The sequence below is a fragment of the Streptomyces sp. NBC_00316 genome (assembly GCF_036158715.1).
Classification (GTDB): Bacteria; Actinomycetota; Actinomycetes; order Streptomycetales; family Streptomycetaceae; genus Streptomyces.
The window spans coordinates 401,277-631,962 of the sequence record NZ_CP108023.1; the positions used below are offsets into that span (position 1 = coordinate 401,277).

The window sequence follows — 230,686 nt, forward strand, 5'->3', positions numbered from 1 at the left end:
TTCACCGAAGGGATCCGGCCGAAGCCGGAGACGACGTTCGGCAATGTGAAGGCCGATGTGCTGGAGCATTACGTGCCGGGATTCGAGCGCGGGGACTTCGTCCGTACGATCCTCGACTCGCCCTGGCCGGAGTGAGCCGCAGCATCCGGTGAGCTCCGGATGGCGCCGTGGCGGCGCTTCAGCCGGCCTGGCCGATCGCGCCGCGGAGCATGGCCACGGTCGTGGCCGCGGCTCTGCGCTCCGTGTCGTCCTCCGTCGCGCGCACCCGCTCCTCCAGGAGTACTACGGCGGCCTGAAGGACGCCGACACGTACCGGAACGGTCTGCATCCCTGCCAGCACGGCTGCCGCCTGTTCGGCCGGAGTGGCAGTCGCGGCCTGCGGGATGAGGGTGGTGATGCCGCGCCCGAGCGCGCGGTCACGAGGTGATTGAGCCGCTGGTGTGGTCACCGCAGAATTCTGCCGCACCGGGTCGGCCGATCGGGTCAGCGACGTGCCTGCCGCCCGCCGGTGTCGTCGTGGAGGCACGGTGGATCCCGCGCCTCAACAGGTGTTCCGGTGACGCGTGTTCGATGCCGTCGAGCGGCTGCCGCCCGCCGAGCGCCGGTCATGGCTCGGCAGCATGGCCTACGGCCGGGCCCAGGTGCGCATCGCCGCACGCGAGGCGAAGGCGGCGACGTCCTTGTCGAGTGGGTGGTCCATGTACTGGTGGATGCGCCAGGCCGCCTTGATACGGGGCTTGCCAGCGGTCACATAGTCGGCGATCCACAGACCGTCGCCGGCGTACGACGTGGTGTCGTAGTTCAGCCAGAAGTGCCGGTTGCAGTACAGCAGGACCCGGTGATGCGGTCGCAGGCGCTTGACCTCACGGATGAATCGGTCCTTCTCGGCGTTGCTCGCGTGTGTCCCGTCGCCGGTCACCTCCCAGTCGACGGCGAGCAGATCGCCCGCCTTCTCCGGGGCCTTGCTCACGAAGTACTCCGCCTGCGCCGTGAGGTCGCCCGGCCACAGGAAGTGGTAGAAGCCGACCACGCATTCGGCGTCCCGCGCCCGCTTGACCTGCGCGGCCAGACGCGGATTGACGTACGAACGGCCCTCGGTGGCCTTGATGAAAACGAAGTCCAGTCCGTCCGTGTCGAAGGACGGCTGATACGAGCTGACATCGACGCCATGCAGCATGGGCACCGCCTTCAAGTGGGCTCTTTGGTTCCGTTTCTCGTCCTGTACGTGCCCGCAGCCGCCGGTTCCCACCCTTGAGGCCACACGGGGAACTCACTTCCGGCCACCCCGGACAGCTGGTTGCGCCGGAACCGGCACGTGGTGACGTCACGGCGCTCACTGCATGCGTATCGGCCCCTGGAAAGCGCGTCCCCGGGCTGGCACGATGAGCGTCCATGAATGATCCAGAACTTCCGGCCGCTCAGGCGCTTCGGCTGGTGGCAACCCGCTTCCCGCACGCCCTGGGTGCGGTGCTCGGGGGCTCGGCCGCCCAGGGCCGCGTCACTCCGACCAGCGACCTGGACGTGGCCGTCCTTCTGCCGGACTCGGACACCAGCCGCCGTGAGGTGATACGCCATGAGGGCCGCCCGGCCGAGCTGTTCCTGCACACCCTTGCCGACGTGCCGGAATTCTTCGCGTGGGACAGAGCCCGCCGCCGGGGCACGCTCCTGTTCATCTATGACCAGGGGCTGCCCCTGATGGACCCCGACGGGCATGTGTCCCGCACGTGCGAACAGGCCCGAGCGGTGATCGCGGCCGGCCCTCCTCCTCTCACCCCGGCGGAGTGGGAACAAAGCCGCTACAGCCTCACCTGTTACATGGACGACCTGGTAGACACCTCGCCGGCCCATCGGTATGAACAGCTCTCCCTCGCCGATTTCACCCTGCGCGAGGCGGCGCATCTGCTCACTGCCCACCACAACACCTGGACGGGCATCGGCAAGTGGCTCCCCCGCAGACTCCTCAGCGCGGACCCCGCCCGAGGCAAGGCCCTGCTGGACGGCCATCAGGCCGTGGCCGAACGTGCCGACCCCGCACCGTTGGCGGCTGCGGCCGAGCAGGTGCTCGACCTGCTCGGCGGACCGCTGCGGGACGGGTACACACTCCGCTGGCGCACCTGATCAGCCTGGAGCTCACCCTTGTGGAAGTCCCGGACCACCCACGGCGTGTGCCGGGGCGCCCTCCTGCCGCGCCGGCACAGCCCCGTCCTTGATCACCGGCCGTCGTCCGGGGCGGCCGGCAGGCTGTCCATGAAGGAGCTGACGGAGAACACGGCGCGCCCCGGCCCGGGCGGACCGTAGCCGGGCGGCGAGCTGAGCCCGTACTCCTCCATCGTCGCGCGGTAGGCCTCCAGCAGCCGGATGTGGTACTCCAGCGGCGCCCCGTCGGGGTTGGTCTTCCCGAGCGGTGTGGTGGGCTCCGGGCACCAGGTGGTGAACCGCGGGGTGATGCCGTGCGACATGAAGAACCGCAGCCCCTCCGTGGTCGAGCCGATCGCCTCGTCGACCGTCGTGAAACCGAAGGGCTCGGCCATCTCCACACCCGCCACGAAGTTGGGGATGACGTTCCGGGCTCCGAAGACCTCGGCGGAGTCCAGGATGCGGCGGTGCCATTCGTCGCGGCCGACGTACCGCTCCTTGCCGGGGCAGTACAGCTCGAACAGCCGGGGGTCCCACACCTCGTAGTTGGGGTGGTAGATCTGGACACCGTAGTCGTGGAAGCGCTGGACGTCGTCCTTCGGCAGGGCCTGCGCAACGACCTTGCCGATCCAGCGGCCGGGGAAGGTGTCCTCGATGGCCTTGGCGTACTGCCCGTAGAAGTCGGCTTCGTCGCGCCCACCGATGTGGGAGGTGATGGCTCCACCGGTGAGGGTGTAGGCGGTGGAGGTCTTCGCGGTGTCGTACCGGTCGATGATGGCGAGTGCTTCCAGCACCTCCTCGACGGGCTTCACACCGGTGTACGGGCGTCCTGCCGCCTTGTGCTGGCGCCAGTTGTGGTTGATGTCGCAGTACTGGCACTCCTCCTTGGCGCCGAAGTACTGGCAGACGCGGAAGACCGTCAGATAGACGAGGTAGCCCCACTGGATGGTGGGCGCGACCTCCATCACCGACTTGCCGTTGGCAAGCGTGTGCCGGTAGTAGTCCGGCATCGGGGGCAGGCCCACGTCCGAGATCCGTCTGCCGTCGAGGTAGAGCCCCAGGACGCCTTCCCGGTCCGCGGCGACGCGGTACGGCGACCCCGGGTTCACCCGTACCGACACGACCGTGCGGCGCAGCTCGTACGGACCGCCGGTGAGCACGATCTCCTCCGGCGGCCGTCGCAGCGCGGCCGCGCCGAGCTCGGGCAGGGTGCCGTGGTCGAAGGAGAAGATGAAGTACGACTTCGGCTTGACGTCGCCGTCCTCGTTGTCGCTGAGCGCGGACTCGTCGAACGCCACGCCGCCGCGCAGCAGGTCCTCCTTGATGACAGCTTCGCGCGGCACGTGCGGGAACCGTTCCATCAGCTGCTCGATGAGGCGGGTCCGGCTCGCGTCGGTGCGTCCGGGGGCGCCTGAACGGCTGGGGTCGCTGGGGTCCGTGCGACCGTTGTCGGTGCGGCTGGGCATGTACGGGGCTCCTCGGTCCGGGTGGTCGAAGGGTTCTTCCTGGTACGCCACACTGTGCAACGAACCACGTCCGTCAAGCGTTCGCGGCGCCGTGCACGGACCGGTCCGCCCGTCGGTCAGCTGCCCCAGTGTGTGGGACGGCTGAGTGACGGCGGGAGTTTCGTCGCGCCGTTGCCGCGGGCGGCGTTGAGCTGCGCCTGGGTGAGGAAGAGGCTTCCGGTGAGGTCGGCGCCGGACAGTTCCGCGTCCCGGAGGTCCGCGCCGATGACGTCGGCGTGGCGCAGGTCGGCGCCGGTGAGGTCGGCGGCGATGAGGTACGCGCCGCGCAGGTCGGCTCCTTGCAGGTCGGCGTCCTTCAGCCGGGCACCGATGAGATCGGCGCCGCGGAGGTTGCGCTTCTTCTTGCGGGGAACCGTCCCTCGTACGAGTTCGCTGGTACGCAGCAGCAGTGCGGCGACGTCGTCCCGGTGTCCGTCCACATCGAGGGCGGTGAACGCGTCGGGGGCGACGTGCGTGAGTCGTTCCGTCCTGTCGAGCGTGCGTCGTATCTCGCCGTGGAGGGGGCGGGCCGCCTGCAGAGTCAGCGCTTCGGTGAGGTACCAGAGCAGTTCGTGGAGTTGCCGCATGACCGGGAACACCTGGAACATCTGCTGGGCGGTCTGCGGGGCCCGCCGCCAGTCCTGTCCGTCGAAGGTCTCCTGGGAGACCTTCTGGCCGGCGCCGAAGCAGTCGTAGACCGTGCAGCCGGGGAAGCCCTCGGTACGCAATGCGGTGTGGATGCCGCAGCGGAAGTCGTCCTGGAGATTGTGACAGGGCTGCCCGGCGTCCTTGTTCACCGCGAAGTCCGCAGACCGGGTCAGGGTCAGCGCGACGCAGCACAGTCCGAAGCAGTTGGCGCAGTCGGCGCGCAGCACGGCGGCACGGTCCACGCCACCGCTGTCGCCGTCACGCTGCGTGGTGCGGTCGGTGACGTCGTGGCGGCCGTCTGTACGGGCCGTGCGGCGGGCGCGGTACACGGCGCGATCGGTGCTGTTCCTACCGGGGCCTCGGGCGTTGTCGGACACAGTGCGTGGGATCCTCAGAGCTGCGGAGTGCGTGAAGGGTCGAGCCTACCGAGGTACCGCCGGCCGATGAGCACGCGGGCCGACAGCCTCGATCCCGGATGCCGGACGGAACCGGTCCGGAACCACGACGAGCGGACGGTTCCCCCTGGGCCGTGGTCTCCACCGCGCGGTCTTCGGGCGGGCCGGTGTCAGTGGCGCGCCGCACACTGGCAGAGGCGCGCAGACGGCGAAGGGGACGTGGATGAGCAGTGCGGACGATCACGACGCGGGGTTCGAACCGGCCACCGGGGACGGTCCGTTGTCACCGGGGCCGGCGGGGAAGCGTGCGGCGTCGGTGCGGACGGCGTTCGAGGGGCTGCTGCAGATCCGACGGCTGACCAACTCGGGCCGACCGCATCCGGAGGGCGTACCTGCCCCGTGGGAGCGCCATCGGACGGTACGGGCGGTCGCCCTGGCACTGGAGGCGGACGGTCTGCCCCCGTCCGCCGTCGATGCGTCCGGGCAGCGGGTCGCGACCGGGTACCGCGTGCGGGAGGGCGAGCAGCCTGGCACCGTACGGGTGGAGTGGCTCGGTCCGCCCGGCAGCGGGGCTGCGCACGAGGAGGAGGCCGAGCTGGCCCGGTGCGCGGCCGCGCTGGGACGGCTGGGGTGGACGGCGCTGCTCTACCGCGGGCCTCGGCGTCGCAGGTTCCTGGAGGTCGAGCCCTGAGCGGCAGTGTTCAAGACCTGAACGCTCAGTGGCCAAGCATTACCAACAGAAGGTCCGTACCAACTCCTTGACGCCCTTCCGCGCCAACACTTAAATCAAGAATTGAATTAAGCGCCGGGCCGCTCCTCTCCCGGGCGCCGATTCGCCGTGCAATCTGTCATGCCCATGCCCCCACCATGAAGTGATGTGATGACTGTGCGAACCCCCAGACGGCGCCGGATGGCGCTGTACCTCGTGGCCCTGCTGTGCTGTTCCGGTGCGATGACCGCCGCCCCCGCAGGCGCGGCACCGGCGCCCGAGCCGCTCGCCGCCGCCGCGACGACGTTCTCCGACGACTTCGACGGTCCGGCCGGATCGGCGGCCGACGGCGGCAAGTGGCAGATCGAGACCGGCGACAACGTCAACAACCACGAGCGGCAGTACTACACGGCGGGCAACAGCAACGCCGCCCTGGACGGCCAGGGCCACCTCGTCATCACCGCCCGCCGCGACAACCCCGGCAACTACCAGTGCTGGTACGGCCGGTGCGAGTACACCTCCGCCCGGCTGAACACGTCGGGCAAGTTCAGCTCGACGTACGGGCACGTCGAGACCAGGATGAAGATCCCGCGCGGTCAGGGCATGTGGCCCGCGTTCTGGATGCTCGGCAACGACATCGGCAACGTCGGCTGGCCCAACAGCGGCGAGATCGACATCATGGAGAACGTCGGCTTCGAACCCGGCACGGTCCACGGCACCATCCACGGCCCCGGGTACTCCGGCTCAGGCGGCATCGGGGCCGGCTACGCCCTCCCCGGCGGCCAGGCGTTCGCCGATGCCTTCCACACCTTCGCGGTGGACTGGGCCCCCGACTCCATCACCTGGTCCGTGGACGGCAATGTCTACCAGCGCCGCACACCGGCCGACCTCGGTGGCAAGAGCTGGGTGTTCAACAAGCCGTTCTTCATCATCATGAACCTCGCGGTCGGCGGCTACTGGCCCGGCGACCCCGACGGCAGCACCGCCTTCCCGCAGCAGCTCGTCGTCGACTATGTGCATGTGACCACCAGCGACAGCGGATCCGGTGGGACGGGCGGCTCGATCACGGGGCTGGGCGGCAAGTGCGTGGACGTGGCGGGCGCCTCGGCCGCCAACGGAACAGCCGTCCAGCTCTACGACTGCAACGGAACCGCCGCACAGAAGTGGACCGTCGGCTCGGACGGCACGATCCGCGCGCTCGGCAAGTGCCTCGACGTCAAGGACAACAGCACCGCCGACGGCGCCCAGCTCCAGCTCTGGGACTGCACCGGCGGAGCCAATCAGCGATGGGGTGTCTCCGGTGCCCGGGACATCGTCAACGTCCAGGCGGACAAATGCATGGACGCCACCGGCAACTCCTCCGCCAACGGCACCCGGCTCCAGATCTGGACCTGTGCCGGAACCGCCAACCAGAAGTGGACGGTGAACGCCGCATGAGCCCCTCCCCCGGCACGCGCCGCCGCCTCGGGCCGCTCGTCCTCCCGGCAGCACTCCTCCTCGCCGCCGGAGCCTCGCTCGTCACCCTGCCCGCCACCGCCAGTGCCGCGGCCGCCGCCACCGGCTCGATCACCGGGCTGGGCGGCAAGTGCGTGGACGTGGCGGGCGCCTCGGCCGCCAACGGAACAGCCGTCCAGCTCTACGACTGCAACGGAACCGCGGCGCAGCAGTGGACCGTGGGCTCCGACGGTACGATCCGCGCGCTCGGCAAGTGCCTCGACGCGAAGGACAACGGCATCGCCAACGGCACACAGCTGCAGCTGTGGGACTGCAGCGGCGGAGCCAACCAGCGGTGGTCGGTCTCCGCGGCCCACGACATCGTGAACACCCAGGCCGACAAATGCATGGACGCCACCGGCAACTCCTCCGCCAACGGCACCCGGCTCCAGATCTGGACCTGCACCGGAACCGCCAACCAGAAATGGACCGCACCGTCGGGCGGCGGCACCCCCACACCCGGCGGCACGATGGCCGTGGCGCCCTACCTCTACAACGGCTGGGGCAGCCCGCCCAGTCCGACGACCGTCATGAACGCGACCGGCGTGAAGTGGTTCACCCTGGCCTTCGTGCTCAGCAACGGTTACTGCAACCCGCAGTGGGACGGCGGGCGGCCGCTGACCGGTGGCGTCGACCAGCAGACCATCAACACCGTGCGCGGCGCCGGCGGCGACGTCATCCCGTCGTTCGGTGGCTGGAGCGGCAACAAGCTGGAGAGTTCCTGCTCCAGCGCGGGTGAGCTCGCGGCCGCGTACCAGAAGGTCATCAACGCGTACGGGCTCAAGGCGATCGACATCGACATCGAGGCGGACGCCTACAGCAGCGCCACGGTCCAGCAACGCACCGTCGACGCACTGAAGACCGTCAAGGCCAACAACCCCGGCATCAAGGTGTACGTCACTTTCGGTACCGGCCAGAGCGGCCCCGACACCAGCCTGATCAACCGGGCCGCCTCCGCGGGACTGACCGTCGACAGCTGGACGATCATGCCGTTCGACTTCGGCGGCGCCGGACAGAACATGGGCACGCTCACCACACGTGCCGCCGAGGGCCTGAAGAACGCGGTGAAGAGCGCGTACGGATACAGCGACGACCAGACCTACCGGTCGATCGGCATCTCGTCGATGAACGGCATCACCGACGACAACGAGACGGTGACGGTCGACGACTTCCGCACGATCCTGGCCTACGCCCAGCAGCACCATCTGGCACGGCTCACCTTCTGGTCGGTGAACCGTGACCGGCCGTGCACGGGCGGCGGAGCCGACACCTGTTCCGGTGTGAGCCAGCAGGCGTGGGACTACACGCGGGTGTTCGCCCAGTACACCGGATGACCTGACGGGGGGAGCGCCGTGGGTGGGTGGCCGTGTGCCCGCACTCGGCGCTTTCGCAGGGGGCGCCGGCCGCTCGTCGACCCGGAGGTTCATTCCGGGCCGGCGGGCGGCTGCGCATTTGCCGGCCACCTGGCCCGGGGCGGTTGCGTCCGGAACCCGCCCTCGCCCGTGGCGCGTCTGCCGGTGAGGGCTGTGGCCCGACCGCGCACACATAGGTCGCCTGCCGGATAATCCGCCACGGACCGACTGGCGATTACCCTGGCAGACATGACTGCCATGGCACCCGCCCGCACCGCACCGGACCTCTCCTTCCTGCTGGATCACACCAGCCATGTTCTGCGGAGCCAGATGTCGGCGGCGCTCGCCGAGATCGGGCTCACCGCGCGCATGCACTGCGTCCTGGTCCACGCCCTGGAGGAGGAGCGGACCCAGATCCAGCTCGCCGAGCTCGGCGACATGGACAAGACGACGATGGTCGTGACGGTCGACGCCCTGGAGAAGGCCGGTCTCGCCGAGCGCCGGCCGTCCAGCAAGGACCGGCGGGCGCGGATCATCGCCGTGACCGAGAAGGGCGCGCAGGTCGCCGAGGAGAGCCAGAAGATCGTGGACGCAGTGCACGATCAGGCACTCGGCTCCCTCCCCCAGCAGGAGCGCGAGGTGCTGGTGCGAGCGATGCAGCGCCTGGCGGACGGCCATCTGGCCACACCCTCAGAGAGCCGGCAGCCGGTTCGACGCGCGCGTCAGCGCGGGTGACCGACAGGCAGATCCGAAATAGATAGTCCGTAACAAAACAATCTGCTAACGTCTCTCCTGTCGCCTCATTCGACAGGAGAGTCCGCATGTCCGCGCCATCTGCTCCTTCCTCCGCCTCCGCCGGCCCCGCACCCACCGCCGCGGCCGCACCGCCTGCCGCCACGGCCCGTTCACGTCGGGCGGCCCTCGGAGTGATCGCCACGGGGATGCTGATGATCATCCTCGACGGCTCCATCGTGACCGTGGCGATGGAGGCCATCCAGAACGACCTGGGGTTCACCCCGGCCGGGCTGAGCTGGGTCGTCAACGCCTACCTGATCGCGTTCGGGAGCCTGCTGCTGCTCGCGGGCCGGCTCGGCGATCTGCTGGGCCGCAAGCGCATGTTCCTGGCAGGCACCGCCCTGTTCACCGCCGCATCGCTCCTGGCAGGCGTCGCAACCACTCCCGCACTCCTGATCGCCGCCCGCTTCCTGCAGGGCATCGGCAGCGCGATGGCCTCCGCCGTCGGTCTGGGCATCCTCGTGACGCTGTTCACCGGGCCCCGGGAACGCGCCCGCGCAATAGCCGTCTTCAGTTTCACCGGGGCGGCCGGCGCATCGATCGGCCAGGTCCTCGGTGGCGTGCTCACCGATGCGCTCAGCTGGCACTGGATCTTCTTCATCAACCTCCCGATCGGGCTCACGGTCCTCGTCCTCGCCGTGCCCGTGCTGCCAGCCGATCGCGGTCTCGGTATTCGCTCCGGGGCCGATGTCGCCGGTGCGCTGCTGGTCACGGCGGGGCTCATGCTCGGGATCTACACCGTCGTCAAGGTCGAGACGTACGGCTGGATCTCGGCACACACTCTCGGCCCGGGTGCACTCGCCGTCCTCCTGCTCGCCGCGTTCCTCGCCCGCCAGGCCTCCGCCGCAACTCCGCTCATGCCACTGCGCATCCTGCGGTCCCGCGCAGTGGCGGGTGCCAACCTGGTCCAGATCCTCATGGTGGCCGCGCTGTTCTCGTTCCAGATACTCGTCGCTCTCTATCTCCAGAAGGTCCTCGGCTACGGCTCGGCGCGCACGGGGCTCGCCATGCTTCCCGCTGCCGCGGTCATCGGCCTGGTGTCCCTGGGGGTCTCGGCCCGTCTCAATGCACGTTTCGGCGAGCGTCGTGTACTGCTGAGTGGGCTCGTGCTGCTGATCGGCGTCCTCGGGCTCCTGGCCCGGGTACCCGTCCATGCGCATTACCTCACCGATCTGCTCCCGGTGATGCTGCTGGCGGCTGGTTTCGGCCTCGCGCTCCCGGCACTGACCGTGCTCGGCATGTCCGACGCAAAGGCCGACGACGCCGGGCTCGCATCGGGGCTGTTCAACACGACCCAGCAGATCGGCATGGCCGTCGGCGTCGCGCTGCTGTCCACGCTGGCGGCCTCCCGCACCGACGACCTGCTCACGGACGGACAGAGCCGGGCCGCTGCCCTGACGGGCGGCTACCACCTGGCGTTCACCGTCGGCGCCGGTTTTCTCGTCACCGCGTTCGTCGTCGCGTTCGCGGTACTGCGCCCGCACCGGCCGACGCCCGGGGACGCCCCGGAGACAACCGCCACGGTTGCCTGACCTCCCGTTCCTTCTCTCCTGTTCCTCCCGTCCCGGCCATCCCTGCACACAGTGCCGGACCCCGTTGTCAGACCCATGAGGAATGCTTGACGGACCGACACCTCTGACCAGGAGATGCTGACATGCACCATGAGGAGCTCGCCGCGGCCCGGGCGTACGTCCGGTTACTGGAAGCGACTCGGGCCGCCCTCGCGGAGCCCGACGAGGCGCCGCTGTACCTGTCGCTGCTCGCCTCCCCGATGGCCGAGGCCGATGGCGCGCTGCGCCGGGCGGGACTCTTCGGCAACGAGGCCAGATTCTTCGATCTCGTACGGTCCCTTCAGCCGAGCATGTCCGGCAGCGATCGCTGAATCTCCGGGCGAACGGCCGACAGCGACCGCATCCGCGGCAAGGGAGGTCGGCGGGGCGCGCCGGTGGTTCCCACCACCGGCGCGCCCCGCACCCGGCTCCGTTGCTCAGTCCGCGACCGGGGCTCCGCCTGCGAGGCCGAGTTCGCGGTCGCCCAGCGGCTCGAAGAAGCCCGCCACGTCCGACGCGTCGACCTGGGCGAGCCGGGCCGGGCTCCAGTGCGGGTCGCGGTCCTTGTCGATGATCTGGGCGCGCACGCCCTCCACCAGATCGGGCCTGGTGAAGGCCGCACAGGAGACACGGAACTCCTGGTCGAGCACCGCCTCCAGGCTGCCGAGCAGCCGTGCGCCGCGCACGGAGGCAAGAGTCACCTTGAGTGCGGTGGGCGACTTGGCCAGGATCGTCTCGGCAGTCTCCTTCGCGGCGGGTTCGCCGCAGTTCTGGAGCCGTTCGACGATCTCCTCGACCGATTCCGCCGCGTAGCAGGCGTCGATCCAGCCGCGGTGCGCGGCCAGTTCGCCGACGGGCGGGGCCGTGGCGTACCGCCGCGCCGTCTGCTCGATCTCGGAGGACGTTGCGCTCCCGGCAAGATCCCGGGCGAGTTCCGCCAGACGCTCGGACGGTACGAAGTGGTCGGCGAGCTCGCACAGCAGTGCATCGCCTGCGCCGACCGCGTCCCCGGTGAGCGCCAGGTGGGTGCCGAGCTCGCCGGGCGCCGAGGCGAGGAGGTGCGTTCCACCGATGTCCGGCACGAAGCCGATGCCGGTCTCGGGCATGGCGACGCGTGAGCGTTCCGTGACGATGCGGACGCTGCCGTGGGCCGACACTCCGACGCCGCCGCCCATGACGATGCCGTCCATGAAGGCGACGTACGGCTTGGGGAAGCGTGCGATGCGGGCGTTGAGGCGGTACTCGTCGCGCCAGAAGTCCACCGATGCGCTGCGTCCCGCGCGGGCGTCCTCGTAGATGGCGCGGATGTCACCTCCTGCGCACAGCCCGCGCTCTCCCGCCCCGCTGATCAGCACCGCGGTGACCGAGTCGTCGCGCTCCGCCGCGGTGAGGGCTTCGTCGATGTGCCGGACCATGGTGTGGGTCAGCGCATTCAGGGCACGCGGCCTGTTGAGCGTGATGCGCCGGATACGGCCCTCGGTGTGCAGCAGGACCTGGTCGTCGTTGTTCATGCGTGCGCTCCGGTCCGCCCCTGTGCCGTACCGTCCGCCGGTCACGGACGATCTTTCCCCGTTCATTGTGCGCGGTGGGCCGCGAGGCGGAGGCGCGGGGGGTGCCGCCGGCAGAGGGGTCCGGCGCGGTGGTGCGGGTCGCTTCCGCCTGGCAGCGACCTGGAACCGGTTCGACAATGTGAGACACGGACGACCACCGCACACAGGCCCCACTGCCCGCCCATCACGCCGGACGATCTCCGGAGCAGGAATGACCGACAACGACCGGGAATCGGACTCCGACGTTTCTCCCAGCGTGCAGATCGAACGGCCCCACAACGGTGAGACGGGGACGGCGGAGCGGCTCGCCCTGAATCGGACGGGCAGTTTCGAGTGGGATCTGGACGCCCGGACACTCGACATCGACGTGGCCGGCCTGCTGGTGTTCGGGATGGACCCGAGGACCCGCTCCCCCCGGCCGAGGGATTTGATCAACCGGCTCGAACCGGCGGAGCGCACCCGGCTGGAACTCACGTTCGACGATGCCATCGCCACCGGTCGCAACTCGTACAGCATCCACTTCCAGGTTCCCCTCGCCGACGGCACCCATCAGTGGACCCACATCCAGGCCCGGATCCTGCGCGGCGACGACGGCCGGGCGCACCGGGTCATCGGTGTCGTACGCGATGCGACGGCGGAGGTCACCCATTCGGCCTTCGTGCTGGAAATGGAGAAACGCCGTCAGCGCCAGACCAGCATCGTTGAACGGACAACAAGCGCTTTGTCGCGCGCGGTGACCGTGGACGATGTGACCGCCGCGCTCACCGGCCCCGGCGGAATGGCCAGGCTCGGCGCGGACGGACTCGCACTCGCGGTGGTGGAGAACACCGCGCTCAACGTCATCGCGCTCAGCGGCAACGCACCGGAGTCGATCACCGAGATCGCCTCGGCAGGTCTCGACCCCCGGTTCCCGCTGGCCGACACCGTGCTCACCGGACGGCCACGCTTCCTGACCTCGGTCGCCACCCTCGTCCGGCGCTACCCGGCGCTGGAGCCGTACATGGACGACATGCACTTCCGCGCCGCTGCCTATCTGCCGCTGGTCGCCCAGGCTCGTTCGCTGGGCGGTCTCGCACTCTTCTACCGCGAGCACACGACCTTCAACGCCGATGAACGCAACCTGTGCCTGGGGCTGTCGGCGATCGTGGCCCAGTCCTTGCAACGGGCGACCCTCTTCGACGAGGAGCGCGAATTCGCCACCGGGCTGCAGTCCGCGATGCTTCCCCGACGGATCCAGGAGATCGAGGGCGGCGAGATCGCCGTGCGCTACCACGCGGCATGGAGCGGCCGGCAGGTCGGCGGCGACTGGTACGACGTCATCGCTCTGCCGAAGCACCGGTACGGCATCGTGGTGGGTGACGTGGAGGGCCACGACACCCACGCGGCCGCCATCATGGGCCAGCTGCGCATCGCCCTGCGCGCCTACGCCGCCGAGGGCCATCCGCCCGCGACAGTGCTGGCCCGTGCCTCACGGTTTCTCTCCGAACTGGACACGGATCGCTTCGCCACCTGCACGTACGCACAGGTCGATCTCCCTTCGGGGACCGTGCGCGTGGTCCGCGGCGGGCACTTCGGTCCGCTGATCCGGCATGCGGACGGACGGGTGGGCTCGCCGCACGTACGGGGCGGGCTGCCGCTGGGGATCTCCACCGACTTCGAGGACGAGGAGTACCCGGAGACCAGGCTCGATCTGGTACCCGGCGAAACGCTTGTCCTGTACACCGATGGCCTGGTGGAGGAACCCGGAGCCGATATCGACGACGGCGTGAGCGCACTGATCCAAGAGGTGAGCGCCGGCCCCACCCATGCGCAGGAGCTGGCCGACCATCTGTCCGACCGGCTCTGGGAGCGATGGGGTGCGGGGGACGACGTCGCGCTGCTCGTGCTGCGGCGCAGCCCGGATCCGGGGTCTCCGCGAGCACCTCGGTTGCACCAGTACATCCACCAGGCGGATCCCGAGGGGCTCTCGGATGCCCGGACGATTGTGCGCCAGGCCCTGGAGGACTGGAACATGGCCGAACTCGCGGACGATGCCGAACTGGTCACCGGTGAGCTGCTGGTGAATGTGCTTCTGCACACGGAAGGCGGAGCGGTGCTCACGCTGGAGGTGCTTCCGGAACCCGTCCGGCGGGTCCGGCTGTCGGTGCAGGATCGCTCCAGCGTCTGGCCCAGGCGGCGGTCCCCCGGCGAGACGGCGACTTCGGGGCGCGGCCTGTTGCTCCTCGATGCCGTCGCTGCACGCTGGGGCATCGAGCCGCACGGCGAGGGGAAGGCCGTCTGGTGCGAGATCGGACCTTCGCCACGGTCCGCCTCCGCTTCACCGGCCCGGCGGTCGAAGCCGCAACCGGCAGCGATGCCGGTGGAGTCCGCGCAGACGGAGGAGCCCGAGGCCCCTGGGGCCCGCACTGAGTCTGCTGGGGAGGAATGTTGAGGGGCGTGCCGCCGCGCGTGGCGTGATGCGGCACGCCCCTCGCCCGGGGGTTCGTGACGCGGTCCCGCGCCACGAACCCCGGGGCTACAGAACTACGTCAGTTCTGGGCGGTACGGCGCTTGCGCACGGACCACATGATGCCGCCACCGGCCAGCAGTACGGCCACGGCCGCACCACCGATGACGGGGGTCGCGGACGACGAACCCGTCTCGGCCAGGTCGGGCGAGCTGGGGCTCGGCGAAGCCGCGGCGGGCGCGGACTCCGGGGAGCTCTCGCTCGGGCTGGCGCTCGGGGCGGGCGCGTCCTCGGACGGCTCCGCCGCCGGCGTCGACTCGGTCACCGTCGGCGTGGGCTTCGGGGTGTCCTCACACACCGGTGCCGTCTTGGTCTCGTCCTTCGAGTACCGGTCGCCGTCACCGGCCTTGACGACAAGGTGGACCGTCAGTTCCTTGTCGTGCTGGGGCAGCTCGAGCTTCTTGTGGAACTCGTTGCCGAACGTCTGGGTCGGCAGCAGGTCCTTCCCGTCGACGGTGACGGTCACCTGGTTGGTGACGCCACCGTTGTAGGCGGTCAGGTCAAGGTTCACGTCAGTACAGGTCACGGCCCAGGTGGGGGTGTGAGCTGCGGCCGGGCCGGCGCACAGGATCGCGCCCGTCAGGCCGGCAACCGTAGCGGCCGCGAACGTTCCCGCGACGCGCCACGATCTCCTGGGTATGGTCATGGATTCTTCCTCCGCATGTTTCATCGCCCGAATGGCGGTGTGGCGCACAGTACTGCCCCCTTCCTCCGTCCGCGCAGCCGACCCATGCACCACGTGAGTTCACAACTGCCACCACATCACCTCGGGTTGGTACATGCCGGACACGCCTCTCGTGCTGCGGGCACCGGGGCGGTGGCGGGAAGTGAGCGTCCGGCACCGGACCGTACCCGTGGCCGATCCGTACCGGCCCGTGCACTCCGTCCGGCCGTCCCCACGTCCGGCAACGCGTCAGAAGTTTCAAGGGGGCAAAAGGTCGGCGGCCATGCCTTCATGGCCGACCCACGGCCGCCGCCCCGAGCCGGCCTCCCACCCCATACGGACCCTCCCTGCGCCCACCCCAGCGCCTGCGCCCTGGCCAGTTGGGATCACCCGCGGAGTCCGACGCTGCTCCGGGTGGCAAAGGCATTGGAGGTCGCGTTTCCCTTCAGGCATCCTGACCGCATGTTGATCAGAGAAGCCAACCCCGGGGACTGGCCCGCCATCTGGCCGTTCTTCCACACCATCGTCGCGGCAGGTGAGACCTTCACCTATCCGACGGATCTCGGCCAGGACCAAGGCCGTGACTGGTGGATACTGCCGTCCCCCAACCGGACCGTCGTCGCGGTGGACGACTCGGGCACGGTCCTGGGCACGGCAAAGATGAACCGCAACCACATGGGAAACGGGTCCCATATCGCAAGCGCCAGCTACATGGTCGACCCGTCGCACTCCGGACAGGGCGTGGGGCGCGCGCTGTGTGAATACACGGTGCAGTGGGCCCGTGCCGCGGGCTACCGTGCGATGCAGTTCAACGCGGTGGTGGAGACCAACGTCCGTGCGGTGAACCTGTACCGGGCACTCGGCTTCGAGGTACTGGGCACACTGCCGGAGGGCTTTCGCCACCCGGAGAAGGGCTACGTCGGCCTGCACATCATGCACCGCAGGCTGTGAGCGGCGTCGGGGACCAACCCGGTGTCTCACGATGGCGGGGCACTGCTGCCTTCGGCTGAACGTCGAGCGGCTGCTCCCCGCCTCACACGGTCCACCTCGGCCGCCTGGCGCGCGGTCGCACGCTTGCGCAGGCCCGGGCGGGCGAGCAGTCCGGGAGCCGCTCCGGCCAGCGCTTCGGGCCCGGCCGCACCTGTGGGTGCGGGACCGGCGCACGGATGCGGATCGCGACCGGGTGCAGGCTGTGGCCCATGGCCGGCCCAGGGGCGCGAAGCCTTCTCCGACGCGCGGGCCTGGTCCAGTTCTGCGATCAGATTGGTCCTCCGCCAGAGGATCTCGTCCGCATCGTCGGCCTGCATCAGCTGCGTCATGGCCTCCTGGGCGGCGACGGATCCCGGCGGCCCGAAGACCGGCTCGGGCCCGACCTTGGCGAGGTGGGCACGCTCGTACGGGTCGGCGGCCACCTCCGCCAACTGCACCGGATCCAGCGCTCCGGCCAGCACTGCCGCACGTCTCCAGGGATCCGCCGTCCGGTCCAGCAACCGCTCGATCCGTTGCGCACGCCAGTTGCGAGCTCTCCGGTCGATGCCTTCGGTCAGTCCGGCCCGCATCCGGACCGGACTGTTTCCGGTCAGCAGCCGAGGAGCCCGGGCAGCGAACCCGAATAGTTCCTGGGCGAGATAGAGCCAGACGACCGCTCGATACCGATTCACATAGAAGGTGACCGGTGTGAGGCACCCAGCCCGGGCCAGCCTGGTGAAGCGGACCGGGCTGATGCCGAGCAGACGGGCCCCTTCCGCCGTGCCCACCGTGCGGACCCGTTCATGCAGCGCGTGCGGAAATCCGTCCTCCGACCGGCGCCGATCGATCTCCTCGCGGCTCGCCCTCGGCCGACCGCCTGTGCGCTCCGCCGTGATGCGCACAATGCCCAGGTGCACCGCGAGCTCGAACTGGCCGCGCTTCATACCCAGTTCCTGTGCCGCGCGCCCCGCAGCCACCGCCGTGCCCGTGACGCCGGTCGTACCGACGGTGTCGGCGCGCCCCCCTTCCGAGCATGCTGCCTCCGTAACAGCCATGACTTTCCTCCCCCGTCGAGGTTACGTAACTCTCTGTGATGACGGTATCTCCGGGGGAAGTCTTTCGCCCGGCCTGTGGACAACTCCCACAGCCGGGCGAAAAGGGCGGTTCGGATGGGGCCGCGGCGTCAGATCCGGTTGACGCCTCCGCTGCTGCCCTGCCGCGCCGCGACTCCGAGATGTTCACCGACTCTGTTGACGAGCAGTGTCATCTCGTACGCGACCTGACCGACGTCCGCCTCGGCGGCGGCCAGCACGCACAGGCAGCTGCCGTCCCCGGCGGCGGTCACGAAGAGGAGCGCCTCGTCGAACTCCACCATCGTCTGCCGGGCCTTTCCTGCCCGGAAGTGCCGACCCGAACCGCGGGCGAGGCTGTGCAGCCCCGACGAGACCGCGGCGAGATGCTCCGCGTCCTCACGCGCCAGTCCTGTGCTCGCCCCCGTCACCAGGCCGTCGTTCGAGAGCACCAACGCATGCCGGATGTGCTCCACCCGGCCGGTGAGATCGTCAAGGAGCCAGTCAAGTCCCCTGTCCAGCGCCATTTCCCCGCTCCTCCCCGCTCATACGTTCCCCGTACGTGTCCTCGTGCCCACGCTCCGCGCAAGCCTTGCGCACAGGTCACGTCCGGGCAAGCGGCCCTCCATGTGCGGAATGTCGCGCAGGGTGCGTCAGCCCACCGAATCGAGCAACCGTGCCGTGTGCATCCGGCCGGCGTACTCGACCATGCGGATGAGGACTTCCTTGCCGGAGTCGCGGTCGCGTGCATCGCACAGCACGACCGGTGTCCCCCGGTCGAGGTCGAGGGCGCGGGACACTTCCTGTTCCCCGTAGGCGCGGGCACCGGCGAAACAGTTGACGGCGACGACGAACGGGATCCGCCGATGCTCGAAGTAGTCGACGGCCGGAAAACAGTCCTCGAGCCGCCGCGTGTCCGCGAGCACGACTGCGCCGAGGGCTCCCTGGGAGAGTTCGTCCCAGAGAAACCAGAAGCGGTCCTGCCCCGGCGTGCCGAAGAGGTACAGCGAGAGGCCGGACCGGATGGTGATGCGCCCGAAGTCCATGGCCACGGTCGTCGTGGTCTTCTGATCCACCCCGTCGGTGTCGTCGACCGACTGTCCGGCCTCGCTGAGGAGTTCCTCCGTCCGCAGCGGCCTGATCTCGCTCACCGCGCCGACCAGGGTCGTCTTGCCGACCCCGAAGCCGCCGGCGACCAATATCTTCAGCGCGAGAGCGTCGGTCTCGGCGGCCTCCCCGGCCGCTCCCTGGACCGTCTCCCCGCCCGTTCTGTCAGCGTCCTCGGAAGGCATCGATCACTTCTCTCACCTGTGAGCCTCAAGACGTAATACATGCAGTTCGGAGCCATCTTGACGGGCCCGGTTCGGTAACTGTCGGCAGCGGTACGGGGACAGCATGGCAAGCAGCACCCACACCCCGAGCGACGTGATCGGATTTTGATCGGACTGGTCGGACCGGGATCGCTCAATGTCCGTATGAGGTCACTGTCTGAGCCGAATTCGAGCCAGCTTCTCCCGGACCTGATCCTGGATGCATCGGAGTTCCGGGCCGCATGATTTTCGGTTGCTCGAGGCGACGTTCGCACGGTACTTGTGGGCGGTGTGTGCGGACCGCAATCGTTGGTCAGGAACGGGAGATGCTCATGAGCGTGCAGCACATCGATGTGTGCGTGCGTCGCGCCACCCTCGACGATGTGCCCGCCCTGGTCCGGATGCGGGCCCTGATGCTGTCGGACATGGGCATGGAGACCGCTGACGCGGAAGCGCCGTGGCGGGCGGCCTCGACGCTGTGGTTCTCCGAGCGGTTGCGGCTGCCGGACGAGTTCGCCGCGTTCCTGGTCGACGATCCCGAGCTGGGCGTCGTCGCCAGTGCGGTCGGCGCGTGCGACGGGCACGCGCCCAGCCCGGCCAATCCCAGCGGGCTGCACGGGCACATCTCCAATGTCAGCACCGATCCCCGCCGCCGGCGCCGTGGGTACGCCCGCGCGTGTCTCGACGCACTGATCACCTGGTTCCGCGAGGAGACTCCGGTCACGGTCGTCAATCTCAATGCCACCGCGGACGGTGCCGGTCTCTACGCCTCGTTCGGCTTCGCGGCGCCCGCGCACCCTTCACTGCAGCTCCGTACGGGGGCGTGAGCGGCCGCTGTCCGGCACCGGCCGACGGGACCGGGCCCGGTCAGCCGTACGAGAGGTCGGCGCAGAGGTCGTCGTCGGCGGACCGGACCCCGTCACCGGCAGTGGACGGAGCCGTACCGGGCGTCGCCGAGACGGCGGGCATCGGATTCTGTGCGTACGAACTGCCGAGGATCATCCGGATGCCCTGGGTGTCGGAAGCCACGAGTCGCGCCCCCGTGAAGAGGCGCGCCACGGTCTCGGCTTCGGCCCGTCGACCCGGCCCGTACTCGATGACAGTGGAGGTGTGGTCCTGGTTGCCCGCGGTGGCCGTGCCGGTCACGGTGAAGCCGTGGGCGCGCAGGAGTTCGGCGGCGCGGGCCGCGAGTCCCGTGACCGTGGTGCCGTTGTAGACGGCCAGGCTGATACCTCTGCCGGAGACCGCGGCGGGGGTCGACGGTGACACCTCGCCCGACGCCTTGTCGCCGTGGCCGCCCTTGCCGCTGGCGTCCTGGCCGTCGATCGTTCGGTCGGCCTTGAGCGCCGCCCACAGTGCGTCCGCGTCCGGTTCGACGATCGCGACCCGCGCGCCCTCGTAGCGCCATGGGACGGTGACGAACTTGGTGTTGTGCAGATCGATGTGCTTCATCGACATGGCGAACGACAGGAGCCGGTCGGCCGATCCGAGTCCCGGGTCGACGGTCATCGCGTCGGTCGCCGCGTTGGCGAGCGGCAGAAGGGTGGTCGGGTTCAGGCCCTGGGACTTGACCTTCTTGATGAGGGAGCCGATGAACGCCTGCTGACGTTTGATCCGTCCGATGTCGGAGCCGTCGCCGATGCCGTGCCGGAGCCGGACGTAATCGAGCGCCCGCTGCCCGGAGACGGTCTGCGGGCCCTTGGAGAAGACCAGCGCGCCGCGTGTGAGCCGGTTCGGGCTGAGGTCGCGCTGGTAGATGTCCTGCGGCAGACAGACCGGCACTCCGCCGACGGCCGACGTCAGCGCGGCGAAACCGGAGAAGTCCACCACGAGGGTGTGGTCGACGCGCAGGCCGGTGAGGTGCTCCACGGTGTTCTGAGTGCAGGCCGGGTTTCCCTCTGCGGTCTCCCCCACCGAGAACGCCTGGTTGAACATGACGTGATGCTGCGGTGCGGTCCACTCGCCGCCGGGCGTCCTGCACGCCGGGATGTCGACGAGGGAGTCACGGGGAATGGACACGGCGACCGCGTGCCGGTGATCGGCGTACACATGGAGCAGGAATGCGGTGTCGGAGCGGCCCACGATGCCCTTGCCGCCGCCCAGTTGCCGGTTGGCTCCCGAGCGTGAGTCCGACCCGATGACGAGAACGTTCTGCCCGTTCGACGAAGCGGGTGGCCGGTCGCCGGAGATCCCGTCCGCGCTGAAGGTGTCGATCTTGCCGGTCAGTTCGAGGTAGCCCCAGCCGACGCCTGCGACCAGCAGGATGAGGAACGACAGCCCCGTCACCGCGGTGCGCCTCAGTCGGCTGCCCCGTTGCCCGCCCGCCGCCACCCTGCGACTGCCTGTCATTGGTCACCTCGTCCGTCCGGCTTCCGCCTTTCATGATGGAAGACGTCCGCCGCGGCCCCACGGTTACGCAGTTGCACACATCAGCGATCGGGCCGCGCAAGCCCGGTCGCCTCTCCATTGTCGCGGACAACGTCACCGGCCGCGACGGCTCGGTGAAGCGCGCCGACGCCGATGCGACGGGCGAGGGCGAGGGCGAGGGCGACGAAGCGGATCCGGCCGTACGAGGGGTGGTTCAGAGCGCACGCAGTCCGTTGATCACCTCGCGAAGGATCTGCTCGTCCGGCAGTTGCGCGGGCGGTACGGGGCGGCTGACCCGCACGTAGCCGGCTTCGAGCAGATCACCGAGGAGTACACGGACCACACCGACGGGAAGGTCGGCGTCGGCGGAGAGTTCCGCGACGGACTGGGGCTCGGAGCGGCAGAGCGTGAGCAGTGCGCGGTGTTCGGGACCCAGCAGACGCTCCTCGGAGGTGTCCGGCGCGTTGTCGTCGATGGCGACGAGTGCGATCAGGTCGAAACGCACCCCGTTGGGGCCGGGCTCGGTCCGTCCGCCCGTCATGGCGTACGGGCGGACCAGGGGCCCCGCCTCGGCGTCGTACCACTGGCTGCCCGGCAGTTCGGGCGGGTCCGGGAAGCGCTGGGGACCGCCCGGACCCCCTCTCGTCATGTCCACTACTTGTCTTGCCCTCTCAACCTGTCGCGGACGGGGATACGTTGAGCCGCGGCGGGGTACGCAGATGCTCACCGACCCGTTTGACGAGGCGGGCCATCTCGTAGGCGACCAGGCCGATGTCGGCGAAGGCCGAGCTCAGGACCGCCAGGCAGGAACCGTCCCCGGCGGCCGCGACGAAGAGGAAGCCGTCGTCCATCTCGACCATCGTCTGACGTACGTCCCCGGCCTGGAAGTGCCGCCCGGCGCCCTTCGCGAGGCTGTGGAACCCGGAGGCCACGGCGGCCAGGTGCTCGGCGTCCTCGCGGCTGAGTCCGTTGGATGCGCCGACCGCCAGACCGTCGTTGGAGAGCACGACGGCGTGCCGGACTTCGCCGACCCTGGCCACCAGATCGTCCAGCAGCCAGTCGAGTTCGCCCGAGCGCCGGTGCGCATCGGTCCTCTCGTTCGCGATCATGCGTTGTCTCCTTCGCTGCTCGGGCGGGGGCGGGGTTCACTGAGGGTCCGGCGGGGCCTGGGCGTGCCGGGGGCGATGCCGCCGCCGCGTACCCAGCCGTTGCGGTAGGCGGTCATACGGTCTCTGGCCTGTTCCGGGGTGCGCTCCACCAGGGTGTCCGTGCCGCTCCCGCCGTCGCCCCGGCCCGGTTCGGGCCGGGGCTCCTCGCGCAGTTGCGGGACGAGACTGGCCTGCCGTACGCGACGTGGAAGCGTGCCGTCGTCGTCGGAGACGCCGTTCTCGCTCCGAGGGGTCTCCTTGACCTCGCCCCTGACCCCGCTTCCGGCCTCGGATCTGTCCTCACCCCGCGCATCGGCCGCTCGGCGCGCACGGGAGCGCAGCGAGGTGACTCCGGCCGGGGGGCCCGTCCGGGACTCGATCGCGGGCACCGCGGCCGGGGCGGGGAACGCCGGCGCCTGGGGGCGCACCGCCCGCGGGCCCGGTCCGGGTCCGAACGGCGCCCGGTCGTCGTCACCGTCGTGGCCGCGCTCGACCGTTGTCCGCTCGGGTGCGGTCGTGTCCTCGCCCGCCGGGAGTGCTCCCTGCAGCAGTGCGGTCGGCAGCAGGACCACTGCCGTCGTTCCGCCGTAGGGTGAGGTGCGCAGCTTGACCTTGATGTGGTGGCGGACCGAGAGCCTGCTGACCACGAAGAGCCCGAGCCGGTCGCTGTCGAAGAGGTCGAGCGCCTCCGACTGTTCGATGCGCCGGTTGGCCTCGGCAAGGAGTTCGCCACCCATGCCCAGTCCGCGGTCCTCGATCTCCAGGGCGTAGCCGTTGCCCACGGGTTCGCCGCTGATCCGCACCTTGGTGTGCGGTGGCGAGAACTGTGCGGCGTTCTCGACGAGTTCGGCGAGCAGGTGGGTGAGGTCGGCCACCGCCGTGCCCTTGACCGCGGCATCGGGCAGTTGCGGTACCTCGACCCTGGCGTAGTCCTCGATCTCGGAGACGGCCGCGCGTACGACATTGGTCAGCGGTACGGGCACCCGCCACGCGCGCCCGGGGGCTGCACCGGACAGGATGATCAGGCTCTCCGCGTGCCGCCGCATCCGGGTGGTCAGGTGGTCGAGCCGGAAGAGATTGCTCAGTTCGTCGGGGTCCTCGGCGCGGCGCTCCATGCTGTCGAGGAGGTTGAGCTGGCGGTGGACCAGCACCTGGCTGCGGCGGGCGAGGTTGACGAAGACTCCGGAGATGCCGTCGGCCAGTTCGGCGCGTTCGACAGCGGCACTGAGCGCCGCCCGGTGCACGATGCCGAGAGCCTCGCCGACCTGGCCGATCTCGTCGTTGGAGGCCAGGCCGGGCGGGGCCTCCGCCTGGATGTCGAGCTCCTCGCCGGCCCGCAGCCGCTGCATGGCGCGGGGCAGTTTGCGGCGGGCGATCTCCAGGGCGCTGTTGCGCAGGCTGACGAGTTCGACGACGAGCGCGCGGCCGATGCGTACCGAGATCACCAGTGAGGCGGCGACGGCGACGCAGCCGAAGAGGACGGCCGCTCCGGACGGGCTGAACAGACCGCGGGTCAGCGGGTCGGCACGGTCCGCAGCCTGTTGCGCGGCGCGGGTGTCGATGGCGCGCAGTTCGCTCCGTACGCTCGCGGCGGCCGCTTCCCAGTCGGAGGCCGACACCGCCTGTGCGGCCTTCTGTCCGGGCGACGCCGCGAGTACCTGGTCCTCGGCCGCCTCGATCCGGCGGTACGCGGGGCCGGCGGTGAATTTCTGCCAGCCGGCGCGTTCGGTGGACGGCAGATCGGCTCCCGCACTCTCGGTGAGGTTTCTGCGGGTCTCCACCGCCCCGGTGAACTGCACCAGCTGCCGGCCGTCGAGACTCTTGGTACGGCCGGCCGCGGCGAGCAGCGCGTCCTCACGGGCCAGCATCTCGTCGGCGCGGGCCAGTTCGAGCAGGACGCGCGCGTCGGAGCCGAGTGCGTCGTCCTGGATACCGGTGAGTGCGCCGGAGACACCGAAACCGGCGGTGACCGCCTGGGTGTACCGGTCGTACACGGCCTTCTCGTCGCGTTCCCGACCGGCGTCCCGGTCGCCCGCGCTGCGCAGCGCCTGGGCACGGTCGAGGAACCGGTCGAGCCGGTCGGCGACGCCCGCCGGAAGGTCGCCCGTGTCGGCGATGGTGTGGTGCTTGTCGAGTCGCAGGGCGGCGAGGGCGGTGTCGGTGCGTCCGGCCTGCTGCTTCAGGTCGGCGGCGTGGGCACTGCTGGGGTCGACGGTCTGGAGCAGGGCGGCTCTGCGTTCCGCCTGGAGGGCGGCGACAGCGGTCGATATCGGCGTCCGGACGTCTGCGTCGACCTGCTGCAACTGTCGCAGCAGCGCCACGTCCTGGGCCGTGCTGACCGTGGCGAAACCCCACAGGGCGAGCAGCGAGACGACGGGCACCATCAGCAGAGAGATGATCTTCGCGCGTACGGTCCTGGGGCGCAGTGTCCGTCGTCCGCGTGGCCCGGATGTCTCCTGCGTCAGCAGCAGCCGAGCGTCGTGTTCGGCGCTCTCGTCGGCCGGCGGCCCCGCGTGCGCACGGCGCCCGCGAGCCGCGGGCGCCGGGGCGCCGGGCGAGGGCTGGGCGCTGGGCCGGGCGGCGCCCGTCGCGCCGGGGTCCGGGGTCGTGCGGGGTGGGCGCATGGCCTCCTCGTTCCGGGTGTGGTGCGGGGCAGAAGCGAAAGGGGCCCAGTGGGCCGTGGCGTCAGGGCATCGCGGCAGGCGACGCGTCGTGTCCACGCGCGTCGCGCCGTGTACGGGGGTCGCGTCCGCGGTGCGCGACCCGGGTCGGGTCCGCGGCGTCCGCGGCGTCCGCTTCGACCGGTTCCGCGGCGCGCTCGGCGGATACGTACGCGGCACGCTCCCTCGCCGTCGGGGAAAGAGCGACGAACGCCGACGTCAGGAAGAGGTACGAGCCGAGTCCGACGGCGAGGGGGAAGATGAACTGCATCGTCGTCGCCCCCTGGAGTTCGCTGCCGGAAGGGGTGACACGGACGCCGACCGCCATCATTCCGGTGTAGTGCATGCTGCTGACCGCCGCGCCCATGACCAGCGAGGCCAGCGCGACACCACGCGATGACTTGATGTTCAGCGCCGCCCACAGGGCTGCTGTGGCCGCGACGACGGCGATGGCGACGGAGAGGCCGACCCGGAGTGGGTCGTAGTCGATCGTGCCGTGCAGCCGCAGTGCCGCCATGCCGAGGTAGTGCATGCTGGCGACCCCGACTCCGGCGCCGAATCCCCCGACGAGCAGTGCTCTGGTCCGGTCACGGCTGTAGCCGACGGCGAAGATCCCGCAGCCGACCACCACCATGGCGCCGAGCAGGCTGAGGAGGGTCAGCGGCACGTTGTAGCGGATGTCGGTGCCGGTCACTCCGAAGCCGAGCATCGCGACGAAGTGCATCGTCCAGATGCCGCTGCCGAGAGCGGATGCGGCTGCGATCAGCCAGTTGCGGCGCGAACGGCCGCTCGTGTCGAGTGCGCGCACGGTGCAGCTCAGCCCGAGCGCCGAGCCGATCACCGCCATCGCGTACGACAGCGCAGGTGTCAGCCAGCCGAAGGTGGCGTGGTCCAGGTGTCCCATGAATCGGGGACGCTAGTCGCGATGGGGGCGCGCGCCAGGCGCGCATTTCGAAAGCTGCTGGAATATGACAGAGAAATGCTCCTGAGCGATCGCACAGTGCCCGAACATGCACACCGATTCCCGCCATTTTCACTCCGTTTCGATCCGGCGGCGACTGCGCGATCATGTCCGCATGGCCGATGACCACACACACGTGCAGGACTTCTTCACCCCCCGCGCCGCGGACTGGGACACCCGCTTCCCCGACGACGGGCCTGCCTATGCGGCCGCCGTCGAAGCACTCGGGCTGCGCGCCGGCGCCTGCGTACTCGACGCGGGGTGCGGTACGGGGCGGGCGCTGCCCGCCCTGCGCGGCGCCGTCGGACCACGGGGCAGGGTTCTGGGCGCGGATCTCACCGCGGCCATGCTGGAGGCAGCGGTACGGGCCGGGCGCGATCGGAGCGGTCAGCTGCTGCTCGCCGACGCGGCCCGGCTGCCGCTGGCGACCGCCTCGCTCGACGCGGTCTTCGCTGCCGGACTCATCTCGCATCTCTCACGTCCCGGACCTTCCCTGGCGGAGCTGGCGCGCGTCGTCCGGCCCGGCGGGCGGCTGGCGCTGTTCCACCCCATCGGCCGGGCCGCACTCGCCGCCCGCCACGGCCGCCGGATCACGGACGACGATCTGCGCGCCGAGCCCAACCTCGGGCCATTGCTGACGTGTTCGGGCTGGCGGCTGGACTCGTACACCGATGAGGACGCCCGATTCCTCGTCCTCGCCGTACGGAGCGATTGAGCTCCACCGGCGGACCGGCCGGGCTATTCGGCCGGAGCTCCCGGCCGTCGGCCGTGCGGCACCGGGCAGCCACCGATGCCGGGGGTCGGGAACGTACCGAGTGCGGCGACCTCGTAGCCGTCCGGGTAGCCCTTGATCTCCGGGTTCTGGCGGGCGTAGTGGGCGGTCGAGCGCGGCGGCAGCAGTCGCACGGCCCGCGCCCGCAGCCGCAGCGCGCCGCGGGTGAGACTGCGGGCGACCGGGCCCGGACGTTCATAGCGGAACACCCGCAGCAGTGCGTCGTCGAGAAGCGCCAGACTTGCCTTGCGTACGACGGGTGCCAACGGGCGCGGGTACCACGAGGCCATCAGCGCCAGCGTGGCGTCGGACACCTTGCGCGCTCCCTCGTCCCAGCCGAAGTGCTCGTCCTCGTACGCGTCGAGGGTGCGTTCGAACTCCTCGAACGTCCTGGGCACATCCTTGATGCCCATGTGGGCGCCCAGTGTGCGGTAGTAGGCGGCGAAGGCCTGCAGCTCGTGGTCGGACAGCCGGCGCCAGCCGTATCGGTCGATCCAGCGCTTCGGGACGACGACGAACGTACACAGCACATAGCGCATGTCGTCGTCGGTGATGTCGTAGCTGCGGTGCATCCGGTTGATCCGCCGGATCGCCGTGCGGCCCGGATCACTGTCGAAACCGTGTTCCACGACGGTGTCGAGAAGCAGCGCGGTGTCGTCGTACCGCTTCTGCGGACGGTCCGTCAGCTCCGCTGTCTCGGCGAGGAGCCGGCCGATACTGGGGACGGCATACGTGCGGTAGAGGGCCAGTTCGAGAGCCCGCGTGATGTCCCAGGGGAACTCGTAGGTGGCCGTGAGCCGGTAGATCTCCAGGAAGTCCCGTTCCGGATCGAGACGCTGGATCGCCTTCAGCCGGTCGTATCGCTTCACCGCGATGCCCCCGTTAGTCGGTCGGAGGTCCAACTCTACGGGGAAAGGGAAGACCGTAAGTACGTACGACTGCACCGTGCATGTACGGCTCTCCGGGAAGGCGGCCCCCATGATCGGCATGTTCACAACTCTGCGCAAGGTCGTATCTGCGGGTCGGAGGGGCGAACGGCGGGTGGCGCCGCTCGAGGAGCAGCGGCGCAAGCAGCACAATCTGTTCGAGGCGGCCGCCACGTACGTCGCGGCATGTGTGACGGACGACGAGGAACGGATCGATGAGGCAACCGGCTGGGTGTCGCCCGAGGCACTCACTTTCGGGGTCAACGAGCTGGCCTGCCGGGCCGTCGTCGCGCTGGCGCGGGAGCGGGGTCAGTCACCACAGACCGTGGCCCGTACACTGCTCGGCCTGTCTGCCGACTGAACCGGGCCGCCCGCATGCCCACGCCGGACGGGTACAGCCTTGTCAGGGCCTCGACGACCGGGTTACCCACTGGTTATGGTGCGCCGACAGAAAACGATGAGGGACGAGGAGAGTGCTGTGGCCGGGACGGACGACGCAGTCGCCGACGACGACGCACTGTTTGTGCTGACCGCGGTGCTGCTCACACCCGCGCAGTTCCCGAGTGTGCTCGGTGACGACTACCCGGCGGCCTGCGCGGCCCTCGGACTCGAACCGTACGCCGAGGGGTATGGGCTCGTCCTCGGCCAGGACGGGGACGGCGCGAGGTGGACCGTCGTCGTCGACGACGTGTCGCTGGTCGCCGTCGCGATCGCCTCCTGGGACTGCGGCATGGCGTACGACCTCTCCCCCGACGAGCGCTCGGTGGTCTGTGGGCTGCCCGGCTGGCCCCTGGCCCTGGCGGTCGCCGCGCCGGGGGTGCCCGCGCCCCACGACCCACCGCCGGACCCGGAGGGCGAGGAGGCCGATCTGCCTGTGCTGACCCCGCCCGACACGGATACGTGGGGACCGGCGCAGCGGCGGCTGGGCGCGGACGAGATCGCGCTGCAGTGGGCGGCCTGGCGCGACCAGATCGACGACGAGACGACCTTCACGGGGTCGGACGGCACGGACGACGAGGAGGGCGCCGACGGCTCGGACGAGCCGGGCGAAACGGACGCGGCGGCAGAGTCACAGACCGACGACGACGTTGCCGAAGCGGGATCGTCCGAAGGCTCCCCCGACGGGAGCGCGAACGGCCCCGCCGCGCCCTCCGGGGCCCATCCCGGTGTGCGACGGGCTCTCGCGGAGGCCCATGCGTACGTGGACAACCCGCCGCCGCCCGGCCGCATCCGGTCCGCCTTCGCCCCTGGCGACGCCCGCACCCTGCGCGCCGACGGTCCCGGCTGGTCCTTGGTCGCGAGGACCGACGACATCGCGTTCGTCCTGCTGGACGAGGAACCCGGCGAGGTGCTGCCGGTGGGACGCGGCAAGGCGTTGCCCGGTCTGCTGCAGGCACTCGACGCGCTTGCGGTACGACCGTCCTGAACCGCGCGGCGCGGTCCTCGGCCGCGCGGCGACCGAGGACCCGCACGGCAGGAGCGGTGCGCCGGTGCGGCTCCCTCGCTACACGCGGTCCAGCGGCCGGTGCGGGGCGGCGGGCAGCTCGACCTTGACCGGGTCGCCCGGCCGGACCGTCCCACCGGTCGCGACGATGCCCATGATCCCGGCCTTGCGCACGACGTTGCCCGCCTCGTCCCGGCCGACGACCTGCTTCAGCAGGCCGCCTCGGAAGTTGTCGATCTGCAGGCACGGGTTGCGCAGCCCGGTGACTTCGACGACCGCTTCGTCGCCGAGGTGCAGCAGGGTGCCGACCGGGAGGCCGAGAAGGTCGATGCCGCGCGTGGTGACGTTCTCCCCGAGATCCCCCGGAGCGACCTCGAAGCCCGCCTCGTGCAGTTCGTCGAACAGTTCCTCGTGGATCAGATGGACCTGGCGCAGATTCGGCTGGGTGGGGTCCTGTGCGACGCGGGAGCGGTGCTTGACCGTGACCCCGGCGTGCACATCTCCCTCCACTCCGAGGCCGGCCAGCAGGGTCACGCTGTCCCGGTTCGGCTTGGTGAAGCTGTAGGCGCCGTTGCTGCTCACCACGGTGACTGTCCCGCTCATGTACGGAGAACCCCCTTGTTCACGAATGTCCCGGTGAACCTGTCAGCGACCGATTTCCTTGCGGGTGATCCTTCGGAGCCTTCGCCGCTGCGAGGGATCCAGCATCAGATAGGCCACCGCAGGCACTCCGATCAGCACCACGAGCGACAGCCAGAATCCGATGAACGGCATCAGGACGACTGCCGCGACGACTCCCCCGATGGCGATCTTTGCCCTGTTCGACATCGTCCACGCCTCCTTCGCGGCGGAAGCCGCTTCTGCTGTGACAACGCCTTTGCGTGCCTGTCGGTTCCAGCTTGCACCGACCGGTCATCCGAGTGGGTTGCCTCGGTGCGTTGCTCAGTGGCTCACTCGGCGAGCCGTGTCCGCGGGCTGCCTCAGCGGCTCGCCGACCTCATGCATGTGCTGCAGTGCCTGCCGGTAGGACTCGATCAGTCCGGTCTCCGTGTACGTCATGCCCAGCGACGCGCAGTGGGCCCGCACCAACGGCTGCGCCCGGCGCAGATGGGGGCGGGGCATGCTCGGGAAGAGGTGGTGCTCGATCTGGTAGTTGAGCCCGCCCAGGAACCAGTCGGTGAGGACGGCGCCCCGTACGTTCCGTGAGGTGAGGACCTGTCGCTGCAGATGCCCCCAGCGGTCGCCGTCGGGGTCGGGCATCTCCATCCCCTTGTGGTTCGGAGCGAAGGCCATGCCCAGGTGAAGTCCGAACAGCGCATGGTGCACGAGCGCGAAGACCACGGCCTTGCCGGGTGACATGACGGTGAGCAGCAGCGTCGCGTAGAGCCCGAGATGGGCGACCAGGAGCAGTGCCGAGAGGGCGCGCTCCCGGGCGGGCTGCCGGCGCAGGTACTGGAAGCCGGAGATCTTGAGGGCGATGCCTTCGAGGAGCAGCATCGGGAAGAACAGGCGGGCCTGGTTGCGGGTGAGCCAGCGGGCGAAGCCTTCACGCCCGGCCGCCTGCTTCTGCGTCCAGACGAGGGCGCCGACACCGACGTCCGGGTCCTTGTCGATGTGGTTGGGGTTGGCGTGGTGGCGCACGTGCTTGTCGTTCCACCAGGCCTCGTTCATGCCGAGGAGGAGATTGGCGTGGAGGAGGCCGATGGTCCGGCTCGCTCCGCGGTCGCCGGTTATCTGGGCGTGCCCCGCGTCGTGGCCGACGAACGCGGTACGGGACCACACGATCGCCAGCGGCAGGGCGAGCAGCAGGGCCCACCATGTGTTTCCGAGAAGCACCAGGCCGGCGAGCACGGCACCCAGCGCGAGGAGGTTCGTGGCGATGACCGCCGCGTACCACCCGGTGCGACGTTCCAGGAGACCCTGCGCCTTCACGGCCCGCAGGAGCGGCGCGAAGTCGCTGCCCCCGGAAGCCGCCGCTGGTTCCCCCGGGCCCGGACCTCCTCCGGTGCTGTCCGTACGTCCGGCACGGTCGTGGCGGTGGTCCACCACGGTGGCTGCGGCCTGAGGCATGTCGTCTCCGGTCTCTGCGAGGCATGGGGAGCTGCTCTGACCTGTTGAAACGTACGGGCACGGGTCATGCGGCAACCATGGCGCCACCACCCGGGGTTTCGGGGGGTAGCCCCCTCCTGGGACAGGGGTGCTGGCTGCACCGGGCAGCCCCCACACGTCATCGAAGTGAGCTGGGTCACGTCCGGGGCGTTCTCGGTCGGCGTCTGCGATGGAGTACCCTCGGCGGCCTTGGGCCCCCACTAGTCAAATTTGAGGAATTCGACATCGCTGTGCACAGGCTCCCTTCGGCGACCCTCGCCGAGATCTCCGCGCTCTCCCGTTGCTCCGTCGTCTTCCTGCCCGCCGATCCTTCCCGCACCGGCCTCGTCGCCTTCTGGAATCCGGACGGCAGCAGCCCGCCCGATGGTCCGGGGACCGTGGAGGAACTGACCGTCGTCGGTACCGACGCCCGCCCGTACGGTGTGGCCGCGCTGCTGGTGCCGGTGCGCGAGGCGCTGCCGGTGCTGACCCGCGCGCGGGCGTCGGCACAGGCCTCGCCGTCGGCCGCGTTCTGGGGTGCGGCCGCCCTCCTCGCCCTGCAACTCGCCGCCCGCGGCCTGTTGCTGCCGGGCCTGAGCCCCACGGACCACGACACCTGGCGGGCCGGTCCGCTGACCGCCGCCGATCTCGACCGCATGCGTGACCTCGCAGCCTCCATGCCGCCCACGGCCCACGCCGTGCCGCTGGACGGGGCCGACGGTGCGTGGCCCCTGCTGCTGCCGGAGCCCGAGCAGCTGTTGCGCGCCTTCCTGGACGCGGTGGCCGACGGTCTGCCGCGTACGCCGGCCGCGGTGTTCGCCACCGGCAGTCCCGCCTTCGCCGTCGACACTCCGCAGCATCTGCCAGAGCGGCGGGCCTGGGCCGCCGATGTCGCGGCCGGGCACGATGCGGGCGTGCGGCTCTCGCTGCGCGTCGAGGCCTCCGGTCTGACCCCTGTTCACGAAGAGACCGGGCAGGACGCCGGGCCCTCCTTCCGCGCGGTCCTGCAGATCCACAGCATCGGTGACCCGACGCTGGTCGCCGACGCCGCCGACGTCTGGGCGGGCACCGCGCCGGCCACGGCGGGGTTCGGCCCCAGGGCGCGGATGGACGCTCTCCTCGCCCTGCGCCGGGCCGCCCGCGCCTGGCCGCCGCTGGCTCCGCTGCTGTCGGCCGCGGTACCGGACTCCATCGAGCCCGCCGACGAGGAGATCGCCGAACTGCTCGGCTCCGCCGCCCGGGCGCTGGCCGCCACCGGAGTCCAGGTCCACTGGCCCAGGGAGCTCGCCCGCACCCTCACCGCGCGTGCGGTGATCGGCCCACCGGACGACGAGGACGAGGACCACGGCCACGGAAGTGACCGGAACGGACGGTCCGCGTCGGATGCCCCGTCGTTCCTGTCGGCCGACGCGCTCGTCGCGTTCGACTGGAGGTTCGCGCTCGGCGACCAGAAGCTCAGCCGAGCTGAGCTGGACCGGCTGGCCGAGGCCGGCAGGCCGGTCGTGCGGCTGCGCAACCAGTGGGTGCTCATCGACCCGGAGGATGCGCGCCGCGCCCGCCGGACGCAGGACCGCAAGCTCACGCCGATCGATGCGCTCGGGGCCGTACTGACGGGTTCCACGGAGGTCGACGGCCGCCGGATCGACGTACAGGCGACGGGCTGGCTGGAGCAGCTGCGGGCGCGCGTCGCAGATCCGGAGTCCGGTGGGCAGCAGACGGTCGGTCAGCCCGCCGCACTCGCCGCGACGCTGCGGGACTATCAGCTACGCGGTCTGGACTGGCTGCACACCATGACCTCGCTCGGCCTCGGCGGCTGTCTCGCCGACGACATGGGCCTGGGCAAGACCATCACCCTCATCGCGCTGCATCTGCACCGGCAGAATGTCGAAGGGGCGGCCGGACCGACGCTGGTGGTCTGCCCGGCCTCGTTGATGGGCAACTGGCAGCGGGAGATCGAGAAGTTCGCCCCCGGGACGCCCGTGCGCCGCTTCCATGGCGCGTCCCGGAGCCTGGAGGGCCTGGTGGACGGGGAGTTCGTCCTCACGACGTACGGCACGATGCGGCTCGACGCCGTGGGGCTCGCCGGGGCCGACTGGTCCATGGTGGTCGCGGACGAGGCGCAGCACGTCAAGAACCCGCACTCGGCAACCGCGAAGCAGCTGCGGTCGATCGGCGCGCGGGCGCGGGTGGCACTCACCGGCACCCCCGTGGAGAACAACCTGTCCGAGCTGTGGGCGATCCTCGACTGGACGACGCCCGGACTGCTGGGCCGGCTCAGTACGTTCCGTACCCGGTACGCACGCGCCGTGGAGGGCGGCAGCGACCCGGCGGCGGCCGAACGGCTCGCCGCCCTGGTGCGGCCGTTCCTGCTGCGGCGGCGCAAGTCCGATCCGGGTATCGCCCCCGAGCTGCCGCCCAAGACGGAGACGGACCGAGCGGTCTCGCTGACGGCGGAACAGGCCGGTCTGTACGAGGCGGTGGTACGGGAGACCCTGGCCGAGATCTCCGGCTCCGACGGGTTCGCCCGGCGCGGGCTGGTGATGAAGCTGCTGACCGAGCTCAAGCAGATCTGCAACCACCCGGCGCAGTACCTCAAGGAGGAGCGGCCGCGGATCGCCGACCGTTCAGGGAAGGTGGAGCTCCTCGACGAACTGCTCGACACGATTCTCGCGGAGGACGCGAGCATGCTCGTCTTCACCCAGTACGTGCAGATGGCACGACTGCTCGAACAGCATCTGGCGGCCCGCGGGGTGCGCACCCAGTTCCTGCACGGCGGTACGCCGATCGCCGAGCGCGAGGCCATGGTGGACCGGTTCCAGGAGGGTGCGACCCCGGTCTTCCTGCTGTCGCTCAAGGCCGCGGGTACGGGGCTCAACCTCACCCGGGCGGGCCACGTGGTGCACTTCGACCGCTGGTGGAACCCGGCGGTGGAGGCCCAGGCCACCGACCGGGCGTACCGCATCGGACAGACCCAGCCGGTGCAGGTGCACCGGCTGATCGCCGAGGGGACGATCGAGGACCGGATCGCGGACATGCTGGCCCGCAAGCAGGGCCTTGCGGATGCGGTGCTGGGTTCCGGTGAGGCGGCACTGACCGAGCTGACCGATGCGGAACTGGCTGACCTGGTGGAACTGCGAGGGGGCGCGCGATGAGCGACGGATTCGCGAACGACGCATACGAGATCGACCGGGAGGAACCCGATGGCAGCGCCGACGGGGAAGCGGCCCCGGCGCCGGAGCGCACCTTCGCCGCTCTGTCGCCCGCGCCCGGCCGCGGCTTCGCCGAGACCTGGTGGGGCCGGGCCTGGCTCAAGGCCCTCGAGGACACCGCGCTCGACGGCGAACAGGTCAAGAGGGGCCGCCGGTTCGCCCGCGAGGGAAGGGTCGGTGCAGTGTCCGTACGCCCGGGGCGGATCACCGCCGTCGTCCGGGACCCGGACTCGACGCCGTACCGCAGTGACGTGCTGCTCCAGGAGTTGAGCGAGGAGAAATGGGGCCGCTTCCTGGACATGGCAGTGGACCGGGCCGGGCACATCGCGGCGCTCCTCGACCGGGAGATGCCACCGCACCTGGTGGAGGACGCGGCGGCGGCCGGGGTGGATCTGCTCCCCGGGATCGGCGATCTGGATCCGGAGTGCACCTGTGAGGCGTGGGACCACTGTCCGCACTCGGCCGCCCTCTGCTATCAGGTGGCCCGGCTGCTGGACCAGGACCCGTTCGTCCTGCTGCTGATGAGGGGCCGCGGCGAGCGGCAGGTCGTCGACGGCCTCCAGGCGCGGCTCACCGCCCGGGCCGCGGAACGGGAACCTGCGGAGTCCTCCGCCGCGGCGGAGCGGCCTGCGCGCGGTGTCCCCGCGGACGAGGCGTTCGCCGGGCGGGACATCCTGCCTCCGCTGCCCGCGCCCCCGCCACTGCCCGTCGAGCCCGGCCCTCCTCCGTCGCTGGCGACGGAGACGGAGCCGGAGCGCGGCCTCGACCCGGCGGCCCTGGAGGCGCTGGCGACGGACAGTGCCGTACGGGCCCACCGGATGCTGGCGGACGCCCTGTCGCCGGACCATGCTCAGCAGCCGGTGCCGGCCGGGCTGACGCCGGAGCAGGATGCCGTACGCCTGGCTGCCGACGCCCGGCCCGAGCCCTGGATCGTGGCACGGCTGGCCACCGGATCAGGGCGGCAGCGGGCCGAACTCGACGCGGCGGTACGGGCCTGGGGTTACGGCGGGGCTGCGGCGCTGACCGTCCTCGACGAGGAATGGGCGCCGGATCCGGAGTCCCTCGCCCGGGCCCGCGCCCGGCTCGCCGGGGCGTGGGAGGACGCCGAGCGTCCGCAGCTGCGGACGGTGCACAACCGGTGGACCGTGACGGATGGCAGCGCGCAACTGCGATACGGGCGGGACGGACGCTGGTGGCCGTACCGCAAGGAGCGCGGCCGCTGGATTCCGGCAGGCCCGGCGGACGACGACCCGGCGGCGGCGCTGGCGGGGGCCTCGGGCGACGGGTAGCCCCGGCGCGGAGTTCGACGCGAACGCCCGGCCGGTAGCCGGCGGTGTCGATACTCACTGACCCTGCCGGACCCTCCGCGCACTGTGCGGCCGATCTCCTCCCCCGCACTCCATCACCCAACTCCCTTGCTACCAAACGAATTTTGGACGCAGACCGTCTTCCGCAGCACGCGTCGCGGCCGTACGGTGGGGCGCGCGAAAGGCTCGGCCGTACATCGGACAACGCATTCCGGTCAACGGACAAGAGGGAGTCACGCTGTGTCGGGGGAATCGGGTACCACTCTGCTGCGCGATGCCATCGGGCTGCGCGACGTGCTTTTCCAGAGCATCACGGCGATGGCGCCCGCCGCCGCCATCGCCGCGTCGATCCCGTCCGGGGCGGCATTCGCCGGCGGCAGTCTGCCGCTGTCCGTGCTGGTGGCGCTGGTGGCCTGTCTGTTCACCGCGTCGTGCGTCGCGGAGCTGGCCCGCCATCTGCCGGCGGCCGGTTCGGTCGCCACGTACTCCGCGCAGGGACTGCACCCGGCCATTGGCTTCCTCGTGGGCTGGGGCTATGTCTTCGTCGAGGCGCTGGTACCCGCGCTGCTGCTGCTCCAGCTGGGCTTCACGACGGCGGGCACCCTGCATCAGGAATGGTCGTCCTACCCGGCGGACCTGTGGTGGCCGTGGTCGCTGCTCGGTGCGGTCGTCATCGCGCTGGCCGGCTACTTCGGGGTACGGGCATCCGCCCGGTTCGGCACCGTGCTCGGCATTTTCGAGGTGCTGGTCTTCGTCGTCTTCGCGGTGATGCTGATCGGGCAGGCCGGCTCGGACAACACCCTGTCGGTGTTCGGCGCATCGCACACCGCGGACGGCTTCGACGGCATCAGCGGAATCTTCGCGGGCTCCGTCTACACCGTGCTGGCGTTCGCGGGCTTCGAGGCGGCGGCGCCGCTCGCCGAGGAGACGAAGGACCCGCGGCGCACGATGCGGCGGGCGGTGCTCGGTGCCGCTCTGTCCATCGGCCTGGTGTACGTCCTCACCACCTATGCCATGTCCGTGTACTTCGGGCCGGACAAGTTCGCCGGATTCGGCGCTTCGGGAGCAGCGTCCTGGGAAGGTGTGGCCCGCGCCTCGTTCGGGCTGTTCTGGGTGCTGGTGTTCCTTGCGGTCGTCAACTCGACCGTGGCCAACGCCAACGCGTGCGCGAACGTGTCGACCCGCACGGCCTTCGCTCTCGGCCGCATCGGTGTATTCCCTCAGGCCTTCGCCCGGCTGCATCCGCGCCGCCGTTCCCCCGTCACCGGGGTGGTCGTGCAGTTCGTGATCGCGGTCGGCGCGGCGTTGGGGCTCGGCTTCGGTTATGACCCGGTGACCGCGTTCGTGCTGCTGGCCACCGTCATCGTGACCGTGATCATCGGTGTGTACATCATCGTCAACCTGGCCTGCGCCGGATACTTCCTGCGCCGCCGCCGCGATGCGTTCAACCCTTTCCTCCATCTCCTCTTCCCGGTGCTGGGCATCGCGGCGTTCGTCCCGGCACTGCTGACGGCCGCCGGAATCCCGGTCTTCGACTTCGTCTCGGAGCTCAGCGCCCCCGTCTCGTACGCCGGCCCGGTCGTGGGCATCTGGATGCTGATCGGCATCGGCGTGCTGGTGGTGTTGGTCCGCAGACATCCGGAGCGGGTGGCGCAGACTGGCCGGATCCATCTGGACGAGGCCCCGGAGGCCGTCGTCGACACGCAAACAGGAGCAGAACTGCGATGAGCGACCCGCGGATCCTGACGGTTCGCCCCAAGGAGGGCGAGTACGCGTGGACCTTCGGCGGTGCGGCGCCGGTGGCCCGGATCGAACCCGGCACCTTCCTCGATGTGTACACCGAGGACTGCTTCGCGGGCCGGGTGCGCTCCGAGAAGGACCTGGTCTCCGCCGTCTGCGAGTTCCCGTTCCTCAATCCGCAGACCGGTCCGTTCCATGTGGTGGGGGCGGAGCCGGGCGACACCGTCGCGGTGCACTTCGTGTCGATCGAACCGGCCAGGGACTGGGCGGCGTCCACGACGGTGCCGCTGTTCGGCGCCCTCACCTCCACCCATACGACGGCCACGCTGCAGGCGCCGCTGCCCGAAGTCGTGTGGATGTGGCAGCTGGACCGGGCCCGCCGGACCTGTCTCTTCAGCGCCCGGGACAGCGACATCCAGGTGGAGTTGCCGATGGATCCGATGCACGGGACGGTCGGGGTGGCGCCGGCCAACCTGGAGGTGCGCTCCGCGCTGGTACCGGACGCACACGGCGGGAACATGGACACACCGGAGATGCGGGCCGGGGTCACCTGCTACCTGGGGGTCAATGTCGAGGGTGCGCTGCTGAGTCTGGGCGACGGACATGCCCGGCAGGGAGAGGGCGAGACCTGCGGCGTCGCGGTGGAGTGCGCGATGAACACGGTGGTGCTGGTCGAGCTACTGAAGGGGGTCGCGACGCCGTGGCCGCGGATCGAGTCCGACACCCATCTGATGTCCACCGGTTCCGCCCGCCCCCTCGAAGACGCCTTCCGTATCTCGCAGTTGGACCTGGTGCAGTGGCTGGCGCGCGACTACGGACTCTCCGAACTCGACGCGTACCAGCTGGTCAGCCAGGCCGGTGAGGCCCCTCTGGCCAACGTCTGCGACACCAACTACACCTGCGTGGCGAAGATCCGCAAGGAGTGGCTGCCCACCGGCGAACCTCACCGTGGGCTGCACCGTCATCTGCGGGAGACAGCCGCGCTGCTGCCCGCCTCCTGAAGCCGAAGGCCCTCCCCCCACAGGAGCATTCATGCACCGCAGAAGGATCCTCCAGGGCGCCGCGGCGACGGCCGCCGCCGCTCTGCTGCCCGCCTCCACCCGGGCCGCGGCCTCCGCGGCGGCGGGATCCACCGACTATCCGCTCGCGCACTGGAGCCCCGCCTCCCCATCGAACTACACGGCGTCGACACGCCCTTCGGCGTATCCGGTGCAGTACGTGATCATCCACGTCACGCAGGAGACGTTCACGGACGCCATCGGGATCTTCCAGAATCCGGCGAAGCAGGTCTCCGCCCACTATGTGGTGCGTTCGGCGGACGGGTACGTGGCGCAATGCGTCCGGGAGCAGAACATCGCCTGGCACGCGGGCAATTGGGACTACAACACACGCAGCATCGGCATCGAGCACGAGGGCTGGGTGGACCAGCCGGCCTACTTCACCAACGCCCTGTACGAACAGTCGGCGCTGCTGACCGCGTCGGTCTGTGACCGTTACGGCATACCCAAGGACCGGGCGCACATCCTCGGCCACGCCCAGGTTCCGGGCGCCGACCACACCGACCCCGGTCCGAACTGGGACTGGGTGCGCTACATCCGCCTCGTCAACCTCTTCAGCACCAGCTCACCCGGCGCGCTCGCTCCGCAGTGACCACTCTCCGCACACATGTTGTCGCAGAGCCCGACTGCGACGACGATGGGGGCACGACGCTCCTGGACGGGAGGGTGAGTTGACGGACCCCTGGGTGGCGCTGGACGCCGACACGGACCCCGGCACACGGCTCGGCGAACTGAGGCATGCACACGAAGTGTTCACGACGGACGGACGGCTGGAACGACCTGTGCGTTCCGTGGTCGGCGAGTCGTGGCGGCGCTCCGCGCGGGCCCGGGTCAGTCCGGACGGCGCCGCCCGGGTCGAACTGGGTGCGGACGAACTGGGGCCGTACCGGGAGGCACATCCGCTCGCCCGTGCCATGCCGGTGATCCGGGAGCTGATGAGTGCATACGCCACGGATGGCGAGCATCTCCTCGCGGTGTGCGATGCGCACGGCAGACTGCTCTGGGTCGAGGGACATCCGGCGACACTGCGGCGCGCGGGGCGGATGAACTTCGTGGAGGGCGCCCGCTGGTCCGAATCCGTGGCGGGGACGAACGCACCGGGCACATCGATCGCCGTGGACCGACCGGTCCAGGTATTCGCAGCCGAACACTTCCTGCGACCGGTGCAGCAGTGGACCTGCGCCGCGGCGCCACTGCACGATCCGCGTACAGGGCGGGTGCTGGGCGCCGTCGACATCACCGGCGGCGACCGGCTCGCACATCCGCACAGCCTTGCGTTCGTCCAGGCGGTGGCGCGCGCTGCCGAGTCCCAGCTCGCGCTGCTCGCTCCCCCGCCCTCCGAGGAGTCCGTACAGCTCCACGCCCTCGGCACGGACGAGGCGCTGCTGGTGGCGGACGGCCGCAAGATCCGGCTCAGCAGGCGGCACAGCGAGATCCTGGTGGCGCTGGCCCGCCACCCGGAGGGACTGGGCGGCGACGGACTTCTCGTCGAGCTGTACGAGGACGAGTCGGTGACACCCGTGACACTGCGCGCCGAACTCTCCCGGCTGCGCCGGCTCCTCGGCCCCGAACTGCTTCTCTCCCGCCCGTACCGGTTCGCCGTCCCGGTCGACGCCGACTTCGACACCGTGGCGCGCAGACTGGCGTCCGGTGCGGTGGCCACAGCGCTCAGCGCCTACGCGGGCCCGCTGCTGCCCGGCTCCCAGGCACCGGCCGTCGTACGGCTGCGGCGCCGGCTCGAGGATCAGCTGCGGGCCTCGCTGATCGCGCGCGGCGACCCGGGGCTGCTGGCGGACTGGGCGTACAGCCCGTGGGGCGAGGACGACCTCCCGGTGTGGCAGGCCCTAGCCGCAGCGGCGCCACCCGGGCAACGGCCGGCGCTGCTGGCCCGGACCCGCGAACTCGACGCCGAACAGCGCTAGGAGACCCCATACGCTCCGCGTGGGCTCCTTCCTCCGCCTTGCACCTGCACGCACCACGGTGACATCAGCCGCTCCGCGGCGGCCCGCTCGCTGATCCAGCCTGATCCAAACGAAAGGCCCTGGTTCCCGGCGTCGAACCGCCCCGCACGCAACGGGAATGCAACGTTGCGCTGCCTAGCCTCCCGGCGAGGGCCGTCCAACGGCGGGCGGCACCGGATCCGGGAGGCCACAGAGATGACCCGCTACGCTGCGCCGGGCACCGAGGACGCCATCGTCTCGTACGAGTCGCGGTACGACCACTGGATCGGCGGCACGTATGTCCCGCCGATCCTCGGCCAGTACTTCGAGAACCCGAGCCCCGTCAACGGCCGCCCCTTCACCGAGATCGCCCGCGGCACCGCCGAGGACGTCGAACGCGCCCTGGACGCGGCCCATGCCGCCGCCCCCGCCTGGGGAGCCACCGCAGCCGGTGAGCGCGCCTCGGTCCTCAACCGGATCGCCGACCGGATGGAGCAGCATCTGGAGGAGCTGGCGGTCGCCGAGAGCTGGGACAACGGCAAGCCGGTACGGGAGACCCTGGCCGCCGACATGCCGCTGGCCATCGATCACTTCCGGTACTTCGCGGGTGCGCTGCGCGCCCAGGAGGGTTCGCTCAGCGAGATCGACGACGACACGGTCGCGTACCACTTCCACGAACCGCTCGGCGTCGTGGCCCAGATCATCCCGTGGAACTTCCCGATCCTGATGGCGACCTGGAAGCTGGCCCCGGCACTCGCCGCAGGCAATGCGGTGGTCCTCAAGCCCGCCGAGCAGACCCCGGCCTCCATCCATGTGTGGCTGAAGCTGGTCGCCGATCTGCTGCCGCCGGGTGTCGTCAACATCGTCAACGGCTTCGGCACGGAGGCCGGCAAGCCCCTCGCGTCCAGTCCGCGCGTCGCGAAGATCGCCTTCACCGGTGAGACCACGACCGGGCGGCTGATCATGCAGTACGCCTCCGAGAACATCAAGCCGGTGACGCTGGAGCTGGGCGGCAAGTCCCCGAACATCTTCTTCGACGACGTCTGGGCGGCGAACGACGACTTCCGCGACAAGGCGCTCGAAGGGTTCACGATGTTCGCCCTCAACCAGGGCGAGGTGTGCACCTGTCCGTCGCGCGCGCTGATCCAGCGCGGCCACTACAGCGAGTTCCTCGAAGCGGGCATCGCCCGCACCGAAAAGATCGTGTCGGGCCACCCGCTCGACACCGACACCATGATCGGCGCACAGGCCTCCAACGACCAGCTGCAGAAGATCCTTTCGTATCTGGACATCGGCCAGCAGGAGGGCGCGAAGGTCCTGACAGGTGGTCAGAGGATCGAGTACGACGGCGAGATGGCGGGCGGCTACTACGTCCAGCCGACCATCTTCGAGGGCGACAACCGGATGCGGGTCTTCCAGGAGGAGATCTTCGGCCCGGTCGTCGCGGTGACGTCCTTCTCGGACTTCGACGACGCGATCAAGACGGCGAACGACACCCTCTACGGGCTCGGCGCAGGTGTCTGGACCCGGGACGTCAACACCGCCTACCGGGCGGGTCGCGCGATCCAGGCGGGCCGGGTCTGGACGAACTGCTACCACGCCTACCCCGCGCATGCCGCCTTCGGTGGCTACAAGCAGTCCGGGATCGGCAGGGAGAACCACAAGATGATGCTGGAGCACTACCAGCAGACGAAGAATCTGCTGGTGTCGTATTCGCCGAAGAAGTTGGGCTTCTTCTAGACGCAGAAAAAGGGCGCCTGACCAGGGAATTTACGGGTCAGGCGCCCTTCGAGGCACTCATCTAAGCAGTGAGTCGAAATGCACCCCCACTCCCAATATTTCTCACTGCTATCCCACCTCTGACCAGCTGTTCCGGGCCATACACGGACCAAGGTCCCGCTCAAACGCCCTCCGTCTCGTCCATCGGCTCCTCCCACCACCGCATCGATTGCCCTATCAGGTTGTTCGCGTGGTTCCGCGCCTCGGCCAGGAACGTCGCGTAGTAGCGAAAGAGGACCTGGATGCTCTGTCCGGCTCTGCGCGCACACTCTGCGGGGTCGACGCCGGTTGCAAGCCAGAACGAGATTCCTGCATGGCGCAGGTCGTAGGGGCGCTTCGCCAACTCAAGGGCCCTGCACATTCGATGGGTTCTCTGTCCGACCACTGCGCAGGAATCACCACCCGGGCGTCCGGTTCGGTCATCTGCCTGTACAGGCGGATGATCCTGGAAGCTACCTTCGGCGGCGTGCCAGCAGCGGCAAGGATCAACTCCAGGTCCAGGATGGTGGGCACCACGCTGCCCGTGAGAATCATGGAGGCCTTGGACTTCGCCATGTACGCCTCGACGGCCAAGGTCTCGTTCTTGACGGCCCGGCGGTCGAGGTGGGCCCGAAGCGGGGACAGCCACTCGATGTGCTGGGGTATCAGCTTCTCCTCTTGGAGCAGGTTTCTCGGCCGGCCGACGCGGGCCTGACGCCGGCGCGGACTCATGCCGCCTCACCGCCCTGGATCGGCTCCGACTGGGCGTCGCGGTCCTCGGGGGATCTCGCCGACGTGGCTCGGCTCGATCTGCCGCAGGTCGGCCTTCTTGGTCTCACGGGCCTTCTTGGCCTTGTTCTTGGCCTTCGCGGCCGCGCCGGACTTCTCGGCGTTGTACGCGTTCTCGCCGGGAGTGTTTTGACCTTCCGTGCCGCTGCGGAAGATCTGCACGGCGCTGATGATCGCGTTGATCAACAGCACGATGGCGACGACCGGCTCCTCTGGATGAAGTGACCGAGTCCGATCCCGCGACCCTGGCCGCGTTCGTGGGTAACCAGAGGGCCGGGCACCCCGTCCGAACGTCACGACGCCGAACTGGTCGTCGCCGCCCTGCACATGGCCGTCGCCACCCGCGGAAGCGATGCCAAGGGCGTGATCTTCCACTCAGGCCGCGGCAGCAAGCCCGGGTTCAAGGGGTCGTTGCAACACTGCTTGTCAGTGAGCATAGGTGCTCGGCAAGTGCCTCGACAGGGGGCTTCCAGCCGACGTTCTTGCGGGCGTCAACATCCGCTATTTCGCGCACGGTTCGAAGTTTCGGTTCTGAAAATAGGGCCGTCCTGCAGGGCCGTCAACCCCGTTAGACCGGGGTCTTTGCGCCGATAGGGGCACGCCGCCGCGCACCGGCCCCCGACTCACGCCCTCGCGTTACGCAAACGTGACGACTTCCCGCCGCAGGCCTCTTGACCGCCATGAATTGTTAGCGCTCACAATGACGTCCGTATTCAGCTAGTCCCGAGTCGGCGGTGCCAGTGACATCCGAGGAGGTGTGACCGTCGTGTCCGCAGGACCCCGCCCCATCTCCTCGGCCGGTGCCATGAGCGGCCGAACGCCTGGCCGAATTACGGAGCCGCCGGGCGAACCGGCCACCGCGGGGATGGTCGTGAACCCGGACACGCGGAGGCAGCCGCCCACGACACAGGTCTTATCGGCAGACGACCGCCAAGAAGGTGCGGCCGTGGTACCGGCGCAGCTCCGGCCGCCCACCATGGCCGACGTCGCCCGCCAGGTGGGTGTGTCGCACCAGACCGTGTCCCGCGTCCTGTTGGACCACCCCAACGTGCGGGACGAGACCCGGGCCAAAGTACTGCGCGTGATCGAGGAGATGGGCTACCGTCGCAACCACTCCGCACGGGCCCTGGCCACCCGGCGCACCCGCACCCTGGGCGTCGTCGCCTCCGACACCACCCTCTACGGCCCGGCCAGTACCCTCTTCGCGCTCGAGGAGGCGGCCCGCGCCCGGGGATATCTGGTCTCCACGGTCAGCCTGCGCAAACTGACCGTCCAGACACTCTTCGAGGCCCTGGACCACCTCAGCGAGGGCGGCGTTGAGGGGGTGGTCGCCATCGCCCCACAGCGGTCGGCGGTAGACGCCCTCTCCGGACTGCGTCAGCCGTTCCCGGTGGTCACCGTCGGGTGCGGCCCCGGAGTGGACACACCGTGCGTCACCGTGGACCACCACAAGGGCGCGACGCTCGCAACCGGTCATCTGCTGGCGGCCGGCCACCGCAACGTCTGGCACCTCGCCGGACCCGAGGACTGGCAGGAGTCCGCCGACCGGGCGGCCGGCTGGCGGGCGACCCTCGAAGCAGCGGGCATCGAGCCGCCGTTAGTGCTGCACGGTGACTGGAGTCCGCTCTCCGGCTACCGCGCCGGCCAGGAACTGGCCGGCTTGGTGGGCCGGGGACTGACGGCGGTCTTCGTCGCCAACGACCAGATGGCACTGGGGGTGTTGCGCGCCCTGCGGGAGGCGGGCGTGCGAACTCCCCAGGACGTCGCCGTGGTCGGCTTCGACGACATCCCGGAAGCGGAGTTCTTCGCCCCGCCGCTCACCACGGTCCGGCAGGACTTCGCGACCGTCGGCAAGCGCAGCATCGCCCTGCTCCTGGATCTCATTGAGGGCCGGGCACCCGCCGGGGCACCCCGGATCTCCATCGAACCCCAATTCGTCGTCCGCGCCAGTACATTCCCATACACCCCGCAATCGAGGGGCGCTCCCGACTAACCCGGCACCAACCGGCTGTAGTCCGCCCATCGGCGCGTTCGATATATCGAACAATGATCGACAGGCTGGACGCAGTGCGGCCGGTCCGTCGAGTACCAGCGGGTCCTTCCCCGGGCCGACCCTTCAAAGGAGAAGAACATGCTCAACAGACGGAACTTCCTCACTGCGGCGGTCGGTGTGGCGGCCGCGGGCGGCCTGGCGGCCTGCGCCAAGGAGGACAGCGGCTCCAACAGCTCCTCCTCCGGGGGCGGCAGCAAGGCGATCAGCCTGGGCTTCTCCCAGGTCGGCTCGGAGAGCGGCTGGCGCACCGCCAACACCGACTCGGTCAAGGAAGCGGCCAAGGAGGCGGGCTACACCCTCAAGTTCTCCGACGCCCAGCAGAAGCAGGAGAACCAGATCTCCGCGATCCGTAGCTTCATCGCCCAGAAGGTGGACGTCATAGCCTTCTCGCCGGTGGTCGTCACCGGCTGGGACGCTGTGCTGAAGGAGGCCAAGGCCAAGAACATCCCGGTCGTCCTCACCGACCGCTCTGTCGAGACCTCCGACGACTCCCTGTACGTCACGCTGGTCGGCTCGGACTTCACGGACGAGGGCAGGCGCGCGGCCAAGATCCTCGAGAAGGTCCTCGAGAAGGCCGGCCACAAGGGCGCCGTGAAGATCGCGCAACTGGAGGGCACCACGGGCGCTGCCCCGGCGATCGAGCGCGCCAAGGGCTTCAAGGAGGTCATGGAGGCGGAGCACAAGGACGACTGGAAAATCGTCGTCAGCCAGACCGGTGATTTCACACGCGCCGGGGGCAAGCAGGTCATGGCGGCCTTCCTGCAGTCCAACCCGGACATCAACGTGCTCTTCGCGCACAACGACGACATGGCCATCGGCGCCATCCAGTCCATCGAGGCCGCCGGCAAGAAGCCCGGCAAGGACATCCTGATCGTCTCGATCGACGGCGTGAAGGACGGCTTCGTGGCCATGTCCGATGGCAAGATCAACGCCATTGTCGAGTGCAACCCGCTGCTCGGTCCCCAGCTGATGGACATCGTGAAGAAGGTCAAGGACGGCAAGACGGTCGAGCGCTGGATCAAGACCGAGGAGAGCGACTTCATGCAGGACCAGGCCAAGGCCGCGCTCCCAAACCGCAAGTACTGACCGACCGCGCCCACCGGCAGGGAGCCCGCGGCCGACCGAGCCATCGGTCCCGGGGCTCCCTACAGGCCTGAACCAATCTCACAAGGAGCGCTGCCATGGCAGAGCCGCGGCCCGTCCTGGATATGACGGGCATAGTCAAAGAGTTTCCGGGGGTACGGGCTCTGTCGGACGTCGACTTCCGGCTCTTCCCCGGCGAGATCCACGCCCTGATAGGCGAGAACGGCGCGGGCAAGTCCACCCTCATCAAGGTGTTGACGGGGGTCCACTCCCTGGACGGCGGCACGATCACGCTGGACGGCAGGTCCGTGCGGTTCGGCAGCCCGCTGCAGGCCCAGCACGCCGGCATCAGCACGGTCTACCAGGAGGTCAACCTCTGCCCGAACCTGTCGGTCGCGGAGAACATCTTTATCGGGCGCGAACCGACCCGCAGGGGCCGCATCCAGTGGAAGCGACTGCGTCAGGATGCGGCAGAGCTGGTGGACCGACTCGGCCTCGACATCGACGTCACCGCCCCCCTGTCCTCGTACCCGCTGGCCGTGCAGCAACTGGTCGCGATCGTACGGTCGGTGGGCACTGGCGACAGCGACGGAGAGGGATCGGGCACCAAGGTGCTGATCCTCGACGAGCCGACCTCCAGCCTCGACCGAGACGAAGTCCACGAACTGTTCGCCCTGATGCGGAGGTTGAAGGATGAGGGCGTTGCGATCCTGTTCGTCTCGCACTTCCTCGACCAGGTCTACGAGATCTGCGACCGGATGACCGTACTGCGCAACGGCAACCTCGTCGGTGAGCACATGGTGCGCGACCTCGATCAGGTCGGGCTCGTACAGCTCATGCTCGGCAAGGCTCTGAACCAACTGGAGGAGCTCCACGACCACCAGTTGCACTCCGACGTCGGCGAGACGCTGCTCCAGGCGGACGGCCTCGGCAGGATCGGCGGCATCGCCCCCTTCGACCTGGAGATCAAGAAGGGCGAGGTGATCGGGCTCGCAGGCCTGCTCGGATCGGGCCGGACCGAACTCGCCCGGCTGCTCTTCGGCGCCGATCAGCCGGACAGCGGCAAGGTGTCCATCGGCGGCAAGCAGGTCTCGATGAGCGCCCCGAACGACGCGATCGGCGCCGGTGTCGCGTTCTGCTCCGAGAACCGCAAGAGCGAGGGCCTGGTGCCCGATCTGACGGTGCGGGAGAACATCATCCTGGCCCTGCAGGCCTCGCGTGGCTGGACCCGGCCCATCCCGGTCTCCCAGCGCGACGAACTCGTCGCCAAGTACATCAAGGCGCTGGACATCCGCCCCGCCAACCCCGAGGCCACGGTCGGCCAGCTCAGCGGCGGCAACCAGCAGAAGGTGCTGCTGGCCCGCTGGCTGATCACCCAGCCGAAGCTGCTGATCCTGGACGAGCCGACGCGCGGCATCGACATCGGCGCGAAGGCGGAGATCCAGAAGCTCGTCGTCTCACTCTCCGAGGACGGCATGTCCGTGCTGTACATCGCGGCCGAGCTTGAGGAAGTACTCCGGCTCAGTCACACCATCGGAGTGCTGCGCGACCGTCGGCTGGTGGCGCAGTTCGCCAACGGGCCCGAGATCACCACGGGCCGGATCCTGGAGACCATCGCGAGCGGAGAGAATCAGTGACCACCTCCTCCCGATGGCGAGCGCTGACCCACCACCACCTGCTCTGGCCGGTAACGGTCCTTGTCTTCCTGCTGCTCGTCAACGTTCCCTTCACCCCCGACTTCTTCTCCGTGCGGATGACGGACGGCCACCTCTACGGCAGCCTCGTCTCGATCGTGCTGTTCGGCTCACCCCTCATCCTGGTGGCGGTCGGCATGACCCTGGTCATCGCCACCGGCGGCATCGACCTCTCCGTCGGCGCCGTGGTCGCCATCACCGGAGCACTGGCCTGCTCGTACATCAGCGACCAGGCCGACCAAAGCGCCCTTTCCGGGGTGCTGCTCGCCATGGGCCTGGGCCTGCTGGCCGCGGTCGTCTGCGGCCTGTGGAACGGCTTCCTGGTCGCCAGGATGGGCATCCAGCCGATCATCGCCACGTTGATCATCATGGTCGCCGGACGCGGCGTGGCCCAGCTGATCACCAACGGCCAGATCATCACCATCAACAGCGAGCCGTACAAGCTGATCGGCGGCGGCTACTGGCTGGCACTGCCCTTCTCCATCTTCGTGGTGGCGGTGGTCGTGGCCGTCACCACGGCGCTGACCCGCCGCACGGCGCTCGGGCTGCTGGTCGAGTCGGTCGGAGGCAACGCCGAGGCCAGCCGCCTCGTGGGCATCAGGTCCCGGCGCATCAAGATCATGGTGTACGCGTTCTGCGCGCTGTGCGCGGGCATCGCGGGCCTGATGATCAGCTCCAACACCTCGGCCGCGGACGGCAACAACGCCGGCCTGTGGATCGAACTCGACGCGATCCTCGCCGTGGTGATCGGCGGCACGTCACTCCTTGGCGGCCGGTTCTCCATCGGTGGCACGGTCGTCGGCGCCCTCGTCATCCAGACCCTGACCACCACGATCTACACCATTGGCGTGCCGACCCAGACCAACCTGGTCTTCAAGGCCGCCGTCGTCATCGTCGTCTGTCTGTTGCAGTCCCCGAAATTCCGCGCCAAGGTCTTCGGTGCCAAATTCGGCGCCAGGTCCGGTGCGAAGGGAAACGCCAAGCCGGCCGCGGCCCCGGCGGACACCGCCGCGGCGACCGAGGCCGCTCCCAAGATGGAGGTGTCGTGATGAGCGCGACCACCCAAAGCCACTCAGCCCCGAACAGCCGTACCACGTCCAAGGCCGTGCGTCTGCTCGGCGACCGGCGCATGCCCGTCCTGGCGACGGCCCTGCTCTTCCTCGTGATGTACATCGCGAGCCTGAGCCGGTACCAGAACTACGGGTTCGCCGAACCACAGGTCTTCATGAACCTGTTCATCGACAACGGCTATCTGCTGGTCGCCGCCGTCGGTGTCACCTTCGTCATCCTGTCCGGCGGCATCGACCTGTCCGTTGGTTCGATGATCGGGTTTACGACGATGTTCACGGCGTGGTTGGTGGAGCGTCAGGGGCTGCCGCTCCTGGCCGTGATCCCCATGGCGCTGGCCGTGGGCGCCCTCGGCGGTTTCCTGATGGGCTATGTGATCCACAACTTCGAGATCCAGCCCTTCATCGTGACCCTCGCCGGCCTCTTCCTCTTCCGCGGCCTGTGCCTGGTCATCAGCAAAGAGTCGATCTCCATCGGCGACTCCTCGGTGACCAGCATGGCCCAAGCGCAGGTGTCGCTGGGGATGGGCTTCCTGTCGATCGGCGCGATCGTCGCGCTGGTCGTCCTCGCCGTGGCGTTCTACGTCCTGCACTACACACGCTTCGGGCGCCGGGTGTACGCCATCGGAGGCAACGAGCAGTCGGCCATGCTGATGGGTCTCCCGCAGGGCGGCACGAAGATCGCCGTGTACACCGCGAGTGGCTTCTGCTCGGCGCTGGCCGGGCTGCTGTTCACCCTGTACATCCAGTCCGGTGACCCGTTGCATGCCACAGGCATGGAACTCGACGCGATCGCCGCCGTCGTGATCGGCGGCACCCTGCTGACGGGCGGCTCCGGCTATGTGCTGGGCACCGTCTTCGGTGTGCTCGTCCTGGGCCTGATCAAGACCATCATCCAGTTCGAGGGCACGCTCAGCTCATGGTGGACGAAGATCGCCACCGGTGTGCTGCTGTGCGCGTTCATCCTGATCCAACGCGCGATGACGGCACGCAAGAAAACCTGACCGGTCAGGTCGTCCCACGGCCGCCGCTGCCCACTCCAGTATATTTGGGCGGGTCGTTGGCAGGAACTCCCGTGCGCAGAGCGGGAGTTGTTCTGGGCCTGTCGCTTTACCCGGTACACGTCAACAGCGTGAGACTCCGATCCGGCCGCTGGTCTTCACCACAAGGGAGTGGCGTGTTACGCGTACCGAGATTCCGTCACGCTCCCCCTGGCCGCGGCAGCGGCCGTCCTCACGCTCACCGCGTGCGGCGGCGACACCGAGCCCGGAGGAGGCGCCTCCGCAGCCCCCGCCTCACTCGACGCCAGGGCGGACGTGAGCAGGCAGCGACTCACCGTCTCGAACTGGGACGGCTACATGCCCGAGGACCTACCCGCCCGCTTCAAGGCCGCCACCGGCGTCCCGTGACCGTCGCGAAGCACACGACCAACGACGCTGACGTCTGGAACGCCTTCAAAACCTGGGTGATGGAGCAGAGCCCACGGCCGCTGCGCGACCTGGAGTTCATCTACGAGGGCGCCGTGAACCTGTACCTCTACCCGGAGATGGCCGACTACGCCAAGGCCCGCCCACTGGGCCGGCGTTGGCACCGGCTGGACTCCCCGTCCGGGAGACCGACGAGGAGTTCGCCCTGCCCGTCGAACTGGCCGACCCGCGGACAGTCTCGTGGGACGTGCGGACGGAGCGCGCTAATCTACTTCGCCTCGGCTCGCTCGCCTCCGCCGACGTGGAGTTGATGCGCAGGGCCATCGCTGCGCGCTGGCCCGCATCCCGCACCGCTACGTCGTCTCCAAAGGGCCGCTGAACGACGAGGGTGGTATCCCCGGTGGCGTCATGGTGCTTCGGTCCGTACCCACGATGAAAGTCCACGAAAGAGAGGAACCCCAGCCGACGCACGGCTGGGGTTCCTCGAGGCGGTGAGTATCGGTCAGCAGGTGGAGTTGCCCACGTCGTAAACCGCTCGTCTACGCGCCAGCAAACCGCACCATATCGCGATCGCTGTGGATCAGGCAGGTTAGCGCTGCAGGGTGAGGACGCCCGGTCGCCACGGCAGTTGGTCGTAGCTGCCGCCCGCGGTGGGGGACTTGCCCTGGTAGAGGAACTGCAGGTTGCAGGGGTCGATGGTCATGGTCTGGTCGGGGTCGTTGCGGACCAGGTCACCGTGGCTGATGTCGTTGGTCCAGGTGGCACCGCTGTTGGCCTTGCCCGCGAAGGGGTTGCTTTCGCTGCTGGCCTGCGGGGTCCACGAACCGCTCAGGCTGGAGGCCGTGAACGAGCGGAAGTAGCGCCCATTCGAACCTATCGCTTCAACGATCATGAGGTACTGGTTCTGTCCCTGAACCTTGTAGACCTGCGGCGCCTCGAACAGGTTGTTCGTCGAGTCGCTCATGACCGTCGTGTACGACGAGCCGAAGCTGCCCGGGAAGTTTCCGATCGGCATACTCGCCCGGTAGATTTTGCCGTTGTCACCGGCGAAGAACAGGTACATGTTCTGGCCGTCAGCGATCAGGGTCTGGTCGATCGGGCCGGTGCTGGAGCCGGAGATGCTACCGGTGAACAGCGGCTGCGGCGAGGACCAGCCGTTGGCGTTGGTGGGGTCGCTCGACGTGCGGTAGACGAAGGCCGACGCACCCCATTGGTACGCCAGCACCCAGATGTTCTTGGGCGCGAAGTAGAACAGCGTGGGCGCCACCGCGGCCTGGCTCATCCCGGTCTGGCCGGCCGACGCCATGTCCGACCAGCTCGTGAAGGGACCAAACATCATCGAGCCGTACGACGAACCCGACACGTTCGACGCGTAGACCAGGTGCTTGCCGTTGTACACCACGTTGGTGAAGTCCTTCAGCGATACCCACCCGTTCGCCGGCTGCGCCAAGGCGCCCGTCGACGTCCACCGGTACGTCGACGGAAGAGAACACGTGCCGCCCGCCGGCGGCGTCGACGTCCCGGACAGGCCGGTCCACTTCTGGTTGCTGCCGCCGTTGCACGTCCAGATCTCCACCGCCGTGCCGTTGGCCGTACCGGCGCCCGTAACCTCCAGGCACAGCCCGGACTCCACGCCGACGACCGTGCCGTCGGCGTTCACCCGCCACTGCTGGTTCGCACCGCCGGAACAGGTCCAGATCTGCACCCGGGTGCCGGCCGCGGTGGCGTGGCCCGGAACATCCAGGCACTTGTTGCCGTACACGGTCAGCTGGTTGCTGTCCGTCGACGTCCACTGCTGGTTGGTCCCGGCCGAGCAGTCCCAGATCTGCAGGTACGTGCCGTCGGTCTGGCTGGCGTTCGGCACATCGAGACACCGGCCGGAACCAACACCGCGCAAGGCGCCGCTGGTGGCCGCCTGAGCCGGGCCGGCGACGAGCATCGCCGCTAACGCGACCAGGGCCGCAACCGCGGCGGCGAGCACCACAGAAAGATGCCTGCGGCTGAAACTTCCTCTGCGCATGGGGACTTCCTCATCCTTGACTAAGCGGTTCCGGTTGGCCCCGTCAGAGGCTGTCCGGACTGTCGATTTGGTGCGGTTCGTAGCGGCCCGTGGGCCCGGGCTGACCCCTTGTGGTTTCCCGATCTTGCGAGAACTTCTGAAAGACCGGTGGCGCCCGGCTTCTTCGGGCTGCTGCGAAACACACCGGCCTGTGTCGGACGTTGATCGTCGTGATGCAAGCCCGCCGCACGGTGACCGCCACATACTCCGCGAGCCGTTCGAGCTCTGATCGAGACCGGAGCCCGCGCGGGACGGGGCGGATTGGATTGTTCATGGCGCTCCTTGAGCGAGACGGAGCTGAGGAATCGAACGGCTCAACGACATTCCGTTGCCCCACCTGAAGAGGGCATCGAGCATCACCGAGCCGGGTGGACGGATGGAGCTGTCACCGGCTTTGTCATAAAGACCCTGACCGTGTTCGCTGTCCTGTCTGGGCCGCTTGGGCGCCCAGAGTGGAGGCTTGGACGGCGTCGGGTGAGCCCGTCGTGGTCCCGGGCGTCATCAGGACGGTCGCGGCCAGCAGACCCAGGACCGAGGCTCGGCGACGGCCGAAGCGTTTGAGCGGTTTCATGCTTCTCCTCGTACAGTCGGGTGCGGATGGGGGGTTGGCCTGGATCAGCCCGGTTCAGGGCGTGGACAGCTCGAACCGCGTGACACGGACCGAACCACCGAGCGCCTGGGTGGCGTGGTTGAAGAGGGCGAACCGGTAGCCCATGAAGAACCGCCAGTCGTTGCCCATGGAGAATTCGGGTCCGAGGCGGGTGAACGTGATGCCGTCGGTGCTGTAGGAGAAAGACCCCGGGCGTGCCGCACCGGGGCGGATGTCCGCGCTCGCGCGCAGCCAGATGCGGCTGCCCGAGACGGTGACGCTCGCGAGCTCGTAGCCGGTGCCGGTGGTGTTCCAGTTGCTGTCCATGGTCAGCCTGCCGACCATCACCACCCGCGTGGCTCCGCCCTCGCGCTTGACACCGATCCACGCGGAGGAGTCACGCAGCAGCGCGAGTCCGGCCCTGTCGCCGTCCCGCATCGCGGAGTGGTCGAGCTGGACCGTGGCGGTGGAGGTGGGGCCCTGGATGCGGTGCGTGAGGGTGTTGCGGGCCCAGTACAGGTCGTCGGTGACCGTCGCTGTGCGCAGGGTCAGACCATTGTCGACCGACCACTTGGTGTTGTCCGGGTTGTGGTTCCACTCCCAACGCGGTTCGAGGGTCGTGCCGTCGAAGGTGTCGACGCCGGTCATGGGCGTGATCTGGCGGGGCGGCGGCACGGCCGGGCTGGGATAGGAGGTGCCCCATGCGCCGTTCACCAGTTGGACGACGGGCCAGCCGTCCCAGGTCCAGGTGACGGGTGCCAGCGCGGGCACCCGGCCGCCGGGGTAGGCGTCGACGAATGCCAGGTAGTACCAGGCGCCGTTCTGCGTCTGCACCAGGCTGCCCTGGTGCGGGACACCACCGCCGGGGATCGGCCCGCGCAGATCGAGGAGCACCTGCCGCATCGTGAACGGACCGAAGGGGCCGCCCGACGATTTCAGGATGTACTGCCCGTTCGCGGGGCGGGTCAGGAAGATATAGTACTGTCCGTTGATCTTGTAGAAGCGGGAGCCCTCAAGGGTGCCGACGCTCGACGGGGTCGTGAACACCTGCTGCGTCCGGACCTGGGTGCGGCCGTCGGGGGAGAGCTGGGCCACGCTGATCGTGGTGTTGCCGTACGCCACGTACAGGGTGTCATCGCTGTCGACCAGCAGCCCCGCATCGTAGTAGGGCGTGCTGATCGTCGTCAGCCGGTTCCACGGCCCCTCGACGGCCGTTGCGGTGTAGATGTACGTCCGGGCGAAGTCGATCTGCCCCAGCCAGTAGAACGTCCTGTCGCTCGGACGGTAGGCCAGCGACGACGCCCAGATCCCTCTGACATAGCCACGCGCCCCGTTCAGGTCGTACTTGGCGCCGAAGTCCAGGACCGGCACCGAGTGGCCGGCGATCTCCCAGTGCACCAAGTCGTATGAGCGCAGAACGGGAGCGCCCGGCGAGTAGTGCATGGTCGAGGCCGAGGCGTAGTAGGTGTTTCCGACGCGGATGACGTCGATGTCCGCGAAGTCCTGCCAGATCACCGGGTTCGCGTACTCCCCAGCGGCGGCGCGGGCCGGCCCCTGGACGGGAGCGGCTGCGGCGCGAGGGGCTGCCGTCAGCGGGAGAGCCGCACCGGCGGTGAGGCCGGTGGCGGCCGCCAGCGCGCGACGACGGGAGAAGAGATGACGTGGCCATGTCATAAGCATGTGCGGCGTGCTCCTTTCAGCTCGGCCGTTGCGGTGGGCGTGACCCGGAGGTGCCCTGCTGTGCGAGTGGAGCGATTCCAGCTTGTTCGTGATATCGAACACGGGTCGAAGTATCGAGCAACCTGGATGATAGGGAACCGGGGAACGGTGTCAATACTGCTCGCATGATTCGCGAACAACGCCGAAACATTCGCAGCGCTATATGGATGAAACGCCGCAGGTCAAGCCGATCGAATGGCCGGGCTGAGCGGATGGACAGCCCTTTGGTGCCGGAGCGGGGCCGGTTTCGTGGACGGTGTTGACCTACGGTCGCCTCTCCAATATCCGAAGGAGCCGTAGGTGTCCGCCGCCCTCGACATCGCTCCTGTCCGACGCCGCACCTTCGGCTCGTTCGTCGAACACCTCGGCCGCTGCGTGTACACCGGGCTCTACGAGCCGGAACACCCGAGCGCGAACGATGAAGGGTTCCGCATGGACGTCGTCGAACTCGTCAGGGAGCTCGGCAGCACGACCATCCGCTACCCGGGCGGCAACTTCGTCTCCGGCTTCCGCTGGGAGGACTCGGTCGGCCCGCGCGACAAGCGCCCGGTGCGCCGCGACCTCGCCTGGCACTCGCTCGAATCGAACCAGGTCGGCCTCGACGAGTTCGCCCAGTGGCTCAAGTTCCCCGCCTCCCGCAAGAACCTCCGCCTGCGCGTCAGCGCACTCGGCGACGACGCCGTCCTTGTGGGCGCCGCCGAACTGGCCTTCTCCGCATTGCTCGCCGATCCCTTGGCGATCCTGGCCGACGCTCCCGAAGAACAACCGGTCCCAGCGTCGCCTAAGTAACGCTCACGCGTCCTGTCCGGCAGCCTGTGGCAGACCGTAGGCTTCGTCGCCCTGGGACGGCATGCACAAGCTCCCCACGAACGAGCCCGCCTGACAAGGCGTCAGACCGCCCACACTGTCGCGGTCGGTCTGCTCCGGCTGCGACTGCCGACGGGGGGACGGCCCCCATCGCCCCTCCCGATTCAAGATCCGGACCAGTACCGGGCCAAGGCACTGTGCAGAGCCTCGAACGTAGGCATCTGCCCAGGTCATTGGGCATCACGCTCGTGTGCCACCAGCAGACGAAGAATCTGCTGGTGTCGTACTCGGCGTTCTTCTAGGGGCATGAGAAAGGGTGCCTGACCTGGGCTTTCACCGATCAGGCACCTGTCGCTCGGTTCAGAAACAGCCGAGAGTGATTCGCGTGGAAACTCCCAGTTCCTCCCATAGCTATTCGGCTCCGGACCAGCTGTTCGTCTATTTCCGGTCCAGTCACTATCGACTTGAGAGGTCGTTAAGTCCGTTTCTGGTAGAGCCCTCGTCCAGGTTGGGTGGGGAAGCCTTAGCGGGTGAGGCGTCCGAGGCGGCTGCGAGAGACGTTCATAGCTGGGTCGTCGGTGGGCATGCCGAGGAGTTCGTGCAGGTCACGGACCCGGAGTGCCTGGTCGGGGCGCTGGTTGAAGGCATTCAGGATGGCCTGGTAGGCGGTGCTCGACTCGGGCGCTTCGGGTTCGGCCCCGGTCGGCGCAAGTTCCGCGATGACCTTCCGGGTGGTGGCCAGGTCCGCGAATGTGCCTCGGTCTCGGCCAAGGCGGCAGTCAGGTGCTCGATCTGGTCGCGTAGTTCGCCGGCCCGGGCAGCGGACTCGTCGTGGCGGGCCGAGCGTCCATATCCCGTTCGGGGTGGTGAACCAGGAAGCCCCGCAGACTGCTACCGAGTAGCCTCCCCACCCAACTGTCCGCCGATGCGAGGGGCGTCATCCCGAGCGGTAACGAGCGCCCGGGCCCGGGTACCTCCGCGTCTTGCTGCACGTGCCGCCTTCCCCTGTGAAGCGACCGCATTACCCGCCGGCCCGACACCCGATACTCCGGTGCCGAAGCGTGTCCTATCTGCTTCTCCACATGCTGTGGCTCGAAGGCGCGCCGCGCCCGCCGGAGGGGAACCCGCCCATGCACGTCGGATCCGGCAAGAGGGGCACCGACCGGGACTGGTCGTTCAGGTGCGCAGATCTGGTAGGACGGATCGCGAGGGGGTGCCGCGTACAGCGACTGGCAGCCGGTGGGCGCGCCTCGACGTTCCGGCGGCGGGGTGCTCCGCTGTCCTGCATGGTGTGCCCGGTGGGCCAAGACCGTGGGGCCGCCGGTGGGGCATCGTCGCAGATCCCGCTCCGCCGGTCCGGACGTACCGATGGCGTCGGAGAAGACGCGGCACCGGTGGTCAGTGAGGCAGCACGCTGTCCAGCCATTGCAGGACCTCGGGGGTCACCGGGTCGGTGATGTCGGCGAACTCGTCATGCTTCTTGAGGAACTTCGCGACGTAGGGGCAGACCGGCACGATGCGCTTCCCTGACGTGCGTACGTCGGTCAACGCCTGCTGTACCAGTATCGCTGCCAGGCCTTGTCCGGCGAAGGCGTCGTAGATTTTGGTGTGGTAGAAAACGCGCTGGTCGTCGCGGTCGCGATACGCGGTGTGGCCTGCGGTTGTACCGTCGACCAGGATTTCGTAACGGTGCTTCGGGTCCACTCGCTGGACAGTCGGAGCGGCGGCGGGCTGGCTCATCGCATGCCTTTCAGTGACGCGTCGGGTTTTTGCGAGGTGCAATGGTGGCGTGGGGAAGGGCCGGCGCGGGAAGACGGTCGCCGTCGTAACCGTCGACCTTGCCGAAGCGGTCGGATGCGCTCTGCCACGCTTCCCTGGCTTCGACGATGTCTTCGTGGCTCCGACCGATGAAATTCCACCACATGACGATCTGTTCCTCGAACGGCGTCCCGCCGAGCAGCACTGCCCGCGCGACGGCGTCCGTCTCGTTCGCCAGCGTCAGTGTGTCGCTTCCCGTGCCGACATATCCCAACTCCGTCGCGTGCAGGAGTGTTCCGGCGATACGGACCTCCCCGTGGTCGACGAGAAGGCCGTGCTCGAAGCCGGCGTCGATGGCGAGCGTGGTCGTCGAGTGCGGCTCAAGGATGAGTTCGGCACCGAGCAGGGGCGTGAACGTCCGCACCGGAGCGGTGTCACCTGCCAGCGCCCCGAGGAACACTCTGACTTCGGCTCCGTCCACCCGGACCGGGCTCGGGACGTAATGCTGGAAGTCACGGCCGGTGTGCCGGTGTTCTTCGGGAAGCGCCACCCACAACTGGACGCCGTGCAAGGTCGTGGTGCGGGCGGTGGAAACTTCCGAGTGGCTGATGCCGTGCCCACCCGTCATGAGGTTCAGCTCACCGGGCCGCACGAAGGCGTGGCTGCCCAGGCTGTCCCGGTGCTCGATCTCCCCGCTGAACAGCCAGCTCACCGTCTGCAGACCGGTGTGCGGATGGGGCGCGACGTCCATGCCGCCCGTGCCGGCGACGTCGTCGGGGCCGTAGTGGTCGATGAAACACCAGGCCCCGATCAGCGTCCGGGCCCGCTGCGGCAGCGTGCGCCGTACCGTCATCGACCTCGGACCGCCCAACGGGACGTCCCTCGCGGAGAGGACCTCGACCTGCGGCACATGCTCACCGTCCTCCGAGGCTCCGCAGCGGAGCTCGGCGGGTTCCCTCTCGACATTGCTCATCGCACGCTCCTCTCACCCAAGGATGATTTTATATTCAACAATTGTTTCCGATGATACGAGGATGCCCCGCCGTACGCACGGCAGGGCCGGCGAGGGCCGGGAGCGGCCCGTGAGGAGTCCAGGTTGAGCGACACGGCAGCAGGCCCCGCGAGCAGGCGGGTCTTCATCGACAAGCAGAGCCCGAAGGCGTACCACGCACTGACCGAGACAGCCGAAACGGTCCGTGCGGTCGCCGCCGACGCAGGGCTGGACCGCACGCTCGTGGAACTGATCAACCTCCGCGTGTCACAGATCAACGGCTGCGCGTACTGCCTCAACGTGCACACCCGGGCAGCCCTGCGCGCAGGCGAGACCACCCAGCGTCTGGGTGTACTGGCCGCCTGGCGCGACACAGAACTGTTCACGCCACGGGAGCGCGCGGCACTCGCCCTGGCGGAGGCGGCCACCGAGCCCGCGAACGCCGCCGTCCAGGAGAGCGCCTACGACGCGGCCCGCCAGGCCCTCACCGACGACGAGATCTCCGCAGCGATCTGGGTAGCGATCACCATCAACGCGTTCAACCGCGTCTCCATCTTGAGCAAGCATCCCGTGCGCGTGATCCCGCAGCAGTGATTCCGGCTTCACCGTTCACAACCCCCTGCCGGGCGCCGAGACACCGGTCGCGCACACCACGGGTTCAGAAAAAGTAGTTGATTCTTAAATCATATCCATTTATGGTTCAACGATGTAGGGCGCGCTCCACCGACGCGGCGACGCCGGCGGCCAGTGTCCGCCCACTGCCCATACGCACTTTCCAACGGAGAACAAAGACATGACCACAGCCGTCAAGCTTGCCGTCATCTACTACTCGTCCACCGGTTTCAGCGCCGAGATCGCCAAGGAGATCTCCCAGGCCGCGGAGAAGGCCGGGGCCGAGGTCCGTCTCCTGAAGGCCGCCGAACTCGCCCCCGAGGCCGCCATCAGCTCCAACGAGGCATGGGCCGCACACGCAGCCGCCAGCGCGGGCATCCCGGTTGCCACCCCCGCGGATGTCGAGTGGGCCGACGCCGTGATCTTCGGCTCCCCGACCCGCTTCGGCAACATCTCCTCGCAGCTCAAGCAGTTCATCGACACCCTCGGTGGCCTGTGGGCCCAGGGCAAGCTGGCCGACAAGGTCTACAGCGGCTTCGTCACCACCGCCACCGCCCACGGCGGCCAGGAGTCCACCCTGCTCGCGCTGTACAACTCGATCCACCACTTCGGTGGCCTCGTCGTCTCCCCCGGTTACACGGACCCGGTCAAGTTCGTCGACGGCAACCCCTACGGCACCTCGCACGTCGACGCCCAGGGCAACAACCCCATCGGCGACGAGACCCGCAACGCGGCCCGTCACCAGGCCGAGCGCGTCGTCCAGGTCGCGGGCGCCCTCAAGGCCGGCTTCGCAGCCTGACCCCTCCCGGCCCGGACCCGGCTCATCGGCGTTGCCACTCCTCGGCCAGCGGTTCGTAGGACCGCGCCCGATCGGCATCGCCGTGGGTAATGGTGGTGATGAGCCTCACCGGTGTGCCGGGCGCAGTCGCGCCCGGCACACCGGCCGCACCACCTGCGCGCTGCTCTGGACGGAAGAGCCCGCACATCTCCCCCGGCAGTCAGCCACACGTGGTGTGATGCTGCGATGCTGCGCGCCACGACCCGGCCGACGTGCCACGCACGCTCCAAGCGACCCCGCGCTCCTGTGCAGCCCCGGGTCGCCCCGAACCCGACTGGCAACCCGTCAGGGAGTGACGTCACGGTGGCGAGTTCCTGGAGCAGCGCGAGGGTCTCGTCCGTGATCAGGTGTTTGGAGTAGTCGATGCGCAGGTCGCCGACGCTGACGGTGCAGCGCTCCGCGCGACCGGGGTCGGCGGCAAACAGGTCGCGCAGCTGCAGGTGGCGCAGCTCCTCTGCGCGGTGGTCCTCAAGGGCCGTCCACTCCGGGCGGTGCGTGAGCTTGGGTGTGTCAGACATGACGGGGGTTCTCCTTGGTACCGTCCCCGCGCAGGGCGACGGCATACATCTCGTCCGCGTCGAGGCGGCGCAGCTCTTCGGCAATCAACTCGGAGGTGCTGCGTACCTTCAGGGCGAGGGTGCGCGAGGGCTGGCCCGGCAGGGAAAGCGTGGCCAGCGGGCCGTCGGGGCGGTCGATCACGATCTCGCCGCTCTCCGTTCCGAGCCGGACGGCCGTCACGACCGGCCCGGCGGTGACGACGCGCTCGACCGGGACTTCGAGCCGGGCCTCCAGCCAGCGGGCCAGCAGCTCGGCACTCGGGTTCTCGGCCTCACTCTCCACGACGGCCGAGACAACCTTCTTACGTGCCTGATCCAGTGCCGCGGCCAGCATCGAGCGCCACGGCGTCAGCCGGGTCCACGCGAGGTCGGTGTCGCCGGGCGCGTACGAGGAGACGCGGGCCGCCAGGGCGTCGAGCGGGGCCTCGACGGCGTACATGTCGGTGATCCGCCGCTGCGCCAGAGCGCCCAGCGGATCCTTGGCCGGCACATCGGGCGCGTCCACCGGCCACCAGACGACGACCGGCGCGTCCGGCAGCAGCAGCGGCAGGACCACCGAGTCGGCGTGGTCGGAGACTTCGCCGTACGTCCGCAGGACGACCGTCTCGCCGGTGCCGGCGTCCGAGCCGACCCGCACCTCCGCGTCCAGGCGGGAGTTCGTGCGGTCGCGCGGGGTGCGTGCGACGCGTTTGATGACGACCAGGGTGCGCGAGGGATGCTCGCGCGAGGCCTCCTCGGCCGCCTTGATCGAATCGTACGCGTTCTCCTCGTCGGTCACGATGACCATCGTCAGGACCATGCCCATGGCGGGAGTACCGATGGCTCGGCGCCCCTGCACGAGCGCCTTGTTGATCTTGCTTGCCGTGGTGTCGGTCAGATCGATCTTCATGGCCTGCGCCAGCTCCGTCCGTCTCGTGCGAGCATCTCGTGGGCTTCTTCGGGACCCCAGCTGCCCGACGCGTACGGCGCGGGCTTGCCGTGCGCGTCCCAGTACCCCTCGATCGGGTCGAGGATCTTCCAGGACTCCTCCACCTCCTGGTGACGGGGAAAGAGGTTGGCGTCGCCCAGCAGAACGTCCAGGATGAGGCGTTCGTACGCCTCCGGGCTGGACTCGGTGAAGGAATCGCCGTACGCGAAGTCCATCGTGACGTCCCGAATCTCCATCGACGTACCCGGCACCTTCGATCCGAAGCGCACTTTCATGCCCTCGTCGGGCTGGACACGGATGACGATCGCGTTCGCACCGAGTTCCTCGGTGGCGGTCGAGTCGAAGGGCGAGTGGGGTGCGCGCTGGAAGATCCTGCCGACGAGTGCCCGGGTCACCACGGAGTGGACCTTCCGTTCCGGGCACACCGGCCAGGTCCGGGAGCTGCCGCTGACCAGCCTGCGGATCGAGCCGGGTGACCTCGACGGGGGTGACGGGACCCCGTACGACAGTGAACTCCCGCTCGTCGTCGGGACCGAGAGCCCGGACGGCGGCCCGCAGGTGACGGAGGTGGCTTTGGAGGCCAGCCTCGACGGCGGCACGACATGGGTGGCCGCTCCCGTCTCCCCGCGGCCCCGGCGGGAGCTGGGCGGGCACGCTCGTCAACCCGGAGTCCGGCCCGGAGCGCGGTGGCGCCGCACTGCGTGTGACGGCGCACGACGCGGAAGGGGGCACAGACACTCAGACCGTGCTGAACGCCTACCGGTTCCGCTGAGGCCACATGCCTGATCCCGGGCCCCGGATGCTTCGGGGCCCGAGATCACATCTGGAGCAGGACGAGAGCGGCGCGGATGATCCGGATGATCGCCTTGTGGTCGAGGCTGACCCTGCGCCGAGCCTTGAAGGGCACCTTGAGCAGGGCGTTGGCGATTTCGGCCACGCCGTGGACTCCTCGGATGACGGAGTTGGTCGAGTCAGCCGGGTACCGTCCAGGAACCGGCGCAGGTTCAACACGCTCTGTTTGAAGGGACCCAGGGCGCGGGGCCCTTGCGGGTCCCGAGACGCTCGTGGTGTTCGAGCAGCAGCTTCGCGAGGGCCTCAGCAGTGGCCCGGCTGACATCGAGCACGCCGGTGTAGGTGATATTGGTCAACGCGTGAAGCTCTCGGCACCCAGAACCTGTTCTTGCAGACCTGTTCCCACCAGGGGCTTCTCGGGTATCTGATGCTGGGTCAAGCCCGTCTGATGTCCCTAGTCAGGAAGATCTCGGATCTGTCGGACGGGCGGCATACTCTGAGCCCCATCCGCACTATCTGGGAGAGTCATGACAAGTAGGTTCACCGAGTTGGCCGTTGACTGCCACGATCCGGAGAGGCTCGCGGCCTTCTGGTGCGAGGTCCTGGACTTCAAGGTGATCGACCGGAGCGAGGGCAAGGTCGAGATCGGCTCCTGGGTGCCGACCGTCGAGGATGTTCGGGCCCGCCAGATGCCGCCCACCATGCTGTTCATCCAGGTGCCCGAGGGCAAGACCGTGAAGAACCGGCTTCACCTCGACGTCAGCCCGATCGACGGCAGCACCGAGGACGAGGTGACCAGACTGCTCGGCCTCGGCGCCACCAAGACGGATGTGGGACAGGGCACAGACCGAAACTGGATGGTCATGGCAGATCCCGAGGGCAACGAGTTCGACGTCCTACGCACGCTGGCACCGCAGAACTAGTGTCCCGAGTCTTAGGAGCACTACATATCTAGGATTTGGGGTTCGGCAGGCGGTTCAGGTAGCCGGCGAGGCGTTCGAAGATCTCGTCGGCGGATCTGGTCCAGGTGAACGGCTTGGGGTCTTCGTTCCAGTGGGCGATCCAGTCGCGGATGTCCTTCTCCAGCGCTTGTACGTTCTTGTGGACGCCGCGGCGTATCTGCTTGTCCGTCAGCAGTCCGAACCAGCGCTCGACTTGGTTGAGCCAGGACGAACTGGTGGGCGTGAAGTGCATGTGGAAGCGCGGGTGCGCGAGCAGCCATTTCTGGATGGCGGGGGTCTTGTGGGTGGCGTAGTTGTCGCAGATCAGGTGGACGTCGAGCTCGGCGGGGACCTCCTTGTCGAGCTTGGCGAGGAACTTCTTGAACTCGGCGGCGCGGTGGCGGCGGTGCAGGGAGCCGATGACCTCGCCGGTGGCGGTGTTGAGCGCCGCGAACAAGGTGGTGACGCCTCCGCGCAGGTAGTCGTGGGTGCGGCGCTCGGGCATGCCGGGCATCATCGGCAGCACCGGGGCCGAGCGGTCCAGCGCCTGGATTTGCGATTTCTCGTCGACGCAGAGCACGATGGCGCGCTCGGGCGGATCGAGGTACAGGCCCACAACGTCGCGGACCTTCTCGACGAACTGTGGGTCCTTGCTCAGCTTGAAGGTGTCGACCTGGTGCGGCTTGAGGCCGAAGGTGCGCCATATCCGTGAGACCGTCGACTGGCTCAGCCCGCTCTGCTTCGCCATCTCGCGCGTGGACCAGTGCGTGGCGCCCTTCGGCGTCGCCTCCAGGGTCCGCACGATCACGTCCTCGACCTGCTCGTCGGTCACCGTGCGCGCCGGGCCCGGCCGCTTCTCGTCGGCCAGGCCCTCCAGCCGGTTGGCCGCGAACCGCTTCCGCCATGTGGCCACCGTGGTCGGGTGGATCCCGAGGTCCGCGCCCACCGCAGTGTTCGACAACCCGTCAGCGCACGCGAGGACGATCCGGCAGCGCAAGGCCAGAGCCTGCGCGGACGTCGCCCGCCGTGACCAGCGCAGCAACGTCTCCCGCTCGTCATCCGTCAGGACCACTTCGACCGTCGGCCGACCCATGCGCGCCATGAGCCAAGCATACTTCTAAAGCTTTCCTAAGACTCGGGACACTAGGGCCTTTCTGGAGTTGTGATCAGTGGTGGGGAAAAGGGTTGGAGGGATGATGATCGGGCTTGTAGCCTGCCGTTGACCGTGACACCGCTCGAGGAGGTGAGACCCATGAACGCTGTATCGATGTGGGTGCTCTGCCTTCCCGTCACGGTCGGGCGATTGACGTAGGTGTCGCCGGGAGCGCCTCGACAACAAGGCACTCCCGAAAGACAACACCTACGCGCTCTCTGCAGTTCACCGCCGAGTCGTCCTCGAACGGCATGGTCGAGCGCGACTTCACCGTGGGCGACGTCCCCGGAGTTCTCTGGTCGCCGGCCTCCGGCGCCGATCGCGCGCCCCTGGTCCTGATGGGCCACGGCGGCGGAGCCCACAAGAAGCATCCGGCGATGGCGGGCCGCGCTCGCCTCCTCGTGACCGGCTGCGGCTTCCATGTCGCCGTCATCGATGCGCCCGGTCACGGCGACCGCAGGTCCGCCAGTGAGAGAGGGAGTCCCTGGCCCGGGAGATGCACGACGTTCTTATACACCGCCTGTCCTTGCTGAGTGCATGCCGAAGCCCTGGAAGTGAATTCCCACGCATCCCCCGCCGGCTGTCGGCGTGCTGCGGGCAGGCGGCGCACAACGGCGACTGCGTACCCCGGAGGACCGGGTCAGTCGGTCTTGATCGCCGGGTCGGAGACGCCCGGGAAGCCCGTCTCAACGTGGCCGGCGAAGCGGCGCAGGAAGGTGCTGTCCGCGTCGGAGACGACCTTGACGTCGTACCAGCGGCCCGCGGTGGCCAGGTCCACCGTGTGGGAGACGGTGGCGCCAGGGTTGACCTTGAAGGTCTGGGCCGTGCCGCCGTAGGCGTTGGTCACTGTGAGGTTGACCGCTGCCGCGCCGGCGTTGGTCAGGGTCAGGACCAGATTGCCGGTGGAGGCGACGTGGCGGGCCGTCACCTCGGGGCCGGCCGTCTTCGCCGGACCCTTCCACGTGCGCAGGAAGCCGTTCGGGCCCCACACCGTGAGGTTGATCTGGTTGCCGGTGGAGCTGCTGGTGCTCCAGGTGTCCGAGAGGATCTTGCCTGCCTCGACCGTGTAGGGCCAGGGGCCGTCCGTGCGGTTGCCCGAGGTGCTGTGGAAGTGGGCGCCGAGCACTGATCCGCTGGAGAAGGACAGGGTGAACTGGCCCGTGGAGAAGGTGGCCTTGCCGTCCACGTACGGGCTGTAGCCGAGGGCGCGGGTCGGCTTGATGCCGGTCTCCTGCTTCGGCAGGGTGCCCGTGGCCGGCGGCACCGGGTGGTACGACGGGTGGGTGTTGTGGTCCGGCGGGATGTAGCCGGCTGTCGACGGGAGGGCAGCTGGGGAGGCGTCCGTCCGGCTGAAGTCGAAGGCCGAGGTCAGGTCGCCGCAGACCGCGCGGCGCCAGGGGGAGATGTTGGGCTCCTGCACTCCGAAACGCTTCTCCATGAAGCGGATCACCGAGGTGTGGTCGAATGTCTCGGAGCAGACGTAGCCGCCCTTGCTCCACGGGGAGACCACGATCATCGGGACGCGCGGGCCGAGGCCGTACGGTCCAGCCGCGTAGCCACCGCCACCGGTGTACAGGTCCTTCGAGACGTCCGCCGTGGACAGGCCCCACGCGGCGGAGGCGGGCGGGTACGGCGGAACCACGTGATCGAAGAAGCCGTCGTTCTCGTCGTAGGTGATGAAGAGCGCCGTCTTCGCCCATACCGCCGGGTTCGCGGTCAGCGCGTCCAGGACCTGCGAAATGTACCAGGCACCGAAGTTCACGGGCCAGTTCGGGTGCTCGCTGAAGGCCTCCGGGGCCGCGATCCACGAGACCTGGGGCAGCGTGCCATTCGCCACGTCGGCGCGCAGCCGGTCGAAGTAACCGTCGCCCGCCTTGACGTCGGTGCCGGTGCGGGCCTTCTCGTACAGGGCGCTGCCGGGCTGGGCGTTACGGTAGCTGTTGAAGTAGAGCAGCGAGTTGTCGCCGTAGTTGCCGCGGAAGGCATCGCTGATCCAGCCCCATGAGCCGGCGGCGTTCAGGCCGTCGCCGATGTCCTGGTAGACCTTCCACGAGACTCCCGCGGCCTCCAGACGCTCGGGATACGTCTTCCAGCCGTACCCGGCCTCCTGGTTGCCCAGGACCGGGCCGCCGCCGGTGCCGTCGTTGCCGGTGTAGCCGGACCACATGTAGTAGCGGTTCGGATCCGTGGCGCCGATCAAGGAGCAGTGGTAGGCGTCGCACAGGGTGAAGGCGTCGGCGAGGGCGTAGTGGAACGGTATGTCCTTCCGGGTCATGTACGACATGGTCGTGGCAGTCTTGGCCGGCACCCACTTGTCGTACTTGCCGTTGTTGTACGCCTGGTGACCGCCGGCCCAGTCGTGGTTGAGGCCCTCCACAAACTGCATACCCAGGTCATTGACCTGCGGGTTGAAGGGGAGGATGTCCTTCGTCCCGTTGGACTGATAGAAGACCGACTTGCCGTTGTCCTGGAGAACCGGCCGGGGGTCACCGAAGCCCCGCACGCCCTTCATCGTCCCGAAGTACTGGTCGAAGGACCGGTTCTCCTGCATGAGGACGACGATGTGTTCGATGTCCTGGATTGTGCCGGTGGTGACCTGTGCCTGGATGGCGGCGGCTCGCGCGATGCTCTCGTTCAGCATCGTGGCAGCGGCGGTGCCGCCGGCGATCTGCAGGAACCTGCGGCGATTGACTTCTGTCATGGCGTGACGACCTCTGCGGGTGAAGGGGAGTCGAGGAGCGCCCCAAGGACAGCGGCCCCCGGGTACCGGACGGAGATTCTTGTCTGACACCTGGCCGTACAGCCGGAGAATGGAAGGTCGCTCTCCGATGGCCCGCACAACTGGCCAAGACGGTAAGGGGATCAACCCGCCGCGCAACAGCCCCCGGAGATGAAGCCCTGCATACACGGCGGCCGGTCCCGCTCCAGGCTCTGGACGACGTCCCCGTGGACATCGCGCCGCAGCTGCGAGGTGACCTCCTCCCCCGCCATCCGACCAAGCACGGTGGGCCCACGGCCCATCCGTCGCCCGGCCGGGACACCGGCAGCTGCCTGAACGTCCACCGGCGGTGTACGAGGCGGGCGGCGGCCGCCGCCAACGACGACCTGGCAGGCCGTCGGGATTGGGGCGGGCCGGATGGGGCGTCAGCTGCAGGGTGGGGCACGCAGGGTGGCGAAGACTTGGAGCCACGCGTCCCGTCCGGGCCGGCCCTCAGGAGGGTGCAGCGCCAGCGCCGTGCCCCTCGGGCGGTACGGCCGGCACGGTGACGAGCCGGGTTCGGATCGTGGCTGTGGCGGCCCCGGCGGGAAAGACGGCGGCCAGTGCGGGCAGGCGTGCATGAAGTTGTGGGTGAACGCGGCAAGGGCCAGGCAGGCGGCTTTGGCCTGAAAGTCTCTGGACGGAAGGTACGCACGGGCCCTTCCAGCCGAAGCGCGGAGCGGCTTTCCCCCGGAGTCCAGCGCTCCCGCGATGGCCAGGTCCGGCGCTCCGACCGCGACCACGGGTGCCACCGACACCACACCAGTCCGCCGACGATACGAAGCCGCCGTTGCGACCGTGCGTTCAACTCCTTGTACATGCAGAGCAATTACGGGGTCTCCTTGCTTCACATCTTGACGTGCCTGGTTCAGACCTTTAGGTTCACCGATCACCACCGTTCCAAGACTGCACTCGATGTTCACATGTCTGGACAGGCCACGCGCCTTCCGTCCGATGCCTGCACCTGCGCGCCACGCCCACCCCCCACCGTCGGCCACGCACGAAAGGCTGTGACCCCTCGATGGCCAGACATCTCCTCCTGCGCTCCACGGCGCTGCGCGGTCCCCTCTCGACGCAGTACTCGCCCTGTCGACCCATACCCTCAGCGTGTCGCCCGCCGCGGCCGCCACCGGCACGACCACCGGACTCTCGGGCAAGCACCCCGACGTCACCGGCAATTCGACCCCGACGGAGCCAAGGTCCAGTTGTGCCCCTGCAGCGTCGCCGACAGCCGCTCCGGAGTGAGCCGGCAGGACTGGCACTGCACTGGCGTCCTCGCGCAGTACACCGGCTGACGGACTCGTCCGCCTATCCCACCCCCCACCCCAACCCGTACAGGAGATCCCACCGTGCCCGGATCCAAGAGAGAAACCGGCCGTAGCCGGATACCGAAGCTGCTCACGCTGATCGCCCTCGTGGCCACGGCTGGAACCGGTGTCGCGGCCGCCTCGCAGGACACGCTGAGCGCGCAGACAGCCGCGCTGCCGACCAGTTGGGCCACCGTGGTCAACGTGGGCAGCGGCAAGTGCATCGACGCGCGTGCCGCGGGAACGGCGAACGGCACCGTCGTCCAGCAGTACGCCTGCAACGGCAGCCAGGCCCAGCAGTGGCAGTTCGCGGCCACCTCCGGCGGATACGTCCAGGTCGGCAATCGCACCGACGCCACCAAGGTCTGGGACGTCACCGACGTCTCTACGGCGGACAGCGCGCTCGTGCAGCTGTGGACGTACGGCGGCGGAAACAACCAGCAGTGGCAGGCCGTGGCGGAGTCCAGCGGCGCTTACCACTTCGTGAACCGCAACAGCGGCAAGTGCCTCGACGTGCCGAGCGCCTCGACAGCGGACAGCGTGCAGCTCCAGCAGTACGCCTGCAACGGCAGCGCGGCCCAGTCCTTCCACGTCAACCCCGTGGACCCCCAACAGCCGCCCGGGACACCGGACCTCGGCCCGAATGTCACCGTTTTTGACCCGTCCACACCCGCTGCCACCATCCAGAGCAGCCTGAACGCGGCCTTCGCCCAGCAGGAGACCAACCAGTTCGGCACCGCCCGCAAGGCCTTCCTCTTCAAGCCGGGCACCTACGACGCCGATGCCAATGTCGGCTTCTACACCCAGGTCGCGGGGCTCGGCCTCTCCCCCGACGACGTCACCATCCGCGGTGCGGTGCACACCGAGGCGGACTGGTTCCAGGGCAACGCCACTCAGAACTTCTGGCGGTCGGCGGAGAACCTGTCCGTGACTCCGACCTCCGGCACGGACCGCTGGGCGGTGTCGCAGGCCGCTCCGTACCGCCGGATGCATCTGCGCGGCAACCTCCGTCTGGACGACGGCGGTTGGTCCAGCGGCGGCTACATGGCCGACTCGAAGATCGACGGACAGGTCAACTCGGGTTCGCAGCAGCAGTGGCTGTCACGCAACACCGAGTGGTCGAGCTGGACCGGCTCCAACTGGAACATGGTCTACGTCGGCGCCAGAAACGCCCCGGCGAACAGCTTCCCGAGCCCGCCGTACACGACGGTCGACCAGACCCCCGTGTCGCGTGAGAAGCCTTTCCTGTACGTCGACTCGACAGGCACCTACAAGGTGTTCGTGCCCGGCGTGCGGACCAACTCGGCCGGTACCTCGTGGAGTTCGGGCACGCCCTCGGGCACGTCCCTGCCCCTCTCCGATTTCTTCATCGTCAAGCCGGGCGCGACGGCCGCGCAGATGAACGACGCGCTCGCCCAAGGCAAGAACCTGCTGGTGACGCCGGGTGTCTACCACCTCGATCAGACGATCAAGGTGACCAGGGCCGGCACCGTGGTCCTGGGCCTCGGCCTGGCCACGCTCGTTCCCGACAACGGGATCACCGCCATGACGGTCGCCGACGTGAACGGTGTCCAGCTGGCCGGGCTGCTGATCGACGCCGGCACCACGAACTCGGCCCAGCTCCTGGAGATGGGGCCGAGCGGCTCGTCGGCCGACCACAGCGCCGACCCCAGTTCCCTGCACGACGTGTTCTTCCGCATCGGCGGCGCGGGCGTCGGCAAGGCCACCACCAGCCTGACCATCAACAGCAACAACGTCATCGGCGACCACCTGTGGCTGTGGCGCGCTGACCATGGCAGTGGCGTGGGCTGGACCAGCAACACCGGCGCCACAGGACTCGTCGTCAACGGCAACAACGTGACGATGTACGGCTTGTTCGTCGAGCACTACCAGAAGCACCAGACCATCTGGAACGGCAACGGCGGCCGCACGTACTTCTACCAGAACGAGATGCCCTACGACCCGCCCAACCAGGCGGCCTGGATGAATGGTTCGTCGCAGGGATACGCCGCCTACAAGGTCGCGGACTCCGTATCGAGCCATCAGGTGTACGGGTTCGGCAGCTACTGCTACTTCAACGTCAATTCAAGTGTGACCGCCGAGCACGCCATCGAGGCACCCAACAACGCGAATGTGCGTTTCAAGGACATGGTGACGGTCTCACTGGGTGGCACCGGGACGATCCGGCACGTCATCAACGACCGGGGCGGCCCGTCCAACTCCACCACCAACGTCGCCAACCTCGTCAGCTACCCCTGAGGCTCAAGGAAGGACGTCGATGGACATCACCAGATCCACTCCGACGCGTGCGACCCTGTGGGTCCTCGCCCTGCTGGCGACATTGCTCGGCCTCGCGACACCACCCGCCGCCCGGGCGAGCACGGCGGCAACGCCGTTCAAGGTACTCGCCCTGTACAACGGCACCTGGGACGCCGCGCACATCAGCTTCGTCCACGAGGCCAACGACTGGTTCCCCAAGCAGGCCACGCAGAACGGCTTCACCTACACGGCCAGCAACAACTGGGACCTGCTCAGCAACGGCGGCGTGAACGCCTATCAAGTCGTCCTGTTTCTCGACGACTTGCCGCAGACCTCCGCCCAGCGGTCCGGCTTTGAGCAGTACATGCGCGGTGGCGGCGCCTGGATGGGCTTCCACGTCTCCGCCTTCACGACGGACGCACAGGCCTGGCCCTGGTACCACAACCAGTTCCTCGGCAGCGGCGCCTTCAAGTCCAATACCTGGGGTCCGACCACGGCCGTCCTGAAAGTCGAGGACCGCACTCACCCGTCCACCGAGAACCTGCCCGCGACCTTCACCTCGTCGGTCAGCGAGTGGTACAGCTGGTCCAACGACCTGCGGCAGAATCCGGACATCAAGATCCTCGCCTCAATAGACCCCAGCAGCTTCCCGCTGGGAACGGATCCCAACCAGACCTGGTACAGCGGCTATTACCCGATCCTGTGGACCAACGCGAAGTACAGGATGCTGTACGCGAACTTCGGTCACAACGCGATGGACTACGCATCCAACACCGCGCTGTCGTCGACGTTCGCCAGTGAGACACAGAACCGGTTCCTGCTCGACGGCCTCAAGTGGCTGGGCGGGGCCGGAGGCACCGCGCCGCCGGCGGACGAGATCTCCGAGACGGCCTGGTACTCGTTGACGAACGCCGCCAACGGCACCTGTGTGGACGCTCGTTCCGCCGCCACGGCAAACGGGACCGCGATCCAGCAGTATTCCTGCAACGGGACCCTGGCACAGCAGTTCCAGTTCCGCTCGACGGACAGCGGATACACACGGATCACCATCCGCGGGAACCCGCAGCAGGTCATCGACGTGACCGACCGCTCGACCGCCGCCAACGCGTCACTGCAGCTGTGGAGTTATGCGGGCGGGCAGAACCAGCAGTGGCAGCCCGTGAAGGAGAGCAGCGGACGTTACCGCTTCATCGCCCGCCACAGCGGCCAGTGCCTGAGTGCCGCGACCTCCTCGGCGAACGGTGTCCAGCTCACCCAGCGACCCTGCGACGGCTCCTCCGCACAGAGCTTCACGCCCACAGCACAGCCCTGACCGCTCCACCTGACGGTGCCCCTCGCCGCTGAACCGCGGCGAGGGGCACCGGGCTGCTCCCGACTCCCCCAGCTGGCGGTCGGGCCGCCGCACCCTGTGCGACGCCCCGACACCTTCGTGGCCGAGGCGGGATTCGAACCCGCGACCTCTGGGTTATGAGCCCAGCGAGCTACCGACCTGCTCCACCCGGCGACCCTCACTGTAGAACGCCAAGACCACCCCGAGCGAAGGGATTTCGCACATGGTTCTTTCGCGTCACGGGTGCTGCCGGACAGCCACCGGTCTGGCCATCGCGCTGCCGTGAGCGCTCCCCCAACGAAGTCCAGGGCTGGGACGGGACGGCACCGGTCGCACTTGCAGACGGCGCACTCGCCGTGATCGCGGCCAGTGCCGTCTCAAACGGTCGCCGTGGTCACCGGCAGGGATGGGGGTTTATCTGCAAAGTCCTCGTCCACGAACAACTCGTCCAGCCGGTCACGGATCCACATCGCTGCGATGCCCAGCGGATTGCTCGCCCAGGCCATCTTCACGGTCAGCGGCGGAACCACCCGAACCACACCCCATTGCCATCCCGGCCCCCTCCGACCGGCAGAACTACCCCGCTCGACACCAGCAGCACACCGACCGCCAGCACGAACAGCACGCCGGAGCGGTTTCGCCCCACCGAGCGAAGATCACCAACAGCATCCATTCCGTGAGCGATCTCGAGTCTCGCATCACCGGAGCCCGGTGAAGCGAGGTCGGCTCATGACGGAAGCTGTCGGCTCAATCGAGGGTGGTGAGATGATCGGCGTCGCCGCCTCGCCACTCGATGAGGAAGATGGTCGCGTCGTCGCTGGTGATGTCACCTCGTTCCTGTTTCAGGGCGTGGGAGAGGGCGCGCACCACCGGCCGCACCGCTGTGTGGTCACGGAGGATCCGGTTGGTCCACTCGATGAGTTGTTCCTCACCGAACTGTTCCCCGCCGGCTTGGTGCTCCTCGATCAGGCCGTCGGTGAAGCACAGCAACTGGTCCCCGGGTTCCAGGATCCGCTCGCTCACTACCGGCTGCTCACCGCCGAAGCCGACCGGCAATGTGGTGGGGCTCTCCAGCCGGTCCACCACGGCGCGGTCACGGATCAGCAGCGGTGCCGGGTGGCCGGCGTTGACCCATTGCAGTCGGCCCGTGGCGATGTTCAGACACATCATCTGTGCGGTGACGAAGTGGTCGGGGCCGAACTGCTCATCAATAGCCTTGTCCATGAACGCGTACACCTGGGACAGGCCGGTGTTGGCCCGTCGCGTGTGGCGATAGGCGCCGATGGCCACGGTCGCCATGGTCGCCGCGTCCAGGCCGTGGCCCATCGCGTCGATCATGGCCACATGAAGGATGTCGCCGTTGAGGGCGTAGTCGAAACTGTCGCCGGCCACGTCGTACGCGGGCTCGAGAATCCCTGCCACCTCAACCTGCGGAACAGTCATCGACAGCGGGGGCAGCAACGACCACTGGATCTCCGCGGCCACGCTCATCGGGGCGCTGCGTCGGGCCTGGAAGAACAGGTCGGTGTAGGCGTCCTTGGTGACGATCATGTCTGCGACCAAGCCGGCGAGTCTGCGCAGCAACCGCCGGTCGTCGTCATCGACGCTGTCCAGGGTGACGGCCATCGCCCCGATCTGGTCGCTGCCGTCCAGCAGCGGCAGATACATCCGCACACTGCCGTCCTGCAGCACCTCCACCGCTTTGCGGCTCAAGAACGCCTCGCCGGCGGGAGAGCCCTCGACCGGTTCAGGGTCACCGACCGTCAGCCGCCGGCCCGGCAGCGGCACCAACAGCATTTGTTCGTAGTCCTGCAAGAGGATCGAGAGATCCCGGCCACCGACCCTTGCCACCTCCTCCGCAACGAGCGGAGCGATCAACTGCGGCGGCATCTCGTGAGTCCGGTCCAGCAGCACACCCAGCAACCGCTCACCAAACCCCTCCGACCGGTCCACCCCAAACCTGCTCGGGTTCCGCCCGCCTTCGGCCATCGCTGCGTGCACCCCTTCGTCCCGCGGCCTCGGGGGAAATCACCGGGCGGCTGTCTCCCCGAGCTGTTCGCCAGGCTGCCTGGCGCTCGCCTTCGATGGCCAGGCGCCGGTACGAGGCGGTACCAGCCAGGATGGAGAGGAGATTCTCCCGCCCCTCGACGCCGGCACCTTCAACACCCTGGCCACGCACTCCTACTCACAGTGCCCCCGCCCGAACGCACCCGGAACCATCGGGCACACAAAGGGCGATCCTCTCCAAGAGCGCTCACACGCCCCGTACGCACGGGGCTCCGCGCACGACAGTGATCACCCCGTACAGCCTGACACCGCCAACCGCCCCAACGAGCCGATTACGCCATAGACGGCATGTCGCACCCCGTCAGGACTGTTGACACGCATGGTCTCCTGAGCAAACGGGTGCACCTCCCGTGACCGGCCAACCCAGCGTGACCGACCACAGAAGTCGCGCCAGATCCAAAGCTCAGCGACATGGCGCGGTTTCACCGTGTCCATCTGAAGGAGCTCTCAGATCTCGTCGGAGTGGGCGCCCGCGCCGAGGGGGGTCGTGCTGGCGACCAGCCAGGAGCGGACGGGGCCGGCGGGTGTTGCCGTGTCCACTGTGAGGTGGAGGCGGGTGTCGCCGTGGAGGCCGGGATAGCTGCGCTGTTCCGCACCCGCGAAGCAATGGCGAAGCGCCTCCGCGACCGCTCGGGCGGCTTCAGGCGTGTGCGCGATGATTCGTACCTCAGCGTGCCCGAGCGACGGCAGTGTCTGGGTCTCGATGTACTTCACGTGGCGTGTTCCCTTCGGGGTGGGCGAGAAGCCGGCGGGGGGGGCGCCGTGGCGCCCCGCCCGCTGCCCCCGGTCGGAGGAAGGTCTGTTCCTCACCGGTCGGCATCCGTGCGGTGGGCTCGACGACTGGTGTCGTCCGGCAGACCGGGAGGTCTCGGCAGGGTCGCTGAAGTGGTGGGCCGCGATCTGGGCGTTGGGCAGGTGGATCAGCCGCATGCCGATGCCGGTCGCGAGGATGCGGACCTGCCCCCGGACTGTCCGTCGAAAGCCCAGTTTCTCGTGGTCGCCGGAAATGACACCTGCGTGGAAGCCGGTGTGCGAAGTACTCCCGGTGCTTTCACTGTACGCCTGTTCGGCGGACCATGACCGGCGTGACCAGGTGTTTTCCGGCGGGCGCTGGATCGGGCGGCGGAAGTATCGTGAAACGACGGCGGGCTCGTGCATGTCGCCGACCGGGCATCGGCATCGGCGCCGAACTACGACGACGCACGGCCGCACCCTGTAGACGGGCGGACTCACATGACTGACTCCGGCATCCCCCACACGCCCCCACTGCTCCTGCCGGATGCGATCCACCAGGCGGTGAAGCCGGGTACGGCCCTGCTGCGGCTGGAGACCACGCGGTCCCGCAAGGGGCTCCTGGACGGCGCGTGGTGGCCGCGCACGCGCAACATCGAGACCGAGCTGCCCGCGCTGATCAGCGTGTTGACCGGGCATCTCGGGCCGATCACACGGGTGGGCGTGGACGCGTCCGCCTGGAACGGCCTCCCGACCCGCCTGGTCATCGACGACCAGGTCGTGCACCTGGACTCCGACCCGGTCGGAGACGACACCGTCCTCATCACCCGTGGAGACAACGACCACTTCGCTCTGCTGGTGGTTCCCCCGGACACCACCGCCGACGCCGCCCGCGAAGCGATGGCCCGCGCCGTCCGCGCCGACAACATCACCGAGGCCGCTCAGATCCTCATCGCCACCACGACCGAACCCGAAGCGGGACCAGATCGTTGACCTGTGGCTTCTTTGAAGAGCGGATGGCGAGACCGGGGCCGATCGGGTGGTGGCACGCCGCCGCGGGGGGCCTCTATGTCTTTCGTCAAGCGAGCCGTGGGGTTCTGGTTTCGTAGAAGGTTCCGTCGCGGAGCATGGCGAACAGGACGCTGATGCGGTGGCGTGCGAGGCGGAGGAGGGCTTGGGTGTGGGTTTTGCCTCGGGTGCGGCAGCGGTCGTAGTAGTTGCGGGAGGCGGGATCGTGCAGGGCGGCGAATGCGGACAGGAACATCGCGCAGTCATGCCGGGCCCGGAGGCCAGCGGCCCTCTTGCAGGACCGCGAAACCATGTTCCGTCGGCAACCCGACCCAATCCTGGCAAGGAACCCTCCAGCGGTGGCCACCGCAGCGCGTCCCTCACCTGCGCAGCCGGACATTCCGGTCCCAGCCGCTGGCGTCTTCGACAGGGACGCGCACGGTCCGATGGTGCGGGCTCAGCTCACCGCCACGCCGTAGGGACTGTCGCCGAGGGTGACAGTCGCGACGACTTTGTGGGATGCCGGGTCGATGACCGTGAGGGTGCCCGCTCCCTGGTTCGTGACATAGATCGCCTCGTTGGTGACCTCCAGGTTGAACGGGTCGGTGCCGGGAGGGCCCAGGGCAATGGTGGCCGAGACACGATGACTGCTGGTGTCGATCACGGATACATTGCCCGGGCCGAGATCGGTGGAATAGGCGACGTGGCCGTCGGGTCCGACGGCCACGTCGAAGGGGCCCTCGCCGACCTGCACGGCCGTCGCCTTGCCGGTACGGATTGCGACGGCAAGCACCTGCTTTCCCACTTCGTCGGCGACGTAGGCCGACTTGCCGTCAGGGGCGATGGCGACGCCCACCGGGGAGCGCCCTGCGGAAAGCTTCCGGGCGACCCGGCGCGTGCTGGTGTCGATGACCGACAGGTTGCCGGACCCGGAATTCGCCACGTAGGCCGAACCGCCGTCAGGACTCAACGCGACGTTCACTGGGGACTTGCCGACCGGGATGGTCGCGACTACCCGGTTGGTTCGGGTATCGATCACCGAGACGGTGTTCGAACTGCCGTTGGTGACATAGAGGGACTTGCCATCGGGGCTGAGTCCGACACCGGTGGGGCTCTTCCCGACCGTCACGGTTTTGCCGATCTTGTTGTTTGCCGTGTCCAGGACCGAGACCCGGGCCGAGCCGCTGTTGGCGATGTACACATGCCTGCCGTCCTTGGTGACGGCGAGACCTTCGGGCGCCACGCCGGCCGGCACGGTTGCGACGACCTTGTAGGTACCGGCGTCGATCACCGAGAGCGTGTTGTCCTGCTGGTTCGTGACATACACACGGCCGCTGGCACCGGCGTGGACGGGCGCGACCGGCGCGGCGGATTGCTTGTGGACTGGGGCGGGCGTGCAGGAGATCAACAGGACCCCGATGCCCGCCGCGAGTACCGGTCGGAGCGTCCTTCCGGGTCGCCGACGGCCGCTGCCGACCCGGGTCCACAGGGCAGAGAACATCTCGCCTCCAGTGCGCGTTGCGATGGTTGGGTCCGGGACCCGGTTGGCAGGGAGGGGGTCAGGCCAGGAGCCCGCGGGCGTAATAGTCCTTCTCGTCCCGGACACCGGGAAGCGCGAAGAAGTAGCCCCCGCCCCTTGGGCTGATGAACGGCACCAGTGCTTCGCCTTCCAGCCGGGTCTGCATGGCGATGTAGGTGTTCAGCTCCTGCTGGAAGCAGACGAATGCATGCCCCATGTCGAGTTCCGGCGGGTTCGGGCTCCGGTCGTAGTCGTAACTCCGACGCAGGATCGTGCTGGTCGCCGCGGTCTGCGGAGTCTGGGGATTAGCGAGGCGGATGTGAGAGTTCAGCGGGGTGATCAGGCCCTGCGGGTCATTGGTGTAGATGGGGTCGAGGAGATCCGTGGCGTTCTCGCCCACGGCGTACATCGGGGCGCCGCTCGCCTTGCGGCGGCCGAAGATCCGCTCCTGTTGAGCAACGGGAACCTTCTGCCACGCCTCGATAAAGAAGTGCACGATACGCACCACGTGGTACGTGCCACCCGCGGCCCAGGCCGGTTCGGCGCTCTTCGGCTGGACCCAGACCCACTGGTTCATCTGGGCGGGGTCCGTGACGGTCGGGTTGGAGATGCCGTCCTTGAATCCGAACCAGTCGCGCCGGACACCGACGGGACGCTCCGGATTGCGCTGGCCGTCAATACGCCAGCGCAGCTTTGCCGCGGACTTGGTGTGCATCAGGATGTCGAGCAATGCGTGCACCGTCGTGTCTCGCTCATCAGCGCAAATCTGGATCAGCAGGTCACCCTGGCTCAGCGCTGGGTCCAGGTCGTCATGGCGAAAGGGCGTCATCTTGACGAGCTGGACCGGCTTGCGCGCGCCCAGTCCGTAGCGGTCGTCGAAGAGGGACGCGCCCACGCCGACTGTCACGGTAAGCCCGTCCGCCGCAACCGTAGGTCCCACGATGCCGCTGTCCGTCGGCGTTGCGGTCGGCGCCACCTTCGGTGGCCTGCCGCCCGCCGTAAGGAAGCGGGCTCGCGAGGTCAGCGTGCGGAACAGATCGGTGAGTTCCGCGCGGGTGGAGGCAGTCACGTCGAGCGAGACGTAGATCAGGTCCTTTTGGGGCGGAGTGGCGATGCCTGCCTGGTGATAGCCGTGGAACGGAATCGTCCGAGACTTCGGCGGTTGCTCGGGTTGGGCCACCGTGTCGGCGAGCGCCGCACCACTGCCCAAGGCGATCCCGCCCGCCGCCCCGCCCACGCTCGCGGCGACGCCGTGAAGAAACGACCGCCGGGCAAACGCACTCGCCGGACACCTATGGCCGCTCCACCCTTCCTCCAGGGTCGCGGATACCTCGTCAGCCATGGTTCCCCTCGGGCAGGGATCCAAGCGGCAAGCCGAACGGTGCCGCCGAGATCGGATTCCGTGAACCGGCCCCGGCCCACAAGGCGCACGACCGCGTGCGGCAGCCCAACCAGCGTCGATTGCCACCAGCCACATGACCATTCCGCAAAACGTAATATATTAGACATGCGCGCTCGCACCACTTGAAGAATCACCCTCACGGGCGCGGCGGTCATCATTTCCCGCGCCCCTGGGAAGGAACGCATCTACCCCGTCCCGGCCTCCACCCGCAGTCGCCGGCTTGCTGTATCCACGCGAGGGAACGGTCCGTGGCTGCGACCGTAGAAAGGTGTGCCAGGGAAGTGACGCTCGGGCGATTATCTTGGTTGGAGGCGGGGCGAGCTGGGGCCGGAACGGCGGGTGTGCCATTTGGGGCCGGACTGTGTTCCGAGTGGCGCCAGTGGCCAGACCGGGCCAATCTGGTGCTGGCGGCCCGGTGGTCAACGAGGACGCGCCCACCGCGCGATGAGGACGATCACGGCAGTCCTCCACCGCGAATGCGCGGTGAAGAATCATCTGCTGCCGTGAATTCCGGGACCCTCACGCTGCGTTACCCCCATACAGCATGACCGCCGGATTCCCGTCGACGGGAGAAGACCGATGAGCGGAAAGCTGGCAAGCAGGAAGGCCCTGGTCACCGGTGGCGCACGAGGGATTGGCGCGGCTGTGGCGCGCAGGCTCGCCGCTGACGGAGCCGATGTGGCGATCAACTACCGGAGCAGCGGCGACGCGGCCGAAGCGCTCGCCGCCGAGATCGCCGCTGACGGCCGCCGCGTGGTCGCGCTCAAGGCGGACGTCAGCGATCCGGACCAGATCCGGCAGCTGGCCGACGAGGCCGCCGAATCTCTTGGCGGACTCGACATCCTGGTCAGCAACGCCGGAATTGAGTACTTCGGCAAGCTGGACGACGTCACCCCCGCCGACTTCGACCGTGTTTTCGCCATCAACACACGAGCCCAGTTCTTCGCCGTACAGAACGCCGCACGGCATATGGGCGAAGGAGGGAGGATCGTACTGACGTCATCGCAGAGTGCCCACAAGGCGGTTTTCTACCACGCCCTTTATGCGTCGAGTAAGGCAGCAGTCGAATGCATCGCGCTCAACCTCAGCCCCGAACTCGGTCGGCGCGGCATCACCATCAACGCCATCGCGCCCGGGGGTACCGTCACCGACATGTCCGCTCACGCGGCTGCCCACTACGTCCATCCCGACGTCGACACTGATTTCCACACCCTTATCCGTACCGCCAGTTCACTCGGTCGGATGGCCGAGCCCTCCGAAATCGCCGCGGTCGTCTCGTTCCTGGTGTCGGACGATGCCTCGTTCATCACCGGCCGGACCATCCAGGCCGACGGCGGCTGGTTCTGACCCGAGGGGTCAGGGTCGCGCGACGGTGTATCAGGTGGTTGGGGGTCGTTACAGCGTCCTGCCGGGTCCTTTCACGCCACCGCAGCCGTCCCGTACGTGAACGCGGCGCTGAGCGCTGCAGGGGCAGTCGACTCTCTTTCAGTCGTCGCCCTGTCCAGCAGGGCAAGCGGATTCCGAGGCCGTCGCCTGCCGGTTGTAAGCCGCCGTCCTGAGCTTCCTCCGCTTTGACGGACACCATTGGTGTGGTGGTCAGGCTGCGAGTGCGGTCTCGTACTCGGCGGGGCTGAGGTAGCCGAGGCTGCTGTGCAATCGGTGCAAGTTGTACCAGCCCTCGATGAAATCGAAGATCGCGGTGCGGGCGGCGGCCCGGCTGGGCCAGGCGGAGGTGCCGAGCAGTTCGCGTTTGATGGTCGAGAAGAACGACTCGGCGAGCGCGTTGTCCCAGCACTGACCGGTGCGGCCGACCGACAGTCGAATCCCGAACTCGCTTGCCAGCGAGGCGAATTGCTGACTGGTGTACTGGCAGCCGCGATCCGAATGGAAGATCACGGGATGGGTGGGGCGACGCTGCCGGCAGGCGTCTGTCAGCGCGTCGGCCACCAGCTCGGTTCGCAGGTGATCGGCGGTTGCCCAGCCGACCACGCGCCGGGAGGCGATGTCGATGACCGTGGCCAGATAGAGCCAGCCCTCCTCGGTCGGGACATACGTGATGTCGCCGCACCAGCGGGCATCGAGCCCGGTGCGGTCGGGCTGGAAGTCCCGGACGATGAGGTCGGGACGGAAGGCAGCCCTGGGATCAGGGATCGTGGTCAAATGCCGTCGTCTGCGGTGCCGGCCCTGCAGTCCTGCGGCCTGCATCAGTCGTGCGACACGACGGCGACCGCACCGGGCACCCTCGCGCATGAGCACGGCGTGCACGCGCGGGGCCCCATAGGTTCCGCGCGATTTCGCATGGACCTCGACAATCTGCTTGGTCAGCTCGGCATCCCGCACTGCACGGGGGCCAGGCAGGCCGGAGCGACGGGCATAGAAGGCGGTCCGGGAGACCTTCATCAGCTCACACGCCCGTTTGACGCTGTGACCTGCCTGCTTCTCCGCCTCGATGAACGGGTGCACCGTCACCGGGTCTCCTTCGCGAAGAAAGCTGTGGCCCGCTTGAGTACGTCGACATCCTCGCGCAGCCGGCGGTTCTCCCGCCGCAACGCGGCCAGTTCCTCGCGCTCACTGCTGGTCAGCCCGTTGCGCTCGCCCGCATCGACCTCGGCCTGCTTGACCCAGTCCCGCACCGCGGTCTCGGTCAGCTCGAAGTCCTTGGCGACCTGCCCGACCGAGCGGTCACCCCGTCGGCACAGCCCGACGATCTCGGCCTTGAACTCCGGCGTAAACGAACGACGAGGGCGGCGAGGCTTCTTCTTCCCCATGCTCTCCATGATGGACATCCTCCCGGGGCTGAACCCCTGATCTCGAATGTCCGTCAAAGCGGATCAAGCCCAGTCCAACCGGGCCACATCACTCGAGCCGTCGCCCAGGATTGAGGTCAGAAATGACGTATGTCGCCCAGGACAGCCCCCGTATCGGCTGGGTCGGTGCCGGCCGCATGGGCTTCCAGCTCGCCGCCCGGCTGCTGGACGCGGGGCACGACGTAGCCGTCTTCAACAGAACCCGGTCCAAGGCCGAACCGCTGGCGGAGCGGGGGAGCGACGCTCGTCGACCGGCCGGCCGATCTGGCCGACCGAGATGTCGTCTTCACCATGGTCTCCGCCTCACCCGACCTGGAGGCGGTCACCACGGGCCCCGGCGGCGTGCTGACCTCCCGCTCGGCCGAGCACACGCCACACGCGAGTGAAAGTGGCTCGGAACCAGCCTGGGGCCGGCGGGCTGACATGGCGAGGTGTAGTGATCAATCCTCGTAGCGCCGACGCGCGAGATGGACGGTGATGTCGGCGGCCATCTCGACTCTGTCCGGCAGTACCTGCATGATCTGGCTGAATACCTGCTCTCGCTCCGCGGTCGGCAAGACGAGATAAGCCGAGATGGTGGAGAGATGACCAACGTAGTCGCGAGCGCTCATCGTCACGCGCCGTTCGATCACGGACTGCTGAACGCCGGTGAACCACTCAGACCGTTGCAGCTCCGTACCCGGCCACTGCATCTCATGATCCGGAGGTGTCCCGTCAGGCGACGGAATCTCGTCACTCTCCAAGAATGGTGCTCGCGCCGCGCGGACCGCTTCCTCCACAGCCGGGTCAGCCAGTCGAAATGGCCCGCCGCATGAGGCGAATACGCCACCCGGTTCCAGCAGCGCGGCCATGAGCGACCACCGGCCCTCCGGGTTCGTCCAATGCAGCGCTGCTGCCGCATAGACCAGTCCATACCGTTCGCCCGGTCGCAAGTCCTCGAACGCGGCTTGCACCGTTCTGACGTTCATCGGCACGTGCTTGCGCAGTTCGGCGAGCATGGACCCGTCAGGATCGGTCGCGGTGACCATGACCCCTCGTTGAGCGAACAGGCGGGTTGCCTTGCCTGTCCCAGCGCCGATCTGGAGGGCGGTGCGAACCGGGTGGCCCGCGTATGCCATCACCATGTCGAACAGCTCCACGGGATACCCCGGCCGGAACCGTTCGTACGCTTCCGCCACCACTCCGAAACTCAGCGCGCGACCAGACATGCCCAGCATATTGACACGAGCGGCCCCTGCGGTGCTTGATTTGGCCGACCCGCTCGAGCAATCGCACGTGATAGCTGGAACTCCCCTTCGCGAGGCCGACTCGCTCGGCGATCTGCGTGATCGTCGCGGGCTCGAAGCGGAGCACTGCCATGATCCGGTGACGCGTGAGATTGGAGACAGCGCGTAACTACTCGTCAGTTGTGACGTGAAACGTCTCGGGAAGATCGTCGGCAGGCAAGCACCCAATGGTCAACGATTCTTGACCATTGCGCAAGGGGATTCCGTACGGTCTTCCGGAATTCGCTGTCCGACGCGAGAGGTCTTCGCTCCTGCGCCAGGTGGCCGCGGCCCACTCCCCTGCCGCCGCTGGTCCGGCTCCGGAGGTCCTTCGAGGGTTGATCAGGCTGCCAGGGCGATGGAGGATTCTTGGAAGGATGTCGCGACTTCGAGGGCACCTCCTACGTCCTGGAGCACGCCATCCGCACCGACTTCGCCCTCGTGCGGGCGGGGAAAGGTTATGAGGTGGGACTCGACCTGATCGTCCGGAGTGCGCAGTCGTCGCTCAAGACGTCCTCCCTACTCGGCAAGGAGCGGCAGAACGGCGCTTTTATGAGCGTCGAAGGCGCCCAAGCCTCCTTCAGGTAGCCGCGCGAGCCTCGAGTATGTGACGGCCATGGCTCCCTCCACAGGCGGTGATCGTCCGAGCTGGGCTCAGGGCCGCTGCCGGAACGGGGCGAGCGTCGCGCGCACGAGGTCGGCGGCGCCCCAGTCGGGGTCGAACTGGGCGATCACGGCCAGGTGCTGGCGCAGCTGGAGGATCGGCATGCGTTCGCGCCAGTCGCGGTCGAGCCCGGTCAGCTCGGCGTACAGCTCGAAGAACACATGTGCCTCGTGCGGCGGCGCCGTGGTCCACAGATGGGCCAGGTCGACCTCGGCCCACGTGTACGACACGGCCGGGTCGATCAGCGCGGGCCGCCCGTCGGGGGTGGCCATGACGTTCAGCGCCCACAGGTCGCCGTGCGTCAGGCACGCGGGCCTGACCGGCAGCAGCTCGGGCAGCCGGTCGCACAGCCGCTCCAGCGCCGCCCGGTCCGCGGCGTCAAGCGCCTCCTGGACGCGACGTTCGGTCAGCCAGCGCAGCAGACGGTGCTGGGCGAAGAATTCGAACCCGTCGTTGTCCCAGGTGTTGATCTGCCGACGGCGGCCCAGCCAGTTGTCCCGGTGCCACCCGAATCGGGGGTGCCGCGTGGTGGTGTGCAGGTGGGCGAGCGCATGCGCGAGCTGTTCCCAGAAGGCCTCGGTGCCCGGCCGGGGCTGCACCACGGACAGCACGAGCAGGTCGCGGTCCGCGAGGATGATCTCGGGCGTGGCAACACCGCCCGCCTCGCGCAGCACGGTGAGCCCCTCGGCCTCCGCGTCGAAGGCGTCGTCCGACGGCGGCTCGCCGAACGCCTTGACGAACACCGACGTGCCGTCACCGCGGCGCGCGAGCCCCGCAGTCGCGGCGAGACCTCCAGTGGCCGGCTCGACCGCGACGACGTCGGTCAGACCGGCCGCATGCATGCGTTCGAGCAGGAAGGACATCGCGTCTGTCACCGGTGTGCTCCTCTCTGCTGGTCACGCATCATGGCAATCAGGGCCGGGCCCGAGGCGGTTCACTCATGGAGCCTAGTGCTCTGACCTCATGGATTCACCGGTTCGGTATCTCCGGCTGTGTATCGGCTCAGGAGGCGGTTGTTGTTGCCCAGGTTCGGAAGAGGACGGGGGCCTCGGTGAGGTTGCCGGGGCCGCACGTGACGTGAAAGGTCTTCTCAGCGGTCCAGGTATGTACCCAGTCCCGAGTGCTGCGGTTGATCTCCTGGAGGGTGTACGTGCGTCCTTCCAGGTCCGTCTCCTCCAGATCGATCTCGATGGTCCAGCCGGGGTTGTCAAGCGTGGCGATCTTCACGCCCCACTCGTGCTCCCAGTCGCCGTCGCACTGCTGCGCGTACCAGTTCTGCAGCCAGTCGAGGAGGGGCTCCGCATCGCTCATGGCAGGAGATGCTAAGCGAGTTGCGCGCCGGGTTCGGGCGTGACTGATCTGTCCTGCAGGGCAGGAGCAACGGCTGAGCCGGTACGAGTACGCAGACTGACCGATCAGGAGCAGCAACGACTGCAGCAGACAGTGCGCCGGGGCAGCACCACCTCGGTGCACTACAGCCGCGCGGTGGTGCTGCTGGCGTCGGCCGGCGGGAACCGAGTGCCCGTCACGGCGCGGCTCGTGGCGGCCGACGAGGACACCGTGCGTGATCTCATCGACCGCTTCAACGAGATCGGCCTGGTCTGCCTGGACCCTGAGGGGGTGGGAGGCCGTCCCCGCCTGCTCAGCGCCGGCCTCGGCAGCACGGCCGATACGCTGGCTGACCGGCTGGGCGCGGGTACGCCTCGAACCGGGGGCGCCGTCAGGTTCGAGTTGACCGTGTTCTCACCGTGCCGGTGCGTGTGACCGCGCTATGAGAGATCGGTGACCGCCTCGCGTGCCGCGCGCGGAGCCCGCCTGATCATCTGGTCCACGAGCAGAACCGCCACCGCCGCGGCGGCCAGCAGGCCGCCCGCGAGCGCAGTGCTGCGAACGCTGATGTCCGACAGAAGCAGCCCCCCGGACGCGGCCCCCACGGCCGTGCCCGCGTTGAACACGGCGTTCCCCCCGGCAGAGGCGATGTACAGGTTGCCGGGGGCGACCGCCAGGAGCTCGTTCGTCAGAGTCGTGATCATCACGAAGACCGCGACGCCCGAGGTCGCCATCAGCACGGCCACCACGATCGGCGTCGTCCCCGCGAGGTACATGCCGATCAGCGACACGGACAACAGAGCCACCGGCGCCGTCGTCGCCATCTTTGGGTGACGGTCCGCGAGGTTGCCGGCGACGGCCACCGAAGCGACACCGGCTGTACCGCGCAGCAGCAGCAGCGGGGCGACCGCCGAGGCGGAGAACCCGGTCACCTCCGTGAGGAACGGCACCGTGTACGTGAACGCCATCGACAGGCCCGTCAGCGCCAGGACGATCGTCACCAGCAGCACGACATAGCGCGACGTGTCCGGGACGGCGGTGTCATCGGTGTGCGGCTGAGCGACGGCCGTGGCCGGCAGGAAGAACGCCACGGTGGCCAGAGCGATCAGCCCGATTCCGCTCAGCGTCACGAACGCCACGCGCCACCCCGCGTGCTGGCCGATCCAGCTTCCGGCGGGCACGCCCACGATCGTCGCCATCGAGGTGGCCCCGTACACCATGGCGAGTATCCGGCCCCGCACCGCCGGGGGGAACAGCCCCATGGCGGTGACCGTGACCACCGCCCAGAAGACAGCGTGCACCAGTGCCGTCACGGCACGCGAGACCAGCAGCAGGGCGTAGTTCGGCGCGACGGCCGAGCCCATCCCGGCCAGCACGAACACCGTCATCAGCCCCAGCAGCAACGGTCGTCGCGGAATCCGGCGCGTGGCGTACGTCAGCGGCACGGTGAGCAGCATCACGGTGAGGGCGTATCCCGTGACCAGCTGCCCGGCGGCCGACAGCGACACGCCGAGACCGGACGAGATCTGCGGAAGCAGGCCGGCCGGCAGGTGCTCCGTGGTCACGACGCAGAACGTCGCGGCCATCAGCGCACACAGTGCCCAGATGGCGGCCGGCTGGGCCTCGGCGCCGGGGGCGGCGAGCCATTTGCGCACCGTTCAGCTCCCCTTCCCGGGCTCGGTCGCACGACTGCGGGCGAGCTCGGTGCGGCCGCCTGAAGAGGAGCAGCAACCAACATGATTGGGCATGTTTTTATCCAAAGAAAGTAGGAGCAAGAGGTGTTCACACCGCTCCGCGTGCGCCGCTGCGTATCTGCAGCCGTCCGAGTACGCCCGACCCCAGGGTTGCGCGGCCCGGAGATCCGGGGCCGGGACGAGCGGCGATCGCCGCGCGGGTCGTCGCGAATCAGCGCTACTTGGGCGAAGCCGGGACCGGTTGTTCTTCGGGGGCGTCGGCCAGGATCGCCAAGGGATCGGCGAGCGATGCGGAGAAGCCCAGTTCGGCGGCGCCCACAAGGACGGCGTCGTCGCCGAGTGCGCTGACGCGCAGGCGGAGGTTCTTGCGGGAGGCGGGGAGTGTGCTGATGTTGATGCGGCTGCGGATTTGTGCGGCCGCGCCGAGGAACACGTCGTGGAGCATGCCTCCGAAGATGACGACGCTGGGGTTGAAGAGGTTGACCAGGTTGGCGACGCCGACGCCGAGCCAGTCGCCGACCTGGTGCAGCGCGGCGCGCGCGACAATGTCTCCACGGTCGGCGGCGGAGACAACGGCGCGCACCACCTCCTGGCCTGTTGCCTGCGGGTCGCGGCCGGCGGCGGCGAGCAGCGCTCGTTCACCCGCCTCGGCTTCCAGGCAGCCGCGGGCGCCGCATCCGCAGAGGCTGCCGTCCCGCGGGTTGACGATCATGTGCCCGACCTCGCCACCGTAGCCGTCCGTGCCTCGCAGCAGGCGGCCGTCAGTGACCAGGCCGCCGCCGATACCGATGTCGCCGTGGAGGTAGACGACGTTGTCACTGCCGACTCCGGCGCCCCGCAGGTGTTCGGCGAGGGCGCCGAGGTTTGCTTCATTGTCCACCTCTACGGGGACGCCGAGGTTGAGCCGGCTGTCGAGTTCCGTGCAGAAGTCCTGATCGGTCCAGCCCATGTTCGGCGCGTGCCGCACCAGGCCGTCGGGGTGACGGACTATTCCCCGTACCGCCACGCCGACGCCGACGCAGCGACTGCCGCGCTCTGCGGTCGCCAGCATCTGCCGGGCGAACCCAGTGAGAACATCGGCGACCTTTCCGGGATCGGTCGGCTCGTCCAAGGGCCAGGCGCTTTCTCGACGGTCGAGGAAGATACCGCCGAGTCCGATGCGGGCGGCCGCGAGGCGGTCCACTCCGACGTCGTACGCGAGCACGTACGTGTGTGACGATTCGGGCCGTACGACCAGTGAGGGCCGTCCCGCCCGGCCGGTGTCGTGCGGAAGTTCCTCAAGGACGAGCCCGGCTGTGGTCAGATCGGTGACCAGTCCCAGGATGGTGCTGCGATTAAGCCCCATGCGGTCGGCGAGGACGGCCCGGGAGACGGGTCCTCCTATATGTACCTGACGTAGAAGGGTACTGAGGTTGTGCCGTCGGATCTCCTCCTGGGAATGACCGGCTTTCATGGCACGGGGACCTCGTTGTCGCGGGGGCGCGGAGCGTTCATCGCTGCACGGCTCGGTGTCGGGACAGCGCGTCCACGCCCGCGGCCACCAGCAGTACCGAACCCGTGACAGCGTACTTGACACCTGAGCTGTATCCCATGAGTCCCATGCCGTTCTGGATGACGGCCACCAGCATGCCGCCCAGGACGGCGTCGATGACCCGGCCCCGCCCGCCGAAGAGACTGGTGCCGCCGATGACGGCGGCACCGACGGCGAGCAGCAGGACGTTGCTGCCGCCGGTGTTGGGGTCGACGGAGTTGCCCCGGGAGGCCGCGATGATGCCGCCGACTGCGGCCATGGCCGAGCAGATGACGAATGCGGTGATCCGTATGAACGCGACGTTGATGCCGGCCCGCCGGGCAGCCTCGGCGTTGCCGCCGACGGAGTAGATGTGGAGACCGAACGCCGTGCGCTGGAGGACGAACGTGCCGAGCACGAGCAGGACGCCGATGAGCGGCACCACGATGGGTACGCCCTGCAGAGAGACGACCACGGCATTGCGGCTGCGTTCCTGGTTGAGCAGATGCACGGCCAGGGCGCCGAGCACCGTCGGCACGCCGAGGCGGACGGCGATCAGTATCGGCGGGGTTGTCGTCAGACCCCGGCGGTGACGGTTGTGGGTACGACGGAGCAGGATCGCCGCGTACACCATGACGCCGCCGGCCAGCACAAGCCATCCGGCCATGGGTGAGAGGTTGTTGTTGGCGATGGCGAGCAGGGTCTTGTCCTCGATGGAGATGTTCGTGCCTTCCTTCAGCAGGATCAGCACGATGCCCTGGAAGCCCAGGAATGCGGCCAGAGTGACCACGAACGACGGAATGCCGATCTTCGCGACCAGCGTGCCCAGCAGGAGGCCGATGACCACGCCGGTCAGCAGGGCCGCGACGACGGCGCCATACCACGGCCATCCGTGGTTGGTGAGGAGGATGGCCAGGACTGCGGCGCAGACGCCGCTGGCGTATCCGGCGGACAGGTCGATCTCCCCGAGGAGGAGAACGAAGACCAGCCCCATGGCTATCGCGATGCTCCCTGCTCCCTGGGTGAGCAGGTTGGCGAAGTTGAGGTTGGAGAAGAAGACCGGGCTCAGGATCCCGAAGAAAATGCAGAGTGCGGCTAGGCCGAGGACTGCGGGCAGAGCCCCGAGTTCGCCGCCGCGCAGTCGGTCGCGGTAGCCGCGGACCAGGGAACGAAGATCGGGGGCGGTGGCGTCGGTCTGCTTGCCGGATGTGGCAGGGCCTTCGGGCTGCTCCGGCTTCTCGGGGGCGACGGCGGTGGTCATGCGGCGGCTCCGTTGGTTTCGGCGAGGCCCAGGTTCCCGCTGCGGCCCGAGGTGATCAGTTCGACGAGCTGGGCGTGTGTCACGTCCGAGGTCCTGACCTGGGCGGCCGTCCGGCCCAGGTAGAGGGCGGCGATCTGGTCGGACACCGCGAAGACGTCATTCATGTTGTGCGAGATGAGCACCACGGCCAGGCCGTTGTCGGCCAGCCGCCGCACCAGTTCCAGGACCTGGGCGGTCTGGGCGACGCCGAGTGCGGCGGTCGGTTCGTCGAGGATGACGAGCTTGCTGTTCCACAGCACGGCTTTGGCGATGGCGACGGTCTGGCGCTGGCCGCCGGATAGGCTGGAGACCCTTTGCCTGAGGGACTTGACGGTTCTGACCGAGAGCCCGGCGAGGGTCTTGGCGGCCATCTCCTCCATGGTCGCGTCGTCGAGGACCAGGCCGCTGCGCTTCTCCCGGCCGAGGAACATGTTCTGGACGATGTCGAGGTTGTCGCAGAGGGCCAGGTCCTGGTACACGATCTCCACGCCGAGCGCGGCGGCGTCCCGTGGGCTGTGCATCTGTACCTGCTCGCCGTCGAACCAGTACTCGCCGGCGTCGATGGAGTGGATCCCCCCGATACATTTCACCAGGGTGGACTTGCCGGCGCCGTTGTCGCCCACGAGGGCGGTCACTTCGCCTCGGTGAGCACTGAAGGCCACATCGTGCAGCACCTGCACTGGGCCGAAACCCTTGTTGATGCCGCGTAGTTGGAGGATGGGAGTGGCTGTCATGGAGGATGGCTCCTGAAGTCGTGGGACCGCGGGTCCCGGGCAGTGGGTGCGGTGGTCCCGGGACTCGCGGCCGGCCGGTGGGGTCCGGTTGGAGGGGGCCTACTGGATCCCGGAGCTGGCGCACAGGGCGGCGTACTGGCCGGTGCACAGGTCGGCCTTGGTCACGAATCCGTCGTTCACGACGTCCTTGACGTTGTCCTTGTAGATGGCGACCGGGGCGAGCAGTACGGATGGCACGTCACGCTTGCCCTCGGGGTCCTGGACGCTCGCTTCGGTCTGCGCCTTCTGACCCTTGGCCAGGGCGACGGCCAGCTCGGCGGTCGCGTCGGCCTCCTTCTTGACCGCCTTGTAGACGGTCATGCACTGGTCACCGGCCAGGATGTTCTGCAATCCCTGCACGGTGGCGTCCTGTCCGGTCACCGGTACCTGGCCGTTGCGGTGGTTCTTGCGCAGCACCGCGATGGCCGCGTTGCCGAGCCCGTCGTTGGCGGCCAGCACGCCGCCGATCTTGGACTGACTGGTGAGCATCTGCTCGAAGATGGTGCCTGCCTGAGCGTTGTCCCAGTCGGGCACGGACTGGTTGGGGCCCTTGACGTACTCACCGGCGGCGTACTTGGGGTCGAGGACGCTGTTGTAGCCATTGGCAAAGAGCGTGGCGTTGTTGTCGGTGGGCGAACCGTTCAGCTCGGCGATGACCGGCTTCTTCACCTTCATGTCCGCCAGGCACTTACCCAGGCCCTCGCCCTGCAGCTTGCCGACCGCCGTGTTGTCGAAACTCACGTAATACTGAGCGGAGCCGCCGAGCGTCAGCCGGTCGTAGTCGATGGTGGCCACGCCCTGCGCCTTGGCCTTGTCCAAGACGGCCTTGCCGGTGCCGCTGTCGAGGTTGACGATCACCAGGACGTTCACGCCGCTGCTGATCATCTGGTCCGCGATCGTCTGGAACGCCTGCTTGTCGCCCTGTGCGTTCTGGATGTCGTAGTCCACACCAGCCGCTTTGAACGCCTTGGCGAGGTACGGGCGGTCGGCCGTCTCCCAGCGGGCGGACGACTTGCTGTCCGGGAGGATCACGCCGATCTTCGGCTTCTTGCCACCGGAGCCTGACGAGGTGCTGCCCGACGAAGAGTTCCCGCAGGCGGTGAGAGTGGTCAGCAGCGCCACGGAGGCGGTGGTGAGGAGGAGCCCCTTGCGCATGGGCAGGGTCCTTTCTGGGAGTGCGGCCGGGTGCGCACCGGCCCACGGGTGGCTCACATGAGGATGTGGGAGACAGAAGCGCACGCTTGACCGGCTTCGGCGGGGTATCGACGTATCCACCGCACTGAATGTTGTGGGCGACAACATATGACTCTTCCCCCTCTCTCGGCCAGCCCCGCGCAACCCTGGAATCGACCAAATGCGGTAACGAATCGGCCACTTGCCGAAAGCTCGAGAGCCGGCACAGCCTGCGACCGCGCCAACCAGCGGAAGCAAACGCGAAGCGCCCCAGGGTCTTTGCAGGAGTCCGAGCCGCCCTCCGGATTTGGGCAGCATCCGTCAACGGCCATGACAGGCGGCCATGGCGCACGTCCGCCCGGCGCGGGGACTGTAAAACGTTCGGCTCCGTCCCGTAATCGGTGGTGACCTACGCACTGCGTGTCAGGCCGGGACCGGGTTGAGGTCAACGCCCTTGTGGATACGGTGCTTTCGGGCCTGTCTGCCCTGGTCATCGAGGGTGTGGCAGATGAGGGTGAGCTGGTCCCGGTGGTCGCGCGTACCCGTGATGATCTGGTGCCGTGTCCGGTGCGCGGGACGCCGAGCGGGGCGATGCACGGCTTTCAGGGCCGGACGGTGGCGGACGTGGCGGTGGACGGCAGGTGGGTGATGGTGCCGGTGAGGGTGCGGCGCCTGGTGTGCCCGCTGCCGGGCTGTCCGCGGCAGACATTTCGTGAGCACGTGCGCGGTCTACTGGGGCGCTACCAGCGCCGGACGAACCCGGCTCACCGACCAACTCGGTGGCGCAATCGACGAGTTACCGAGACGCCGCCGACTGCGGGCCCCACTCAAGCGCGCCGGCCGCGTCCGCGGCATCGAGGCCGAGGCCGAGAGGCTCCACGACGTCTCGAAGGCATTCCACGCCATCCCCCGACGCAAGAACTCGCTGCTGCCGATCGACGCCTCAGCGAGGCGGGACGTCTATCGACTCAACCACACCCGGCTCGGCGTTCGAGCTGTGAACTTCCCATCGCGAGCGGGCTCGTTGAGTTGCGAACGTTCCGAGCGAGTTTGCCGTGACATGATCTGGCGTCGCGACAGGAGTCCGTCACGGCGCCAGATCTGCTTCGTGTCGTCGCTCAGCGTAGGGCGATCGCCGTCCATGAAACTGCCGGCAGCTCGATGGTGAGCACGCCGTCGACGAGCGTCGCGCTCCCGTTCGCGGACGGGGCCACCCGGTGCTGCTCGGCGAGCGTGTTCTTCGCGTACACGTCGGAGTCGGTGAGCGTGACCGCCTCGACGATGCGCGACGAGCCGAGGCTGCGCACGTCGATCACGACCTGCGCGGCCTCCTCCACGTCACGGTTGACGAGGAAGACCGCGGCCCGGTCCTCGTCGACGGTCGCGACGGCGTCGATGACGGATGCCTCGCCGTGGCGCGCCGTTTTGTACGTCGGCGCCTCGATCACAGGCCGGATCACCTCGCCGGAAGCAAGCCGGCTCGTGATCGAGAACGGGTAGAAGGTCGTCTGCCGCCAGGCCGGGCCGCCGGGCTCGGTCATGATCGGCGCGATCACGTTGACGAGCTGCGCGAGTGACGCCGAGGTGACGCGGTCGCTACGTTTGAGGAGCGTCATCAGCAGGTTGCCGACGACGACGGCATCCGCCACCGTGTACATGTCCTCGAGTTGCCGAGGGGCGTGGCGCCACTCGTCGTTGACCTCCTCGGACGCCTGGTGCTCCTTGAGGTACCAGACGTTCCACTCGTCGAAGGAGACGTTGATCTTCTTGTTTGAGCGTTTCTTGTACCCCACGTGATCGGCGGTCGCGACAACGGTGTCGATGAAGTAGTCCATGTCGATCGCCGAGGCGAGGAAGGAGCCGAGGTCGCCGTCGTGCTCCTGGTAGTACGCGTGGCACGAGATGTAATCGACATAGTCATAGCTGTGCTCGAGCACCGTGCGCTCCCAGTCGCCGAATGTCGGCATGCCGGACCCGGAGGAGCCGCAGACGACGAGTTCGAGGTCCTTGTCGGCCATCTTCATCGCGGCGGCGGTGCGGGCGGCGATCTTGCCGTAGTCGTCAGCCGTCATGAAGCCGGTCTGCCACGGTCCGTCCATTTCGTTGCCGAGGCACCACATGCGCACGTTGTGCGGGTCCGGTGTGCCGTTGGCGATGCGCAAGTCCGACAGCGCTGTGCCAGACGGGTGGTTGGCGTACTCGAGCAGGTCCAGCGCGGGCAGGATGCCTCGCGTGGCGACGTTGACCGCCAGCATCAGCTCGGAGTCGGTGAGCTCGAGCCACTTGGCGAACTCGTCGAGGCCGACCTGGTTCGATTCGAGCGAGTGCCAGGCGAGGTCACGGCGCACCGGGCGCTTGTCGCGCGGGCCGACCGAGTCCTCCCAGCGGAAGCCGGAGACGAAGTTGCCTCCCGGGTAGCGGATGGTCGTGCTGCCGAGCTCCCTGACGAGTTCGACGACGTCCATGCGGAACCCTTCATCGTTCGCGCTCGGGTGTTCCGGCTCGTAGAGCCCGGTGTACACGCAGCGGCCGAGGTGTTCGACGAACGAGCCGAAGGTGCGGCGTCGGACAGGAGCGATGACGGCCTGCTTGTCGAGCTTGATGTGGGCGCGGGGCAATGCAATGGTCCTTTCCCTGGGATGGCGCGGGCGCGCCGCGGGCTGAGCGATGCCGCCGATCGGCGGCCTGCCCCTGCCGGAGGTACGGCAGGGGCAGGCGTGAGACGGTCCGGTGCAGATACTGGTGGCGGTTTCAGCCCTTCACGGCGCCGGTGAGACCGCCGACGATCTTCTTCTCGAAGATCGCGAAGAAGATCAGTGCGGGCAGCATGGCGAGTGAGGTGAACGCGAGGACCCTCGCGGTGTCCACTGAGTACTGCGAGGAGAACTGCTGGACGCCGAGCGGCAGGGTGTAGTTCGCTTCCGAGTTGAGGATGTACAGGGGCAGGACGTAGTTGTTCCAGCTGCCGATGAACCCGAGGATGCCGACGGTCACCACACCGGGCAGTGACAGCGGGATCACCATGCGGAAGAAGAATCCGAGTCGGCTCGTACCGTCGATCGCGGCGGCCTCCTCGATCTCGTTCGGAATGGCTCTGAGGAACGGCACCAGGATGATGACGGTCGTCGGCAGGCCGAAGGCGATCTGCGGGATGATCACGCCGAACAGGCTGTCGACGAGGCCGAGGTCCTTGACGACGATGTACAGCGGGGTGATCGCGATGACCAACGGGAACATCAGGCCGGCGGCGAACAGGGAATACATCGCGCCCTTGAGCTTGAAGTCGTAGCGCGCGAGAACGAAGCTCACCATCAGGCCGAGGACGACGGTGCCGACGGTGCTCACGAGTGCGACGATGATGGAGTTCGCGAATTCGCCCCAGAACGTCACCGACTTCAGAACGCTGACGTAGTTGCCGGCGACCCAGGGGTGCGGCAGGCCGGCCGGGCTCGTGCTGATCTGCGAGTTGGTGCGGAATCCGCCGATCACGATGTAGAGCACCGGTGCGATGCAGACGCCGATGAAGAGGAGCGCGATGAAGTAGGTGAAGGGGGTCCCCCACTTCTGCGGCTTGTCACGGTTGCCGCGACGGCCGGTGGGCGCCTTCGGCGCCACGGCGGAGGACATCCCGGGGGTGGTGGTCGTCGCGCTCATCACACGGTCCCTTCAGTGACGGCACCCTTGAGGTCGCGGCGCAGGACGAAGCGCTGGTAGATCAGCGCGACGATGAGCGAGATCAGGAACATCACGACCGCGATGGCACTGCCGTAGCCGTAGTTGCCCGCGTTGCGGCCCTGGGCCACCATGTAGATCGCCATGGTCGAGGTGCCCGCGGTGCCCGCGACGTACGGCCCCCAGATGATGAAGACGAGGTCGAACAGCTGCAGCGAGCCGATGATCGACAGGAACGCCCAGATGCGGATCGTCGGCCCCAGCAGTGGCAGCGTGATGCGGCGCTGGATCTGCCAGTAGGAGGCGCCGTCGAGCGAGGCGGCCTCGAAGAGCTCGTCGGGGATCGACTGCAGGCCGGCGAGCATCAGGATCACCGCGAAGCCGATGTACTTCCACGAGATGATGCCCATCAGCGTCCAGAGGGCCAGCTTCGGGTTGGAGAGCCATTCAGCCTGCAGGGAGCCCAGGCCCATGTGCTGCAGCAGGTCGTTGACGGCGCCGTTGCTCTGGAGCATCAGGCTCCAGCCGGTGCCGACGATGACCTCGGAGATGACGTACGGCACGAAGATCAGGACGCGGATGATCGAGCGACCGCGGATCTTCTGGTTGAGCAGGAGCGCGAGGGTGATCGCCAGCGGGCCCTGGATGACCAGTGAGAGCACCAGGATCAGGCCGTTGTGCGACAGCACCTGCTGGAACGCGGGGTCGGTGAGGATCAGCTTGTAGTTGTTCAGGCCGACCCATTCGGTGGGCGCCCCGTAGCCGTGCCACCGGTAGAAGCCGTAGTACGCAGCGAGCGCGACCGGGAAGATCACGAACGCCAGGAATATGAGGATCGCCGGTCCGGACAGGACCGCGATCTCGAGCCGCATCTTGGCACGGCCTCGGCGCTTCGCAGCCACTCGCGGCGAAGCCGGGGGCGCGGACTCGGCCGCGCCCCCGACTCGAGGCGTGCCCTGCGACTGGCGGCCGTGGGCCGCGTCAGTACCCAGGGTGTTGCTCATTGTCGCTTACTCAGCCCTTCGCGGCAGCAGCGTTGGTGGCCTTGACGATGTCGGCAGCGCTGCCCTTGCCGGCCAGCAGGTTCACCACCGCGGTGTTCATGGCGTTGCCGACGTTCTGGCCGTACTCCGTGTCAAGGAACATCACCGAGTAGGCGGCCTTGTTGAAGGCCTGCAGCGCCGACTGGTTGAAGGAGTCGGTGACGACCTCCTGGGCCTCCTTGTTCACCGGGATCGTGACGAAGGCCTTGGAGTAGGCCTCCTGCTGGTCCTTGGTCACCAGCCACTGGAGGAAGGCAAGGGCCTCCTGCGGCGCCTTCTTGGACAGCGAGTATCCGTCGAGGCCGCCCATGATGGCGGACGGGTCGCCCTGGCCACCGGGGACGGCGGGGAAGGGGAACCAGCCCAGGTCAGGCAGCGGCTTCTGGTCCTTGGTCAGGCCGCCGATCACACCGGGGTCCCAGTTGCCCATGAGCTCCATGCCCGCCTTGTGGTTCGCGATCATACCCGCGGACGACCCGGCACCCTGCTGCGACGACGTCGTCAGGAAGCCCTTCTGGAACGGCTCGACCTTCAGGAATGCAGCCAGGTCTTCGCCGGCCTTGGTCCAGCACGCATCGTCGAACTTGAGCGACTTGGCAGCGTTGTTCATGGTGTCCTGGCTGCACTCGCGCACGGCGAAGTTGTAGTACCAGTGCGCTGCCGGCCAGGCGTCCTTGGCGCCGACCGCGATCGGCGCGACCTTGATCGCCTTCAGCTTGTCGATGGCGGCCTTGAGCTCGTCCATCGTCGTCGGCGTCGAGGCGATGCCGGCCTGCTTGAACAGGTCCTTGCTGTAGTAGATGCCCTCGGGCTGCGTGTCGAGCGGCATGGCGTAGGCCTTGCCGTCGATCGAATAGCCCGCGAGAGCCGCCGCGCTGGCGTTCGTCTTGTCGGTGTCGGTGAGGTTCAGCGCCTGGAGCTGGCCGGCGTTGACCTCGGCCTGCATCTTGCCGCCACCGCGCTGCAGGAAGATGTCCGGGGCGGAGTTCGAGTTGAGGGCGGTCTGCAGCTTGCCGTCGAGGTCCTCGTTCTGGACCGCCTGGATCTTGACCGTGACGTTCGGGTGCAGTGAGTGGTATGCCTTCGCGGCGGTCTTCCAGTACTCCGCACCGGGCCCGGGCTGAGCGTTCTCCCAGACGGTCACCGTGACCTTGCCATCGGACGAACCGCCGCTGCCGTTGCCGTCGCTGCCGCCGGCGCAGCCGGTGGCAGCGAGTGCGATGCCCAAGCCGATCGCGACAGCCGTCGCGCTGCGTGTTTTCCTCGTCATTGTGGAAATCCCTGATCTATCGTCATTGACACAGTTGGTGCGCATGGTTTGAGCGAAGTAATGGCCTATTGGCCCTGATCTGAACGTTCAAGCGGCAGGCCGGCCGCGGCAACAGTGAGGGTCGGGCATGTACGCGAAGCAGCGTCGATCACTGCAACCCCTGCTTTCCGGCTCCGGGCATGCGCCTGTGGACGTGCCAGGTGGACGGGTGTGACCGTATGGAGTCGTGTCCGTTACGGGGAGGTGCCGATTCGCTGGAGAGTATGCGCTCGGCGCAGAGCGGCAGTCAATGAATCATTTCCGAAAGTTCACCGAAACTTGTAAATGACCGTCAGGGGTTGGCTATCGAAACATTTCGACGCCCTCCGCCGATCAGGCCCGTCCGGTTTCGTCCGCGTTGCACAATGCCTTGACGTCTCGCCAGTCGGACCTCACGGTCACGAAAGCACGCGCAGATGTGTCGAAACTTTCGGGCCGGTCGGACACCAGCCGATCCATAGCGAACCGGGACAATGGGAGAGGAGGTGCCCCGTACCGGTCCAGCGGAGCGCGCTCCGGACCGACGTGATCTCCGCCAGGCGGTGCTGCGGTGCTCATTGGATCAGTCCGCTTACGGTGTCGTGGCGATGGACGCGCTGCGCGGGGAAGGGATGACGTCCGGGTCGCCGGCAGGGGTCCGAAGCTACAGGCCCGGTGCGGCCTTCCGGTGTTCTTTGCACCGACGGCACACTGACGCGGAGGTCTTTCGCAATCACCGTGTTCGAGTCGACCGCTCGACGCGCTCGGCCGCTTCCATCCGTTACTGTTCCCGGAACTCCCGTCGTTCGGCGGTCGGAGCGCCACCTTATGGTTACCGCATGCGCAGGTGATTCCGCATGGATCAAGGATCGTCGTCCCCTGCGACACCACGAGTTCAGCCTCAGTAACGGCAGTTCGTGCCGCCGCCGCGGCAGCTGCGATTGCGAAGCTCGCCTGCCGGCCGCACGGCGAGCGCGTCCACAGGCGCGGCGCCCGGGATCCTGGACAGTCGATTTCGCGGCGCTCTGAATCCAAGCTGCCACAGGGCGAGTTGGGCGATGGCGATGGTAGTGGGTCGCTGCGATCCGCCGTTCGGTTCGATGGTGACGGCAAGTGACATGGCAGTCGTATGCAGTCCGGTGGCGACCGGTGGTGTGTCGCCGTGGAGCAGCCCGAGCGAGCGCGGCGGCGTGTGGGGGCCGATGAGCCAGAGTTGGTGGACCTTTCCCGCGGGCGGGGCGCCGATCCCGGTGACGGTGACGACGGCTCGCCCCTGTGCTGCGGAAGCGACCACGCCGATGCCGCGTCCGTTTCGGTCTCGCCCGCTGGTTGCGCGGGCGTCGGGGACCGTGAGTACGGAAGTGATCGCCTGCGTCCGGGCCCGCTCCTGTGCGAGCTCGTCATGGGTCTGTGTCGCCTGTACCGCGAAGAGCACGGCCGCGACGAGGGCCATGACGGCCGTGCCGAAGGCGAGCGGAACGAGGAGGGGGCGACGCACCCAGGGTCCGCGCGTCCCGGCTGGTGGCGTTGGCCGTCGCCCGGTGGCGGACCTTGGCAGGTTGTCGGCTTCGGTCGTACGTGTTTCTCCCTCAGGGTCCGGTGTGGCCGGGGCGGACTGTTCGCGGGATTCGTCCTGGGCAGTCGTACGGACAGCCGCGAGGACCCGTTCGCGCATTGCGGCCGGTGCCGGAGCACTTGTGGGCAGCGCGAAGCGGAGCACGCCTTCGGCCAGGGTCGCTCGGCCACTTCGCGGTACGTGAAGCCGTCGTAGTAGGCGAGAGTGACGGACTGCCGTTGCAGCTTGTCCAGGCAACGTCGCACCCACTCGCGCTCGAGCCCGGCCTCGACTTCTTCGGCGACCTGGTCGAAGGCCGGTTGCTCCGCACGCCGGGCCTCGCGCTGCTCGCGGTCACCGGCCGCGCGGGCGCTGCGTACCCGGTCGACGGCCCGGCGGTGCGCCAGGGTGAGGATCCAGGACTGGGCGCTGCCGCGGTTCGGGCCGAACCGGTCAGCGGTGCGCCAGACGTCGAGCAGTACCTCCTGGGCCACCTCCTCCGACTGGGCCGAGTTGTTCCTTCTTCTTCGCATCGATGCTGATCACCGGCTGCGGATGGGTCGGTGGCTCGACGGCCCATATAGAGGTCTCGGGTGACGGAGACCTTGGCCTGGCCGAGTTGGCCGGCGATCTGGCGGGCGGTGTGACCCGCCTCGTCGAGGGCGGTGGCGGTGGTCTTGCCGCTCCGGTTCATGCCGGCAGCCGACTCATGGGTCAGAGAATCGCCTGGCGGGCTCGGGCCGCCTCGATGTCCGCAACATGCTCTTCGGCCCAGAGTCGTACGGCGCGGAGCGGGATGAGCAGAGAGCGGCCCAGCGGTGTCAGGGCGTACTCGACGCGGGGCGGGTTTTCGTCGTACTCGTGGCGGCTGATCAAACCGTCGGCTTCCAGGGAGCGCAGGGTTTCGGTCAGGACCTTCGGGGTGATGCCCTGGATATGCCCCTTCAGTTCGGTGAAGCGGCGAGGTCCGTCGTCGAGGGCGTTGAGGACGAACACGGTCCAGCGGGCGCCGATACGGTGCAGCACCGTGCGGCTCGGGCAGGTCGCCGCCATCACGTTGTACGCCTTGCCCATTGCTGCTCCCAGTTCCGTTGAAGATACCGGTATCAAATCCATACCGTTACACCCGATCCTACGAGAGGGAGTGAGACACATGGAGCGGATCCTGGTCATCGGCGGTGCACGGGCGCTCGGCGCGGCCGTCGCGAGGCGTGCGGTGGAGGATGGGTACGACGTCGTTGTCGGTGCCCGCGATCTGGCTGCGGCCGACGTGCTGGCGGGCGAGATCGGCGCCACCGCGGTACGGGTCGATCTGCAGGACGAGTCGACGCTCGCCGCCGCGGCGGAGCGGCTGAAGGATGGAATTGACCACATCGTGACGACCGGTTCGGCGCCGCACGATGTCCGCGCGACCGACCTGGATCGCGACAAGCTGCTCGCTGCGTTCACGGCGAAGGTGGTCGGCCCGATGCTGGTCGCCAAGCACTTCGCGCCGGTACTGCGGCCGACCGGGTCGATGGTGCTGTTCTCCGGTGTTGTCGGCTGGCGCCCCGGGCCGGGATCACTCGTCAAGGGGGTCACGAACGGTGCGGTCGAGTACGCAGCGCGCCACCTGGCGGCGGATCTGGCGCCGGTGCGGGTCAATGCCGTCTCGCCTGGTGTCGTGGACTCGGGCACATGGGATCGTCTTGGTGACAACAAGACCGGCTTGTTGAGCAAGAGCGCGGCCGGGACCTTCGTCGGACGCCACGGCGAGACCGACGACGTCGTCGACACGGTGATGTGGCTCCTCCGTGCGGGTTTTGTCTCCGGCGAGACGATCCACATCGAGGGCGGCGCCCGCCACAAATCCGCCTGATGCCCAGTAGGGCTTGGTCAGGTGTACGCGCTGGTGGCGTGTCTTGGTGTTCGTGGGCGCGTTGATGGTGTGTGACACCTGGGGAGATCGATCAGGTCCGGGAGGACCTGGAGGCGTTCACGGCGGAGATGTTCGAGGCGTTCACGCGCGCGGATCAGCACCGTTGGGGTCAGGCGTATGTGCGCGGGCTGCTGCTGGACGGGCGGCGCAAGTCGGTGGAGCCGATGGCAGCCCGGCTGGGCGAGGACGGCAACAGGCAGGTCCTGGCGCATTGCGTCACGTCCAGTCCGTGGAGCTGGGGCCCAGGTGCGGGCCCGGCCGGCATGGTCGCCCTGCGGATCCGCCCTGCAGGACGTGAGATCCGGGATGCCACCCCCAGCGTTGAACCGGCCGCGTGCTGGCTGCCTGCCGAGTGGCCCGCCAAAGAAAGTTCCGGCTCCCCGGCCTGCCCGCCGACACCCCGCTGACCACCCCGGTCCGCCTGGCCGAGCTCCGCTGGAGAATCGAGCACGACTACCGCGAGATGAAACAGGCCCTGGGACTTGCCCACTTCGAGGGCCGCACCTTCAACGGCTGGCACCACCACGTCACCCTCACCTCCCTCGCCCACGCCTTCTGCACCCTGTGGAGGCCGGCCCACGCCCCAAAAGACACGGAACCGGCCTGAGCCTCCATCAGATCGTCCGCGAGCTGCAATTGCTCCATGCCATCTGGGCCGGCGCATGCCCCACCTGCCACCGCGACATACCCAACCGATACCGACCCGACCAAGCCCTACCAGGACGACCGAGTAAAGTGCGCGCCGGCAGTCCGGTTACTTGAGGAGGGGAAGCGTGACCGATACCAGCGAAGCCCGATCCGCGGACGGTGCAGCTCACGCGACCCAGCAGAGTCGACTGCGCCGCCTGATGCGCTACATCCCTATGATCGCCCCCGTCCTGCTGTGGACTGTGCCCTGCTGGGTGCTGCTGCACACCGGCCAGCACTGGCCGCTCCCCGTGGCGCTGGGCGGCACCGCCCTGTTCGTCCTCGGTCTGGTCGCTATGCCGCTCGCGATGGTGCGCGGCCACGGCCGACGGCAGCAGGACTGGGCGGCGATCGTCGGAGACACCCTCCTTGGGGCCAGCTGGGTACTGTTCACCTGGTCCGTCCTGCTCGGCGTCCTGCTGCGCCTCGCCCTGACCGTGACCGGCGTGGGCAACGGGCAGAACCGGGCCCGGATCGTCAGTTGGGTGGTCCTCGGCGTAACCGCCGGGCTGCTCGCCTGGGGGTACGCCGAGGCCCGCCGGGTGCCACGGGTGCGTCAGCTCGACGTACAAATCCCGCGGCTGGGAGCCGGATTGGACGGCACCCGCGTCGTCCTCATCACCGACACCCATTACGGCCCGCTCGACCGGGCCCGCTGGTCGGCGCGGGTCTGCGCGAAGGTCAACACCCTGGAGGCCGACCTGGTCTGCCACACCGGCGACATCGCGGACGGCACGGCCCGACGCCGCCGCGCCCAGGCCGCTCCGCTAGGCACCGTGCGAGCCACCCGGGCCCGGGTCTATGTCACCGGAAACCACGAGTACTACAGCGAGGCCCAGGGCTGGGTCGATCTGATGGACGAGCTGGGTTGGGAGCCGCTGCGCAACCGTCATCTGCTGCTCGAACGCGGCGGCGACACCCTTGTGGTCGCCGGCGTGGATGACGTCACCGCCGAGTCCTCCGGCCTCGCCGGCCACCGCGCCCACCTCGCCGGCGCCCTGAACGGCGCCGACCCCGACCTGCCCGTCCTTCTCCTGGCCCACCAGCCCAAGTTCGTCGACCGGGCCGCAGAAGGCGGCATCGACCTCCAACTCTCGGGCCACACCCACGGCGGCCAGATCTGGCCCTTCCACCACCTCGTCCGCATCGACCAGCCCGCCCTCGCCGGCCTCAGCCGCCACGGCACCCGCACCCTCCTCTACACCAGCCGCGGCACCGGTTTCTGGGGCCCGCCGTTCCGCGTCTTCGCCCCCAGCGAGATCACCCTGCTCGTACTCCGCTCCCCACAGCAGCCTCCCGCACAGCCCCTATGAGCGGGGTCCTGGGTGCAGTTGTCCGTGACCAGGTGGAAGATCTCCCGGGCCGCCTAGCGTTCGAGGGCAACGGACGATTTCGCGGGCTTCCTCCATCGCGTCCTGTACCACCGGAAGATGCAACTGGAGTCCGTACGTGACATGGCCGCGGCTGTTCAGCGTGCTGTCCTCCAGTCCCCGCTCTGCGGTTAGCGCTACTTCAGTGCGTACGCCCGGATCATCTGGAAGGGACAAGCGGCGCGGGCGTCGAGCGGACCAGCAGCCGGCGGGCGGTCTCCAGGCCCCAGTCGTCGAGGGAGTTCACACGGTCGCTCAGGACGCGCACCCCCGCGTACCGCTCGATGTGGCGCGCCCATTCCTCGCGGCGCTCGACCTCGGGGCGCACGATCACGCAGTCCGGGTCGTTGTGCCAGAACCTGCCGTGCATGAAGGCGCGCCCGCGCCCGCTGAGCACGGCGCCCGCCTGGGAGGGCTGGCTGATGTCGCCGTCGGCCGGCTCGTAGGACGGGGCGATGTCGCAGCTGATGCGCATTCCGTCGAAGAGGCCGACGGAGGGCAGCAGCGGGGCCCCGCAGCCGAGCAGGGTAGCGCCGTCGCCCGCCGCCTCGCGGATGAGGTCGACGCCCATCGCGTACGCCTGGAGCGCGGTGACGTCCTCGTGGCGGCGGCCCACCCGGGCCGCTGCGAAGAGGAAGTCGAGTTTGAAGTAGTCGAAGCCGTGACCTCGCCACGTCTGGAAGACCTCCCGGAGGTAGGCGGCCGCTCCCGGGTGGGTGATGTCGAGGGCGTACAGGTCCTGCTCCCAGATATGGCCGGTCCACAGGGGTTCGGTGCCGTCCGGGGTGCGTACGAGCCAGTCGGGATGGTCGCGGAAGACGTCGGAGCGGGCGCCCACGAACATCGGGGCGATCCATACCCCGGCGCGCCGGTCCGAGGCGTGGATGCGATTGACAAGACCGCTCAACGAGCTGAACCGGTCGGAGAGTTGCAGCCAGTCTCCGATCTCCTTCTGGAAGGCGTCGTCCACGGCGATCATGTCGACGGGCAGTTCGTGCCTGTCGATGGCGTCGATGTTCTCGTACATGTCGCGCTCGGTGAGCCGGGTGAAGTACTGGTACCAGGGACACCAGCCGGTCGGATAACTCTCGGCGACCCGTACGCCCAGCTTCTCGGCGTACCGGTCGGCCCAGCGGGCGAGTGCCGAGTCCAGGCCGCCCGGGCCGTCGTCGACGGTGTGCTCGACCGGGCCGTCGGAGGTCACGCGCACTCCCCCGGCCTGCGCGACCGCCCGGACGGACGGGCAGGAGATACGGGCGTCGGGCGCCGCGAACAGATGGACCGGTCCGCCGTCGCCGGGGTCGACGGCCAGCAGTCCCTCTCCCTGGAAGCCGGTGGCCGGCGCCGGGGTGTCCGCGCGGTACGTCGACATCTCGTACACCCGCAGTGAGGGTCTCGGCGAGGTGTCGGTCGCCGGATATACGGCGCTGGGGCCGAAGGAGGACCAGCCGTTCTCGAAGACCTGGGCGCGGGCCGGATCGCACTCCACGAGGGCGATGGGGGCGAAAGTCATGGGGATTCCTCGAAACGCAGGGCGGAGGGGCACCCCCGGGCCGGAAGTGCCCCAGTACGGACATCGGGGTCAGGCGCAGTGGAACTTCGAGTCAGCCCAGTCGCCGTGGTCATTGCCGTTGCCGTCGCCGCCGTCGAGCGTGCGCAGTTCCACGTTCTGCGCGCCGGTCAGATCGACGGTGATCGGCTGCGGTGCGGTGTTCGGTGTGAACACCCCACTGGTGAAGACGGTCTTGCCGTCCGCGGCCACCGCGAACGCCACGGAACCTCGCGTGGTCTGCGAACGGTCGAGACCGACGGTGGCGGTCAGGCTGGTGCACCGGCCGCCGAGTTCGTAGCCGATGACCGCCGGGGTGCCGCCGAACGGCGCGGTGCCCAGGCCCTTGGCGTAGATCGTGGTGCCGAGGGTGAGCGCGCCACCGTCGCCTGCCAGGTCCTCGCCAAGGCTGTGGTCACGCTCGGCGGGGCCCCACCCGTTGGTCATCTTCGTCCAGGCCATGTCGCTCGCGTAGGTGTCCCCGGTCGGGGCGCCGCCCACCAGTGACTTGGTGGCGAGGCCGAAGATGTGCAGCGCCGGGTCGTTGGGCAGGGTCACCGACTCGACCGTTCTGCTCTCGTCGAGCGGGACGGTGTTGTAGAAGATCCGGTAGTGCTCGGCCGGGTTGGCCGGGCCGGACGGCGTGTTGTTGCCGAGGCTGTCCACGGCCACTTGCGCGCCGTACCGGCCTTCGTCGTCGCCGTGCCAGCTCGGCAGCCCCAACGGGGTGCTGCTGGAGGTTCCGTCGGTGTACGAGACGACTACCGTGCCTGCGTGGCCGCTGGCCGAGGCGGCGCCGAGCACCGCGAGCCGGTCACGGCCGGTCACAGCGATGTTCTGGCCCCGGGCGGCGACGTTGTCGGGCTTGCCCGCCGCGACGTCCGGCCAGGTGAAGGTGACGCCGTCGTGCTGGACCGTGCCGCCGGGGCGGACGCCCGTCGTGGCCAGCGCGGATTCGGAGAAGCTGCTGCCTGCCGAGTCGAAGGCCCCCTGCTCTGTGGTCGCGGCGCCGGTGACGGCGACGTTGTTGAACGCGGCGGCCAGCGAGTCGTAGCCGAGGCTGAGACCTGCCGCCCCGGTCACGCCGGTGCGCCGGCCGTTCCACCGGTAATCGGCGTGGACGTCGAGGATGTTGCCGGACGGGATGGGGTCGGCGGGCACCGTCAGGGCGTACTGGACGGTCGCGGTGGCGCCGGGAGCCAGCGTGTCGAGGGTGGTCGGGTCGCCGGCCTTCGCGATCCAGCCCTCAGGGGCATCGGCATTGAGGCGTACGTCGCTGACCGCCTCACCGCTGCTGTTGGTGAAGGAGACGGCAACGGTGGTGGTGGCGCCCGCGGGAACCCGCGTGGGGGTGACGCCGAGGGTGGCGACCTGCTTGCCGCGGTCGGCCGCCGGGGCGGGGCCGAGATCGTCGACGATCAGGTTGTCGAGCGTAGCGGCCCCCTCTCCGTCAGAGTTCTGCGTCAGTGCCAGATATGTACTGTCGTCGCCGGAGACGAACGTCTCGTCGATCGAGGCGTGCGGGGCCGAATCCTGCGGCGGCAGGCTGTCCGTCCAGCCGTCCGGGATGGGCCCCGCGGGCGGCGCGGTGGCCAGCCCTCGGTCGGTGGTCTGCGCCAGGGGGGTGGTCAGCAGCGGCTTCGACCGGCCGTCGGCCGTCACCTGGAAGGTGTACAGGCCTCCGGTGTCGGACTGGTAGTCCATCCTCACCCGATAGGCGCGGCCTGCGGCCAGCTTGATGCTGCCGGGCCAGGTACGGAACTGCAGTCCGGAACCGTTGCGGGTCGTCTCCAGCGAGTGCTTGCCGCCGATGGTGTCCCGCGTGTAGCCCTCGTGCCGGTCCGAGATGATCTCACTCGGCTCGGAGAACGTGCCGATCAGGAACGGGCCGAAGCTTCCGCCGTCGGGGTGCTCGAAGTCCGCTGTGTAGTAGTGGCCGCCGGCCCGGTGGGTGGCGCCGTCGTTCTTCTGGACCCGGACATCGGTGAACTGCACGGTGTCGCTGTCCGGGGAGGCGGCACCAGCGAGCTTCAGCACCACGGTGTGCTCGTCGTGCGGCACCGTGAACAACACGCTGAGCTGCTGGAAGCGCTGGCCTGCGAGCCGGTTGTCCGCGTCGTTCATCACCGGGGTAGGGGCGTCGATCGAATTGCTGACCTGCTCGGTGGCGCCGTCGACCGAGAGCGTCGCCCTGCGGTCGCCTGTGACATTGACGTACGCGGACGCCTTGTAGGTGCGACCGGATTCCAGACCGTGCAGTTTCTGGGTGACCATGCCGTCGCGTCGGCCGGAGATCCTCAGGCTCTGCAGGCCGTTGGTGTCGGTGACGACGCTGATGCCTGAGACATCGCCGGAGCTGGAGGCGCGGTGCCAGTCGGTGAAGCCGCCGGTGAAGAACTGTCCGTCGGCGACGATGGTGCCCTGCCCGAAGTCCACCGACTTCGCGGTGCTTTTGGGCGTGGGTGCGACCCCGGTGTTGCTGCCGTCCTCGACGGACCCGGAGTCGACCGGCACGATGGTGGCGCCGTTCGGATAGACGACGTACGGAGTGTCCTCGGCGAGGTCGAGGCTGATGCGGTGGCTGCCGTCGACGGGCAGGACGCCGGCCTTCTGCTTGCCGTTGCCGGTCAGCTTGTAGAGGGTGACGTCGTCGATGCCGGACCAGGCGTCGGGAAGCGTCCAGGTGCGCTTGGTACCGCTGTCGCTCCAGGCGTAGATTTTCTCCTGGCCCTTGGCGGACCAGGGCATGAAGAGATCCTTGCCGTCGCGCACGAGATGCCCGTCGCGGTAGATGCGCGGTGTGCCGTCCTCGGCGGTCGCCTTCACTCCGTCGGTGAAGTCGATCTGCTTGTCGTCCCAGTGCGTGATCTGAAAGTTCTGCAGGTACTTGGCCGGGAGGTTGTTGGTGAAGACCTCCGCGATCTCCTTGTTCAGGGAGTGGTCGGAGTGCCAGCCCATGAAGCCGGCCTTGTTCTGCACGCCGCCGAGCATCGGGTTGCTGTCGTGGATCCAGGCATCGGTCCGGTCGTTGTAGATGAACCGCAGGATGTCCGAGTTGATCCCGATGTCCTGGTACTCGGCCGACTGGTGGTACCACGTGGCATAGGGCCACATGTACGTGGGGAACTCGGTGTAGATCGGCATGCCGAGCCTGTTGACCACTTCGGCCTGCTTCCAGGCGCTCCAGTCGACATTGAAGAAGGCGTCGGAGTAGATGAATCCGAGGTTCGGCACCTCCCTCTTCAGATCCGTCATGCGCTTCTCGTAGTCGCCGCTCGCCAGGTCCTTGTCCTGATCCATCTCGTAGTTGGTGTCCCCGTAGATGTAATGCGGCGTCGGTGCGGCCGGGTTGGTGGTTTTGTCCCACCGGAAGGCGTTCGCGCGGGGCGCCGCGATGCCGTTCTGAATGTGAACGCCCACGACCGTGTTGTACTTCCGCGCCTCGTCGACCACCTTCCTGATGTCGGCGAGTCCGCCCGCGGCCTCGTTGTAGTTGCCTGCGAAGTCCGGGTGCGCCGAGTCGTGTCCCTGGTCCTGATAGCCCTTGAGCTGAATGGACTGGCCCAGGCCGTCGGTGTAGAGGGAGACCTTCTTGATGTCGTCGAGGGTCTTGATGAACGGGTTCTGCGCCTGGCTGGCGAAGTTCATCAAAATCTGGGAAACCACGTTGTTCTTGGTCAGCTCGCCCGCGAACGGCTTGGGCATGATCTTCCGATATGCGATGGCGCCGTCCTGCCAGTCGACCTGCCCGTCGCCGTTGCGGTCCGGGGTGAGGACGACCTGTGCCTCCGGGGCGGCCACGACCTTGCCGTCGGGGCCGCGGTAGGTCCAGGCACTCGACCAGACGCCGGTCCGCTTCGTGTCGCCCGATCCGGTGGTCTGCAGTTGCAGATTGCCGTACGTCTGCACGGCATTGGACGAGATCGCGCCCGCGATGCGGTCCGTGCTGAGGATCGCGATGCTCGCCCCCCGCGCCTCACTGTCGACGGCGAGGTCCGCAACGGACTTGATCTCGTCGAGCTCGGGGCCCGGCGCGTAGTTCGTACGGGCGACCGTGGCATCGGCGACACGGGCACCGGCCTGGTCTGCGCGCATCGACAGCAGGCTGTGTCCGGGCAGGCCGATTGTGGAGACCTTGGTGGAGCCGTTCTCCTCGATCTTCTTGATCGAGAACTTCAGCCGGTCGCCGTCGACTGCGATGCGGACCGTGGCGACCACACCTATCTGATCGACCGTCAGCCGGTAGTCGATGTGATCAGTCTCCGCGCTCGTCTCGACGCCCGGGACGTACGTCGTGCCGTTCACGGCAAGCACCGGATTGCTGACCACGTCACCGTGGAGCACCGCGCCGCTGTCGGCCCACGTGTAGGCGAGGACATCGGGGAAAGTCCTCGACACATCGACGGTGAGATCGGCGGAGCGGATGGTCACCGCCGGGCCCGCGTCGGCCACGGCGGGCGGTGCCGTGAGGCAGGCGCCCGCCGTGACGGCGACGGCCGTCGCGGCAAGGAGTCTCGATACGCGCACGGATGGCATGGCATGCCTCTGCAATCTGAGGTCGCGGTGCGGTAAGGGGGACGGGTCGTTCACTTGACGCTTCCCGCAGTCAGGCCGGATCGCCAGAACCGCTGGAGACACAGGAACGCCACTACGAGCGGCAGCACTGACAGGAAGGCGCCTGTGACGGTGACGTTGTAGGGGGTGCCGTTGTTGAGCTGTTCCCGCCAGCCGGCGAGGCCGACGGTCACCGGCTGCAGCCGGTCGTCGGCGAGCATCAGTACAGGCAGCAGGTAGTTGTTCCAGATTCCGACGAACTGGAACAGGAAGACGGTGACGAGAGCGGGCGACATCACCCGCAGCGCGATGGTGAAGAAGATCCGCACCTCCCCGGCCCCGTCGACGCGCCCGGCCTCGATGAGCTCGTCCGGCATGGAGTCGGCGGCGTACACCCGGGACAGATACACGCCGAACGGACTGACCACACTGGGGATCAGCACCGCCCAGTAGGTGTTCACGAGATGGATCTCGGAGAACATCAGATACAGCGGCAGCGCGAACAGCGTGGCGGGGACCAGGACCGCCGCGAGCACGGTGTTGAACACCGCTTCCCGGCCGCGGAACCGGTACTTCGCGAGCGCGTAGCCGGCGGCCGCCGACAGCAGGGTGCCGATGGCGGCGCCCACCATGCTGTAGAGCACGCTGTTGAGCATCCAACGGGCGAAGATCCCACCGTCCATGGTGAAGACGTCGCGCACATTGGCCCACAGATCGAAGTGCGAGAACCAGAAACCGCTGGTGGTGAAGAGATAGCCCTTGTTCTTGGTCGCCGTCACCAGCAGCCACCACACGGGCAGCACCGAGTACACGGCGAACAACGCCATGACCGACGTGACGGCCACGCGACCGGTGAACGGACCCGCGGAACGGCGGACTACGGACTGCGGTGCGCTCATGCCCCGGCCCCCTTGCGCTGGGTGAATTTGAGGAACCCGAAGGACAGCACCAGCGTCAGCAGCGCCAGCACTACCGACTCGGCGGCGGCGTACTGGTAGTTGCCGGAGTCGGCGGACTTCTGGGCGGCCAGGATCGGCGTGTACTCGGAGGTGACCGAGTCGGCGATCTGGTGGAGGATCGCCGGCTCGCTGTACAGCTGAAGGGTGCCGATGATCGAGAAGACAGTGGTCAGGATCAGCGCCCCGCGCACCATGGGGACCTTGATGTGCCAGGCCACCCGCCAGCCCGAACAGCCGTCGAGCGCGGCCGACTCGAAGAGCTCGGCGGGGATCGCCTTCAGCGCGGCGTAGATGATCAGCATGTTGTAGCCGGTCCAGCCCCAGGTGACCATGTTGCCGATGGACGGCAGGACGGTCCCTGAGGAGAGGAAGTCGAGGTGCAGGCCGAGATGCGAGGCAGCTGACGCGATAGGGCTCACATCGGGCTGGTAGAGGAACGACCACATGATGGCCGCGATCACTCCGGGCAGTGCGTACGGCAGGAAGAACAACGTCCGGAAGACGCCCGGCCACCGTGCGGAGCCGGAGTCCAGCAGCAGTGCCAGCAGCAGTGCCAGTCCGAGCATCACGGGCACCTGCACCACGCCCAACCCGACGACCCTCAGGATCGATTCGAGGAACTGGCCGTCGTGCAGCACCCGCGTGTAGTTCTCCGCGCCCGCGAAGCGGGTGGTGGGTGCGGTGAGCCCGAGCCCGTCGCGGTGCAGGGCGAACAGGCTCTGGTAGAGCGCGTAGCAGATGGGAGCGATGAAGGTGCCGAGGAACAGCACGCAGAACGGTGCCAGGAACAGCATCGCGCTTCGGATGCGGCGGCGCGCGGGTCCGGTCGGGCGGGCCGCGGGCTGCGCGGCCGCCCGGGCCGGCGTCCGGCTCATGGTGGTTGTGGTGGTCACGGTGGATTCCCGTCGTACGGGCCGCGGGCCGCCGTGGGGTGGGCGGCGGCCCGCGACGCTGTCAGCTGCCCGAGACCGTCAGGCCCTGGGCCTTCATCGCGGAGAGGGTCTTGGACTGGGTGCCCGTCAGCGCATCGGCGAAGGAGCCGCCTCCGGAGTTGGCCTTCTTCATCCCGTCGGTGAAGTCCGCCTCGACCTGAGTCATGGTCGGGCCCCACTGCCAGTTGGTGTCGGTGTTGGCGGCGGCTTCCTTGAAAACGTCGTAGATGTTCTGGCCGCCGAAGAACTCCGAGGGCTGGTTGACGGCCGGCAATGACAGGGCGTCGGTGGCGGCCGGATAGATGCCGGTGTTCTTGATGAGGTTCTCGGTACTCCGGGTGTTGCTGCTGAACCAGTCGGCGAACTCGACTGCTTCCTCGGGGTTCTTGCAGCCCTTGAGGACGGCGGTCGACGAGCCGCCGTTGTTGCCGGCGGCCTTGCCGCCTTCTTCCCACTGCGGCATGGGCGCGACGGCCCATTTGCCCGCCGAGGCCTTCAGGTTCTGGGAGAGCAGTGTGTTCGCCCAGACGGCACCGACGTACGAGACGATGTGGCCCTTGTCGGCGTCCGCGATCCACGCGGTGTCCAGCGCGGGCGTGTTCTTGAGCACCTTGGCGTCGTGGAGGTCCTGCCAGTACGCGGCGACCTTGCGGCTCTGCGGGTTCTCGATGCTCACCTGCCATGTGCCGCCCTCGGTGCCGAACCACCGGCCGCCGGCCTGCCAGGTGAGACCCGCGAAGTCGTACCCGTCGCTGGGCGGGGTGGTGAGATAGACGCTGGGGTCGGCCTTGTGGATGGCCTTGCCGACCTCCGCGAACTGCTTCCAGGTGGTGGGCACCGGCTGCTTGAACTTCTTGAGCACGTCGGCGCGGTAGAACATCGCCTCCGGGCCGGTGTCCAGCGGTATCCCGTACACCTGGTCCTGGACGCTGACTGCCTTCCAGGTCCAGCCGACGTACTTGCCCTTGACGGCGTTGGCGTACTTCGCCACGTTCTCCAGGGCGCCCGCGGCGGCGAAGCTGGGCAGGGACTCGTACCCGACCTGCGCCAGGCACGGGGCATTGCCCGCCTTCACGGCGTTGAGCATCTTGCTGTACCCGCCCGCCGACCCCGATGCGGTCTTCTGGAAAGTGACCTTGATGTTCGGGTGGGCAGCGTTGAACGCGGCCACCGACTTGTCGTAGCCGGGGGCCCAGCCCCAGAAGGTCAGATTCACCTTGCCGCCGGACTTGGCCGCGGTCTTGTCCGACTCCGAGTCGGCGGAGCATGCGCTGGTCATGACCAGCGCGGCGGTGGCCAGCAGAGCTCCGGCTCCGCGCACCCAAGCAGATCTCACAGTTCTTCCTTCCTGGCGCCTCGAAGGCGCGGCTGAGGTGTGTGTCATCAGGGGAGTCGGTCGATATCGGCACAGAGGACCACGAACTCCCACTGGCCCAGCGGCCGGGAGAGAGTGACCGTGCCATCCGTGTACGAGGCCGGAAACCGCTCACCGCGTGCGGTGACCTGCACGGCGGTGGTGGGGGCGGGCATTCCGTCGGGCAGCTGGACGTCGAGTCGGTCGGCGTCGTCCGGTGCCGCGTTCCACACCACGAGCCGCCAGCGGCGTCCGTCGGTGAGCACGTGGGGCACCAGCCAGGGGTGGCCGGACACGCGGGCGTTCCGACCCTCTCCGAGCCAGTCCAGTACGGCGTCGAGCTGGGCGGCACGCTGCGGCGTCATCCGTACCTGCGGAGTGGCCGGCCAGGGGCAGACAGCGGCCTTGCCGCCGAGCTCGTTCTCGTACAGCACCAGTCCGGGGCCGATGTCCGCGCCGCGCGGGTCGACGAGGCGGCTCGCGACGCGGGCTCCAGGAGCCGGGTCGGCGACCGCCAGGGCGCGGTGGCCGTTCACGACCGCGTCGGCGGAGATACGCGCGCCCACGCGGAGCGCGAATTCCGGGTCGGTGCAGATCTCGCGGGCGGGTACGGGACCCTCGGGACCTGGCGTACGCATGCCGTGCACGCCGATCAGGTCACCGAAGCCTCGCCGGTGCAGGATCTCGGCAGCAGGCCCGTCGAGCAGCAGTCCGCCGCGCAGCCAGTCCCGGATCTGTACGTCGTCGTAGGCCCAGCAGGACTCCCCGGCGAGGGCGCGGACTGCGGACTCGCCGCCGCGCGATGTCACCGCGTGGCCGATCGAGCCCAGCCAGCCCGCCCACTCGCGGTGCGGGACCTCGAGCGCCTGCCAGCGACCGCCCGCCGCGGTGCCGTTGGCGTCGATGCGCAGTTCCCGTGCGGTCTGCGGCGACCACGGGATGTCCACACCAACGGTGCGCAGCGAGGTGGGGAAAGTGTCGGCGAGCCAGTCCAGGGTGGGACGCCAGTCGGTAAGGAAGCCGGCGCGGGCGGGCTCGTCGTCGGGGTGGTTGCCCAGGAAGTCGTAGAGGCTGACGGCCAGTCCCTCGCAGCCGAGGATCTGGGCGAGGGCCATCTGCGCGCCGGTCTGCCGGAAGGACTTGTTCCACTGGCCGTACGGCCAGCATTCGATCTCCGGGTAGGAGGCGAGCCCCGGGCGCTGGACGGCGCGCTGCGCGTCCAGCAGGGCTGCGGATGCGGCGAGTTCGGGTCCGGTGGTGTCCGCGTAGGTCCAGAAGTGGGGGCGGTGGACCTCGACGGTGTCCAGCCAGCGGGACCACTGGCGGCCCTCGGCCGCATGGGATTCGGGACGACTGGACATCAGTCCGAGCCTGATGCCGTGCGCGTCGGTGACGGCACGCCACTGAGCCATCAACTCGGTGGCGGTGTCGTCCAGCATGTCGAGCCACGCACCGCGCCAGGGGTGGGGTTCGCCAGGTGCGCTGCAGGCAGCGACGAGTTCGGAGCGGGTGGGCGAAGCGCCCGTACGGGAGGCGAACTCGGCCAGGTGCAACGGGCAGAAGCAGCCGCCCCAGTCGAGCGGGGCGTGGTTGTGGAGGCGGATGTCGTCCTCGATCCACACGGTGGCGATGTCCTCGGCCGCGTACCGGCGCAGGGACTCGGCGAAGTACGCCCGCCAGGCAGGATCGAGGGGGCAGACCGTCACCTCGGCGGCCGTGCCGTGCTGGTCGACCATCGTCTGCCACGGCTCGCGGCGCATCCGGCCCCAGTCGTCGTGACCCAGCGTGTGACCGGGGTTGAGCGAGACGGCAACCCCCGCGGCCCGGAGCGCGGAGCGCCAGCCGCGGGTACGTTCCAGCCAGGAGCCTATGGCCGCCGGCCGCTCGTGGCCGTCGTTGAACTCCATCCCGAAGAAGAAGACGCAGATCTCGTCGGCCCGGCTGTCCTTGACCAGGCGGAGCATCCGCTCGGTGACCTCCGCAGGATCATCCGCGGGATCGACCTGCAAGCGCAGCATGTACCGGGTACCCACGTGAATCAGCCCTCTCGCCTGCCTGTCAGTACTCGGGTGCGGCGACTGCCCACCCGGTTCCAGGACAGAGCTTGATACTTAGAAGCTAAGCAGTCAAGTGACTGAGCGTGGAGCTTTCCGGAGCAGGCACTGCAGAGAATCTCCCGATCGCACCACGGAGGGCTCTTCGAGTGGTGGGGGTCGGGCAGCAGCCGGGCGGGCAGGCTGACACCGACCACGCCGAATCACCTCCCATGGCGTTCCAGAAAAGGTGACTTGAGAGGGTTTCACCCCGCCTCCCGGTCGCCGGATCGAGGCCGGTCCGGCGTTCACGGACGCGACCCGGATCTCGCTTCCCGCGCGCGGCGACGGAGGCACCGGCCGGCCCAGGACTCCGGTCGATCTCTCGCGCTCAAGACCCCACGGCTGAAGCCGGGCGAGTCCGCCTCGGCGGAGTTCGAGCTCACCGCGCTTCAGGACCGGCAATCCACGGACACCATCCATGCCACCGCCCGCACGGACGACTGGCAGGTGTCCGCGAAGCACGAGCTGCTCGTGTCGACGCTCCGGAGACCGGAACGCGCGTGCGGGGCGACACCCAAGCGCGGCGGCTGGAAGGGGCTGTACGGCGTCGACGGTCGGGAGATCGTCGGATTCAGGCGCACCGGCGCCGCAGGCGGCCGGCCTCGCGACGAGACGTTACGGCCGCGGACGCGAGGGGCAGGGTCTACGGCACCGTCCACACCTGCAGGTTCGATCAGGGTTTCCGGGTCTCGTGGACGGTGGAGGGCCGGGGGCACGATCGCCCTCAGGAAGGTGCCGGCCCCCATGCGGGGGCCAACGGCATCTTCGTCGGGTGACAACACGCCGGCGACTCATGGCGGTCGACCGCCATGAGTCGTCGGTTGCCCGGCAGGGAGTCGTCAGGCGAAACGGACTCCGAGTCCGCCGTCCACGGCCCAGTCCGCACCGGTGACGAAGGACGCCGCGTCGGAAGCCAGGAAGCACACCACCTCGGCCACCTCGTCGGCAGTGCCGATGCGGCCCAGTGGATGGACATCAAGTGCCTTCCGCTCGACGTCGCGGTCGGAGTGCTGGGCGAAGTACTCGTCGACGAGCGCGGTCCTGATATAGCCGGGGCTGACCGCGTTCACACGCACTCCGTGCTTCGCCACTTCCAAGGCCATCGACCGGGTCAGGCCGATGAGTCCGGACTTCGCCGCCGCGTAGGGGTACATGCCTTCGCAGGTGAGCTTGGCATGCAGGGAGGCAATGTTGACGATCGAGCCACTACCGCGCTCGATCATGGACGGCAGGGTGTGTTTGGCGCAGAGGAAAGCCGCCTTCAGGTCGACGTCGAAGACCTGGTCCCATTCGGCCTCGGTCATCGACACCGGGTCCGCGTACACATTGCGTCCCGCGTTGTTGACCAGGACGTCGATGCGCCCATACGCGGCAAGGACATCGGCCACCGCCCCGGACAGCGCCTGCCCGTCCGTGACGTCGACATGGGCGAACACGACCCGTCCGCCGTTCGCCGTGAGTTCCTCGCGGAGCGCGATCCCGGCTTTCTCCTCCAGGTCGAAAAACGCCACTGCGGCACCTTCACGCACTGCGGTCTCCACAATCGCCCGACCGATTCCGCGAGACCCTCCCGTCACCAGGACCACCCGATCCGTCAATCGGCCCATACATGCTCCTCCATGTCTCGAGGCTGCGTCCGCAGCCGTGCGGCCCTGGCACCGTGGGGCACCGGACATGCCTAACAGCTTAGCTGCTAAATAAACACGCTGATGCTGCCGTCTCGCGCCGTATCAGGCCGAGACCGGAAGACCGAAGGTGTGACCCGTCGACCGCACGTTATGTGCTCCGTCTGCAGCTGGGTCCCACCGACGCCCCAGAGGCGGTCGGTGACCGCCTGCCGGCCATGGCCCGCACGGCACCGCCCCTGGCGCCCTCTGCGGGGGCCCGGGCCCGTCGTCTCCGGATCGACCCCGACCGGGGGTGCAGGCTGCCGCAGGATGCGTCCGAGCCGGGCATCCTGATCCGTCCCCGAACCGAGTCCACCGTCTTCACCCGGGAACGGCGCAGGGCACTGCCCGCGGTACGGACAGTGCCCCACTGTTCGGCCGTGCTGCGCGACGCCTGCAGGGGTCTTTCGTTTGGATCAGGCTGGAGCGGGGGCTGGTGCGTGCAGCTGCAAGGCGGAGGAAGGAGCCGACGCGGAGCGTCGGGCACTGACGACAACACGGCAGATGTGCGTGCCGGCCCCCGCGAGCCCAGCATGATCCAAACGAGAGGCCCTAGTCCTGCGTGAGCACGTTCAGTTCGGCCGCACCGGCCCAGGGCCGGCCGTTCACCGAGCTCAGGGCGACGAGCTTGACGAACTCGGCGGTGCGTCCGCCGAGCGGGACGGTCTGTTCGTCAGCGCTGTCGGGCCAGGCGCCCTTCGCGACAGGCTGGCCCCAGTTCTGGCCGTCGGCCGAGAGGTAGACCTCGTAATCCTTGATCCGGTCGTTGGCCTGGTTCTGGCGAGGCAGGTACGTGAACTCCTTGAGGGTGTACGAGTCGCCCAGGTCGAGCGTGATGTGGTGCGGGTAGTCCGGGGACGACGCCGACCACGCGGTCCCCCACCAGGTGGCGGGGTCTCCGTCAAGGGCGTTGGTGGCCGGGGTGTTCTCCCCCTCCGTCTCTTGGCTGTCGACATCCACGACCTTGATCTGGTCCTGCGGCAGGTAGTCGGGCGGCACGGTGCCGACCTGGACGGCGGCCCTGGCCGACGACTTCTTCTCACCCGCGGTGTAGGACGCCCTGGCGTCCAGGGTGAAACTTCCGGCGGGGATACCGGGCTTCGGGGTGACCGTCCACGTCACCTTGCCGGTGGCGCCCGGTGCGACGGAGGCGAGCGTGTCCGAGGTCTCGGGCTGCGCGGTCCAGCCCTCGGGGACGGTCAGTTCGGTCCTCACCTCGGTGGCGGCAATCCGCTCGCCGTTGGTGAAGGCCACATCCACCTTGTTGGACGCGCCCGGCACGAGCTTGCCCGACTTCGGCTGAACGGCGAGCGTCGCGCAGGAGGCCGCCTCGTCCGTCTCGCCCAGATCGGTCACGGTGAAGTCGTCCATGACGAAGTCGGCCTGGTCGGGGGCGGATCCGACCTTGCGGATGCCGACGTAGTAGTCGCCGCAGTCGCCCGCGGTGAACTCGTGGTCGTAGCGGGCAGTGGTGCGCTGCTGCCCGAAGAGGGTCTGCTGCGTCTCGGTCGTCCTGGCACCGGTCGCGGCGAGCCGGTCGTACCCGGTGGACAGGGCGTACTGGCCGGCGACGGCGTTCTGGTAGTCGAAGGAGACCCGGTAGCGGTGACCGGGCTCGAACCGCACGGTCTGCGGAATCGTCCGGTAGATGAGCTGGGCGCCCTCCTCGTGGGACTTCAGCGAGTGGTCGCCGTCGAGGGTCTGGTCGGTGAGCTGGCCGTTCCAGCCGGCCTGGGTGTACGGGGCGTGCTTCTCGGAGCGCACGGTACGGATGTCTCCGGGCTCGGTCTGCACGAACGGGCCCCAGCCCTGCTCGTTGTCCTCGAAGTCCCAGTGCGCAACGGTGCCGGCCTCCTCGGACTTGGTCGTCTCCATGACGCGCACGTCGTCGAGCTTGACCTCCGCGTCGCCCGCGGCGGCTGCGACCTTCAGCTGCGCCGTCGCGGCCGTAGCGGTGAAGCGGACGGTGATCCGCTGGAAGTAGGTGCCGCCCTTCTCGTCGATGCCGACGGCGTCCTTGGCCGTGGAGCGGTCGACCCAGTTCTCGGCACCGCCCGCGGTGAGCGTGACCTTGCGGGTCCTGCCGGGCTGAACCTGGGCCCAGACCGAGGCGGCGTAGCGCTTCCCCCGGGTCAGGTCGCGCAGCGTCGTGGTCAGGCCGGTCCCGGTGCCGGAGCCGGGGATGACCGCCTCGTACTGGCCGAGCGCGTTCCGCTTGACGGAGGCGGGGCCGTCAGTCCGCCAGCCCTCGAGCGTACCGGAGTTGAAGCCGGGGTCGGTGACATGGGAGCCCTGGCCGAAGGCAGCCTGCTGGGACTTCTTGGTGTCGTTGCGGTAGAGGACGTAAGGCTGCCCCTTCTCCGCCGTGATGGTGACCTTGCCATCCTTGACGGGGAGCGCACCGACCTTGACCCGGCCCTGGTCGGTCAGCTTGTACAGGGTGACCGAGTCCTCGTTCTTCCACTGCTTGGGCACCGGCCAGGTGCTGGTGCCGCCGGCCGGGTTCCAGTGGTAGGCCTTGTCGCCGGTCCAGGGGAGCAGATACGCACTGCCGTCCTGCACCTTGTCGTCGCCGACGAACACCTGGCGGGTGCCGGAGGCGTCGGTGACGCGGACACCTCCGGTGAGCTTCACCTCATGGTCGGTCCACTCGGTGATCTGCTGCTTCTGGAGAAACTTGGCGGGGAGATTACGGTTCCAGATGTTGGCGTAGAACGCCGTCCAGTCGTTCTGGTTGCCCCAGCCCTCCCACTCCTTGATGTTCGCGGAGCCGAGCAGCGGGTTGTCGATCCAGACGTCCTTCTCGCCGTTGCGGATGAAGCGGATGACCTTGGAGTTGATGCCGCGATTGGCATCGCCGCCGTAGCTCGGTTCATTCGCCCAGTGCGACCAGAGGGAGGAGCGCTCCATCTTGTCGCCCCACTCGGTGCCGAGCTGCCAGCCCTGCTTGCGCAGCTCGGTCTGAAGCCGGTCCGACTTCCAGCCGTGGCTGTAATAGACGTCCATGTAGAGGAACTTGAGGTTGGGGTCGGTCTCGTCGCGCAGTTGCTGGAACCGCTTGGCGATGTCACCGCTGGTGAGGTCGCGACGCTGGTCGATGTAGTACGACTGGCCGAGCCAGTCCCAGCCCTTGGCCTTGGCGTCGACCAGCGTGTCGCTGAACGCCTTGGCCTCCGGGTACGCCTCGGTGGAGTTGACGTGGACGCCAAAGGACGCCCCCCACTTCTTGCCTTCCGCTGCCAGGGTGTTGAGGTCGGCAAGACCGCCGGCCCGCGTGTTGTAGTTGCCGCCGTAGTCGGGGTGGGCGGAGTCGTGACCCTCCTGCGCGTATCCCTTGAGGATGGCGAGCTGACCCAGGCCGTCCGTGGCGAGCGAGATGCGCTTGACGTTGTCGAGGGTCTTCAGGAAGGGGTTGCTCGCGTAGCTGGCGAAGTTGAACGGGATGTGGGTGACGACCCGGTCCGGAGTCTCGTCGGAGCCCTTGGCCTTGACTCCGATCGAGCGGAAGGCGATGGCGCCGTCCTGCCAGTCGACCTTGTCATCGGTGTTGCGGTCGCCGGTCACGACGATCTTCGCCCAGGGCAGCTCCTCGGTGAAGGGTGACCCCTTGGCCCGGTAGGTCCACTGGCCGCTGGAGACGCCGACCTCGGTGGTTCCGGCGGTCTTGACAGCCTGGCGCTGGACCCGGGTGTTCTCACTGGAGGCCTCGTCCTGCACGGAGTTGGTCTCGATCGCGGCGGCCAGCCGGTCGGTGTTGACGATCGCGTACGCCGACCCCTGCGGCGTCGCGTCGGCGGGCGTGTCGTCCGTGACCCGGGTGAAGGTGTCGCCCGTGCCGTTCTTGTCGGGATCGACGCGGGCCGCCGTGACGTGTGCGCCGGGTTGGTCTCCGCGCACGGACAGGAGATTGTGGCCGGGAATGCTGATCGTCGAGACCCGGAACGCATCGGTGTCGGTGATCTTGTCTATCCGGAAGGTGACCTGGGAGCTGTCCACGGCGATGTGCGCGTCGATGCGCAGGCCGTCCAGACCGGGGAACGTGAGCCGATAGCGGACGGTCGAGCCGTCGACGGTCGCCACGCCTTCGGCCCGGTAGGACGTGCCGTTGAGAACCACCGCGTCGAGTGGCTCGGCGCGGCCGCCGAGTACGGCGCCGGTGGCCCGGTCCGTGTAGTCGACGATGTAAGGGAACTGGGCACCGGTCCGCACCCGCAGGCTGCCGGACTCGATGACGGGTGAGGCGCCGACCCCGTTCGTCGTGCGCGCGGTGTCGGTCGCTGCAGTGGCCGGCGTGACGACGGCGGGCGACACCGTCAGCACGGCCGCCAGGAAGAGACCCGCTTGTGAGAATCTTTGCATGGACACTACTTAGCAGTTAAGCAGTTATGTTGCCAGAGGTCGGACCGCATGGATTCCATCGCCCGGCCGACCGCCGGCATCCGCAGCAACGACCGGGGCGCCTGGAGGCGCTGGTCAGCTATCTGCCTAGCTGCTAAGTTGCTGATCGTGGAAACCGAAGAGAATCTGCGCAGCCGTGAGTGGTTCGGCGGGGACATAAAGAACGGCTTCATCGCCCGGCACCATCTGCGGGCCACCGGACTCGGCTCGTGGGCCTTCGACGGGCGCCCCGTCGTCGGCATCTGCCAGTCCGCCTCCGATCTCACGCCGTGCAACCGGCATTTGACCGGGGTGGCGGACGCGGTTCGGCGAGGCATCCTCCGGGCCGGTGGCGTACCGCTGGAATTTCCCGTGTTCTCCCCGGGAGAACCCTTCCTGCGACCGTCCTCGATGATGTACCGGAACCTGATGGCCATCGACGTCGAGGAGGCGTTGCGGGCCAACCCGCTCGACGCCTGCGTCCTGCTGACCGGTTGCGACAAGACGACGCCGGCGGCCCTGATGGGCGCCGCCAGCGCCGACCTGCCGTCGATCGTTCTGACCGGCGGTCCCATGCTCAACGGGCGTTTCCGCGGCAAGGCGGTCGGCTCGGGCACCGACATCTGGCGGATGACCGAGGAACTGCGGGCCGGACGCATCGAGGAGGCGGAGTTCACCGAGTTCGAGTCCTGCCTGAACCGCTCGGCCGGGCACTGCATGACCATGGGCACCGCCTCCACCATGGCCTGCCTCGCAGAGGCGCTCGGCATGATGCTGCCCGGCGGCGCCGCGCTGCCGGCCGTCGACGCACGTCGCACCGTGCTGGCCGAGGAGACCGGGGTGCGCGCCGTCGAGATGGCCCGGGCGGGGCTGCGCCCCTCGCAGATCATGACCCGCGAGGCCTTCGAGAACGCCGTCGTGGTCAACGCCGCGATCGGCGGCTCCACCAACGCCGTGCTGCACCTGCTCGCGATCGCGGGCCGGGCCGGCGTTCCGCTCGGCCTCGACGAATTCGACCTGCTGGCCCGCCGGGTGCCTCTCCTGGTCGACCTGATGCCCAGCGGACGCTTCCTGATGGAGGAGTTCGCTTACGCGGGCGGTGTGCCCGCCCTCGTCACCCGTATCACCGGACTGCTGCACTCGTCCCCGGTCACCGTCACCGGCAAGCCTCTTGTCGAGGAATGCGCCGGCGCCGAGGTACACGACGACACGGTCATCCGTCCGCTCACCGACCCCGTGCAGGAGGCCGGCAGCGGCATCGCGGTACTGCGCGGCACTCTGGCCCCCGGCGGAGCGGTGGTCAAGCAGTCCGCGGCCTCGCCCGACCTGCTGGTCCACGAAGGCCCCGCGCTGGTATTCGACTCCTTGGAGGAGTACACGGCCGTCATCGACGACCCCGAACTCGACGTCACCGCCGACACCGTGCTGGTGGTACGTGGCATGGGGCCACGCGGCTATCCCGGGATGCCGGAGTCCGGCAACCTGCCGCTTCCCCGCAAGCTCCTCGAAGCCGGTGTCACCGACCTCGTCCGGATCAGCGACGCCCGGATGAGCGGCACCGCGTACGGTGCCTGCGTGCTGCACGTGGCCCCCGAGGCCGCCGTCGGAGGCCCCCTCGCGCTGGTACGCACCGGCGACCGGATCCTGTTCGACGTACCCGCCCGCCGTCTCGACCTGCTGGTCGATCCGCAGGAACTGGAGGCACGACGGGCTGCCTGGTCTCCCCCGGCACCCGCCGCCGAACGTGGCTGGACCAAACTGCACATCGACCACGTCCTCCAGGCGGACCAGGGCGTGGACCTGGACTTCCTGACCGGTTCCAGCGGCAACGCGGTGCCCAGGAAGGCGTTCTGACATGATCAGCGGAGTCATCCCGGTCCTGGAGGTCCCGTTCCACGACGACGGGTCGCTCGATCTGCCGGGCTTCGACCGGGTGGTGGACGCGGTGCTCGGCAACGGCGTCACCGCGGTGATGTTCCCCGGGTACGCATCGGAGTTCCACAAACTCACCACCGCCGAACGAGATCAGCTCACCGACCGGATGCTCGGCGCGACCACCGGTGTGCCCGGCTTCACCACGATCGTCTCGGTGACGGATCACGCCACTCCCGTCGCCGTCGCAGCCGCACGGCGCGCGGCCGAACGCGGTGCGGGCGCGATCAACCTGCTGCCGCCCTATCTGCTCGGCCCGTCCCGGGACGCCGTTCTCGCACACCTGGCCGCCGTCCTGGACGCCGTCGCGCCGGTCCCGGTCGTCCTGCAATACGCCCCCGCCCAGACCGGCACCAGCCTGGACGCCGCCGCGATCGACACGCTCGCCGCCGCGCATCCCAACCTCGGCCACGTCAAGGTGGAGTCCGCCCCGCCGGGTCGGCTGATCAGCGCCCTGAAGCTCCCCTCCCTGGTTGGCTACGCGGGTCTCCAACTGCCCGACGCACTACGGCGCGGAGCGGTCGGTGTACAGCCCGGTTGCTCGTTCACCGAGATCTACCAGGAGATCTGGCGCCGATGGACGTCCGGTGACCAGTTGTCCGCGCTCGCCCTGCATCGAGCGCTACTTCCCTACCTCTCGTACTGGATGCAGCACGTCGAGTTGATCATTGCCGCCGAGAAGGCGATCTCGGTACGCCGGGGCTGGTTCACCTCCGACCACTGCCGGGCACCGGGCTGGACGCTGGATGCCGAGGAGCGCGCCATGGTCGGCCGTTTCATGGCCGAGTTCGAGGAGTACCTGCCATGCCCGAAGTAATCACCTTCGGCGAAGCAATGGTTGTCCTCCACGGGCCCCCCGGCGTGCCGTTGTCCGAGGCGACCGGGTTCACCCGCGGCGTGGCTGGCGCGGAGGCCAACGTAGCGGTGGGGCTCGCGCGACTGGGCCATGAGGCCGCCTGGTTCGGCCGGACCGGCGACGACGCCTTCGGCGATGTCGTTCTGCGCACGCTGCGCGGTGAGGGCGTGGACGTCTCACGCGCCAGCCTGGATCCGAAGGCCCCGACGGGACTTCTCGTACGCGACTGCCACAGCAGCCGGCGCATCTCTGTGGCGTACTACCGGGCCGGCTCGGCCGGCAGCCGGCTGGACCCCACGGACGTGGACACCTCATGGCTGGCCGGCGCCCGGGTGTTGCACAGCACCGGCATCACCCCCGCGCTGTCCGACTCGGCCCGCGAAGCGACCCACCGGGCGGTGGACGCCGCCCGGGCTGCCGGGGTGACCGTCAGTCTCGACCCCAACATACGGCTCAAGTTGGCCGGTCCGGAGCGCTGGCGCGAACTGTTGCGGCCCCTGGCCGGCTCCGCCGACCTGGTGCTGACCGGTGAGGACGAGGCCGAACTCGTCAGCGGGCGCACCAAGGAGGCAGCGGTCGACTGGTTCCTGGAGCAGGGGGCAGAACTGGTCGTGGTCAAGCGCGGAGCACTCGGGGCGACGGCCACCGACGGCGTATCACGGTGGGAGATCCCCGTGTGGCCGGTGACCGCGATGGACCCGGTCGGCGCCGGAGACGCCTTCGATGCCGGGTTCCTGTCCGGCCGGCTGCGCGGTCTGGATGTCCCGCAGTCGCTGGGCCTGGCGGCCAGGGTGGCCGCCATGGTGGTCGCCTCGCCCGGCGACCTGCCGGGCCTGCCGCGCCTCGCCGAACTCTCGGGGCCCGGTGACGCGGACCGTTGAGCGCGACGTATGCGCACCGATCACTACGGGCGCCGGTGTCACGACGCCCCGGAACGACAGGAGGTGCGGGCATGTACCGCTGGAACGTGATGGACCGGGTGGCGAGGCGCGGTGTCGTGGGCATCGTGCGGGCCACCGACGCCCAGGCGGCGGAGAAGACCGCACTGCAGGTGGTGGACAACGGACTCGATGTCGTCGAGATCTCGCTCACCACTCCCGGTGCCCTGGACGCGATCGCCCGGGTGGCGACGGCCAGGCCCGATGCGGTGATCGGAGCGGGAACCGTACTGGACAAGACCTCCGCCCGGCTGGCGGCACTTGCCGGGGCGCGCTTCCTGGTGTGCCCCTCGCTGCATCCCGCGGTACTCGCCTGTGGGCACCGCTACGGGCTCGCAGTCCTCCCCGGCGCAGCGAGCGCCACCGAGATCGTGACGGCCCTCGAGGCGGGGGCGGATGCCGTAAAACTGTTCCCGGCCCGTGCGTTCACCCCGGGTGTGCTGCGCGATCTGCTCCAGGCGCTCCCCCAGGCCCCGGTCGTACCCACCGGTGGTGTGGACGCCGCCTCGGCGTCGGAGTGGATCGCGGCCGGAGCGATCGCGGTCGGCGTAGGTGGCGCCCTCGCTTCGGGCGGTGCCGAAACCGTGCGCGGTCTGCTGGAATCCGTCACCGATGCGCGCCGGCCGTCTGACGGGGTCGGCTGACCGGCCCGCTCCCTACGTTCCCCTCAGCCAAGGCCACATGCGAGGACACCGAGCCGGAGCAGGCCATGCACCCGGCGATAAGCTGGGGTGCCTAGCAGTTACCTCGAAGGAGTCCCGACGTGGCAGTGCGCCGCACCACGCTGTTCGATCAGGTCGCGAGCGAGATCATCACCCTGATCGAGGAGAGGGGACTCAAGCCGGGCGACGACGTACCCCCGGAGGGCGAGCTCGCCGCCCGCTTCGGGGTCAACCGGCTTGCGGTGCGCGAGGCGATCCGGGCGCTGGCCGCCCGGGAGATCCTGGTCTCCAGTCAGGGACGGCCGGCCCGGGTCAATGTTCCGACGGCTCGAGTCTTCGGCCAGATCCTGGGGTTCCGCCTGCGCCAGCAGTCGCTGGTCTTCGACGACGTGCTGGACGCCCGCGGTGCGATCGAGGGGGCCTTGGTCTCGCGTGCCGCGGTGCGGGTGAGCGCGGGCGAGGCCACCACGGACGCCGCGGCCGCCCTGCTGGACGAAATGGCGCAGGCCACCGCCGACCGTGAACGGTTCGTGGCGCTCGACCTCGCGTTCCATCACGAGATCGCCAGAATGGCGGACAACGGAATTCTGGAACTGGTACTGGAGTCGCTCTCGGACGTCCTCGCCGCGCATCGGCTGGCGAGTTACGAGGGGCGCTCCCGTCGCGGCGACAGCCAGCAGGCGACCATCACCGCCCATCGCAGAATCCTGGACGCCATCGCGGCAGGTGATCCGCAGGAGGCCGTCGCAGCCATGGCGGCGCACCTCAGTGAGACCGGCGAGGACCTGGGCGCCACGCTCTGAGAACCGACTCTGCCTCAGCATCCGAGGTCTGACCGCGGACCAGACGGTTCGCCATGGGCGTCGGAATCACCGCCGGCCTCGCGCTCGCGGCCATGACGCTCACCACGCTCGCCCGGAAGAACGTCGTGGACGGCGTCGCCACCTTCCGCATGCAGCCCGGCTCCTACGACCGTGTTCGGAATCGTCTGCACGATGGACTCCTGCGGACAGTTCGTCTCGGACACGGGCCGAGCAGGGGCGCCTCGTCGCGCAGCCGGGCCGCCAAGGAGGACAGCGGCTCGGTCTCCTCCATGGCAGCCGCGCACCGGCTCACCGGCGAAGGCCACTGGCTCGTCACCGGAATCCTGCTCTCCCTGCGCCCCACGCCCGAAGCCACCCAGGCCAAGGCGCGCCAGCGCATCGTCGGCAACACCCTCGGCGGCATCGCCGCCGCACTGGTCCTCCTGACCCACCCCGGGCCCTGGGCGGTCACGGCCACGGTCGCCGCCACGAGCACACTCGCCTACGCCCTCAGACCCGCCAATTACCTCTACTGGTGCCTCGCCTTCCCCCTTCTGCTGCTCCTTCTCGCCGACTTCGACCGGCCCACGCCCTGGTACACGGCCGCGGTACGGGCGGGCCTGGTACTGGTCGGAGCCGTCGTCGCCTCACGCCGGCTGTGGCCACCGACCCAGACGCTCGGATCCGCCAACTGAAGCGCTGAGATCGGTAAGAGGCCCTCGGCCGGCAGGCCCGGCGGCTCTACGAGCACGCGATGCTCTACGGAATCACTCCCGGCGCCCACCCCCGCCCGAAGGCAAGAAGGCCTTCGCCCGTGCGGTGACGTGGCTGCGGCGCAACCGCTGCCTGCTGCCGGGAGACACCCCGCCGGCCCAGCCGCGTCCGCCGCGGCCGACGCGGTGGCGCGGGCCACATCGACCGAAGAAGCCCTCCCGCCGTTCCACAGCGTCGTGCTGCCGGTCAAGGACCTTGTCGACGTTGCCCGATGGCCCACCGCCCATGGATCCGCCAGAAGGCGCCTTACCTGGTGCTTTACCCAGGCGAGACGCCTTCCGGGACCGACGGTCCTTCTGCTGCCCGAGCCCCCGCCGGACGGCACCCCTCTGCGACGCTCAACCCGCGAACCGGGCCATCCACGCCTCGACATCGTCCGCCGACCGCGGCAGGCCCGCCGACAGGTTCTCGTGGCCGTCATCGGTGACGACCAGGTCGTCCTCGATCCGGACGCCGATGCCGCGCCACTCCTCGGGCACGGTGAGATCGTCCGGCTGAAAGTACAGGCCGGGCTCGACGGTGAGGACCATGCCCGCCTCCAGCACGCCGTCGACGTAATCCTCGTTCCGGGCCTGCGCACAGTCATGCACGTCCAGACCGAGCATGTGACCGGTGCCCGCCATGGTGAAGCGGCGCTGGAGGCCGAGTTCGTACGCGCGTTCGGCCGGGCCTTCGATGAAGCCCCACTCGACCAGCTGTTCCGCCAGGTATCGCTGGGACGCCTCGTGGAAGTCGCGGTACGCGGCGCCCGGCTTGACGGCTGCCATGCCGGCTTCCTGGGCCGCGCACACCGCGTCGTAGACCTTGCGCTGCAGAGGCGTGAAGGTGCCGCTGATCGGCAGCGTGCGCGTGACGTCGGCGGTGTAGAGCGTGTGCGTCTCCACACCGGCATCGAGCAGGAGCAGGTCCCCCGGCCGCACCGGACCGTCGTTGTCCGTCCAGTGCATGATCGTGGCGTGCTCGCCCGCGGCGCAGATCGAGCCGTAGCCGACGGCATTCCCCTCGAGGCGTGCACGGCGGAAGAACGTGCCCTCGATCCACCGCTCGGACGACGCGATCGCCCCCGAGAGCTCACCGATCACATCGGTGAATCCGCGTACCGTGGAGTCCACGGCCTTGCGGAGCTCGGCGATCTCCCAGTCGTCCTTGACGAGGCGGAGATCGCTGAGCGCCTCTTCCAGTTCGGCGTCGCGCTCCTCATCCGTGGTGACGGCGGCTTCCAGGGACGGGTCGAGACCCCGGACGATCCGGGTCGGCGCACCGGAGGCGGCGGCCAGGTCGCCCGCCGCCGTGCGGACGTCCCGGCAGGGCAGACCGAGCACCAGCTCCGACTCGGCGAGGGAGCGGCGCCGGCCCATCCACAGTTCAGCCGTGGCACCGGTCCAGAACTCGTCGTTGTCCCTGCTGTCCCGCGGCAGCTGGTAGCAGTAGGCGTCATGGCCGCCGTCCGCTCGGGGTTCGAGGACGAGAGCGCCGTCCCGGGCCTGGTCTCCGGCCATGTGCACGTAGCCCGAGTACGGCCGGAACGGGTAGTTGTCGTCGTTCGAACGGACCTTGAGACTCCCCGAGGGAATCACGAGGCGTTCGCCCGGAAAGCGCGCGGAGAGCGCGGCGCGGCGACGGGCAGCATACGGAGCCTGCTCGCCGAGCCGCAGGTCCTGCCGCTCGGTGTCCGCCCACCCCGTCCGCATCAGAGCGGACAGTTCCTCGGAGATCCCTGAGTAGAGACCGTTCTTTCGGCCTTTCGCCACGGCGTACACCTTCTTCTGGGTGGATTCCTCAGCGGCGCTGGGCAGAGTGAGCCGTACGGACAGGTCTGCTCCCGGTGCAGCTCGTGCCCCCTCGCCGCCGCCGGTCGTCGGCGGCTCCCGGACGGTACCCCGTACCGCGCGTGCTCGGTGCCGAAGAGTGCCACTGGCACTGATCGGCCATAGCCCCGACCGGAGCCGTCGATAATGCGACGTATGACGAACGAGAAACTCGGCGAGGCCCTTCGGCTTCTGGGCATCGGTCACGCGGCGGGCCAGGTCTATCTGGCACTGCTTGAACTGGCCCCCGCTCCGCTGAGTGCGATCGCGGCTGCTGCCGACCTGGACGGTGCGGAACTGGCCACGGCATACGGCGCACTGGTCGACGCCGGTCTGGCCAGTGCCGCCGAGGAGAGCGGGGACGTGGTGGCCCCGGTTCCGCCGACCGCAGGCCTGGAAATCCTCGCCCGGCACCGCGCGGCCGAGGTCGAGGAGTCGCGCATCACCGTCGGGGGCGCGTTCGAGTCCTTCCGACGACAGCGGCTCGCCGCGTACAACGACAATCTCGTCGAGGTCGTCACCGGCGACGCCATCGGTCCCAGGATTCGTCACGCATGGGCCAGCGCCCGCGATCAGATCCGGCAGTTCGAGTCACCGCCGTACTTCCCCTTGGCCGAGGCCACGGACGACGCGCTGGCTACGCTCGCTCGCGGTGTGACGCAGCGTGTCGTGTACTCACAGGCGTCGCTGGAGCACCCGGGCCACCTGAAGGATGTCATCGAACCGTGCATCAACGCGGGCGAACAGGCCAGGGCCCTGCCGTCGGTGCCGGTCAAACTCGTGATCATCGACGAGGCGTACGCACTCGTGTCGTTGTCGATCAAGGAGGCGGATGTACACAACACCATGCTGGTCGTGCAGCCATGCGGCCTGTTCTCCGCACTCGTGGCGCTGTTCGAGCAGTCCTGGCAGAACGCCCTGCCGTTCCACGGCCGCACCACTCGCCCAGGCGGCCTGCCCCCCTCCGACCGCCGCCTGCTGTGGCTCCTCGCGGGCGGCGCGAGCGACGACATCATCGCCCGCGAGTTGGGAATCAGCCGCCGCACGCTGTTCCGCCGCCTGCAGGTCCTGATGGCCCAACTGGGCGCCGCGAACCGCTTCCAGATGGCCTTGCAGGCACAACGCAGCGGATGGTTGTGACCGGCACACTGCGGCCGCTGCCCGCCGCGCCCGCGGCCCGGATTCTGGATCACGCCGTGACGCCAACTCGCCGTAGAAACAGGCAGATTGAATGTTTGGCGACGGAAGTTTGATTGTGTGACGCCTCCTTGACAGCAGACGTTGCGCCACTTGAGGATCAGTGTGCCTTCACTGACCGGTGGGGGCTCAGTTTTGAGCGATACAAGGGGGTTTTCGTATGTCCGCGATCGTTTCCACGCTCAAGCACACGAAGTACGTCATGGGTTCCCTGGCTGCGGTGCTGTTCACGAACTGTCCCAGCTGACGCGGGAACGGGGTGGGCGGCCATGGCCGCCCACCCCGGCATGGTGAGGGGTCGGGACGGGCGGGGGAGGACCATGTTCGACGCGGGGATACGGCAGTTCCGGATGGCGCTGGCCATGGTGCTCGGCCGTCCGATCAATGTTCGCTCTGCCGAAAGGCTCGTCGACGACGCGCTGGCGACACTTGCCGAGTTCGGCTCCCCCGGCGAGGACGTCGAACAGCTGCTGCGCGGCGCCGCCGCAGACCCGCAGATGCGTACCGACCTCACGAACAAGGCCCTGCGCCGTACCGCGATACGCCTCGCGGCCAAGTCGCCCTTCTACGCCGACCACTTCGCAGCAGCACGAGTCGACCCGGCCGCACTGACCATCGAGAACATCACCACCGTACCCGTCACCACCAAGGCCGACCTGGCCGAGCGGGGCCGCGACTTCCTGTGCAGCGAGCCCTTCCTCGCTTCCCGGACCACCGGGACGACGGGCCGGCCCACCGAGGTCTGGTACTCCCGCTACGAGGAACGCCTGTGGCCCGCGCTCGTCGCCCTCTCCCAGGTGCTGCGCGGCACCGTCCGTACCACCGACCTGGTCCAGTTCAGCATCAGCTCCCGGGCGACCGGCACGGCGTACGCGGAGATGCAGGTCGCCCGCCTGGCAGGGGCGGAGATCCGCATGGTGGGGCTGGTGCCACCGGCGGAGACGCTGGACCTCATGGCGGGAACCGGCGCATCGGCGCCGACCCTGATGGTCACCTACCCGAGCTATCTGGGACAGCTGACCCAGCTGGCGCGTGAACGGGGACTCGGCCCCGCGGACTTCCGGCTGCGCCGCATCAACGTCGGCAGCGAAGTGCTCTCGCCCGCACTTGCGGAGGCCGCCGAAAAGACCTTCGGCGCCCCCGTCCACGACGGATACGGCATGACCGAGGTGACACCGGTGGCCGGCGCGATCTGCCGGCAGCGGCACCTTCACATCGACGCCGGCATCGGCCTGGTGGAGGTGTGCGACCTCGACACCGGGGCACCGGCCGCACCCGGAGCGCTCGGCACGATCGTCGCCACTCCCTTCTACCCGTACCGGGAGTGCATGCCGCTCTTCCGCTACGACACCCGAGACCTGGTGCGGCAGTTGCCCGACACACCGCTCACCTGCGAGATGGCGAACGTGCCGGCGACCTCGCACATCCTCGGAAAGGCGGACCATGTGCTGCACGCCCAGGACGGCCCGGTGACCCCGCGCGAGATCATCGAGGTCCTCGACGCGCTGCCCGGCGCGTGCTGGCCCGTGCGCCACCGTGCCGATGTGGTGGACGGGCGGCTGCATGTGGAGGTGGCCGCCTCATCCGTGCCGGAGACGAGCGACATCGCGCGTCACTTCGTCGAGGCCGGCCTCGACGCCACCGTCGACGTCGTACCCGGAGACGGACGTGAGCTGCGGCGCTACCGCTGCGATCTGGTCGAGAACAGCTTCGCCTCCGCCGGGCGGCCCGCATGACCGCCGCACAGAGCGCGTTCTTCGTCCTCGTGACCCTCGCCGTCGCCCTGGGCGTCTCGCTCGCCTCGGTCGCCTACTTCCAGCGGGTCACCCTGCCCCGGCCGGCCGTCGGCGCGTTCAACGGCAACGACATGGTCATCATGATGGGCTTCGTCGTCGTACTGCCCTTCCTGTACCTCTCTCTTCCGGGCTGGCTGCTGCCGCCCGTGCTGGGGCTGACTCTGGCCGGTGGTCTCGTGGTCGGCTACGGGCCGGTCGTTCGCCGGGGAACGGTGCGCTGGTCGCTCATCGCCGGTCTGCTGGTCGCCGACTGGCTCACCGCGCGCAGCGCCGCGGACGATCCCACCCATGCCACGCCGTACTGGCTGGTCAACAGCCTGGTCATCATGCTGATGGCGGTCGGCGCCGCCAACCTCAACGCGCAGGGCGGCCTGAAACTGCGGCACGTCTCCCGGTTCGCGCTGGCGCTCGCCGTGTACGACCTGTTCTTCGCCACCGTCGTCCCCCTCACCCAGAAGCTGTTCGACGCGGTGCAGGGCTACGCCTTCGCACCGTCGGCGGGGCTGCGCGTCGGCGAGTTCGGCGCCGTCGTGGGCATGGGCGACCTCCTGGTGTACGCCCTCTTCACCACCGTGGCCTACAAGGCGTACGGACGAGCGGGGCTGACCTGGGCTCTTGGGCTGGTCGCCGTGTTCGGCGCGCTCGTCCCGACGCTGACACCCGTCACGGTCGAGGCGCTCACCGGACACCTTCCGCAGATCGTGCCCGCGCAGATCTTCTTCGGCCCGGCCGCGTTCTGCGGGTACCTCGTGCTGCGGCGGCGCGGTCCGGAGCGACGCATGGCCGACGTCAGGCCGCCCGCGCGGTTCGTGACAGCCCACGGACAGCAGGAGCCCGCGAGCCCGGCCACCGCCGACGAGCCCTGGGAGCTTTCCCCGGGCGAACGCTCCCAGGTCGGCAGCTGACCGAACCAGGTGGGCCTGCGGTGTCGGGATCAGTGGTGGAGCAGCTCCTTCATCGCCGAACGGAGGGGCTGACTTCGGCGAGAACGACGAAGGCGTGCACTGCGGGAGGGGCAGTTCGGGTCGCTTCATACGCCTGGAGAAATCAGGTCCGCACCGTCGAGGCCACGCCGGGCGGGGGTGAGGAATCACCGAACCGGCATGTCGAGTTCACGCCGATCACGGGCTGTCGCCCGCCAACGGCACTTCGGTCCCCGGGCGACCGAGAACACTGGTGATGTAGTCCGCCACAGCCGCCTCCAGACCGATGTCCAGCTGGGCGCGCTCGGACATGTACCACCGGTGTTCCAACAGCTCGTGATAGAGCTCGGCCGGGTCCATGGAACTCCGGAGTTCCTGCGGAACAGCACGGATCGTAGGTCTGAACACCTCGCGGACCCAGCGGTGCGCAAGCACCTCCGCACGGGCGCCGAGCGGGTCGCCCGGCGCATAGTCCTCCTGTGTCGCCATCCAGCTCTCAAGGTCGTTGAGGAGTCGTCGGGCCTGGTTCTCCTCGGCGTCGAGCCCGGTGAGGCGCAGCAACTGGCGTTGATGATGGCCTGCGTCGACGACCTTGGGGACGAACGTGATCGTGTCGCCGTTCGGGGAGTTGGCGATCTGCATCTCGGCGACGTCGAAGCCGAGGTCGTTGAGCCGGCGCATGCGACGTTCGATGTAGTGATACTTGCCGGCCGGATAGACCGAGGTACGAGTCAGCTCATTCCACAGTTCACCGTACCGTCGGCAGATCTCAGCGCCGAAAGTGATCGGATCCACCGAGGGATGGAGCGCACCCGCGGCCTCCAGGTCCAGCATCTCTCCGCTGATGTTCACCCGGGCCAGATCGATGTCGTATTCACGCTGCCCTGTGCTGAGCCGGCTGTGCACCTCGCCCGTCTCCGCATCCACGAGGTAGGCGGCATAGGCGCCGGCGTCCCGGCGGAAGAGTGTGTTGGACAGAGAGCAGTCGCCCCAGGCGAAGCCCGCCAGGTGCAGCCGGACCAGCAGTACGGCGAGTGCGTCCATGAGCCGGTGCACCGTGGTCGGGCGCATCGTCGTCTCGAACATCGAGCGGTAGGGCAGGGACCCTTTGAGATGACGAGTGATCAGCACCGGCTCCAGCGGTGCCCCGTCGGTGCCGGTGCGCCCGGTGACCACCGCGAGCGGGTCCACCGCGGGTATCCCGAGCCGGGCCAGGGTACGCAACAGCTCGTACTCGCGTACCGCCGGCCGTTCGGCGAGCTCCTTGACGGCCACCACGTCGGACCCCGCCCGTGCATAGCGCACGACGTGGCGGGAGATGCCGCGCGGCAGCGTCACCAGGTGCTTCTCCGGCCATTCTTCGAGCGGCAGGTGCCAGGGCAATTCGAGAAGGAGCGCGGGGTGTTCGGGGTTGGTGGCGCTGAACTGCAAAGCCATCGGTCGCCTCGCTGCTTCGGTGACGGGACCACCAGTGTGACGTAGCGCGTCGCACGCCCCGTGGCCGAGGGGAGGGAACCGTACGCACACGGGCCGGCAACGGTCAATGCACCCCGTGCGGCCGGAACTGGATGCTGATGCGCCCTCCCGCGGCCCGCGCGGTCTTGGGGACGGCGTGCTCCCAGGTCCGCTGGCAGGAACCGCCCATCACGATCAGGTCGCCGTGCCCGAGCGACCGCCGGACGACATCGCCGCCGCGGCGCGGGCGCAGCAGCAGGTCGCGGGGCGCTCCCACGGAGAGGATGGCGACCATCGTGTCCTCGCGGGCGCCCCTGCCGATGCGGTCGCCGTGCCAGGCCACGCTGTCGCGCCCGTCGCGGTAGTGACACAGGCCGGCTGTCGTGAAGGGTTCGCCGAGCTCGGCGGCGTAGTGCGTGGAGAGTGCCTGCCGCGCCTCGTCGAGGACGGGGTGCGGCAGCGGTTCACCGGCACGGTAGAAGGCGAGCAGGCGCGGGACGTCCACGACCCGCTCGTACATCTGCCGTCGCTCGGCCTGCCAGGGGACGTCCGTGGCCAGCTCTTCGAACAGGGCGTCGGCGCCACTCAGCCAGCCCGGCAGGAGGTCGATCCAGGCGCCGTCGCCGAGCCCGGTTCTGCGGAGCCCGTCCAGTGGTCGCAGAAACGCGTCGTCGCCCTGATCGAACAGGGACCCCTGGAGCTGGTGCGATGCCATGCCTGCAGCCTACTCATATTCGAACGTGTGCGCTATTAGGGCGATCTCCTCCTCTCCCGCCCCTGGGCACCCGGGCGTCACGGCCGGGCACCGCGGTACGGGCCGGACACCCTGCCCTGCAGATGCCGGCCCTCCCGCGCGCCGGGAACAGCGGATCGACGGGGCGCACAGCCCTGCGGGCCCGCTGCCCCTGGTCTCGCTCCCCGACACGCGGCGCCCATATCGTCTAAATTGGGGCAAGTGGGGTTGTGGCTGTCTGTGGTCACGCCGGAGTTGCGGGACCGCGTCCAACACGGCTGCACGTGCACTGAGACAGCGTGACCCGGTCCGGCCGGGCCACGGGGACGGATACCCATGACCGACGGCCAGCGGAGTCCCCAGGACCACGGTCCGGACCCCCTCGGAGACTTCCTCTCGCATTTCCTCGGCAGCGGACAGGGTGGGGAGCCGCCCGACCCGCGGCGCATCGACTTCAGCCGTCTGCTGAGCGGTCCCGCACGGCAGCTCGTCACCGTCGCAGCGTCCTATGCCGCCCAGCACGGGAGTACCGACCTCGACACGGAGCACCTCCTGCGGGCCGCGCTCTCCACCGAGCCGACTCGTCGCATGGTCACGCGAGCGGGCGCCGATCCCGACGCGCTCGCCGCCGAGATCGACCGGCAGGCCGGAGAAGGGCCGCCACGCAACTTCCTCGCCGTCACGCCGGCGGTCAAGCGTGCTCTGCTGGACGCCCATGAGATCGCGCGCTCCACCGGCGCCTCCTACATCGGCCCGGAACACGTGCTGGTGGCACTCGCCGCCAACCGCGACTCCGCAGCGGGGCAGATGCTCAATGCCGCGCACTTCTCGCCGCCCGCGGGCGGCCGGGACGGCCTCGCACCCGTGACCGGCAGCGCCGGCCAGCGTACCGGCCCCGGCGAGCGGGGCACCCCCAACCTGGACAAGTTCGGCCGCGACCTCACCGACCTGGCCCGGGAGGGCCGTATAGACCCGGTCATCGGCCGTGACGAGGAGATCGAGCAGACCATCGAGGTCCTCGCCCGCCGGAGCAAGAACAATCCCGTCATGATCGGCGAGGCCGGAGTGGGCAAGACCGCCATCGTCGAGGGACTGGCCCAGCGCATCGCGGACAGTGACGTGCCGGACATCCTGCTGGGCCGGCGTGTCGTCCAGCTCGACCTCTCAGGAGTCGTCGCCGGTACCCGCTTCCGTGGGGACTTCGAGGAACGGCTCACCGGTCTCATCGACGAAATCCGCGCCCACTCGGGTGAGTTGATCATCTTCATCGACGAACTGCATACCGTGGTCGGGGCGGGCGGCGGCTCCGAGGGCGGCCCGATGGACGCGAGCAACATGCTCAAGCCCGCACTGGCCCGCGGTGAACTCCATGTCGTGGGGGCCAGCACGCTCGAGGAGTACCGCCGCTACATCGAGAAGGACGCCGCGCTCGCCCGCCGGTTCCAGCCCGTTCTGATCCCCGAGCCCAACCCGGCGGACGCCGTCGAGATCCTGCGGGGTCTCCAGGACCGTTACGAAGCCCATCACCAGGTCCGGTACACCGACGAGGCACTCCTCGCCGCCGTCGAGCTGTCCGACCGCTACCTCACCGACCGCTACCTGCCCGACAAAGCGATCGACCTCATGGACCAGGCCGGCGCACGGGTCCGGCTGCGCTCCTCCACCCGCGGCACCAACCTGCGCGCCCTGGAACGCGAAGTGGAGCAACTTACGCGGGACAAGGACCAGGCCGTCGCCGCCGAGCAGTACGAGCGGGCGTCCGAGCTGCGCGACCGGCTCTCCGACCTGGAGCAGCGGATCGCCGAGGGAAACCACGTACAGCAGCCTCGCAGCCATGTCACCGAGGTCACTGTCGAAGACATAGCCGACATCGTGTCCCGTCAGACCGGGATTCCGGTCAGCAGCCTCACCCAGGAGGAACGGGACCGGCTACTGGGCCTGGAGGAACACCTGCACAAGCGCGTCATCGGCCAGGACGAAGCGGTGACCGCCGTCGCCGACGCCGTCATGCGCTCGCGGGCCGGTCTGGCCGACCCCAGCCGCCCGATCGGGAGCTTCCTCTTCCTCGGTCCCACCGGCGTCGGCAAGACCGAACTGGCCCGCGCACTCGCGGAGGCGCTCTTCGGGAGCGAGGACCGGATGATCCGGCTCGACATGAGCGAGTACCAGGAACGGCACACCGTCAGCCGCCTGGTCGGCGCTCCCCCCGGCTACGTCGGCTTCGAGGAGGCCGGACAGTTCACCGAAGCGGTGCGAAGGAACCCCTACTCGCTGCTGCTCCTGGACGAGATCGAGAAGGCGCACCCCGACGTCTTCAACATCCTGCTGCAGGTACTCGACGACGGGCGGCTCACCGACTCCCAGGGCCGGACGATCGATTTCAAGAACACCGTCATCGTCATGACCAGCAACCTCGGTTCGCAGGCCATCACCGGCCGCGGCGGCGCGATGGGCTTCGGTGCCGGCGACACGGACGCCGACGAGCAGGCCCGCCGCGAGCGGGTGCTGCGTCCCCTGCGCGAACACTTCCGGCCGGAGTTCCTCAATCGTATCGACGAGATCGTGATCTTCCGCCAACTCGCCGACCAGCAGCTACGGCAGATCACCAACATGCTGCTGGACGACTCCCGACGGCGGCTCCGGGCCCAGGACGTCACCCTCGACGTCACCCTGGCTGCCGTCGAATGGCTCGCCCAACGCGGTTACCAGCCTGAATACGGCGCCCGCCCGTTGCGCCGCACGATCCAGCGCGAGGTCGACAACCGGCTCTCCCGCATGCTGCTCGACGGCAGCCTGCAGCCCCACAGCCGGCTCCGGATCGACGTCGCCGACGGCGAGCTGACCATCCGCAAGGAGGAAGAGCCGGAGCACCCCGCGAGCTGACCCCGAGCGGCGGCCCGGACAGCTCACTCTGCCCGCCACCTCACGACACGTGAGCCGTCGGTACGGTGCTGCTCCGCTCTCAACGACCGCAACAACGCCCGGCGAAGCAGCCCGTTGCAGCGGCCGTACTGAACCGTACGCACCCGACGCTACGGCGGGCCGTCGTCGCGACCAGCGCGTCCCTCCGTCCTCGGCGCCGACGGTGGCGCTTCGCCGTGGTGCTGCGGGGCCGGCACGCCACGTGACACGTGCTCTGCCCGGTCGGACGGAGGTGGTGACGCCGAGTGGGCCGCTGTGAAACCCGCGGCGCGACCACCACGACGGGGCGCGGCCCGACATCAGGCCAGGTTCCGCACCGGCTCGTCCTGATCGATGATGACGTACCGGGCTGCCGTCCCCGGTGCGGCACCGGCTGTCCCAGGAAAGGGGTCCCCTATGCGGGAAATGACGCCAGAGCAGTCCCCGCCGGACGATAGCGCCGTCCACGGCTCGGGCGAAGAAGCCGATGTGATCGTGGTGGGGGCGGGGCCTGCGGGCTCGTCCGCAGCCTTCCACCTGGCCAAGGCAGGCATCGATGTCCTGCTCCTGGAGAAGGCCCGCTTTCCCCGGGAAAAGGTGTGCGGAGACGGCTTGACCCCGCGAGCGGTGCACCAGCTCATCCGGATGGGCGTCGACATAAAGGCTCCGGGGTGGACGCGTTCACGCGGCATGCGATGGGTGTCCGGTGAGCATCAGGTGCACATCGACTGGCCTGCCCTGGGACGCTACCCGGACTTCGGCCTCTCGCGCAGCCGGCATGACTTCGACAACATCCTGGCCGGCCACGCCGTTGCTGCCGGAGCACGGTTGCGCAACGGGGTGAAGGTGACCCAGCCCGTGACCGACCGCGCCGGCCGCATCATCGGCGTCACCGCCACAGCCGGAGCGAAGGAGCCGGTGGTCTTCCACGCACCGATCGTCATCGCCGCCGACGGCGCCTCCGCACGCCTGGCCCTCGCCATGGGCCTGCAGCGGGACAAGGCCAGGCAGATCGCGACAGCCGCTCGCCGCTATTACCGCAGCCCGGAACGGTCTCAGGAGGAGTACCTGGAGTTGTGGGCCGATCTCCGGTTCCCAGGGAGCGATCACTACCTGCCGGGATACGGCTGGATCTTTCCCATGGGTGACGGCCGCGTCAACGTCGGGCTCGGTGCGCTGCCTCACCGGCGGCACGGAATCGCGGACCTGCGGACCACATTGGACCAATGGCTGGCCCGCACTCCTCACGCCTGGGGGCTGCATGAGGAGAACGCCGAGGGCCCTGTCCGGAGCGCGGCGCTGCCCCTGGGTTTCAACCGTCACCCCCTCTACACACGGGGGCTCCTCCTGGTCGGCGACTCGGGAGGCATGATCAGCCCCTGGAACGGGGAGGGCATCGGCCAGGCCTTGGAAGCCGGCGAAGTCGCAGCCGAGAGCGCCGCGCTCGCCCTCGCCCATCCCCCGGGCCCCGCGCGGGAGCGAGTGCTGCACAGCTACCCGGTCGAGATGAACCGCCGCTGGGGGCGTTACTACCGTCTCGGCAACGCGGCCGCCGACATCGTCTTCAGCCGTTCGGGCTTCCAGCCGATCCTCAATCGGTACGTCATGGGATCGCCGTTTCTGCTCAACACCCTGGCCCGGATGCTCACCAACCTCACGGACAGGCCCTCGCGCGACGTGATCGACCACATACTCAACACCGTCGTCCGTCTGGTCCCGGCACCGCATGTACGCAGCCGCTGAACGGCCCCGCCGACAGTGCTCGCCCCCGTGCTCGTCTCGGGCCCACGTCACAACGCCGGAGAGGGGCCGGCCCATGGAGCCGACGGCGGACCTGCCACCCGACGAAGTCCGCCGACGACGTTCGAGGGGTGAGCCGCGGGCCGATCACCGGACACCACCGAACCCGCACCCCCGCCGGGACACAGCGCTCTGCAACCGACCTGGTGCTTCACCCATGTCAGTTGTTGCGGGGCGCTCCGGTCAGGGAGACATCGACGGGCGGCCGGCCCGCCGCGTCACCCACCTCCTGCCCACTCCTCGGGCGCCGCGTCCAGCAACTCGGCCAGGCGTCCGCGGTCCGGCAGCGGGCCGTGGTCGCCGGTGACCCGCAGCGCGGCGCCCGCGGTGAGATGCCCCAGCCGCAGCGCCCGTACGGTGTCCTCGCCGCGCAGCAGCCCGGCGAGGAACCCGGCCGCGAACGCGTCACCGGCGCCCACCGGTTCGACGACCTCGACCCGCGGCGCAGGGACGGTGTGGACTTGGGAGCCGTCGAAGGCGGTGGCGGCACTCCCGCCGTCCTTGACGACGAGGATGCGCGGCTCCGGCAGCAGGTCCCGCACGTCGAATGCGTCGGTCAGTCCGTCTCCCCACAGGGCCTGAGCCTCGTCGAGGCCGACGAACGTGATGTCCGCCCGCCGGGCGAGCCCGAGCAGGACAGTGGCCGCCGTACCGTCCGTCCACAGTGCAGGGCGGTGGTTGACGTCGAAGCTGACGGGGCAGGGGCGTTCGCCGGTGGGGGGCTCCAGGAGCGCGGTGACCAGATCCCGGCAGCCTGCCGACAGCGCCGGGGTGATGCCGCTGAGGTGGATGAGCCCGGCCGTCCGCACGGCATCGTCGTCCAAGAGGTCCGGGGTCAGGGCCGAGGCGGCGGAGCCACGGCGGTAGTAGTGGACCCGGGTGCCGTCGGGGCCGGGGTCCTTGACGAGCAGGCCGGTCGGGCGGTGCCGGTCGGTGCGTACGCCGCTGATGTCGACGCCGGACGCGGCCACTTCGGCGCGGATCCGGCGTCCGAACGGGTCGTCACCGAGCGCGGAGACCCAACGGGCGGGCACCCCGTGGTCGGCGAGGTACATCGCCACGTTGGACTCGGCGCCCGCGGTCCGGACCCCGAGCAGACCGGCACCGTCCAGCGGGGCGGCGGGTTCGGGGACCAGCGCGGCCATGGTCTCACCGATACAGGTCACCGGTCCCCGTGCGGCCAGCCGGCCGGATTCCCGGGACGCGCGGATCGTAGTCACTCGGCCCTCCCGGGTCGGTAGGCGGAAGTGGGCAGGCCGGGCACCCCGACCCGCACGGCGAATACCGCGCCGTCCAGCGGTCCGGGAGCGGCGAGACCGTGCCGGGCGCTGGTGACGTACAGGGTGTCGCCATCGAGGCACAGCCCGGCGGGCTGCGTCGCGGGGAGCCGGATCTGCTGGATCCGGGTGCCGTCGGCGCGGTAGCGGTGGACGGTGCCGGTGCCCCAGACCGCGGTCCACAGGGCTCCCTCGGCGTCCACCGTCATGCCGTCGGGGCTGCCGTGGTCGAGTACGGCGAAGGTGTCCGGCGTACCCGGCAGCCCGGTGTCCGGGTCGACCGGGTAGCGGCGGATGACGCCCTTCGCACTGTCGGCGAGGTACATCACGGTGCCGTCCGCGCAGAACGCCGGACCGTTGGGCACGGTGAGCCCGTCCAGCACCCGGATCACCGTGCCGTCGTGATCGATGCGGTAGAGCGAGCCCGCACCGTCCTCGGCGCCGTAGCCCATGCTGCCCGCCCAGAACCTGCCCTGTGGATCGGCGGTCGCGTCGTTCATCCGCATGGCCGTGGCGGCCCCGTCCTCCGGGCGTGCGAGCCACTCGGTCCGCCCGTCCGGGAGGATCAGGCAGATACCGGTTCCGGCGGCTGCGATCCAGGTGTGCGGGCGTCCATGGACGGGAGCGACCGCGCCCAGGGGTACGGACAGCCCGGCGACTTGTGTCAGCGGAGCTGCGCGGTCCGTGGGTCCGGCCAGCAACCGTCCGGTGAGGATGTCGACGAGGACGATGCCACCGTCGACCGCGCGTATCCCTTCACCGAGTCCGAGCCGGTCCTGCCAGCACACGACCGGCTCTTCGCCGATCATCGCCTGGCGTCCACGGCGGCGGTGGCACGTACGACGGCGTGGAAGGCGCGGGCCCGCTCACGGAGCGCGTCGAGACTGCCGCCGTCGGCCGCGTCACCGATCAGCGGCGAGCCGACGCCCACCGCTGTGGCACCCTGTGCGAAATAAGCACCGGCCGCGTCGGCGTCCACTCCCCCGACCGGCACGAACGGCGCGTCCGGGAACGGTCCGTGCAGCGCCTTCAGATAGCCGGCGCCGCCGGCCTGCGCCGCGGGAAAGATCTTGAACGCGTCCGCGCCGAGCCGTTGCGCGGCGACGATGTCGGTCGGGGTCATCACCCCCGCGAGCACGGGCAGCCCGAGGCGCTTGGCCTCCGCGACGCCTTCGCAGACGGCGGGAGTGACGACGAAGTCGGCTCCCGCGTCACGTACCGCCTGTGCGTCCTGCGCGGTCAGAACGGTGCCCGCGCCGAGCGGAGCGGCGGGGCCGAGGGCAGCGCGGGCCCGGCGGATGACGTCGAGCGCGTCCTTCCCGCTGAGCGAGACCTCGATGAGAGGGATGTGCTCCTCGGCCAGGGTCAGTACGGTCCTGAGTGCGGCGTCCGCGTCGTCGCCGCGCACGATGGCGACGATCCGGTGGGTGCGCAGCGCGTTCAGCAGATCCACGTGCGAGTTCCTTTCCCTGTCTGTACTGCTGTCACTGTGGCTGTTTCTGACGCGGTCTCTGCTTCCGCGGTCACGGTGAGACGCCACCGGACCTCGCCGCTGCGCGGGACGCACGCGGCGTCCCCGTCCTGCGCCGCCGCCAGATCGAAGACCCGGCCGAGCATGGGCTCGACCCCGACGGACCGGTACGGCTCCTGCTCGGGGAAGCCGCCCAGGTTGCGCCAGAGCGCGACGGACACCGGCTGGCCCCCGGCCTCGACGGACATCCGCAAAGTGGCCGTGCCGTCGTGGACGCACACCTGAGAGGTGCCGACGATCGCGCCGACGGCCGTCCCGTCGTCCGGCCCGAGCCGGTCGAGCCCGTCCGTCCGTCCGGGCTGCGACGGCCAGGCGCAGGGGGTCCACCGGGCGCCGCCGTCCGGATAGAAGCGGGTCGGCTCGCCGTCCTTGATCCCGATGCGGGCCTCCTCGGAGAGATCGAGCAGCGCGTGGGCGGCCCACAGGAAGCGGTAGCCGGGTTCGGCCGTGAGCCGGTAGTCGGCCACTGCACGGCCCCCGTCACTGCGGATCCGGCGGCTGAGCCGGAAGTCCGCGCAGTCGACGGACTCGGTGCCGCCGGCGCGCTGCCAGGGCCGGGCCCAGGCGTCGCCGTGGTCGGGTGTGCCGCGCACGGTCGGTACGCATTCCTCCAGACCACCGGCGTCGGCGAAGGCGTCGCCGGGAACGGCACCGGAGCGGCGGGGCTCGTCGCGGTGCCAGAGCCACTCCCGGCCGGCCACCCGCAGCGACGTCCACCGTCCGCCGTGGGCCGGATCGGTCTCGATCCTGACGGGGGTCACGGTGCTCACCACTCGGCGAAGGCGCCGTCGTCGTGCCGCCACACCGGATTGCGCCAGGCGTGTCCGGTCCGGTCGGCCGCGCGTACGGCGTTCTCGTCGACGGTGATACCGAGCCCCGGCATGACCGTGCGCTGCGCCCGTCCGCCGACGAAGCGGAACGGGTCCGTGTCGACGACGTACGACAGCAGGTCGGCGTCCTTGTTGTAGTGGATGCCCCGGCTCTGCTCCTGGATGAGGAAGTTCGGGGTGGAGAAGGCGATCTGGAGACTGGCGGCGAGTGCGATGGGGCCGAGGGGACAGTGCGGGGCGAGCTGCACCCCGTAGGTCTCGGCGAGCGAGGCGATGCGGTGGACCTCGGAGATACCCCCGGCGTGCGAGAGGTCCGGTTGGGCGACCGCGATGCCGGCCGCGAGGGCGGGCAGGAACTCGGCACGCCCGTAGAGCCGTTCGCCGGTGGCGATGGGCACTGAGGTGGCGCCGACGAGTGCCGCCAGCAGGTGTCCCTGTTCGGGAAGGAGGGGTTCCTCCACGAACATCGGGTGCAGGGGCTCGATGGCCTGCAGGACCCGGCGGGCGTGGGCCGGTCCGAACCTGCCGTGCATGTCGACGGCGACATCGCGGCCGGTGCCGAGCACCTCGCGGGCGGCGGCCACGCGGTCGACGACGGCGGCGGTCTCGGCGGGGCTGGCGAGGGGTGAGGTGCGGCCCGCCGCGTTCATCTTGACCGCCGTGAAGCCGGCCTCGACCTGGGCGGTGATCTCCTCGGCGAGCTGGGCGGGTTCGTCACCGCCGACCCAGGCGTAGACACGGACCTCATCGCGGACCGGGCCGCCGAGCAGAGCGTGCACGGGTGCGCCGTACGCCTTTCCGGCGATGTCCCACAGGGCCTGGTCGATACCGGCGACGGCGCTGGAAAGTATCGGGCCACCCCGGTAGAAGCCGCCCTTGCTGAGCACCTGCCAGTGGTCCTGGATGCGCAGCGGGTCCTGGCCGACGAGGTATTCGGCGAGGACGTCGACGGCAGCGCGGACGACCTCGGCCCGGCCCTCGATCACGGGTTCGCCCCAGCCGACGACTCCTTCGTCGGTCTCGATCCGGCAGAACAGCCAGCGGGGCGGTACGAGAAAGGTCTCGATGCGAGTGATCTTCACCGGGTCCCAGCCCCCTCGTGGTCGGCCGGTCCGGTGGCGTGAGCCCGGTCGAGGTCGCGTACGGCCTGGTCGAGCAGGGCCCGCATGGCGCGTTCGGCCGCAACCGGGTCCTGGTCGCGTACGGCGTCCAGGACGGCACGGTGGCTCGGTACGGGGTCCTCGCCGTGCGGCGAGCTGTGCACGATCTCGTCGCGGTGCGCGAGGCCGGACTCGATGACCATCTCCATGCGTTCCAGCAATTCGTTGTGGGTGGCCGCGAGGAGCGCGCGGTGGAAGGCGAGGTCCGCCTCGACCGCGTGGGCCGCGCCGCCCTCCTGCTCACCCATCGCGGTCAGGGCCGCTTCAAGCGCCTCGAGGTCGGTGTCGGTGCGTCGTTCGGCGGCCAGCCGGACGGCGGCCGGCTCGATGATGCCGCGCACTTCGCCGAGATTGCGCAGCAGCGTCAGGTCGGTGCCGGATCCGGCACCGCCCGCGAACTGCCAGCGCAGGACGTCCGCGTCCAGGAGGTTCCAGTCGCAGCGGGCTCTGACGAAGGTGCCGCGCTTCTGGCGGGCGTCGACCATCCCCTTGGCGGCAAGCACCTTCAGGGATTCCCGCAGGGCGGTCAGGCTGACGTCCAGCTCGCTCTGGAGCGCCACGAGGTCGAGCGTCGCCCCTTCGGGGATCTCGCCGCTCAGCACCCGGCGCGCAAGAATCTCCACGGTCTGGCCGTGCACTCCGCGGCGCGCATATGGCGTCATGTCTGTGTGCCTTTCTGATGTGCGATGGGTACGGCGGCGGTCAGGCCGAGGCCTTGACGACGGACCAGCCGCCGTCCACGAGCAGACTCGATCCGGTGATGTAGGACGCTTCGTCGGCGGCGAGGAACGCGATGGCCGCCGCTGCTTCCTGGGGGGTTCCGAACCGCTGTGCGGCGGTCTCGGTGACGCTCTTTCTGCGGTCCTCCTCCGAGACCCGGTCCCAGGCCGCAGTGAGGATGGGGCCCGGCAGCACGGCGTTGACCCGCACCTCGGGTCCGTACTCCACCGCGAGTTGTCCGCACAGTGAGAGCAGGGCGCCCTTGGACGCCGCGTAGGCGGGGTGTCCGGGGATGCCCTTGTGGGCGTGGACCGAGGAGGTGAGCACCACGGCGCCGCGCTGTTCGCGCAGGTCGGGCAGTACGGCCCGGAAGCCGAGGAACGCCCCGGTGAGGTTGACGGCGAGCTGGCGCTCCCATGAGGCAACGGTCATCTCGTGCGCGGGGGTGACATCGACCGTGAAGGCATTGCTCACCAGGACGCCGACAGGGCCGAAGGTGTGCGCCGCCGAGACGATCCCTTCCCAGTCGCCCTCGTCCGCGACGTCCGCGCGGACGAAGAGGACCCGGCCCCCCTGTGCTCGGATGCCGGCCGCAACGCCCTCGCCGGGGCCGGCGGCGACGTCCGCAAGGATCACCGCGGCGCCTTCCGCGGCGAGTCGTTCGGCGGTGGCCGCGCCGATGCCCGAGGCGGCTCCGGTGACCACGGCCACCTTTTCGGCGAAGCGGGTGTTTCCGTTCATGGGGCGGGTCGACTCCTCGGGGTTCGTGGACGAAATCGGCGACTTCAGTGACGATGCCACCGGGCGGACGGCTACTGCTTGACCAGTACGACGAGTTCCGCGTCGTACTGTGCGGTCCAGGCGAACGGCAGTCCGTAGTGCAGCAGATGGGCCCCGCTGTGGACCGTCTTGGTGTGCTGGTCGGTGTAGCGGGCGGCCGGGTCCAGACCGCGCAACCGCAGCCGGGCGGCACGCCCGGGGACGAGCGGCGCCCCGTCCAGCCGGCCCGTGTTCCAGGCGGTGACGGCGATCCGGGCGCCGCCCTCCTCCTCGTACTGGACACCGCAGGTGGCGTCGGCCGGGGTGCCCAGCAGCCGGACCTCGCCGTGGTGGATGAGGTCGCGCATCTCCTTGTAGCGGCTGACCCACCGGGCCGCCTCGGCGCGCTGCTCGGCGGACCAGGTGCGGATGTCGGCGCCGATGCCCAGGACTCCGGCCATGGCGGTGACGAAGCGGAAGGCCAGGGACCGGGGCCGCGGGTCGAAGACGCCGGGCGAGTCGGTGACCCAGGAGCTCATGGTGTGCGGAGCGTGCGCGTGCAGATAGCCGTACTGGATGGCGAGGCGGTCCAGCGGGGCTGTGTTGTCGCTGGGCCACACCACGTCGGTACGGGCGAGGGTGGCGTGTTCGATTCGGCCGCCGCCCCCGGCGCAGCCCTCGACGGTGACGTGCGGGTGGCGGGTGCGCAGATGGTCGAGCACGCGCAGGTATCCGGCGACGTGTGCGGCGTCCAGGTCCTGTTCCTCGACGGGACCGCCGCCGGGCCGGCCTCGTTCCGTGGGCGGGCGGTTCATGTCCCACTTGAGGTAGCTGACGGCGTGGTCGCCGAGGAGCCGGTCGAAGGTGGCGATGACGAAGTCCTGGACGTCCTCGCGGCCGAGGTCGAGGAGCAGCTGTTCGCGCACCAGCGTGGCGGGACGGCCGTCGATCCGGTAGACCCACTCCGGGTGTTCGGCGTGCAGTGCGGAGTTCGGGCTGATCGACTCGGGTTCGACCCAGAGGCCGAAGTCCATGCCGGTGGCGCGGATCCTGTCGATGAAGTGGTCGAAGCCGTCGGGGAAGTTCGCCGGGTCGGGGTACCAGTCGCCCAGCCCCCCGGTCTCGTCGTGGCGTCCGGTGAACCAGCCGTCGTCGACGACGAACAGTTCGGCGCCCATACCGGCGGCGATCTCGGCGAGTTCGAGCTGGCTCCCGGCGTCCACGTCGAAACCGGTCGCCTCCCAGGAGTTGTAGAGGACCTTGCGGGTCCTGTTCATCCGCTCGCCGCTGAGCCGGCGTTCGTAGCGGTGCCAGACCCGGGCCAGCCCGTCGAGGCCCTCCGGGCTGAACGCGCAGGCCAGCCGTGGTGTGGTGAGGGTGGCCCCGGGGGCGAGCCGGACGGCGCCCTCGTGGGGCACCCGCCCGGCCCTGACCCGTACGGCACCACCGGGCTCGGCGTCGGCCGTCAGGTGCCAGTTGCCGGACCACTCCAGGGCGATGCCGTACGTCGGGGTATTGCCCTCGGCCGGTTCGGCGGCGTCCTGGACGGCGAGCCAGGGCGCGTACGCGTGGCCGGGGACGCCCTGGGTGGAGGCCATCTCGAAGCGGCCGCGGGTCAGTTCGAGCTGGGTGCGCCGGAACTCCTGGGACCACTGACCGGTGAGGTAGGTGAGCCGGGCGCCGTCCGTGACGGGGATGTTGACGGCCGCCGAGTCGATCCGTTCCAGGCGCAGCTCCTCGTCGCCGGTGCAGCTCAGTTCCGTCCAGCGCAGGATCACATCGGTGCCGGGCACGGTCTCGTAGTGCAGCGCCGCGCGCAGTCCCAGTTCCTCGTCGGTGAAGTCGAGGCGCAGGGCCCGGTCGCCGTCCTGGGTGGCGGAGTCGAAGGTCCACCATGTGCCGCGTTCGCGGCCGGGGCGCTGGGCGACGAGGTCGGCGCCGGTGAAGGGACGCAGCCCGTACGGGACGTACTCGGCGGGTGCGGCGTCGGCGCGGGTGATGAAGTGCGTGCGGTGCGGCGGGTCGAACGGGGACGGGCCCGTCTCGACGCCGTGCGGACCCCAGGCCACGAGCTCGGCCCACCGGCCCTCACCGGCGATCCGGACCGCGTAGGTGGTGTTCTCGGTGCGCAACAGCCACCGGTCGTGCGGGGTCACTTCACTGCTCCCAGGTTGAGTCCGGCGACGAAGTGGCGCTGGAATTTGAGGAATACGACGACGGTCGGGGTCGCGGCGATGACGGATCCGGCGGCGATGACGTTCCACATGGAGACGTACTGGCCCTGGAGCCCGATGAGCGACGCGGTGATGGGCATCTGGCTGTCGGTCCGCAGGACGGTGATGGCCCACAGCAGGTCGTTGAATATCCAGGTGAACGACAGTGCGCTGAGCGCGGCCAGGGCGGGCTTGGCGAGCGGCATGATGATCCGCGTGTAGATCTGCCAGGGCCCGGCTCCGTCGATGACCGCGGCCTGCTGGATCTCGGAGGGGATGGAGCGCATGAAGCCGTACAGGACGAAGACGTAGAAGCCGATGCCGAAACCGACCTGCACGCCGATGAGTGCGTACAACGAGTCGTACAGGCCCAGCATTTCGCTGAGTTTGGATACCGGGACGAGCAGAATCTGCGGGGGCAGCAGGTTGCCGCCGAGCATCACCAGCAGCAGGGTGCGGCGCAGTGGCAGGTCGTAGCGGCTCAGCGCGAACGCGGCCGTCGAGGCGAGCAGCAGCGACAGGAGCACGGCCGGCACGGTGACGAGCAGACTGTTGATCAGCGCGCGCTGCTGTCCGCCGTCGACCCAGGCCTGGCGGAAGCCGTCCAGGGTGAAGGAGTGCGGCAGGCTGCCGACTCCATGGGCGGCGACGTCGTCGAAGGACCGGACGCTGGTGATGAGCACCAGCGCGATGGGCAGCAGCCACAGCGCGGAGAGCAGTCCGGCGCTCAGGTGGAATCCCGCGGTGCCCCACATCCGGCGTCGTTCGCGCCGCACGGCGGGGACGGCGTCCTGCCGGTCCGGACGCGGGGTCGGGGCGTGGGTGGCGGTCATGCGTCGGCCTCCCGGAAGGCGCGGACGAGGTAGGACGCGATCACGCCGAAGGCCAGCACGAAGATCACGACTGCGAGAGCGGAACCGTAGCCCAGTCGAAGCGACTGGAAGGCGGTAGAGTACATGTACGTGCTGAGGAGCTCGGAGGAGTGGTAGGGGCCACCTCGGGTGAGCGCCCACACCACGTCGAACGAGCGCAGCGAGTCGATGACGATCACGGACAGGACAACGGCGTTGACGCTGCTGAGCTGTGGCACCGTGATGTGGCGGAATTGCTGCCAGCGGGTGGCACCGTCCACCTTCGCCGCTTCGTAGAGCACCGGGTCGATGCCTTTGAGTCCGGCCAGGTACAGCACCATCACATAGCCGATCTGACGCCACAACGCGGGCACGATCACGGCGTACAGGGCTGTGTCCTGGTCGGCGAGCCAGGCGTGGGTGAGGCCGGAGAGCCCGATGCCTTCGAGGGTCTTGTTGATCAGCCCGTCCGGCTGGTACATCGCCTGCCACACCAGGGCGGTCGCGACGAGCGAGAACACCACGGGGAGGAAGAGCGCGGCCCGGTAGAAGCCGACGCCCCGGCGCTCCTGCTGGAGCAGGAGCGCCGCCCCGAGGCCGAGGGCCACGGAGAGACCACCGAAGAGCACCAGCCAGATCACGGTGTCCAGGGCGGCGGTCCGGAAGACGGCGTCGCCGAACATCTCACGGAAGTTGGCCAGTCCGACGAATTCCGGGGCCGAGACACCGTCCCACTTGGTGAAGGCGAGGTAGAAGCCCTGGATCGCCGGCCAGAACACCCAGAACGCCTCGGCGAGCAACGGCACGAGGACGAACGCCAGCACGAGGGGTGGAACCCTGGTCGCCCGCTTGCGGGCCGGCGGCCGGCCCGCAGCGTGTTCCCGGGTCACCTTCCGGGGTGCGGTGAGTACCGCCATGTCACTGGCTCCAGATCTTCTGCGCGTCCCGCTGCCACGTGGTGAGGATCGAGCCGATCTCCTTGGGCTTGGCCAGGAAGCGGGTGAGTGCGGTGTCAGCGGTGGGGGCGAGGGCGTCGCTGGAGTCCCGGTTGAAGAACTGGGTGATGTCCGCCGCGTCCTCGATCAGCTTGCGACCCTTGATGACCAGGGGCGTTCCGCTGTCCTTCGCGTCCGGGTGGGTGGGCAGCGAGGTGCCGGAGGAGCCCTTGAGGTAGATCTCCTGGGCCTCTGCGGTGGCGAGGTAGCGCAGCAGCTCCTTCGTCTCGTCCTTGCGGCCGGTCCGGGCGCTGGCGAAGTAGCCGTCGGTCGGTGCCTCTTCGGCGAGCGGGATCTTCGGGTCGATGACCGGGAACCGGAAGAAGTCGATGTCACCGAGCTGGTCCTTGGGGGCGGCATCGGCGAAGAAAGTGCCGATGAGCATCATGCCGGTGCGGCCCTGCAGCAGGGCCGTGGTCGCGTCCTGGAAGGGCAGCGCGGTCCCGTTGGGGTCGAAGTACGGCAGCGCCTCGCTCCACCGGTCGAACACCTTGCGGACCTCGGGGTCGTCGAAGCGGTGCTTTCCGGCGAGCAGATCGCGGTGGTACGCGGCCCCGTTGATCCGGATGTTGAGGTAGTCGAACCAGGACGAGGCCACCCAGGGGGTGTTGCCGCCCGCGCCGAGGCCGATCGGCGCGACGCCCTTGCTCTTGAGCTTGTCGCACAGGTCGAGGAACTCGTCCCAGGTCTTGGGCTCCTTGACGCCCCACTTGGCGAAGTTGGACTTCCGGTAGAAGACGCCCCACCAGTAGTACGTGGTCGGGACGAAGACCTTCTTGCCCGCGGAGTCGGTGCACAGCTTCTTCAGAGCATCCGAGTAGCCCGCCAGTTCGGGCTTCTCCCAGATGTCGCTGACGTCGAGCAGCAGGTCCTTCTTGGCGTACGACTCCGCGACGGATCCCGGGTACCAGGTGTAGAGGTCCGGCGGGGTGGCCGAGGTGAGGTAGGTCGGCAGCTGCGTACGGAAGGTCTCGGAAGCGACGGTGTTGAGCGAGCCCTTCGCCCCGCCCCGCTTGTTGAAGGCGTCGATGACCTCCTGCATGGCCGACTTGGCCTGCGGCGAGGAGAGGTTGGACTGAAGGGTGACCGCACCACCCGAGGTCCCCTTCCCGCTCGTCGACGACGAGGCGACGCAGCCGCTCATCAGCGCGGTGGCGCCGACGGCCGCGGTACCCGCGAGGAAGGTGCGGCGGCTGTGTGCTGTGGTGTTCATGGGACTCCCTATGCGCCCACGGAACGGGGCCCGGCCCCCTAACGGCCGGGCCCTCGTTCGGCTGATACAGATTGACGTGGCGACCGCGCCAGCGTCAAGATTAATTACTAATTTATTTTCCAACGCGCCGAGCAGGCTTTCACTGCCCTGTGGCCCTCAGCGTTGCCTGCTGCGTCAGAGCCCGCCCTGCCAGTCCGGCCACGCCACGGAAGGCCGTGAGCGCGGTGCCGTCGGGCCCGGACACGGCGCCGAGCTCCCCGTCGAAGTCCCCGCCGGCGAAGCGCCTCTCCGGGGACCAGTCGCCCCAGCCGGCGCCCGTGGCGTAGGTGCGCCAAGACGCCGATGCGTCCTTGCCCGGCCGAGTAGGCGGCGGGCGCTCCCACGATCCGCCCGTGCGTGGGTCCGCCGAGATCGGTGGTCCGCGCGTCCCAGCGGCCGTCGCGCCCGGTCTGCTGTGATAGTCGGCAACGCCCTTGACCTGAGCCTCCGTCGGGGTGCCCAGGCCGTAGTACGTGTTCCAGCCCATGTAGGGCGTGGGGGCGAGACCGCTGTCGTAGTACTGCGGCGCACCCTGGTCGTCCGCGGCATGCGCCGCGGGAACTGCCGATCCGACCAGCACCACGGCGCCGATCACCACCGCGGTACGCCGCACTCGCACCACCCCAGCACGAAGCGAAACCACTGAAATCTCCCGAGAGTTGGGGTACACGAGGCAACCCCGCCGCCGGTCGCGCCGGGGGGGTGCCACGGCGCACACTGTTGCCGGGCCCCGGAAACCTGTCAATATTAATTGCTAATTAACTTAAAAATGAGTTCCCGGAGAGTGGTTCGCCCTGCGGCCTGTGGGCTCACCCGACGACCCGTCTTCCCCTCGGCACGCACCCACCAGGGCCTGGACAGGCTCGTCGGACGTCCCGGACGACCGTCACTCACATATCCGGCCGACCGGCACGGCCGAATCGGCTCAGAAGCGGCAGCACCGGCCTGCGGATCGAGTTCGCGACTCGCCCCAGCCGGCCTGCCGGTGGTGCACGCCCGGCCGACGGTGTTCATGGGGCCCCGTGGCCTCGGGCCGGGCCGGCGCCGAGGGCGCCGAACTGCCCCAGCCCACGGTGGACACCAGCCGGCAGTTGGGCGCTGCCGCGCCCAGTGGAGTAAGGGTGCCTGGCCTGGGCTTTCGCCCGTCAGGCGTGTTTCGCTCCGTCCACTCGGAACGAGGCTCGGGCTACGTGGTGTCTCCCACCCAAACCTCCGAGCCAACCAGCAGGTGCCCGCCCTGACGGACGCGGTCCCACTTCTTCATGGACTGCTCGATGAGATGGTGGGCCTGCTCCCGGACGCCTCCCCGCCCCACCGCCGTACCGTCCGGAGTGGCCGAGAACGCGCGCCCGGCAGACGCGGACCTCTGCTCCAACCTGTCGTAGGGCTAGCGGAGTCGACCCACGTCGCCGCGGGTGCGGTCAGGGGCGGGAGGCGAGGGAGTGGGCCAGCCGGAACAGGTCGCGCAGCCAGGGATCAGCGCCGTTCGCACGGGCCAGGGCGGCCAGCTCGGCATCACCGAAGGCGGCGAGCGGGCGGTGCAGCAGCGCGCCGGGATGATGGAGGTCGTGGACCCTGGACAGCCACGCGAAGGAGCGGCTCCGCAGCGGGGCGGTGACGTCGAGCTGGCCCGAGTACGCGACGAACCGCCCACCCGGCGCGGCAGCCACCGACTTGAGATGACCGGCGTCGCCGACGAAGGCGAGCGGGGCGGCGACCGGGGCCAGACCGTCGGCCGGGTCGAAGAAGTGCACGCGGTCCTCCGAGCCCGCCTTGCCGCCGACCACGCCCCAGGCCGGCACGGCGAACAGCTCGGACATCCGGACGGTGTCCCGCCGGGCCACCGGCTCCAGCTCGGACCCGCCAAGACGCCAGAGCATCAGACCGCCGTGGTTCCCCGCGGTCACCAGCAGGTCCTCGTCGGCGAAGACCAGATCCGACACCTGCGCGTGCCCCTGCGGCACGGAGGCGGCGGCCAGCGCCCTGGTGAGCGAGGCGTCGGCGGCGATGAGGCGGCGGCCGTCGCACAGGACCATGCGGTCGCCGGCGGGTGTCACCGCCATCCGGTGGGCGCAGGTCAAGGCCCACTCGTAGAGGTCCACTTGGCGCAGCTGACCCGTGCGTCCCAGCACGAACGCCGCCGGGACGAGCGCCAGGCCGACCACGCACCCACCCAGCGTGGTGGCCACGCGCAGACCCGTGAGCCGGTGGTCCTGTGCGAGCACCCGGGTGTCGCCCGGCCGGTGCCGGACGAGCTCCGCCTCCGACCCGCGCCCCGGGCGCCGCCGCACCGCGACCACGTCGTCGGTGCCCAGGCAGGCGAGGGAGGCATGGCGAACGGGGCCGCGGTGCAGCACGGTGCGGCGACCGGAGTCGAGGTCGAGGGTCTCGATCGTCTCGGCCCTTCCCCGGTCGGCACCGGTGACGACGTGGGCCATGGCCAGGACGCCGCCGCCGTACGCGAAGGCACTGTGCGGAGCCGAGTACAGGCCGAGGTCCTCGGGCAGCAGCCGCGTGGCATCCACCGCAGCGTCGGCGATCAGCGGATCGGCGTGGCGTGGTGAGGTGGCGCGCAGCCAGGACAGCAGCTCCCGGTCCGAGAGGGACGCGGGCGACCAGCCGCGCCGGGGCAACCGGCGGACCAGCCGTACGGCGTCGGCCAGGGGCGCGGCGCAGACGAGTTCCCAGTAGGCGGGCCAGTCCCGCAGCTTCGTGAGCCGCGCGGCCTCGGCGTGCAGCGCGGCGGGCGCCAGGGCGCGGCCGGGGCGCGGGTCCGGCCGCCACCCGTGCACGGTGATGGTGGCGGCCGGGATCCGCCGCATGTGGTCCGGGTCGAGCCGCGGGGAGCGGGCGTCGGCCTCCGGGTCCTTGGGCAGGCCGGCGGACTGCCGGGCGTCGTTCTGCGCGTGCAGAGCGCTCAGCAGCACCCCTTCGTAGGTGGCCGGGGCCGTGCCGGCGAGCCGCCGCAGCAGCGCGATGGCCTCCTCGCCGACCGCCAGCGCTTCGCCGGGGTGGCGCGCGTCGAGGAGGGCGGTGTGCAGATCCATCAGCGAGGCGGCAGAGGACCCGGCATAGTGCTGCGGGCTGGCCTCGGCGAGCCGCCGGCCGATCGCGGCCACCTCCTGCGCCACCTCGACGGCCTCCGCGTGACAGCCGTCCGCCGTCAGCTGTTTCCGGAGCCGCGACAGGGACGGGACGAGCGGCGTGTCCTCGGGGAGCGCGCCATCGGCCACCAACTCCCGGCTCAGGGCGACCGCTTCGCGCAGCCTGTCCGCCCCGGCGGGCGGACGGAACGTCAAGGAAGCCCCGTTGGTCAGGGCGATGGCGAGCCCCCGACGATATTGTGGGTCGCGGGCCGCGACGTTCCGGTAGGTCACCGCCGCCCGTTCGTTGGCGAGGTATGCCTCCTCCCAGCGCCGGCACCGCTCCAGTACTGCCGAGAGGTTGGCCAGCGCGGTGGCCAGGTCCGGCGCGTGGGCCGCCTGGTCCGTCGCCGTCAGGCGTTCGAAGAGGTCCACCACCTGCTGCTGTGTGCTCAGCGCCTCATCGAGGCGGCCGAGCCGGGCCAGCTGGCCGGCGACATTGGTGAGGGCGCGGCCGACGTGTTCCTCGTACTGCTCGGGGTCGGTGACGGCAAGGTCGCCGAAGATCTCCGCACCTCGCTGCGCGGACCGCAGGGACTCCTCAGTCCGGCCGAGATCGTCCAGGTTGTTGCCGTGATTGACGAAGAGCCGGGCCTGCGCGGCAGGGTCGTCCGTTGCGGCCAGCCGGTGCCCGAAGAGCCGCACCCGGAGGGCAGCCTGCCCCACGACCAGGTCCGCGGGGACCGGATCGGGCACCTGCGCCGCGATGTCCTCCAGGAGGCCGGGCTCGATGTCCGCGAGGTCGGCGAGGGCGGTGAGCGCCGCGCCCCCGGCGGCGACGCCGAGCCCGGGGTCGGCGGTCAGCAGCGGGTACAGACAGGTGGCGCCTACGTGCGGCCAGCGGCCCGCCGCCGTGGCGAGCGCCGTGACGGCTCGGGCGGGACCGCCCCCGCCGCGCAGCACTGTGGCCGCGGTGTCCGGGGCCCAGGCCTGCGCGGGGTAGTCGGCCGGGTGGCCCGGCAGCGTGAGGGCGACGAAGTCCTCGGCGAGACGGTCCGGGTACAGCGGCTCGAGGACGGTGTCGTCCGCCGAGTCCGGCGGCGGATAGCACACGGCGTGATCCGCGAGCACGGTCGCCGTGCGGTGGTCGAGCCGTAACGCGTCGACCAGGAGCGTGCCGCGTGCGGTCGGCTGCGTTCCGCCCAGCGAAGCGGTGAAGACCACCCGGTTCATCACGGCGGGCGGGACGCTGACCCGGCCCTCGCCCCGCTTGTCGTTCAGCAGGGCCCAGCCCAGCTGCTCACGGTCGAGGAGGTAGACGGTCAGCCCCGCCAGGTCCTGCGGCGCCCGGCGGCCGGTGGCCAGGGCGTCCACCGCGACCAGCGCCGCCATGTGCACGGCGAGCGTGAGCCCGAAGTCCGGGTGGTGCAGATCGGGTTGGCGCGCCTCCGGGGCGATCCCGTACCGGGCGGCGAAGCCGTCGCGCGCCGCCCGGAACATCGCGCCACGGTGGTCCCCACGCTGCCCCGGCTCGCCCGCCACGGTGAGGGGCCCCAGCGCCTGGGCCGACACGTCGACCTCTTCGTTGGCCAGTGCGGCGCGCAGCGCCGGCCAGGGATCGGTACTGCGCGCCAAGAGCAGGACGCGCGTCGGAACCTCCGGCTGGTGCAGCAGTGCGTTGCTCAACAGCCACGTCAGACTGGTGAGCGGCCAGCGGTCGGCGTAGTCGACCAGCACGAGCAGCCCCGCCGCGCCGTCGAGGCGCAGGTCCTGGCTCCCCGGCGGCGGCAGCACGCTGCCCGGCCCCTCGACCGCGGTGACCACCTTCCAGCCCTGCGTGTCCAGTTCCTGCGCGAGCTGGTGCGCGAGCCGGGTCTTGCCCTGGCCGCCCGGCGCGTGCAGCCAGCGCACCGCCCGCCGCAGCCCCTCGACGCACCATGACCGCAGTGCCGCCAGCTCGCTGTCGCGGCCGGTGAACGGGGCGACGGCGAATCGGGCGTTGAGCATCCGGCTGGGCTGCTGCGTCAGCCAGTCCGCCTCGGGCTCGGGGGCCGGCGACCAGCTTTTCAGGATGTACAGCGGGGTGCCGTCACCGAAGACGTGGATGTCCGCGCCTATGGCCCCGTAGGCGAACCCACCAGTGGCGGTGACGTGCTGGATTGTCACGTCACCGGGCCGCCGCGGCCGGACCCGGGCTCCTGGTGGATGATCACGCTGCCGTGCTGCACACCGAACGCCTGCCCATGGTCACGTGCCTCGATGTGCTGTACCCAGTGCTGCTGGGAGCGGGGCAGCTCGCCCTTCAGGCGCTCCGTCAGCTCCCGTACATCATGGAGCACTTCGGGGTGTTCCCGCAGGAACGCCTCCAGGCGCAGCTGCCAGGCGGGCATCAGCGTCCGCCGCGCCGTGTCGGGGTCGTCCGCGGCCCCGACCAGGGCCGCCTCACCGTCCAACTGTGCTGCAAGTCCGGCCTGTTCGTCCTCGTTGCCGCGGCGCAGCACACGCAGCATGCCGGTGCGCGCGGCCCCCCAGGCGTCCGTGGCCATCGCCGCGACCAGCGTCGTCGACGCGGCCGTGGCCACTGCCACCAGGGATTCGATCATCGGCTTCCTCCAACCGCTCGGCCCATGTGATCCCATCGTGCCATCAACCGGGGGCCGGAGACGCCCCGCGATCGAAGAGCCCCAGGTGCACCTTCTCACCCCTGCACTCCTCAACGCCTCTTTCGCTTAGGCTTGTCGATCGAACGCCACGGGCGAGGGAAGGGGCCGCCATGTGGAGGCGCAACGGTCCGCACCGCAAGAGCCTGCGCAGGCAGATCCGCACGGCCCGCGCCCTGCTCGACGAGGGGTCCCTCGAGCAGGCCGAGTCGCTGATGCGCCAGCTGGTGTCCGACTGCGACGACGCCTTCGGGACGGATACCCCGGAGTCGATCGGCCTGCTGAATCTGCTGGGGTCGGCTCTCTACCAGCAGCGCAAGTTGTCCGAGTCCGCGACCATGCACAGCGAGGCCGTGGACCGGGCCGCCCGCGTCCTGGGCCGCGACCATCCGGAGACCCTCGGCTACGCCCACAACTACGGTGCCGCGCTGGCCGTTCAGGGGCGTACGTCCGACGCCGTCGCGATCCTGGACGACACCCTGCAGCGCCGTATCCGCCGGCTCGGCAATGATCACGAGGACAGCCTCACCACCGCCAACACACTGGGCGCGACCCTGTTCGCGGCCGGGGCCGTTACCGACGGTCTCACCCTGCTGCGCCAGGCGTACGCCGCCAGCCGGCGCCTGCCCGGCGGACACGAGCTCCGCGACGACATCGCCCGGAACCTGCGGATCGCGCAGCGCAACGCGGGCGGTCGATGAACCCCGGCGGCGACGGCCAGCGGTCTTGTCGATCGCCACACGCCGGCCATCGGCCTGCCCGGACCACCACAGGAGGTACGTTGATGTCCCAGGTCCCCAGCTCGAACGCTCCCGATTCACGCATCGGATGCAGCGCCCCGGAGTTCCTCAACGCCGATGCGTGGACCGTCTACGGCCGACGTCAGCTGAACCGTGATTTCATGCCGCCAGTCCCGCAGCATCTGAACTGGACTCCGTGGGACGGCGTCGGCCCCGGGGCTGAGATCCTCGGTGATATCAGCGGCCGACGTGTCCTGGACATCGGCTCCGGGGCCGGCCACCACGCCGTCCACCTGGCCCGAGCCCACGGCGCACACATGACCGCGATCGAACAGTCACCCACCCAGCACCAACGCGCCGTCGGCACCCACGCGGGTGTACCCGGTGTCCGGTTCGTGCAGGGCGACGTGGTCGACTACCTCCGCACCGCCGAACCCTTCGACGCCGCATACGCCATCGGCACCATGGCCTTCACCGATCCCCACCGCACCCTGCCTGCTCTGCGCGACGGTCTGCGCCCCGGCGCACCGCTGGTCCTCTCACTGCTCCACACCGACCTGCACGATTGCGGCCCGTCCACGACGGTCGCACCACGGGAGCAGATGATCCTGCTCCGTGACGACCCGCCACTGCCCACCCGGATGTGGGTCCTGGCACCCCAGCTGTGGGAGGAGCTGCTCACCGAGCACGGTTTCCGAGTCGAGGCCATCGACCTCCTGCGGCACCCCGACGAGAACGTCCCCGTCGTACAGCAGCTCATTCGCGCCCGCCGCGACGCCGAGCGGCTCGCACGCATCTCCAGCCGCCCCCGCACCACGCGGCCACCCGCGCCGCACGCGGCCATCGGTGTCGGTGCCATCGTCCTCAGCGACCAGGGCGTGCTCCTCGGCCGCCATCGCCGTGGCACCCTCGAACTGCCCGGCGGAACCGTCGAGGCCGGGGAGTCCCTCGAAGCGACGGTGATCCGCGAACTCGCCGAGGAGACCGGCCTGACCGCCCGGCTGGACGACGTCACGCTCCTGGGCACGCTCGTCGACCACGTCGAGGACGTCGTGCGGGTCACCGTCGGCGCCCTCGTCAACGCCTGGCAGGGCCGGCCGGCCACCCAACCGCACGAGAGCGTCGGCGACTGGGCCTGGCACCCACTGGACCGACTGCCCGACGGCCTGTTCGTGTGCAGCGCCCAGATCCTCACCGCCTGGCGCCCCGACCTCCCCATCGACCACACCCCTGCGCACTTCACCCCCTACGCCTACCGCACACCGCCCCCGGTGACCGTGGTGGACGGCATCGCATGACATCCACCACGGACTCGCGCCTGCGGCGGCTTCCGCCTCCACCGGGCGGACCGGGCCGCCGCCGTGATGGACGCGGGAAGTCGTGCCGCACCGGATCGACTGCCCGGTGATGGTTCCGAACCAGGTCTCGATCCGGTTCAGCCAGGAAGAGCCCACGGGGCCGGTCGGGGCGGATCCGCTTGACCGCCTCGCCGAGCGCCGTGCAGCACAGGACGGTATGCACCATGTCGTCGGTGCCGGGCTGCGGCCGGCCGTCGTGCTCGCGGCCCAGGAGTCCGGCCCGGGTGGGCGCGCGTGCGCCTGCCCGGGCCGGACGGATGTCGGGTCAGCAGGCGCCGAGGTCCTGCCAGACTCCCCATTCACCTGTGGTGCCGGGCGTCTCGTTCTGCGTCCACCACTTGGCCTGCCACGTGTGGCCTCCGTACGAGACGGTGTTGCCGGCCGTGTAGACGGCGCCGCTGCTCCACGCGGCCGCGGTGCAGCTGCCGCCCGGAGGCGGGGTGGTCGGAGGGGTGGTCGTGGGCGGGGTGACTCCGGCGAACTTCACCGAGTACTTCGCGAAGTCCCAGCTCGACTGGGCCACGCTGCTGCACGTGCCCGAAGTCTGACCGTTGTTGTCCGGCGGGGTGCACTGGCGGTCGCGGTTGAGGGACCAGAAGGTGAAGCGGTCCATGTGGTGGCTGGTGGCGTAGTCCAGCACGGTCTGGAAGTCGGCCTGACTGAAGTACTCACCGGTGTCGCTGCGGCCGTTCATGCCGGAGAAGCCTTCGTGTGCGTACGCATTCGCCGCGTCCCAGCCGAAGGTGGACTGCAGGATGGAGTTGAAGTTCGTCAGGGCGCTCGTCTGTGCGGCCGCTCCGTTGAACCCGCCGTCGAAGGGCATGATGGAGAAGTTGTTCGGCGTGAAGCCCTGCGCCTTGGCCTCGTTGAGCATCTGCTTGCCGAACCAGCCGGTGCCGTCGGCGGTTCCCGCCGTGGTGACCGAGACGTAGAGGCCCGGGTTGTTCTGCTGGAGGATCTTGGCCGCGCCGATCTCGTGGGCGATGGCGGTCGCGTTCTCGTACTCCGGCTCCTCCAGGTCGAAGTCGATGGCCTTCAACTGGTACTTGGTGATGACCTGTTGGTATGCGGCCGCGGTGGACGACGCGTCGGAGCAGGTCTGGCCGAGCTTGGTACCCCCGTACCCGCCGATGGAGACCGACACGTCACCGCCCTTGGCGCGGATCGCGCTGATGACGGATGCCACGGCCGTGTCCGACGAGACCGGCGACGTGCCGTCCCACGTCGGGCTGCAACCACCCCCGTTGGGGGCGAGGACGAAAGCGAGCTGGAACGCCTTGAGGCCGGTGGCGTCCATGATGGCGCCCGCGTCCGGCGGGTTGTTGTCGCGCGGCATCAGATAGGGCGCGGCGGCGTACCACCGGTTACTGAGCGCGGTGGCGTCGCCGGACGCACCCGAAGCCTGCTGCGCTGCGAAGGCACCGAGTCCTGCGGTGGCCAGCGCGGCGGTGGCCGCACCACAGAGCAGAGCGCGAAGACGCTTCATGGGGGACTCCTGTCGGGAGAAGGTGCCGCCAGAATCGAGGTTTGACGTAGGCACGTCAATGCGTTGGACTAGACCATTGCGGTTTCTTGAAGATTGACGCACCGAGGAGGCCGCCACTGAGTACCGGCAGACCGGCCAACTCCCCGCCGGCGGCACCCGTACGCCTCTCCCACCGCTACATGGAAACCTCGATCAGCCGGGCGGCGCGGTGCTGCGCTCCCGACGCGAACGTGGAACAGCACCGAAACGACCTGGATACTCCGCCGCGTCCTCCGGGCGCACGCCGCCGGTCATGGCGTCCGGATGCGCCTCGCGCCATGCGGCCATGGACCGGTTCCAGTCCTCGCCGTCCAGCGCGGTGAGTGAGGCGGGGAACAGGCCGTTCTCCTCCTTGGCGATGTGGCTGTGGAGTTCCTCGACGGCTTCGACGAACCGTCGGCGATCGCCCGCGTCGTCGAGGTCCAGGGTGTCGAGCAGATGGTCGAGGTCGCGGTGTTCACGTTCGAGGGCTGCGATGTATTCCGCATACTCGTCGTCCTGGCGCATCACTGCGAAGAGCCCGTGCTCTTCCCCCTGCCAGTGGGCGCGCAGGGCCCTGGCCATGTCCCGCACCAGTCCATGCGCGTCGGCGACGGAACCCCGGTTCAGGGCCCGGACGGCCTCTCCCGCCAGATCGGTCGCCCTCTCGTGCTCGGCGATGAAGTCCTTGATCAAGGAGATCTCGCGGCACCCGCAGTAGTGGCACACGTCTGAACCTCCGTCGCACAGTCACCGCCCGTGCGACGACGATAGGCACCTCGGGACCCACCCGCCCGGAGTCGGGGGCCGGTCGGGTGCACGCCTTCGGACTGCGGAGCCGCCCCCGTCGGCCGGCAAGGCCCCTCGTCTGCCGCATGAAGACCGGAGGGGCACCGGGGCACCGGGCTGGCGTGACGCCCGGTCAGGTCGGTGCGTGCGGCCTCGCCTTCGGCTGGGGCCGGCCTGCGTCGCCCTCCCCATCCGTGATTCCGGACCGCCCCTCGGCACGCCGAACCGATGGCCCCACGTGAATCCGAACGGCGCAGGCCTTCCCTCGAGGATCCGGATACCTGATCATCTGGTTCCATGCGTATGCCAACCATTCAGCGAAGATTCCGCCATCGGGCCGTGCTCTGGGCCGTCGCCGCAAGCCTGGCCCTGACAGCCACCTCAGGGGTGCCGGCCGGGGCCGACTCCCCTGCGCCCGGCCTGTCGGACACCCTTGACCACATTCTCAGCGACACCCGGCTGGCCGGCGCCCAGATCGGAGTCGTCGTCAGCGACGCCAAGACCGGGCAGACGCTCTATCAGCGCAATGGCGACGGCCGTCTGGTGCCGGCATCCAGTACCAAGCTTCTGACGTCGACCGCGGCCATGGCGCTGCTCGGCCCCGACTACCGGTACAGCACCGACGTGTTCGCGGACGGCTCCCGCCACGGGTCCGTACTCAAGGGCGACCTGTACCTTCGCGGTACCGGCGACCCCACGATGCTGGCCGAGGACTACGACCGGCTGGCAGCATCGGTCGCCGCAGCGGGGATCCAGCGGGTCACCGGCCGGCTGGTCGCCGACGACACCCGCTTCGACAGCAACCGGCTCGGCGCGTCCTGGGCAGCCGACGACGAGTCCGCCTACTACTCGTCGCAGATCTCTCCGCTGACGGTCGCCCCGGACACCGACTACGACGCCGGCACCGTCCTGCTCACGGTGACCCCGGGTGCCGCGCCCGGCGATGCGCCCACGGTGAAAGTCACCCCGCCCAACGACTACGTACGCATCGACAACAGCGCCACCACCGTCGGCGCCGGCGAGAGCCGTACGGTCGCCGTCGATCGCCCGCACGGCAGCAACACCATCGTGGTCAGCGGCAAGATTCCCGTCGGGAGCGCAGCCACGAACTCGTGGATCAGCGTCTGGGAGCCCGCCGGCTATGCGTCCGCCGTCTTCGCGGACGCGCTGGCCGCACACGGAGTGAAGGTGACCGGAGAGCCGGTGCTGGGCAAGGCCGTCCCGGAGGGTGCCACGTCACTGGCCTCCCATCCGTCGATGCCGCTGAAGGATCTGCTGACGCCGTTCCTGAAGCTGTCCAACAACAACCATGCGGAAGTGCTGGTCAAGACCATCGGATACGAGGTCAAGGGCAGCGGCACCTGGTCGGCCGGGCTGTCGGCGATCGCCGACTACCTGCGTACCCTCGGGCTGGATCCTGCCGCCCTGCGTCAGATGGACGGCTCGGGCCTGTCGAGAATGGACGTGGTGTCCACCAAGCAGTTCACCGAGCTGCTGGTCGCCGCACGTCAACAACCGTGGTTCCAGGACTGGTACGGCGCCCTGCCGATCGCCTGCGTGTCCGACCGGATGACCGGCGGAACGCTGCGCTCCCGTATGTGCGGGACCGCGGCCGCGGGCAACCTGCACGGCAAGACCGGCTCGCTGACCGGCGTGTCGGGGCTCTCCGGCTATGTGACGGACGCCGATGGCCGGGAGCTCGTCTTCAGCTTCGTCAGCAACAACTACGTCGCGAGCTCGGTCAAGAACATCGAGGATGCGGTCGGAGCGGCGCTCGCCGACTACAGCGTCAAGGGCGCAGAGCAGCTGAACGGTGCGGCCCGGTCCGCCCGGTCCACGACCGATGCGCCCGCCGCAAAGGATGAGCAGAACGGGCGCACCGACCTCGAGTGCTCCTGGATGAAGCCTGCGAGCTGCTGAGCGACGATCGTTGACCTCCAAGGCGGCGCACGCAACCACCGGGCGCTGATCCAGCCGGAGGCCGACCGGACGGTGAGGGGCGGGGACCGACCCCGCCCCTCACCTGTGGCCGATGTCGGCCTGCCCGCGCGGCTCCGATCGCAGCTTGCCCGCGGCGACAACGCCTGTTCCTATGCGCCGGCGCCTCTGCGCTCAACTCGATCCGGCTCCCATCGGCCACGCGGGCACGGCCCGGAGAAGCGGCATCGGACCGCGTCGACTGTTCGGATCCGGAATCCGATGACACCCGCGGGGGCCGCCTCCCGCATGCGACAGGCCCGCAGGGGACGCGCCTTGAGCGTGTGGTCCGGATGGCCCGTCGCCACGCGCCGTCGTGTGTCCGGTGCGCTCAGGCGTTGGGGCGCTTGCCGTGATTGGCCTTCTTCTTCTTGCGGGCGCGTCGCTTGTTCCCTCGCTTGGCCATAGTCCACTTCTCCCGGATTGGGTGCATTTAGGGCGATCGTCAGTATAGGTTCGACCGGCCGCGTCTGCAGCAGGAGCGTTGCGCGTACACCAGAAGTCCGCCCGGTCAGGGGACCCATTTGTACTTGCCTCCGCCGACCCATCTCACGACCGCGGGATCGTCGAAGTCGATCTCGGACACCCCCGCCTGGTGCGCCAGCCTGATCACATCCACCATGTCGTAGGCAGCCCCGGCCAACTCTCCGTTGACCTCCACCATGCGGTACGGCGGGTCGTCCGGCACGACGCCGAGGACGACGACGGGGGTGGGGTGGAACGCCTCGCCAGCATCGTTGGTCATATCTACAGCGTGTGGCAGGGGCGGGCCGCGCACATGTCGAGCGGAGCGCCCCCTGGACACAATCGCCGGGCGAGGCCGCACGGGGCCTGCCCCGCAGCCCCCGCCTCCGGCCTCGAACCTCGGGCCGGATGAGCCGGGAGAGAAGTGGGCGGCGTCGCCGAACCACAGGCACCGACCCGCGGACCCGGAGGCCCGGGAGCACCTGCTGCGAGCGTACGCATACCCGTCACCGCGATGGAAAGATTTGCCTGATATCTTGAGAAATGCCGCAATTGACCTGCGGCACTCGGCTGTGCCGCCCGCACGACGGGAGCAGGAATGACCGGTGGACCTGAGCCCATCAGCGCTGTCGCCCGCGCGGCGCTCGAGCAGGAGCTGTCCGATCTGCGCGTCGAGCGCGATACCGTCGCGGCCACCTTGCGGGGCGGCGACGAGGTGGGTGACAGGGCGGACCAGGCCGACGAGCTGCAACGCGCCGCGGAACTCGACCGCCTGGACCGCCGCATCACCGAGATCGACGGTCGGCTTCGCGAGGCGGCCGTCGCCGGTTCTCCCCGCACCGGGACGGTCGGCGTGGGCAGCACCGTGACGGTTCGGTACACGGACGCCACGGAGGCGACCGTCCGGATCACCGAGATGGCCGAGGAACGGGACCAGACCCTGGTCACCGCCGACAGCCCGCTCGGCCGCGCCCTGCTCGGGCGTCGTGTCGGCGACACCGTCGACTACGAGACGCCGGAGGGGCGGACGACCGCGGTCGTACTGTCTCTCGGCGACGGGGACGACAGGTCTCCGAGCGGGTCATAGCGCAACGCGTGACACCGGGCGGGAGAACGCCGGGCCGGCGCCCTGACCGAACCGCCCCTTTGACGCAGTCCCGGCCTGACCGTACGGGACCGCCCTCGTGTCAGCCCGTGACGATTCCGGCGACGAGGTTGATGGTGGTGGCCAGGATGCTGGCACCGAAGACATACGACAGCAGGCAGTGCCGCAGGGCGACCGCGCGGATCGTGGAACTGGAGACGTCGGTGTCGGAGACCTGATAGGTCATGCCGAGGTTGTAGCTGAAGTAGAGGAAGTCGCTGTAGCGCGGCGGGGTGTCGGTGTTGAAGTCGATCCCGCCCCCGGGTGGCTGATAGTAGATGTACGCGTAGCGGGTGGCGTACATCAGGTGGAGTGCCGCCCAGGACATGAACACACCGCAGAGCGCAGTCGCGGCCGCGGCGTGGCTCAGGTCCGAGTCGCCGGCCAGGAGCAGCAACACGATGCCGACCAGTCCGCACACGGCGGCCAGGACGATGACGAGCTCCTCGACGACGGGCCGGAACTCCTCGCGCCGGACGATGCGATGGGTGGTGGCGGCGTCCATGGGCCACAAGGCGAGCCACCCGGCCACGACGAACAGCGTCTCCGCCGCGGCGATGCCCGCGAGCATTCCCAGGGGTGGGTGGGTCAGGACGCCGACGACCGCACCGACGGCCGCTCCGGCGACCGCCGCGCCCGCGAGTCGGGATACGGCGGAACGTACAAGCCAGTGGTTCATGGGAGCCTCGAGTGTGACGCCTCGGCAGCTCGGCGAAGGGTCTCAGACCTCCAGTACGTCGACCGTTCGCGCGGCCGCGGTCCGTCGACGCGGCGGTCCCGTGGCTCGGGGCCGACGCCGACGACACAGGTGAGGCCGTCGTCGGGGGAACGGAACACCACGGAGCGGGTCGCGCCCGCCGGAACCTGGAACCCCTCGCGCGCGGCTCCCTCATCCCCGGGACCCACCGTGGCCATCAGGAAGACCGCTGCCCCGGACCGATGCGTGACGACAGGCTGGGACACGGCCGTGAGACTCCCGACGGGCAATGAGCCGCAATAAGGAACGGAGGGGAACAGCGTCAGAGTAGCCGCGGGCGTAGCGGCGTGCAGCGCGGCGGCACCACGGCGCTCCCTTGTCGAAAATCCGGCACTGCCCCGTCCTCGAAAGTCGAATGGCGGGCACGTACCGGCAGGCATAACCTGCCCGAAAACGACGGATTATCCCCTCATGTCCGCATGGAGGAAGGGTTGAGAGTCTTGAGCGCCGGCACTGACGAACAGGAATCCCTGGAGCCCCGCGTGGGGCCCACCCCCGAGGGGGATCCGGAGTTTCACCCGTACCACCACCCTGCCGCCGGCTGGGGCGCGGCCAAGAGCGTGACCCGTTTCCTGATGCGCGAGGGTGCGCTGGTGGACGGGCCGCGGGCGATCATGCGGATGAACCACGAGAACACCGGGTTCGACTGCCCGGGCTGCGCGTGGCCGGACGACACCAAGGGTCTGCACCTGGACATCTGTGAGAACGGCATCAAGCACGTCACCTGGGAGATGACCCGCAAGCGGGTCGGGCGCGACTTCTTCGCCGCGCACTCGGTGACGGAGTTGGCCGGATGGAGCGACTACAGCCTCGAGAACCAGGGCCGGTTGACCGAACCGATGGTCTACGACCCCGATACGGACCACTACGTCCCCATCTGCTGGAAGGACGCCTTCGAGGTGATCGGCCGTGCCCTGCGCGGCCTCGACAACCCGAACCAGGCGTCCTACTACACCTCCGGCCGGCTCGGCAACGAGGCCACGTTCCTCTACCAGTTGATGGCCCGTGAGTTGGGCACCAACAACCTGCCGGACTGCTCCAACATGTGCCACGAGGCCAGTGGACGCGCCCTCCATGCCTCCCTGGGCACCGGCAAGGGGACCGTCGACCTCAAGGACTGGGAGTCCGCCGACGCGCTGTTCATCCTGGGAGTCAACGCCGCCTCCAACGCGCCCCGGATGCTCACCGCCCTCGCCGAGGCCTACCATCGCGGTGCCCAGATCGTGCACATCAATCCGATCGTCGAGGCGGCGGCCACACGCACCATCGTCCCGCACGACTTCACGGACATGGCCCTCTTCAAGACGACCCGCACCAGCACGCTGAACCTGCAGCCCCGCATCGGCGGCGACATGGCCCTGCTGCGTGGCATGGCCAAGGCGGTCCTGGACCAGTCCGCATCCGACCCCAAGGCTCTGGACCGGGAGTTCATCGACCGCTACACGTCCGGCTTCGAGGAATACCGCGCACTGTGCGAGGCCACATCGTGGGAGGAGATCGAGAACCAGTCCGGGCTGAGCCGCGCCGACATCCTCAAAGCGGCGCGCGTGTACGGCGAGGCCGACCGCAGCATCGTCAGCTGGTGCCTGGGCATCAGTCAGCACGAGCACGGCGTCGACACCGTCCGGGAGATCGTCAATCTGCTTCTCCTCCGCGGCAATCTGGGACGTGAAGGAGCGGGTCCCTCCCCCGTACGAGGGCACAGCAACGTCCAGGGCAACCGCACCTGCGGCATCGATCACCGCCCCACCGACGCGTTCCTGGACCGCCTCGCCGAGGTCTGCGACATCGAGCCGCCCCGTGAGCACGGTCTGGACACCGTCCACACGGTCAGGGCGATGCACAGCGGCGATGTGAAGGTGTTCGTCGGCATGGGCGGCAACTTCGCCCTCGCGGCGCCCGACACCTCGTACACCTACGCGGCGCTGCGCAACTGCGACCTCACCGTCCAGGTGAGCACCAAGCTGAACCGCAGCCACGTCGTCCACGGCCGCGGGGCCCTCATCCTGCCGTGCCTCGGCCGTACCGAGAAGGACCATCAGCGCAAGGGCATCCAAAGCTCGTCCGTCGAGGACTCGATGAGCATGGTCCACCTCTCGATCGGGATGAAGCGCCCCGCCTCCGCGCACCTGCTGTCCGAGCCGGCCATCATCGCCGGCATGGCCCGGGCCGCCATGCCCGACAGCGCCACGCCCTGGGAGCGGTACGTCGAGGACTACGACCGCATCCGCGACACCATGGCCAAGGTCCTCGACGGCTTCGAGGACTTCAACCGCCGCGTGCGCCTGCCCCTCGGCTTCCGCATCAAGCAGCCCGCCCGTGAACTGGTCTTCCTCACCCCGTCGGGACTCGCCGAGTTCTCCACCGCCGAACTGCCCGACGTCGTGCCGGCTCCCGGCGCCCTGGCGCTGGGCACCATGCGCTCCCACGACCAGTGGAACACGACCATCTACTCCGACAACGACCGCTACCGCGGCATCAAGAACCTGCGCACGCTCGTCTTCATGAACCGGGCCGACATGCGCGAACGCGGCATCGCCGACCGTGGCCCGGTCGACATCACGAGTACGGCGAGGGACGGCAGTCAGCGGTCCCTCCGCGGCTACCTCGCCATCCCCTACGACATCCCCCGCGGCTGCGCGGCCGGATACATGCCCGAGATGAACGTGCTGTGCGCGCTCGGCGACTACAGCACCCAGAGCGACCAGCCGATCATGAAGCACGTCAACGTCACCATCGGTCCTGCCGCCTGAAGCAGGGAGCGCGCACGGGCGGTACTCCGCGCGGCATCACCGTCCCCGTACGAACCGCTCCAGGAGAAGGTAGGCGCGCTGCTCCGCGGCGGCGAGCTCGGTCGGATCGATCTCCGCCTGCCAGAGCTCGCCCGCCGCGGCATCGTCGGCCTCGCGCAGCTCCACCACAGCTGCCGCCAGGTGTGTCTGGACCATGGGGTACGACGGCGCCGAACGGTCCGCCAACGCCTGCTCGGCATGCTCGGACGCCTCCGTGCACGCGGCGAGTGCGCGCTCCGCCCGGACCGCCGCGTGGCCGTGGACCACCGACAGCGCGCACGCCAGCGCGATGACGATACCGAGGAGACTGCTCAGCGCCCGGTCCGCGACGAGGGCTCCGGCAGGTGCCGGAGTGGCCAGGTCGGACATCAGCAGGGCCAACGGCGTGAGGAAGACGACGCCGAGACCGTAGTTGCGCGCCACGACGTACTCCAGCAGGAACTCCAGGAGGACGATCACCAGGACGAGCACCACGGGGTCGGGGCGGGCGGACAGCACGCCGAGCGCGAGCATCAGCCCGGCGACCGTGCCCAGGGTGCGCTGGACGGCGCGCCGTGACGCCGTGCGGACATTGATCGAATGCAGCACCGCGGCAGCGGAGATCGCCGCCCAGTAGCCGTGGCCGAGGCCAAGAAGAAGGGCCGCCCCTCCGGCAAGACCGGTACCGAGAACCATCCGAAGAGCAGGAACGAGCAGGACCGCCATGTGGCCGGAGCCGCCGTGGCGCCGCCCCGTCACCAGTTCCGCGGCACGCAGTTCGGCGGCGCGCCGCGTCGCGGGATCGGCCGGAACCGGCTCGGAGCCCGCCACGGAGACCATGCCGGCCTGGGCGACCAGGGACGGGAGCGACAGCTCGGGCAGGAGTCGGGGAATCCGGTCGCGACGGCTCCCAAGAAGGCGGACCTGGCGGCGCAGGTCCCGCGCCAGGCGGGTGGGGTCGTCCGGCGGACGGCGGGAGGCACCGATCAGCAGCGACCAGGAAAGGTCGATCAGACGGACGCATGTGTCGCCGCGGCCGCCCCACTCCGTGGCTGTCGGAGGCAGGCACCCCAGAGTCCGATACCCCTGCAGCACAGCGGCGGTCGCCCGGTGACGGACCAGCCCGCTTCCGTCCCCCTCGGCCGTTGCCTCCACCAGGTCCGCGAGCTCGCGCAGAGCCGCGGCCACCGCCAGCCGCTGCGGACGATCCGGGTGCACGAACCAGCCCAGCACGGCCAGCACCCAGGCCACGGCCGCACCCACCGCGGCCAGGCCGGTCCGGGGAAGGACGTCGGCCCACGCAGGCGAACCGTTGGCCGCCACGGCGAAGGAGAAGAGCAGCAGTACCGCGCCCAGTCCGCTCAGACGCGCCGCGTCACACGCGAGTTTCGCCATCCCGGCCACCACGGCCGTGGCGACCACCACGGCGGCGGCTCCCCCGTCCCGTGGATGGGCCCACGCGGCAAGGGCCGAACCGCAGCCCACGCATGCCGTCATGGCGGCCGCCACCACCGCGAGCACGCGGGCACGGCGCGCGTAGGGCAGGTTGCGGCCGAACGTGGTGGTGAAGGAGCCCAGCATGGCGTAGACAGCCTGGTCGGCCCGCCCGGCCAGTGCCATGGGCAGCGCGGGCAGCGCCATGGCGAGCGCGGCACGCAGGGCGAAGGACAGGGCGCCGTCCACGCTCTGCAGGGCGAGCACGCCACGCGGGGAGAGCGCACGCCCCACACGGGCTGCCGAACACCTCCGGCTACTCCCGATCACAACAGTGAGCAGAGGGCGCAAACGGGGCATATGCGGTGTATATCACCTGCATCTGCTGCCGGACGGGTCATGGAGCGCTGACGCCCCAGGTGCTCCGGGGCCCCGCCGGCAGCACGGCGGCGCGGAGTATGCGCCATGTCGGGGGCGGCCTTCCGGGCCACCCGGCGCCGCCCGAAGGGATTCCGGCCAACGACCTGATGAGATGGCCAACTATCGAACGACGCCACAACGCCCCATCCCCGGCCTCCACGCCATATGGGAACGTTTGTTCACGATCTGCCCCCGCCAGGGCCGTTACAGGCCGCCCAGAAGGGCCGTTCCTAGAGCACCAGTGCCCCTCGCGCACCCATCCGGAGGATCCGTGAATCCGATGCCCACCCTTGAAAACGCATCCGTCAGATTCGAACACCGCCCGCCTGTCGCCCCGTCGGCCGTAACCATCGGGGGCCGTACCGACGCCGGCGTGCGCCGTGCAGTACGCCGGGACACGAGGTGGGCGGCATGACGGCCACGGCAGGAAGAGGTCCGCACGACGCCAAGCAAGCGCCGCCCGAACCGTCGGCGTCCGAGAAGCTGCTGTTCGGCGGCGAGTTGGAGTACGACCTGGGCTGGAGCCAGCATCGCGGGGCCTGGCTGAAGCTCGGCATGCAGACGATGGCGGCGAGCCTGCCGCGGCAGGTGGCGATCGCCGTGCGTCTCGCCCGTCAGGCAGACCGCCGCGCCCTGCACGTGGTGGCGGTCAGCGAGATCGGGCGCGGCATCGCACAGGCCGTCTCGCTGGTTGCGGTGAACACACTGCTCGCCGGGCTCCTCGCGCAGGGAAGCACCGTCGAGCGGCTCCGGGCGGCGCTGCCGTCGCTCGTGTTCGTCGCCGTGATGGCCGTCGTCGGATCGGTCCTGAAGTCCGCCTCAACGGCCTCGACGGGGATTCTGGAGCCGAAGGTCCAGCGTGTCGCCACCGAACGGTACCTGGGCTTGGTGGCGCGGGTGGAGATGGAGGCGATCGAGGACGACGCCTTTCACAAGCTGATGGATTCGGCGCAGTGGGGCGCCGACGGGGCCCGGCGGATGGTCGGGTACTGCACGGCCGTGGTCACCTCGGCGATCTCGCTGGTTGCGGCCGCGGGCGTGCTGACGGTGTTGCATCCCCTGCTGCTGCCGTTACTGATGGCCATGGCCCTGCCGAGTGCATGGGGTTCCCTGACGATGGCGCGCCAACGGTACGTGAGCTGGCATCGGTTCGTGCAACACGCACGGGCCGCACAACTGCTGAGCCGGCTGCTGATCGATCAACAGGCCGCGGGTGAGGTGCGGGTGCACGATGTGGGGCCGTTCCTGCTGGAACACTTCCGGGGCATGGCGGAGACGAGCGAGAGGGAGCAGACTCGACTGGCGTGGATCGGCGCCCGCACCGGACTGACCGCAGACGCAGCCCGCGGGGTGGCCACGGTGGCCACGTACCTGGTGCTGGGGCTGCTGCTCTGGAACGGGGCGATGGAGCTGGCGGTCGGCGGCACGGCCGTTCTCGCGATTCGCACCGGCTCGGCGAGCATCAACGAACTGGTGCTGAGGGTCACCGACATGCAGGAGGAGTCGCTGTTCGTCGCCGACCTGGAGAGACTGTGCGAAGAAGCGGAGCGGCGGGCCATCCCGACGACAGGGCTCGACCTGCCGGAGCAGTGGAACGAGATCCGCTTCGAGAAGGCCACCTTCACCTACCACGGCGCGGACCAGCCGTCCCTGCATGAAGTGAACCTCGTCATCCCCCGAGGCAGGACCGTCGCCCTGGTCGGGAAGAACGGCTCGGGCAAGACCACGCTCACCAGGCTTCTTTGCGGCCTGTATCTGCCGGACAGCGGCCGGATCGTGTGGGGGGACGTGGATGCGGCCAAGGCCCACCGCGCCCAGATCTTCAGCCGGATCGCCATGGTCGCCCAGGACTTCCGCCGCTGGCCCTTCACCGCTCGGGTGAACATCGGCATCGGCCGGCCGGACGCACCGATCGACGACGCGGCGATCGACGCGGCGGCCGCGTACGCAGGCGCCGATGAGGTGCTGGCGAAGCTGCCCCGGGGCAAGGACACACTGCTGGTGCGTGGGTATCAGGGCGGTCAGGACATCTCCGGCGGGCAGTGGCAGAAGTTCGGTCTGGCCAGGGCCCGTTACCGCGACGGGCAGGTGCTGATCGTGGACGAGCCGACCAGCGCGCTGGACCCTGCGGCCGAACAGCAGGTCTTCGACCAGATCCACCGCCTCGCGGGGACCGGACAGACCACGATCCTGATCACTCACCGATTACACAGCGTCCGTCATGCCGATCTGATCTACGTCCTGGACGAGGGGCGGGTCGTCGAGCACGGCACTTTCGACGACCTGATGAATCCCGCCGGCGGCACCGGAGTCTTCCGTACGGCGTATGAACTTCAGGCCCGGCAGTTCCAGACCCCCGCCGTACCGAAGCAAGGACGGAGCACCGGCGAGACTCTCCGGTCCGGCGCGGATGGGCAGGCGTCACCGTGACCCTCCGGCCCGAAGCCCGGACAGAGCTCGAAACCCTTCTGCTCACCCTCGAGTTCGGCGTCATCCCCGGCGAGGAGACGAGGGCCTGGCCGACACCGTCAGACGGCGGTTCATCGCTTCCGGCACCGACCGGCGGCGCTGGTCCGACGGAGCGGCTGCCGACGGCCTGCTCGCGCCGGTGATGTTCGCCCGTGTGCACGAAGGAATGCGCGACGTGCGGCGAGTGACTTCGTACGGCTCGCGGTCCTGCTGACGGACGAGTGTCCACACCGGCTCGACCGGGCGTACGCGCAGGCGAAGCTGGGCCGGTGTGCCGTCCACAAGTGGTGGCACACCGAACAGCACCTACCCCATGACACCCATGACATGACAGGTCTCGTTTGTGTCGCCATCTGCGGACGGTGCCCCTGCCCGAAGAGCCCTTGGAGCGTATGTACGACGACGAACGGTGGCTTAGGTCAAACTTTCTGACAGGGTCCACGATCGAGAGGTCACGGAGGGCACCAGGGTGAGCAGACGGCGGAAACCGTCGCGGCAGGTGTCGACGGACGCACACCACGTGCGGCTCACCTCGCCGTCGAACACCGCGGTCGGCGCGTGGCCTTCGGCGGACCCGCTACGCGACTGGGAGGTCCTGACATGACCAGTAAGTTCACCGAGCTTGCGATCGACTGTGCCGATCCCCACGGTCTCGCACGGTTCTGGTGCTCGGTCCTTGACTACGAGGTGCAGGACGAAGACGACGGAATCGTCACCATTGGCTCCCCTCTGGTACCTGAAGGCAGGAACCGACTTGGCCCAGTGCCACCGACGTTGACCTTCGCGCAGGTACCCGAGGGCAAGACCGTCAAGAACAGGCTCCACCTCGACGTCAACCCGACCGACAGGGAGCAGGACGAAGAGGTCCGTCGCCTGCTCGACCTGGGTGCTCGACACGCCGACGTCGGCCAAGGCGGTGAGAGCTGGGTCGTACTCGCCGACCCGGAGGGGAACGAGTTCTGCGTCCTTGCGGGACGCCGCCCCTGATCGGAGGCCGCACACCGCGCCGGACCGACGTGCGGTCGCCTGCCCTGGCAGCCCGACCACACCCGCAACGCACTCGCCGGCTCCCGCGCAGGCGGGCCAAGTGCCCGGCCTGGAGCTGGACATCGGCGCCCCCATCGCCACCTGCCGCTCCGGCACCCCGGAACGAGACCGCCCGGTGGGGATTCCGGCAGGTCCAGGGTCACACCCACCGGTCCTGGGTTCAGTGCACGTCCGCCTGCGGCGCGGGGGTGTCGTCCAGGAAGCCTCCCGACTGGTGCTGCCAGAGCTTGGCGTAGGCGCCGTCCGAGGCGAGCAACTCCTGGTGCGTGCCCTGCTCAACGATCCGTCCGCGATCCAGGACGACGAGCCGGTCCATGGTGGCGACCGTGCTGAGCCGGTGCGCGACCACGAGCGCCGTCCGCCCCTCCATGAGCTGCCACAGCGCCTCCTGGACGAGGATCTCGCTCTCGGAGTCCAGGGCACTGGTCGCCTCGTCGAGCAGCAGGATCGGCGCGTCGCGCAGGATCGCCCTGGCGAGGGCGACCCGCTGGCGCTGCCCGCCGGACAGCTTGACACCGCGCTCGCCCACCATGGTGCCGAAGCCGTCCGGCAGTGCGTCGGCGAACTCCGTGACGTGCGCCGCCTCGGCCGCGCGTCGGATCTCCGCCTCGGTGGCGTCCGGCCGGGCGAACGCGATGTTGTCCCGCAGCGTGCGGTGGAACATCGCCGGGTCCTGCGGCACATAGGCGATCAGACCCCGCAGGTCGGCCTGGCGCAGCCTGCTGATGTCCTGACCTCCGATCAGGATCCGGCCGGCTTCGATGTCCGTCATCCGCAGCAGCAGTCGGGTGAGCGTGGTCTTCCCCCCGCCGGACCGGCCGACGAGACCGATCTTCGCCCCGCTGGGCACGGCCAGGTCGAGGCCCTCGAAGAGCGGCTTCGCGCCCCCGTGGGCAAAGGTCACCTGCTCGAAGCGGACGTTGGCGGCCTGGGACAGCAACGGCTCCGGCGACGCCGGGTCGAGCACGGTCGGCGGCTTCAGCAGCAGTTCGGTGAACTGCGCCGCCTCGGTCATCGAGCTCTCCAGACGGCGGTAGATCTGGTTGAACTCGAACATGATCCGCGTCGCGTTGGTGTAGAACGTGAAGGCGACCACGATCGCCTCCACGCTGCCTCCGCCGAGCGTGACCGCGAGCAGCAGGCCCAGCGCGTTGGTCGCCACGGACATCGGCGCGACCAGCGTGTCGATGCGCAGGTTTCCGTAGTCCCACGAGCTCAGCGTGAGCCGCCGCGACTCACCGACGCGGGACCGGTGCTCGGCGGCCTCGCGTTCCTCGGCGGCGAACGCCCGGACCGTGTCCATGTTCATCAGGCTGTCGGCGACGTGGCCCGACACCCGGGCGATCGCCTCCTCGCGCTGCTTGACGAGCGCCTGCCGGCGGCGGATGAGGGGTGCCACGCACAGCGCCGTCAGTGCGATCATCGCCAACAGCCCGACGACGAGCAGCGGTTCGTAGCGCCACAGCACCACCGACCCGAACACCAGCGGCACGAAGCTGCCCACGACCGAGAAGGTCAGCGTGTCGATGAACTCCTCGAAGCGGGAGGCGAAGCTCAGGACCCGTTTGGTCAGCGACCCGGCGAAGTTCTCGTGGAAGAACGCGGTGTCCTTGGCGAACAGTTCATCCATGCCCACCACGTACAGGTGCTCGATCGCGAGGGCGGCGACACGGTTCAGGCAGTGGAAACCAATACGCCACAACGTCTCCGCGAACAGCAGGACGCCGGCGAAGCCGAGGACGTAGGGCAGCGTCGAGCCGATGGCGATACCGGTGTCGCCGGCGATTCGGCCGACGAGCTTCGCGACGACCAGCGGCGCGATGTAGTTGATGCCGATGTTGCCCAGCGCCGGCAGCAGCATTGCGGGCACCGTCAGCCACCGACGCCGGGCCAACTCACGTCCGTAGTATCGAAGTGCGAGGAGCACCGAGCCCCTGCCCGGCGTTTCGCGCGATTCAGGCGATCCCATCCCAACCCCGTGTGGTCGTTCGGCAGCCCGCCACGTGCTCCTTCTGGGAGAAGCCATTGCCTCATCGGCCGTGCGGGGCTTTCGCTTCGGGTGAGTGCCCTCGCTCGGGTCCCTTCCGGCAGGCGGGGCACAGCGTCGACGGAGCCCCCACGCAGCTCGTGACGACGTATCCGTGCGAGTACGGGGAGGCCTGGGACCCGCAGTCTCCCGCGACGGCGCCCGCGGGGTCCAAGCGTTTTTTTCAGCCATCGGTCGACCGCGGCACAGCAGACCGCCGGCCGGTCGTCCTACACGGGGCGGCCGAGCAGCGGGCTCGGGCGTCGGCGCGAGGCAGCCGGCGCCGACCCGCAAGGAGCGCCCGGTGCCGCCCCCGGGAAACGTGGAGGGGGGCGGCCGGTCCCGGCCGCCCCCCTCCGTACTCCATGCGTCCCTTACCGGGTCGATCAGGAGGCGGTGCAGGTGAGGGTCGGGGTGGCGGCCGTGCCGTTGGCCTGGAAGCCGAAGGTGGTCGAGCCGTTGGCCGCCAGGTTGCCGTTCTGCGCGGCGTTCCTGGCGGTGACCGCGGCGCCGCTCTGCTGCAGCGAGGTGTTCCAGGCATTGGCCACCGTCTGCCCGCCGGGCCAGGTCCAGCCCACCGTCCAGGAGGAGGTGGGCGTGCCGCCCGGGTTGGTGACGGTGACGGTGACGTTGAAACCGCCGGTCCACTGGGTGTCGATGTGCCAGCCCGCCGTGCAGCCGCTGCCCCCGCCGGCCGCTGCAGCCGTCTTCGCGGTGGTCGCCGCGGAGGCGGCCGATGTGTTGCCGGCGGCGTCCCTGGCCCTGACGGAATAGCTGTAGGTGGTGGCCGCGGTCAGTCCGGTGTCGGTGTAGCCGGTGGTGGTGGAGGATCCGACCAGGGTGCTGCCGCGGTAGACGTCGTAGGAGGTCACGCCGACGTCGTCGGTGGAGGCGCTCCAGGACAGCGACACACTGCTGGAGGTGGTTCCGGTGGCGGTGAGGTTGCCCAGCGCGGTCGGGGCCTGGGTGTCTGCGGCGGTTCCGCCGCCGCCGAAACCGGGGGACTTGATGCCGGCCAGGTAGCCGTCCTTGACGGTGTTGACCGTGGTCCAGTCGTCGTTGAGGATGCCGCCGGTGTCGCCCGAGTCGGGGTTCCACGACCAGAAGGTCCACTGGAAGCTGTCGGCGCCGTACTGCGCAGTGGGACGCAGGTACTGGACGAGCGCCTTCAGCCACGTCTGGTCCGTGGTGGACTGCAGGGTGGTTCCGAACTCGCCGACCCACACGGGGGCGATGTTCTGTTTGAACAGGTAGCCCCAGTTCTTGTCCCAGATACCGGCCATGTTGCTGGGGAAGGACGGGTCGGTGAACCATGGCTACGAGGCCACACTGGTGGCGTAGTCGTGAGCCGAGTAGACGACGCGGTCGGCCACGTCGAGCTGAACCGGGTACTGGCCGGCGCCCTGCAGGTTGCCGCCCCACCAGGACGAGTTGCCGTTGTAGGTCTGCACGCCCTCGACGAAGATCAGCAGGTCGGGGTTGGCGGCAAGGACCGCGTTGCCGCCCCGCTCGGCGGCCAGCCGCCAGTCCTTGGAGGTGTCGCCGCAGCCCCAGCAGGCGGGATCGTGCGGCTCGTTGTGCAGGTCGATGCCGACCACTGCCGCGTTGCCCGCATAACGGGTGGCGATCGCGGTCAGGTCGCTGAGCCAGGTGGACTCGGGTACGGAGCCGGTGTACCAGAGCGCGGACTGCCCGCTGGAGTCCGGGCGGTGGCGGTCGAGAATGACCTTCAGTCCGACGGATCCGGCGTAGTTGACGATCTTGTCCATCACCTGAAGCGAATTCAGGCCCTGCAGGTCCGTGTTCATGTTGTAGAAATTGATGCTGTCGGGCGTCGTGCCTTTGAAGACGTCGTCGCTGTAGGGCAGCCTGATGGTGTTGTACCCCAACGACTTCATCTGGTCGATCATGCTCTTGTAATCCCGCGACCACAGGCCGTGCGCGACGTGGTTCGCCGTCTCGAAGCCGAACCAGTTGATGCCCGCGATGCGCACGGGCCGGTTGCCTGCGTCCAGGATCTGCCGACCGCTGGTGTGCCAGTAGCCCGAGCCGGGAGTTGCGGCGGCCTGAGCGGAACCCGCGGCCATGAGCGGTGCGGTGAGCAGCGCCAGGACGGCGACGAGCACCGTGACCCCTCGCCGTATGCGGCCGTGAAGGCGGATCATCGTGTGTGCGCTCCTCTGCTGAGAGCCCGGTCTCCGACATCGTCCAGGGGTGGTCCTGCGGTCTTGTCGGCAGTACGACGGGGGCGACATGGGAGCGCTCCCAAACTTTGCGGAAGCTCACCCGAACAAAGCTGTCCAGGGAAGTGGATGGTGTCTGTCGACTGCCGGTTCGACGCCGCCCACCATGAAGCCAAGAAGCCGACACGCCGTCAATAGATTGAACCGCCTTCATCTCTTGAACGCGATACGGGTCCGCGGAATCCGATGCAGGGGTGTCCGTGGCGGTGATCGCGCACGAGCAGGTCCTGCGCGTGGGCGCCTTCGAGCAGTGCGGCCGTGCCCCCGCCGCCGTGGGTGCCTCGTCCGTGTGTCGTCGTCGCCCCGGGGAGCACCCACCGTCGGCGCCGTGAGCAGCGACGGGAGCGCAGCCGCCGCCAGGCTGTTGACCAGCCCACATCCGAAAGTTCGACGGGAGTGCTAAGGGCTGTCCCGTGATCCCTGGCGGGCACACGACGACAACTGCGGCACCTCGCTGCGTTGTCGGAACGCCTGAATACGCCCGGCATGAGGACGCTCCGCCGCCTTGCGATGCACCACATACGACGCCGCGCGCCGATCCACCGGGGATGACGGGACAGCCCTTAGCTGATCCACTTCTTCCAGGTGCCCGGGTGCGTGTCGATCCAGCGCTCGGCCGCCTTCTCGGGGGACAGCTTCTCGGAGGCGATCAGCTCGGAGACTTCGTTCTGGTCCCTCTCGGACCAGTGGAACTTCTTCAGGAACGCGGCGGCCTCACCGCCCCGGTTCGCGAAGTCCGCGTTGAGGTACTTCTGCAACGGCGTGGTCGGATAGGCACAGTCGATGGCCTTCGCGTCCTTCGCCCCGCACTCCTCGGTGTACGCCGGCAGCTTCACCTCGACCATCGGCACCTCGTTGAACAGCCATTGCGGCTTGTACCAGTAGCTGAGGAAGGGTTTCCTCTGCTTGGCGAACTGCTGCATCTGCGTGATCTGGGCGGCCTCGGAGCCCGCGAAGACGACCTTGTAGTCGAGGTCGAGATTCTTCACCAGGGCCGTGTCATTGGTGACGTAGGACGGCGAACCGTCCATCAGCTGGCCCTTGTTGCCGCTCTCGGGGGTGCGCAGTTCGTCCGCGTACTTGTCGAGGTTCTTCCAGTTCGTGACGTCGGGGTGCTGGTCCGCCCAGTACTTCGGTACGTACCACCCGATGTGTCCGGTCACGCCGAGATCCCCGCCGGGGACGATGGTCTTCTTGTCGTGGACGTACAGCTTCTCCTGGTCCGGGTGGCCCCAGTCCTCCATGATCGCGTCGACCCGGCCCTGACTGAGGGCGTCCCAGGCCGGTACCTCGTCCGTCTGGACGAGGTCGACGCGGTAGCCGAGCCGGTCCTCCAGCAGCTGCTGCGCCACGGCGACGTTGGCCTGGGCGCCGACCCAGGACTGTACGGAGAGGGTGACGGTCCTGATGCCTGCCGGGGCGGCGAAGGGGGATGCCTGCCTCGTCATGTCCGCCGCACCGCAGCCGGTGACGGCCAGCAGGGCCGCGGCCGATGCGACGGCGGCGAGCGTACGGACCCGGGTGCGGGCGGACGTGGACAGGTGGGTGCAAGCCATGTCAGCTCTCCTTCCGCCGGCGGCGGGTGGTGGTGGGCTGGGTGACCCGGTCCAGCATGAGTCCCAGGCAGACGATCGCGGCGCCCGCGACGAGTCCGGTCGCCAGGTCGCCCTGGGCGAGGCCGAACACGACGTCGTAACCGAGCGCGCCCGATCCGACGAGGCCGCCGATGATGACCACGGCGAGGACCAGGACGACGCCCTGGTTGACCGCGAGGAGCAGGGCAGGACGGGCCAGCGGGAGTTGCACCTGGCGCAGTTGCTGGCCGCCGGTGGCGCCCATCGAGCGGGCGGATTCCATGGCTCCGGCGTCGACGCCGCGCAGTCCCTGGGTGGTGATGCGGACGACGGCCGGCAGGGCGTAGACCACGGCCGCCGCCGCGGCGGGCGCGCGGCCCACTCCGAACAGCGCCACGACCGGGATCAGGTAGACGAACTGCGGCATGGTCTGGAAGACGTCCAGCACGGGGCGCAGCAGGCGTTCGAGCCGTTCGCTGCGGGCTGCGGCGATGGCGATACCGAAACCGAGCACCAGGGTGACGGCGACGGCGGCGATGACCTGGCTGAGCGTGTCCATGGACAGGTCCCACACCCCGAGGACGCCGATGGCGGCCATCGCGAGGACGGCGGTCAGTGCGGTGCGCCAGGTGCCGATGGCCCAGGCGAGGGCGGCGACGATCAGCAGCACGGACCACCAGGGCAGGCCCTGCAGCCCGCTGCGCAGCGGGTTGAGGATCCAGGTGGTGAAGCGCGCGGCCCAGTCGGCGGTGCCTCCCACGACCGGCACCCCGGTGTAGAGGTGGTCGACCATCCAGTCCTTGGCGGTGTTGACCGGCTCGGCGACGGAGAGGACTGCGTCGTCCGGCCAGACCCTGCTGCCTGCGAGCCGTCCCACGACGGCAACGAGGGTGGCAAGTCCGGCGGCCACGCCCCATCCGCGCAGGCCGCGGAGTGCGGCGGGCCCGGTGGGCGCCGTACCGATGCGGCGGCCGGCGGCCTCGGTCGTACGGTCGAGGACGACGGCCAGCAGCACGATCGGGATGCCCGCGGCGAGCGCGGCTCCGACGTCGACGGCGGACAGTGCCTGGTAGACGCGGTCACCGAGGCCGCCGGCGCCGATGACGGAGGCGATGACGGCCATCGAGAGGGCCATCATGATCGTCTGGTTGAGGCCGAGGAGCAGTTCCTTGCGGGCCAGCGGCAGCCGTGCGGTGAGCAGGCGCTGGGCACCGGTCGCGCCGAGCGAGGCGACGGCCTCCATGACGCCCTTGTCGGCTCCGCGCAGGCCGAGAGCGGTGAGCCTGGCCATCGGCGGGGCCGCGTAGACGACGGTCGCGAGAACCGCGCCGGGCACCCCGATGCCGAAGATCAGCACGACGGGCAGCAGATACGCGAAGGCGGGGAGCACCTGCATGGTGTCGAGTACGGGGCGCAGCGCCCGGTACGTGCGGTCCGAGAGCCCTGCGGCGAGGCCGAGCAGCGCACCGAGCACCACGGAGGCGAGCACGGCGACGACCATCAGGGCCAGCGTCTGCATCGTCGGCAGCCACATGCCGAGCAGTCCGCACACGGCGAACGAGAGACCGCCGAGGAGGGCGAGGCGCAGTCCTGCGGTCCGCCAGGCGACCAGCGCGGCGAGCCCGACGACGCCGGGCCAGCCGAGCGCGAGCAGCACCAGGTAGACACCGCGTACGGACAGCACGACGGCGTTGCTGATGTGGCCGAAGAAGTAGAGGAACAGCGGGTGGCTGTCGCGGTGGCCGACGATCCAGTCGTTGACGGCGCCCAGCGGTCCCGTCAGGTCGACGGTCAGCGCGTCCGGCCAGGCGGCGCCGGCCCAGGTGGCGTTGAGCAGCGGTCCGGCGACGACGGCGACGACCGCGAGCAGCAGCAGTTTGGCGAGGGCCGGGCGCCGGCGCAGCACGGCCGGTCGGACGGTGCGGCGTATGCGTCCGATGGCGAGGGGACTGGCAGCGGTCATCGGGTGGGCACCTCCTCGGCCTGCGTACCGGCCACCACGTCGAGCAGACCTGCGTGGTCGACGACGCCGAGCAGCCTGCCGCCGTCCATCACCCGGGCCGTGGCCGCACCGGTGCGGGCGACGGCCTCGATGGCCTCGGAAACGGTGGCGCCGGGGCGCAGCGCCGGGCCCTCCTCGCCCTCACCGGCCGTGGCGGGCCGCATCGCGGTCCTGACGGTGATGACCTGTTCGCGCGACACGTCCTGAACGAAGGCGCGTACGTAGTCGTCGGCGGGCGAGCCGACGATCTCCTCGGGGGTTCCGAGCTGCACGAGGCCGCCGTCCCGCATCAGGGCGATACGGGTGCCGAGGCGCAGCGCCTCGTTCAGGTCGTGCGTGATGAACACCATGGTCCGGCCCTCGTCGCGGTGCAGCCGGACGACTTCCTCCTGCATCTCCCGGCGGATCAGCGGGTCGAGTGCGCTGAACGGCTCGTCGAAGAGCAGCACTTCGGGGTCGACGGCGAGCGCGCGGGCCAGTCCGACGCGCTGTTGCTGACCACCGGAGAGCTGACCGGGACGGCGGTCCTCCAACCCGGCGAGACCGACCTTGTCGACCAACTCGGCGGCCTTGGCACGCCGTTGGGCCCTGGCCATGCCCTGGATCTCCAGACCGTGGGCGACGTTGTCGAGAACGGTGCGGTGCGGCAGCAGCCCGAAGTGCTGGAAGACCATCGCGGCACGGTGTCTGCGCAGTTCGCGCAGCCGGGCACGGTCCATGGAGAGGACGTCCTCGCCGTCGATGGTGAGGGTGCCGCTGGTGGGCTCGATCAGCCGGGTCAGGCAGCGTACGAGGGTTGACTTGCCGGAGCCCGACAGACCCATGACGACAAAGACTTCGCCCTTGCGGACGTCGAAGGAGACGTCCCGTACGGCGGCGGTGCAGCCGGTGGCCGCACGCAGTTCGGCGGGTGGCGACGCGGCGTGTTCGCTGCCGGGGATGCGGTCGGCCTTCGGGCCGAACACCTTCCACAGATTGCGCACGGTGAAGACCGGGGTCTCCGCTCCGTCCGCGGTGGGCGGCTCGTCGTCGCCGTCCTTGGACAGCAGCTCGGTGGCGTTCATCGCACCTCACCTCCCTGCGCGGGGGCGGACGCGAGCAGTTCCGCGCACTTCTCCCCCACCATCAGTACGCCGATCATCGGATTCACTGCGGGCATGGTCGGGAAGACCGAGGCATCGGCGATCCGGATGCCCTCCAGGCCGCGGATCCGCAACTGCGGGTCGACAACCGCCGTGCTGTCGTCGGCGGCGCCCATCCTGCAGGTGCCTGCGGGGTGGTACACGGTGTGCGCGACCTTCCGGGCGTACTCGCTGATCTCCTCGTCGGAGGTGATGTCCGGGCCGGGGCAGACCTCGCGCCCCAGCCAGTGCGCGAGCGGCTCCGTCCCGGCTATCTCGCGGGCGAGCTTGATGCCGTCGACGAGGGTGCGGCCGTCGTGGTCGTCCTCGTCGGTGAAGTACCGGAAGTCGAGGGCCGGCTTCACCTCCGGGTCGGAGCTGGTGAGGTAAAGCCGGCCGCGGCTGCGGGGCTTGGGAATGTTCGGAGTCATCGACACGCCGTGCTCCGGCCGCTCGTAGCCCAGTCGCTCCGGGTTGTCGGTGAAGGGGATCTGGTAGAAGTGGAACATCAGGTCGGGACCCCGGGATTCGGGGTCCCTGCGCACGAAGAGGCCCGCGTCGGAGTCCATCGCGGAGTTCTCCGGGATCGGTCCGTGGGTCTCCCACACGATGACCGACTCGGGGTGGTCCAGCAGGTTCTCACCGACGCCCGGCAGGTCGTGGACCACGGGGATGCCCAGCGCCTCCAGGTCCCGCCCGGAGCCGATGCCGGAGTGCATCAGCAGCCGGGGGCTGTCCACCGCGCCCGCGCACACGATCACTTCGCGGGCGGCGCGCAGCAGCGTCTCCTCTCCGTCCTCGGTGCGGACGTGCACGCCGGTGGCCCGGTTGCCGTCGAACTCCAGCCGGTACGCCCACGTCTCCAGCAGGATCGACAGGTTGGGGCGGTCACCGGCCTCGATGTGCGGGTGGAGATAGGCGACCGACGCGGAGGAGCGTTTGTTGTTCTCCGGGTGGTAGGCCAGGTCGAAGAAGCCGGCGCCCTCGTGGAAGGGCCGCTTGTTGAACCCTTCGACCCGGGGCACGCCCGCGGCTGCCTGCGCGGCGTCGACGAAATCGCGCGCGATGGCGTTGCGGTCCTTCTCGTCGACCGCCACGACGTTGTTGCGCAGCCGGGCGAAGTACGGCTCCATGGCGGCCGCGTCCCACCCGTCCGCACCGGCCTCGGCCCACTCGTCCCAGTCGCCGGGCAGCGGTTTGAAGCTGATCAGCGTGTTGTGCGAGGAGCAGCCGCCGAGGACCCGGGCCCGGCTGTGCCGGATGTGGGAGTTGCCGCGCGGCTGTTCGGTGGTGGGGTAGTCGTAGTCGAGGTCACCGCCGAGCAGGCCCATCCAGCGGCGCAGCGTGAGTACGTCGTCGCGGTCGATATCGGTGGGGCCGCCCTCGATCACTGTGACGGTGACGTCCGGGTTCTCGGTGAGGCGGGAGGCGATCACCGACCCTGCGGTGCCACCGCCGACGATCACGTAGTCGACGGCGTCGGGAAGCGAGGTGCTGCGGGACGGGGGCATGACGTGCGGCTCCTTCTGCAAGGTGCGTGCCGGTGGGTGGCGCGGTGAACAGACGGGCGGTCAGCCCGCGAACCAGCGCTGCGGGCGCGGGTTGAGGTTCTGGTAGATGTGCTTCGCTTCGCGGTACTCCGCGAGGCCGGCGGGCCCGAGCTCGCGGCCGGTACCGGACTTGCCGAAGCCGCCCCATTCGGCCTGCGGGAGGTAGGGGTGGTAGTCGTTGATCCATACGGTCCCGTGGCGCAGCCGGTCGGCGACCCGGCGGGCGCGGCCCGCGTCGGTGGTCCAGACGGCGCCCGCGAGACCGTATTCCGTGTCGTTGGCCAGGGTGACGGCCTGCTCCTCGGACCGGAACGTCTCGACGGTGAGGATCGGGCCGAAGGTCTCCTCGCGGACCACTTTCATCTCCCGGTGACACCGGTCCAGAACGGTCGGCGCGTAGAAGTAGCCGCCGGCGGGCCGCACGTCGCACGGCTCGGGGCGGCCACCGCCGGAGCGGACGACGGCGCCTTCCTCGCGGGCGGACGCGACGTACGCCTCGACCTTGGCGAGCTGCTGCGCCGAGACGAGCGGACCGCACTCGACTCCGTCGGCGGTGCCGCGGCCGAGCCGGATCGCGTCGGCCCGGCGGGCGAGTTCGGTGACGAAGCGTTCGCTGACGGACTCTTCGACGATGAGCCGGGAACCGGCCGAGCAGACCTGGCCGCTGTGGAAGAACGCGGCGTTGAGTGCCTGGTCGACCGCGGTGTCGAAGCCCTCGTCGGTGGCGCAGGCGTCAGCGAAGACGACGTTGGGGTTCTTCCCGCCGAGCTCCAGGGCGACCTTCTTCACGGTGCGCGCGGCGGCCTGGGCGACCTTCGTGCCGCTGGCGAGACCGCCGGTGAAGGAGACCAGGTCCACGGCCGGGTGCTCGGACATCCGGGCGCCGACCGGGTCACCGGCGCCGGTGACGAGGTTGGCCACCCCGTCCGGCAGGCCGGCCTCGGAGAGCAGCCGGATCAGGTGCACCGTCGACAGCGGGGTGACCTCGCTGGGCTTCAGCACGAAGGTGTTGCCCGCGGCGAGCGCCGGAGCGATCTTCCAGCTGGCTTGCAGGAGCGGGTAGTTCCACGGTGCGATGAGGGCGCAGACGCCCACCGGCTCGTACACGACGATGCTGTGCACCTCCGGGTCGCCCGCGTCCACGACCCGGCCGCCGCTCTCGTTCATCACCAGGTCGGCGAAGTAGCGGAAGGCGTTGGTCACGTCGTCGACGTCGACACGGCCTTCCTCGAGCGTCTTGCCGGTGTCGCGGCTCTCCGTGAGCGCGATGTCCTCGCGGTCCCGCTGGAGCAGTTCGGCGACCCGGCGCAGGAGGCCGGCCCGCTCGACGACGGGCCGGTGCGGCCAGGGGCCGTCGTCGAAGGCGCGGCGCGCCGCTTCGATCGCGGCATCGGTGTCGTCGACGCCCCCCTCGGCGACGTACGCGAGGGGCTTGGCGTCGGCGGGGTCGAGAATCTCGCGGGTTGCGCCCGAGGACGCGGTCCGCCAGATGCCGTCGATGTGAATGGTTTCCAGCGCCGACATGTCGTGTCTGCCTTCCATACCGGGGATGTGCTCGCCGGTTCGGCCGCGGCGCGGCATCCCAGCGGCAGGCCGTCTCCCCCGCCGACCGGAATGTATGCGCAAGTTCTCACTCTGCGTGAGATGAGTCACTGTGCGTGGGCTGTGCGTACGCGGCTCACACCGTCCTCGCCACCCGCGTGTGCGGGTCGCCGCCACTCTCGTCGCGTTCCTCGGCCGGCGGTCGCCGCCTTCAGCGCTTCACGACGTCGATGCGCTCGGCTTCCGAGATCCGTGGCGCGACGCCGACGCCGTCCGAGGAGCGCCAGGGAGACACCGATGCCGGCAGCAACGCGGTGGCCATGGATCCACGAAGGCCAGGAATCGAACCCCGGGAAGGCCACGAACGTCACGAACCGCTCGAAGAGCCCGGCACTCTGAGCTGTCATCAGCATCTCCGCCCTTGCATGAGCCGTAGCGGGGGCGGCAGCAGCGCATTCGAACACGTACGGCAGGATGGGCGATCGCGTCGGACCCCAGTCGTACATCCGTGTCTCCCGACGCGACCGCACACCCGAGAATCGAGCAGGTAAAACGGTGACGAAGCATCCCGTCCGGCGCCCGGAAACGGCGACGGTTCCCCCCATCAGTCGCGTTCCCCTGGCAGTGGCGGCAGAGCGGTGAACCGGGCCCTCACTCTGCACGACCTGATCGTCGCCGGCATTGCGCTGGCTGCCGGGATCGCGGCGGGCCTCCTGCTGCGCGTGACTCTGCGATGGCTGGGAGAACGAGCCAGCAGGACGCGATGGAGCGGTGACGACGTCATCGTCGACGCCTTGCGGACCCTGGTCCCCTGGGCGGCGATAGCCGCCGGCGCGGCGGCGGCAGCCACGGCGCTTCCGCTGACCACCAGGGCCGGGCACCACGTCAACATGACGCTGACCGCTCTGCTCATCCTGGCCGCGACGCTCACCGCGGCCCGCGTGATCACCGGTCTGGTGCGGTCCGTTGCGCAGTCCCGGTCGGGGGTGGCCGGATCGGCCACGATCTTCGTCAACATCACGCGCGTCGTGGTGCTGGCGATGGGGTTCCTCGTCATGCTCCAGACGCTGGGCATCTCCATCGCGCCTCTGCTCACCGCGCTGGGAGTGGGCGGTCTGGCGGTCGCTCTGGCGTTGCAGGACACGCTGGCCAATCTGTTCGCCGGCGTGCACATCCTCGCTTCGAAGACGGTGCAGCCGGGCGACTACATCCGGCTCAGCAGCGGCGAGGAGGGCTATGTCGTCGACATCAACTGGCGCAACACCGTGGTGCGTCAGTTGTCGAACAACCTCGTGATCATCCCGAACGCCCGGCTCGCCGGCACGAACATGACCAACTTCAGCCGGCCGGAACAGCAACTGTCGATCATGGTCCAGGTGGGTGTCGGCTACGACAGCGACCTGGAACACGTCGAGCGCGTGACGACCGAAGTCGTCGCGCAGGTGATGAAGGACATCACGGGCGCCGTCCCCGACCACGAACCTGCCGTCCGGTTCCACACGTTCGGGGAATCCAGGATCGACTTCACGGCCATTCTAGGGGTCGGCGAGTTCAGCGATCAGTACCGGATCAAGCACGAGTTCATCAAGCGTCTGCACGAGCGGTTCCGGGCCGAGGGCATCACGGTCCCCGCTCCGACACGCACCGTGACCTTGCAGCCGGGAACAAGGCCGGTCGCGATCCCCCACCAGCGCGCGACGACGGAGTCGATGTCGTGAGCGTGGCCGGATCGCAGGCACCCGGCTGATGACGCCTGTCCGGTCACACCCCGCCCACGTCACCGTGAAGAGACGCTCCCGTGGGCGAGGTGATGACCGGCAAGGTCGTCCGAGTGCGACGGCACACGCCGTTCGGTGCCGGAACCGTCACCCCTCCGATGCATCCGCCGGGCAGACGCGTGAGCCCTGGTCGTCACCTGTCGGCCGGGGCACGGTACAGCGGACCGGGTGCGAGGGAAGGCGGGATACCCACTGGTGATCCCCATGTCTGTCCCCGATCGGTGACGGCAGAGCAAGGCTCCGCACACGAGCGGTGGCCGACGGCCGCGCGCACGGTGGTCGCTGTTGTCCGTGGGACGCGGTCCGAGACCGCGATACGTGCGAACGGCGAGGTCGCGGGGCGTAGGTCGATGCAGGCAACCGCCCCGCGCCGGGGGCGGATTGCGACGAAGTCCTGGGTCCCGGCCTGCTCCCGCACCCCGAGACACAGCGTGTCGGGAATCCAGACTCCTCGGCCCGGTGTCCCGCGCAGCACACGCCACCACGAGGGCTCAACCGTCACCTTCTCCACCGCAGCCAGTGGCACGCGGACGTTCCCGCGCCGGGCTGCGACCTTCTCCCACCAGCTCAGTCTGACGATCAGCTCTTCTCCCTGGACTGCAACCCGGGCCATGGCCGATGCACCTCGCTCACGCTGTGTTCAGGTCCTCGTGCCGACCGGCTTCCTCTCCCTGCCTGGCGAGCCCATGTCGAATGCGGGCGCGCGCCGGGAGGTCGTCGTCGGCGCAGGGTCGAAAGCGGGCCCAGGTACACGCCGGGTGTTCTCTCGCCTGTTCGGTGATCACCGCGTTCGCTTCCGTCCCGCACGATCCGAACCCCAGGGTCTCTGCAGGTCCGTGGACCCGGTCCGGCAAGCCCCGAGGTGTACGCGACCGCCCTTGGACGTCGCCTCGCGGTCACGCTCCTTCTGGCCCCTGAGGGCCGAGGCGCAGCCTGCGTATCGGCCGTACCTCTCCCCTACGTGATAACTCGACCTGCCGCTCCTGACAAGAAATGACCGGCGTCGCACCACACGGTCACCGGGACTGTGATCCTCGCGGACAGGCAGCCTGTGCACGTCAGGTGTCCTGGCGCCGGGTGGTGGTGTCCTGACGGAGTCGTACGGTGTGGCGGGTGAGGCGGTCGATCCGTTCGGCGAGGTCGCGGTGGCCTGCCTCGAAATGAAAGCGGATCGCCGCCAGCGGCGGGACGAGACGGGCCGCATCGTCGTCCGCCAGGGCCTGGCGGAGCTCTCCGAGGGTGGCGCGGGCGGCGGCGGGAAGGTCGGCCAGGGCGGTGATCTGCCCGGCGAGGGTGCGCAGGTCGGCCGCGTTGGCACGGGCCCAGGCGGAGATGGTCCGGTCGGCCGCACGGCGGTCCCGGGTGGCTTTGACCCGCTGCTCGCCGGTGGTGCCATCGGCTCCGGGGCGCAGACGCAGGTAGCGGCGTTCGGCGGCCTGGCGGCTGGCGACACCGAGGGGGCCCGCAAGGTCGGCCCAGCTGGCCCCTGCCTCCCGGGCCGTTTCGATCAGGCTCGTTTCCCAGCCCGCGAGCTGCTCGCGCACCTCACGCAGCAGCAGGAGCGAGGCCAGCACCTGCTCACGTTCTGCGCGTGAGGAGGACGCTGCCTCGCCGGCGGTACGTGCGGCGCGTACAGCTGCATCGATGGCTTCCAACGCCTCTGCGGCGGCGAGGAAGGAGACCGCACCCGGATCCAGGCCGCGGGGCGGGTCGGGCTGGGCTGCTGCGAGCATGGCGACCCCTCTGATGCGTCATCCCTGCGGCGACATTCTGCTTGTCATCGAATGGATGACATGTTGCAATAGTGACAGGTGAAATGTATGGGCGGGTATTACAGCCCGACCCACCGAAGGTGTTTCGACATGCTGATGCGCACGACCCCTTCCCACGTGCAAAGAGATCAGCGGCTGAGCCGCATCCCGCCCGCACCGGCAGCGGAGGACGGGGTGAATCCCCTTTCCCCTCGGCCCCGTCCCCGGCGTTTCGACTGAAGGGGCAGCGACGGTGACCCTGCTCAGGGAAGCATTCCTCGACCGCGTCCGGGAACGCGGTGAGTACGACACACAACAGGAAGCGGAACGGGCAGCCCGCGTCGTGCTTGCCCTCCTGGGCGCGCATCTGGTGGGCGAGGAGCGGGCCGAGCTCGCCGCCCGCCTCCCGGAGACGTACGCTCTTGTCCTCCTCAGTCCGCTGCAGGCCGCCGAACCTCTCTCCGCCGAACGGTTCGTACGCGCCACGGCGGCCTGGATCGAGGGAGCCACGGACGAGACCGCGAAGTGGGATGTCGGCGCCGTGTTCAGCTCGGTTGCCGACGCCGCCGGCGAGAGCCTCACCCGCCGTGTTCTGCTCCAGCTGCCGGTTGGCTACGACCTCCTCTTCGGCCACCCCGAACCGACCGTCTGAGTGTCGATGCGACAGCGGCCGGGCACGCACGTCCGGACGCCGGACCGCCCCGGCCCTGAGGGCACGCCGACGAGTTCGCGCCGGCGCCAAATCGTGGACCCGGTTTCCGGTCGTGGGCGCTGGTGACGGACCATGTAAGGGGGCGGCCGCCGGTCGACGGCCGTGCGGTCGTGTTCCGTCGGCGGGTGATCGCGATGAAGGGTTCGATCCGGATCGGGAGTGTGCGGGGGCTGGAGTTGCGTGCGCACTGGAGTGTGCCGCTGATCATGCTGTTCTTCGCGTACGGGCTGGGCAGCCGCACACTGCCTGCGTACGCGCCGGGCCTGGCACCTGTGGTGTACGCCGTGGCGGGCGTCATCGGTGGTCTGCTGCTGCTGATGAGCCTGGTGGTGCATGAGGCGGCGCATGCACTCACGGCCCGCAGGTCCGGGATCCCCGTGCGGGACATGACGTTGTGGGCGCTGGGTGGAATGACCCGGATGGATCGGCCGGCGACGGCCCGGGCCGCGTTTGCGGTCGCCGTGAGCGGCCCGCTGGCCAGCCTGGGGATCGGCGCGATCGCGCTGGGGGCCGCGGCCGGGGTGGGGGCAGGAGGCTGGCGGATACCGGCGGCCGTGCTGGGGTGGCTGGGCGTCACGAACCTGCTGCTGGGCGTCTTCAACCTGCTGCCGGCCGCGCCCCTGGACGGGGGCCGCGTACTGCAGGCCGCGGTGTGGTGGCGGACGGGAGACGAGGACCGGGCCCAGCGGGCGGCCGGGCGCAGCGGACAGGTCCTCGGCATGGGGCTGGCCCTGGTCGGGTGGCTGGCATTCGTGAGGGGGGTGCCGGGCGGGCTGTGGCTGATGGTCATCGGCTGGTTCGTGGCAGTCACCGCCACGGCCGAACGGCGATGGACCAAGCTCCGCACAGCCTTGCGCGGCGTATGCGTGAGGGACGCGATGACCAGTCCGGCCGCGACTGGTCCGGACTGGCTGACCGTGGGCCGATTCCTGTCCGACGTAGCCGCACAGGCGGGTCACTCGGTACTGCCGCTGGTCGACTTCGACGGCCGTCCCAGTGGCGTCGTACGACTGCGCCGGCTCGGTGGCGTGCCGTCCCAGCAGCGGGAGACGCTGCGCATACGTGAGGTGGCGACCCCCCTGTCGCAGTGCACGCTCGCGACGCCGGACGAGCTGCTCACCGACGTCCTGGACCGCCTTGCCTCGGGGGGCGGTCTGCCCATCCTGGTCACGGAGGGCGGCCGTCTCGACGGGATCATCACCCCGCACGACATCGACCGAGTCGCCCAGGGGCACACGGCAGGTCCGGACGGTGATGGTGCGGCTCCCACCCGAGGGCGGATCGGTCATGCTCCCTGATGCATCAGAGCCTTCCGGTCCAGGGTCGCGAGGACCGTGTTGGCCGCGACCACGACGGCGAAGGCGGTGGCCCACCCGTGCCGGCCGAGGGTGTAGAGGGCAACTGCCGCAGCGCCGAACACCAATGCCTTCACACACAGAAGGCCCGCCGGCGGTACCGGTATCCGGGCCTTCGGGGCAGCGAACAGCCCCCACAGGACAGCCGCTGCCGCGGGAGCGGCAACAGCAAGGAGGAGCCGCAGAGCCGTGTTCTCCACGCTCTGCCACCCCCACCAGGCAATGACGGCGAGGGCCACACATTCCAGGAGGAACGCCAGTGCCTCATTGATCAGGTGCGCGGGGGCGGGGAGCGTCATCAGGTGTCATCCTTCGTCAGGAGCGCGGTCCCTCATGGAATCAGATGTGCCGCATCGGCCAGGGGACGTACGGCAGTTGAGCCTGCCGGATCGCTGTCCGAGCGCGCCATGGGCAAGGTCGACACCGGCCGGCTGCGCGGCATGCCGGATCGCCACCTGCCCCGCCACGGCGGCCGTCCGCCCCGGCACTGAGGTTCGGTAGGATCCGCGGGTCGTCGAACTGGGGGAATCATGACCGAGGGCCGTAACGCCGAGGGCGCCAACAACATCGCGGAAGCCCCCGAGGCCGTCGTGGAAGAGCAGACCGCGGTCCAGTTGGTGTACCGGCCCCAGTCTGCCGACGCACTGGCAGGCCTGCAGGTCCGAGGGCGGATCAAGCGGACCGGGCTGCTGCGGGGCGTCTTCCTCGCCCTGTGGGCCGGACAGTGGCTGTTCTCCACCGTGGGCCGCGGGAGTATCGACGTGGTGTCGACCGTTCTGTTCCTGTTCGTCGCCCTGGTGATGTGGGGGTACCCGCGACTACAGGCCTCCCAGGTGCAGCGGATCATCGGATGGCAGGGCGAGTACCGCGCCACCGTGTCTCCGGCCGGGATCACCTGCCACACCGACCACAGCACGCTGGTCCAGAAGTGGTCCGTCTTCCAGGGCTACCGGGAGACGGCGGGCCACTTCGTCCTGCTCAGCCGGGACCCCAACATCATGTGCCTCGACGTCCTGCCCAAGCGCGGCGTGCGTGAGGCCGGGGACCTCGACCGGCTACGGGCCGTCCTGGACCAGCACACCAGTCGCGTGTGACGCGCGTGAAAGCCACCCGGCGCGCGATGGTCGATCCGAGGCGTCCGCCGCCGCATGGCTGTCCACCGCGCCGGGAGGTGTGCGCCCGGCTCCCTGCCGGAAGGGTTGCTGAGGCGTAATTCGCGGTGTGGGTGCGGCCGTTCGCGGGCTGACGGTCAGACCGGTCTCGGCGAGGCAGCCGCCCCTGAGGCGGTCCTGGCCTGCGGCGGCGTCATGAGAAAGCCGGCCTTGTCCTCGAAGACCGCCAGGCTCCACAGGCCGCCGCTGCCCGTCCGCGCAGGGCCACACCTCCTTGAACCACCCGGCGACGGCCTCGTCGTCCCGCTCCACCGCGCGCCGGGCCGGCGCCTGGCAGGACCAGCCCTTGCGTATGAGTGTTCGGCGCCCTGACCGGAAAGGTCTGCCGGGTCTGGACAGGCGAAATTCTGCACGAACGCCTCTGCCGGCGGATAGCGTCATGCTCACGACAAAAGGGGATGCGTGATCACGGCAGAGCCTGCGGTCCCGCCTCGCGTGGTGGCGGCGGAGCGCGCTGCCTCCGAAGTGGGTTTCCAGCAGAGTTGCATCCCTGAGGTGGGCAGGTTGCTCAGGCCGGCCGCTGCTGCGAAGCCCCAAGGAGTCATCGCGGAGAGCGGCGCCGGCTCGGGCGTGGGCACTGCCTGGCTGCACAGTGGTCTCGGCGTGTTGGCGGTGCCTTTGCGGCGGCGGTTGACGCCCCACAACCGGTCGTCGCCGACGGAGCAGCAGCCGTGGGAAGCGGGTCACGCCGCGCGTGCGGCGGCAAGGGGTGACGGAGCGCCGCTACCGAGGCCGGGCGAGGAGGATGGCGACGTCGTCCTGCGACGGTGTGGGGAGCAGGTGGGCCAGGAGGTGATCACGGGTCTCCCCCAGCGCCCGGCACGGCTGACGCAGTGCGTGCGCCAGCCGGCGCAAGCCATGGTCCAGGTCGTTGTCGTGGCTTTCGATGAGCCCGTCGGTGTAGAGGACGAGCAGGCTGCCCGGTGGCAGGCGAACGTGCTCGGTCTCGAAGCAATCGTCCAGACAGGTGCCGAGGGGCGTGCCACAGGTTCCGTCGAGGATGCGGACGACACCGTGGATGTCCGCGAGGAGCGGCGGGGGGTGGCCCGCTCTGGCGATCAGGCAGCTGGCGGTGGCCGGGTCGTGGACGGCGTAGGCGCACGTGGCCAGTTCACTGTCGCCGAGCTCGGCCACCACGGCGTCCAGGTGCTGCAGCAGGCGGCCCGGCGGGACGTTCTGCGAGGCCAGGGCGCGGACGGTGGTGCGGAGTTGGCCCATGACCGCTGCGGCTCGGATGCCGTGGCCCATGACATCCCCGATGATCAGGCCGGTCCTGCCGTCGGGGAGAGGGAACGCGTCGAACCAGTCGCCGCCGACTTCGTTCTCGCTGCTGGCCGGGAGGTAGCCGCTGGCGAGCTCGAGCCCGGGCACGGCGGGAAGCGGTTTGATGAGGCTTTGCTGCAGGGTGAGGGCGGCCTGGCGGTGGCCGGCGTAGAGACGTGCGTTGTCGATGTTCAGCGCGGCCCGGGCCACCAGTTCGTCGATGAGGACGGTGTCCTGTTCGTCGAACGGTTCGCTGCGGGTGCGGGTGGCGATCACCAGACCCAGTACCTTGCCGCGCGCGTTGAGCGGGATGACGCGCGCCGAGCCCGGCGGACCGGCAGCGAACGGGCCGGGCACCGAATCGGCGGGAACAGCCTCGAGTCCGGGCAGGGGCAGCGGCGTCGTGCGGGGTCGTCCCTCGGCGAGGCACGTCGCGTACACCGACCCGGGCGGCACGCGGTAGGTCGCCTCGGAGGCGGGCTCGTCGGCGGGCCGCACCCGTCCGGCTTCAGTCGTGGCCAGGGAGTGCAGCAGTTCACGGGCGGACACACCGACGTCGTCGGGGGCCAGTATCCCTTCCAGCAGGAGCACCTCGGCGGTGTCGGCGAGCTGGGGCACGAGCATCCGGGCCAGCTCCCTGGCTGCCTGCCGCAGATCCAGGGTGGTGCCGATGCGCTCTCCGGCTTCGGCCAGCAGCGCGAACCTCTGGCGGGCCCGCTCGGCCCGCAGGTGGTCGGCCTCTCCCTGGCTGATGTCGATGACCGAGGCGATCACGCCCAGCCGGCCGCCGTCGCTGTCGGTGAGCGGAGCGTAGGAGGACGACCAGATCCGGTCCGCGTCGGACGTCGACGCGGTACGGACGTCCACCACGGCACGGCCCGTCCTCAGTACCTGTCTCATGGAGGCTTCCGCCGCCGTCGGGTCGATTCCGGCCACCACGTCGGCGATGCGCCTGCCCACATGCTCGGCCGCGGGCACGCCGTTCATAACGGCGAGCGCCTCGTTGACCCGCACGAACCGCAACGCGCAGTCCAGAAGCGCCAGGCCGATCGGCGACTGGCCGAACAGTCCCTCCAGGGCGGCGAGTGAGTCCCGCATCCGCTGCACGGCGGAGGTCTCCGCGGCCACCACCAATGTGCCGGGCAACCCTCCGGGGTCGGTGATCGGGGAGATCCACATCTCCATCTCGATCAGACGCCCGTCCCGGTGCCGCACCGGAAACGCCCCCACCTCGGTCTCCCCTTCGTGGGACCGGGCGATCAGCTCCCATGCCCGTTCCTGATTGGATTCCGGAACCAGCAGAGGCACCCCTTTGCGGCCCAGCAGCTCCTCCGACTCCCAGCCCAGGAGCTCCTCCGCGGCCAGCCCCCACTGCGACACACGCCCGTCGTGGTCACTCGCCCAGACCAGCATGGGGAGCAGGTCCCGGAACACCGCCGGGTGGCCGGCTACCGGCTGCCCCCGCGCAGAGGCGCCGCCGTCCGAACCCGACTGTTGCCCATCCATGGCGCGAACCATGCGAAGCCCTCACCGGCCCCTGGGAAAGGACGCGACAGGCGCCTGTCCCCGGCGCCCTGTCCTCCGGAATGTCCTTGTCACCATGGCAGCCGCCGATCAGCAGCGATCGCTCTCTGTGAGATTCAAACCATGGTATATCACCGCATATATATCGGCCGGGTGCCTGCCCTGTGCCCCGACCGGGCCCCGTGCGACAGGCGGCGCAGGAGCCCCGCCCGAAGCCGGTGTGGGCCGCCGCCGGACGTTCGGTGGCCGGTGGCCGTGAGGCCCGGTGGCGCGGGTACGCCCGACCGGCGCCGCGGGAGGGCAGCCGTGGGGGACGCACGGGAGCAGCTTTTCCCCGCTGGTCCGACCACCAGACGTCCCGCACCAGGTCACTCCAGCAGCCCAACCGGACTGGTCGGTGCCCCACGGTGCCAACAGGCTGACCCAGGGGACCTACGATCACGTTGGGATTCCGCAGACATGACATCCTCGCAACGACGGCCGATAGCCCGCAGGACCCGCTACGGCACCGTGGTCGCGCTCCTGGCGACCGCCGGCGCGGCACTCAGCGGCTGCGCCGGGTCCGGTGACCGCGCAGCCGGCGAAGGCCAGTCGATCGCCGCTGCAGCCGCACCGATGCCGGCCGCGTACACACCCTGCGGCAATCCGCCGGTGAAGCTGGAGAAGTCCGACCAGGACTTCCTCGACAAGCTCGCGGCCGCCGGCGGCACCCCGCTGTACGAGCAGTCGTACGAGGCTGCCCGGGACGTGCTGAACAAGCTGCAGGCGGATCCCGTGGGCATGCTGCCCGCGCAGATCAGCGAGCGGACCGTGCCCGGTGGCCCGACCGGTCCGGTATCCGTCCACGTGGTCCGCCCCGACGGCGTCAAGGGCGACCTGCCCGCCGTCGTGTACATCCACGGCGGCGGCTGGGTGCTGGGCAACTTCAAGACGCACGAACGCCTCGTCCGGCAGATCGCCGACGGTGCCCACGCCACTGTCGTCTTCGTCGACTACACCCCATCCCCCGAGGCTCAGTTCCCCGTCCCGATCGAGCAGGCCTACACCGTCGCCGCATGGGTGGCCGAGCATGGCCGTGAGATCGGCGTCGACCCCAGCCGTCTGGCAGTCGCCGGCGACTCGGTGGGCGGAGACATGACCGCGGCCGTCACCATGATGGCCAAGCAGCGCGGCGGCCCCCACTTCAGGCAGCAGGTCATGCTCTACCCCGTCACCGACGCCGACTTCGACACCGCCTCCTACAACCGCTTCGCCGAGAACTGCTGGCTCACCCGGCCGGCGATGAAGTGGTTCTGGGACGCCTATGCGCCCCGCGCGGCCGACCGCGCCAACCCGCTGGCCGCCCCGCTGAACGCCACCGCCGACCAGCTGCGCGGACTGCCGCCCGCCCTGATGATCACCGACTCCGATGTGCTGCTGGACGCGGCCAACGCCTACGCCGCCAAGCTCCGCTCGGCAGGCGTCCCGGTCACCGCGACGCACTACAGCGGCGTCACCCACGACTTCATGATGCTCAACGCGCTGGCCGGCACCCAGGCCGCCGAGCAGGCCGTCGCCGAGACGACCGCGGCTCTGCGTGAGGCACTGTACGCACCGACCGACCCAGGACCCGGCAAATAGGCCCACGACCGTCCTGAGACCCGCTGCCCGGTGCGGCAGGTCTCACCGGACGGAGGCGGTGGGCGGGCGCTCGCGCAGCGCGCCGTAGGCGATGAAGTACGCCGGCACCCGCTTGAGCCACCGCGAGGTGGTGAACAGTTCGGTGATCCGCCGTGACCGCTCAGGGTTGCCGAAGGGCGGGCGTCCCGCCAGTACCGGTGCGATGACCCGCGCGTGAGCCAATCGCTGCAGCGCCTGTGTGGCGGCCGTCGTCGGCCAGCGGCGGCGCTGTACGGCGCGTACGTCCCGCAGCCCGACCGCGCCTCTGCGCAGCGGCTCGACGAGGTACCGGGCGGTGGCGACGGCGTCTTCGACAGCGAGGTTGATGCCGATACCGAAGACCGGTGACATCGCGTGCGCCGCGTCACCGATGCACAGCAGTCCCGGGCGGTGCCAGCGCCGGAGACGGTCGAGCCGTACGTCGAGCATCTTCACCTCGTCCCACGACCGCAGCGCGTGCACCCGGTCCGCGAGCCAGGGGACGGCGGCCGAGAATTCGGCCATGAACCGCTCGAGACCGGCGGCGCGGCGCTCGGCGTCGGTCCCCTTGGGGATCAGCGCCGCGCACTGCCAGTAGTCCCCGCGGTCGATCATCGCGGTGAGGAACCGGTCGCCGACGCCCCCCACGAGCCCGTGCGGATCGCCGTCGCGCCGCGGCAGCCGGAACCACCAGGCGTCCATCGGGCAGTCGAATCCGCGCAGTGCCAGTTCGGGCCGCGACCTGGCCAGCGAACCCCGGCCGTCGCAGGCCACCGTGAGGGTGGCCCGCAGTTCACCGGTGCTGCCCTCGGGGGTGCGGTACCGCACCCCCGTGACCCGTCCGCGCTCCACCAGAAAGGACGTCACCTCGGTATTCATCCGTACAGAGAAGGACGGCTCCCGCCGCGCCTCGTCCGCGAGGAGGTCGAGCAGGTCCCACTGCGGCACCATCGCCACGTAGTTGTACGGGCCCCGCAGTGCACCGATGTCTCCGACGGTGACCAGCGAACGGCCGGGGCCGAGCGGCAACTGGACCGTGGTCACCCGCCGCTGCGGCAGCCGGGCGAACCGCTCGGCCAGGCCGAGGTCGTCCAGCAGCGCCAAGGTGGACGGATGCACCGTGTCGCCGCGGAAGTCGCGCAGGAAGTCGCCGTGCTTCTCCAGGACCGTGACCGCCACGCCGGCCCGTGCCAGCAGCAGGGCGAGGACCATTCCGGCGGGGCCGCCGCCGACCACACAGCACGTGGTCCGTTCCCTCGCAGCCCCTGCCGTCGGTGAAATCCCGGGATCAGTCACACATCGACATATAACATCAAACCTCCGTAAATCCGCCATGGAGATGCGCGGATCCTTCTGGGAGGCATGAATGCGCCAGCAGCCGGTCCTTCTGCCCTACGCCGACCCGGCCTTCGTGGCCGATCCCTTCCCGCTCTACCGACGGCTGCGCGAGGACGGCCCGGTACGGCATGCCGTCATCGCCGGCGGCCTGGAAGCCTGGCTCGTCACGCGCTACGAGGACGGCATCGCGGCCCTGTCCGACCCCCGGTTGAGCAGCGACGTCCGTGACGCGTCGGATCCCCGGCTCATGGAGCGGCTGCCCACCACGGAACGCGAATCCGTGCTGCGCAACATGCTCCGCTACGACCCGCCCGACCACACCCGTCTGCGCCGCCTGGTCTCCAAGGCGTTCACCGCCCGCAGAGTGGCCGAGCTGCGGCCTCGCATCCAGGCCATCACCGACCGGCTGCTCGACGCGATCGTGCCGGCCGGCCGCGCCGACCTCGTCGAGGACTTCGCGCTGCCGCTTCCGGTCACGGTGATCAGCGAACTGCTCGGGGTGCCCCTGGGCGACCGGCACGAATTCCAGCGGTGGACCGACGACATGATCCTCCAAGGGGCGGAACTGCCGGACCCGGCCAAGGTGGACGCGGCGTGGCAGCAGATGCACGCGTACCTGACCACGCTTGTGGAGGCCAAACGAGCCCGGCCCGGCGACGACCTGCTCAGCGCGCTGATCGTCACCCGGGACGAGGAGCACCGGCTGGACGAGGACGAGCTGATCGCCATGGCATTCCTGCTGCTGGTGGCCGGATACATCACCACGGTGAACCTGATCGGCAGCGGCATCGCCGCGCTGCTCGCCCACCCCGGCCAGCTTCGGATGCTGCGGGAGGAACCGGCTCTTCTGCCGGGCGCGATCGAAGAGTTCCTCCGCTACGACGGACCGGTCAGTCCCGGGATCGCCCGGTTCGCGCGCGAGGACGTCGTCATCGCGGGCGTGGCCGTCCCGCGCGGCGCGACCGTGCTGATCGCCTCCGCCATCGCCGACCGCGACCCGGCGCGGTTCGCCGAACCCGATCGCCTGGACATCACCCGACAGGACAACGCCCACCTCGCGTTCGGTCACGGCATCCACTACTGCCTCGGGGCTCCGCTGGCCCGGCTCGAAGGACAGATCGCCATCGGAACCGCCCTGCGCCGCCTTCCCCACCTCGCCCTGGCCGTGCCGCCCGGCGAGCTGCGGTGGCGGCCTGGCGGGCTGCGCGGCCCCGAGCGGCTGCCCGTCACGTTCACGTCCGGCGGCCCGAACTGAGCCGGCGGACGCCGGGCCACGGCTGCCCGGGGGCACCGGGCAGCCGTGGCCCGGGCAGGGTGGCCTTCCCGGGCCGCCCGTCAGTACCCGAAGGGAGCGCTCGGCAGCCCCTCCCCCGCGTCCCTGAGCACCAGCAGGGAGCCGGAGAGGGGGTGCGGGTGTGACAGTCCGATGCGGGCGGTCGTGATGTAGAGGTCGCGGAGGCCGGGGCCGCCGAAGGCGCAGGCCGTGGGGCGGCGCACGGGCAGTTCGATCGTACGGTCGAGGTCGCCGCGCGGGGTGTACCGACGGATCTGGGCGCCGTCCCACAGGGCGACCCAGATACAGCCTTCCGCGTCCACCGTGAGGCCGTCCGGGAAGCCGGCGCCGGGCTCGATGGTCACGCAAGGGCGTCGGTGAGCGGCGGGCTCGGCGTCCGTCGGGCACACGTCGATGCGGCGGGTGGGGGTGTCGATGTAGTACATCGACGCGCCGTCCGGGCTCCAGCCGATGCCGTTGCTGACCGTCACCTCGGACAGCATCTCGACGGCGGACCCGTCGGGGGCGAGGCGGATGAGATTGCCACCGCCGGGCGCCTCGTCGTAGCGCATGGTGCCCGCCCACAACGCGCCGTCGGGGGCGACGGCCGCGTCGTTGCCGCGTCGGCCCGGCACGGGATCGTGCAGCAGCCAGGAGAACGCCCCGTCCCTGTCGTACCGCCCGATGCCGTCCCGGAGATTGACCACCAGTCCACCGCCCGCCAGCGGCTTCGCCGCGCCGACGTGCTGCTCGGTGGCCATGACGGTGCGACGGCCGTTCAGCGGGTCGTAGGTATGGACGCGTGAGCCGAGGATGTCCACCCAGATCAGCCGTTCGGCGGCCGGGTCCCAGGTGGGGCCCTCACCCAGTTCGGCCTGTTCACGGACCGCGACCTCAACCTTCATCGGGTACCCCGGTGACCGAGCCGCACGGAGAGGTCGGCTGCGCCCTTCGCGGCCAGTTCGGCAAGCTCCGTCTCACGCTCGTCGGTCCAACGGATCATGGGGACGGAGATGGAGAGGGCGGCGACGACCTGTCCCGTGCTGTCGCGAACGGGTGCGGCGACGCAGCTCACATCCGGGTTGGACTCACGGTGCTCGGTGGCCATGCCCCGGTTGCGGATCGAGTCGAGGGCTTCGCGCAACGCGTCGGGGTCGGTGATGCTGTCCGGGGTCATCGCGACCAGTTCGCGCCCGTCGATACGGCTGTCGAGTTCGGCCGGCAGCAGGGAGGCGAGCAGCATCTTTCCGACGGCGGTGCAGTGCGCGGGGAGTCTGCGGCCGGCGGCCGAGACCATGCGGACCGCGTGGGTGGAGTCCACCTTGGCGATGTAGATGACGTCGGTGTGCTCGAGCAGTGCGACGTGCACGGTCTCGTCACAGGTCTCGGCGACCTCTCGGGCCACCTGCTGGCCCTCGGCTGCGACGTCGAGCTCTTCCGCGTACCGGCTGCCGAGCTGGTACGTGCGCACGCCCAGGCGATAGCGGCCGGGCTGCCCGGGAACGGGCACCAGGTAGTTGCGCGCCGCCAGCGTGGTGAGCAGCTCGTGCACGGTCGTGCGTGGCAGTTGGAGCTTCTGGGTGACCTCGGGGGCGGAGTACGTGCCGTCCCCCGACAGGAACAGTTCCAGTATGTCCAGCGCCCTGGTCACCGCGGGAACGATGCGTCCCATGGCGGTCCACCCCCACTCTCGTCACTCTCGATGTCCGGTATCCCGATCATTGACCGGCATGACGAACACAGGCTAACCACACCCCACTTCACGAGGCAATCACCGCACGGGCCATTGACACCGCCGGAAGCGTCCGCCTACGGTCACGCCTACATTTCGAACGCGTGACGATATGTCGAACAAGAACCGGGGGCAACTGCCGTGCGCATCACGGGAATCAGCACTCACGTCGTCGGGACCCCCTGGCGCAATCTCACTTATGTGATCGTCCACACCGACGAGGGGCTGACGGGTGTCGGAGAGACCCGCATGCTCGGCCACACCGACGCACTGCTCGGCTACCTCCGCGAGGCGGAGGCCAACCACATCGCGGGCTCCGACCCGTTCGCGATCGAGGATCTCGTACGCCGCATGAAGTACGGCGACTTCGGACGGGCCGGCGAGATCGTGATGTCGGGCATCGCGGTGATCGAGATGGCCTGCTGGGACATCAAGGGCAAGGCGCTCGGGGTGCCGGTCTGGCAGCTGCTCGGCGGCAAGGTCACCGACAAGGTCAAGGCGTACGCCAACGGCTGGTACACGACGGAGCGGACCCCGGAGGCGTACCACAAGGCCGCGCAAGGGGTGATGGAGCGCGGGTACCGGGCGCTGAAGATCGACCCGTTCGGCACCGGGCAGTTCGAGCTTTCGCGCCAGGACACGCTGTACGCGGTCTCGCTGATCGAGGCGGTACGGGACGCCATCGGGCCGGACGCCGAGCTGATGCTGGAGATGCACGGCCGGTTCTCGCCGGCCACGGCCATCCGGCTGGCCAGGGAACTGGCTCCGTTCCAGCCGGCCTGGCTGGAGGAGCCGGTGCCGCCGGAGAACCTGAAGGCGCTGGAGAAGGTCGCGGCCGCGGTGGACATCCCGGTCGCGACGGGTGAACGCATCCACGACCGGATCGAGTTCCGCGAGCTGTTCGAGAGCCAGGCCGCCGACATCATCCAGCCGGACGTGGGCCACCTCGGCGGCATCTGGGAGACCCGGAAACTGGCGGCGACCGCCGAAACCCACTACATGCTGGTCGCCCCGCACAATGTGGGTGGCCCGGTGCTCACCGCCGCCTCGCTCCAAGTGGGTTTCACCTCACCCAATTTCAAGATCCTGGAGCACTTCAACGACTTCGCGGACGCGGAGATCAAGAAGGTCGTGAAGGGCGCACCGCACGTGGTGGACGGCTACTTCCACCTGTCGGACGCACCGGGCCTCGGCGTCGAGCTCGACACGGACGCGGCGGCCGAATTCCCGCAGCAGCAGGCCCGCTTCGACCTGTGGGCCGAGGGCTGGGAGCAGCGCAACCCCGCAAAGGGCGGAAACACGTGAGAGAAACCCCGATGACGGGCCCGTTCGCTCCGTCCCGGCGGCGAGCACCCGCCACGGAGCGGTCCGACGGCCCCGACGTCACCGCGGCGGCCGTTCGCGCAGAAGGGCGGCAGCCATGAGCGGAGCAGGACACGCCGTCGTACTCGACGCGCCCGGGCAGTACCGGCTGGTCCCTCACGAGCCCGTACCGCCCGGTCCCGGGGAAGCCCTCGTCCGTGTCCACGCGAGCGGCATCTGCGGCAGCGACCGCGAGGTGTACGAGGGCAATCGGCCCCAGGATTACGTCCGTTACCCCATCACCCCCGGCCACGAGTGGTCGGGGACCGTCGATGCGGTCGGCGCGGGCGTGCCGGCGGAGCTCGTCGGCAGGAAGGTGGTCGGGGAAGGCTTCCGCAACTGCCAGGTGTGCGACCGCTGCCACGCCGGGGAAACCACCCTCTGCACGGCTGGGTACGAGGAGACCGGGTTCACCCGGCCGGGAGCGATGGCGCCGACGCTGACGCTTCCGGCACGTCTGCTCCATCCGCTCCGCGAGGACGCGGACCTGACGGCGGCCGCGCTCCTCGAACCGGCAGCCTGCATCGCCGCGGCTGCGCTCAAGGCGAACGCACAGCCCGGCGAGCGGGCGGCAGTGGTCGGCGCCGGAACGCTGGGCATGTTCGCCGTGCAGTTCCTGGCCGCCTGTTCACCGGCCGAGCTGCTGGTGCTCGACAACCGCCCGGACCGGGAAGGTCTGGCGCGGAAGCTCGGCGCAACGGAGTTCCGCACCCGGGGCCAGGGACTTCCCGGCGGTTTCGACGTGGTGATCGAGGCCGCCGGATCGGCCGTAGCCGCCCGCACGTCGGCCGCGCTGCTGCGGCGCGGCGGGCGACTGGTCCTGACCGGAATTCCGGCACAGGGCGCCGCCGGGCTCGATCCGACCGATCTGGTCGTGCGCCAGCTGGAGGTGCGGACGGTCTTCGGCGCTTCGCCCGCCGCCTGGGCGCACACCGTCCGGGCGTTCGGCGCCGGGCTGATCAATCCCCTGCCCCTGGTCACCCATGAGCTGGAGCTGGCCGAGTACCCGCGCGCCATCGAGCTGGTGGGGTCCGGCGATCCCGACGTCGGCAAGGTGCTGCTGCGGCCCTGATCCACGCGCCGGTGCGAGCGCCCGGACCGCCCGTACCGGCGCGCGGCCAATGACTCGATCATCATCCGAAATTTCGAACACGAAGGACTGCCCGTGACCGACGCCTCCCACTCTCCTCCCCGCCGTCCCGGGGAACACGCACTCGCCGCCCTCGGCCTCGGCGCCCCCGTGCCCTCCCCCGCCGACGCCTCCCCGCACTCCTTCCCGGACGGTGGCGGCTGGCGTACCGAGGTGCCTTCCGTGGAAGGCCCGGAGGCGCTGGTCACGGTCCTCAAGGAGTCCTCGCGACTCGATGTGCCGATCCACCGCATCAGTCAGGGCAGCGGTATCTGGATGCTCACCGACGCCGAGATCACCGAGATGGTCGAGGCGACAGCCGAACGCTCCATCGAGCTCTGCCTGTTCACCGGTCCACGCGGCACCTGGGACATCGGTGGCTCGGTACGGACCGACTCCGGCGGCGGTGGTCTGCGCGCCCGTGGCCATGATGCGGTCGCCGGCTGTGTGGAGGACGCCGTCCGCGCCACGGAACTGGGCGTCCGGTGCCTGCTGGTGGCGGACGAGGGGGTGCTGTGGACCTTGCACCTGGCCCGGCAGCAGGGCATCATCCCGGCGGACACCACGCTCAAGGTCTCGGCGCTGATCGGACCGGTCAACCCGGTCGCGTTCGCCGTCCATGAGCGCCTGGGCGCCGACTCCGTGAACGTGCCGAGCGACCTGTCGCTCAGCCACCTCACGGAGATCCGCCGGGTGAGTGCCGCGCCGATGGACATGTACATCGAGGCACCCGACGACCTGGGCGGCTACATCCGAATGTACGAGGTCGCGGAGCTGATCCGCCGCGGCGCCCCGATCTATCTGAAGTTCGGCCTGGCGAAGGCCCCTTCGATCTACCCGTCCGGACTGCATCTGCGCGAGACCGTGCTGGCCACGGCCCGCGAGCGGGTGCGCCGCGGCCGGCTCGCGCTCGATCTGCTGGCCCGCCACGGCGCGGACGGCGGAATGTCACCGCTCGGCTCCCGGCTGCCGGGCCCCTTGAACCGCTTCCCGGCCGACGCACCCACCCACGCCACCGGCAACACCACCGACGAGACCGACAAGGATTGATGAACATGCGCATACGAAGCACCGTCACCGCCACCGCCCTCGCGACGTGTCTCGCCCTCGCCCTCACCGCCTGCGGCCAGAGCGGCGCGGGGGGAAGCAAGGGAGAGAAGGACACGAAGGACCTGACCGTGGGTATCGCCATGCCCACCAAGTCCTCCGAGCGCTGGATCGCCGACGGCAAGAACATGGTCTCCAGCCTGAAGAAGTTCGGCTACAAGACCACGCTGCAGTACGGCGAGGACGACCCGGACCAGCAGGTCTCGCAGATCGAGAACATGATCACCCAGGGAGTCGACGCCCTGGTGATCGCGGCCATCGACGGCCGGGCTCTCGCCAATGTGCTGCAGCAGGCCGCGGACGCCAAGATCCCCGTGATCTCGTACGACCGCCTGATCCTCGGATCCCCGAACGTCGACTACTACGCCTCGTTCGACAACGAGAAGGTCGGCGAGCTGCAGGGCGGCTACCTCGTCGACAAGCTGGGCCTGAAGGACGGCAGCAAGAAGGGGCCCTTCAACGTCGAGCTGTTCGCCGGCTCCAACGACGACAACAACACCCGCTACTTCTTCCAGGGCGCCATGAACGTCCTGCAGCCGTACATCGACAAGAAGCAGCTGGTCGTGAAGTCCGGCCAGACCCGGCTCAACCAGGTCACCACGCTGCGCTGGGACGGCGGGACCGCCCAGAAGCGCATGGACGACCTGCTCACCTCCTCGTACTCCAAGGACCGGGTGGACGCGGTCCTCTCGCCGTACGACGGCATCTCCATCGGCATCCTGTCCGCACTGAAGTCCGACGACTACGGCAGCAAGAGCAAGCCGCTCCCCATCGTCACGGGTCAGGACGCCGAGGTCGCCTCGGTGAAGTCGATCATCGCGGGCGAGCAGACCCAGACCGTGTACAAGGACACGCGCCAACTGGCCGAGGTTGCCGCGAAGATGGTCAACGCGCTGTTCGACGGCAAGAAGCCCGAGGTCAACGACACCAAGACGTACAACAACGAGAAGAAGGTCGTCCCGGCCTACCTCCTGGACCCGGTGAACGTCGACAAGACCAACTACCAGAGCGTGCTGGTCGATTCCGGCTACATCAAGGCGAGCGACCTCAACTAGCCCGGACGTTCGGCACTTCAAGGAGATAGGTAGGCACGACCATGGCGGGACCCGTCCTGGAAATGCGCTCGATCATCAAGACCTTTCCCGGCGTCAAGGCGCTGTCGGACGTCTCTCTGACCGTCCGTACGGGCGAGGTCCACGCCATCTGCGGGGAGAACGGCGCCGGCAAGTCGACGCTGATGAAGGTGCTCAGCGGCGTCCATCCGCACGGCAGTTACGAGGGGGAGATCCTCTTCGAGGGTGAGCTGTGCCGGTTCAAGCACATCGGAGCGAGCGAGAAGCGCGGCATAGTCATCATCCACCAGGAGCTCGCCCTGGTGCCGTATCTCTCCATCGCGGAGAACATCTTCCTCGGCAACGAGCACGCCAAGCGCGGCGTGATCAACTGGGACAGGACGCTCAAGCACTCCGCCGCGCTGCTGCGGCGGGTGGGCCTGGACGAGCATCCGCAGACCCGGGTCGCAGACATCGGCGTCGGCAAGCAGCAGCTGGTGGAGATCGCCAAGGCGCTCGCCAAGGAGGTGAAGCTGCTCATCCTCGACGAGCCGACCGCCGCCCTCAACGACGAGGACAGCAGCAAACTCCTGGATCTGATCGAGGAGCTGAAGGGCCAGGGCATCACCTCGATCATCATCTCGCACAAGCTGAACGAGATCGCCAGGATCGCGGACACGGTGACGATCCTCCGGGACGGCCGTTCCGTCGAGACCCTCGACGTGAAGGCCCCGGAGACCACCGAGGAACGGATCATCCGCGGCATGGTGGGTCGCGATCTGGACCACCGCTTCCCCGAGCGCTCGCCTCACCGGGCGGAGACCGGTGCGCCACCGGCCCTGGAGATCCGGGACTGGACCGTGCACCATCCGATCGACCAGCAGCGCAAGGTCGTCGACGGCGTCTCGCTGAACGTACGGCGCGGGGAGATCGTCGGCATCGCCGGGCTGATGGGCGCCGGCCGCACCGAGCTCGCGATGAGCGTCTTCGGGCGAAGCTACGGACGTTACGGGGGCGGCGCGGTCCTCAAGGACGGTGCCGAGATCCGTACCCGCACCGTCCCCGAGGCGATCGGGCACGGCATCGCCTACGTCACGGAGGACCGCAAGCACTACGGCCTCAACCTGATCGACACGATCAACCGCAACATCTCGCTGAGCGCCCTGTCCAAGGTCGCCCGGCTCGGCATCGTGGACACGCAGGAGGAGCGCACGGTCTCCGAGGGCTTCCGCCGGAGCATGAACATCAAGGCGCCGACCGTTTTCGAGCCGGTGGGCAAGCTCTCGGGCGGCAACCAGCAGAAGGTCGTCCTCAGCAAGTGGATCTTCGCCGGGCCCGATGTGCTGATCCTGGACGAGCCGACCCGCGGCATCGACGTGGGCGCCAAGTACGAGATCTACACGGTCATCGACCGGCTGGCCGCCGAGGGCAGGGCGGTCCTCTTCATCTCCTCGGAACTCCCCGAGCTGCTCGGCATGTGCGACCGCATCTACACCATGGCCGCGGGCCGGCTCACCGGCGAGGTACAGGGCGCGGAGGCGACCCAGGAGGTGCTGATGCGACACATGACCAAGGACACGGTCCCTCAGAACGACAGGAACAAGGGATAGCACCCATGAGCGCCAATCTCACGGCCGGCACCAAGGCCGACCCACAGGCAGGGCCCCCCTCGGGATCCGAGCGCGGCCTCGCCCGGCTGATCCTCGACGGGCTGCGCGGCAACATGCGGCAGTACGGCATGCTGATCGCCCTCGGTCTGATCGTCGCCCTGTTCGCGGTGTGGACCGGCGGCGATCTGCTGCTGCCGCGCAACGTCTCCAACCTGGTCCTGCAGAACAGCTACATCCTGATCCTGGCGATCGGCATGATGATCGTCATCATCGCGGGCCACATCGACCTGTCGGTCGGCTCGCTCACCGCGTTCGTCGGCGCGGTGGCGGCCGTGCTGATGGTCGAGCACAAGCTGGCCTGGCCGCTGGCGGTGGTGCTGGTGCTCCTGCTGGGAGCGGCTGCGGGTGCGATGCAGGGCTTCTTCATCGCGTATCTGGGCATTCCATCGTTCATCGTGACCCTCGCCGGAATGCTGCTCTTCCGCGGTCTGACGGAGATCTTCCTCAAGGGCCAGACGATCGGGCCCTTCCCGGACGGGCTGCAGACGGTCTCCAACGGCTTCCTTCCGGAGGTGGGGCCGAGCACCAACTACCACAATCTGACGCTACTGCTGGGCCTGGCCCTGATGGTCTTCGTGGTATGGCAGGAGGTGCGCGACCGCCGGCGTCAGCAGGAGCACGCGCTCACGGCGTCGCCCCCCATCCTGTTCGCCCTGAAACTGGGTGCGCTGATCGCCGCGGTCCTGGTCTTCACGCTGCTGCTCGCCAGCTACAAGGGTGCCCCCGTGGTGCTGCTGATCCTCGCTGCCCTGCTGGTCGCCTTCGGCCATGTCATGCGCAACGCGGTAATCGGACGTCATGTGTACGCGATCGGCGGCAACCTGCCCGCCGCCAAGCTGTCCGGCGTCAAGGACAAGAAGGTCACCTTCCTGGTCTTCCTCAACATGGGGATGCTCGCGGCACTGGCCGGCCTGGTCTTCGCCGCCCGGTTCAACGCCGCCTCCCCCAAGGCCGGCATCAACTTCGAACTGGAGGCGATTGCCGCGTCGTTCATCGGCGGTGCCTCGATGAGCGGCGGCGTCGGCACGGTACTGGGTGCCATCATCGGCGGCCTGGTGCTGGGTGTGCTCAACAACGGCATGAATCTCGTCGGGATCGGTACCGACTGGCAGCAGGTCATCAAGGGCCTGGTGCTGCTCGCGGCGGTCGGCTTCGACGTGTGGAACAAGCGCAAGGCCGGTTCGTAGTCCCTCTTCGCCCCGAAGCCACGGGTCGCCTCACGATCGGACGTGAGGCGGCCCGTCGGCCTGACCCCGACGGCCGGCCGCCGCCGGCCACGCCGCAGCGGCCGCACCGGAATGGTTCACCGTTCACCTGCCGGTTCCGGAGAACACCGCCGGCGGTGTGGCCATGACCGTCTCGGCACCGGCGGGGAACCCGACCCCCGACCCCGCACCTCCGCTGCCGAATCCCGAGGCTTATGCCACATAGAGGACATATAATTCCATAGATGGAGCTTGCCCAGTCAGAGTGACTCCGTGCGTCCCAGCGGCCTGCTCGACAGCGTGTGAGCCGGGACCAGGTTTGGGTCGGGGTGGATGACGACCACCTCGGCCTCCGTATGCCGGACCGGGCTCGGGCCTCAGTCCCGAACCACATCCGACCGGGAAAGAAGCGTGCGTCATGACCACAGCCCGCGACATCATGACCCCCGACGCGCAGTGCATCGGCGCGAACGAATCCGTTCTCCTCGCCGCTCACAAGATGGCCGAACTGGGCGTGGGTGCTCTGCCCATTTGCGGAGCGGACGAACGCCTCAAGGGCGTGCTCACCGACCGGGACATCGTGGTCAAGGTGCTCGCGACGGACAAGGACCCCGCCGAGATCAAGGCGGGCGAGCTGGCACAGGGTGAAGCGGTCACCATACGCGCCGACGATGACGCGTCGGAGATTCTCCGCACGATGAGAGACCACCGGGTACGTCGCCTGCCCGTCATCGACGGTCACGTTCTGGTGGGCATGGTCGCCCAGGCCGACGTCGCCCGGTCGCTGCCCGATCAGGCCGTGGGGGACCTGGTCGAAGCCCTGTCCGTCGGCTGACCGTCCGCAGGCATCACCGCAAGCAGAGAAGGTGTTCCGCATGGAGCGTGGAAGCAACCGGGTCAGCCCGCACCAGGACGATGCGAGGAAGCACGACCTGCAGGGCTTTCTGAGGTCCGGCCACTTCACCCATTCCGAGGAGGCCTACGATCCCGAACCGGCAGCCGACGACGACGTGCGGGTGGACGCGGGCGGCCCCGTGCTCCCGCCGGGCAGGGAAAGGGACCGCAGGCGTGCCGAGAGCGAGGCCGAAGCACTCAGGTCCGATCTGGCGCGTCACCTGAATCGCCCGGCCTTCCCTGCCGACCGTTCGTCACTCCTGCGGACCCTGTCCGAGGAGCATGCTCCGGACGCTCTGCTCGGCGCGGTACGCGGGCTTCCCGCGGACGAGCACTACAGGAACGCCGGGCAGATCGTGAAGGCCCTGGGCCACCGCCCCCACACCTGACCACGCGAAACCCGTCGTCCCGTTGTCCCGGACCGGCCCGTAGGGAGGTGCGGTCCGGGTGCAGGGTCCGGGTGCGCCGCCGCGCGGTGACCTGCACCGCCGTAGGGGACGGACACCGGCGAAACAACCAGCGGCAGCACCGAGTTGGACGGATCCTTGGATCCCCTCACGGCACAGCTCCAGAAGGGCCGCCATGACCATGGCCCGCCGCCTTCTGCAGCGGGTCCGGAGCTGGCCGAGAGCACCGAGTTCCGAATGACGGTCCATCAGCAGCACCAGGTGACACCGCATATGACGGCGGCCGCACATCTCGCCTGATCGGCAAGGGAGAACGGCGGCCGCGCGGCCGTACCTCCCGACCGTCGGGCCGGGTGGCCGCCGCGCTACTCGCAGGCCATATTGACGCCGGCGCTGAAGAAGTGGCCCCGGTACGGGTCGTCGAAGATCTCGGCCACGAACGGCTCGCCGACGAGCTCGCAACGGAACAGGCCCTCGCCGCTCGCCGAGTTCCGCGCATCGTCGATCGCACTCCGGACCGCGATCTCGGCCGTCGGGCCGTACCCACCGCCGCAGTACAGAGCACTGCTTGCCAACGCCGGTGTCACGGAGGCCAGCAGCGCCACGGCCGTCCCTGCCAGGATCAGTGCTGCGCGTGGCCCCGGTCGAGATCGTCCGCACGTCATCGTGGTTTTCCCCTCTCGTCCCTGCTGTCCCGCCGCAGGGCGGGCATATTGCCTCTTCAACCACTTTGGCGCGCAGCACAGTAGCGCAGTCGGGGCGGGAAGGCTCGGCTCTCGGGCCTCGAACCGTCGTCCGGCACCGCGCCACCGCGCACCCGGCGGCGCGGCGGGGTTCTGTTGCTCAGGCCGACGGGTTCCCGGACGTGCCGGCGGCGAACGGTGTGACGCTGAATCGACCGTCGCAATTGGTGACCTCTCCCGGGATCACCAACGAGGCGGTGTCGCCGGGGGGATAAATCCGCAACTGTGCCGACGTGGGCAGGCACACCCCCTGCCGGTTGACGGTGTGGATCGTGACGCTCGCGGAGCCGCCGGGCTGCAGGACCACCGGTGCGTATGTCCTGCGGTCGCGGGCCGCCGGCACGCCGATCTGTTTTCCGTCCGTGTCCAGCAGGGACAGCCCCGGGTAGCCGGAGACCTGGCACGCACCGGACGCACGGTTCGTGAGTACGAGGGACCGGTAGAGATTGCCCGCACCCGCGTCGCCGCCGCCGAGCGCGGCGGTGAGCTGCGAAGCGGTACACATCGGTGAGGTACCCGGCGTGTGACGGGACGGGGCGACCGTGCGGCCGGACGGACCGGTTGTGCCGGGGGACGGGTCGCCCGGCGGGCGGTGGGCAGGGGTCGGGACGGCAGGGGGCGATGTAGCGGACGGCGCGGTGGAGGGGCTGGGCGAGTGCGGGCCCGGGCCGGTCCGTGAACGGGTGGCGGTCGGTACGACCACCTCGTCGCCGCCGCTCGTGGAGATCGCCCCGACCAGGTACGGGACCCCGCCGAGCACCGCGGCGACAGCCGCGGCGACCATCGCGGCGCGGGCGCGCCTGCGGCGCGCGGCCCGGCGGCGGATGCGGTGGAAGGCGCCGGGCGGTGTGGCCAGACAGGTGGTCGGCGGGCGCAGCAGCGGTTCCAGCGGGTCGGGCCGATCCGTGTCCAGTCGCCTGGTCAGGTCGCCGTCCTCGCGGTCGTCAGGCGATCCGGTCATGGTGTCCCCCGAGCTCGGCGCGGAGCAGTTCGCGGGCCGCGTGCAGATCGGCCTTGATGGTTCCTTCCCTGCGGCCCAGCAGCTTCGCCACCTCGCGTACCGGCAGATCGGCGTAGTAGTACAGCAGAGCCGGATTGCGCAGCCGCGCGGGCAGCGACTGCACTAGCATGCGCACGGAAGGGTCGGTCTCGTGGTGCTGTTTGCGCTCCTCCTGGGCGGTGACACGGCGCATGGCCCCACGTTCGCGCTCCAGTCTGCGCCAGTGGTCGCGTACCAGGTTCGCCGCAGTCACGAAGAGGAAGCCGGTGGGCTCCTCGACCCTGGCCCAGCGCGCCCACAACCGGGTGAACGCCTCGGCGGCGATCTCGTGCGCGGTCTCGTCGTCGTCGACCAGCCGGCGCACCCAGCCGGCCAGCCGCGGGTAGACGGCCGCGAACAGTTCGGAGGCCGCGCGCTCCTGGGACCGGATGGCCGCTCGCCCCCTTCCTGTCCTGACTGCCGTCGTGCCGGCCGGCAAGGCGGCTGCCTGCTCCCCGCTCACGACGCGGCGACCAGCGAGGCGTAGACGATGACGTTGTCCGGGTAGCCGCCGGCTGCGCCGGCCCGGATGCCGCCGCAGGTGATGAGACGCAGCGCGGGATGGTCGACGTTCCCGTACACACGCTGCGTCGGGAACTCCGATTTGGCCACCGTCCGGACCGACTCCACGACGAACGCCGCCACCGAACCGTCCTTGCGGGTGACCGACATCCGGTTTCCCGCACGCAGTCGGGACAGCTGCTTGAAGACCCCGTCCCCGTATCTGCCGACAGTGACGTGGCCGAGGATCACCGACGGTCCCGTCTGACCGGGGGTCGGCGAGCCGTCGTACCAGCCCGCGGGTGCATGCGCGGCGATCGGCGGCACGGCCACCTCACCGTTCGCGAGCAGGCCCAGCGACATCACGGCGGTGTCGACGCCGATCTCCGGGATGCGCAGCCGCTCGGGCAGTGAGCGCGCCATGGCGCGGGCCGCGGCCGGCGCCGCAACGCCGGTGGCGGGCGGCACGGAGGTCGCGGCACCGCTGGAGGACGGCGCGGGGGCGGGCGGCTCGGGGGCGGGCGCGGCCGGGACGCAGCCGCAGATGAGTGCGAGAGCGGCCGAGCTGAGCGCGATCGCGGTCGCCGTACCGGGACGGCGCCGATGCACGGGTGGGGCAAAGGCACTCAACGCTCAGCCCCGGGCCCGGCGCCGCAGCGCGACCGCAAGACCGGCGCCGCCGAGCGCCAGCGCACCGCCCGCTGCCGCACCGAGGGCCTGGCCCGGATGGGCCCCGTCGGCGGGGGTGGTGACCACCCCGGTGTCCGGGGCGCCGCTGGGCACGACGGTGACCTGTCCGCCGGACCCTGGTCCGCCGGTGGCACCACCGCCCGTTGCGGAGCCCGCCGGGTTGCCGCCGGTGCCTGCGGCGAGCGGCGTGATGCTCAGTACGCCGTGGCAGTCGGCGATCTTGCCGGCGAGGAGCAGCGCCGCGATATTGCCGGGTGGGTAGACCCGCACCTGCGAGGAGGTGGGCAGACAAGTGCCCTGGCGGTTGACGGTGTGGATGGTGTCGCTGGCCGAGCCGCCCGGCTTCAGCACCACCGGCGCGTACGACGTGTGCTCGCGGGTCGCGGCCGGACCGATCTGCCGGCCGGAGGCGTCCAACAGCGACACACCGGGGAAGCCGGTGAGGTGGCAGGTCGTCGAGCTGCGGTTGATCAGCACCAGGTACCGGTAGAGATTCCCCGCTCCGGCGTCGCCACCGCCGAGCGAGCCCGTCAGCTGCGAGGTCGCACACATCGGTGTGCTGGAGGCCTCGTGTGCGGGCATGGCCGACGCCGCGGGGACGACGGTGTACACGGCGACGGCGGCAACCGCCGCACCTATGGCGAGTGATCCCTTGCGCATGTCCTGCTCCCTCCTCACGGCGGCCGGCGGGCTCATGGGCGGGCACCGGGCCGGCCGAACCGGGATTCGCGAACAGAGACGACAGGGCACCGCTCCGGGTTGCAAAGAAACGTCAAAGCCTGTGCGCGCAGCGGGACTTGGGCCGGGTGCGAGAGTGCGGCCCACTCCTGGCAGCGGTGCGGAGGTGTCACGGAAAAAGCGCGTCGGTCGCATGCTCACCGGGATCTCCGCCCTCGGGGCGGTCCGCAGCGAAGGACACCGAAGTGCAGCGGACGCCGAGCAGTCCGGTCGCGGACGCCTGTGGCTGCCGGGCGGCGCAGCGGACCTCCCCGGCAACGCCGGACGCCGCCGCGTCGCACCGGGGCGGCTCGGGGAGTAGGGCGGGGGCGAGCGAGCGATGCCTTCAGCACGGCCGTCGCGACCGGTCATCGGCTCCCCCGACCGCTCCCGGGGCGGCGACGCCGTCCGTCTCCGCGCGCCAGGCCGGCCGGCCCCCGTCTGTTGGTGTGAGAAGGCTGCGGGCTCCGCGGCTGTGCACGCGTGCACAGCCTGTACGGAGCGCGTCCACCGGATCCGGAATACGCTGCCGATGAGAGCTGCGGCCATGATCGAGAGGTGTGGGACGGCGCGGATGGCACGGGACACCGGTGGCGGCCAGGGAGGCGACGTGGTCGCCGGCGCCGACGTGGCCGCCGGTGCCGAGGTGGCCGCCACCGCTGTGCTGGATGCCCGAGGTGTCGTGGTCCGCTGGAGCCCGGCCGCCGAACGGCTGCTGGGCCATCCGGCGGCCCGGGTCCTGGGGCAGCCCGCCGCCCAACTGCTGGGCAGCCCCGTACCGGCCGCAGCCGCCGCGGCATGGCGCGTACTGCGCGGGACACCGGAGGTGCGGTCCGCGGTCGTGACCGCGCGCTGCGAGGACGGCCGGCTGCTGGAGCTCGTCCTGTGGGCGTACCCCTCGACCGGCCCCGAAGGCCCCGTGGCCGCGCCGCACTGGGTGGTCCTGGCCGTCGAGGCGGCCCAGATGCACCGCTGGGAGGGCGACCGGGCGGTCATGGAAGGACTCTTCACCCAGTCGCCCGTCGGTCTGCTGGTCACCGACACCGAACTGCTCTGTGTACGGCGCAATGTGGCCCTGGAACGCATGACCGGCATACCGACGAAGGATCGGCTGGGCAAGCGGATCGGGGAGGCACTGCCGGGGCTGAGCGCCGAAGCCATCGAGGCGCAGATGCAGCAGGTCCTGGACACCGGCGTCCCGACCATGGACTTCGTGCATCGCGGGCGCACCGTGGCCGACCCGGAACACGAGCACGTGTGGTCCACCAGCACCTTCCGGCTCCAGGACCCTTCCGGAACCGTCCTCGGGCTGTGCCACGCCGTCATCGACGACACCGCCCGCTACCGGGCCGAGGAACGGGCGGCCCTGCTCAACGAGGCCAGTCTGCGCATCGGCACCACCCTGGACGTCACGCGTACCGCACAGGAGCTGGCCGACGTGGCCGTCCCCCGATTGGCCGATACGGTCACCGTCGATCTGCTGGACGCCGTCATGGAGGGCGACGCGCCCCGGCCGGGTCCGGTCGAGGACACCGTCACGCTGCGCCGTGCGGCATTTCAGTCCACATGGCAGGGGCACTCGCGGGCGGCGTACGCGGTCGGCGAGCTGAGCCCGTTCGCCTCGTCCTCGCCCCAGGCTCGGTGCATGGCCGACCTCGAAGCCCGTCTCGTCGCCAGGCTCGACTTCAACGCCGACTGGCTGCTCAGCGATGCCCGGCGAGCCGACGGGATCCGAGCCGGCGGCGCACACTCCCTGCTGGTGGTGCCGCTGGCCGCCCGGGACGTCGTGATGGGCGTGGCCAGCTTCTACCGGTGGGAGCAGCCGGACCCGTTCGACGACGAGGACCTCACCCTCGCCGGGGAACTGGCCGCCCGGGCCGCCGTTTGCATCGACAACGCCCGCCGGTACACGCGCGAAAGCACCGCCTCCCTGACCCTGCAGCGCAGACTGCTCCCCAGCGGGCTGCCCGAACTCCACGCCGTCGAGGTCGCCGCGCACTACCGGCCCGCCGGCGAGGAGAGCGATGTGGGAGGCGACTGGTTCGACGTCATCCCGCTCTCCGGCGCCCGAGTCGCCCTGGTCGTCGGCGACGTCCCCGGTCACGGCATCCACGCCTCCGCCACGATGGGCCGGCTGCGCACCGCCGTGAGCACCCTCGCCGACCTCGACGTACCCCCGGACGAACTGCTCCAGCACCTCGACGACCTGGTGGTCCGGCTCGCCGAGGACGACACTCCCGCCGGCTCCGCGCCGACCGGCGGCACCGTCACCGGCACCACCTGCCTGTACGCGGTCTACGACCCGGTCGAGCGGCGCTGCACACTGGCCTCCGCCGGCCACTATCCGCCCGCGGTGGCGGACCCCGACGGCACCGTCGAGTTCCCGCGTCTGGCCGCGGGCCCGCCGCTGGGCCTGGGCGGCCTGCCGTTCGAAGCCACCGAGTTGGACCTCGCGGACGGAACCGTCCTCGCCCTGTACACCAACGGGCTCCTCCAGGCACGGGATCCCGACATCGACGTCGGGCTCGATGCACTGCGCCGCACCCTGTCCCACCCTGACCGCCCCCTGGAGCACATCTGCGACCAGGTGGCCACCACACTGCTCCCCTCCAGACCGCCGGACGATGTCGCGCTCCTGATCGCCCGTACCCGCGCCCTGGGGGCCGACCGCGTCGCCTCCTGGGACCTGGCCGCCGACCCGGCGGTCGTCGTCGATGCCCGGTCCCTGGCCGCCCGGAAGCTGGCCGAGTGGGGTCTGGAGGAGCTCACGTACATCGTCGAACTGGTCGTCAGCGAACTGGTCACCAACGCCATCCGCTACGGCCACCCGCCGATCCGGCTACGCCTGATCCGCGACACCAACCTCATCTGCGAGGTCTCCGACAGCAGCAGCACGTCGCCGCATCTGCGCCGCGCCCCGGCGGACGACGAGGGCGGCCGCGGCCTGTTCCTCGTCGCGCAGCTCACCCAGCGCTGGGGTACCCGTTACACCCCGGACGGCAAGACCATCTGGACCGAACTCACCCCGCCGCACGCACTGTGATCCGCCGTCCGCCGCGTCGCCGGACCGCTGGACCCGTCGACCACCCGGCCGCGGTGCGCCCCGGTGGCACGGGGTCGCACCCATGTGCGGACCGGCTCCTCGGCGAGGACCAGGAGCGGCAGTGACAGATCCGGTACGCCGAGGAGAGCCGCCGTCCAAGGGGTGACCGGGCATGCGTGACCGACTGAGGTCGACCCGATCATGGGAGAGATCCCCTCATGACCCTTACGATGCAAGCCGTCCGCGCCCACCGACGGGGCGGCCCGGAACAACTCGTCCACGAGTCCGCCCCACGTCCGGAACCGGCACGCGGCGAAGTGCTCGTCGCGGTGCACGCAGCCTCAGTCACCGCAGGCGAACTCGAGTGGGACGCCAGCTGGACCGACAGCCTCGACAGCACCGGCCGCGACCGTACGCCGGTCGTTCCCTCGCACGAGGTGTCCGGCGTTGTGGCCGAAGTGGGCGCCGGCGTGACCGATCTCGCTGTCGGCGACGAGGTGTACGGGCTGATCCCGTTCACCCGCGACGGGGCGGCAGCCGAGTACGCCGCCGTTCCCGCGAGCACGCTCGCCGCGAAGCCGGCCCGGCTGGACCACGACCGTACGGCCGCCGTCCCGCTCGCCGCCCTCACCGCATGGCAGGCACTGGTCGCACATGCCGCGCTGCAGCCGGGACAGCACGTCCTCGTGCACGGCGGCGCAGGCGGTGTGGGCACCTTCGCCGTGCAGCTGGCCACGGCACTGGGCGGGCGTGTGACGGCCACCGCTTCGGCCCGCGACACGGAGTTCGTCACCGGACTCGGCGCGCAGCGGGTCATCGACTACCGGAGCGAGCGGTTCGAGGACCTGGTCCGGGACACCGATGTGGTGCTCGACCTGGTGGGCGGGGAAACGCTGGACCGCTCCTGGACGACGCTCCGCCCCGGCGGAATCCTCATCAGCATCGTGCAGCCGCCGGATCCTGAGAAGGCCGCCGCCCACCAGGTCCGTGCGCTGTTCTTCATCGTCGAACCCGACCGGGCCGGTCTGGTGGCCATCGCCGAACTGATCGACGAAGGAAAGCTGACACCGGTGGTGGATCGCGTGGTGCCGCTCACCGAGACCCGCGCGGCCTACGAGGCGCTTGCGACCGAGCACCCGCGCGGCAAGGTCGTCCTCCACGTGGACGGTCAGGTCGCTGCCTAGTGCTGTGACCGGAAGGGTTTGCCGGGAAGCTCGCGGCGTCCGGTGCGGTGCATCGCAAGGCGGAGCATCGCCCGCGTACTGGATGTACTCGGGTGATGCGACAACGCGGCGAGGTGCCGTGCCGGGCGGCGCGAGCCGGTGAACCTTTCCGGTCACAGCACTCGCTGGTACTGGCCCCGCACCCAGAGTGTGCGGGGCCGGCCTCGGCGATCCGGAAACACCCCTCGACGACGCACCGCGGTCTTGCCCAGGTCCTCCCGGCGTGAGCGGCCGCAGCAGGCACCGCCCCATTTGGTTTCAAATGATACCGTATCGAATGCGCGGATGGCTGTAGTGTGGCCTCATGACCGCCGACGCTCCTCACCGAACCACCGCTTCGCGTGCCACCGACCGCCCCGGGGATCAATCGCCTTTCGCTCTCGGCCTGCTGCTGCGCCGGGCGCACTGGCGCGCCGCCGCGGTGATGACGGAGGCGCTGCGGCCGCTCGGCATCGAGATGCGGCATTTTGCCGTGCTCATCGTGCTGGTCAACCGCGGGTCCACGGTGCAGCGGGACCTGGCGGCAGCGACGGGGTCGGACAAGGCGGGCATCATGCGGGTCGTGGACGACCTGGAACGCAAGGGGCTGGCCGTGCGCAAGGCCGTTCCGGGGGACCGTCGGGTGCGGGCAGTCGAGATCACACCTGAGGGCATCGAGCTTTTCGATGCAGCTCATGTGGCGGCGGCCCCGCTGGCCGAGCGCCTGGTTGCCGAACTGGAGCCCGGTGAGCCCGAACAGCTGACGGACCTGCTGACCCGGTTTGCCGATCCCGCAGGCGGCGAGGCGTAGGCGCGCCCGCGCGCCGATCGCCTGCCGCCCGGGCGCGCTTCGCATCCGACCTTCGCGGCGAACCTGCCTTGAGGGCTGCGGCTGCCGTCACCAACGCGCCGGCCCCGGCTGCGGGCTGCGTCACCGACGGTCACCGAACCGTCCGCACCGCCACCGCGCCGCACGCCTGGCCGGCGGTGTGCACTTCACCCTCGCGCGGATCGCCGTCGTCTCGATGAGCGGCCCGTCGGCAGCCCGTACCCCCCGACCACCACAGCACCAGGCCACCGGCCACCGGCCCCCGGGGAATGAACACACCGTCACTGCCGGAGAGGGCGTAGGCGACGACAACGCCGTGTGACGTTTTCGGTCGAGGCGTCACACGGCGTCCACGGCCCGGGGGTTACGCGGCGAGGCGCTCCGCGAGTTCCTTGGCCTTGATGGTCGCGCCCTCCAAGGCGCGCCTGCGGGAGGCCTCATAGAGGGGAACCAGTTCAGACATGGCCGGATTGCGGGGGGCCATGGTGAGCTCCGGGACGATGAATTCGAGGTCCAGACCGAGGGCACCCTCGAGGACGGCCTCCAGGTAGTTCTGCACGAACTCGTACCCCTCTCGCGGGGTGCCCGGCGCATAGGAACCGCCGCGGCTGGCGACGACGACGACCGGGGTGCCCTGGACGGAGGGGGTCTCGCCCGCAGTTCGCCCGAGCAGGATCACGTTGTCCAGCCACGCCTTGAGTGTCGACGGGATCGAGTAGTTGTACATGGGGGCGCCGATCAGGACGGCATCCGCCCGCTCCAGCTCCTCGATGAGCTTCACGCGCGCGGCGAACGCGACGGACTGCTCCGGGGTGCGCTCGGACGGGGAGGCGAAACCGGCGGTGTGGGCGTCGGCGGTGATGTGCGGAACAGGGTGGGCGGCGACGTCCCGGTAGATCACCGTGCCCTCCGGGCACTGCTCCTCCCATGCCTTGCGGAAGGCGTCCGCGACCGAGCGGGACGAGGACACCTCGCCGGGGAACACGGACGAGTCGATGTGCAGCAACGTGGCCATGGGCTTTCTCCAAAGAGCGGTGCCCGAGGCGGGAACCAGGGGCTGGGGATTCGTACTCGATGATAGTTACATTCGAGATGGTGTTGAATGATACTATCTCGATCGAGTGCAACAGAGCTAGACACCCCGAGCGGGCAGGAGGTAGATGATCTTGGACGTCTATGAGGCGGTCACGAGCCGACGCGCTGTGCGTGGATTCACCGACCGGCAGATCCCGAGAGAGGTTCTGGAGCGCATACTGTCCACCGCGGCCTGGTCGCCGTCCGCATCGAACCTCCAGCCGTGGCACGCCTACGTGCTGACCGGCGGGCCGCTGACCGAGCTCAAGAAGCGCGCCGGCGAGCGTGTGGCCTCAGGCGACCCCTGGGACGAGCCGGAGTACGAGCAGTACCCGCCCGCGCTGAAATCCCCGTACCGCGAGCGCCGATCCGCCTTCGGCGAGCAGCGCTACGGCGGACTCGGCATTCCGCGCGAGGACCTGGAGGCGCGCCAGAGGGCCGCCTCCGCGAACTGGGACTGCTTCGGCGCGCCCGCCGCCCTGTTCTGCTACATCGACCGCGACATGGGCCCGGCACAATGGGCCGACGTCGGCATGTATCTGCAGACCGTCATGCTGCTGCTCCGCGCCGAAGGGCTGCACAGTTGCACGCAGATGGCATGGGCGAAGTACCGCAAGACCGTCACGGAGGCCCTCTCACCCCCGGACGAACTCATGCTCTTCTGCGGCATGTCGATCGGATTCGAGGACATCACGGCGACTTGCGCCCGCACGGGCCGGGCGCCACTCGACGAGACGGTCACGTTCGTCGACGGCTACTGACACCGCCCGCCCTCGGCCGCTGAAGGCGCCGCTCCTCCTGGTCGGCCGTCGCCCGGGATGCGTGCCCCATTCGGGGTGATCCGCTCCCTGAACCGGCACCGCACGCCGGTGGCGCCCGGATCAAGCAGGAAGCAGGCCCTCCCGTCCGCCCGGGTCGTCAGGCGTGAGGCGTCGTCAGCCACGCGCCGATACGGGCCATCGCCGGTGGGCCGGAAGCGGAGGCGACATCCCGGACCAGATCGGCGATCGAGACGGCGCGCAGCGCTTCCCGCCAGGCCGCGTCCGCCCCGGCCATCGCGTGGGCGATCGGACAGGGCGCGGTGCACGCCTCGGCCGGGGTGGCCAGCGGGCCCCGCTGACGGATCTCCGTGCAGGTGAACGCCGGACCGGGGGCGTCGACCGCTTCGACCACATCGAGCAACGTGATCGAGGCCGGTTCCCGGGTGAGTACGTAGCCGCCCGCCTTGCCCTGGACCGAGCGCACGAGCCCGGCCCGGGAGAGCGCCTGCAGCTGTTTGGCCAGATAGCTCGCCGAGACGTCGTGCAGTTCCGCCAGTTTGGTCGCGGGGACAGGCTCCTCGACCGACGTGAGCACGACGCAGCAATGCAGGGCCCACTCGACTCCGCCGGACATCTTCACTCGACCACTCTAATCAGAGCGCTTGACTCGGACAACTTATGTCCGCGTATTATCTCGGACAGAACATGTCCGAGTTTGACGCATGGCACGCCCATCAAGGGTTCATATGCCATATTGCGGACATATTCCCGACGAAAGGCATGTCATGAAGTTCGCAGTCATCGGCGGTACCGGGCTGATCGGGTCGCAGGTCGTCAAGAATCTGAACGCCGCCGGGCACGAGGCGGTACCGCACTCGCAGTCCACCGGAATCGACGTCATCAGCGGCAAGGGACTGGACGAGGCGGTGGCGGGAGCCGACGTCGTCGTCAACCTGACGAACTCCCCGACCTTCGACGAAGCCTCCCCGGCCTTCTTCCAGACCTCGATGGACAACCTTCTGGCCGCGGCCCGGAAGGGCGGCGTCGGCCACTTCGTCATCCTCTCGATCGTCGGCGTCGACCAGGTGCCGGAGCTGGACTACTACCGGGCCAAGGTCCTCCAGGAGGACGTCCTCGCGGCCGGGCCGATCCCCTACTCGATCGTCCGGGCGACGCAGTTCATGGACTTCATGGACGCCGTCCTGTCCTGGACCGCCGAGGGTGACACCGTCCGGTTGCCCGCCACGCCGATCCAGCCGATCGCCTCCAAGGACGTGGCCGACGCGGTGGCAGAGGTCGCCGCGGGCGCCCCGCTGAACGGCATTCACAACATCGCCGGCCCCGAGGTCTTCCCCCTCGACGAGCTGGGCCGGATCACCCTGTCCCGCAAGGGCGACAACCGCACCGTCGTCACCGACCCCACCGCCGGCATGTTCGGCGTCGTCAAGGGTGACGTCCTCACCGACACGGACGCTCACCTCGCCCCCACCCACTACGGCGACTGGCTCTCCTGACACGCTCGCGCGCTCTCGGGCACGCGGACCGCAGAGAGCCGGGCCATGCCCCGGCATGGTGACGGCAAGAACTCGGCACGGCGGCCAGGGGTGGTCCACGCCGCCTCGTGCAGCCACCGCATCTGCCGCGCCTAGTGAGGGATCCACCCCCGCTGTCGGGCAGGTGCCGCCGGCAGCCGGACCGGCTACCAGGCCTCCTCGAGGAGCCGGGTGAGCGCTTCGGCCTCCGGCGGGCGGGGGTTGGGGTAGGGCTGAGCGGCGATCCGCTCGGCCACGGCGCGCAGGCCGTCCCGCGGAACTCCCAGTGCACCGAGCGTCGTCGGGCCGTCATGGCTGCGGGCCAGCCGCCCGACGACCGTCACCGGGTCTCCGCCGGTGATCCGCCGCAGGCGGGCGTCGGCCTTCGGGGCGCCCGGCAGGTTGAAGGCCAGGACGTGGGCCAGCAGCAGCGCGTGGAGTTCCGCGTGCGGCAGTCCGAAGGTGCCGCCCAGGGCATGCGCCAGCTGGTGGTGCAGCCCCATCCGGGTCTGGGCCAGGCAGAGTCCGGCGAGCCAGGCGGACTCCTGGAGCCGCTCACGGCCCGCCGGTCCCGACGGGTCGTCGAGCACCGCCGGGAGCATGGTGAGGATGCCGGCGGCCGCCTCGGTCGCGAGCGCGTCGGTGGCGGCGGTCGCGTCCGGTGCCCAGAGCGCCTCGACCGCGTGGGCCAGGGCGTTCAGGGAGCTGGTGAGCGTGAGGCCCACCGGCATCGTCAGCGTCAGTTCCGGGTCGTACACCACCGTTCCGGGCGCGATCGCCTGGTCGCGGCGCGTCGTCTTCACGCCGTTCTCCGTCTCGCCCAGGACCGGGGTCACCTCTGACCCGGCGTACGTGGTCGGGACGGCGACCTGAGGCATACCGGTGCGCGCCGACAGCGCCTTGGCAAGACCGACGGCCGAACCCCCGCCGATCGCCACCACGCTGTCGGCGCCCGTCTCCCCGATGATCTTCATCGCCTCGGCCGTCACGGCGACCGGGGTGTGCACGACGGGGCCGTCGAAGCGTGCCGCCAGGCGGGTGCCGAGCGCCTCGGCGAGCTGATCCGCTGCGGCCTGCGCCGACCTGGTCGCGACGAGCAGCACCCGCTGGGCACCGAGTCGCCCGATCTCCCCCGGGATCTCGTGGCGTGCTCCGCGGCCCACGAGTACACGGCAGGGAATCGTCTCGTGGACGGTCACATGAGGGGCATTGTTCCGGGACATCGGCAGGCTTCTCCGTGGGTTCGGCTCGTCGGGCAGGAACCTGCAGCGAGACCGGATGCGCGTCGACCAGAAGCACTTCGCCGCGCACCTGCCTCACTGCGGCATCCATGATCTCGTCACTGCGCAAGGTCCTGGACCCGTTCGGGCGCTGGGCGACGAACCGCTCGTGGATCGGCCCCGTCGCCGGCGGGTGCCCGGGTACCTGGTCGATGTGCGGCCGTCCGCAGGGCTGGCCCTTGTGCGTCACCCTTCAGGGTCTTTCCCGCTCCCAGGTACGCGCCATGCGGTCGCCGCCGCTCATCGACGCGGAAGGATCAGTGCCATGAATCAGCGGATGCACAAGGCCCGGTGGACGGTGCCCGCACCCGCCCCGGGCCGATGCGCTCGCCTGTCGCACCTGCACCGTTGCACCGTTGCACCGACCGGCGGCGACGGGCCGTGTCGCACCCACCACGTGTCCGAGGAGAAACCGTGCTCATCGATCTCGCCGGCAGGACCGCGCTCGTCACCGGATCCACGCAAGGAATCGGCTTTGCCATTGCCGCGGGGCTGGCCCGTGCCGGCGCCCGCGTCGCCGTCAACGGACGCCGCCCGGAATCCGTGGACGATGCGATCGCGAAACTGCGCACGGAGACGGACCGTGACTCCTTCATCGCCGCGCCCGGCGACATCACCACCGACGACGGCGCCCGTCACGTCACCGATGCGGCACCGGACGTCGCCATCCTCGTCAACAATCTGGGCGTCTTCGGGGCGACCCCCGCCCTGGAGATCAGCGACGAGGCATGGCGCCGGTACTTCGACGTGAATGTTCTGTCCGCCGTCAGGATGATCCGCGCCTACCTCCCGGCCATGAAGGACCGCTCCTGGGGGCGCGTCCTGAACATCGCCAGCGATTCGGCTGTGGTCGTTCCGGTGGAGATGATCCACTACGGCGTGTCCAAGACCGCTCTGCTCGCCGTCACGCGCGGCTTCGCCAAGGACGCCGCCGGTACCGGAGTCACCGTCAACTCGATCATCGCAGGGCCGACCCACACCGGTGGCGTCGAGGATTTCGTGTACCAGCTCGTCGACCCCGGTCTTCCCTGGGATCAGGCGCAGCGTGAGTTCATGGTCAAGCACCGGCCGCAGTCGCTCCTGCAGAGACTGATCGAGCCGGAGGAGATTGCCAACATGGCCGTCTATCTCAGCTCGGACCTCGCGTCCGCCACGACCGGCGGGGCCGTGCGCGCGGACGGTGGATACGTCGACTCCATCCTGCCCTGACGGCTCGTGAACACGGGGCCACGGACGCGTCGGCCGGATCGGTGGTCGTCCCGGGACCGGCCGGGATCGCACGCGCCGACGCGATGTCAGGGAGTGCCCGTGGCGCACTGGCAGTCGTGCACGCGAAGCCCTAGCGTCGACGTCAGAACGCCCAGCCCAGCCCAGCCCAGTCCAGCCCGGCCCCGAAGGAACAGTCATGACGGCACGCCCGCCCCTCCCCCCGTTCACACGGGAGACCGCAATCCAGAAGGTCCGCCAGGCAGAGGACGGCTGGAACACACGTGACCCCGAGAAGGTCGCCCTGGCCTACACGGAGGACTCGCGCTGGCGCAATCGGGCCGAGTTCGTGACGGGACGCGAGGAGATCGTCGCGTTCCTGAAACGCAAGTGGGCCCGCGAGCTCGACTACCGGCTGATCAAGGAACTGTGGGCGTTCGACGGCAACCGGATCGCGGTGCGGTTCGCGTACGAGTCGCACGACGACTCCGGCAACTGGTACCGCTCGTACGGCAACGAGAACTGGGAGTTCGACGAGAACGGTCTGATGGCTGTACGGCACGCCTGCATCAATGACGTGCCGATCACGGAGGCGGACCGCGCGTACCACTGGCCGCTCGGTCGCCGCCCCGACGACCACCCCAGTCTGAGCGACCTCGGATTCTGATTCCGGGGTCGCTCCTGAGGCGCCCGACGGAGCCGACGGAGTCCCGGGGCAGCGTGTGACGCCGCCTTCTCACATGTTGATCATGTGCCCGGCGAGTCCGTGCACGGCCTCCTTGACGGCCTCGCCGAGCGTCGGGTGGGCATGGACGTTCCGGGCCACCTCATGGACCGTCAGATCCCACTGCTGGGCCAGGGTGAGCTCGGGCAGCAGTTCGGTGACGTCCGGGCCGACGAGGTGGGCACCGATGATCTCGCCGTACTTCGCGTCACTGATCAGCTTCACGAAGCCGGTCGTGTCGCCCAGGCCGTGCGCCTTGCCGTTCGCGGTGAAGGGGAACTTGGCCACCTTGACGTCGAAGCCCTTCTCGCGTGCCTGCGCCTCGGTCCAGCCGAAGCTGGCGACCTGCGGCTGGCAGTAGGTGGCGCGCGGAATCATCGGATAGTCGAGTTCCATGGTCTCGGCTCCCGCGATGGTCTCGGCCGCGACCACGCCCATCGCCTCGGCGGCGTGGGCGAGCATCAGCTTCGCGGTGACATCGCCGATGGCGTAGATGTGCGGTACGGAGGTGCGGCAGCGGCCGTCCACATCGATCGCGCCGCGCTCGGTGACGCGTACGCCCGTGCGCTCCAGGCCGTAGTCGGTGACGTTCGGTGCGAAGCCGATCGCCTGCAGAACCTTGTCGGACTCCAGGACGTGCTGCGCGCCGTCCTTGCCGGTGACCGTGACGCGGACCTGCGGGCCGGACTCGTCGATCGAGTCGACCCGGGTGGACGTGAGCACATCGATGCCCAACTTCCTGTACTGCCGCGCCAGTTCGGCGGATACGTCCACATCCTCCAGCGGTGCGATCCGGTCCAGGAACTCCACGACGGTGACCTTCACGCCGTAGTTGTGCAGGACATACGCGAACTCGACACCGATGGCGCCGGCGCCCGCGATGACGATGGACTGCGGCAGGTCATCGGCCAGGATCTGCTCCTCGTACGTCACCACCCGTGCCGTACGACGGGTCCCGGGCAGCAGTTTCGGGGTCGCTCCGGCGGCGATGATGCAGTGGTCGAAGCCGACCGTCCGGGTCGAACCGTCGAAGAGGGCCACATCGAGCGTGCGCGCGTCCACGAACGTGCCACGGCCGCTGATCTCCGTGATCCCGTTCTTCTTCATCAGGTAGTGGACACCCTTGACCCGGCCGTCCGCGACACGGCGGCTGCGCCGGAACGCCTCGCCGTAGTCGAAGGACACCTGCCCTTCGGCCTTGATGCCGAAGGTCTTGGCCTCGCGCGTGAAGATGTGCGCCAGCTCGGCGTTGCGCAGCAGGGCCTTGGTGGGGATGCACCCGACGTTCAGACAGACGCCGCCCCAGTACTTGGCCTCGACGACGGCGACGCTCTTGCCCAGCTGGGCCGCCCGAATGGCGGCGACGTATCCGCCCGGGCCTGCTCCGAGTACGACGACATCGAAGCGCTCACCCTGCTCGTCCATGGAAGCTTCCTTTCTGATGAGGATCGGCTCGGTCTCGATTGTCGTCCGGCTCAACCCCTCGAACAGCCTGTGCACCAGCACGGCGGCTGTGGTTTCCGACACCCGTTCGTGGCAGGAAAATCACCCGGAAGACCATGCGGGCGATGCCGCTGCCGATGGCGTCGCCGATCGCCTTCCGCCGACACCGGCACGCGGTCCCCCGCAGGGCCGGCACAGGCCTCCTCGACGCCGCTGCGCCGGTACGGCGGAAGGCGTCGGCTGCGGCGATGAGGGAGCCCGCACGGGCGGGCACCGACACGGCGAGGGAGCGCGGAACTCTCGTCCAAACTCCTGGTCCACCGGAGCGCTCCCGCCTCGGCGAGACAATGCCCGGTCCGGCCGTCGGCCCTACGGTGGTGGCATGGCTGTGATCAACCGTTGGAGGCGGGGAACGCGGACCCGGATCGGTGTGATGGACGTTCTGGGGTCGGCTGTGCTGTTCGTGCTGTCGGTCGTGGCCGCGTCGGTGGTCCGGCACGAGCACCAGGTTTCATTGCGGTGGTCCGCCGTGGTGCTGGCCGCGGTCGGCTGCTCCGCATTGCTGTGGCGCCGTCGCCACCCTTTCGGCGTACTGGCCGTCGCGGTTGGCTGCGGACTGCTTTTCCAGGTGCTCGGATTTCGGGAGAGCCCGCTGATCACGAGCCCGGTCATCGTCTCCGTCTACACCGTGGCGGCACGGACCGACCGACGCACCACTTGGACCATGGCGGCCGCCTCGGCCGCCGTGCTGGTGGGGACGGCCGTGGCGCTGGCCCCGGATGAGTGGCTGCAGCCGGACAACGCGGCGATGCTGGCGTGGACGGCTCTGCCGGCCGCCGTCGGGGACGGGGTGCGCTCTCGCCGTGCCTACGTGGCGGCCGTGGAGGAACGGGCCGAGCACGCGGAGCGGACCCGGGAGCAGGAAGCACAGCAGCGGGTTGCCGACGAGCGGGTGCGGATCGCGCGTGAACTGCACGACGTCGTCGCGCACCACATCGCCCTGATCAACGCTCAGGCGGGTGTCGCCGTCCATCTGATGGAGCAGCGGCCGGAGCAGATACTCGCCGCCCTGGAGGACATTCGGGACACCAGCGGGTCCGCGCTGGAGGAACTACGGGCGACCGTGGGCCTGTTGCGGCAGTCCGACGATCCGGAGGCACCGCGTGATCCGATGCCGGGCCTGGCTCAGGTGCCGGCTCTTCTGGCGTCGTTCGAACGTGCCGGCCTCGCTGTCCGGCACACGCATCGAGGCATCGCCGAACCGCTGGCACCGGCGGTCGACCTGGCCGCGTACCGCATCGTGCAAGAGGCACTGACCAATGTGCACAAGCACGCCGGGGCCGACCACGCCCGGTTGTTCCTGCACTACCGCCCCCAGCTGCTGACGATCACCGTCGAGGACGACGGACGCGTCGGGTCGCACCACCCCTACCCGGGGACCGGTCACGGACTGATCGGAATGCGCGAACGGGCCGCCACCGTCGGGGGCACGCTGTACGCGGGAGCACGCCCCGAAGGCGGCTTCACCGTGACCGCCGAACTACCGCTGCGGCCCAGCCCGGCGATGGACAAACCGCCGAGGAGAGATGGGCATGACGATCCGCGTACTGCTCGCCGATGACCAGGCCCTGCTGCGGGGCACCTTCAGGATGCTGTTCGACTCCGCGGACGACATGGAGACCGTGGGCGAGGCGTCCGACGGCCGCGAGGCAGTGGAGCTGGCGAGTTCACAGCGCCCGGACGTCATCCTCATGGACATCCGCATGCCCGAAATGGACGGCCTCGGTGCGACGCGGCTGATCAGCGAGTCCGAGGACCTTGCCGGTGTGAAGGTTCTCATCCTGACCACCTTCGAGAACGACGAGTACGTCGCCGAGGCACTGCGCGCGGGTGCGAGCGGCTTCCTCGGCAAGGGCGCGCGGCCCGAGGAGCTTCTCGACGCCGTCCGTACGGTCGCAGCCGGGGAGGCGCTGCTGTCCCCCTCGGCGACCCGAGCGCTGATCACTCGCTTTCTGGCGCAGCCCGATCCGTGCCCGACAGCGATGCACGAGCGGCTGGAGTGTCTGACGCCACGGGAACGCGACGTCGTGGGGCTGGTCGCACTGGGCCTGTCGAACGACGAAATCGCCGAACGTCTGTTCGTCAGCCCGCTGACCGCCAAGACCCACGTCAATCGGGCCATGACCAAGCTGGCCGCTCGCGACAGGGCACAGCTCGTGGTCTTCGCCTACCAGTGCGGCCTGGTCAGCCCGTCGTCGGAGTCGAGCCGTCCATAGGTATCCGCACGGACGGTCGGCACGCGTACGTGTCGCGGCCTGTACCAGCCGCAGAGCGGCCCTCCGAGTACCGCGGCCGCAGTAGCCGCGAATCGCTGCACGGGGACGACGCGCAAGGGGCCCCTCCTGAGCCAGAGTGAGGTGGTGAACGGAGGTCCCGCCATGATCGAAGCCCACCGCCTGACCGACAGGTACGGCGACAGCACAGCCGTCGAGGATCTGTCCCTTGCGGTCCGCCCCGACATCGTGACGGGGTCCCCCGGTCCCAGTAGGACCGGCACATCCACCCACCATGCGGCTGTCCTCGGCCTGAAGGCCCCGAGCACCGCGCTCGTCACCGTCCACGGCCGCGCCCACGCATGGCACCAAGCGCCCCGCACGATGTCGGGACGCCGCCTGGAGCGTGCCGTCCACACAGGTCGCACCGCGTACCGCCGCTTGTCGGCGCCGGCCGCCGCCACGGGCATCCCCATGACGGCCGGCCATCTGCGGGCAGCCCATCCTGCTGCGCCGCTCAGGCGTCGCGTCGCCTGAGTATCCGGGCGGCGATGCCCGGGAGCGCCGCCCGGCACGTCACCGAACGTGACCCGGACACACCCACTCACAAACCTCATGGCCGCGCCGATCGCGTGGCTTGCCCCCCTGTAGGAGAGGACACCCCCATGTTCACCTCATCCGAGGAATGCCGCACGATCTCCGAACTGCTGGCCGGACACGCACTCAACACCCTCACGCCCGAAGAGGCGAACATGGTCAGCGCCCACCTGGCGACCTGCGCCGCCTGCCGGGACGAGCACGACTGCCTCACCGCCGTGTCCGCGCACCTGGCCCTGCTCCGCGACGCCCTGGCCTGCGACGCCGCCCGTCGGCAGACGACGTACGTGCCCGGTCAGGCCGCCTGCCGGCATGCGACACGGCAGCAGCCCCGGCGGCGTGGTTCGGCCCATGCCGCACTGGACACGCAGCTCACGCTGTCCCAGTGGGTCACCAGCCTCACGTGCGTCAGGTGAGTACATCCGGCGCAAGCAACGACGCCCCGAGCCGACTCTGCTGGAAGTGAACCCCCAGGACGTCAGCTCGGGAGCGCACGGGCGGCGGACAGCACCCTGCCGCCCGGGCGAACGAGGGGCTGGTCGACAACGGCAACGGTTTCGCCCGGAAGGCCGGTGACCGGCCGGAACATCCGGAACGGACCCACCGTGAGGCCCGTCCGGCCCGGTCGGAGGGCCGAACGGCCCCTACCCCGTGGTGGGCAGCCGTTCCATCCTGAAGTTGCCTCGACCGCTACCCCTCACCGGGAGGCTCCCGATGCTCGCTCGGACGCTCGACGACACGATGCCGGCCGACATCGTGGCCGACGCCACCTCAGCCCCGTCCATGCACAATGCCCAGCCCTGGCGGTTCCGCTACGGACGTTCCAGCGGCACGTTCACCCTGCGGGCCGATTTCGACCGTGCGATGCCCGAGGCCGACCCTTCCACCCGTGCACTGCACCTCGGCTGCGGCGCAGCCCTCCTGAACCTGCGGGTGTCCGCAGCCCACCGAGGTCTTGCCGCGGTCACCAGGCTGCTGCCCGACCCTTCGGACCAGGCGATGCTCGCAAGCGTCCGTCTGTACGACGCGACCCGGAAGCCCCAGGATGCGGTGCTCGCCGGTCTCCACCGCGCGATCCGGAACCGGCACACCAGCCGGTACCCGTTCGACGACCTGGCGATACCCGAGGACGTCCGCGTGCTCTTCGCCGACGCGGCGCTCGCCGAAGGAGCGGAGTTCTCGTTCCTGCCCTCGCCGCACCTGGAGACGGTGCTCGAACTGATCCGCGACGCCGAGGGATACGACCGCGCAGACCCGGCCCGCGAGGCGGAGCAGCGCTACTGGATCCGGGACACGAAGACGGAGGCGTCCGTCGACGGTGTCCCGGACTATGCCTTCGGCCCCTGCGATGCGTCAGGGAGGGCCACGAACCGCGATTTCGCAGGCATGGCCGTCCTGGCCGGCCGTACACGCGTCCTGTTCGAGAACCGGCCGCAACTGGCCCTTCTGAGCACGTCGGGCGACCGTCCCCCGGACTGGCTGCGCGCAGGTCAGGCCCTGGAACGCGTCCTGCTCACCGCCACACTCCACGATGTGTCCGCCTCGTTCTCGACGCAGCCCCTCGAATGGCCCGATCTGCGGTGGATCCTGCGAGACCCCGTCTTCGGCCGGGGACACCCGCAGATGATCATTCGCATGGGATACGGGCCGGCAGGTCCCCGCACACCACGTCGCCCCGTGGACCAGGTGCTGACGATCGAACCGTAGAGCCGATCCCGGGCCTCCGGCACAGCCGCCGGCGGGCCGGAGATCACGGCCGGTCCGTAGGAGCGCGCGGGGATGCGCAGCCGGTCCGGTTCGGATCGGACGGATCGCGCAGCACGGTCCAGGCGATCGGCCCGAGTACGTCGGCGAGACGTTGGAAGACGTCCAGGAACAGGTCGTCGACGGTGAGGAGGCCTACGAGGAGCCCGTGGCCGTCCAGAACCGGGAGCCTGCGTACGCCGGATCTGCGGAACGCCCGGTAGACGGCGTGAATGTCGTCGGTGGTACGGATCGTGATCACCGACGACGTCATGAACT

The 230,686-nt window shown here is 69.3% G+C and carries 185 protein-coding genes, 1 tRNA gene and 11 pseudogenes (2 of these 197 only partly in view); 88 read left to right on the forward strand and 109 right to left on the reverse strand.

What is annotated here, in order from left to right:
• A protein-coding gene (locus tag OG878_RS01905) for an HD domain-containing protein (protein ID WP_328885095.1) crosses the window boundary here: on the forward strand, nt 1-135 show its end. The gene continues 513 nt to the left of window position 1, outside the view; 135 of the gene's 648 nt are visible here — the last part of the coding sequence; its start codon lies off the left edge, out of view; the stop codon is at nt 133-135.
• Between the two features lie 43 nt (nt 136-178).
• On the opposite strand, the gene OG878_RS01910 is transcribed toward OG878_RS01905, so the two are convergent.
• Both OG878_RS01910 and OG878_RS01915 read right to left on the reverse strand, forming a co-directional pair.
• Nucleotides 179-448, reverse strand: coding sequence for a hypothetical protein (locus OG878_RS01910; protein ID WP_328885096.1), 270 nt, complete (start codon nt 446-448; stop codon nt 179-181).
• Between the two features lie 177 nt (nt 449-625).
• Entirely contained in the window at nt 626-1,177 is a 552-nt protein-coding gene (locus OG878_RS01915; protein ID WP_328885097.1) for a glycoside hydrolase family 25 protein, read from the reverse strand.
• Between the two features lie 215 nt (nt 1,178-1,392).
• Here OG878_RS01915 and OG878_RS01920 point away from each other — a divergent pair, with 215 nt between their 5' ends.
• Nucleotides 1,393-2,118, forward strand: a complete 726-nt coding sequence (locus tag OG878_RS01920) for a nucleotidyltransferase domain-containing protein (RefSeq protein ID WP_328885098.1) — start codon at nt 1,393-1,395, stop codon at nt 2,116-2,118.
• Between the two features lie 92 nt (nt 2,119-2,210).
• Here OG878_RS01920 and OG878_RS01925 read toward each other — a convergent pair whose 3' ends face one another.
• Together OG878_RS01925 and OG878_RS01930 are read right to left on the reverse strand one after the other, a co-directional pair.
• Nucleotides 2,211-3,602, reverse strand: a complete 1,392-nt coding sequence (locus OG878_RS01925; protein ID WP_328885099.1) for a radical SAM protein — start codon at nt 3,600-3,602, stop codon at nt 2,211-2,213.
• A gap of 116 nt (nt 3,603-3,718) precedes the next feature.
• The gene (locus OG878_RS01930) at nt 3,719-4,531 is read right to left on the reverse strand and encodes a pentapeptide repeat-containing protein (RefSeq protein ID WP_328891102.1); all 813 of its coding nucleotides are present in this window, start codon (nt 4,529-4,531) and stop codon (nt 3,719-3,721) included.
• 376 nt (nt 4,532-4,907) lie between these two features.
• Between OG878_RS01930 and OG878_RS01935 the strand changes: the two genes are divergently transcribed.
• The 6 genes from OG878_RS01935 to OG878_RS01960 all read left to right on the forward strand — a co-directional run bounded on the left by OG878_RS01935 (nt 4,908) and on the right by OG878_RS01960 (nt 10,916).
• On the forward strand, nt 4,908-5,375 hold the full coding sequence (locus OG878_RS01935; protein WP_328885100.1) for a hypothetical protein: 468 nt from the start codon (nt 4,908-4,910) through the stop codon (nt 5,373-5,375).
• 189 nt (nt 5,376-5,564) lie between these two features.
• On the forward strand, nt 5,565-6,830 hold the full coding sequence (locus OG878_RS01940; RefSeq protein WP_443049044.1) for a family 16 glycosylhydrolase: 1,266 nt from the start codon (nt 5,565-5,567) through the stop codon (nt 6,828-6,830).
• Nucleotides 6,827-8,221, forward strand: a complete 1,395-nt coding sequence (locus OG878_RS01945; protein ID WP_328885101.1) for a ricin-type beta-trefoil lectin domain protein — start codon at nt 6,827-6,829, stop codon at nt 8,219-8,221. Before OG878_RS01940 ends, OG878_RS01945 begins: the two co-directional genes overlap by 4 nt.
• Nucleotides 8,222-8,488: 267 nt before the next feature.
• Nucleotides 8,489-8,974, forward strand: a complete 486-nt coding sequence (locus OG878_RS01950) for a MarR family winged helix-turn-helix transcriptional regulator (protein ID WP_328885102.1) — start codon at nt 8,489-8,491, stop codon at nt 8,972-8,974.
• Nucleotides 8,975-9,060: 86 nt separating this feature from the next.
• Complete coding sequence (locus tag OG878_RS01955; protein WP_443049045.1) at nt 9,061-10,566, forward strand: MFS transporter; 1,506 nt, start codon at nt 9,061-9,063, stop codon at nt 10,564-10,566.
• A gap of 122 nt (nt 10,567-10,688) precedes the next feature.
• Nucleotides 10,689-10,916, forward strand: a complete 228-nt coding sequence (locus tag OG878_RS01960; protein WP_328885103.1) for a hypothetical protein — start codon at nt 10,689-10,691, stop codon at nt 10,914-10,916.
• A 105-nt stretch (nt 10,917-11,021) separates the two neighbouring features.
• On the opposite strand, the gene OG878_RS01965 is transcribed toward OG878_RS01960, so the two are convergent.
• Nucleotides 11,022-12,095: an enoyl-CoA hydratase/isomerase family protein gene (locus OG878_RS01965; protein ID WP_328885104.1), complete on the reverse strand. Its 1,074-nt coding sequence runs from the start codon at nt 12,093-12,095 to the stop codon at nt 11,022-11,024.
• Nucleotides 12,096-12,345: 250 nt separating this feature from the next.
• On the opposite strand from OG878_RS01965, the gene OG878_RS01970 reads away from it, so the two are divergent.
• Nucleotides 12,346-14,565, forward strand: a complete 2,220-nt coding sequence (locus tag OG878_RS01970) for a SpoIIE family protein phosphatase (protein WP_328885105.1) — start codon at nt 12,346-12,348, stop codon at nt 14,563-14,565.
• Nucleotides 14,566-14,662: 97 nt separating this feature from the next.
• On the opposite strand, the gene OG878_RS01975 is transcribed toward OG878_RS01970, so the two are convergent.
• Nucleotides 14,663-15,286, reverse strand: coding sequence for an LAETG motif-containing sortase-dependent surface protein (locus tag OG878_RS01975; RefSeq protein ID WP_328885106.1), 624 nt, complete (start codon nt 15,284-15,286; stop codon nt 14,663-14,665).
• A gap of 480 nt (nt 15,287-15,766) precedes the next feature.
• On the opposite strand from OG878_RS01975, the gene OG878_RS01980 reads away from it, so the two are divergent.
• Nucleotides 15,767-16,255, forward strand: a complete 489-nt coding sequence (locus OG878_RS01980) for a GNAT family N-acetyltransferase (protein ID WP_328885107.1) — start codon at nt 15,767-15,769, stop codon at nt 16,253-16,255.
• A 26-nt stretch (nt 16,256-16,281) separates the two neighbouring features.
• Here OG878_RS01980 and OG878_RS01985 read toward each other — a convergent pair whose 3' ends face one another.
• From OG878_RS01985 to OG878_RS01995, 3 genes are all read right to left on the reverse strand, one after another.
• Nucleotides 16,282-17,328: a DUF6397 family protein gene (locus tag OG878_RS01985; RefSeq protein WP_328885108.1), complete on the reverse strand. Its 1,047-nt coding sequence runs from the start codon at nt 17,326-17,328 to the stop codon at nt 16,282-16,284.
• Nucleotides 17,329-17,456: 128 nt separating this feature from the next.
• Nucleotides 17,457-17,870, reverse strand: coding sequence for a roadblock/LC7 domain-containing protein (locus tag OG878_RS01990; protein WP_328885109.1), 414 nt, complete (start codon nt 17,868-17,870; stop codon nt 17,457-17,459).
• Between the two features lie 126 nt (nt 17,871-17,996).
• Complete coding sequence (locus OG878_RS01995; protein ID WP_328885110.1) at nt 17,997-18,635, reverse strand: GTP-binding protein; 639 nt, start codon at nt 18,633-18,635, stop codon at nt 17,997-17,999.
• A 350-nt stretch (nt 18,636-18,985) separates the two neighbouring features.
• On the opposite strand from OG878_RS01995, the gene OG878_RS02000 reads away from it, so the two are divergent.
• Nucleotides 18,986-19,480 carry a GNAT family N-acetyltransferase gene (locus OG878_RS02000; protein ID WP_328885111.1) on the forward strand — a complete coding sequence of 165 codons (495 nt, stop codon included), beginning with the start codon at nt 18,986-18,988 and terminating at the stop codon, nt 19,478-19,480.
• Nucleotides 19,481-19,520: 40 nt separating this feature from the next.
• Here OG878_RS02000 and OG878_RS02005 read toward each other — a convergent pair whose 3' ends face one another.
• The 5 genes from OG878_RS02005 to OG878_RS02025 all read right to left on the reverse strand — a co-directional run bounded on the left by OG878_RS02005 (nt 19,521) and on the right by OG878_RS02025 (nt 25,732).
• Nucleotides 19,521-21,002, reverse strand: coding sequence for an LCP family protein (locus OG878_RS02005; RefSeq protein ID WP_328885112.1), 1,482 nt, complete (start codon nt 21,000-21,002; stop codon nt 19,521-19,523).
• A 232-nt stretch (nt 21,003-21,234) separates the two neighbouring features.
• Nucleotides 21,235-21,669, reverse strand: coding sequence for a DUF742 domain-containing protein (locus tag OG878_RS02010; protein WP_328885113.1), 435 nt, complete (start codon nt 21,667-21,669; stop codon nt 21,235-21,237).
• 22 nt (nt 21,670-21,691) lie between these two features.
• Complete coding sequence (locus tag OG878_RS02015; protein WP_328885114.1) at nt 21,692-22,129, reverse strand: roadblock/LC7 domain-containing protein; 438 nt, start codon at nt 22,127-22,129, stop codon at nt 21,692-21,694.
• Nucleotides 22,126-24,792: a nitrate- and nitrite sensing domain-containing protein gene (locus tag OG878_RS02020; protein WP_328885115.1), complete on the reverse strand. Its 2,667-nt coding sequence runs from the start codon at nt 24,790-24,792 to the stop codon at nt 22,126-22,128. The genes OG878_RS02015 and OG878_RS02020 overlap by 4 nt, the downstream gene beginning before the upstream one ends.
• Before the next feature lie 61 nt (nt 24,793-24,853).
• Complete coding sequence (locus tag OG878_RS02025) at nt 24,854-25,732, reverse strand: MHYT domain-containing protein (RefSeq protein ID WP_328885116.1); 879 nt, start codon at nt 25,730-25,732, stop codon at nt 24,854-24,856.
• A gap of 172 nt (nt 25,733-25,904) precedes the next feature.
• Between OG878_RS02025 and OG878_RS02030 the strand changes: the two genes are divergently transcribed.
• Nucleotides 25,905-26,504 carry a class I SAM-dependent methyltransferase gene (locus OG878_RS02030; protein WP_328885117.1) on the forward strand — a complete coding sequence of 200 codons (600 nt, stop codon included), beginning with the start codon at nt 25,905-25,907 and terminating at the stop codon, nt 26,502-26,504.
• Between the two features lie 23 nt (nt 26,505-26,527).
• On the opposite strand, the gene OG878_RS02035 is transcribed toward OG878_RS02030, so the two are convergent.
• A complete protein-coding gene (locus tag OG878_RS02035; protein WP_328885118.1) occupies nt 26,528-27,430 on the reverse strand; it encodes an oxygenase MpaB family protein in 903 nt (300 codons plus the stop codon).
• 109 nt (nt 27,431-27,539) lie between these two features.
• Here OG878_RS02035 and OG878_RS02040 point away from each other — a divergent pair, with 109 nt between their 5' ends.
• Nucleotides 27,540-27,848 (forward strand): hypothetical protein, encoded by a 309-nt coding sequence (locus tag OG878_RS02040; protein ID WP_328885119.1) that lies wholly within the window; start codon nt 27,540-27,542, stop codon nt 27,846-27,848.
• A gap of 117 nt (nt 27,849-27,965) precedes the next feature.
• A complete protein-coding gene (locus tag OG878_RS02045; protein ID WP_328885120.1) occupies nt 27,966-28,913 on the forward strand; it encodes a hypothetical protein in 948 nt (315 codons plus the stop codon).
• A gap of 78 nt (nt 28,914-28,991) precedes the next feature.
• Here OG878_RS02045 and OG878_RS02050 read toward each other — a convergent pair whose 3' ends face one another.
• The 3 genes from OG878_RS02050 to OG878_RS02060 form a co-directional block, all read right to left on the reverse strand.
• Complete coding sequence (locus OG878_RS02050; protein WP_328885121.1) at nt 28,992-29,534, reverse strand: MOSC domain-containing protein; 543 nt, start codon at nt 29,532-29,534, stop codon at nt 28,992-28,994.
• A gap of 42 nt (nt 29,535-29,576) precedes the next feature.
• Nucleotides 29,577-29,759 carry a hypothetical protein gene (locus tag OG878_RS02055; protein ID WP_328885122.1) on the reverse strand — a complete coding sequence of 61 codons (183 nt, stop codon included), beginning with the start codon at nt 29,757-29,759 and terminating at the stop codon, nt 29,577-29,579.
• Nucleotides 29,760-29,873: 114 nt separating this feature from the next.
• The gene (locus OG878_RS02060) at nt 29,874-31,001 is read right to left on the reverse strand and encodes a fatty acid desaturase family protein (RefSeq protein ID WP_328885123.1); all 1,128 of its coding nucleotides are present in this window, start codon (nt 30,999-31,001) and stop codon (nt 29,874-29,876) included.
• Between the two features lie 269 nt (nt 31,002-31,270).
• Between OG878_RS02060 and OG878_RS02065 the strand changes: the two genes are divergently transcribed.
• The 7 genes from OG878_RS02065 to exaC all read left to right on the forward strand — a co-directional run bounded on the left by OG878_RS02065 (nt 31,271) and on the right by exaC (nt 42,013).
• A complete protein-coding gene (locus OG878_RS02065; protein ID WP_328885124.1) occupies nt 31,271-34,171 on the forward strand; it encodes a DEAD/DEAH box helicase in 2,901 nt (966 codons plus the stop codon).
• A complete protein-coding gene (locus OG878_RS02070) occupies nt 34,168-35,517 on the forward strand; it encodes an SWF or SNF family helicase (RefSeq protein ID WP_328885125.1) in 1,350 nt (449 codons plus the stop codon). The genes OG878_RS02065 and OG878_RS02070 overlap by 4 nt, the downstream gene beginning before the upstream one ends.
• 258 nt (nt 35,518-35,775) lie before the next feature.
• A complete protein-coding gene (locus tag OG878_RS02075) occupies nt 35,776-37,263 on the forward strand; it encodes an APC family permease (protein ID WP_328885126.1) in 1,488 nt (495 codons plus the stop codon).
• Nucleotides 37,260-38,276: an acetamidase/formamidase family protein gene (locus OG878_RS02080; RefSeq protein ID WP_328885127.1), complete on the forward strand. Its 1,017-nt coding sequence runs from the start codon at nt 37,260-37,262 to the stop codon at nt 38,274-38,276. Before OG878_RS02075 ends, OG878_RS02080 begins: the two co-directional genes overlap by 4 nt.
• A gap of 31 nt (nt 38,277-38,307) precedes the next feature.
• Nucleotides 38,308-38,925: an N-acetylmuramoyl-L-alanine amidase gene (locus tag OG878_RS02085; RefSeq protein ID WP_328885128.1), complete on the forward strand. Its 618-nt coding sequence runs from the start codon at nt 38,308-38,310 to the stop codon at nt 38,923-38,925.
• A gap of 79 nt (nt 38,926-39,004) precedes the next feature.
• On the forward strand, nt 39,005-40,255 hold the full coding sequence (locus OG878_RS02090; protein ID WP_328885129.1) for a GAF domain-containing protein: 1,251 nt from the start codon (nt 39,005-39,007) through the stop codon (nt 40,253-40,255).
• A 234-nt stretch (nt 40,256-40,489) separates the two neighbouring features.
• Nucleotides 40,490-42,013 (forward strand): acetaldehyde dehydrogenase ExaC, encoded by a 1,524-nt coding sequence (gene exaC / locus OG878_RS02095; protein WP_328885130.1) that lies wholly within the window; start codon nt 40,490-40,492, stop codon nt 42,011-42,013.
• Between the two features lie 160 nt (nt 42,014-42,173).
• Here the strand turns inward: exaC and OG878_RS02100 are convergent, their stop codons facing one another.
• Entirely contained in the window at nt 42,174-42,413 is a 240-nt protein-coding gene (locus OG878_RS02100; RefSeq protein ID WP_443049046.1) for a hypothetical protein, read from the reverse strand.
• Nucleotides 42,414-42,769: 356 nt separating this feature from the next.
• Complete coding sequence (locus tag OG878_RS02105) at nt 42,770-43,012, reverse strand: hypothetical protein (RefSeq protein ID WP_328885131.1); 243 nt, start codon at nt 43,010-43,012, stop codon at nt 42,770-42,772.
• A 784-nt stretch (nt 43,013-43,796) separates the two neighbouring features.
• Between OG878_RS02105 and OG878_RS02110 the strand changes: the two genes are divergently transcribed.
• From OG878_RS02110 to OG878_RS02140, 7 genes are all read left to right on the forward strand, one after another.
• Nucleotides 43,797-44,813, forward strand: coding sequence for a LacI family DNA-binding transcriptional regulator (locus OG878_RS02110; protein ID WP_443049221.1), 1,017 nt, complete (start codon nt 43,797-43,799; stop codon nt 44,811-44,813).
• A gap of 138 nt (nt 44,814-44,951) precedes the next feature.
• Nucleotides 44,952-45,959: an ABC transporter substrate-binding protein gene (locus OG878_RS02115; RefSeq protein ID WP_328885133.1), complete on the forward strand. Its 1,008-nt coding sequence runs from the start codon at nt 44,952-44,954 to the stop codon at nt 45,957-45,959.
• 95 nt (nt 45,960-46,054) lie between these two features.
• Nucleotides 46,055-47,593, forward strand: coding sequence for a sugar ABC transporter ATP-binding protein (locus tag OG878_RS02120; RefSeq protein WP_328885134.1), 1,539 nt, complete (start codon nt 46,055-46,057; stop codon nt 47,591-47,593).
• Nucleotides 47,590-48,699, forward strand: a complete 1,110-nt coding sequence (locus OG878_RS02125) for an ABC transporter permease (RefSeq protein ID WP_328885135.1) — start codon at nt 47,590-47,592, stop codon at nt 48,697-48,699. Before OG878_RS02120 ends, OG878_RS02125 begins: the two co-directional genes overlap by 4 nt.
• Entirely contained in the window at nt 48,699-49,721 is a 1,023-nt protein-coding gene (gene yjfF, locus OG878_RS02130; protein ID WP_328885136.1) for a galactofuranose ABC transporter, permease protein YjfF, read from the forward strand. Before OG878_RS02125 ends, yjfF begins: the two co-directional genes overlap by 1 nt.
• A 168-nt stretch (nt 49,722-49,889) precedes the next feature.
• A complete protein-coding gene (locus tag OG878_RS02135) occupies nt 49,890-50,126 on the forward strand; it encodes a hypothetical protein (RefSeq protein WP_328885137.1) in 237 nt (78 codons plus the stop codon).
• Nucleotides 50,123-50,455, forward strand: a complete 333-nt coding sequence (locus OG878_RS02140) for a hypothetical protein (protein ID WP_328885138.1) — start codon at nt 50,123-50,125, stop codon at nt 50,453-50,455. The genes OG878_RS02135 and OG878_RS02140 overlap by 4 nt, the downstream gene beginning before the upstream one ends.
• Nucleotides 50,456-50,733: 278 nt before the next feature.
• On the opposite strand, the gene OG878_RS02145 is transcribed toward OG878_RS02140, so the two are convergent.
• Nucleotides 50,734-52,164 (reverse strand): non-reducing end alpha-L-arabinofuranosidase family hydrolase, encoded by a 1,431-nt coding sequence (locus OG878_RS02145; protein ID WP_328885139.1) that lies wholly within the window; start codon nt 52,162-52,164, stop codon nt 50,734-50,736.
• A 664-nt stretch (nt 52,165-52,828) separates the two neighbouring features.
• A complete protein-coding gene (locus OG878_RS02150; RefSeq protein ID WP_328891105.1) occupies nt 52,829-54,466 on the reverse strand; it encodes a glycoside hydrolase family 43 protein in 1,638 nt (545 codons plus the stop codon).
• 345 nt (nt 54,467-54,811) lie between these two features.
• Between OG878_RS02150 and OG878_RS02155 the strand changes: the two are divergent.
• Nucleotides 54,812-55,183 (forward strand): annotated as a pseudogene (locus OG878_RS02155) (alpha-L-arabinofuranosidase); the annotation flags it as partial.
• A gap of 1,533 nt (nt 55,184-56,716) precedes the next feature.
• On the opposite strand, the gene OG878_RS02160 reads toward OG878_RS02155, so the two are convergent.
• Together OG878_RS02160 and OG878_RS02165 are read right to left on the reverse strand one after the other, a co-directional pair.
• Nucleotides 56,717-57,058, reverse strand: a complete 342-nt coding sequence (locus OG878_RS02160) for a GNAT family N-acetyltransferase (RefSeq protein WP_328885140.1) — start codon at nt 57,056-57,058, stop codon at nt 56,717-56,719.
• A gap of 10 nt (nt 57,059-57,068) precedes the next feature.
• Nucleotides 57,069-58,049 carry a pirin family protein gene (locus tag OG878_RS02165; RefSeq protein WP_328885141.1) on the reverse strand — a complete coding sequence of 327 codons (981 nt, stop codon included), beginning with the start codon at nt 58,047-58,049 and terminating at the stop codon, nt 57,069-57,071.
• Between the two features lie 123 nt (nt 58,050-58,172).
• Here OG878_RS02165 and OG878_RS02170 point away from each other — a divergent pair, with 123 nt between their 5' ends.
• Nucleotides 58,173-58,661, forward strand: a complete 489-nt coding sequence (locus tag OG878_RS02170; protein ID WP_328885142.1) for a carboxymuconolactone decarboxylase family protein — start codon at nt 58,173-58,175, stop codon at nt 58,659-58,661.
• 199 nt (nt 58,662-58,860) lie between these two features.
• The gene (gene wrbA / locus OG878_RS02175; protein WP_328885143.1) at nt 58,861-59,478 is read left to right on the forward strand and encodes an NAD(P)H:quinone oxidoreductase; all 618 of its coding nucleotides are present in this window, start codon (nt 58,861-58,863) and stop codon (nt 59,476-59,478) included.
• 329 nt (nt 59,479-59,807) lie between these two features.
• Here wrbA and OG878_RS02180 read toward each other — a convergent pair.
• The 3 genes and pseudogenes from OG878_RS02180 to OG878_RS02190 all read right to left on the reverse strand — a co-directional run.
• Nucleotides 59,808-60,035 (reverse strand): annotated as a pseudogene (locus OG878_RS02180) (glucose-6-phosphate isomerase); the annotation flags it as partial.
• Nucleotides 60,028-60,963, reverse strand: coding sequence for a glucose-6-phosphate dehydrogenase assembly protein OpcA (opcA, locus tag OG878_RS02185; RefSeq protein WP_328885144.1), 936 nt, complete (start codon nt 60,961-60,963; stop codon nt 60,028-60,030). The pseudogene OG878_RS02180 and the gene opcA, both read right to left, overlap by 8 nt.
• Nucleotides 60,960-61,373: pseudogene (locus OG878_RS02190) on the reverse strand (glucose-6-phosphate dehydrogenase); the annotation flags it as partial. The gene opcA and the pseudogene OG878_RS02190, both read right to left, overlap by 4 nt.
• A 948-nt stretch (nt 61,374-62,321) precedes the next feature.
• Here OG878_RS02190 and OG878_RS02200 point away from each other — a divergent pair.
• Entirely contained in the window at nt 62,322-62,717 is a 396-nt protein-coding gene (locus OG878_RS02200) for a VOC family protein (protein ID WP_328885145.1), read from the forward strand.
• Between the two features lie 28 nt (nt 62,718-62,745).
• Here OG878_RS02200 and OG878_RS02205 read toward each other — a convergent pair whose 3' ends face one another.
• A complete protein-coding gene (locus tag OG878_RS02205; protein ID WP_328885146.1) occupies nt 62,746-63,837 on the reverse strand; it encodes an IS630 family transposase in 1,092 nt (363 codons plus the stop codon).
• A 302-nt stretch (nt 63,838-64,139) separates the two neighbouring features.
• On the opposite strand from OG878_RS02205, the pseudogene OG878_RS02210 reads away from it, so the two are divergent.
• Nucleotides 64,140-64,346, forward strand: a pseudogene (locus OG878_RS02210) (alpha/beta hydrolase); the annotation flags it as partial.
• Nucleotides 64,347-64,528: 182 nt separating this feature from the next.
• Here the strand turns inward: OG878_RS02210 and OG878_RS02215 are convergent.
• A complete protein-coding gene (locus OG878_RS02215; RefSeq protein WP_328885147.1) occupies nt 64,529-66,589 on the reverse strand; it encodes a phosphocholine-specific phospholipase C in 2,061 nt (686 codons plus the stop codon).
• A 1,472-nt stretch (nt 66,590-68,061) separates the two neighbouring features.
• On the opposite strand from OG878_RS02215, the gene OG878_RS02220 reads away from it, so the two are divergent.
• Together OG878_RS02220 and OG878_RS02225 are read left to right on the forward strand one after the other, a co-directional pair.
• Nucleotides 68,062-70,212: an RICIN domain-containing protein gene (locus tag OG878_RS02220; RefSeq protein WP_443049222.1), complete on the forward strand. Its 2,151-nt coding sequence runs from the start codon at nt 68,062-68,064 to the stop codon at nt 70,210-70,212.
• Between the two features lie 19 nt (nt 70,213-70,231).
• Nucleotides 70,232-71,524, forward strand: coding sequence for a ThuA domain-containing protein (locus OG878_RS02225; RefSeq protein WP_328885148.1), 1,293 nt, complete (start codon nt 70,232-70,234; stop codon nt 71,522-71,524).
• Between the two features lie 118 nt (nt 71,525-71,642).
• Here the strand turns inward: OG878_RS02225 and OG878_RS02230 are convergent.
• From OG878_RS02230 to OG878_RS02245, 4 genes are all read right to left on the reverse strand, one after another.
• A tRNA-Met gene (locus OG878_RS02230) sits at nt 71,643-71,716 on the reverse strand.
• 203 nt (nt 71,717-71,919) lie between these two features.
• A complete protein-coding gene (locus tag OG878_RS02235; protein WP_328885149.1) occupies nt 71,920-72,072 on the reverse strand; it encodes a hypothetical protein in 153 nt (50 codons plus the stop codon).
• A 217-nt stretch (nt 72,073-72,289) separates the two neighbouring features.
• Nucleotides 72,290-73,531 (reverse strand): PP2C family protein-serine/threonine phosphatase, encoded by a 1,242-nt coding sequence (locus OG878_RS02240; RefSeq protein ID WP_328885150.1) that lies wholly within the window; start codon nt 73,529-73,531, stop codon nt 72,290-72,292.
• 525 nt (nt 73,532-74,056) lie between these two features.
• Complete coding sequence (locus tag OG878_RS02245) at nt 74,057-74,323, reverse strand: hypothetical protein (RefSeq protein ID WP_328885151.1); 267 nt, start codon at nt 74,321-74,323, stop codon at nt 74,057-74,059.
• A 519-nt stretch (nt 74,324-74,842) separates the two neighbouring features.
• Between OG878_RS02245 and OG878_RS02250 the strand changes: the two genes are divergently transcribed.
• Nucleotides 74,843-75,334: a DUF5994 family protein gene (locus OG878_RS02250; protein ID WP_328885152.1), complete on the forward strand. Its 492-nt coding sequence runs from the start codon at nt 74,843-74,845 to the stop codon at nt 75,332-75,334.
• A gap of 85 nt (nt 75,335-75,419) precedes the next feature.
• On the opposite strand, the pseudogene OG878_RS02255 reads toward OG878_RS02250, so the two are convergent.
• From OG878_RS02255 to OG878_RS02265, 3 genes and pseudogenes are all read right to left on the reverse strand, one after another.
• Nucleotides 75,420-75,608 (reverse strand): annotated as a pseudogene (locus OG878_RS02255) (IS110 family transposase); the annotation flags it as partial.
• 198 nt (nt 75,609-75,806) lie between these two features.
• Nucleotides 75,807-76,850, reverse strand: coding sequence for a YVTN family beta-propeller repeat protein (locus OG878_RS02260; RefSeq protein WP_328885153.1), 1,044 nt, complete (start codon nt 76,848-76,850; stop codon nt 75,807-75,809).
• A 58-nt stretch (nt 76,851-76,908) separates the two neighbouring features.
• Nucleotides 76,909-78,210, reverse strand: a complete 1,302-nt coding sequence (locus tag OG878_RS02265) for a Dyp-type peroxidase (protein WP_328885154.1) — start codon at nt 78,208-78,210, stop codon at nt 76,909-76,911.
• Between the two features lie 639 nt (nt 78,211-78,849).
• Here OG878_RS02265 and OG878_RS02270 point away from each other — a divergent pair.
• Nucleotides 78,850-79,617, forward strand: a complete 768-nt coding sequence (locus tag OG878_RS02270) for an SDR family NAD(P)-dependent oxidoreductase (protein ID WP_328885155.1) — start codon at nt 78,850-78,852, stop codon at nt 79,615-79,617.
• Nucleotides 79,618-79,866: 249 nt separating this feature from the next.
• Here OG878_RS02270 and OG878_RS02275 read toward each other — a convergent pair whose 3' ends face one another.
• Entirely contained in the window at nt 79,867-80,739 is an 873-nt protein-coding gene (locus tag OG878_RS02275; protein ID WP_328884813.1) for an IS3 family transposase, read from the reverse strand.
• Nucleotides 80,736-81,047, reverse strand: a complete 312-nt coding sequence (locus OG878_RS02280) for a transposase (protein WP_390838786.1) — start codon at nt 81,045-81,047, stop codon at nt 80,736-80,738. Before OG878_RS02280 ends, OG878_RS02275 begins: the two co-directional genes overlap by 4 nt.
• Before the next feature lie 167 nt (nt 81,048-81,214).
• On the opposite strand from OG878_RS02280, the gene OG878_RS42150 reads away from it, so the two are divergent.
• The gene (locus tag OG878_RS42150) at nt 81,215-81,463 is read left to right on the forward strand and encodes an NAD(P)-binding domain-containing protein (protein WP_443049223.1); all 249 of its coding nucleotides are present in this window, start codon (nt 81,215-81,217) and stop codon (nt 81,461-81,463) included.
• Nucleotides 81,464-81,517: 54 nt separating this feature from the next.
• On the opposite strand, the gene OG878_RS02285 is transcribed toward OG878_RS42150, so the two are convergent.
• The 4 genes and pseudogenes from OG878_RS02285 to OG878_RS02300 all read right to left on the reverse strand — a co-directional run bounded on the left by OG878_RS02285 (nt 81,518) and on the right by OG878_RS02300 (nt 84,317).
• Nucleotides 81,518-82,285 carry a class I SAM-dependent methyltransferase gene (locus OG878_RS02285; RefSeq protein WP_328885156.1) on the reverse strand — a complete coding sequence of 256 codons (768 nt, stop codon included), beginning with the start codon at nt 82,283-82,285 and terminating at the stop codon, nt 81,518-81,520.
• A 19-nt stretch (nt 82,286-82,304) separates the two neighbouring features.
• Nucleotides 82,305-82,523 (reverse strand): annotated as a pseudogene (locus tag OG878_RS02290) (helix-turn-helix domain-containing protein); the annotation flags it as partial.
• Nucleotides 82,524-82,996: 473 nt separating this feature from the next.
• Nucleotides 82,997-83,881: a fructosamine kinase family protein gene (locus tag OG878_RS02295; protein WP_328885157.1), complete on the reverse strand. Its 885-nt coding sequence runs from the start codon at nt 83,879-83,881 to the stop codon at nt 82,997-82,999.
• A 127-nt stretch (nt 83,882-84,008) separates the two neighbouring features.
• The gene (locus tag OG878_RS02300) at nt 84,009-84,317 is read right to left on the reverse strand and encodes an immunity 53 family protein (RefSeq protein ID WP_328885158.1); all 309 of its coding nucleotides are present in this window, start codon (nt 84,315-84,317) and stop codon (nt 84,009-84,011) included.
• Nucleotides 84,318-84,365: 48 nt separating this feature from the next.
• On the opposite strand from OG878_RS02300, the pseudogene OG878_RS02305 reads away from it, so the two are divergent.
• Nucleotides 84,366-84,653, forward strand: a pseudogene (locus tag OG878_RS02305) (helix-turn-helix domain-containing protein); the annotation flags it as partial.
• Nucleotides 84,654-84,775: 122 nt separating this feature from the next.
• On the opposite strand, the gene OG878_RS02310 reads toward OG878_RS02305, so the two are convergent.
• The 12 genes and pseudogenes from OG878_RS02310 to OG878_RS02365 form a co-directional block, all read right to left on the reverse strand.
• Nucleotides 84,776-85,990, reverse strand: coding sequence for an MFS transporter (locus OG878_RS02310; RefSeq protein ID WP_328885159.1), 1,215 nt, complete (start codon nt 85,988-85,990; stop codon nt 84,776-84,778).
• A 256-nt stretch (nt 85,991-86,246) separates the two neighbouring features.
• Nucleotides 86,247-87,374: an ROK family protein gene (locus tag OG878_RS02315; RefSeq protein WP_328885160.1), complete on the reverse strand. Its 1,128-nt coding sequence runs from the start codon at nt 87,372-87,374 to the stop codon at nt 86,247-86,249.
• Nucleotides 87,375-87,519: 145 nt separating this feature from the next.
• Nucleotides 87,520-88,800 (reverse strand): sugar ABC transporter permease, encoded by a 1,281-nt coding sequence (locus tag OG878_RS02320; protein WP_328885161.1) that lies wholly within the window; start codon nt 88,798-88,800, stop codon nt 87,520-87,522.
• A complete protein-coding gene (locus OG878_RS02325) occupies nt 88,797-89,573 on the reverse strand; it encodes an ATP-binding cassette domain-containing protein (RefSeq protein ID WP_328885162.1) in 777 nt (258 codons plus the stop codon). The genes OG878_RS02320 and OG878_RS02325 overlap by 4 nt, the downstream gene beginning before the upstream one ends.
• Before the next feature lie 99 nt (nt 89,574-89,672).
• The gene (locus OG878_RS02330; RefSeq protein WP_328885163.1) at nt 89,673-90,767 is read right to left on the reverse strand and encodes a sugar ABC transporter substrate-binding protein; all 1,095 of its coding nucleotides are present in this window, start codon (nt 90,765-90,767) and stop codon (nt 89,673-89,675) included.
• Nucleotides 90,768-91,903: 1,136 nt separating this feature from the next.
• Nucleotides 91,904-93,403, reverse strand: a complete 1,500-nt coding sequence (arfA, locus tag OG878_RS02335; protein ID WP_328885164.1) for an arabinosylfuranosidase ArfA — start codon at nt 93,401-93,403, stop codon at nt 91,904-91,906.
• Between the two features lie 133 nt (nt 93,404-93,536).
• Entirely contained in the window at nt 93,537-94,439 is a 903-nt protein-coding gene (locus OG878_RS02340) for a carbohydrate ABC transporter permease (RefSeq protein WP_328885165.1), read from the reverse strand.
• Nucleotides 94,439-95,329 (reverse strand): carbohydrate ABC transporter permease, encoded by an 891-nt coding sequence (locus tag OG878_RS02345; protein ID WP_328885166.1) that lies wholly within the window; start codon nt 95,327-95,329, stop codon nt 94,439-94,441. The genes OG878_RS02340 and OG878_RS02345 overlap by 1 nt, the downstream gene beginning before the upstream one ends.
• Nucleotides 95,330-95,471: 142 nt before the next feature.
• Nucleotides 95,472-96,770 carry an ABC transporter substrate-binding protein gene (locus OG878_RS02350; RefSeq protein WP_328885167.1) on the reverse strand — a complete coding sequence of 433 codons (1,299 nt, stop codon included), beginning with the start codon at nt 96,768-96,770 and terminating at the stop codon, nt 95,472-95,474.
• 919 nt (nt 96,771-97,689) lie between these two features.
• Nucleotides 97,690-98,286 (reverse strand): anti-sigma factor, encoded by a 597-nt coding sequence (locus OG878_RS02355; RefSeq protein ID WP_443049047.1) that lies wholly within the window; start codon nt 98,284-98,286, stop codon nt 97,690-97,692.
• A 235-nt stretch (nt 98,287-98,521) separates the two neighbouring features.
• A pseudogene (locus OG878_RS02360) lies at nt 98,522-98,855 on the reverse strand (sigma-70 family RNA polymerase sigma factor); the annotation flags it as partial.
• 202 nt (nt 98,856-99,057) lie between these two features.
• Nucleotides 99,058-99,417 carry a winged helix-turn-helix transcriptional regulator gene (locus OG878_RS02365; protein ID WP_328885169.1) on the reverse strand — a complete coding sequence of 120 codons (360 nt, stop codon included), beginning with the start codon at nt 99,415-99,417 and terminating at the stop codon, nt 99,058-99,060.
• Here OG878_RS02365 and OG878_RS02370 point away from each other — a divergent pair.
• The 4 genes and pseudogenes from OG878_RS02370 (at nt 99,410) to OG878_RS02385 (ending at nt 102,261) form a co-directional block, all read left to right on the forward strand.
• A complete protein-coding gene (locus OG878_RS02370) occupies nt 99,410-100,201 on the forward strand; it encodes an SDR family NAD(P)-dependent oxidoreductase (protein ID WP_328885170.1) in 792 nt (263 codons plus the stop codon). The two genes, OG878_RS02365 and OG878_RS02370, sit on opposite strands and share 8 nt — an antisense overlap.
• Nucleotides 100,202-100,329: 128 nt before the next feature.
• Nucleotides 100,330-100,668 (forward strand): transposase, encoded by a 339-nt coding sequence (locus tag OG878_RS42155; protein ID WP_443049224.1) that lies wholly within the window; start codon nt 100,330-100,332, stop codon nt 100,666-100,668.
• Nucleotides 100,638-100,868: pseudogene (locus OG878_RS02380) on the forward strand (transposase); the annotation flags it as partial. The gene OG878_RS42155 and the pseudogene OG878_RS02380, both read left to right, overlap by 31 nt.
• A gap of 166 nt (nt 100,869-101,034) precedes the next feature.
• The gene (locus tag OG878_RS02385; RefSeq protein ID WP_328885171.1) at nt 101,035-102,261 is read left to right on the forward strand and encodes a metallophosphoesterase; all 1,227 of its coding nucleotides are present in this window, start codon (nt 101,035-101,037) and stop codon (nt 102,259-102,261) included.
• Between the two features lie 217 nt (nt 102,262-102,478).
• On the opposite strand, the gene OG878_RS02390 is transcribed toward OG878_RS02385, so the two are convergent.
• From OG878_RS02390 to OG878_RS02425, 8 genes are all read right to left on the reverse strand, one after another.
• On the reverse strand, nt 102,479-103,831 hold the full coding sequence (locus OG878_RS02390; protein ID WP_328885172.1) for a glycoside hydrolase family 36 protein: 1,353 nt from the start codon (nt 103,829-103,831) through the stop codon (nt 102,479-102,481).
• Nucleotides 103,832-103,900: 69 nt separating this feature from the next.
• Entirely contained in the window at nt 103,901-108,394 is a 4,494-nt protein-coding gene (locus OG878_RS02395) for an endo-alpha-N-acetylgalactosaminidase family protein (RefSeq protein WP_328885173.1), read from the reverse strand.
• Between the two features lie 59 nt (nt 108,395-108,453).
• Nucleotides 108,454-109,320 carry a carbohydrate ABC transporter permease gene (locus OG878_RS02400; protein ID WP_328885174.1) on the reverse strand — a complete coding sequence of 289 codons (867 nt, stop codon included), beginning with the start codon at nt 109,318-109,320 and terminating at the stop codon, nt 108,454-108,456.
• Nucleotides 109,317-110,255 carry a carbohydrate ABC transporter permease gene (locus OG878_RS02405; protein WP_443049225.1) on the reverse strand — a complete coding sequence of 313 codons (939 nt, stop codon included), beginning with the start codon at nt 110,253-110,255 and terminating at the stop codon, nt 109,317-109,319. Before OG878_RS02405 ends, OG878_RS02400 begins: the two co-directional genes overlap by 4 nt.
• A gap of 79 nt (nt 110,256-110,334) precedes the next feature.
• Nucleotides 110,335-111,648, reverse strand: a complete 1,314-nt coding sequence (locus OG878_RS02410) for an ABC transporter substrate-binding protein (RefSeq protein ID WP_328885176.1) — start codon at nt 111,646-111,648, stop codon at nt 110,335-110,337.
• Between the two features lie 47 nt (nt 111,649-111,695).
• On the reverse strand, nt 111,696-113,684 hold the full coding sequence (locus OG878_RS02415) for a hypothetical protein (protein WP_328885177.1): 1,989 nt from the start codon (nt 113,682-113,684) through the stop codon (nt 111,696-111,698).
• A gap of 917 nt (nt 113,685-114,601) precedes the next feature.
• On the reverse strand, nt 114,602-115,438 hold the full coding sequence (locus OG878_RS02420) for an SDR family NAD(P)-dependent oxidoreductase (RefSeq protein ID WP_328885178.1): 837 nt from the start codon (nt 115,436-115,438) through the stop codon (nt 114,602-114,604).
• 543 nt (nt 115,439-115,981) lie between these two features.
• Nucleotides 115,982-119,788, reverse strand: coding sequence for an endo-alpha-N-acetylgalactosaminidase family protein (locus OG878_RS02425; protein WP_328885179.1), 3,807 nt, complete (start codon nt 119,786-119,788; stop codon nt 115,982-115,984).
• A gap of 144 nt (nt 119,789-119,932) precedes the next feature.
• On the opposite strand from OG878_RS02425, the gene OG878_RS02430 reads away from it, so the two are divergent.
• The 6 genes from OG878_RS02430 (at nt 119,933) to OG878_RS02455 (ending at nt 125,692) form a co-directional block, all read left to right on the forward strand.
• On the forward strand, nt 119,933-121,660 hold the full coding sequence (locus OG878_RS02430) for an IlvD/Edd family dehydratase (RefSeq protein WP_443049226.1): 1,728 nt from the start codon (nt 119,933-119,935) through the stop codon (nt 121,658-121,660).
• A 1-nt stretch (nt 121,661) separates the two neighbouring features.
• Nucleotides 121,662-122,555 carry a dihydrodipicolinate synthase family protein gene (locus tag OG878_RS02435; protein ID WP_328885181.1) on the forward strand — a complete coding sequence of 298 codons (894 nt, stop codon included), beginning with the start codon at nt 121,662-121,664 and terminating at the stop codon, nt 122,553-122,555.
• A complete protein-coding gene (locus tag OG878_RS02440; RefSeq protein WP_328885182.1) occupies nt 122,543-123,475 on the forward strand; it encodes a sugar kinase in 933 nt (310 codons plus the stop codon). Before OG878_RS02435 ends, OG878_RS02440 begins: the two co-directional genes overlap by 13 nt.
• A gap of 71 nt (nt 123,476-123,546) precedes the next feature.
• Nucleotides 123,547-124,176: a bifunctional 4-hydroxy-2-oxoglutarate aldolase/2-dehydro-3-deoxy-phosphogluconate aldolase gene (locus tag OG878_RS02445; protein ID WP_328885183.1), complete on the forward strand. Its 630-nt coding sequence runs from the start codon at nt 123,547-123,549 to the stop codon at nt 124,174-124,176.
• Between the two features lie 119 nt (nt 124,177-124,295).
• On the forward strand, nt 124,296-124,997 hold the full coding sequence (locus tag OG878_RS02450) for a FadR/GntR family transcriptional regulator (RefSeq protein WP_328885184.1): 702 nt from the start codon (nt 124,296-124,298) through the stop codon (nt 124,995-124,997).
• A 53-nt stretch (nt 124,998-125,050) separates the two neighbouring features.
• Nucleotides 125,051-125,692, forward strand: a complete 642-nt coding sequence (locus OG878_RS02455) for an FUSC family protein (RefSeq protein WP_328885185.1) — start codon at nt 125,051-125,053, stop codon at nt 125,690-125,692.
• 417 nt (nt 125,693-126,109) lie between these two features.
• On the opposite strand, the gene OG878_RS02460 is transcribed toward OG878_RS02455, so the two are convergent.
• On the reverse strand, nt 126,110-127,585 hold the full coding sequence (locus tag OG878_RS02460; RefSeq protein WP_443049227.1) for an aminopeptidase P family protein: 1,476 nt from the start codon (nt 127,583-127,585) through the stop codon (nt 126,110-126,112).
• A gap of 150 nt (nt 127,586-127,735) precedes the next feature.
• On the opposite strand from OG878_RS02460, the gene OG878_RS02465 reads away from it, so the two are divergent.
• From OG878_RS02465 to OG878_RS02475, 3 genes are all read left to right on the forward strand, one after another.
• Nucleotides 127,736-128,719, forward strand: coding sequence for a LuxR family transcriptional regulator (locus OG878_RS02465; protein ID WP_328885186.1), 984 nt, complete (start codon nt 127,736-127,738; stop codon nt 128,717-128,719).
• A gap of 377 nt (nt 128,720-129,096) precedes the next feature.
• Entirely contained in the window at nt 129,097-130,512 is a 1,416-nt protein-coding gene (locus OG878_RS02470) for a phenylacetate--CoA ligase family protein (RefSeq protein ID WP_328885187.1), read from the forward strand.
• On the forward strand, nt 130,509-131,477 hold the full coding sequence (locus OG878_RS02475; protein WP_328885188.1) for a hypothetical protein: 969 nt from the start codon (nt 130,509-130,511) through the stop codon (nt 131,475-131,477). Before OG878_RS02470 ends, OG878_RS02475 begins: the two co-directional genes overlap by 4 nt.
• A gap of 216 nt (nt 131,478-131,693) precedes the next feature.
• On the opposite strand, the gene OG878_RS02480 is transcribed toward OG878_RS02475, so the two are convergent.
• Nucleotides 131,694-132,932 (reverse strand): DUF4032 domain-containing protein, encoded by a 1,239-nt coding sequence (locus OG878_RS02480; protein WP_328885189.1) that lies wholly within the window; start codon nt 132,930-132,932, stop codon nt 131,694-131,696.
• A 103-nt stretch (nt 132,933-133,035) separates the two neighbouring features.
• Nucleotides 133,036-133,665 (reverse strand): alpha-ketoglutarate-dependent dioxygenase AlkB, encoded by a 630-nt coding sequence (locus tag OG878_RS02485; RefSeq protein WP_328885190.1) that lies wholly within the window; start codon nt 133,663-133,665, stop codon nt 133,036-133,038.
• A gap of 354 nt (nt 133,666-134,019) precedes the next feature.
• On the opposite strand from OG878_RS02485, the gene OG878_RS02490 reads away from it, so the two are divergent.
• Nucleotides 134,020-136,566, forward strand: coding sequence for an ATP-dependent Clp protease ATP-binding subunit (locus OG878_RS02490; protein WP_328885191.1), 2,547 nt, complete (start codon nt 134,020-134,022; stop codon nt 136,564-136,566).
• A 435-nt stretch (nt 136,567-137,001) separates the two neighbouring features.
• Nucleotides 137,002-138,327: a geranylgeranyl reductase family protein gene (locus OG878_RS02495; protein ID WP_328885192.1), complete on the forward strand. Its 1,326-nt coding sequence runs from the start codon at nt 137,002-137,004 to the stop codon at nt 138,325-138,327.
• A 275-nt stretch (nt 138,328-138,602) separates the two neighbouring features.
• On the opposite strand, the gene OG878_RS02500 is transcribed toward OG878_RS02495, so the two are convergent.
• The 14 genes from OG878_RS02500 to OG878_RS02565 all read right to left on the reverse strand — a co-directional run bounded on the left by OG878_RS02500 (nt 138,603) and on the right by OG878_RS02565 (nt 155,658).
• The gene (locus OG878_RS02500) at nt 138,603-139,529 is read right to left on the reverse strand and encodes a sugar kinase (protein ID WP_443049228.1); all 927 of its coding nucleotides are present in this window, start codon (nt 139,527-139,529) and stop codon (nt 138,603-138,605) included.
• A 71-nt stretch (nt 139,530-139,600) separates the two neighbouring features.
• Entirely contained in the window at nt 139,601-140,470 is an 870-nt protein-coding gene (locus OG878_RS02505; RefSeq protein ID WP_328885194.1) for an SMP-30/gluconolactonase/LRE family protein, read from the reverse strand.
• Nucleotides 140,467-141,114 (reverse strand): bifunctional 4-hydroxy-2-oxoglutarate aldolase/2-dehydro-3-deoxy-phosphogluconate aldolase, encoded by a 648-nt coding sequence (locus OG878_RS02510; RefSeq protein WP_328885195.1) that lies wholly within the window; start codon nt 141,112-141,114, stop codon nt 140,467-140,469. The genes OG878_RS02505 and OG878_RS02510 overlap by 4 nt, the downstream gene beginning before the upstream one ends.
• Nucleotides 141,102-141,953, reverse strand: coding sequence for a hypothetical protein (locus OG878_RS02515; RefSeq protein WP_328885196.1), 852 nt, complete (start codon nt 141,951-141,953; stop codon nt 141,102-141,104). The genes OG878_RS02510 and OG878_RS02515 overlap by 13 nt, the downstream gene beginning before the upstream one ends.
• Before the next feature lie 5 nt (nt 141,954-141,958).
• Nucleotides 141,959-143,104, reverse strand: a complete 1,146-nt coding sequence (gene dgoD / locus OG878_RS02520; protein ID WP_328885197.1) for a galactonate dehydratase — start codon at nt 143,102-143,104, stop codon at nt 141,959-141,961.
• Entirely contained in the window at nt 143,101-143,844 is a 744-nt protein-coding gene (locus tag OG878_RS02525; protein WP_328885198.1) for a FadR/GntR family transcriptional regulator, read from the reverse strand. The genes dgoD and OG878_RS02525 overlap by 4 nt, the downstream gene beginning before the upstream one ends.
• Nucleotides 143,845-143,884: 40 nt before the next feature.
• Complete coding sequence (locus tag OG878_RS02530; protein ID WP_328885199.1) at nt 143,885-144,643, reverse strand: SDR family NAD(P)-dependent oxidoreductase; 759 nt, start codon at nt 144,641-144,643, stop codon at nt 143,885-143,887.
• A gap of 71 nt (nt 144,644-144,714) precedes the next feature.
• A complete protein-coding gene (locus OG878_RS02535) occupies nt 144,715-146,817 on the reverse strand; it encodes an alpha-galactosidase (RefSeq protein WP_328885200.1) in 2,103 nt (700 codons plus the stop codon).
• Complete coding sequence (locus OG878_RS02540; protein ID WP_328885201.1) at nt 146,814-147,707, reverse strand: carbohydrate ABC transporter permease; 894 nt, start codon at nt 147,705-147,707, stop codon at nt 146,814-146,816. Before OG878_RS02540 ends, OG878_RS02535 begins: the two co-directional genes overlap by 4 nt.
• Nucleotides 147,704-148,642, reverse strand: coding sequence for a carbohydrate ABC transporter permease (locus tag OG878_RS02545; RefSeq protein ID WP_328885202.1), 939 nt, complete (start codon nt 148,640-148,642; stop codon nt 147,704-147,706). Before OG878_RS02545 ends, OG878_RS02540 begins: the two co-directional genes overlap by 4 nt.
• A gap of 1 nt (nt 148,643) precedes the next feature.
• Nucleotides 148,644-149,933, reverse strand: a complete 1,290-nt coding sequence (locus OG878_RS02550; protein WP_328885203.1) for an ABC transporter substrate-binding protein — start codon at nt 149,931-149,933, stop codon at nt 148,644-148,646.
• A 139-nt stretch (nt 149,934-150,072) separates the two neighbouring features.
• The gene (locus tag OG878_RS02555) at nt 150,073-150,585 is read right to left on the reverse strand and encodes a hypothetical protein (RefSeq protein ID WP_328885204.1); all 513 of its coding nucleotides are present in this window, start codon (nt 150,583-150,585) and stop codon (nt 150,073-150,075) included.
• Nucleotides 150,586-151,393: 808 nt separating this feature from the next.
• Nucleotides 151,394-155,221, reverse strand: coding sequence for a tetratricopeptide repeat protein (locus tag OG878_RS02560; RefSeq protein WP_328885205.1), 3,828 nt, complete (start codon nt 155,219-155,221; stop codon nt 151,394-151,396).
• The gene (locus OG878_RS02565; protein WP_328885206.1) at nt 155,218-155,658 is read right to left on the reverse strand and encodes a hypothetical protein; all 441 of its coding nucleotides are present in this window, start codon (nt 155,656-155,658) and stop codon (nt 155,218-155,220) included. The genes OG878_RS02560 and OG878_RS02565 overlap by 4 nt, the downstream gene beginning before the upstream one ends.
• A gap of 170 nt (nt 155,659-155,828) precedes the next feature.
• On the opposite strand from OG878_RS02565, the gene OG878_RS02570 reads away from it, so the two are divergent.
• Together OG878_RS02570 and OG878_RS02575 are read left to right on the forward strand one after the other, a co-directional pair.
• Complete coding sequence (locus tag OG878_RS02570) at nt 155,829-156,416, forward strand: tetratricopeptide repeat protein (RefSeq protein WP_328885207.1); 588 nt, start codon at nt 155,829-155,831, stop codon at nt 156,414-156,416.
• Nucleotides 156,417-156,499: 83 nt separating this feature from the next.
• Nucleotides 156,500-157,753: a bifunctional class I SAM-dependent methyltransferase/NUDIX hydrolase gene (locus tag OG878_RS02575; RefSeq protein ID WP_328885208.1), complete on the forward strand. Its 1,254-nt coding sequence runs from the start codon at nt 156,500-156,502 to the stop codon at nt 157,751-157,753.
• A 325-nt stretch (nt 157,754-158,078) separates the two neighbouring features.
• Here the strand turns inward: OG878_RS02575 and OG878_RS02580 are convergent, their stop codons facing one another.
• Both OG878_RS02580 and OG878_RS02585 read right to left on the reverse strand, forming a co-directional pair.
• A complete protein-coding gene (locus tag OG878_RS02580; RefSeq protein WP_328885209.1) occupies nt 158,079-159,299 on the reverse strand; it encodes a carbohydrate-binding protein in 1,221 nt (406 codons plus the stop codon).
• A gap of 192 nt (nt 159,300-159,491) precedes the next feature.
• Nucleotides 159,492-160,046, reverse strand: coding sequence for a hemerythrin domain-containing protein (locus OG878_RS02585; RefSeq protein WP_328885210.1), 555 nt, complete (start codon nt 160,044-160,046; stop codon nt 159,492-159,494).
• Nucleotides 160,047-160,409: 363 nt separating this feature from the next.
• On the opposite strand from OG878_RS02585, the gene dacB reads away from it, so the two are divergent.
• Entirely contained in the window at nt 160,410-162,026 is a 1,617-nt protein-coding gene (gene dacB, locus OG878_RS02590) for a D-alanyl-D-alanine carboxypeptidase/D-alanyl-D-alanine endopeptidase (RefSeq protein WP_328891108.1), read from the forward strand.
• Nucleotides 162,027-162,414: 388 nt separating this feature from the next.
• Here the strand turns inward: dacB and OG878_RS42160 are convergent, their stop codons facing one another.
• Both OG878_RS42160 and OG878_RS02595 read right to left on the reverse strand, forming a co-directional pair.
• Nucleotides 162,415-162,489: a 50S ribosomal protein bL37 gene (locus OG878_RS42160; protein ID WP_100661309.1), complete on the reverse strand. Its 75-nt coding sequence runs from the start codon at nt 162,487-162,489 to the stop codon at nt 162,415-162,417.
• A gap of 105 nt (nt 162,490-162,594) precedes the next feature.
• Complete coding sequence (locus OG878_RS02595) at nt 162,595-162,828, reverse strand: hypothetical protein (RefSeq protein ID WP_328885211.1); 234 nt, start codon at nt 162,826-162,828, stop codon at nt 162,595-162,597.
• A 318-nt stretch (nt 162,829-163,146) separates the two neighbouring features.
• Between OG878_RS02595 and OG878_RS02600 the strand changes: the two genes are divergently transcribed.
• Nucleotides 163,147-163,635, forward strand: coding sequence for a GreA/GreB family elongation factor (locus OG878_RS02600; protein ID WP_328885212.1), 489 nt, complete (start codon nt 163,147-163,149; stop codon nt 163,633-163,635).
• A 100-nt stretch (nt 163,636-163,735) separates the two neighbouring features.
• On the opposite strand, the gene OG878_RS02605 is transcribed toward OG878_RS02600, so the two are convergent.
• Nucleotides 163,736-164,371, reverse strand: coding sequence for a DUF1345 domain-containing protein (locus tag OG878_RS02605; RefSeq protein WP_328885213.1), 636 nt, complete (start codon nt 164,369-164,371; stop codon nt 163,736-163,738).
• 497 nt (nt 164,372-164,868) lie between these two features.
• On the opposite strand from OG878_RS02605, the gene OG878_RS02610 reads away from it, so the two are divergent.
• Nucleotides 164,869-167,202 (forward strand): FdhF/YdeP family oxidoreductase, encoded by a 2,334-nt coding sequence (locus OG878_RS02610; protein ID WP_443049048.1) that lies wholly within the window; start codon nt 164,869-164,871, stop codon nt 167,200-167,202.
• 36 nt (nt 167,203-167,238) lie between these two features.
• On the opposite strand, the gene OG878_RS02615 is transcribed toward OG878_RS02610, so the two are convergent.
• Nucleotides 167,239-169,014, reverse strand: a complete 1,776-nt coding sequence (locus tag OG878_RS02615; RefSeq protein ID WP_328885215.1) for an FUSC family protein — start codon at nt 169,012-169,014, stop codon at nt 167,239-167,241.
• 471 nt (nt 169,015-169,485) lie between these two features.
• On the opposite strand from OG878_RS02615, the gene OG878_RS02620 reads away from it, so the two are divergent.
• Entirely contained in the window at nt 169,486-171,504 is a 2,019-nt protein-coding gene (locus tag OG878_RS02620) for an ATP-binding cassette domain-containing protein (protein ID WP_328885216.1), read from the forward strand.
• Nucleotides 171,505-172,143: 639 nt separating this feature from the next.
• Nucleotides 172,144-172,530 (forward strand): VOC family protein, encoded by a 387-nt coding sequence (locus OG878_RS02625; RefSeq protein WP_328885217.1) that lies wholly within the window; start codon nt 172,144-172,146, stop codon nt 172,528-172,530.
• A gap of 220 nt (nt 172,531-172,750) precedes the next feature.
• Here OG878_RS02625 and OG878_RS02630 read toward each other — a convergent pair whose 3' ends face one another.
• From OG878_RS02630 to OG878_RS02660, 7 genes and pseudogenes are all read right to left on the reverse strand, one after another.
• Nucleotides 172,751-174,559, reverse strand: coding sequence for an ABC transporter ATP-binding protein (locus tag OG878_RS02630; RefSeq protein WP_328885218.1), 1,809 nt, complete (start codon nt 174,557-174,559; stop codon nt 172,751-172,753).
• Between the two features lie 443 nt (nt 174,560-175,002).
• Nucleotides 175,003-176,781 (reverse strand): annotated as a pseudogene (locus OG878_RS02635) (cellulase family glycosylhydrolase).
• 641 nt (nt 176,782-177,422) lie between these two features.
• Nucleotides 177,423-178,415, reverse strand: coding sequence for an ABC transporter substrate-binding protein (locus tag OG878_RS02640; RefSeq protein WP_328885219.1), 993 nt, complete (start codon nt 178,413-178,415; stop codon nt 177,423-177,425).
• 1 nt (nt 178,416) lies between these two features.
• Complete coding sequence (locus OG878_RS02645; RefSeq protein WP_328885220.1) at nt 178,417-180,396, reverse strand: ABC transporter permease; 1,980 nt, start codon at nt 180,394-180,396, stop codon at nt 178,417-178,419.
• On the reverse strand, nt 180,393-181,499 hold the full coding sequence (locus OG878_RS02650) for a quaternary amine ABC transporter ATP-binding protein (protein WP_328885221.1): 1,107 nt from the start codon (nt 181,497-181,499) through the stop codon (nt 180,393-180,395). Before OG878_RS02650 ends, OG878_RS02645 begins: the two co-directional genes overlap by 4 nt.
• A complete protein-coding gene (locus OG878_RS02655; RefSeq protein ID WP_328885222.1) occupies nt 181,496-183,067 on the reverse strand; it encodes a GMC family oxidoreductase in 1,572 nt (523 codons plus the stop codon). The genes OG878_RS02650 and OG878_RS02655 overlap by 4 nt, the downstream gene beginning before the upstream one ends.
• A gap of 60 nt (nt 183,068-183,127) precedes the next feature.
• Entirely contained in the window at nt 183,128-184,630 is a 1,503-nt protein-coding gene (locus OG878_RS02660) for an aldehyde dehydrogenase family protein (RefSeq protein WP_328885223.1), read from the reverse strand.
• Between the two features lie 656 nt (nt 184,631-185,286).
• Between OG878_RS02660 and OG878_RS02665 the strand changes: the two genes are divergently transcribed.
• Nucleotides 185,287-186,366 (forward strand): mechanosensitive ion channel family protein, encoded by a 1,080-nt coding sequence (locus OG878_RS02665; RefSeq protein ID WP_328885224.1) that lies wholly within the window; start codon nt 185,287-185,289, stop codon nt 186,364-186,366.
• Between the two features lie 1,118 nt (nt 186,367-187,484).
• Here the strand turns inward: OG878_RS02665 and OG878_RS02670 are convergent.
• Complete coding sequence (locus OG878_RS02670) at nt 187,485-188,159, reverse strand: HSP18 transcriptional regulator (RefSeq protein ID WP_328885225.1); 675 nt, start codon at nt 188,157-188,159, stop codon at nt 187,485-187,487.
• A 271-nt stretch (nt 188,160-188,430) separates the two neighbouring features.
• On the opposite strand from OG878_RS02670, the gene OG878_RS02675 reads away from it, so the two are divergent.
• Both OG878_RS02675 and OG878_RS02680 read left to right on the forward strand, forming a co-directional pair.
• On the forward strand, nt 188,431-188,829 hold the full coding sequence (locus OG878_RS02675; RefSeq protein ID WP_328885226.1) for a DUF2267 domain-containing protein: 399 nt from the start codon (nt 188,431-188,433) through the stop codon (nt 188,827-188,829).
• 194 nt (nt 188,830-189,023) lie between these two features.
• On the forward strand, nt 189,024-190,187 hold the full coding sequence (locus OG878_RS02680) for a site-2 protease family protein (RefSeq protein WP_328891109.1): 1,164 nt from the start codon (nt 189,024-189,026) through the stop codon (nt 190,185-190,187).
• Here the strand turns inward: OG878_RS02680 and OG878_RS02685 are convergent.
• Complete coding sequence (locus OG878_RS02685) at nt 190,175-190,543, reverse strand: YrdB family protein (protein ID WP_328885227.1); 369 nt, start codon at nt 190,541-190,543, stop codon at nt 190,175-190,177. The genes OG878_RS02680 and OG878_RS02685 overlap by 13 nt on opposite strands.
• Nucleotides 190,544-190,774: 231 nt before the next feature.
• Between OG878_RS02685 and OG878_RS02690 the strand changes: the two genes are divergently transcribed.
• Nucleotides 190,775-191,338 carry a YcxB family protein gene (locus OG878_RS02690; RefSeq protein ID WP_328885228.1) on the forward strand — a complete coding sequence of 188 codons (564 nt, stop codon included), beginning with the start codon at nt 190,775-190,777 and terminating at the stop codon, nt 191,336-191,338.
• Here OG878_RS02690 and OG878_RS42165 read toward each other — a convergent pair.
• Nucleotides 191,300-191,797, reverse strand: coding sequence for a winged helix-turn-helix domain-containing protein (locus OG878_RS42165; protein WP_443049049.1), 498 nt, complete (start codon nt 191,795-191,797; stop codon nt 191,300-191,302). The genes OG878_RS02690 and OG878_RS42165 overlap by 39 nt on opposite strands.
• Nucleotides 191,798-191,818: 21 nt before the next feature.
• Between OG878_RS42165 and OG878_RS02700 the strand changes: the two are divergent.
• Nucleotides 191,819-192,019 (forward strand): annotated as a pseudogene (locus tag OG878_RS02700) (transferase); the annotation flags it as partial.
• A gap of 120 nt (nt 192,020-192,139) precedes the next feature.
• Here the strand turns inward: OG878_RS02700 and OG878_RS02705 are convergent.
• Complete coding sequence (locus OG878_RS02705; RefSeq protein WP_328885229.1) at nt 192,140-194,185, reverse strand: SpoIIE family protein phosphatase; 2,046 nt, start codon at nt 194,183-194,185, stop codon at nt 192,140-192,142.
• Nucleotides 194,186-194,662: 477 nt separating this feature from the next.
• Between OG878_RS02705 and OG878_RS02710 the strand changes: the two genes are divergently transcribed.
• Nucleotides 194,663-195,823, forward strand: a complete 1,161-nt coding sequence (locus OG878_RS02710) for an alpha/beta hydrolase (protein WP_328885230.1) — start codon at nt 194,663-194,665, stop codon at nt 195,821-195,823.
• A 42-nt stretch (nt 195,824-195,865) separates the two neighbouring features.
• Here the strand turns inward: OG878_RS02710 and OG878_RS02715 are convergent, their stop codons facing one another.
• Complete coding sequence (locus tag OG878_RS02715; protein ID WP_443049229.1) at nt 195,866-197,122, reverse strand: FAD-dependent oxidoreductase; 1,257 nt, start codon at nt 197,120-197,122, stop codon at nt 195,866-195,868.
• A gap of 85 nt (nt 197,123-197,207) precedes the next feature.
• Between OG878_RS02715 and OG878_RS02720 the strand changes: the two genes are divergently transcribed.
• Entirely contained in the window at nt 197,208-198,434 is a 1,227-nt protein-coding gene (locus tag OG878_RS02720) for a cytochrome P450 family protein (protein WP_328885232.1), read from the forward strand.
• Between the two features lie 80 nt (nt 198,435-198,514).
• On the opposite strand, the gene OG878_RS02725 is transcribed toward OG878_RS02720, so the two are convergent.
• Both OG878_RS02725 and OG878_RS02730 read right to left on the reverse strand, forming a co-directional pair.
• Nucleotides 198,515-199,357, reverse strand: coding sequence for an SMP-30/gluconolactonase/LRE family protein (locus OG878_RS02725; RefSeq protein WP_328885233.1), 843 nt, complete (start codon nt 199,355-199,357; stop codon nt 198,515-198,517).
• Entirely contained in the window at nt 199,354-200,124 is a 771-nt protein-coding gene (locus OG878_RS02730; RefSeq protein ID WP_328885234.1) for an IclR family transcriptional regulator, read from the reverse strand. The genes OG878_RS02725 and OG878_RS02730 overlap by 4 nt, the downstream gene beginning before the upstream one ends.
• Before the next feature lie 201 nt (nt 200,125-200,325).
• On the opposite strand from OG878_RS02730, the gene OG878_RS02735 reads away from it, so the two are divergent.
• From OG878_RS02735 to OG878_RS02770, 8 genes are all read left to right on the forward strand, one after another.
• A complete protein-coding gene (locus OG878_RS02735; RefSeq protein ID WP_328885235.1) occupies nt 200,326-201,489 on the forward strand; it encodes a mandelate racemase/muconate lactonizing enzyme family protein in 1,164 nt (387 codons plus the stop codon).
• A 115-nt stretch (nt 201,490-201,604) separates the two neighbouring features.
• Entirely contained in the window at nt 201,605-202,618 is a 1,014-nt protein-coding gene (locus OG878_RS02740) for a zinc-dependent alcohol dehydrogenase (RefSeq protein WP_328885236.1), read from the forward strand.
• A gap of 93 nt (nt 202,619-202,711) precedes the next feature.
• Nucleotides 202,712-203,725 (forward strand): hypothetical protein, encoded by a 1,014-nt coding sequence (locus tag OG878_RS02745; protein WP_328885237.1) that lies wholly within the window; start codon nt 202,712-202,714, stop codon nt 203,723-203,725.
• Between the two features lie 5 nt (nt 203,726-203,730).
• A complete protein-coding gene (gene chvE, locus OG878_RS02750; RefSeq protein ID WP_443049050.1) occupies nt 203,731-204,837 on the forward strand; it encodes a multiple monosaccharide ABC transporter substrate-binding protein in 1,107 nt (368 codons plus the stop codon).
• Between the two features lie 41 nt (nt 204,838-204,878).
• A complete protein-coding gene (gene mmsA, locus OG878_RS02755) occupies nt 204,879-206,444 on the forward strand; it encodes a multiple monosaccharide ABC transporter ATP-binding protein (RefSeq protein WP_328885239.1) in 1,566 nt (521 codons plus the stop codon).
• A gap of 5 nt (nt 206,445-206,449) precedes the next feature.
• Complete coding sequence (mmsB, locus tag OG878_RS02760; RefSeq protein ID WP_328885240.1) at nt 206,450-207,691, forward strand: multiple monosaccharide ABC transporter permease; 1,242 nt, start codon at nt 206,450-206,452, stop codon at nt 207,689-207,691.
• 436 nt (nt 207,692-208,127) lie between these two features.
• Nucleotides 208,128-208,544 (forward strand): CBS domain-containing protein, encoded by a 417-nt coding sequence (locus OG878_RS02765; RefSeq protein WP_328885241.1) that lies wholly within the window; start codon nt 208,128-208,130, stop codon nt 208,542-208,544.
• A gap of 40 nt (nt 208,545-208,584) precedes the next feature.
• The gene (locus OG878_RS02770; RefSeq protein WP_328885242.1) at nt 208,585-208,992 is read left to right on the forward strand and encodes a DUF2795 domain-containing protein; all 408 of its coding nucleotides are present in this window, start codon (nt 208,585-208,587) and stop codon (nt 208,990-208,992) included.
• 383 nt (nt 208,993-209,375) lie between these two features.
• On the opposite strand, the gene OG878_RS02775 is transcribed toward OG878_RS02770, so the two are convergent.
• The 5 genes from OG878_RS02775 to OG878_RS02795 all read right to left on the reverse strand — a co-directional run bounded on the left by OG878_RS02775 (nt 209,376) and on the right by OG878_RS02795 (nt 212,643).
• Nucleotides 209,376-209,615, reverse strand: coding sequence for a hypothetical protein (locus OG878_RS02775; RefSeq protein ID WP_328885243.1), 240 nt, complete (start codon nt 209,613-209,615; stop codon nt 209,376-209,378).
• A 238-nt stretch (nt 209,616-209,853) separates the two neighbouring features.
• The gene (locus OG878_RS02780) at nt 209,854-210,714 is read right to left on the reverse strand and encodes a DUF4232 domain-containing protein (RefSeq protein ID WP_328885244.1); all 861 of its coding nucleotides are present in this window, start codon (nt 210,712-210,714) and stop codon (nt 209,854-209,856) included.
• A complete protein-coding gene (locus OG878_RS02785; protein WP_328891110.1) occupies nt 210,698-211,183 on the reverse strand; it encodes an RNA polymerase sigma factor in 486 nt (161 codons plus the stop codon). The genes OG878_RS02780 and OG878_RS02785 overlap by 17 nt, the downstream gene beginning before the upstream one ends.
• Before the next feature lie 68 nt (nt 211,184-211,251).
• Nucleotides 211,252-211,902 (reverse strand): class F sortase, encoded by a 651-nt coding sequence (locus OG878_RS02790; RefSeq protein WP_328885245.1) that lies wholly within the window; start codon nt 211,900-211,902, stop codon nt 211,252-211,254.
• 24 nt (nt 211,903-211,926) lie between these two features.
• Nucleotides 211,927-212,643: a DUF4232 domain-containing protein gene (locus OG878_RS02795; protein ID WP_328885246.1), complete on the reverse strand. Its 717-nt coding sequence runs from the start codon at nt 212,641-212,643 to the stop codon at nt 211,927-211,929.
• 631 nt (nt 212,644-213,274) lie between these two features.
• On the opposite strand from OG878_RS02795, the gene OG878_RS02800 reads away from it, so the two are divergent.
• From OG878_RS02800 to OG878_RS02810, 3 genes are all read left to right on the forward strand, one after another.
• Nucleotides 213,275-215,743, forward strand: a complete 2,469-nt coding sequence (locus OG878_RS02800) for a SpoIIE family protein phosphatase (protein ID WP_328885247.1) — start codon at nt 213,275-213,277, stop codon at nt 215,741-215,743.
• Nucleotides 215,744-215,961: 218 nt separating this feature from the next.
• The gene (locus OG878_RS02805) at nt 215,962-216,927 is read left to right on the forward strand and encodes an NADP-dependent oxidoreductase (protein WP_328885248.1); all 966 of its coding nucleotides are present in this window, start codon (nt 215,962-215,964) and stop codon (nt 216,925-216,927) included.
• A 343-nt stretch (nt 216,928-217,270) separates the two neighbouring features.
• Nucleotides 217,271-217,756, forward strand: a complete 486-nt coding sequence (locus OG878_RS02810; RefSeq protein ID WP_328885249.1) for a MarR family winged helix-turn-helix transcriptional regulator — start codon at nt 217,271-217,273, stop codon at nt 217,754-217,756.
• A gap of 382 nt (nt 217,757-218,138) precedes the next feature.
• Here the strand turns inward: OG878_RS02810 and OG878_RS02815 are convergent, their stop codons facing one another.
• Nucleotides 218,139-218,789: an FMN-dependent NADH-azoreductase gene (locus OG878_RS02815; protein WP_328885250.1), complete on the reverse strand. Its 651-nt coding sequence runs from the start codon at nt 218,787-218,789 to the stop codon at nt 218,139-218,141.
• Between the two features lie 151 nt (nt 218,790-218,940).
• On the opposite strand from OG878_RS02815, the gene OG878_RS02820 reads away from it, so the two are divergent.
• Nucleotides 218,941-219,609, forward strand: a complete 669-nt coding sequence (locus OG878_RS02820; RefSeq protein ID WP_328891111.1) for a nitroreductase — start codon at nt 218,941-218,943, stop codon at nt 219,607-219,609.
• A gap of 157 nt (nt 219,610-219,766) precedes the next feature.
• Here OG878_RS02820 and OG878_RS02825 read toward each other — a convergent pair whose 3' ends face one another.
• The gene (locus OG878_RS02825; RefSeq protein ID WP_328891112.1) at nt 219,767-220,243 is read right to left on the reverse strand and encodes an RrF2 family transcriptional regulator; all 477 of its coding nucleotides are present in this window, start codon (nt 220,241-220,243) and stop codon (nt 219,767-219,769) included.
• Nucleotides 220,244-220,394: 151 nt separating this feature from the next.
• On the opposite strand from OG878_RS02825, the gene OG878_RS02830 reads away from it, so the two are divergent.
• Nucleotides 220,395-221,123, forward strand: a complete 729-nt coding sequence (locus OG878_RS02830) for an SDR family oxidoreductase (RefSeq protein ID WP_328885251.1) — start codon at nt 220,395-220,397, stop codon at nt 221,121-221,123.
• Nucleotides 221,124-221,308: 185 nt separating this feature from the next.
• Here the strand turns inward: OG878_RS02830 and OG878_RS02835 are convergent, their stop codons facing one another.
• Nucleotides 221,309-222,364: a maleylacetate reductase gene (locus OG878_RS02835; RefSeq protein WP_328885252.1), complete on the reverse strand. Its 1,056-nt coding sequence runs from the start codon at nt 222,362-222,364 to the stop codon at nt 221,309-221,311.
• 471 nt (nt 222,365-222,835) lie between these two features.
• On the opposite strand from OG878_RS02835, the gene OG878_RS02840 reads away from it, so the two are divergent.
• Both OG878_RS02840 and OG878_RS02845 read left to right on the forward strand, forming a co-directional pair.
• Nucleotides 222,836-223,630, forward strand: a complete 795-nt coding sequence (locus OG878_RS02840; protein ID WP_328885253.1) for an SDR family NAD(P)-dependent oxidoreductase — start codon at nt 222,836-222,838, stop codon at nt 223,628-223,630.
• 196 nt (nt 223,631-223,826) lie between these two features.
• The gene (locus OG878_RS02845; RefSeq protein ID WP_328885254.1) at nt 223,827-224,294 is read left to right on the forward strand and encodes a nuclear transport factor 2 family protein; all 468 of its coding nucleotides are present in this window, start codon (nt 223,827-223,829) and stop codon (nt 224,292-224,294) included.
• 69 nt (nt 224,295-224,363) lie between these two features.
• Here OG878_RS02845 and lpdA read toward each other — a convergent pair whose 3' ends face one another.
• Nucleotides 224,364-225,776 (reverse strand): dihydrolipoyl dehydrogenase, encoded by a 1,413-nt coding sequence (gene lpdA / locus OG878_RS02850; protein WP_328885255.1) that lies wholly within the window; start codon nt 225,774-225,776, stop codon nt 224,364-224,366.
• 400 nt (nt 225,777-226,176) lie between these two features.
• Here lpdA and OG878_RS02855 point away from each other — a divergent pair, with 400 nt between their 5' ends.
• The 5 genes from OG878_RS02855 to OG878_RS02875 all read left to right on the forward strand — a co-directional run bounded on the left by OG878_RS02855 (nt 226,177) and on the right by OG878_RS02875 (nt 230,371).
• A complete protein-coding gene (locus OG878_RS02855) occupies nt 226,177-227,415 on the forward strand; it encodes a sensor histidine kinase (RefSeq protein ID WP_328885256.1) in 1,239 nt (412 codons plus the stop codon).
• Entirely contained in the window at nt 227,387-228,070 is a 684-nt protein-coding gene (locus OG878_RS02860) for a response regulator transcription factor (RefSeq protein WP_328885257.1), read from the forward strand. The genes OG878_RS02855 and OG878_RS02860 overlap by 29 nt, the downstream gene beginning before the upstream one ends.
• 162 nt (nt 228,071-228,232) lie before the next feature.
• Nucleotides 228,233-228,604, forward strand: a complete 372-nt coding sequence (locus tag OG878_RS02865; RefSeq protein WP_328885258.1) for a hypothetical protein — start codon at nt 228,233-228,235, stop codon at nt 228,602-228,604.
• A gap of 128 nt (nt 228,605-228,732) precedes the next feature.
• Nucleotides 228,733-229,080 carry an anti-sigma factor family protein gene (locus tag OG878_RS02870; protein WP_328885259.1) on the forward strand — a complete coding sequence of 116 codons (348 nt, stop codon included), beginning with the start codon at nt 228,733-228,735 and terminating at the stop codon, nt 229,078-229,080.
• Between the two features lie 298 nt (nt 229,081-229,378).
• Nucleotides 229,379-230,371 (forward strand): Acg family FMN-binding oxidoreductase, encoded by a 993-nt coding sequence (locus OG878_RS02875; protein WP_328885260.1) that lies wholly within the window; start codon nt 229,379-229,381, stop codon nt 230,369-230,371.
• A gap of 43 nt (nt 230,372-230,414) precedes the next feature.
• Here OG878_RS02875 and OG878_RS02880 read toward each other — a convergent pair whose 3' ends face one another.
• Nucleotides 230,415-230,686, reverse strand: the 3' portion of a protein-coding gene (locus OG878_RS02880; RefSeq protein WP_328885261.1) for a CBS domain-containing protein. The gene runs 205 nt beyond the window's last position; only the last 272 of its 477 coding nucleotides appear in the window; its start codon lies off the right edge, out of view — the gene reads right to left on this strand; its stop codon occupies nt 230,415-230,417.

Bases quoted from the DNA above. Each gene is read 5' to 3' on its own strand.
- chvE (WP_443049050.1), top strand. From the start codon at position 203,731: ATGCGCATACGAAGCACCGTCACCGCCACCGCCCTCGCGACGTGTCTC.
- dacB (WP_328891108.1), top strand. From the start codon at position 160,410: ATGCCAACCATTCAGCGAAGATTCCGCCATCGGGCCGTGCTCTGGGCC.
- exaC (WP_328885130.1), top strand. From the start codon at position 40,490: ATGACCCGCTACGCTGCGCCGGGCACCGAGGACGCCATCGTCTCGTAC.
- OG878_RS02025 (WP_328885116.1), bottom strand. From the start codon at position 25,732: ATGGGACACCTGGACCACGCCACCTTCGGCTGGCTGACACCTGCGCTG.
- OG878_RS02205 (WP_328885146.1), bottom strand. From the start codon at position 63,837: ATGGCGCGCATGGGTCGGCCGACGGTCGAAGTGGTCCTGACGGATGAC.
- OG878_RS02015 (WP_328885114.1), bottom strand. From the start codon at position 22,129: ATGATCGCGAACGAGAGGACCGATGCGCACCGGCGCTCGGGCGAACTC.
- OG878_RS02545 (WP_328885202.1), bottom strand. From the start codon at position 148,642: ATGGCGGTACTCACCGCACCCCGGAAGGTGACCCGGGAACACGCTGCG.
- OG878_RS02425 (WP_328885179.1), bottom strand. From the start codon at position 119,788: ATGCAAAGATTCTCACAAGCGGGTCTCTTCCTGGCGGCCGTGCTGACG.
- OG878_RS02525 (WP_328885198.1), bottom strand. From the start codon at position 143,844: ATGACGCCATATGCGCGCCGCGGAGTGCACGGCCAGACCGTGGAGATT.
- OG878_RS02480 (WP_328885189.1), bottom strand. From the start codon at position 132,932: ATGGCTTTGCAGTTCAGCGCCACCAACCCCGAACACCCCGCGCTCCTT.
- OG878_RS02010 (WP_328885113.1), bottom strand. From the start codon at position 21,669: ATGACGAGAGGGGGTCCGGGCGGTCCCCAGCGCTTCCCGGACCCGCCC.
- OG878_RS02825 (WP_328891112.1), bottom strand. From the start codon at position 220,243: ATGTCCGGCGGAGTCGAGTGGGCCCTGCATTGCTGCGTCGTGCTCACG.
- mmsA (WP_328885239.1), top strand. From the start codon at position 204,879: ATGGCGGGACCCGTCCTGGAAATGCGCTCGATCATCAAGACCTTTCCC.
- OG878_RS02730 (WP_328885234.1), bottom strand. From the start codon at position 200,124: ATGGGACGCATCGTTCCCGCGGTGACCAGGGCGCTGGACATACTGGAA.
- OG878_RS01970 (WP_328885105.1), top strand. From the start codon at position 12,346: ATGACCGACAACGACCGGGAATCGGACTCCGACGTTTCTCCCAGCGTG.
- OG878_RS02650 (WP_328885221.1), bottom strand. From the start codon at position 181,499: ATGAACGCCACCGAGCTGCTGTCCAAGGACGGCGACGACGAGCCGCCC.
- OG878_RS02455 (WP_328885185.1), top strand. From the start codon at position 125,051: ATGGGCGTCGGAATCACCGCCGGCCTCGCGCTCGCGGCCATGACGCTC.
- OG878_RS02810 (WP_328885249.1), top strand. From the start codon at position 217,271: ATGACCGCCGACGCTCCTCACCGAACCACCGCTTCGCGTGCCACCGAC.
- opcA (WP_328885144.1), bottom strand. From the start codon at position 60,963: ATGAAGATCGATCTGACCGACACCACGGCAAGCAAGATCAACAAGGCG.
- OG878_RS02115 (WP_328885133.1), top strand. From the start codon at position 44,952: ATGCTCAACAGACGGAACTTCCTCACTGCGGCGGTCGGTGTGGCGGCC.
- OG878_RS02420 (WP_328885178.1), bottom strand. From the start codon at position 115,438: ATGTCCGGTGCCCCACGGTGCCAGGGCCGCACGGCTGCGGACGCAGCC.
- OG878_RS01920 (WP_328885098.1), top strand. From the start codon at position 1,393: ATGAATGATCCAGAACTTCCGGCCGCTCAGGCGCTTCGGCTGGTGGCA.
- OG878_RS02865 (WP_328885258.1), top strand. From the start codon at position 228,233: ATGATCGAAGCCCACCGCCTGACCGACAGGTACGGCGACAGCACAGCC.
- OG878_RS02240 (WP_328885150.1), bottom strand. From the start codon at position 73,531: ATGGCCGAAGGCGGGCGGAACCCGAGCAGGTTTGGGGTGGACCGGTCG.
- OG878_RS02575 (WP_328885208.1), top strand. From the start codon at position 156,500: ATGTCCCAGGTCCCCAGCTCGAACGCTCCCGATTCACGCATCGGATGC.
- OG878_RS02640 (WP_328885219.1), bottom strand. From the start codon at position 178,415: ATGGCTTGCACCCACCTGTCCACGTCCGCCCGCACCCGGGTCCGTACG.
- OG878_RS02705 (WP_328885229.1), bottom strand. From the start codon at position 194,185: ATGGATGGGCAACAGTCGGGTTCGGACGGCGGCGCCTCTGCGCGGGGG.
- mmsB (WP_328885240.1), top strand. From the start codon at position 206,450: ATGAGCGCCAATCTCACGGCCGGCACCAAGGCCGACCCACAGGCAGGG.
- OG878_RS02795 (WP_328885246.1), bottom strand. From the start codon at position 212,643: ATGCGCAAGGGATCACTCGCCATAGGTGCGGCGGTTGCCGCCGTCGCC.
- OG878_RS02770 (WP_328885242.1), top strand. From the start codon at position 208,585: ATGGAGCGTGGAAGCAACCGGGTCAGCCCGCACCAGGACGATGCGAGG.
- OG878_RS01995 (WP_328885110.1), bottom strand. From the start codon at position 18,635: ATGCCTTCCGAGGACGCTGACAGAACGGGCGGGGAGACGGTCCAGGGA.
- OG878_RS02780 (WP_328885244.1), bottom strand. From the start codon at position 210,714: ATGACCGGATCGCCTGACGACCGCGAGGACGGCGACCTGACCAGGCGA.
- OG878_RS02225 (WP_328885148.1), top strand. From the start codon at position 70,232: ATGGACATCACCAGATCCACTCCGACGCGTGCGACCCTGTGGGTCCTC.
- OG878_RS01985 (WP_328885108.1), bottom strand. From the start codon at position 17,328: ATGGCTGTTACGGAGGCAGCATGCTCGGAAGGGGGGCGCGCCGACACC.
- OG878_RS02320 (WP_328885161.1), bottom strand. From the start codon at position 88,800: ATGACCACCGCCGTCGCCCCCGAGAAGCCGGAGCAGCCCGAAGGCCCT.
- OG878_RS02055 (WP_328885122.1), bottom strand. From the start codon at position 29,759: ATGTCGAACAGGGCAAAGATCGCCATCGGGGGAGTCGTCGCGGCAGTC.
- OG878_RS02610 (WP_443049048.1), top strand. From the start codon at position 164,869: ATGGAGGAAGGGTTGAGAGTCTTGAGCGCCGGCACTGACGAACAGGAA.
- OG878_RS02070 (WP_328885125.1), top strand. From the start codon at position 34,168: ATGAGCGACGGATTCGCGAACGACGCATACGAGATCGACCGGGAGGAA.
- OG878_RS02630 (WP_328885218.1), bottom strand. From the start codon at position 174,559: ATGGGATCGCCTGAATCGCGCGAAACGCCGGGCAGGGGCTCGGTGCTC.
- OG878_RS02670 (WP_328885225.1), bottom strand. From the start codon at position 188,159: ATGCTCGCAGCAGCCCAGCCCGACCCGCCCCGCGGCCTGGATCCGGGT.
- OG878_RS02690 (WP_328885228.1), top strand. From the start codon at position 190,775: ATGACCGAGGGCCGTAACGCCGAGGGCGCCAACAACATCGCGGAAGCC.
- OG878_RS02315 (WP_328885160.1), bottom strand. From the start codon at position 87,374: ATGGGGCTTAATCGCAGCACCATCCTGGGACTGGTCACCGATCTGACC.
- OG878_RS02505 (WP_328885194.1), bottom strand. From the start codon at position 140,470: ATGATCGGCGAAGAGCCGGTCGTGTGCTGGCAGGACCGGCTCGGACTC.
- OG878_RS02740 (WP_328885236.1), top strand. From the start codon at position 201,605: ATGAGCGGAGCAGGACACGCCGTCGTACTCGACGCGCCCGGGCAGTAC.
- OG878_RS02605 (WP_328885213.1), bottom strand. From the start codon at position 164,371: ATGAACCACTGGCTTGTACGTTCCGCCGTATCCCGACTCGCGGGCGCG.
- OG878_RS02110 (WP_443049221.1), top strand. From the start codon at position 43,797: ATGGCCGACGTCGCCCGCCAGGTGGGTGTGTCGCACCAGACCGTGTCC.
- lpdA (WP_328885255.1), bottom strand. From the start codon at position 225,776: ATGGACGAGCAGGGTGAGCGCTTCGATGTCGTCGTACTCGGAGCAGGC.
- OG878_RS02340 (WP_328885165.1), bottom strand. From the start codon at position 94,439: ATGAGCGCGACGACCACCACCCCCGGGATGTCCTCCGCCGTGGCGCCG.
- OG878_RS02565 (WP_328885206.1), bottom strand. From the start codon at position 155,658: ATGATCGAATCCCTGGTGGCAGTGGCCACGGCCGCGTCGACGACGCTG.
- OG878_RS01945 (WP_328885101.1), top strand. From the start codon at position 6,827: ATGAGCCCCTCCCCCGGCACGCGCCGCCGCCTCGGGCCGCTCGTCCTC.
- OG878_RS01955 (WP_443049045.1), top strand. From the start codon at position 9,061: ATGTCCGCGCCATCTGCTCCTTCCTCCGCCTCCGCCGGCCCCGCACCC.
- OG878_RS02600 (WP_328885212.1), top strand. From the start codon at position 163,147: ATGACCGGTGGACCTGAGCCCATCAGCGCTGTCGCCCGCGCGGCGCTC.
- OG878_RS02300 (WP_328885158.1), bottom strand. From the start codon at position 84,317: ATGAGCGATGCGGAGCCCCTCCTCGACTGGCTGCAGAACTGGTACGCG.
- OG878_RS02005 (WP_328885112.1), bottom strand. From the start codon at position 21,002: ATGACAGGCAGTCGCAGGGTGGCGGCGGGCGGGCAACGGGGCAGCCGA.
- OG878_RS02345 (WP_328885166.1), bottom strand. From the start codon at position 95,329: ATGCGGCTCGAGATCGCGGTCCTGTCCGGACCGGCGATCCTCATATTC.
- OG878_RS02800 (WP_328885247.1), top strand. From the start codon at position 213,275: ATGGCACGGGACACCGGTGGCGGCCAGGGAGGCGACGTGGTCGCCGGC.
- OG878_RS01980 (WP_328885107.1), top strand. From the start codon at position 15,767: ATGTTGATCAGAGAAGCCAACCCCGGGGACTGGCCCGCCATCTGGCCG.
- OG878_RS01950 (WP_328885102.1), top strand. From the start codon at position 8,489: ATGACTGCCATGGCACCCGCCCGCACCGCACCGGACCTCTCCTTCCTG.
- OG878_RS42165 (WP_443049049.1), bottom strand. From the start codon at position 191,797: ATGACGCTATCCGCCGGCAGAGGCGTTCGTGCAGAATTTCGCCTGTCC.
- OG878_RS02765 (WP_328885241.1), top strand. From the start codon at position 208,128: ATGACCACAGCCCGCGACATCATGACCCCCGACGCGCAGTGCATCGGC.
- OG878_RS02060 (WP_328885123.1), bottom strand. From the start codon at position 31,001: ATGCCTCAGGCCGCAGCCACCGTGGTGGACCACCGCCACGACCGTGCC.
- OG878_RS01965 (WP_328885104.1), bottom strand. From the start codon at position 12,095: ATGAACAACGACGACCAGGTCCTGCTGCACACCGAGGGCCGTATCCGG.
- OG878_RS02080 (WP_328885127.1), top strand. From the start codon at position 37,260: ATGAGCGACCCGCGGATCCTGACGGTTCGCCCCAAGGAGGGCGAGTAC.
- OG878_RS02470 (WP_328885187.1), top strand. From the start codon at position 129,097: ATGTTCGACGCGGGGATACGGCAGTTCCGGATGGCGCTGGCCATGGTG.
- OG878_RS02020 (WP_328885115.1), bottom strand. From the start codon at position 24,792: ATGCGCCCACCCCGCACGACCCCGGACCCCGGCGCGACGGGCGCCGCC.
- OG878_RS01960 (WP_328885103.1), top strand. From the start codon at position 10,689: ATGCACCATGAGGAGCTCGCCGCGGCCCGGGCGTACGTCCGGTTACTG.
- OG878_RS42150 (WP_443049223.1), top strand. From the start codon at position 81,215: ATGGGCTTCCAGCTCGCCGCCCGGCTGCTGGACGCGGGGCACGACGTA.
- wrbA (WP_328885143.1), top strand. From the start codon at position 58,861: ATGACCACAGCCGTCAAGCTTGCCGTCATCTACTACTCGTCCACCGGT.
- OG878_RS02540 (WP_328885201.1), bottom strand. From the start codon at position 147,707: ATGACCGCCACCCACGCCCCGACCCCGCGTCCGGACCGGCAGGACGCC.
- OG878_RS01915 (WP_328885097.1), bottom strand. From the start codon at position 1,177: ATGCTGCATGGCGTCGATGTCAGCTCGTATCAGCCGTCCTTCGACACG.
- OG878_RS02260 (WP_328885153.1), bottom strand. From the start codon at position 76,850: ATGTTCTCTGCCCTGTGGACCCGGGTCGGCAGCGGCCGTCGGCGACCC.
- OG878_RS02530 (WP_328885199.1), bottom strand. From the start codon at position 144,643: ATGAACGGAAACACCCGCTTCGCCGAAAAGGTGGCCGTGGTCACCGGA.
- OG878_RS02405 (WP_443049225.1), bottom strand. From the start codon at position 110,255: ATGAGCCGGACGCCGGCCCGGGCGGCCGCGCAGCCCGCGGCCCGCCCG.
- OG878_RS02200 (WP_328885145.1), top strand. From the start codon at position 62,322: ATGACAAGTAGGTTCACCGAGTTGGCCGTTGACTGCCACGATCCGGAG.
- OG878_RS02475 (WP_328885188.1), top strand. From the start codon at position 130,509: ATGACCGCCGCACAGAGCGCGTTCTTCGTCCTCGTGACCCTCGCCGTC.
- OG878_RS02835 (WP_328885252.1), bottom strand. From the start codon at position 222,364: ATGTCCCGGAACAATGCCCCTCATGTGACCGTCCACGAGACGATTCCC.
- OG878_RS02570 (WP_328885207.1), top strand. From the start codon at position 155,829: ATGTGGAGGCGCAACGGTCCGCACCGCAAGAGCCTGCGCAGGCAGATC.
- OG878_RS02725 (WP_328885233.1), bottom strand. From the start codon at position 199,357: ATGAAGGTTGAGGTCGCGGTCCGTGAACAGGCCGAACTGGGTGAGGGC.
- OG878_RS02100 (WP_443049046.1), bottom strand. From the start codon at position 42,413: ATGTGCAGGGCCCTTGAGTTGGCGAAGCGCCCCTACGACCTGCGCCAT.
- OG878_RS02265 (WP_328885154.1), bottom strand. From the start codon at position 78,210: ATGGCTGACGAGGTATCCGCGACCCTGGAGGAAGGGTGGAGCGGCCAT.
- OG878_RS02280 (WP_390838786.1), bottom strand. From the start codon at position 81,047: ATGGAGAGCATGGGGAAGAAGAAGCCTCGCCGCCCTCGTCGTTCGTTT.
- OG878_RS02645 (WP_328885220.1), bottom strand. From the start codon at position 180,396: ATGACCGCTGCCAGTCCCCTCGCCATCGGACGCATACGCCGCACCGTC.
- OG878_RS02655 (WP_328885222.1), bottom strand. From the start codon at position 183,067: ATGCCCCCGTCCCGCAGCACCTCGCTTCCCGACGCCGTCGACTACGTG.
- OG878_RS02085 (WP_328885128.1), top strand. From the start codon at position 38,308: ATGCACCGCAGAAGGATCCTCCAGGGCGCCGCGGCGACGGCCGCCGCC.
- OG878_RS02250 (WP_328885152.1), top strand. From the start codon at position 74,843: ATGACTGACTCCGGCATCCCCCACACGCCCCCACTGCTCCTGCCGGAT.
- OG878_RS01990 (WP_328885109.1), bottom strand. From the start codon at position 17,870: ATGGCGCTGGACAGGGGACTTGACTGGCTCCTTGACGATCTCACCGGC.
- OG878_RS02330 (WP_328885163.1), bottom strand. From the start codon at position 90,767: ATGCGCAAGGGGCTCCTCCTCACCACCGCCTCCGTGGCGCTGCTGACC.
- OG878_RS02615 (WP_328885215.1), bottom strand. From the start codon at position 169,014: ATGCCCCGTTTGCGCCCTCTGCTCACTGTTGTGATCGGGAGTAGCCGG.
- OG878_RS02160 (WP_328885140.1), bottom strand. From the start codon at position 57,058: ATGAGCCAGCCCGCCGCCGCTCCGACTGTCCAGCGAGTGGACCCGAAG.
- OG878_RS02815 (WP_328885250.1), bottom strand. From the start codon at position 218,789: ATGGCCACGTTGCTGCACATCGACTCGTCCGTGTTCCCCGGCGAGGTG.
- OG878_RS02465 (WP_328885186.1), top strand. From the start codon at position 127,736: ATGACGAACGAGAAACTCGGCGAGGCCCTTCGGCTTCTGGGCATCGGT.
- OG878_RS02720 (WP_328885232.1), top strand. From the start codon at position 197,208: ATGCGCCAGCAGCCGGTCCTTCTGCCCTACGCCGACCCGGCCTTCGTG.
- OG878_RS02000 (WP_328885111.1), top strand. From the start codon at position 18,986: ATGAGCGTGCAGCACATCGATGTGTGCGTGCGTCGCGCCACCCTCGAC.
- OG878_RS02805 (WP_328885248.1), top strand. From the start codon at position 215,962: ATGACCCTTACGATGCAAGCCGTCCGCGCCCACCGACGGGGCGGCCCG.
- OG878_RS02435 (WP_328885181.1), top strand. From the start codon at position 121,662: ATGATCAGCGGAGTCATCCCGGTCCTGGAGGTCCCGTTCCACGACGAC.
- OG878_RS02415 (WP_328885177.1), bottom strand. From the start codon at position 113,684: ATGCTGCGCTTGCAGGTCGATCCCGCGGATGATCCTGCGGAGGTCACC.
- OG878_RS02485 (WP_328885190.1), bottom strand. From the start codon at position 133,665: ATGGCATCGCACCAGCTCCAGGGGTCCCTGTTCGATCAGGGCGACGAC.
- OG878_RS02285 (WP_328885156.1), bottom strand. From the start codon at position 82,285: ATGTCTGGTCGCGCGCTGAGTTTCGGAGTGGTGGCGGAAGCGTACGAA.
- OG878_RS02875 (WP_328885260.1), top strand. From the start codon at position 229,379: ATGCTCGCTCGGACGCTCGACGACACGATGCCGGCCGACATCGTGGCC.
- OG878_RS02030 (WP_328885117.1), top strand. From the start codon at position 25,905: ATGGCCGATGACCACACACACGTGCAGGACTTCTTCACCCCCCGCGCC.
- OG878_RS02660 (WP_328885223.1), bottom strand. From the start codon at position 184,630: ATGTCGGCGCTGGAAACCATTCACATCGACGGCATCTGGCGGACCGCG.
- OG878_RS02165 (WP_328885141.1), bottom strand. From the start codon at position 58,049: ATGAGCAATGTCGAGAGGGAACCCGCCGAGCTCCGCTGCGGAGCCTCG.
- OG878_RS01975 (WP_328885106.1), bottom strand. From the start codon at position 15,286: ATGACCATACCCAGGAGATCGTGGCGCGTCGCGGGAACGTTCGCGGCC.
- OG878_RS02710 (WP_328885230.1), top strand. From the start codon at position 194,663: ATGACATCCTCGCAACGACGGCCGATAGCCCGCAGGACCCGCTACGGC.
- OG878_RS02495 (WP_328885192.1), top strand. From the start codon at position 137,002: ATGCGGGAAATGACGCCAGAGCAGTCCCCGCCGGACGATAGCGCCGTC.
- OG878_RS02325 (WP_328885162.1), bottom strand. From the start codon at position 89,573: ATGACAGCCACTCCCATCCTCCAACTACGCGGCATCAACAAGGGTTTC.
- OG878_RS01935 (WP_328885100.1), top strand. From the start codon at position 4,908: ATGAGCAGTGCGGACGATCACGACGCGGGGTTCGAACCGGCCACCGGG.
- OG878_RS02490 (WP_328885191.1), top strand. From the start codon at position 134,020: ATGACCGACGGCCAGCGGAGTCCCCAGGACCACGGTCCGGACCCCCTC.
- yjfF (WP_328885136.1), top strand. From the start codon at position 48,699: ATGAGCGCGACCACCCAAAGCCACTCAGCCCCGAACAGCCGTACCACG.
- OG878_RS02680 (WP_328891109.1), top strand. From the start codon at position 189,024: ATGAAGGGTTCGATCCGGATCGGGAGTGTGCGGGGGCTGGAGTTGCGT.
- OG878_RS02625 (WP_328885217.1), top strand. From the start codon at position 172,144: ATGACCAGTAAGTTCACCGAGCTTGCGATCGACTGTGCCGATCCCCAC.
- OG878_RS02445 (WP_328885183.1), top strand. From the start codon at position 123,547: ATGTACCGCTGGAACGTGATGGACCGGGTGGCGAGGCGCGGTGTCGTG.
- OG878_RS02595 (WP_328885211.1), bottom strand. From the start codon at position 162,828: ATGACCAACGATGCTGGCGAGGCGTTCCACCCCACCCCCGTCGTCGTC.
- OG878_RS02500 (WP_443049228.1), bottom strand. From the start codon at position 139,529: ATGGCCGCGCTGGTCCCCGAACCCGCCGCCCCGCTGGACGGTGCCGGT.
- OG878_RS02870 (WP_328885259.1), top strand. From the start codon at position 228,733: ATGTTCACCTCATCCGAGGAATGCCGCACGATCTCCGAACTGCTGGCC.
- OG878_RS02215 (WP_328885147.1), bottom strand. From the start codon at position 66,589: ATGACAGAAGTCAATCGCCGCAGGTTCCTGCAGATCGCCGGCGGCACC.
- OG878_RS01940 (WP_443049044.1), top strand. From the start codon at position 5,565: ATGACTGTGCGAACCCCCAGACGGCGCCGGATGGCGCTGTACCTCGTG.
- OG878_RS02580 (WP_328885209.1), bottom strand. From the start codon at position 159,299: ATGAAGCGTCTTCGCGCTCTGCTCTGTGGTGCGGCCACCGCCGCGCTG.
- OG878_RS02350 (WP_328885167.1), bottom strand. From the start codon at position 96,770: ATGACGAGGAAAACACGCAGCGCGACGGCTGTCGCGATCGGCTTGGGC.
- OG878_RS02830 (WP_328885251.1), top strand. From the start codon at position 220,395: ATGAAGTTCGCAGTCATCGGCGGTACCGGGCTGATCGGGTCGCAGGTC.
- OG878_RS02550 (WP_328885203.1), bottom strand. From the start codon at position 149,933: ATGAACACCACAGCACACAGCCGCCGCACCTTCCTCGCGGGTACCGCG.
- OG878_RS02050 (WP_328885121.1), bottom strand. From the start codon at position 29,534: ATGAGCGGGACAGTCACCGTGGTGAGCAGCAACGGCGCCTACAGCTTC.
- OG878_RS02145 (WP_328885139.1), bottom strand. From the start codon at position 52,164: ATGCGCAGAGGAAGTTTCAGCCGCAGGCATCTTTCTGTGGTGCTCGCC.
- OG878_RS02040 (WP_328885119.1), top strand. From the start codon at position 27,540: ATGATCGGCATGTTCACAACTCTGCGCAAGGTCGTATCTGCGGGTCGG.
- OG878_RS02150 (WP_328891105.1), bottom strand. From the start codon at position 54,466: ATGACATGGCCACGTCATCTCTTCTCCCGTCGTCGCGCGCTGGCGGCC.
- OG878_RS02365 (WP_328885169.1), bottom strand. From the start codon at position 99,417: ATGGGCAAGGCGTACAACGTGATGGCGGCGACCTGCCCGAGCCGCACG.
- OG878_RS02860 (WP_328885257.1), top strand. From the start codon at position 227,387: ATGACGATCCGCGTACTGCTCGCCGATGACCAGGCCCTGCTGCGGGGC.
- OG878_RS02440 (WP_328885182.1), top strand. From the start codon at position 122,543: ATGCCCGAAGTAATCACCTTCGGCGAAGCAATGGTTGTCCTCCACGGG.
- OG878_RS02400 (WP_328885174.1), bottom strand. From the start codon at position 109,320: ATGAGCGCACCGCAGTCCGTAGTCCGCCGTTCCGCGGGTCCGTTCACC.
- OG878_RS42155 (WP_443049224.1), top strand. From the start codon at position 100,330: ATGTTCGAGGCGTTCACGCGCGCGGATCAGCACCGTTGGGGTCAGGCG.
- OG878_RS02845 (WP_328885254.1), top strand. From the start codon at position 223,827: ATGACGGCACGCCCGCCCCTCCCCCCGTTCACACGGGAGACCGCAATC.
- OG878_RS02685 (WP_328885227.1), bottom strand. From the start codon at position 190,543: ATGACGCTCCCCGCCCCCGCGCACCTGATCAATGAGGCACTGGCGTTC.
- OG878_RS02270 (WP_328885155.1), top strand. From the start codon at position 78,850: ATGAGCGGAAAGCTGGCAAGCAGGAAGGCCCTGGTCACCGGTGGCGCA.
- OG878_RS01925 (WP_328885099.1), bottom strand. From the start codon at position 3,602: ATGCCCAGCCGCACCGACAACGGTCGCACGGACCCCAGCGACCCCAGC.
- OG878_RS02120 (WP_328885134.1), top strand. From the start codon at position 46,055: ATGGCAGAGCCGCGGCCCGTCCTGGATATGACGGGCATAGTCAAAGAG.
- OG878_RS02390 (WP_328885172.1), bottom strand. From the start codon at position 103,831: ATGACTTTCGCCCCCATCGCCCTCGTGGAGTGCGATCCGGCCCGCGCC.
- OG878_RS02620 (WP_328885216.1), top strand. From the start codon at position 169,486: ATGACGGCCACGGCAGGAAGAGGTCCGCACGACGCCAAGCAAGCGCCG.
- OG878_RS02855 (WP_328885256.1), top strand. From the start codon at position 226,177: ATGGCTGTGATCAACCGTTGGAGGCGGGGAACGCGGACCCGGATCGGT.